This is a genomic window from Streptomyces sp. NPDC002577, assembly GCF_053594815.1.
In genome coordinates this window covers 1-223,492 of record NZ_JBSFWK010000001.1, presented here as the reverse complement: position 1 = coordinate 223,492, position 223,492 = coordinate 1, and the positions used below count along the sequence as shown (strand labels likewise).

The window sequence follows — 223,492 nt, the reverse complement described above, 5'->3', positions numbered from 1 at the left end:
ATCAGACGGAATCCGAACCCTTGGGCCGCCAGTCCCTGAGTCGCGCCAACGCCGCATCAGGCCGTACCACTTCACACACAAGCGTTGCCGTCAGGCCGGAGGCTGAGCCATTGAAATGCGACATCGAGACTCTCGACTTCTACCGCCTGCACCTGCCGACCGTCGGCGAACACAGCTTGCAGCACGTCCGGCGCATCGTCCGAGCGCATCTGGACCACTGGGGGCTGCCCGAACTGTCGGACGCGGCAGAACTGGGTGTGACGGAGCTGCTGTCCAACGTGCTGAGACATGTGCCGGACCGGGCCTGCACGGTCACCCTCCGGTGCCTCGGCGGCGACGCCGCGCGAATCGAAGTCCAGGACAGCAGCCGGGAGTTGCCGTACATCAGGGTCACCGGCGACCTGCTGGTCGAGGACGGACACGGGCTCGTGCTGCTGTCGGCCATCGCCGACCTGTGGGACGCGGAGCCGACGGCCACGGGCAAGACGGTGTGGTTCGAGCTGAAGCGGCCGTAGGCATCCCGGGCCGCCTTCCACGAGCACCGACGAGTTCTGTCAGCATGCGCGGTCTGTACTCGGCAGCCACCCTCTAGGAGGAGGCCGGATCATGCCGCAGAAGAAACCGCCCGACAAGCCCGGCCGGGAACCCCGCGCCGCACGCCCCGACGAACCCCACGGGGAACCCCGCGCCGAGCTCGACGCACGCTACAGCGATGCTGGAGCCACGGCCGCAGAATGGTCCGATGCCGCGGCGATTCTGGAGGCGGCAGAGCTGTTCTGGATTTCGACCGTACGTCCCGACGGGCGCCCCCACGTCACGCCGCTGCTCGCGGTGTGGCTCGACGGCGCGCTGCATTTCTGCACCGGTCCGCAGGAGCGCAAGGCCAGAAACCTGGAGCAGAACCCGCAGGTGGCCCTGACCACGGGCGCCAATACCTGGAACGCGGGCTTCGACCTGGTGGTCGAGGGCGAGGCCGTCCGCGTGAGCGACGACGCCCGGCTGCGGCAGCTCGCCGCGGCCTGGGAGAGCAAGTACGGCAGCATCTGGCACTTCGACGTGCGGGACGGCAGCTTCCACCACGATCCGGGACGCGCCCTGGTCTTCCGGGTCGCTCCGCGTGCGGTGTTCGGATTCGGCAAGGGCGAAGCGTTCAGCCAGACGAGCTGGCGGTTCCACTGACGCCCGACGCGGGGCTATTCGGGGCGCAATGCCCGACGCATGGTCAAGCCGTGACAGCTGTGCAGCCGGTAGATCTCCCAGCACGACAGGGCCGTCACGGATACGGGGGCGCCCAGGATGAATGCCGCCCTTGCGAGCGGGGGGACCTGCGCGTAGGCGTCGTTGATCACGTCCAGAATCGCCATCTCGCACACCAGGGTGGTGGCGAGGACCGGAGGCACCAGTTCGTGGATGTCGGCGGTCCGGAAGACGTGGACAAGGGCGAGGCCGATTCCGTAGACGGCGAACCCCAGCGACCAGAGGCACGCGATCCCGAGAGCGATCTTGCCGGGGAGGCCGATGAAGTCCCGGACACCTTGTGACTCCGGGGCCATGGCGAGGGGGAAGGTGGACATCGAAGCCGTCAGGGCCACTATCGCCCCGAGGGGCCGCAGGGCGCGCCGCAGATAGAGGCGCCGCAGCTGCCCCCGGGCGGAGGCCACGAAAACGCCGACCACCACGGGGAACGTGCAGATCAGGACGAGCACACTGATCCAGCTCTGGTTGAACCGGTCCGAGGCGGCGGCCCCGGCGTCACTGATCGTGTTGTACGTGTACGTCAGCAAGCCCCAGGCGACGATGCCGAGAGCCGTCCGCCACAGCTGGAGTTTGCGCACCGTGGTGTCTTCGACGATGTCCGGGCGAGAGGGCCGGAAGACTCTCTGGGCGGCGTGGAGCGGGTTGTAGACGTACCGCAGGATGCGCCGCATTCGCGTCGGCGGAGGTGGGGGCGGAGGAGCTGGAGGCAGTGGGCCGCCGTAGGGGTTCGGCGGGTGGCCCCACCCCTGCTGCCATGGCCCGGACGGACCGGGATGCGGCTGCGGTGGAACGTGCGACGGGGCAAAGGGGCCGACAGGTCCCGGGTACGGCTGCTGAGCGGGGCCTGGGCCCGGCGGCTGCCCCCCGGTGCCGTTCGGCGGATTCCAGTACCCGCCTCCTCCGTACGCGCTCATGACAATGCTCCCCCGTCGTCGTCCTGCCTCGAGCCCGGGAGATGGTACCCGCAGGACTCGTCGGACATGCGGCGCCGGGCGCCCCGGAGACGGCCCAGGGGGAGTGAGATGCCGCAGGGCCGACGGACAGCCGTCGGAGGCGTACGGAACCGGCAGCTCACCGTCCAGGAGTCGCGGCACAAGCTCGCCCGCGACATCTGCCACGGCAAGCGCGGACAGATCATGCAGGCATACAGGACGGGGCAGGAGGACCAACTCGGGGCGCTCGGCCTGGTCCTCAATGCCGCCGTGCTCTGGACAACGCGCCACCTCGACGCCGCCGTCGACCACCTGCGGGCCCTGCCGCCCGAGGAGCGGGAGCATGACGTCCTCAACGAGGACGTGGCCCGGGTCTCCCCGCTGAAGCACGCCAACCTCAACTGCCCGGGGCCGATACAGCTTCGCCGCCCGCCCGCCACGTGAGGGCCTGCGCCCACTGCGTGACCCGGCGACCGTCCACCTCGACGAGGACGACGAGGGCACCGGCGAATGACGCGGCGTCAGGGCGCGTATCGGGTCGTGATCAATGAGCATCGCAGCTTCCGGGGCGGATGCCCGTCTGGGGTACGGGGCCCGGCGATCTGCGGCTGCGCCGTGTGGACCTCCGGCTGCGTGCCCGCCGGCCTCATGATGCTCGGCGGCAAGTTCCGCAAGCCGCAGAAGCAGGGCTGATCCTTTCGGTCTTCCCTTTGAGGGCATCCGCCGTGACCGAGGTCGCGGTGGGTGCCTGGACGCGTTCTTCAGGGCGTGGGTGCGGTGAGATACCGCTGGACCGTGGGTCCGAGCCAGTCCACGATCTCCTCGCGGCCGAGCGCCACGCTCGCCGGGAACCGCAGCACGTAGCGCGTCAGCGCGAGCCCCAGCACGGTCGAGACGCACAGTGCAGCCCGCGCCTGCGCCTGCTCCGGCTCGTGGCCCAGTCGGCGGGCCAGCGGGATCATCTGCTCACGCAGCACGCTCTGCATGCGATCGGCGGCGGCCGGGTCGGTGGCGCCGACCCGCATCAGCGCGGTGAGCTCCCCGTTCTCCTCCCACAGGGTGAGGAAGTGGCGCACCAGCGTACGGCCGATCTCCTCGCGCGGTTCGAGGGACAGGCCCGGCAACCCGGGATCGATCGCGACGGCCGCCGCGAACAGGCCCGCCTTGTTGCCGTAGTAGCGCATCACCATTGACGGGTCGATCTTCGCGTCGCGCGCGATGGCCCGGATGGTCGCCTTCTCGTAGCCGTCCGCCACGAACCGCTCGCGGGCCGCGTCGAGGATCGTGGCGCGGGTGGCGTCGGAACGCCGTGCGGCCTGCTGGTTCTCCGTGGCGCCGGTCATGCCAACAACGTAGACCAACAGGTGTTGACAGTCCAGAGCTGCGGCTCTACGTTTGCCAACAACGTTGGCCAACGGCGTTGACCAACAAGCGTTGGCAAGGTCGCAGTCGCTGGAGGCCTTGGTGTCACCAGCGGTGCCCTTGAGTGACCGTCAGATCCCCTCGTGCCACAGATAGCGAGCGTCGTGAGCGTCGCCGGACCCAGTACGGCGGTGGCCGGCCTCAGTGCCGCGGGGCAACCGACAGCGAGAGGAAGTACCGAAAATGGCCAAGCTGCAGAGTCTCGACCCGAATACGCCGATGTTCGCGCAGTTCAAGGAGAAGACCGGACCCATCGTCCTGGCCAACACCTTCGTCGTCCCGAAGGAGAGGACTGAAGCGTTCCTGGCCCTCTTTCGGAGGCAGGCGGAGTTCATGAAGGCTCAGCCGGGATTCGTCTCCCTGCAGATGCACAAGGGAACGGCGGACAGCCAGCTTCTGATGAACGTCGCGGTCTGGGAGTCGACCGAGGCGCTCGCCACGGCGTTCGGCAGCCCGGAGTTCCAGCGCATGGCGGCCGAGTTCAGCGACGACATCGTGTCGTACCCGCACATATTCGAGCAGATCAACGTATGACACGCCAGCTGCAGCCAGAGAGGGCAGCCGGAGAAGCCCTGCCCTCCCCCCGGCAGTCACGCATCCATGCACCATGCCGGGTCGCCAAGGCCGAGCCCGAAGCCGGCCGCGCCTTGCGCCCCACCACGCGTAGCCCCGTCCCTGAAGAGGAGTCACCATGCCCGTGGAACTGAATCACACCATCGTCCCCGCCCGTGACCCGCAAGCCTCGGCGCAGTTCCTGGCCGACATCCTCGGCCTGAGTGTCGATCCGCCGGTGGCACACTTCACGCCGGTCACGCTGGCCAACCAGGTCAGTCTGGACTACGACCAGCTGGACGACTTCGAGCCACACCACTACGCGTTCATAGTCAGCGAGCAGGAGTTTGACGCCGCCCTCGCCCGCATCCAGCACGGCGGGATCACCCACTACGGCGATCCTGCATGCCAAGAGGTCGGGCAGATCTATCGCAGTAAGCACACCATGGGCCGCAGGGGCGCCTACTTCCGCGACCCCGACGGACATCTCATGGAAATCCTCACCCCGGGCGGCGCCGGGTCGTGAGGCCGATGGCGGCCCAGCGGATCACGGCTTCACTGGTGGTCGCGGGATCGCGGCAAAACCGGCATCGGCGAAGACGAACCGGCAGGCCGGCGCGGTCAGAGACCGAGTAAGGCGATCTTGCCCCCCACCCGCGCCGGTCCGCGTCATCTGGCACGTCATCGACCGCCCCCGCTATGCCCGCCGCATCCGCCGCTGAACCCCTGCCCCACCCCAGGCTGAACGTCAAAGGAGAAGAACCATGTCGCTGAAGAACGTCAACACCGTCCTGGCCACCGTCTGCGCCCTGTTCGTCCTCTACCTCGGGTTGTCCTTCATCCTGGCCCCGGAGGCGTCCACTCAAGGCGTTGGCCTGCCGACCTGGCCCGCCGGCACCGGCAACGGCTTCCTCATCATGAAGGGCACCCGCGAATTCTCGATGGGCCTGGTCATCGGCATCCTCCTGCTGACGGGCCACCGCCGCGCCCTGGGCTGGGTCCTGCTGATGGAGGCCGTCGCCCCGTTCGGCGACATGATCAACGTCTTGGCCCACCACGGCCCCCTCGCCGCCGCGTTCGGCATCCACGGCCTGACCTCGGCGCTGATCGCGATCACCGGCCTGCTGACCCTCCGGGAGACCAGTAAGGCTCACAAGGCCACCGCCCCGGCGCCCGCCGCACAGCCCGCCTGACAGCTGCATGCCCCCAAGGGGTGGCCCGGCCACATGGCCGGGCCACCCCTTATCCGTCAGCGACCGCCGAGAAGGGTCAGGCAAACGATCTTCTTCCAGCCGGCGGCGGCATGACAGTTGAGGCGGCCTGCTGCGCCGCAGCGGCCACGGCCACCTGAACTGGCTGGTATTGGGCACGGTTGGATGGCCGGCTGGTGGGCGGCTATGCGGTTGCGCGTAGTCGGTGCTGGTCACGCGGAGATGCCGCTGAGGGGAATTTCGATGACGGCGTAGGCGAGAAGTGAGAGAGCGGCAGCGGTGGCAAGCGTCAGCGCACGCTCCTTGTGGCTGCGTGGCATCAGCAGCGACACGAGGAGTGCCACCGCCAGGCAGGCCCACGCCGGTGGGATGTAGTGCAGGACCCGCGCATACTGGATGCCCTCCATGCCGAAGACGCCCGCGAGTGCGGCCGGGCCGCTCACACGGCGCCACGTGGTACGGCCTCGCCGCCACCATGCGGCCGCGACACCGAACAACGGCCCTGCGATACAGGCCATGGCCAGCCAGATCAGGGGGAACGTGAGATCCCCCATGCCTTCCCGGTCAACGCCGAACTCCGCATAACCGTAGTAGCCGACGACCAGGCCGACCTCGGCGCACAGCCCGGCCACGCCCACCGTCCACAGGGACGCCCGCGCGGCGATCAGGGCCCCGGCGACGAACGCGACGGTCGACCAGACGGCGCCGGAATTGGCGAGCGACTGCCACGCGTCGGGGAGCCGGCCCTGGGCGAGGTTGGTGAGGGTGCCAAGGACGAGCCCTGCGCCCAGTGCCCCCGCCGTCGCGTACACCCACCCTTTGCTCGAAGCCATGGCGGGAGTGGGAGCGGGATCGGCACCGGGCGTCGGCGGGAGGAAAGCCATCTCGCGCATATTCATGTTCTCCGCTGCCGACGGCGGCAGCGAATACTCCTGTATCTCTCGCGTCGGGCGGGTGAGGAGCCTGGGGACGGGACGGGCACGCGGCTGCGCAGCCGCCGAGCTACGGCCGTGCGGTTGCGCAGCACCACGTTTGATGACGGCCCCGAAGCCCGCGCGGTTCGGCGGACGTCTCGATTTGTTGGTGAGACGCCGCAGGGCCGACGGTCCGCGACCGTCGGCCCTGCATGCCGTTCCATGCCGTTCCAGCGGGATACCCGCCCTGACCTGCTCCTACAGCACCGGCAGGTTCTTCCGCAGCTCGAAGGCCGTGACCTCCGAGCGGTACTCCTCCCACTCCTGCTTCTTGTTGCGGAGGAAGAATTCGAAGACGTGCTCGCCGAGCGTCTCGGCGACCAGGTCGCTGCGCTCCATCAGCGTGAGGGCCTCGCCGAGGTTCTGCGGCAGGGGCTCGATGCCCAGTGCGCGGCGCTCGGAGTTGGACAGGGCCCACACGTCGTCCTCAGCGCCCGCGGGGAGCTCGTAGCCCTCCTCGATGCCCTTGAGGCCGGCCGCGAGGAGCACCGCGTAGGCCAGGTACGGGTTGGTGCCGGAGTCCAGGGAGCGGACCTCGATACGGGCAGAGCCGGTCTTGCCGGGCTTGTACATCGGGACGCGGACCAGCGCGGAGCGGTTGTTGTGGCCCCAGCAGATGTACGAGGGGGCCTCGCCGCCGGCGCCCGCGGTGCGCTCCGAGCCGCCCCAGATGCGCTTGTAGGAGTTGACCCACTGGTTGGTGACCGCGGAGGTCTCGCCCGCGTGCCGCAGCAGGCCCGCGATGAACGAGCGGCCGACCTTGGACAGCTGGTACTCGGAACCCGACTCGTAGAACGCGTTCCGGTCGCCCTCGAAGAGCGACAGGTGCGTGTGCATGCCGGAGCCGGGGTGCTCGCTGAAGGGCTTGGGCATGAAGGTCGCCTGCACGCCCTGCTCCAGCGCGACCTGCTTCATGACCAGGCGGAACGTCATGATGTTGTCGGCCGTGGACAGCGCGTCCGCGTAGCGCAGGTCGATCTCCTGCTGGCCCGGCGCGCCCTCGTGGTGGGAGAACTCCACCGAGATGCCCATCGACTCGAGCATCGTGATCGCCTGGCGGCGGAAGTCCATGCCCACGTTCTGCGGGGTGTGGTCGAAGTACCCCGAGTTGTCGGCCGGCGTCGGGCGCGAGCCGTCCAGCGGCCTGTCCTTCAGCAGGAAGAACTCGATCTCGGGGTGCGTGTAGAAGGTGAAGCCCAGGTCGGAGGCCTTGGCCAGGGCCCGCTTCAGTACGTAGCGCGGGTCTGCGAAGGACGGGGAGCCGTCCGGCATGAGAATGTCGCAGAACATACGGGCTGTGCCCGGGGCCTCCGCGCGCCAGGGCAGGACCTGGAAGGTCGACGGGTCCGGCTTGGCGATCATGTCCGACTCGTAGACACGCGCGAAGCCCTCGATCGCGGAGCCGTCGAAACCGATGCCCTCGTCGAAGGCGCCCTCCAGCTCGGCCGGGGCCACAGCCACGGACTTCAGGAAGCCCAGCACATCCGTGAACCACAGGCGTACGAACCGGATGTCGCGCTCCTCCAGGGTCCGGAGCACGAATTCCTGCTGCTTGTCCATCTTCCGCTTCCACCCATCCTTGCTGGTCAGGCCGCCTGCTCCCGCGCTCGGGCACACCGGGGGCACATGAGCATCCCACCACACGGTTTCGGGCGCGTTGCAGACCTCGTCTGAACGCTCCGCGACCGGCGGATGTACCGCCGTACCGCTCTGTGTCCATAGTGCCTGTTGATTGCCCGTTGCCGACCCCCCGGTTTCCCGGTCCTGGGCCGGTCACGACGGCTCGGCGCTGAGCCGGTCACGGCGCACTGCACGGACGGGTCCCATTGTGGAGCACAACCAGGATCTTGTTCGAGTCGGGCCGCCTGTCCCGGGCCCTTCTTTCCCATTACGATCAGGGCTCGCGCCACTCCTCTTCGAACACAGCAGACACAGGCAGACACTCCAGCACGTCGAGTACGCCCAGTACGTCGAGTACGTCCAGCACCTCACGCACGCCGTACGGCCCGACTTTCCCTTTTCCAGAAGGACACACCATGGGTTCCGCCCCGAACAGCACCTCCGCCTCCCGTCAGGCCCGCGTGGCGGAGATGCGCCGGGCCGAGCGTGCCCGCGAACGCCGGAACCGCGCGATCGCGATCGTGGCGGGCGCGGCGGTCGTCGTGGCGCTCGCCGGGGTCGGCGCCTGGGCGATATCCAACGAGTCCGGCTCCAAGGGGTCCGGCGATTCGGCAGCGGAAAGCAAGTCGAAGGGCGCGGGGCACTTCACCACGGACAAGAACGGCGTGAAGACCTGGAGCGGGAAGCTGTCCCGCAACCACGTCGCCACGGCCGTGGACTACCCGATGACGCCGCCGGTGGGCGGCAACCACAACCAGGTGTGGATGAACTGCAACGGCGACGTCTACACCAAGGCGATCAAGAACGAGAACGCCGTGCACTCGCTCGAGCACGGCGCGGTCTGGGTGACGTACAACAGCAAGGCATCCGAGGCCGATGTGAAGGCGCTCGCGGAGAAGGTCAAGCAGACCCCGTACACGCTGATGAGCCCGGACGAGGACCAGAAGGACCCGATCATGCTCAGCGCCTGGGGCAAGCAGCGCACGGTGACGGGTGCGAGCGACCCGAACGTGGACACGTTCTTCCAGGCGTACGTCCAGGGCGAGCAGACGCCCGAGCCGGGAGCCGCCTGCACCGGCGGACTCTCCCAGTGAGCGCGGTACCTGAGGCGGCGACCGACCGCCCGGCACAGACGGCGACGCCTGCCAGGCCGGGCAGGCGCTCGGCCTGGATCGCCGGTATCGCTGCGGCGGTGCTCCTGGCGGGCGGGGCCCTCACTTACGCGGTCGCCGACGGGGACCCGGCCGGTCCCGTGACGCCGACGGCGGACTCCGCGGACGCGGGCTTCGCCCGGGACATGGCCGTCCACCACCAGCAGGCCGTCGAGATGTCGTACATCGTCCGCGACCGCACCGACGACGAGGAGGTGCGGCGGCTCGCGTACGACATCGCGCAGACCCAGGCCAACCAGCGCGGCATGCTGCTCGGCTGGCTGGACCTGTGGGAGCTGCCGAAGGTCTCGGCCGACCCGCCGATGACCTGGATGGGCATGGGCGCCATGGCGTCGGGTGAGGACGGTGCCCTGATGCCGGGCATGGCGACCGACTCCGAGCTGAAGAAGCTGGGAACGCTCAACGGCAGACGGGCCGAGGTGTTCTACCTCCAGCTGATGATCGACCATCACAAGGGCGGCATCCACATGGCCGAGAGCTGTGTGGACAAGTGCACGGAGGGCGTGGAGCAGCGGCTCGCGCGGGGCATGGTCGCTGCGCAGGAGTCGGAGATCGGCCTGATGACCGACATGTTGAAGGAGCGGGGCGCGAAACCGCGGTCCTGAACGCCGCGGAACCGCGAGCCTGAACGCCGCGAAGCCGTTCCGTAGCACTCCCTACTCGTCGCAATCTTCGCCAAAGCCCCTTTCCGCAACGGTTCTTGGGGGCTTCTTGGTTCTTTCATGCCTTTCCATGCCCGTTCCATTCCCCTGGCATGAACGGTTCATCGCAAGAGTGATCCCGCACGTGTGCCTCTCATCCGGCACACGAGTCACCAACGCGACACGCGACGAACCGCATCGCAGGGGGTTTCATGAGATCCAACCGAGCCGCAGTGCGCGCCGGGCTGAGCATGGCAGCGACACTGCCCCTGCTCGCCGGCGCCCTGGCACTCGGCATACCCAGCGCCCAGGCCGAGACCAACCCGGGCGCCAGGGACACCATCCAGGGCACCAAGCCGCTGTGGGCCACGGCCAAGGCCGACCAGGGAGCCACGAAGGACAGCAGCAAGGTCAGCCTCCGCGTCTATCTCGCCGGGCGCGACGCGGCGGGCCTGGCCGCGTACGCCAAGGCCGTGTCCGACCCGCAGTCGGCCTCGTACGGCACGTATCTGAGCGCCCGTCAGGCGCAGCAGCGCTTCGGCGCGACGAAGGAGCAGGTCGCCGAGGTCACGTCCTGGCTGAAGTCGGCAGGTCTGACCGTCACGGGCACCAGCCTCCACTACGTCTCGGTCACCGGTGACGTCGCCGCCGCCGAGAAGGCGTTCGGCACTCAGCTGCACAACTTCTCCAAGGGCAGCAGGACCTACCGGGCGCCCGAGGCCACCGCCTCCGTCCCGGCCTCGTTGAACGGCGCGGTGCTGACCGTCACCGGCCTCGACAGCGCCCCGCACAAGGCGAAGCACGACGACGAACTGCCTCCGCCGGACGCGGTGTTCCACAACTCCGGCCCGTTCTCCAGCTACTACGGGTCGAAGATCGCGAGCAGCCTGCCCGAGGCCTACGGGACGAAGATCCCGTACGCCGTGAAGGGCTACACCGGCAAGCAGCTGCGTGCCGCCTACGGGGCGGGCAAGCTGAGCGGCAAGGGCGTGAAGGTCGCCATCACCGACGCGTACGCCTCGCCGACGATCGCCTCCGACGCCGCCACGTACGCCGCCCGCAACGGCGACGCGGCCTACCGCAGCGGCCAGCTGACGCAGGTGCTGCCCGGCCAGTACACGCGCACGGAGGAGTGCGGGGCGGCCGGCTGGTACGGCGAGGAGACCCTGGACGTCGAGGCCGTGCACGCGGTCGCGCCCTCGGCCGACATCACCTATGTCGGCGCGTCGTCCTGCTACGACGACGACCTCCTGGACTCGCTCGGCAAGATCGTCGACGGGCACCTGGCGGACATCGTCTCCAACTCGTGGGGCGACATCGAGGCCAACCAGACGCCGGACCTCGCCGCCGCCTACGACCAGATCTTCAAGTTCGGCGCGGTCGAGGGCATCGGCTTCTACTTCTCGTCCGGCGACAACGGCGACGAGGTCGCGAACACCGGCACCAAGCAGGTCGACGTGCCCGCCAACTCGGCGTGGGTGACGGCGGTCGGCGGCACCTCGCTGGCCGTCGGCAAGGGCGACACGTACCAGTGGGAGACCGGCTGGGGCACCGAGAAGGCCCTGCTGTCCGCGGACGGCAACAGCTGGACCAACTTCCCCGGCGCATTCACCTCGGGCGCGGGCGGCGGCACCAGCCGGACCGTGCACCAGCCGTTCTACCAGCGCGGAGTCGTCCCGGACTCGCTCGCGAAGGCGAACGGCGCGGCCCGGATGCGCACGGTCCCGGACATCGCGGCGGTCGCCGACCCGAACACGGGCTTCCTGGTCGGCCAGACGCAGACGTTCCCGGACGGCTCGCAGAAGTACGACGAGTACCGCATCGGCGGCACCTCGCTGGCCGCCCCGGTGATCGCGGGCGTACAGGCGCTGGCGCAGGAGGCGCGGCAGGCTCACGGCGGCGGCCCGATCGGGTTCGCGAATCCGTCGATCTACGCCCGCTACGGCTCGCCGGTCTACCACGACGTGACCGACCACCCCACGGGACGCGACCTCGCCGTGGCCCGCGTCGACTTCGCCAACACCTACGACGCGACCGACGGGCTGCTCACCTCGGTGCGCAGCCTCGGCAAGGACAGTTCGCTGACGGCCGTACAGGGCTATGACGACGTCACGGGGGTGGGCACTCCGGCGCCCGGCTACGTGTACTCGTACGGCTACTGACAGGCCGGTGCTCCTGCTACCGACTGACCGGTAGTCCTCCACCGGCAGGCCGGTAGTCCCTCGGCTCCTGGCCGGTCCGACTCGGCGCCCGCCCCCGTTCGGGGCGGGCGCCGTGCTGTCCGGGTGCACCAATACCAAGATCAGCCCAAAATCGGCCCGGTCGGCGTAGGCCGACGGGCCGTAGCCATGGGGCGGGGTTAGTGTGCGGATCATGACCACATGGAGCAGTGCGCCACGCGCGCGTACGGCAGCAGCAGCTGAGCGGCTGCTGCCGTACGACGCGTTGTCCGGCGCCCTCTCCGGCCGCCTCGGCCGCTCGACGACGCACACGCCGGACCGTGTGCAGGCGCCCGCGAGGGTGAGCCGGCCGGGCGGTGCGCGAGGCCACGCGCGCGTGCCCGCCTTCATGGTCCCGGGCCGAGCCCCCCTCTCCATATGCACGGCCGCACTGGGAGCTTCACGCTCCTGCTGCTGACGGCCGGGGCGCCGCGACACCTCTCCGGGCCCGCTCTAGCGGGCGGCACCGGGCACGCGGCTGCCACGCACGCCGCGGCGTGAACCGCCCCCCACGCCGGGCCCTCGTCTCCCGTCTGTCGGTGCTGCGCATCCAGGCCGGCGTACCGGCTGCTTCGCCGTACCCCGCCCGTACACGAAGTCCGCGTACGAAGCGGCCGCCTCCGTGCCGCGTCCGGGTGATGCGGAAGAAGCAGCAGACCACCCGTCCTCCACTGCTCATAGGCACCCCCACGAATAGGTGTTATTCAGTCATGCGTACACACACGCGGCGCACCGTGCTCGGTGCCTCGATCGCGGTCGCCGGCTCGGGCCTCCTGGCCGGATGCTCCGACTCGGGCTCCCGCTCCCGTTCCGGCTCTCGCTCCGGTTCCGGCTCGAGCACCGGCCTCGGCCCCGCCGGACAGGCCATCGAGCCCTACGTCCCCAGAGGACCCAAGGGATACGTGGAACCGAGCGGTCCCGAGGTCCTGGCCGCCGAGAGGAGACGCGGAAACGGCCCCGTCCGCGCATTCGACCTCACGGCCGCCCCTACCCCCATCGACCTGGGCGGCCGGACCGTCAGATCGTGGGCGTACGGCGACGCGCTGCCAGGCAAGGAGGTCCGGGTCACCGCCGGCGACATCCTCCAGATCTACCTGGCCAACCACCTGCCTGTTTCGACAACGCTGCACTCGCACGGCATTCGCCTGCGCTGCGACATGGACGGCGTCCCGGACCTCACCCAGCGCCCGATCCAGCCCGGCGAGGACTTCACCTATCACTTCGCGGTCGCGCACCCTGGCACGTACTGGCTGCACTCGCACTCGGGCATGCAGCTGGACCGGGGCCTGTACGCGCCACTGATCGTGGAGGACCCCAGGGAACCCCTGTCGTACGACAAGGAGTGGGTCGTCGTCCTGGACGACTGGCTGGACGGCGTGGACGGCTCCACTCCGGACGGTGTGCTCGCCGAGTTGGGCGGCGGCATGGACGACATGGACATGGGCGACGAGGGTGGCGACGACCACTCCGGCCATGGATCCTCGGACCGCCACTCGAACAGGAAGAAGCCCACCGGGCCCTCCCGCATCCTCAGAGGGAGCCACAGCAGACTTCTGCACGGCATGGGTGGCGCCGTGAACTACCCCTACTACCTGATCAACGGACGTCTGCCGACGGCGCCTACGGAGTTCCGGGCGCGTCCCGGCGACCGTATCCGGCTGCGGATCATCAACGCCGGCGGAGAGACCGCCTTCCGGGTGTCCCTCGGCGGCCACGAGATGACCGTGACCCACACGGACGGCTACCCGGTCCAGCACACGAAGACGGACGCTCTGCTGATCGGGATGGCCGAGCGGTACGACGTGGTCATCACCGCCAAGGACGGGGTGTTCCCGCTGGTCGCACTCGCCGAGGGGAAGAAGGACGCAGCGCTCGCCATCCTGCGCACCGGCGGCGGGGCCGCTCCGAAGTACGGCGTGTACCCCTCGGAGCTGGACAGGAAGCTGATCCCGGCCAGACGCCTGTTGCCGGACGAGTCCGTGGCCCTCTCCCGGCGCAAGCCGGACCGCGAGATGCGCCTTCGGCTGACCGGCAACATGCGGGAGTTCAACTGGGCCTTCGACCACACCCCCTACCGCACGAGCCAGCGCCACCCGATCCACGAAGGCGAGCGGGTCCGGCTCACGGTCATCAACGCCACCGACATGTGGCATCCCATCCATCTGCACGGTCACACATACGCCCTGACCGGCATCGACTCGGTCGGCGCGCGCAAGGACACGGCCCCGGTGATGCCGCACCACAAGCTGGTGATCGATTTCGACGCGGACAATCCGGGCCTGTGGATGCTCCACTGCCACAACCAGTACCACTCCGAGTCCGGCATGATGACCATCCTCGGCTACCAGGAGAAGTGACGGTCATGTCACCTCGCTGACGCGTGTCCGGGGCGCTCGGCCAGCAGCGCCCCGACCGTGCCCCGCGGCCGTGCTCCCCGAGCGTGCTCCGCGGCGGCGCGCCCACGGTCGTGGGGCGTCCCACACCGGCCCACCCCCCATCGTGTCGCTCTGACGATTACACTGGCCGCGTGCCTCAACTTCGTCTCGCCCTGAATCAGATCGACTCGACCGTCGGCGATCTCGCCGGGAACGCCGAGTCGGTCGTCCGCTGGACCCGGCACTCCGCCGAACAGGGGGCGCATCTCGTCGTGTTCCCCGAGATGGCGCTGACCGGCTACCCCGTCGAGGACCTGGCCCTGCGCCCGTCGTTCGTCGAGGCCTCCCGGAGCGCGCTGCGCGCTCTCGCCGCCCGCCTCGCCGACGAGGGGTTCGGGGAGCTGCCGGTGATCGTCGGCTATCTCGACCGGAGCGAGGTCGCCCAGCCCAGGTTCGGGCAGCCGGCCGGCGCCCCGCAGAACGCCGGCGCCGTGCTGCACGGCGGCCGGGTCGCGCTCACCTTCGCCAAGCACCACCTCCCGAACTACGGCGTCTTCGACGAGTTCCGCTACTTCGTGCCCGGTGACACCATGCCGGTCGTACGGGTCCACGGCGTCGACGTCGCCCTCGCCATCTGCGAGGACCTCTGGCAGGAGGGCGGCCGCGTCCCGGCGACGCGCACCGCCGGGGCCGGGCTGCTGGTCTCCATCAACGCCTCGCCGTACGAGCAGAACAAGGACGACACGCGCCTTGAGCTGGTGCGCAAGCGCGCCCAGGAGGCCGGGTGCACCACGGCCTATCTGGCGATGATCGGCGGTCAGGACGAGCTGGTCTTCGACGGCGACTCGATCGTGGTCGACGCGGACGGCGAGGTCGTGGCCCGTGCGCCCCAGTTCGCCGAGGAGTGCGTCGTCCTGGACCTCGAGCTGCCGGCCGCGAGCCCCGAGCCGCCGTCGGGCGTCGTCGACGACGGGCTGCGCATCGACCACCTGACGATCTCCTCCGAGCCCGTTCCCACGTACGAGGCGGAGTTCGCCGGCGGGTACGCGGACCGGCTCGACGACGCCGAGGAGGTCTACTCGGCGCTGGTCGTGGGTCTGCGCGCGTATGTCGCGAAGAACGGCTTCAAGACCGTGCTGATCGGTCTCTCCGGCGGTATCGACTCGGCTCTCACCGCCGCCATCGCCTGCGACGCGCTGGGCGCGGACAAGGTGTACGGCGTCTCGATGCCGTCGAAGTACTCGTCCGACCACTCCAAGGGCGACGCGGCCGAGCTGGCGCGACGCACCGGGCTGCACTACCGGACCGTGCCGATCGAGCCGATGTTCGATGCGTACATGGGGTCGCTCGGGCTGACCGGTCTCGCCGAGGAGAACCTCCAGTCGCGGCTGCGCGGCACGACGCTGATGGCGATCTCCAACCAGGAGGGCCACATCGTGCTCGCGCCGGGCAACAAGTCCGAGCTGGCGGTGGGCTATTCGACGCTCTACGGGGACTCGGTGGGCGCGTACGGGCCCATCAAGGACGTCTACAAGACGTTCATCTTCCGGCTGGCCGAGTGGCGCAACCGGGCCGCCGCCGAGCGCGGCGAGACGCCGCCGATCCCGGAGAACTCGATCACCAAGCCGCCGAGCGCGGAGCTGCGGCCGGGGCAGGTCGACACGGACTCCCTGCCGGACTATCCCGTGCTGGACGCGATCCTCGATCTGTACGTGGACCGCGACCAGGGGGCGGACGTCATCGTGGCGGCCGGGTTCGACCCCGAGCTGGTCACGAGGACGCTGCGGCTCGTGGACACGGCGGAGTACAAGCGGCGGCAGTACCCGCCGGGCACGAAGATCTCGGCGAAGGGGTTCGGGAAGGATCGGCGGCTGCCGATCACCAACCGCTGGCGCGAGTCCGGCTGACGCCTCGGGTACGGGGTGTGGTTGTGCCCTTGTCCGCTGCCGCAGCGGACAAGGGCACAACCGTTTCCGGCAGTTGGTGCCCCACCTTGTCCGTCTTGGGGCGATCCCTCGTGTCGGGGTTCGCGCCCCCTTGTCCTGGGGGCCCGGTCGCCCGTTGTGGGCAATCGTTCCGCAGGGCTGGGGGCACCTCCCAGCGGTAGCTGGGGGAAGGTGGGCACAACCCCACGACGGCGGGTGCCCCCGCGTCGTACCTCTGCCAGGCACAACGCGGGGGCCCCGTTCAGCTGCGCGCAGCCTCCTGCGGCTGCGGGACATGGGCCGCCACCAGGCGGCCCATGGAGGCCGGTGCGGCGGCGGCACGCCGCCGGTCCACCGCGTACGCGACCGCGGCCACGCCAAGGCCGAGCACAGAGAGCCCGGCCCCGGCCACCGCCGGCGAGGTGACCCCGAAGCCCGCGGCAAGGGCGACACCCCCGATCCACGCCCCACCCGCATTCGCAAGATTGAACGCGGCCTGGTTGGCCGCCGAGGCGAGCGACGGTGCCGCCGCGGCCTTCTCCATCACCGTCATCGTCAGTGGAGACCCGGCGACGAAGGCCGCGACACCGAGCAGCATCACGGCCAGCGCCGCGCTCCACTCGGTGCGCATGAGGACGGGGAAGAACGCGAGCACTGCCGTGAGCGCCGTGAGTCCGGCGAAGAGTGTGCGGCGCAGCGAGTGGTCGGCGAGCCGGCCGCCGAGCAGGTTGCCGATGGTGGAGCCCACGCCGAAGAGGGCGAGGAGCAGCGTCACGCTGGACTCGGAGTACCCGGCGACACGGGTGAGCATCGGCGTGATGTAGCTGTACGCGGCGAAGAGCGCACCGAAGCCCGCGACGGTCGTGCCGAGCGCGAGCCAGACGGGGAGCGAGCCGAGTGCGCCGAGTTCGTGGCGCAGCCCGGTCCTCGCGGCGTGGCCGCGGTCCGCGGGGACGAGCAGGGCGAGGGCCGCGACGGCCGCGATCCCGATCGCGCTGACAGCGAGGAACGTGGCGCGCCAGCCGAAGTGCTGGCCCATGAGCGTGGCAGCGGGCACGCCCGCGATGTTGGCGACGGTCAGGCCGAGGAACATCAGTGAGACCGAGCGGGCCTTGCGCTCGGGTGCGGCCAGACTCGCGGCGACGACGGCGCCGACGCCGAAGAACGCGCCGTGCGGCAGTCCGCTGGCGAAGCGCGCGGCGACCAGCCAGTGGTAGTCGGGGGCGGCGGCGGACAGCGCGTTGCCCGCGACGAAGAGCACCATCAGGCCGATGAGGACCTGCCGGCGGGGCAGCCGGGTGGTGACCGCGGCGAGCAGCGGGGCGCCGATGACGACGCCGAGCGCGTACGCGGAGACCAGGTGGCCGGCGGTGGGGATGGATATGTGCAGGTCGTCCGCGACGTTGGGCAGCAGGCCCATGATCACGAACTCGGTGGTGCCGATGCCGAAGGCGCCCACGGCGAGGGCGAGCAGGGCCAGGGGCATGAGGTATGCGGGACCTTTCACGGAGCGGGAGGGACTTTCGTATGTTCAAGTACGGAACAAAGTCTCTCAGGCTCAGTATTCCGCGGGGTGCTGTGCCCTCCCGGGGGGACCCCCGGACCCCCGAGGGGTTGCGTCAGACCTTGACCCGGGCGGCGATCGGCAGATGGTCGCTGCCCGTCGCCGGCAGGGACCACGACGACACCGGCTGCACGCCCTTCACCATGATCTGGTCGATCCGGGCCATCGGGAACGACGCCGGCCAGCTGAAGCCCATGCCGTTGCCTGCGGCGCCCTGCGTGGAGCGCATCTGGGAGGTGACCGCCCGCAGCGCGCGGTCGTTCATGGTGCCGTTGAGGTCGCCGAGCAGGACGATCCGCTTCAGCTTGTCGTCGGCGATGGCCTCGCCCAGCGCGTCCGCGCTCCGGTCACGCTGGCTGGCGGTGAACCCGGCGTCGGCCTTGACCCGTACGGAGGGCAGATGCGCGACGTAGACGCCGACCTTCCCCTCCGGCGTGGTGACCGTCGTCCGCAGAGCCCGCGTCCAGCCGAGCTTGATGTCGACGGGCTCGGTGTCGTTCAGCGGGTACTTGCTCCACAGCCCGACGGTGCCGCCGACGGCGTGGTACCTGTACGTCCCGGCCAGCGCCCTCTCGTAGACCGGCACCGCCGACGTGGTGAGCTCCTCGAGGGCCACGACGTCCGCACCGGAGGCGGCGACGTCGCGGGCGGTGCCGGACGGGTCGGCGTTCTCCGCGTTGACGTTGTGGGTGGCGACGGTCAGGTCGCCGCCGGTGCTCGCCTTGTCGGTGAGCAGACCGCCGAACAGGTTGAGCCAGACGATCCCCGGCACCAGCACGGCGATCAGCGCGGTGGCCGAGCGGCGGACCAGCGCCAGGACCACCAGCACCGGCACGAGCAGGCCGAGCCAGGGCAGGAACGTCTCCGTGAGGCTGCCGAGGTTGCCGAACGTGTTCGGGATCCGCGCGTGGAAGGGCATCACCAGCGCGAGGACGACCGCCACCGCGGCGAGGACGAGGCCGCGCCGCCAGATACCGCGGTCGCCCCGCCAGCGGTCCATCAGGCGCCGAAGCCGGGACCCCTGGCGCTCGGGTCCCGAGCCGCCGTTGCCCGTCTCCGTCATGTACGCCTGCGCCATACCTTCGCCTCACTGCCTGCCGTGCACACCGTTCCCCTGCCTCAAGACCCTAGGCGATGAACGGAGTCGTTCCCTGCCGCCACTGACGGCCGTACGGGCGCGATGACGAACAAGTCTGCTGTCCAGGTTCCGGATACTCGGCCCGTAACCGCTCTCTGTGACGAAACGCTCACATCAGCTCACGTTCCATCACATGGGTGCCCGGCTCACCTCAGGGGCGTAGTCCCTGCAGCACGCTGTCGACGATCTGCTCCGGCAGTTCCGGCTCCAGCTCGGCGTCGGGCCGCATCACGGACCGTACGAGCATCGGGCCCATGAACAGGTCGTTGACGAGCTCGAGGTCGGCGTCGGCGCGGAGCTCGCCGTTCTGCACGCCCCGGCGCAGCACCTCGAGGGTGAGCCGGCGCCGTGGCTCTATCACCGTGGCGTGGTACGCCGCCCAGACCTTCGGCTGGCTCTTCATCTGGGCGAACACGTTGTGCAGCAGTGCCGATGAGCGGTTCGCGAGGCCGCGGAGGCGCACCGACTCCAGGACGGCGATCAGGTCGTCGCGCATGGATGCGCCGGTCAGCTGGGGGTCTTCGGGCTCCACCGCGCGCAGGACGTCGCAGAAGAGTTCCTCCCGGCCGCTCCAGCGGCGGTAGATGGTGGCCTTGCCCACACCCGCGGTGCGTGCCACCCGTTCGATGGAAACCTCGGCGAGCGGCACGCCTTGCTCCACGAGTGCGACGACGCCCTCGATGATGGCGCGCTCCACCGCTTCGCTGCGGGGGCGGCCCCGTCGCTGCTCGTGCCGTTCCGCGAGGTCCACGTGTGCTCCGCCCTTTCGTCTTGCCTTCGTTCCCCCGATTCTCCCTGTACCCCGGCGCCGGATCCGGAAAGTCGGGTGCGCGGGCACTGGGTGTGCCTCCCATGCCCGTAAGGCAATGGGGGCACACCCGACCCGGCGTCAGTTCTCCGCGGCCACCAGCTCGTTCTCCTCGTCCTTCTGTGCGGCCGGGGCGCGCCCCGGCAGGAACAGGGCCGTGACCAGCGCGCCGATCAGTGCGATGCCCGCCCCGCACAGGGCCGTGACGTGCATGGCGTGCAGGAAGGCGTCGTTGGCCGGGCCGACCAGGGCCTTGCCCTGGGGGCCGAGCTTCGCGGCGACGCCGAGGGTGGCCTCGATGGACTCGCCCGCGGTGTGGCGGAGGCCGGCGGGGAGCAGGCTCAGCTTGTCCTCGATGCCGGTGCGGTACGCCGTCGACAGCACGGAGCCGAGGACGGCGATGCCGAGGGCGCCGCCGACCTGGCGGAAGGTGTTGCTGAGCGCGGAGGCGGAGCCGGCCTTCTCGCGCGGCAGGGCCTGCATGATGACGACGCTGGTCGGCGTCATGATGTGCGCCATGCCGGTGCCCATGAGGAAGAACATGACCTCGAGGAACCAGATCGGCGTGTCCGTCTCCAGCAGGGTGAACGCGGCGAGCATCGCGGCGAGGATCAGCAGGCCGGCCGTGGTCGTGGCCTTGTTGCCGAACCGGTCGACGACCAGCCGGGCGCGCGGCGCGAAGATCATCTGTGCGGCGGCCAGCGGGAGCATCAGCAGGCCGGTCTGCAGCGGCGAGTAGCCGCGCACGCTCTGGGTGTAGAAGACCGAGAAGAAGGTCACGCCCATCAGTGCGAAGAAGACCAGCGCGATGGCGGCGATCGCGGCCGAGAAGACCTTGTTCTTGAAGTACGTGACGTCGATGGACGGGTGGTCGCTGCGCTTCTCGAAGACGACGAAGGCGACGAGCACGGCGAGGCCGGCGCCGATGGTCGACAGCACCTTGGCGTCGGTGAAGTCGGCGAGCTGGCCGCCCTTGATGATGCCGTACACCAGCAGGACGAGCCCGATGACGGAGAGCACGACGCCGACGGGGTCGATGCGGCCGGGGTTCGGGTCGCGCGAGTCGGGCACCAGCCACAGCATCAGCCCGAGCGCGATGATCACGATCGGCACGTTGATCAGGAAGACCGAACCCCACCAGAAGTGGTCCAGGAGCACACCGCCGGTGATGGGGCCGATGGCGATGGCGAGACCGACGCCGCCCGCCCAGATGCCGATGGCCTTCGGCTGCTCGTCGCGCTCGAAGACGTTCATGAGGACGGCCAGGGTGGCGGGCATCACGAAGGCGGCGCCGAGGCCCATCACGGCACGGAAGGCGATGAGCTGCCCCGGCGACCCGGACTGGGCGGCGAGCGCCGAGGCGATACCGAAGACCGCCAGGCCTGAGAGCAGGACCTTCTTGCGGCCGAGCCGGTCGCCCAGCAGGCCGGCGGTGAACAGCAGGCCGGCGAAGACCAGCGTGTAGGCGTTGATGGCCCACTCGAGCTCGCCCTGCGTGGCGCCGAGGCCGGTGGGCGCCGGTGTGGAGATGGTCTTGATGGCGACGTTCAGGATCGAGTTGTCGAGCACCACGATCAACAGGCTCAGCATGAGTACGCCGAGGATCGCCCAGCGGCGCCGGTGGACGGCTTCCGGTATGCGGGGGCCCGGGACGGCAGGAGTGGTCATGGCGGAGAGCGTAGACGCAATTCGATACGAGACCGTCTCGTATTGGAAAGACTTTACGTAGATCTTACGGAACGCCGGGGGCCGCGCGGCTCCCGGCAGCGAGGGGACGGGACCGGCGGCGGGCGAGGGGCCCGGGTGCGGGGCTCCTGCGCCCGGAAGAGGGGGCCGTCTAGCCGTCGGCGGCACGTAGTGCCACCATGGACGTGGTCCGGGGACGCCGTAAGGGCGCCTCGAGATGACAGAAGGAGCCGTTGCAATGACGCAGCTTTCGGCTGCCCAGAAGCCCGGCCAGGACACTGGCCGCACATCCGACAGCAGCAAGGCGCTGTACGGGGGCAAGGGCACACGCCGTATCACCGTCCGCGACATCACCACCGCCAAGGAGCGCGGCGAGAAGTGGCCGATGCTCACCGCGTACGACGCGATGACCGCGTCCGTCTTCGACGAGGCCGGCATCCCGGTCCTGCTCGTCGGCGACTCGGCGGGCAACTGCCATCTGGGGTACGAGACCACCGTGCCCGTCACCCTCGACGAGATGACGATGCTCTCCGCCGCCGTCGTACGGGGCACGAGCCGCGCCCTGATCGTCGCCGACCTGCCCTTCGGGTCGTACCAGGAGGGCCCTGTGCAGGCCCTGCGCAGCGCGACCCGGCTGATCAAGGAGGCCGGCGTCGGCGCCGTGAAGCTGGAGGGCGGTGAGCGCTCGCACCGCCAGATCGAGCTGCTGGTCGAGTCCGGCATCCCTGTCATGGCGCACATCGGGCTCACCCCGCAGTCCGTCAACGCCATGGGGTACCGCGTCCAGGGCCGCGGCGAGGAGGCCGCCCAGCAGCTGCTGCGCGACGCCAAGGCCGTGCAGGACGCGGGCGCGTTCGCGGTCGTCCTCGAGCTGGTCCCGGCCGAGCTGGCCGCCGAGGTCACCCGGAGCCTGCACATTCCGACCGTCGGCATCGGTGCCGGGGCCGAGTGCGACGCGCAGGTGCTGGTGTGGACCGACATGCTCGGGCTGACCGGTGGGAAGGTGCCGCGGTTCGTGAAGCAGTACGCGGATCTGCGGGCCGTCATCGGTGATGCGGCGAGGGCGTATGCCGAGGATGTCGTCGGCGGGACGTTCCCCGCTGCGGAGCACTCCGTCCACTGAGCCTCCCCCGACTACCGCTGGGGGTGCCCCCAGCGGTACCAGGCAGCCCGTCGATCTTCCCCCGTCGGCGGGCTGCTCGCATTGTGCGCCTGAACCGGCGCCGCTCTCGCGGACCTGGTTGCTCGCCGTGGGGGTTCCTCAATTGATGGCTGCGGTGGTCGTCGGGGAAATCTCGGTGCTGTAGGCGGCCTGTCGGTGGTTTGTCGGTGGCGGCTGGCACCTTGGTCGGCATGACGCGAATCGACAAGCAACTCCAGCGAGCAGGGGCCGCCACGAGCGCGGTCACCGTACGGGGGCTGGTCAAGCACTACGGCGAGACCAAGGCGCTGGACGGCGTCGACCTGGACGTCCGCGAGGGCACCGTGATGGGTGTGCTCGGGCCGAACGGGGCCGGCAAGACCACCCTCGTGCGGATCCTGTCCACCCTCCTGACCCCCGACGCCGGGCAGGCGACCGTCGCCGGCTACGACGTCGTACAGCAGCCCCGGCAGCTGCGCCGGGTGATCGGACTCACCGGGCAGTACGCCTCCGTGGACGAGAAGCTCCCCGGCTGGGAGAACCTCTACATGATCGGGCGGCTGCTCGACCTGCCCCGCAAGGAGGCCCGGGCCCGCGCCGACGAGCTGCTGGAGCGGTTCTCGCTGACGGAGGCCGCGAAGCGGCCGGCGAGCACCTACTCCGGCGGTATGCGGCGCCGGCTCGATCTGGCCGCCTCGATGATCGGCCGGCCGGCCGTGCTCTTCCTGGACGAGCCGACGACGGGACTGGACCCCCGTACCCGCAACGAGGTGTGGGACGAGGTCAAGGCGATGGTCGGGGACGGCGTGACCGTCCTGCTCACCACCCAGTACATGGAGGAGGCGGAGCAGCTCGCCTCCGAACTGACCGTCGTCGACCGGGGCAAGGTCATCGCGAACGGCGGCATCGACGAGCTGAAGGCCAAGGTCGGCGGGCGGACGCTGCGAGTGCGGCCGGCCGATCCACTGGAGCTGCGGCCGCTCGCCCGCGACCTCGACGAACTGGGCATCACCGGCATGGCCGCCCCGACCGTGGACGCCGAGAGCGGCACCGTGCTCGTCCCGATCCTCAGCGACGAGCAGCTCACCGCCGTGACCGGAGCGGTCATCGCGCGCGGCATCACCATCGCCTCGATCATCACCGAACTGCCCAGCCTGGACGAGGTGTTCCTGTCACTCACCGGCCACCGCGCCAGTGCCCCGCAGGACACCGTGCCCGCCGACACCCGCGAGGAGGTCGCCGCATGAGCGCCGCCACCGCCACCGCCCCCGCCACCGTCAGTGCCGCCGACGCGCGCATCCCGCTGCGCGGCCATCTGCGCCACACCGGCGCCCTGATCCGCCGCAACCTGCTGTGGATCAAGCAGGACCCCGAGTCGATGTTCGACGCGCTGCTGATGCCGGTCGTCTTCACCCTGCTGTTCGTGTACGTCTTCGGCGGCTCGATCGGGCAGGCCCTGGGCGGCGGGCAGGACGGGTACGTCCAGTATGTGATCCCCGGCATGATCGCGATGATGAGCATGACCCTGTCCCAGGGCGTCGGCACCGGCTTCAGCCAGGACTTCAACTCCGGTGTCATGGACCGCTTCCGGTCGCTGCCGATCGGACGCGGCTCGGTATTGTTCGCGAAGATCTCGGTGGAGCTGACGCGGATGCTGTTCGCGACAGCCGTGCTGATGATCGTCGCCGTCCTGGTCGGGTTCGACATCCACCACTGGGGCGGTCTGTTCGCGGCCGTCGGCCTGTCCGCGGCGTTCGCCTCGTCGATCATGTGGGTGTTCCTCACCCTGGGCGTGATCCTGAAGAACGCGCAGTCCGTGCAGGCCATGGGCTTCCTGGTGCTGTTCCCGCTGCAGTTCGGCTCGTCGATCTTCGCGCCGACGAACTCGATGCCGGGCTGGCTGCAGGCCTTCACCGACTACAACCCGCTGTCCACGCTCGCGGACGCGGCGCGCGGTCTCATGGTGGGCGGCCCGGTCGCGCACGATCTGTGGGTGACCCTCGGCTGGTCGGCGGCGATCACAGCGATCATGGCGCCGGTCGCGATCCACAAGTTCCGTACCAAGAGCTGACGCGTCGGGCGCCGTGCGAACGTCACGCACCGGGCGAACGTCACAGCAGGGCGGCGGCCTCCGCGAGGGAGAGGCCGCCGCCCTCGGCGTACGCCTCGTCGTACGCTTCGTCGCCGAGCACCGCGCGAGCGGCCGACGCGGCCCGCTCGTACGTCTCGCGCTCCGCCGGGGCGGCGAAATGCCCCGGGGGCAGCAGGGCCTGGGAAGCGCCGAGGAGCCGTGCGGCGTCACGGGCGCGGGCGCCACCGTCCACTCCGGCGAGTGCGATCGCGGCGGTGGTCAGGTGTGTCGACGGCATGTGCGGAGTGATCACCATCGACAGCGGATCGCGTGCCCGCTCCATCGCCTGCCGGATCTTCGCCAGGCTGTCGTCGTAGTGACCGTCGACGGCGTCCAGCCAGGCCTCGACGCCGGTGATGAAGCCGTCGAAGACGACGAACGCCATGGCACCGCTGGCCTCGCGCAGCAGTCGCACCTGTTCGCGCGCCTCCTCGGTGCGACCGGTGCGGCCGAGCCACAGGGCGAGGAAGATCCGCGCCGCGGGCATGGCGTCGCTCACGGGGTTGCGGCTCGTGTCCACGACCTCGCGCAGCAACTGCTCGCCCCTCTCGGACCGGCCCGAGTCGACGAGGACCGAGCCGAGGCGGGCACGGAGCACCGCGGTCTGGTCCCGGGCACCGAGGCGCCGCGCGTGCGTGATCGCCGCCTCGTAGTCCTCGGCGGCGCCCTCGTAGTCGCCCCTGCGTTCGCGCGCCTCGCCGCGGGCGGAGAGCGCCTCCGCGACGCCCCAGGCGTCGCCGATGCGCGTGAAGATCTCCAACGCCTCGTCGGCGTCACGGCTCGCGTCGCCCGCCCAGTCAGCGCGGTTGGCGAGGATGTTGGCCCGCATCTGCAGGGTCATGCCCAGCTCCCATTCGGAGCCGAGCTCACGGCAGGTGCGGACCGTCTCGTCGACGAGGACGCGCACCCGCTCCATGTCTCCGGTCATCAGGACGGCGAAGAACCAGAGGTACCCGGGGATGCGGCAGGTCTGCGGCTGGCCGGGCCGGTACGTCTCGGCGATGGCCTGCAGCTTCGCCTGGGCCTCCGGCGTCTTCCATGACTCCAGTTCGGTGTCCATGAAGGCGAGATGGGCGAGATGGATGCCCCGCCGGGCTTCCTCGAGCACCTCGGGGCTCATGGGCGGCGGCGTGTCCGTGAACCGTTCGTACACGGAGGGGGCGGGCTGCGCCGGCAGGGTGAAGGGGTCCGGGCCGAGGGTCATGACCTCCCGGGTCCAGTTGCGGGCCTCGATACGCAGATCGCGCATCTGCCAGTACCAGAACAGGGAGTGGGCAAGGCACAGGGCCTCGTGCTCGTCGCGGGCGGCGACGGCGTGCCGCAGCGCGGTGCGCAGGTTCTCGTACTCGGTCTCCAGCCGCTCGATCGCGGCGCGCTGGCCGGGACCGCGCAGGAGCGGGTCGGTGGTCCGCGCGAACTCCCGGAAGTACGTGAGGTGGTGGCGGGCGACGGTCTCACGCTCACCCGCCTCGTCGAGCCGCTCGGTGGCGTACTCGCCGACCGTCTCGAGCAGCCGGTACCGCATCTCACCGCCCGCCGAAGGAGCGGCGACCACCAGGGACTTGTCGACGAGGGAGCCGATCGACTCCAGGGCGGCGGGCCCGCACACGGCCTCGGCGGCGGCGAGGTCGCAGCCGCCCGCGAAGACCGACAGGCGGCGCAGGACGGCGCGTTCCTCCTCGTCCAGCAGATCCCAGGACCAGTCGACGACCGCGCGCAGGGTCTGCTGGCGGGGCAGGACGGTGCGGCTTCCGGAGGTGAGCAGCCGGAACCGGTCGTCGAGACGGTCGGCGATCTGGCGCAGCGTCAGCATCCGGAGCCGGGCGGCGGCCAGCTCGATGGCGAGTGGAAGCCCGTCGAGGCGGCGGCAGATCTCGGCGGCGGCCGCCGCGGCGTCCTCGTCGCCGTCGATCCGGAAGCCGGGGCGGGCGGCGGCCCCCCGGTCGGCGAGCAGCCGCAGGGCGAACGGCAGTGGCAGCGGCTCGACGGGGCGCAGCAACTCCCCCGGTACGCCGAGGGGTTCGCGGCTGGTCGCCAGGACCTTCAGATCGGGGCAGCGTTCGAGCAGGTACTCCACGAGGTGGGCGGCGGCGTCGACGACGTGCTCGCAGTTGTCGAGGATGAGCAGCATGCGGCGCTTGGCGCAGTGTTCGGCGAGTCGCACGAGGGGGTCGTCGTGCCGTTCGGCCAGCACCCGCATCTCCTCGGCTCCCGCACCGCGCAGCACGGTCTCCCGCGCCCCGACGGCGGTGAGCACGGCCTCGGGTACGGCTCCCGGGTCGTCCACCGGCGCGAGTTCGGCCAGCCACACGCCGTCGAGCGCGCTGTCCCCGACGGTCTCCGCCGCCTCCTGCGACAAGCGGGTCTTGCCGGCGCCGCCGGGCCCGAGCAGGGTCACCAGCCTGGCCGATGCGAGGTCGGCCCGGATGGTGTCGATGTCGGTCTCCCGGCCGACGAAGGAGGTCAGGCGGGCACGGAGGTTGCCGGGGGGCGGAGGCGTGGTACGCCCCGGCAGGGCGAGCACCGTCCGGGCGGAGGGCGCAGGCGCAGCACGGTCCGACGACGCAGGCGCCGCACCATGTGACGGCTCAGGCGCCGTACCGTCGCCGGGCGCCGCCGGTCCGGTGTCCTCGGCGCCCAGCAGCAGCTCCGTGTGCAACGCCCGCAGTTCCGGTCCGGGGTCCGAGCCGAGTCGGTCCGCGAGCTGGTGGCGAACGGACTCGTACGCGGCGAGGGCCTCGGCGGTACGGCCCGCGGCACGCAGGGCGCGGAGGTGGAGGGCGTGGAGTGGCTCGTCCAGCGGGTGGCTGCCGCACAGGGCGGCGATCTCGGGGAGCACCTGCTCCGCCTGGCCGAGGGCGAGAGCCGCGGCGAGGCGGGCGCGGCGGGCGTCGAGACCGCGGGCCTCCCATCGGGCCGACTCGGCGGCCCGGTCCGGGAGGTCGGCGAGGACGGGACCGCGCCACAGGGCGAGCGCGTCGTCGAGCACGGCGGCGGCCTTCGCCGGATCGCCGTCGGCCAGCGCCCGCGCGCCCTCGCCGGCCAGTCGCTCGAACCGGTACAGATCGACGTCGTCGGCGGTCGCGCACAGCCGGTAGCCGCCGTCCACGGAGGCGACGGCGTCCGCGCCGAGCGCCCTGCGCAGCCGCCCGACCAGGGCCTGCAGGGCCCCCGTGGCATCGGCCGGCGGCTCGCCGCCCCACACCTCGTCGACCAGCACGGACGCGGGCACGGAACGCCCGGCCCGCAGTGCGAGGACTGCCAGCAGGGCACGCAGCCGCGCCCCGCCGACCGGAACGGGCGTGCCGTCGGTGCGGAGTGCCTGGGTGGTGCCGAGGACGCGGTAGCGCACGGGGTCCATTGTCTCCGGGGACGCCCCGGAGCCGCGTCCGGGTTTCGACACCCGCGGAAACCGGGCGGAGTACGCAGGAACCGGGGCCTGTCCACGGGACGTTCCCCCCACACCACCGGTACGGTCGAACCGACCGCCGCCCGCGCCTACCGCCCACCCTCGCCCCAGCTTCAGGAGACCCGCCCATGGCCACCGTCACGATGCGCCGCAGCGACCGGAGGATCAGCCCCGTCTTTCTGGGAATCGTGGCCGTCACGGCGGTCGCGGGCTGGGCCGCCTGGACCGGCTTCGCCGAGCAGCCCGGGTTCGCCGTCTTCCTCTTCGTGACGGCCGCCTGGATCGTCTCGCTCTGCCTGCACGAATACGCACACGCGCGTACGGCGCTGCACAGCGGCGACATCTCCATCGGAGCAAAGGGCTATCTCACCCTCAACCCACTCAAGTACACCCATGCGTTGCTGTCGATCGTGCTGCCCGTCCTGTTCGTGATGATGGGCGGCATCGGTCTGCCGGGCGGCGCGGTGTTCATCGAGCGCGGCCGTATCCGGGGCCGCTGGAGGCACAGCCTGATCTCGGCGGCCGGGCCGCTCACCAATGTGCTGTTCGCGGTCGTGTGCACGGCGCCGTTCTGGCTGCACGCGCTGGACGGCGTGCCGGCCACGTTCCGGTATGCGCTGGCGTTCCTGGCGCTGCTCCAGGTGACCGCGGCGATCCTGAACTTCCTGCCGGTTCCGGGCCTCGACGGGTACGGCGTCATCGAGCCCTGGCTGTCGCAGGGGATCCGCCGCCAGGTGGAGCCGTTCGCGCCGTTCGGGCTGCTGGCGGTGTTCGCGGTCCTGTGGATCCCGGAGGTGAACGCCGTGTTCTTCGACGCGGTGCACGCGCTGCTGAGCGGGCTCGGCATCGGCGAGTTCCAGAGCTACTGCGGCCAGTCGCTGTACCGCTTCTGGACGGGCGCGAGCTCCCTCTGCTCCGTCAGTTCGTGACGGACGTGTCCCGCCGCCGGCCCGCGATCTTCCCCCGGCGCGCGTAGTACCACGTCATGTTCGACGAGAGCCCGGCCAGCAGCACCCACACGATGCCCAGCCAGCTGCCCTGCACGAAGGAGACCACGGCCGCGGCGACGGACAGGAGGCAGACGACGAGGGCGTACAGAGCGAGGCGGGGCATGGGGGTCGGCTCCTGTCCGGGACTCAGAGGTGGTACGCCCTCCAGTGTCCCCCATACCCCGCACCGCGCCGAAAAGGGGCGGCCGGAACGGGAGAGGCTTCGGCCTAGACGTCCGTGACCCGCAGACCCGCGTGCGCCTTGTACCGGCGGTTCACCGAGATGAGGTTCGCCACCAGTGCCTCGACCTGGTGGGCGTTCCGCAGCCGCCCGGCGAAGACGCCGCGCATGCCGGGGATGCGCCCGGCGAGCGCCTGCACGACGTCCGTGTCGGCCCGGGACTCGCCCAGCACCATCACGTCGGTGTCGATCTCCTCGACCTCGGGGTCCTGGAGGAGGACGGCGGAGAGGTGGTGGAAGGCGGCCGTGACCCGCGAGTCCGGCAGCAGCGCGGCGGCCTGCTCGGCGGCGCTGCCCTCCTCCGGCTTCAGCGCGTACGCGCCCTTCTTGTCGAAGCCGAGCGGGTTGACGCAGTCGACGACGAGCTTGCCGGCGAGCTCCTCGCGCAGCGCCTCGAGGGTCGCGCCGTGCCCCTCCCACGGCACGGCGACGATGACGACGTCGCTGCGGCGCGCACACTCGGCGTTGTCCGCGCCCTCGACGCCGTGCCCGAGCTCGTCGGCCGCCGTCCGGGCCCGCTCCGCGGCCCGCGAGCCGATGATCACCTTCTGGCCGGCCTTGGCGAACCGGTAGGCGAGGCCCTTGCCCTGCGGTCCTGTGCCGCCGAGGACGCCGACGACGAGACCGGATACGTCGGGCAGGTCCCAGGGATCCTTGGCCGGGGCCTTGGCGGAAGCCGTCTTCGCGTCATCACTGGTAGTCATAGGGCGACGATACGTGCGGGTCCCGCCGCGGATCACCTTGCCGGGGGAGTGTGCTGGATCACGCAGTACGGCCGCCCCCGGCAGGCCCGGCCCGCGGCTACAGGTCCGCCACGGGCACGCGCCGGAACGTGATCGTCTCGTATGCGCTGAAGTCACCCGTCTCGTACAGGAGTCCGACCGTCGACGCGTCGACCCGTACGAGATCGGAGTACGCGGCAGGCAGCCCGTCGACCGTGTACGCGGTCCGCCAGGTGGTGCCGCCGTCCGTGCTGCTGCGGATCGTCATCAGGGCCCGGAAGCCGGGGTCGGCGGGACCGGAGAAGAGCAGCAGGTCCGGGTCGCGGAGCTGGAGCGCGCTCCCTTCGACGACGGGCCCGGTGAGGCCCGCCTGCGGACGGAACGGCCTGACGAGGGTCTCGCCGCCGTCGCCCGAGTGGGCGTCGGCGCGGGTGCCGGGCGAGGGAGAGTCGTTGCGGGTGTTGAAGTAGACGCGCCCGTCGGACAGTTCGGTGACGGTCGTCTCGTTGGCGTTGATGTAGCCGTCGGGTTTGCTGTCGACGTAGCCGATCCGCCAGGTTTCGCCCCGGTCGTCGCTGAGGATGCAGTGACCGCCGTTGTACTTGCCCTCACTGCCGTCGTCGCTGCCGGTGGGCGCGAGGGAGTGGTTGGCGGGGACGACGACGCGTCCTTTCGCCGTGCCGCCCGCCAGCTGGACCGCGTGCCCCGGCCCGGTGGCGTACCACCGCCAGGCCGCCTTCTTCGCCTGGCCGGTGATCTCCCGCGGGTCCGACCAGGTGAGCCCGTCGTCGTCGCTGTACTGGAGCCATACGCGGCGCCCGTCCGCGGCGCTCACCTTGCCGCGCCGGACGGCGTCCTCGGTCGCCGATGCGGCGTTCCGCACGTGCACCAGGAGGATCCGGCCTGTGTCGAGGACGACGGGCGCCGGGTTGCCGGCGAGGTCGTCGCCGTTCTGCGCGGCCACCTGGAGCGGGCCCCAGGTGCGGCCGCCGTCCGTGGACCGCTTCAGGACGATGTCGATGTTCCCGTGGTCCTCGCGGGACCCGACGCGCCCTTCGCAGAACGCGAGGACCGTGCCCTTCTTGGTGAGGACCACTGCCGGGATCCGAAAGCTCACATACCGCTCACGCCCGCCCCGGAACGGTACAGACACCTCGCCTGCCATGACGCCTCCCCCGTATCGGCGACCGCCCGGTCACCCGCACTGCACCCTCGTAGCCGACTGATCAGCCGCCCAGTCTCGCCGCCGGCTGCCCACCTTGAGCGAATTCGAGGTGAACTCGGCCTGACGACTGGCCGGTTGCGGCAGGATGCGGACGCATGGACGCCGTACGGGTCGCGCTGCTGCGCGAAGTGCTCGCCGGAACCGAGTGGCTCGGCACCACACGCCACTTCGCGGCCGCGCTGCGGTCCTCCGTCGTGCCGCACGGCGGCGGTCTGCTGCTGGTGGGCACGGACGGCTACGAGCCCTGGCACCTCGCCGCGCACCTCGTCGACGAGGCCGCGTGGTCGGGCACGCCCGCACTGTCCCCGACGCTCGTACGCCACCGGGTGCGCCCCGGCGACCCGGCACACCTCTCGGTCGGGCTCGGCAGGATCGAGGCGGCGAAGCGCGGCGAGACACTCCTCGTGGTGGCGCCGGACGCGCCGGGGGCGCCGCTGCTCGAGCGGGTGCACGACGCGCGCCGGGCCGGGGCCACGGTGTTCGCCCTGGACTCCGGCGACCGCGACCTCGAGGCCATGGCGCACGAATCCCTGTCCGTACCAGAGAACCCCGAGCTCGACCTGGACACCGTCCAGCACCTGGTCAGCGCGGCGGCGGGCGAGAACACACTGCCGCAGGCGCGGGGCCGCAGCCGCTTCCGCGACCGGCTGTCCCGGCTGGCGGACCAGCTGACGGCACCGCCGCCGTCACGGTGGTGAGGATTCAGCCCGTCCGGGGACACCTCCCGGGGCGGCTCAGTCGTCGTCCTCGCTCCGCGCGGTGGCGTCGTGCCACCGCGGGTCGTTCTCCCACTGGAGGTTGCGCTCGGCCGCGATCTCCAGGGCCCGCTGCGCCTCGGCCGGGGTGGCGTACGGCCCGAAGCGGTCCTTCCCCGGACACTCCGGCCCCTCCTCGACCTTCTTGTGCTCCAGGCAGTAGTACCACTCGCCCGGCTTCCCGACCGTCCGCTTCTTGAACAGGGCCATCGCACCGGCTCCTCGTCGCGTGAGTCCTCGTGAATCCTCGAGTACGTCGCCATGGTGCCCCACGGCCGCTGGATACACTCCTTGATATGTCTGGCCAGTCACTGCTCGTACCAGGGGAGCTTTCTCCCACCCGCTCCGTCCCGGGAAACATCAGGCGCCCGGAGTACGTGGGCAAGCCCGGCCCCACGCCGTACACCGGCCCCGAGGTGCAGAGCGCCGAGACGGTCGAGCTGATGCGGATCGCGGGCCGCATCGCCGCGCAGGCGATGGCGGAGGCCGCGAAGATCATCGAGCCCGGCGTGACCACGGACGAGCTGGACCGGGTCGCGCACGAGTACCTGTGCGACCACGGCGCCTACCCGTCCACGCTCGGCTACCGCGGCTTCCCGAAGTCGCTGTGCACCTCGGTCAACGAGGTCATCTGCCACGGCATCCCCGACTCCACGGTCCTGCGCGACGGCGACATCATCAACCTGGACGTGACGGCGTACATCGGCGGCGTGCACGGCGACAACAACGCGACGTACCTGGTCGGGGACGTGGACGAGGAGTCGCGGCTGCTCGTCGAGCGGACCCGCGAGTCGCTGAACCGCGCCATCAAGGCGGTCCGGCCAGGCCGCCAGATCAACATCATCGGCCGCGTCATCGAGTCGTACGCCAAGCGCTTCGGCTACGGCGTGGTGCGGGACTTCACCGGCCACGGGATCAACTCGTCGTTCCACTCCGGCCTGATCATCCCGCACTACGACAGCCCGCGTGCGACCACCGTGATGCAGCCCGGCATGACGTTCACGATCGAGCCGATGCTGACGCTCGGCACGCACGAGTACGACATGTGGGACGACGGCTGGACCGTCGTGACGAAGGACCGGCGGCGGACGGCGCAGTTCGAGCACACGCTGGTCGTCACGGACACGGGCGCGGACATCCTCACGTTGCCGTAGCCCGCTCCTGTGCACCTCGGTGCACCCCTGCGCAGAAGAAGACCCCGGCCGCACCGGCCGGGGTCTTCCGTTTGTGTCAGGGTTTTACCGACAGGATGTCGGGAACCCATTGATCGTCGCGTCCCGTCCCGTCTGCTCGGCCGTTCGGAGGTCCCACGATGGACACGCCGTTCTCGACGCTCATCCGCACCGCGTCCCACGATGCGCACACCGAGGCGGAGACCTCGACGTTCATGAGCGATCTGCTCGGCGGCCGGCTGGGGATAGCGGCGTTCACGCGCTACACCGAGCAGCTCTGGTTCCTCTACCGGGCACTGGAGGACGGCGCGCACGCCCTGCGGGACGACCCGGTCGCCGGGCCGTTCATCCGGCCCGAGCTGATGCGCGTCGCCGAGCTGGAGAGGGACCTGGCGCATCTGCGAGGACGCGGCTGGCGGCCCGGCCTGACGGCCCTGCCCGCGACCGCCGCGTACGCCGCGCGCATCGAGCAGTGCGCCCGCACATGGCCCGGCGGGTACGTCGCCCACCACTACACGCGCTACCTCGGCGACCTCTCCGGCGGCCAGATCATCCGCGACAGGGCGGAGAGGACCTGGGGCTTCGCGCGCAAGGGCGACGGTGTGCGGTTCTACGTCTTCGAGGGGATCGGCAATCCGGCGGCGTTCAAGCGGGGGTATCGGGAGCTGCTGGACGGGGTGCGGGTGGACGAGCTGGAGAAGCAGCGGATGGTGACGGAGTGCCGGCGGGCGTTCGCCCTGAACACGTCCGTGTTCAGGGCGCTGGGTGAGGAGTTCCCGCTGAGCGCGTAGGTCCGCTTTCAGCCCGTCCGGCGTTTGAGGACGAGGCCGTCAAGGCCGATACGGGGTCTGGGGCGGAGCCCCAGTTACGGGAAGGAGCGGGGTGGGGAAAGAAAACCCCGGCCTAGCCCCGCAGGAGCCGCACCCGGCCCCCCACCTCGATCAACCCCTCCGGCCCCGGCGCCGTAAGAATCTGGGACCCCTCCCCCTGGACGATGTTCAGCGCACGGCCCAGCTCATGCGTGAGCAGCAACGCCGCCGCCCCCGTCGCCTCGTCCTCGTCGATCCCGTCGCCCCGGCCGGGGAAGGCACGCGCCCGCACCCGCCCCGCGGCCTCGTCCTCCCACGCCCACGCGTAGATCCACTCCCCCGGCGGCGGCACCGCCAGCGCGTCCACCTCGGCCGCCGAGCCGTACCGCCGCAGCGTCCGCGGCGGCGCCCACTCGGCGCGGGCCTCGATCCAGGTGAACTCTCCGTCGAGCCGCGCACCCACCACCCCGGCGGGCGTGACCAGCTCCGGCACGTCGAGCAGCCAGGCCGTGCCGACACAGGGGTGCCCCGCGAAGGGCAGCCGCAGTGTCGGGGTGTAGATGTCGATGACCCCGCGCTCCGGGTCGTCGACGAACACCGTCTCGCTGTACCCGAGCTTCGCGGCGAAGGCCTGCCGGTCCTCCTGGGCGGGCATGGCGGACCCGTCGCGCACGACACCGAGTTCGTTGCCGTACCGGCCGCCCGGGCCGCAGAAGACGCGGAGCACGTCGTAGTCAGTCACCCCGGCATTGAAGCATCAGCCACCGACAGGCAGGCGCGGCCCGAGCCGGACAGCGAAGCAGCATTTGACTATTCCTTGACCTTTTCATTGATCCACCATGACGCCGCCGCAACTCGTCCGTTATCCACCGGTACGCGGACATGCCATTTGAGACGTGAATCACTGGACGACCCGGCTTGACTGAGGTAAGCCTCAGATAAGTTAGGGCTGCCTCACCTGAACCTGCGAGCCGTCAGTCCGTCGTTTTGGAGCCCGTATGCGAGCCGTCCGACTCTCTGTTGTCACCGCCGCCGCCACCGCGGCCGCTCTGACCGCTGTCACGGGCTGCACCGAGAAAAGCAGCGCGACGAGCGACGACCACGTCATCGCGGTGACCGCCACGGACAGCAAGTGCGAGGTCTCCAAGAAGGAGTTCCCGGCGGGCCACGTCGAGCTGGCCATCGAGAACAAGGGCTCGAAGGTCACCGAGGTCTACCTCCTCTTCCCGGACGACCGCATCGTCACCGAGCGCGAGAACATCGGCCCGGGCACCAAGCAGAAGGTCACCGCCGAGGTGAAGGCGGGCGACTACCGGATCGCCTGCAAGCCCGGCATGAAGGGCGACGGCATCCGCCAGAACGTGAAGGCCACCGGCAGCGGCACGACCACCAAGCGCGACCCGCGCCTCGACGCGGCCGTCGCCGCGTACCGCAAGTACGTGCAGGAGCAGGCCGACGAGACGCTCCCGAAGGTCAAGGTGTTCACCGCCGCGATCAAGGACGGCGACATCGAGGCCGCGAAGAAGGCGTACGCCGCGTCCCGGATCGGCTGGGAGCGCACCGAGCCGGTCGCCGAGTCCTTCGGCGACATCGACCCGAAGGTCGACGTCCGCGAGGACGGCCTGGAGGACGGCCAGGACCCGGCGAAGGACTGGACCGGCTGGCACCGCCTGGAGAAGGCCCTCTGGCAGGACAAGAAGATCGGCGACCGGGAGAAGGAGCTCGCCGACCAGCTCGTCAAGGACCTGACCGACTGGCAGGGGCGCGTCGGCAAGGCCGAGATCACCCCGACGTCGATGGCCAACGGCGCCAAGGAGCTCCTCGACGAGGTCGCCACCGGCAAGGTCACCGGCGAGGAGGAGCGCTACTCGCACACCGACCTGGTCGACTTCAAGGCGAACGTCGAGGGCGCCGAGAAGTCGTACGAGCTGCTCAAGCCGGTCGCGTCCGAGAACGAGGCGGCGCTGACGAAGGAACTCGACAAGCAGTTCGCGGCGATCGACGCGCTGCTCGACAAGTACCGCGCGGACAAGAACTCATACGACTTCACCTCGTACGACAAGGTCGGCGAGAGCGACCGCAAGGAGCTGTCGGACGCGGTGAACGCGCTTGCGGAGCCGCTGTCCAAGCTCGCGGCCGCGGTCGTCGTCAAGTAGCCGGCAGCAGGTCAGGTCCAGGGACGTCAGGCAGGGAACACCATGGCGGAAGAGCCCGTAGTGCAGGGTCAGCAGGAAGAGTCCGATCAGCCCGGACAGCCGGCGGCGGCCGACACCACCGTCCCCTCGCGGCGTTCGCTGCTCGGCTGGGGCGGTGCCGGGCTCGCGCTCGGTGCCGCCGTGGCGGGCGGCGCCGTCGCGGTGGCGCGGTCAGGGGACTCCACCGTGCCCGCGGCCGAGTCCGGTGCCGCCGTGGCGTTCCACGGTGCCCACCAGGCGGGCATCGCGACGCCGGTGCAGGACCGGCTGCACTTCGCGGCGTTCGACGTGAAGACGGACGACCGTGCCGAGTTCGTGCAGCTGCTCAAGGACTGGACGAAGGCCGCGGCCCGGATGACCGCCGGGCGGACGGTGGGCGAGGGTGCGTACGGCGGTCTTGCCGAGGCACCGCCGGACGACACCGGTGAGGCGCTGGGCCTCAAGCCCTCGCGCCTGACGCTCACGATCGGCTTCGGGCCGTCCCTGTTCGACAAGTTCGGGCTGCGGGACCAGCGGCCCGAGGCCCTGCTCGACCTGCCGAAGTTCCCCGGGGACAACCTCGACAAGGCGCGCAGCGACGGCGATCTGTGCATCCAGGCCTGTGCGGACGACCCGCAGGTCGCGGTGCACGCGATCCGCAACCTCGCCCGCATCGGCTTCGGTAAGGTCGCGATCCGCTGGTCGCAGCTGGGCTTCGGCAAGACGTCCTCGACGACTCCCGACGAGCAGACCCCGCGCAACCTGATGGGGTTCAAGGACGGCACCCGGAACATCGCGGGCACGGACACGGCCGGACTGGCCAAGCACGTATGGGTGTCCGAGTCCGACGGCCCGGCGTGGCTGACCGGCGGCTCGTATCTCGTCGCTCGCCGCATCCGCATGAACATCGAGACGTGGGACCGGACGTCGCTGCAGGAGCAGGAGGACGTCTTCGGCCGCGACAAGGGCGAGGGCGCCCCGGTCGGCAAGGCGAAGGAACACGACGAGCCGTTCCTGAAGGCGATGAAGCCGAGCGCGCACGTGCGGCTCGCACACCCCGACTCCAACAACGGGGCGAGGATCCTGCGCCGCGGCTACTCCTTCACGGACGGCACGGACGGCCTCGGCCGCCTGGAGGCCGGGCTGTTCTTCCTCGCGTACCAGCGCGACGTCCGCAAGGGCTTCATCCCGGTGCAGCAGAAGCTGGCGCGCGCCGACGCCCTCAACGAGTACATCCAGCACGTGGGTTCCGCGATCTTCGCGGTCCCGCCGGGCGTCCGCGACAAGGACGACTGGTGGGGCCGGGCCCTGTTCTCCGGGAAGGCGTGAGCATGTTCGCCAACTATCTGATCGGTCTGCGCGAGGGGCTCGAGGCGAGCCTCGTCGTCTGCATCCTCATCGCGTATCTCGTGAAGACGGAGCGGCGCGACGCGCTCCGTCCCGTCTGGATCGGCATCGGGATCGCGGTCGCCCTGGCGCTCGGCTTCGGCTGCGCGCTGGAGTTCGGCTCCCAGGAGCTGACGTTCACGGCGCAGGAGGGTCTCGGCGGTTCGCTGTCGATCATCGCCGTGGGCCTGGTGACGTGGATGGTCTTCTGGATGCGCCGCACCGCGCGCCATCTGAAGGCCGAGCTGCACGGCAAGCTGGACGCGGCGCTGCAGATGGGCACGGGCGCGCTGGTCGCGACGGCCTTCCTGGCGGTCGGCCGCGAGGGTCTGGAGACCTCGTTGTTCGTGTGGACGTCGGTCCGCGCCTCGAACGACGGCACGTACGGCCCGCTGACCGGCGTCCTGCTGGGGCTCGCCACGGCGGTCCTGCTCGGCTGGCTCTTCTACCGCGGTGCGGTCCGCATCAACCTGGCGAAGTTCTTCACCTGGACGGGCGGCATGCTGGTCGTCGTGGCCGCGGGCGTGCTCGCGTACGGCTTCCACGACCTGCAGGAGGCCGACATCCTGCCCGGCCTGACGAACAAGGCCTTCGACATCAGCGGCACCATCCCGCCGGACAGCTGGTACGGGACGCTGCTGAAGGGTGTGCTCAACTTCCAGCCGGACCCGACGGTGCTTCAGGTCACGGTGTGGGCGCTGTACTTGATCCCGACGCTCGCGCTCTTCCTCTCCCCGGTAGGGTTCGGCCCCGGGAAGGGCAAGGCGAAGGTGAAGGGACCCGATGAACAGGCTTCGCAGGCTGAGCCGCATCGCCACGGCAGCGGCGGCGACGGCGGCGCTGTCCGTGACGGCGAGCGGGTGCGTGACGGTGCACGGGGAACGGGAGATCATCCCGTCGGCGACGAAGGCTGAAGCCGCCCGCGCGCTGGAGGAGTTCACCTCCGCGTACAACAAGGCCGACAAGGCGTACGACCCGGCCCTCGACGAGGACCGGGTCACCGGCGCGCTCGGGGCCATCAACCAGGCCGGGCTGAAGGCGAAGCGCGCGAGTGAGCCGGACGGAAACCCGAACCACTCGCCGCTGAAGCTGACGGACGCGAAGTTCACCATTCCCGAGCAGGCGGGGTGGCCGAAGTTCTTCCTGGCCGACGCGGACAGCAACCGCGACCAGGACGACGACCCGCAGCGGGACAACCGCTGGCTGCTGGTCTTCCTGCGGAGCGGGGTGAACGACGTGTGGAAGGCCGGGTTCCTGTCGGTCGTCTCCCCCGACGAGATTCCCGAGTTCACCACGGGCAAGGACGGCTGGGCCCAGCCGGTCCGGGCGAATTCCACGTCGCTCGCCGTCGCACCGAAGAATCTGAGCAAGGAATACGCCACGTACCTCCAGGACGGCGGCGACCTCTTCGCCCCCGGCACCCACACGTCCGCGTGGCGCACGTCGCGCAAGAAGAGCGCCAGCCGGCCCGGGCTGTCCATCCAGTACATCGACGAGCCGCTGACGTCCGGCCCGTACGCCCCGGTCGGCCTGCGTACGAAGGACGGCGGCGCGCTCGTCTTCTTCGCGACGCACCACTACGAGAAGCAGACCGCGGCGACGGGCCTCAACCTCCAGGTCAGCGCGGAGGTCAAGGCCCTGATGACGGGAGAGGCCAAGCAGTCGATCACCCTGGAGCGCGTCTCCAACCAGGCGGTCCTGGACCCGGCGAAGGGCTCCGCCGAGCCTCGGGTGGAGTTCCTGAACCGGATCCAGGGGCTCACCGGGGCGAAGGGCGAGTAGCTCGGGGGCTGTTCGCCCGGCGGGTGGGTGGGGGTGTCCCCCGGTTGGTCGCCGTAGCGATGACGACGTCGTGGTCGCCGTAGCTCGTCGCGAACCCCGGCGAGCGCTCAGCGGCGCAGCGGCCAGGCGGAAGCCTCGTGTTCCGCCTCGGTGCCCGCGAAGCGGGCGCACGCGTCGGTGAGGGCCTCGAGCAGCGTCAGCGGGTCCGGGAGCGCGTGCTCAGGCCCGCGCAGCCAGCTCACGCTCGCCCCGGCGGGCAGCTGGGCCGGCGGGACCAGGACGTACGAGCCGCGGCAGTGCCACCGCAGGCCCGGGTGCTCGTCCATCGTCTCGGGGTGGCAGTCCAGCTCGCAGGGCCACCACTCGTCCTCTTCCTCGGGCGTACCGCGCGTCGCCGTGAAGAAGAGCACGCGGTCACCGCCGGACTCGGCGACGGGCCCGACGTCGATCCCGTCGGCGAGGAGCCGCTCCAGCGCCTCGAGACCCGCCTCGCGGGGCACGTCGAGCACGTCGTGGACCATGCCCGTCGCGGTGATGAAGTTGGCCTGCGGCTGATGCCGCGCCCACCGCTCGATCTGTGCGCGGTCGGTCGTGGACTGGGTCTGCCAGGCGAAGGAGACGGGGTGCCGGCCGGGCGTCGGACAGCCGATCCGGTCGCAGGAACACCCGTACCCCGAGGGGTGCGCGGCAGGGGCGAGCGGCAGTCCCGCCGCGGCAACGGCCAGCAACAGGGCCTCGCGACCGCCGTCGTCGCTCGCGTCCTTGGGACGGCGACCGCGCAGCCACTGGGAAATCCTGCCCTGCCCGCCGGACCGGCGGCCGAACCCTGCGCCCATGTATCCCCTCATCTCACCGTCGTACCGTCCATGGTGCCACCATCCTGCGGCCCCGGTGACCGCAGTCCACATCAGGGGTACGTGGGGCGATGCCAACCCCCGGGTGTCATTACCGACATTCAGCGCATATATCCACCTACGGTGGTCGCCATGGTCACAAGGACGGTGCTGGTCGGCCTGGCGACGCTGACCGTCGCGGGAACGGTCGCGGGCCTCGCCCCGCTGGAACGGGGCAGCAGTCCCCTGACGATCGACGCGCTCCCCCGCGTCGTCTACACCGCACATCGCGGCGGCGCCCTGGAGGTGCCGGAGAACAGCATGTCGGGGCTGATGACGACGTTCCGCCGGGGGACGGCCCAGGTTCTCGACTTCGATACGCGGATGCTGCGCGACGGCACCGTCGTGACGATGCACGACGCGACCCTGGACCGCACGACACACGAGAAGGGCCCGGTGCGCGGGCTCACCCTCGCGCAGTGGCAGAACGTCCGGCTGCGTCCGGACCCGGACCTGCCGGGACACTGGCGCGCCGAGCGGCCGCCGACCGTCGCCGAGGTGCTCGACCGTCTCGGCGGCCGCACCGTACTGACGCTCGAGGCAAAGGACCCCGACAGCCTCGACACGCTCGCCGGGATGATCCGGGCGCGCGGTCTGACCCGCTCGGTGCTGGTCAACTCCAACCACCCGGAAGTCGCCCTGCGCGCCCACCGCTTGGGGCTGATCTCCCAGCTGTGGCGCTCGAAGAAGCAGATGCGCACGGACCGGCCGGAGCGCTGGGCGTCCTTCGTGGACGTGCTGGACGTCGACTACAAGGCGCGTGACTCCGATCTCGTACGGGCCGTGCGCTCGGGCATTCCCCGGGTGTGGGCACACACGGTGAACACCCGCAAGCAGCGCGACCGCGTACTGCGACTCGGCTGCAACGGCGTGATCACCGACGCACCGACCCTGCTGACGCGGGCCGGCACGACGGCCCGCTAGGCCCTGTCGGCTGCCGTCTCAGTCCGCAGCCGGCGGAGGCCACGCGTCGCCCCAGTCGGCATCGCGCGCCGCCCGGTACAGCCCTCCGTGCCGCTTCGTCACCGTCTCCCGGCGCAGCGTCTCGTCCGCTTCGCAAAGCTCGAGCAGGACCTGCCCCTTGCGGATCTGCGGGCGCCGGACGACCCGGGCCGGGGCCGTCTCAACCGGGAACCGCACCGCCGCCACGTAGCTGAACTTCTCGTCCTCGTACGCCAGTGAGCCGCCCTTCACCTGGCGGTGCAGGGACGACCGGCTCACGCGGGCCGAGAAGTGGCACCAGTCCGTGCCGGGGGCGATGGGACACGCGGCGCTGTGCGGGCACGGCGCCGCGATCCGGAACCCGGCGTCGATCAGCCGGTCACGGGCCTCGATCACGCGCGCGTAGCCGTCCGGCGTGCCGGGCTCGACGATCACGACGGCCGACCGCGCCGCGCTCGCCGCCGCATCGACCACCGCGCGCCGGTCGCCCTCGGTCAGCTCGCCCAGCACATACGACACCGTGACGAGATCAGTGCTCTCGATCGCGAGCGCCGATCCGATACGAGAGCGCTGCCACACCACGGACTTCAACGGCTCGTAGGACGCGGCCAGTTCCCGGCCCAGTGCCAGCGCCGGCTCCGCCCAGTCCAGCACCGTCACCGGCCGCTCGCCGTCCCAGGTCGCGGCCACGGCCCAGGTCGCCGCGCCCGTCCCGCCGCCGACGTCCACATGGCTGTCCGGCGCCCAGTCGGCGGGCGCGGCCGCCGCGAGCGCGTCCAGCGCGGAGCGGACCGCCTCGAAGGTCGCGGGCATCCGGTACGCGGCGTACGCGGCGACGTCCGAGCGGTCGCGGAGCACCGGGGCGTCGGTGGGAGTGCGCCCCCGGTAGTTGGCGATCAGCCGGTCCACGGCCTGCGCGGCCTGCGTCGGCGGCAGGCCGTCCAGCAGCCCTGCGAGGGCCGCCCGCAGGGTCTCGGCCGGGGAAAACGGGGTAACGGGGACGTTCACCCAGCGATTCTACGGGCGCCCCGGGCGGCACGGGCGAGCCGTGTGCCCGCCGCGGCCCGGGGCCGTCCCCCAGACTCCGTCCGGGGGGACCCCCATCTCGCTTCGCCCGCCGCATCCCGCCTCCGGGGATGCACCGTATTGGCCAGCAGCACCAGGAACGTGTCCGTCGCCGGGTCCAGGACCAGCGAGGTGCCCGTGAACCCGGTGTGCCCCGCCGCGCCCCGCCCCGCCAGCTCCCCCATGAACCACGGCTGGTCGATGGCGAAGCCGAGCCCGGGAGCCGTCAGCATCAGCTCCACGAAGTCGGGGCCGAGGATGCGCGCCGTACCGTACGACCCGCCGGCCAGCAGGGTCCGGCAGAGCACCGCCAGATCGCGCGCGGTCGAGAAGAGCCCGGCGTGGCCCGCGACACCGCCGAGCGCCCAGGCGTTCTCGTCGTGCACGACGCCCCGCAGCATCCCGCGGTCCGCCTTCGCCCAGGGCCTGCGCTGGTACTCGGTGGCCGCGGCGCCGGGCCGCGGGCCGAAGCCGGTCGCCGTCATGCCGAGCGGACGCGTGATCCCGTCCCTTACGAGAACATCCAGCGGCCTGCGCGTGATGCGCTCCAGGACGTGCTGGAGCAGCAACATGTTGAGGTCCGAATAGCAGTATGTGCCGGGCTCGGTGACCGGGGACTCGGTCTGCAGCGCGGCGAGGCGTGCCGCCTGGTCCGGGCAGTCGTACAGCGGGAGTTCGGGCCGCAGCCCCGAGGTGTGGGTGAGCAGCTGCCGCACGGTGATGCCGTGCTCGGCGGCCGCGCGGAACTCGGGGAGGTACGCCGCCACACGCGCGTCGATGCCGAGCGTCCCGCGCTCCAGCTGCTGCACCGCGGCGACGGCGGTGAACAGTTTGGTGAGCGACGCGAGGTCGAACGGGGTGTCGGTGCGCATCGGCACCCACCTGTCGCGCGGCAGCTCGACGCCCGTGTCGGCCTCGGCGTCGTATGCCGCGTACCGCAGCGCCCAGCCGTACGCCTCCTCGACGGCGATCACCGGGCCGCGCCCGGCGAGCACGACCACGCCCGCACACCAGGGCGGCTCCCCCAGCGGCAGCGCCCGCACCTCGGCCAGGAGCCGCCGCATCTCGGCGGGATCGAGCCCGGCGCGCTCCGGATTGCCGGTGCGCAGTCGTGGTGTGCTCAGTGCTCGGCCTCCTCCCGGGCGCCCATCGGCTGCGGGGTCCCGCTTTGCTGAGTCCCGCTCCCGGCGCGCAGGCTCGTCTCCTGTGCGCGCGGCTGCCAGGGACGGCACAGTGCCACGAAGCAGGCCACGGCCACCAGTGCGCAGGCCAGTTGGACGACGGCCATCGGGACGGCCGTGGTCTCGCCCGCGATGCCGACGAGCGGCGAGGCGATCGCGCCGACGAGGAAGGCGGACGTGCCGATCAGCGCGGAGGCGGAACCCGCGGCGTGCGGGGTCCGCATGAGGGCGAGCGCGTTGGTGTTCGGCAGGGCGAGCCCCATCGCGGACATCAGCACGAACAGCGCGGCGGCGACCGGTACGAGTCCCGGGTCGCCGAAGACGCCGGTCGTCAGGAGCAGCAGTGCCACGGCGGCGGCGGTGATGACGGCGAGGCCGACGGCGAGGGTCTTGTCGAGGCTGACCCGCTCCACGAGCACCTTGCCGTTGATCTGGCCGGTGGCGATCAGACCGACCGAGTTGATGCCGAACAGAAGGCTGAAGGTCTGCGGGGACGCCCCGTAGATCTCCTGGATCACGAACGGCGAGGCGCTCACGTAAGCGAAGAGCGCGGCGAAGGCGAAGCCGCCGGCGAGCATGTAGCCGGTGAAGACGCGGTCGGCGAGCAGGCCGCGCATGGTGCGCAGCGCCTCGGCCGTGCCGCCCGCGTGCCTGTTTGCGGGCGCCAGCGTCTCGGGGAGCGCGCGCCAGACGAGCGCGGTGAGGGCGGCGCCGATCACGGTGAGGACGACGAAGACGCCGCGCCAGTCGGTGATCCGCAGCACCTGGCCGCCGATGAGCGGGGCGACGATGGGGGCCACTCCGGAGATCAGCATGAGGGTGGAGAAGAACCGTGCCATCGCCACGCCGTCGTACAGGTCGCGGACGATCGCGCGGGCGATCACGATGCCCGCTGCGCCCGCAAGGCCCTGGGCCAGCCGGAACGCGATGAGCAGTTCCACGGTGGACGCGAAGGCGCACACGGCGGTGGCGACGATGTAGACGAGCATCCCGGCGATGAGCGGGCGCCTGCGGCCCCATTTGTCGCTCATGGGCCCGACGACGAGCTGACCGAGCGCCATGCCCGCGAGGCAGGCGGTCAGCGTCAGCTGCACGGTCGCCGCGGGGGCGTGGAGCACGTCGGTGACCTCCGGCAGCGCCGGGAGGTACATGTCCATGGACAGCGGCGGCAGGGCGGTGAGCCCGGCGAGCACCAGGGTGACGAGGAGTCCGGCGCGGCGGGCGGCGACGTGCCCGGCGGCCTCACCCTCTCCGCCGGCCCCTCCGGAACCCCGTTGCGTGCCCGCCGTGGGGCCCTCGTCCTCTCCATGGACGTCTATGTGGTTGTCTACGTGGTCGTCGTTGTGGCTGTCTATGTGGCCCTCCTCTGTGGGGCCCTCCGCCCTTGCCTCTGCTGACTTCCCTCGGCCGCGCTCGCGCATGGCCCCCCTCCCGGTCCTCGAATCCGCCACATATGCTCTCAGCTCGACGCGGCGGCCGAGACCGCCGGACGGCGAACAGGGAGGGAAAACACGTGACGACTCAACCGGTGCGGTGGGGCATCCTGGCCACCGGCGGGATCGCGGCCGCGTTCACCGCGGACCTGCTGGACCTGCCGGACGCGGAGGTCGTCGCGGTGGCCTCGCGGACGGACGCCTCGGCGAAGGCGTTCGCGGAGCGCTTCGGCATCCCGCGGTCGTACGGCAGTTGGGGCGCCCTGGCCGAGGACACGGATGTGGACATCGTCTATGTGGCGACACCGCACTCGGCGCACCGCGAGGCGGCGGGCCTGTGCCTGGAGGCGGGCCGGAACGTGCTGTGCGAGAAGGCGTTCACGCTCAACGTGCACGAGGCCGAGGAGCTGGTGGGCCTGGCCAGGGAGCGCGGCCTCTTCCTGATGGAGGCCATGTGGATGTACTGCAACCCGCTCATACGGCGGCTCAAGGAGCTGGTGGACGACGGCGCGATCGGCGAAGTGCGTACCGTGCAGGCGGACTTCGGGCTCTCGGGCCCGTTCCCCGCGTCGCACCGGCTGCGGGATCCGGCGCAGGGCGGCGGCGCGCTGCTCGATCTGGGTGTCTATCCGGTGTCGTTCGCGCAGCTGCTGCTGGGTGAGCCGTCGGACATCACGGCGAGAGCGGTGCTCTCGGACGAGGGCGTTGATCTCCAGACGGGAATGCTGCTCTCGTGGGAGAGCGGTGCTCACGCTCTGGTGCACTGCTCCATCGTCGGGGGCACCCCCATCATGGCGTCGGTCACCGGCTCCAAGGGCCGCATCGACATCCCGTACGGCTTCTTCCACCCCGACCGTTTCGTGCTGCACCGCGACGGCCGCGACCCGGAGGAGTTCGCGGCGGACCCGGCCGCCGGCACGGTCGCAAGCCTCAAGCACGAGGCGGTGGAGGTCATGCGCTGCCTGCGCGCAGGCGAGACCGAGTCCCCGCTGGTGCCGCTCGACGGCTCCCTCGCGGTGATGCGGACGCTCGACGCGGTACGGGACCGCATCGGCGTCCGCTACCCCGGCGAGGAGGCGGAGCGGGCTCAGGTCACCCCGGCCTGAGCCCCGGCCTCCGGGCCACCGTCACGCGAGCCACCGTCACGCGGGCTGCAGCCCCGGGTTCCCCGCCTCCGTCACGAACGACCCCGCCGTGACGACCGGCGCCCCCGGCGTCGTCACCGCGCTCACCGACTTGAAGTCGGCGCGCGCGGCGGCGGCGCCCAACTCGACCGTCACGTAGCCGCGCAGCCCGTTGTAGAACTTCATGTGCGGGTTGGCCGCCATGTAGGTGGCCCAGTTGGAGGGCTTCCCCGACCCGTTGCCGCCGCTGCTGATCGACGACGCCACGATCTCCGTGCCGAGGGTCTTCGACGACGGGTCGCCGAAGTCCCGCTTGATGTCGAAGCCGTAGTGGACGTGCACATCACCGGTGAGGATCATGAGGTTCTCGATACCGGCCGCCTCGGCACCCGCGAGGACGCGCTCGCGCGAGGCCGGGTAACCGTCCCAGGAGTCCATCGACACCTTGGACGGCAGCGTCGTGGAGTTGTACCGCTGGGAGAAGGTGACCTGCTGCGGTACGACGTTCCACAGCGCCCGCGACCTCTGCCAGCCGTCCAGCAGCCACCGCTCCTGGGTCTCGCCGGTCAGCGTGCGCGAGGGGTCCTCGGACTCCGGCCCCGAGTACTGCCAACCGTCCCCGTATGCCTGGTCGGAGCGGTACTGGCGGGTGTCGAGGATGTCGAACTGCGCGAGCCTGCCCCAGTGGAGCCTGCGGTAGAGCTGCATGTCCGAGCCCTCGGGCTGCTCCGGGCGGCGCAGCGGCTGGTTCTCCCAGTACGCGCGGTAGGCGGCGGCCCGGCGCAGCAGGAACTCCTCCGGCGGTACGGAGTTCTCGGGGGTGTCGCCCGCGTAGTTGTTCTCGGTCTCGTGGTCGTCCCAGGTGACGACGAAGGGGTGGGCGGCGTGCGCGGCCAGCAGGTCGGGGTCGGACTTGTAGAGGGCGTACCGCAGGCGGTAGTCCTCCAGCGTCACCGTCTCGTGGTTGAACAGGTCGGGCAGGGTGCCGGCGGCGTAGGCGCGCGCTCCGCCGGCCGAGTTGACGGCGTACTCGTACAGGTAGTCGCCGAGATGGAAGACCATGTCGACGTCTTCCTGCGCCAGGTGCTGGTAGGCCGTGTAGTAGCCCTGGTCGTAGCGCTGGCAGGAGACCAGGCCGAACTTCAGCGCGGACGTGCGGCTGCCGGGCTCGGGCGCGGTGCGGGTGCGGCCCGTCTCGCTGATCCAGCTGCCCACCTTGAACCGGTAGTAGAGGACGCGGTCGGCATCGAGGTGGTTCACCTCGACATGGACCGTGTGGTGGAACTCCGGGTGCGCGGTGGCGGTGCCACGTCTGACGATGCGCCGGAACTTCTCGTCATGGGCCAGTTCCCAGTGGATCGTTATGCGCTCCTGCGGCAGACCGCTGTCGGCCTGGAACGGCGCGGGGGCCAGACGCGTCCACAACAGCACGGAGTCCGGCCGCGGGTCGCCGGAGGCGACGCCGAGCGTGAAGGGGTTCTCGGTGATCCGGGCGGCGTCGAGCTCGGCGGCGCTCGCGGCGCCCGAGGCGGGCAGGTTGGTGGCGAAGGCGAGCGCGGCGGCGGCGCCGGTGACGGTGAGGAAGCGTCGGCGGCCGATGTGGCGGGCGGCGGCGCGGACTTCGGGGGCGTGCTGCGAAGGTGGCGTCGGACGTGCGGGTGTCATCTGACCCTCCCCTGACGGTTGTTGTCAGGGGCATTGAATGTGCGGGGGACGACGGTTGCCTGTCACGTACACAACAAAAAAGTGGCGGACGGATGAGTTCCGAACGACCGCCACTCACGCCCGAGTTCGCACGTCCATAAAGAATCTGCACAAACGGACTACGGACTACCGCCCCTTTGGGCCAGGTAACTCTCCTATGCTCAACTCCTCTCCACCAGACCTTCACACTTGAACCACATGTTGACCGCGCGCCACAGGTGAGGCGCACAGGACCACATCGAGGGGGGTGGACAACCGCTCCGCGGCTGACAGGCGCCCAAGGGGGGTCCCGCGATTGGGACCGCGGGAACGACCTGGGCCGCGGAGCGGTTGCCCTGCTTCACCCCTTCGTGGGCCGCTGAGCCCCGAGCACGCTTTCGATCTCCGCCAAATCCTCATCGGCCAGCGGCCCGTAGGCGAGCGCCCCCGCGTTCTCCTCGGCCTGCGCAACCGTCCGGAAGCCGGGGATCGGCACCGTCTGCGGGCTGCGCGCCCACAGCCAGGCCAGCGCGCCTTGAGCGAGTGTGCGCCCGCGGCTCGTGAGGACGGACCGTACGGCCTCGACACGCGCCAGCCACTCGGGGTCGGCGCCGCCACCCGCCGCGAACCCGGGCAGCCAGGCGGGCGGCGCACTGCGGATGTCGCCGGTGGCGAGCGTGCTCTCCGGCACGTACTTCCCGGTCAGCAACCCCATCGCGAGCGGGCTGCGGTTGATGCTCGCGAGGCCCGACTCCTCGCACAGGGCGAGCAGTTCGGGCGCGTCCTGAAGGACGTTGCAGCGGTGCTGGACTGCCGCGCAGTGCGGCCCCTCGGCGAAGACGGCCGCGCGCGCCGGGTCGTCGGTGCTCCATGCGTACGCGCGGATGAGCCCCTCGCGTACGAAATCCTCGCAGGCGTCCCGCAGGAGAGCGGCCCGCTCGGGGTCCGCGTCGGACAGATGCAGCTGGTAGAGGTCCACGTAGTCGGTGCCGAGGCGGGCGAGCGAGGCGGTCAGCGCACGCCGTACGTACGCAGGCGAATCGTCACTGCCCGTGAGGACCTTGCCGTCCTCGTCGAAGACGTTGCCCCACTTGGTGGCCACCACGACATCGGCCCTGTGCTTGCCGAGGGCCCGTCCCAGGACCCGCTCGCTGTGCCCGGCCCCGTAGACGTCGGCGGTGTCGAAGAAGGTCACGCCGAGGTCCAGCGCGCGGTGGACGGCGCGCACCGACTCCTCGTCGTCGACCTTGCCCCAGCCGAGCGGGCTCCCGTCGGCGTCCTGCCACTCGCCGCCGATGGCCCAGCAGCCGAACCCGAGGGCGCTCACCTCGATTCCGCTGCGGCCGAGGGGCCTTGTGTACGGGGTGGTGCGCGTACCGGCGCCCGTCGTCGCGCTGTCAGTCGCCGTGTTGTCGGCCGTCGGCGTGGTTGTCGCGTTGCTCGTCTCCATGCCTGTGAAGGCTAGGAGCTGGAGCGCACACGAAGGCAATCCTCCCGAGGGGACCAATCGTCCTTGAGGTCCTCATCCCCTCATCCCCTCGGTCCCTCGTGGACACTCGGGCGCTCAGGCCCCCTGGGCCTCCCCGCCGAACGGCCCCTCCTTCACCTCCTGCTCGGAGGGCGTCGCCTGGGCCAACCGCAGGTTCCTGTTGCGTGCCTTGATCACGCCCATCGTGCCGATGGCGGTGGCCGCGAACGCCACGGGGACCATCCAGTTGCGGTTGACGATGTGGCCGAGAAGGTGGTCGAGGGAGAGCCGGCCCGGACCGGTGATGGCAAGGCAGGCCGGGACGAGCCCGAGGAACGCCGCGTACTCATATCCGCCGCTCTGGGCGAAGAAACCGCTGGGCGCGGTCACGGCGGCCGCCCCCGCCATCCCGCCGGCCGCGGCCGCCCCCGCCGCGGGCGTCGCGAGACCGAGGGCGAGCAGCGCGCCGCCGCCCGTCTCGACGAGCCCGGCGGCCATGGCGCTCGCCTTGCCCGGCTTGTAGCCGACGGACTCCATGAAGGCACCGGTGCCCTCGATCCCACCGCCGCCGAACCAGCCGAAGAGCTTCTGGGCGCCGTGGGCGGCGAGCACCCCTCCGGTTCCGAGGCGCAGCAGCAGAAGGCCCAGGTCACGTCGGTCGATACAGGTCACGGCATCTCCTCGGAGCGTGTGGTCGTATGGGGGCGTACCGCATGCGACGTGCCGCCTGGGGCGTACGGGCCCCGGGCTCGCCAATGCCCACTCCACCGTCGCATCGCACCGGGCGGGGCACCCGGCGCATACGGCCGTTCGAGTGGGAGCAGTCGAGGCCGGGGGCATGACAGGGTGCCCCCATGGACCATCGCGAAGCACCCGTGGCGCCCGGCGCAGCCCTGGCACCCCTGTGGGAATCCGTTGACGCACTGCACGCCTGGCTCGACGGCCACAACCGGCAGACCCCGCGGGAGACCCTCCTGCTGCGGATGCTCAAACTCTCGGAGGAGGTCGGCGAGACGGCCCAGGCCGTCATCGGCGCCATCGGCCAGAACCCGCGCAAGGGCGTGACGCACACCTGGGACGACGTCCAGTCCGAACTCTGCGACGTCGTCATCACGGCCCTGGTGACCTTGCGGACGATGACCCCGGACGCACAGAAGGTCTTCGCGGCCCACCTCGACCGCGTCACGGCCCGCTCACGCACGCAGTGACACCGCGAGGGTGTTCAGCACCAGCCCGAGAGAGGACACATGCCATGGGCCTCACCGCCAGCGAGGCGCGCAAGGAACTCTTTCCCCTGATCAAGAAGGTCAACGACGACCACGCCCCCGTGCGCATCCACTCCAAGAACGGCGACGCCGTCCTCATGTCCGCAGAGGATGACGACGCCTGGCAGAAGACCATCTACCTCCTGCGCTCACCCGCCAACGCGCGCCGCCTCATGGAAGCTGTCGCCCGCGACCGTGCGGGCCGGTCAGGAGTCGCCAAGACCCTGGAAGAGCTCCAGGAGCTGGCGGGCGAGGAGTGAGGGACGGCAACTTCGCCCCAGGCGCCTGGGACGACTTTCAGCACTGGCCGGCGACCGACCGCAAGATGGTGCGCCGTATCGTCCGCCTCATCGGCGAGATCCAGCGCAGGACGGTGCCCAGGCGAGGGCGAACGGGACGGGGATGCCGATCAGCCAGCCGGTGACAAGGAGTTGCCTGCGGCGGAAGCGGGCGGTCAGCGCTCCGGCGGCGAGGTTGGTCAGGGCCTTGGTGAGGCCGAAGGCGATGATGAACGAGAAGACCGCGAGGTCGCTGGTCAGGCCGAAGACATCAGTGCCGATGAGCGGCACGGTCGTGCGCTCCAGGCCGACGAGAGCGCCGACGCAGACGTTGACGACGACGAGCAGCGTGAACTGCAGCCAGTTCTCCCGCAGTCCGAGACGGACGGCGGGCAGCGAACCGGTGGTGGTCGTGGTCATTTGTGTCTTCCTTGCGGAGTCTCCAGGCGGGTGGCGTCCGCCCGCCCGGTTGCGTCTGCGTCAGCCGCGGTCATGGGTCAGCTGTTGCGCAGGCGGGCCAGCGTGGCGTCCAGGTCGGCCTGGCGGGGCCGGTTGTAAGGAAGCTTGGCGAGCATGGCCGCCATACCGCAGGTGTTGGTCACGGCGGAGAAGACCAGGCCGGCAGCGATACCGGCGGACAGCAGCTGGAAGGCGGGGTGGACGACCAGGCCCAGGAGCAGGCCGAGCAGGACGACACTCCCGGCGGTGAGGCGGACCTGGCGTTCCATGCCCCACGTGGCCTTGGTGCTGCAGGCGCTGCCCTGGGGGCGGTCGAGGTCGTTGCCCTGGGCGGCCCAGGCGCCGGTGCCGCCGGCGAGGGTGGCGGCGTGGATGCCGTTCTCGGCGAGCTGCCGGCAGGCGTTCTCGGAGCGGGCGCCGGAAGCGCACACGACGAGGATCTCACCGCGCTGGGCGGCGTTGCGGATGTCGGACATCGCCCGGTCGAGCTGGTCGAGGGGGATGTTGAGGGCGCCGGGGATGTGGCCGCCGGCGTACTCGCCGGGGGTGCGGACGTCGATGACGGTCAGCTCGTTCAGGCGGGTGCGGGCCTGACGGGGGTCGAGGGAGGTGGGAGTGGTCATGGTGGGTGTCATCCTTGTGTGTCGGTACGGCCCCGATAGGGGGAGTCCATGGCTCCCACGGGGGGATTCCCCGTGGGGTGTTGGTGAGGAGTGGTCGCGGAGCTTGGTCCCGCGGGTGCGGAACCGCAGTAGGCGGCGATGATCGCGGCCCCGGCGCGGTCCGGCGCCCGGGGCGTCAGACGAGGGCGTCGACGAGCATGAGGGCGGCGACCGCGAGCAGCACGTAGGCGAAGATGCGCTGCAGGGTGTTGCCCTTGAGCTTCTTCGACTGTCGTTTGCCGTCCCAGGCGCCCAGGATCGCCGCCGCGGTGAACGGTGCGATGACCGCCCAGTCCAGGTGGGTCCCGGTGCCGGCCCGGGCGGCGAGCGCGGCCAGCGAGTTGATCGTGATGACCAGCAGGCTGGTGCCGACGGCGCGGCGCATGGGCAGGCTCAGCACACTCACGAGGGCCGGCACGGCGAGGAAGCCGCCGCCCACGCCCAGGAACCCGGTCACCGCGCCGAGCCCGGCGCCGGCCGCGCCGGCCTTGCCGGGGTGCACCTCGCCGGTGGTCTCGGCGCGCGCGGGCCGCAGCATGCGCAGGGCCGCGAGCGCCGCGATGACGGCGAAGGCGACGGTCAGCACCGCCTGGGGCAGGTGGCCGGCGGCGGCCCCGGCGAGCATCGCGGGAATGATGCCCGCCGCTGCGAACAGCAGCCCCGTCCCCCAGGCCACATTGCTGTCCCGGGTGTGTCCGGCGAGCGCCGTGATCGACGTCAGGGTGACGATGATCAGGCTGGCCGTGGTCGCCTGTGCCGGGGTGAAGCCGAGCAGGTAGATCAGAGCGGGCACCGCCAGGACGCTGCCGCCACCACCGAGGCCGCCGAGGGCCAGGCCGACGACGGCACCGGCGACGAGCGCGAGGATCAGAGCGGTCATGCTATGGAGCCGTTGTTCCCGCGTTCGTCGACGACCGGGTGACCGGCGGCGGCCCACTCCTTCATGCCGCCCTTGACGTCCACCGCCTCGGCGCCGCATTCGGCCAGCAGCTTGGCGGCGCGCTGGGAGCGGTTGCCGCTGCGGCAGATCACCACCAGGGGCCGGCCCTGGGCCGCCTCGGGCAGGGCCGCTCCCAGCGAAAGGCCGGACAGCGGTGCGAATACGGCGCCGGGCGCGTGCCCGGCATCCCACTCGCCCTGCTCCCGTACGTCCAGCAGGACGGCCGGGGCGTCGCCGCCCTGGGTGCGCCGGTGGGCCTCGTCGACGGTGACGCGGTCTTCACCGCCATGGAAGAGGAACATCACACAACCTCTCGTACTGCTTGTGGTGGGGGGAAGGTCGGAGAGCCTGCTCAGCCGGTGACCACGGTCAGTCCGGCGTCGGCGGCGGAGCCGAACCCGTCGTCCACGGCCACGACGTCACGGCCCGCGGCGTCGAGGAGCGAGGCGGCGATTCCGGCACGCATGCCACCGGCGCAGTGCACCCACACGGTGCCCGCCGGGACCTCGCCGAGCCGCTTGTGCAGCTGGTGGACCGGGATGTGCACGGAGCCCTCGATGTATCCGGCGGCCCGCTCGGAGTCACGGCGTACGTCCAGGACGACGACGCCGTCCTTGCCGTGCTCGGCCAGGCCGGCGAACGTGGAGCGGGGGAAGGAGGCCAGGGAGCCGCCCTCGGAGACCCACTCCTGCGGCGCGCCGGTCGCGGCGGCCGCGGGGCGGTCGATGCCGACCCGGACCAGCTCCCGCTGGGCGGCGGCAAGCTGCTCGGGGGACTCGGCGAGCAGGGTCACCGGCTTGCCCCACGGGATCATCCAGGCCAGGTAGGTGGCGATCTTGCCGTCCACCTCGAAGTTGAACGATCCGGCGACATGGCCCTCGGCGAACGCGACCCGGTTGCGCAGGTCCACGACCCACTCACCGGCCGCCAGCCGGGCGGCGATCTCGCCGGCGTCCGCGACGGCGGGGGGCGTCAGGTCCACCGGGGCGGGACCGCCCGCGTTGGCCGGGCCCATGTGCGCGTAGTAGGCGGGCACGTCGTCGAGCTCGGCCAGCAGCCGGGCGACGAAGGAGTCCACGTCCGTGGTCAGCGCCGCATTGACGCTCTTCTCCTTGCCGATGGTGGTGGCGTCCCCCTCGGCCTGCGCGGAGGAGCAGAAGCTGCCGAAGCCGTGCGTGGGCAGGACGGACGTCTCGTCCGGCAGCTGAGCCGCCAGGCGGTGGGCGGAAGCGTGCTGGGCGCGGGCCAGCTCCTCGGTCAGGCGGGGCTCCACCAGGTCCGGGCGGCCCACCGTGCCGATCAGCAGCGAACCGCCGGTGAACGCGGCCACCGGCTTGCCCTGCTCCTGCAGCACGTAGGAGGTGTGGTGCGGGGTGTGCCCCGGAGTGGCAACGGCCCGCAGCTCCAGCCCGTCATCGATCGTCACGGTGTCACCGTCGGCCACCGGCACCCGCGCGAACGACACATGCGCTCCGGCCGGCACCAGGTAGGCGGCACCCGCCACCCGGGCCAGCTCCAGACCACCGGTGACGTAGTCGTTGTGGATGTGCGTCTCGACCACATGCGTGATCCGCACACCGCGCCGGGCCGCCGCCGCCAGGACCTGGTCGAAGTCGCGCGGCGGGTCCACGGCCACGGCCGTCTCCTTGCCGCCTGCCAGGTAGTGACGGTTGCCGAGGCCCTCGAGCTCGATGGTGTCGATGAAGAACACGGAGGATGCTCCCTTCCTCGAAATTACCCCCCCGGGTATACATGCGACTGTAACACGAATACCCCAGGGGGTATTTCTGTGATTGCTGTCGCCCCTCGCGCGCTCATGACCATGGCCGTCGGATCCCGAGAACCGTGATCCCGGCCGTGAGCCTGTGGCGCCCGGCATTGCGCGGACGGAGGCGGACGGGAGAGACGTGCGGCCGGGGCCGCCTTACGGGCGCGGCCTCAAGCCGGCGGGCGTCCGGGGCACGTCATGGGCGAGGCCGGCGGGCGGCGAGGCCGCCGCGGGCATGCAGGACCGAATCGGGTGCCTCCACCGCCAGGCGACAGGGTCGCACCGCTTCTCACGCCAGCGACAGGAAAAGCCTTTCCAGGCGAGCACGGATCTGCTCGGCGTCCTCACCGTTCTTCCGGCCGGCATCGATGTCCATCACGCACTGCTGCAGACCCGTCGAGATGATGGCGAAACCGGCGCGGTCCAGGGCGCGGGACGCGGCGGCGAGCTGCGTGACGACGTCCTCGCAGTCGCGGCCTTCCTCGATCATCCTGATGACACCGGAGATCTGGCCCTGCGCACGACGCAGCCGGTTCAGCACGGCCTTCAGGTCCGCACCCTCAAGCTCCAGTTCCACGATTACTCCTTGACGAAATACCCCCGAATAATACCCCTAGGGGTACTAGGAAACGTCCCGGTACGGAACGGGATCGCCGAAGGTCGCCGACCCGCGCTCATTCGCCGCCGGCGGTGTCCGCGGCGGCGACCTCGCGCCGTAGCGCGTCCATGTCGACGGACCGGATCTTGCCGATCAGCTCCTCCACCTGAGGGCGGCCCTCGGCGCCGAGCCTGCTACCGGCTGGTGACGTCGAGTTCGGCGAACATCCCGGCGAGGTAGTGGCCGGGGAAGTTGCACACCAGCTCGTAGCGCCCGGGAGGCAGGGTCAGCGTGGTCCAGGACATCGCGCCGGAGGTGATGCCGTCACCGGCGCCCGCCGCACAGCTGCGGGACGCCTCACCCAGGCTGCCCGCCTCGTTGACCTTCCCGTCAGGACCGGTGACGCGCTCCCCGGCACCTCGGCCCGGCGGCAGTGGGAGTACCACCACTTCGTGAGTGAGTGCGCCGGCGTTGAATACCCGAAGCGAGATCACACCGGTGGGGACGGCGGCCGGATGGAGCACCAGGCGCATCATGTGCATGCCGTACCCGCCAGGACCGCCGCTCATCATGCCCGGACCCATGTCGCCTGCCGTCACGTCCACCGCGTGGCCCGGCAACGCAGGCGCGCCGCAGGACGCACCTGGCGCCCGCCAGGCCGCAGGGGCCGCACTGCGGAAGGCGCCGGTGGCAGCCAGCAACGCAGTGGTCGAGATGCCCAGCACAAGGGCGGTGACCGCCGCGGCAATGGCCAGCCACACCCCGCGCCGACGGTCCACGTTCACCGGTACTCCCGCAACAGCGCCAGCCGTCGTTTGTATTCGTCTTCGTCGATCTCCCCGCGGGCGAACCGCTCGGCGAGCACGTCCTCGGCTCGTCTACTCCCCGACCACGGCTCACCGGGGGAGGAAGGCTGAACGGACTGATGGCTGCGGCGGGCGCTGGTGACGTAGTGGACGAGCGCGACGATCCCGGCGATCACCAGCGCCCAGAAGAACACCATGATCACGGCCATCACGATCCAGCCGCCCCAGCCGCCGCCGTACCACATCATGACGATCACTCTCCGGGCGCATATATCCCTCTTCCAGCGTGCGCCCGCAACGGCCGTCGCGCAGGCCACGCAGCGGCCGGGCCGGTCCGCAGAAGCTGACAGCGCCGTCAGCCGCCCGGCGCGGGCCCAGCACCAGCGCCCGACGGGGGAGGTCGAGGCGCTTGTCCATGCTCAACCGGAACGTGCCGTGGGGGTTGATGTTCGAGGTGCAGACCCTGCGCGATCAGCTGCATCAGGCACGCGCACAGCAAACCGGTGACGGGGCGAACGCGGCGTGACACGCTCCCCCGCCACCCCGGGCGGCACGCTGGTGCTCGACAGTGAAGGGCTGGCCAAGGCCGTACTGCGCGACCGAACGGTCACTGTCTGGCTCGCCCTCGCCCGCGCCGACGACCTGCGCGTGATCACCTCCGCGGCCACCATTTCAAAATCACGTGATATACGCGGGATCGCAGCCCTGACGCGTCATCAGAGAACGCGTCGGCCTGGGGAAACGACTGGGAAGCCGACGGCCTCCGGCGCCCTGTGCAGGTTCGAATCCTGCCGAAGGCGCCCACCTACGCGCCGTTCGGGTCCGACGGCACCCCGGCGCCCAGCGGACGGCGCGTGCACAACGGGTGCACATCCACACAAAAACTCCCGGGAAACCGCAGGTCCAGGAGGGCGGACCGCCAAAACACCCAACGGCCCTGACCAGGGAATTTACCCTGGTCAAGGCCGTATTGACAGACGAGCCGAGCTATACGCCGGGTTCTGTTCCCCCGGGTCCTCGCGGACCTGGAGGCGACGGCCATCCATCTAGGACCGACGTTGCCGCCGGCCTCGTGCGGTCTACCCGCGGACTCGGGCGAGCCGCCCTCGAACATCCGCGCAGGGCCACCTGTTACAGCGGCCCCTCTTGACCTTGCTCCGGGTGGGGTTTACCGAGCCGCCTGGGTCACCCCAGGCGCTGGTGGTCTCTTACACCACCGTTTCACCCTTACCGAGGACCGCCCTCTTTAAAAGAGCACAGCCCCGGCGGTCTGTTTTCTGTGGCACTGTCCCGCGGGTCACCCCGGGTGGCCGTTAGCCACCACCCTGCCCTGTGGAGCCCGGACGTTCCTCGGGAAGATCCCCGAAGGGTTCTTCACGCGGCCGCCCGCCCGGCTCGTCTGCCGTGGTGACCATGGTACGCGAGCCGAGCTCAGAGGAACTCCGCCGTCTCCAGGTCGAAGCCGAACGGCTCAGGGAGGGGCAGCGTCTTGCCGAAGCTGATCGTGCAGTGCTGCCGGTAGTCGCCGTCTTCGGGCGCGCTGAACAGGGTGACGGAGGACTCGTCGCGATCGACCAGGAGATAGAGGGGGATCCCTCCCCGTGCGTAGCACCGGCGCTTGGGCTCGCGGTCGACGCTCGGCCTGGAGGACGTCACCTCGGCAACCATTGCCACGCCGGCGCAGGGCATCCAGGGTTCCGCACCCCGGAAGAGGCGAAGATCGCTGGGGGCGAAGGTGGCATCCGGGATGAGGTGATCTCTGGGGCAGTCCCCCGCACTCGCCAGCTTGATTCCCTTGTTGCCGGAGACGTCCATATCCGTTCGGGATCGCCTGATCACCTGCTTGACGATCTGGTTGATGTAGTCCTCGTGATCCCCGTCCGGCGGCGGCGTCACAACGATCTCCCCCTCGATCAGTTCGGCCCGGAAGCCTTCCGGCGTGTCCAGCGCCAGGAAGCCCTCCAGCAGCAGGTCCGCCTGCATGAGCGGCGCGTGTGGCATGGCTGTCATGTCACGCCCCTTCCTTGGTCGCTTGCCAGACTGGGACACCGTCGATCAGCCATCCGTGAGATCGGGGGTACTTACTTCGATCGTGGCACACGATCACGGAAAGTTGTCGGGGTTGACTTCGCGGGAACCGCGACCACGGGCTGCGGCAGCGCGTGGCGTCACGCCGGAGTGAACAGCGCCTTCGCCTTTCCCGGATCCGCCTGCACAAGACGGACGCGTAGCGGCTCCCCGAGCGGGAGCGGCTCCGTACCGCCCTCGATGCGGGCTACGACCGCCGGGTCGGTCAACTGTACGGTTCCGACGGTCGGTTCGTGCTCCTTCACGTCGACCACACAGGCGTCGAAGACGTCGCCGATCCGGTCCATGAGCAGCGCGGCCTCGACGATGTCGAGGCACTCGCGCTCGACCGTGCCCGCGCGCCGTGTGCCTTCCGCCATCTCCGCGGGCAGCGTCTCGAGGCCGGCGAGCACCCACTCGGGCGGCTCCCGGTCCGCGGCGGCCGCGAGGGAGATCTCGGACGTGTAGCGGTCGATGAGGCGGCGCAGGGGTGCGGTGCAGTGGGTGTAGGGCGCGGCGACGGCGGCGTGGAGGGTGTGCTCGGGGAGCTTGCCGCCGGTGAAGACCGTGTATCCGGCGCCGCGCAGGAGGGTCGTGCACTCCTGCAGGAACGCCGCGTGCCTGGGCTGCCGCGGGTCGAGCGAGCGGATCAGCTCCGCGTACGGGACGTGGTGCGGCCAGTCGATGCCGAGGGCCTTCGCGGTACGGCGGAGGCGGCCGACGGCGCCGTCGGGGGCGGCCGGGAGGGTGCGCAGGACGCCGGTGCCGTGGGCGAGCATCAGTTCGGCGGCGGCCATGCCGGTGAGCAGGGAGATCTGGGCGTTCCAGCGGTCGGTGGGGAGCGGGGCGCGGTAGCCGAGTGCGTACGTTCCGGTGGCGCGCCGCCCGGGGGCCGGGGCCTCGATGATCTGCTGTTCGGGGACGTTGAGGGAGATGCCGCCGCGTTCGGCCTCTCGTTGTTCGCGCAGTGTGCCGACGGTCTCGAGGAGGGCGAGCGGCTCCTCCGCGGTGCCCGCGTCGATGTGCCGCTGGGCGCTCGCGTAGTCGAACCTGGTGCGGTTGCGGACGAGAGCGCGGCGTACGTCGGTGGAGACCGTGCGGCCGTCGGCGTCGAGGTCGAGGGTCCACAGCACGGCCGGGCGGGCCCGGCCGGGGAGCAGGCTGGCGGCGCCCTCGCCGAGCAGCGCGGGGTGCAGCGGAACCCTTCTGTCCGGGAAGTAGAGGGTGGTGATCCGGCGGTGAGCCTCGGCGTCGAGCGCCAGTCCCGGGATGACGAACGCGGCGGCGTCGGCGATCGCGTAACGCACCCGGAAGCCGCCACCGGGACGCCGGGACAGGTGCATGGCCTGGTCGAGGTCCTGGGACGCGGCCGGGTCGATGCTGAAGAGCGGCAGATCCGTCGCGTCGCGATCCGGCAGCCGTGGCGCCTGCGCAACCTGTTCCGCCTCGTCGAGGACGGCGTCCGGGAACGTCTCGGGCACGGCGAGCTCCGCACGCAGCCCGCGCAGCGCCGCCCGCAGCGGGGTGTCGACCGCGGCGGTCACCTGCAGATGGCGGCGGGGCATGGACCGAGCGTAGGCCGGGGCCGCACCGACGGCATGCTGTGGCCGGCGGCACCTGCCCGCCGCGAGTGGGCGCCGCCGGCCGGCCGACGGCACCCCGTACCCTGACGCGGGGGCCGCACCCCGCCTGCCCCTTACCGTCCCTCACGCCCTCGAGGAGATCCGCTGTGCTCGTGCTGCTGCCGCCGTCCGAAGGCAAGGCCCCGTCCGGGCGCGGCGCACCGCTGAAGCTGGACTCGCTGTCGCTGCCGGGGCTCACCGAGGCACGGCAGGCAGTGCTGGACGAGCTCGTCGAACTGTGCGCGGGAGACCCCGGCGAGAACGAGAAGGCCCGTGAGGTGCTCGGGCTGAGCGAGGGCCTGCGCGGCGAGATCGCCAAGAACGCGGAGCTGCGGACGGGGGGCGCGCGGCCCGCCGGGGAGATCTACACCGGCGTCCTCTACGACGCGCTGGACCTCGCGTCGCTCGACCCGGCCGCGAAGCGGCGGGCGAAGCGCGCACTGCTGGTGTTCTCGGGGCTGTGGGGCGCGGTCCGGGTGGGCGACCGCATCCCGTCCTACCGCTGCTCGATGGGCGTCAAGCTGCCGGCGCTCGGCGCGCTGGGGGCGTACTGGCGAACGCCGCTGGCCTCGGTCATGCCCGAGGCCGCCGGGGACGGACTCGTACTGGACCTGCGGTCGTCGGCATACGCGGCCGCCTGGAAGCCGAAGGGCGACGTCGCGGAGCGCACGGCGACCGTGCGGGTGCTGCACTCCCAGGTGGTCGACGGGGTGGAGAAGCGGTCCGTCGTGAGCCACTTCAACAAGGCGACGAAGGGCCGGATCGTACGGGCACTGCTGTCGGCCGGCACCGCGCCCGAGAAGCCGGCAGCGCTGGTCGAGGCGCTGCGGGACCTCGGTTACGTGGTGGAGGCGGAACCGCCTGCGAAGGCCGGGCGGGCGTGGGCGCTGGACGTGGTGGTGACGGAGATCCACTGAGGGCTCCGAGCTCATTGCAGCATGTGCAACACTCTTTGCGAATGCTGCACGACGCGCGGCAGGATAAGCGCATGACTACGCCGCTGCCCTCTTCTCCGCTGCCCTTGTCCGTACTGGACCTCGCCCCCGTCCTCCCCGTCGTCGTCGTGGAAGACGTCGCCGATGCCGTGCCGCTGGCGCGGGCGCTGGTCGCGGGCGGGCTGCCCGCGATCGAGGTCACGCTGCGCACGCCCGTGGCGCTCGGCGCGATCCGGGCGATCGCGGACGCGGTGCCGGGCGCGGTGGTCGGCGCGGGCACCGTGATCTCCCCCGCGAACGTCGCCGACTCGCTGGCCGCCGGGGCCCGCTTCCTGGTCAGCCCGGGCTGGACGGACGGGTTGCTGGAGGCGATGAAGGCGTCCGGGGTGCCGTTCCTGCCGGGCGTCTCGACGACGTCGGAGGTCGTGGCGCTGCTGGAGCGCGGCGTGCACGAGATGAAGTTCTTCCCCGCGGAGGCGGCCGGCGGCACCGCGTATCTGAAGTCCCTCGCCGGACCGCTTCCCCAGGCCCGGTTCTGCCCGACGGGCGGTGTCGGCCTCGGGAACGCGGCGGCGTATCTGGCCCTGAAGAACGTCGCGTGCGTGGGCGGCAGCTGGATCGTGCCGCGGGACGCGGTCGCGGCGCGGGACTGGGACCGGGTGGAGGCGCTGGCGCGCGAGGCGGCGGCGTTGCGGTAGCCCTCGGGGGGCTCCGAATCGGGGCTCTGAATCGGGGCTCTGAATCGGGGCTCTGAATCGGCCTACCGGAGGTGCCCCGTGTCGTTCAGCAGCCGCAGGCTGGCGTTCCCGTCCGCGTAGTAGGCGATCGCGGAGAGCGAGGCCGCCGACAGTTCCATGCGGAACAGCGACTCGGGCGGGGCACCGAGAGCGAGGCGTACCAGCGTCTTGACCGGGGTGACATGCGTGACCAGGAGGACCGTGCGGCCCCGGTAGGCGGTGATGAGTTTGTCGCGGGTCGCGGCGACACGGCGGGTGACCGTCGTGAAGCTCTCGCCGCGGGTGGGTGCCGCCTTCGCCGAGGCGAGCCAGGCGTTCAGGTCGTCGGGGTAGCGGTCCCGTACCTCCGCGAACGTCAGGCCCTCCCAGGCACCGAAGTCCGTCTCGCGCAGGCCGTCCTCGATGCTCACGTCGAGTCCGAGCCGGGTGGCGACGATGTCCGCGGTCTCGCGGCACCGCCTGAGCGGCGAGGAGACGACGGCCTGGATCGTGCCGCGGGCGGCGAGCGCCGCGGCGACGCGCTCGGCCTGGGCGCGGCCCACGTCGGACAGCGCCGGGTCGCTGCCGCCGCTGCCCGAGAACCGCTTCTCGGGGGTGAGCGGGGTCTCGCCGTGCCGCAGCAGTACGAAGGTGGCGGGCGCGCCGAGATCGGGCGGCGCGGCCCAGCCGACGGGCGGCGTACCGGCGGCGACGCTCCGCGCCGCGCGCACATCGGCGTCGGCCTTCGCCTCGGCATCGCCCCTGGCGCCCGCCTCGGCTTCTGTGCCGCCCTCGGCAGCGGCCGTCCGGCCACGGTCGGCGACGTCCTCCGCCCCGCCACCGCGGGACCGTGAAACCCCCATCGCCGCCCGCGCCCTCGCCGCCCCGGCGGCCGCGTCCCCGGGCGGTCCGGACGGGGCGTGCCCAGCAGGGCCCGCGGCGGAACCAGCGAGCGGAGCAGCGGGAGCCGCCCACTGCTCCCCCCGCCTCCCCGCGTCCATCGCCTCGTTGGCCAGCCGGTCCGCGTGCTTGTTCTGCTCGCGCGGGATCCACTCGAAGGTGATCTGCGAGGGCGGGAACACCGTCTTCGCCTCGGCCGCGAGCGGCCTCATGCCCGGGTGCTTGATCTGCCAGCGGCCGGACATCTGCTCGACGACCAGCTTGGAGTCCATCCGCACACGGACCCGCGCCGCCGGGTCCAGCTCGTGCGCGGCCCTGAGGCCGGCGAGCAGGCCCCGGTACTCGGCCACGTTGTTCGTGGCGGTCCCGATGTACTCGGCGACCTCCGCCAGGGTCCGGCCCGTGGCCGCGTCCTTCACGACGGCGCCGTAGCCCGCGGGCCCCGGGTTGCCCCGGGAGCCGCCGTCGGCCTCGACGATGAACTCACGCATGTGCGGCGGCCCCTGCCGAAATCCGGAATCCAGGGCTCTACAGGCCGGACTCGGACGTACGGACCAGGATGCGCCGGCAGTTCTCGCAGCGCACCACGGCGTCCGGGGCCGCGGCCCGCACCTCGTTCAGCTCGGTGATGTTGAGCTCCAGTCGGCAGCCCTCGCAGCGCCGCTGGTAGAGCCGGGCCGCGCCGATGCCGCCCTGCTGCTCGCGCAGCTTGTCGTAGAGCTTCAGCAGGTCCGCGGGCACGGAGGCGGCAACGACCTCGCGCTCCTTGGTGACCGACGCGGTCTCGCCGTCGATCTCCTCGTACGCGGCGTCGCGCCGGCCCGTCGCGTCGTCGATCTTCGACTGGACGGAGGCGACCCGCTCCGTCAGCTCGTCGACCCGCTCCTGCGCGGACTCACGGCGCTCCATGACCTCGAGCACGATGTCCTCGAGGTCGCCCTGGCGCCGGGCGAGCGAGGCGATCTCGTGCTGGAGGTTCTCCAGGTCCTTCGGCGAGGTGATGGCGCCCGAGTCCAGGCGCTGCTGGTCGCGGGCGGCGCGCTGCCGGACCTGGTCGACGTCCTTCTCGGCCTTGTCCTGCTCGCGAGCGCAGTCGCTCTCCTCCGTCTGCGCGGCGACGTGCAGGTCGCGCAGCTGCGTCAGGTCCTTGTTCAGCGACTCGATCTCGGCGTGCTCGGCCAGCGACTTCCGCTTGTGCGCGAGCTGCTGCAGGCGTACGTCGAGGGCCTGGACGTCGAGGAGTCGGATCTGGTCGGCGGGCGCGGCGTTCAGTTGGGGGCTCCAGAAGGGGTGGGCGCGGCTGAGGCCGCGTGGGCGGTCCAGGGGTCGGTGACCGTCGTCGAGACGTGGACGCGAAGTCCCCATCCGTGCCGGTCGGAGATCTCGTCGAGCTGGGCTGCGGCCAGCTCGCACCAGGGCCACTCGGTGGCCCAGTGCGCCGCGTCGAGCAGCGCGAGAGGACTGTGCTCGCGGGCCTCGGACACCGGGTGGTGGCGCAGGTCCGCGGTGAGGAAGGCGTCGACGCCGGCGGCGCGCACGTCGTCGAAGAGGCTGTCGCCGGAGCCGCCGCTGACCGCCACCCTGCGTACCGGCGCGTCGGGGTCGCCCGCGACGCGGATGCCCTGCGCCGTGGCGGGCAGCCGCTTCGCGGCGAGCTCGGCGAGCTCGGCCACGGTCAGCGGGTGGTCCAGTTCGCAGACGCGGCCGAGGCCGCGGCGGCCCGCGGGATCCGTCGGGTCGGGCACGAGCGGGCCTACGACCCGCAGGTCCAGGGCGCCCGCAAGGGCGTCGGAGACGCCGGGATCCGCGCGGTCGGCGTTGGTGTGCGCGACGTGCAGCGCGACGTCGTTCTTGATCAGGGTGTGCACGACGCGGCCCTTGAAGTGGGAGGCCGCGACGGTCGTCGTACCGCGCAGATACAGCGGGTGGTGGGTGACCAGCAGGTCGGCGCCGAGCTGCACGGCCTCGTCGGCGATCTCCTGGACGGGGTCGACGGCGAACAGCACCCGGGTGACCTGCGCGTCCGGTTCGCCGCACACGGTGCCGACCGCGTCCCATCCCTCGGCCCGCTCGGGGGGCCAGAGTGCGTCGAGCGCGGCGGTTACTTCAGACAGACGGGGCACGAGGGACAGGCTAGCTCGTCTTCGCGGCCGAGCCGCCGCCGCTCCCGGGCTCCCGGCTGACCAGCGGCTGATCAGTGGCTGATCAACCGCTGATCAGTCCCGATCACCGGCTCATCGGCCGGTGATCGGCGGCAAGGGCTCCCGACCCGGCGCAGCACAACCAACCCCACTTCCTCAGGCGAATCGGGACATCGCCACCCTTTGGTGTGAAGCGGGTGTCAGCTGGTGCCACGCGAACGCGTACGAAAACTAGCTTCGGCGCCGGAGGTGACCCACGATGACGGCCCTTGCCATCGAGTCAGCTGCGGAGAACCAGCAGAAAGCGTTCGGCATGCGACGGACGGCGTGCACGATCGCCGCGGACGGCTCCTACGCCGCGCGGCTGGCGTACGACGGTCGGTCCTGGTTCCCCGAGCGGTGGACGCTGGACGGGCCCGAGCCCTATGCGGTGCCTCTTCCCGCGCACCAGCCCGAGGAGCCCGGCACCGAGGTGCTGCCGCTGGCCGACGGGCGCGTGCTGATCCACCGCGTCACGGCCGGACGGCACGCCTTCTCGCTCCTCTATCCGACGGGTCCGGAGACCGGCGAGCTGCATCTCGGGGCCGTGCAGTGCGGCGAGTTGAGCCTCCTGCCGCCCGCGCCCGGGGGCCTGCGCGCGTATGCGCTCGCGGCGGGCGAGCGGTCGACGGCGGTCTGGCTGGTCGCGGGCGGCGCGTTCGGGCCCGAGCATGTCGCCGAGATCCCCGGGCGCTGCTCGGGCGGCGTCTGGCTCGACCGTACGGGGCGGATGCTGGCCCTGGACCGGCGGCTGGACGGACGCACCAAGACCGTCGCCGTCGACCTGGAGCGCGGCGGCGAGGTGTCGCCGTTCCTGCAGATCACGGAGGAGAGCAACGACCGGCTGCTGCTCGCGGACGCCGACAGCGGGCTGCTGCTGATCCGCTCCGACGCCCCGTCGCCGGGCCATGACCGGCTGGGCTGGGGCGTGCTGGGCAGCACGCTGCCGGTCCGCTTCCCGGAGTGCCTGCGGCTCACCGTCCCGCCGTCTCAACTTCGTTCGACCGGGGGCGCCCCCAGCGCGGTGACGCCGTTCGCGATCCAGCCGGGACAGGCGCTGATGCCCGAGAACAGCGCGGTAGCACTGCGGATCGACGGCGCGGCGGGCAGCTGGGTCGGGGTGTGGCGGCCCGCCGAGAAGCAGGTGCACCAACTCCCCGCCCCCGAGGGCTGGCTGGCCGGGGCGGGGCTGTGGACGCGGGACGGGGTGCTCCGGCTGCCGTACGCCACGGGGGCCGTGCCGTGCGGGGTGGCGAGGGTGCCCGCGCCGACGGGGTCCGCCCGGCCCGCCGGCTCGGCCCCCGGCCGGGGAACCGCCCCGGCACCGGGGGTCGGCGCACCCCCCGGATCCGGAGCGAGGGTGCGCAAGCCGAGGTGGGAGAGGGTGGAGACGAACCCTGCCGCGGCGTCGGGACCACGCCCGGTCCCCTTGCAACAGGCGCCTCTCAACCGCCGTGAGGCCACCGGTTAGACTCGCCCGCCTGCACCGAAAGATCTTGTTACGGGGTGACCTATCCGATGTCGGAAACCAGCACTAGTACGGACACGACGACCAACGACCCGTGGGCAGGCGCCCAGCAGCCCGACGGCAACGGCAGGCACCGGGGAACGGTGTCCGCCCAGGAGGACGGCGCGGCGGAGACGCCGGCGGCCCCGCACGGCCGGCACCGCAAGCCGTCCGACGAAGGCTGAGGCCCGCGCGGACACGCGTGGCGAGGGGCCCGGCACCTGTGCGGCAGGTGCCGGGCCCCTCGCACGCCCCCGTGCTTGCGGACGGGGGCGTTCGGCCACCGTGCCTGGACCCCTCGGCCACCCCGCGCCTGGACCCTTCGGCCGGTGGCCCGGCCTACCCGCGCTTGAGGCCCAGCACCTCCGCCGCCGCGAAGGTCTCGTTCGCCGGACGTCCCTCGTAGTACGGAGACAGCAGCCCGTCCAGCTCCTCGTACGAGAAGAGTTCCTTCGCGGTGTCGAACTTGGCGGCCACCTTGGGGCGTTCGACGATCGCGACCATGCCGCCGTGGACGACGAGCAGCTGGCCGTTGATCCTCGCCGCCGCGGGCGAGGCCAGATAGCCCACGAGCGGGGCGACGTGCTCGGGCGCCAGCGGGTCGAGCCCGCCGTCACCGGGCCCGGGCTGCCCGCCGACTGAATCAGGTGCAATGGCCGCGAAGACGTCCTGCGTCATACGGGTCCGGGCCCGCGGGCAGATGACGTTGGCCGTCACGCCGTACTTGCCGAGCGCCAGCGCCGTCGACGTCGTCAGTCCGACGATGCCGCCCTTGGCCGCCGCATAGTTGGGCTGTCCCGCGGACCCGGCGACGAACGCCTCCGATGAGGTGTTGATGATCCGCCCGTGGACCGGGCCTCCCACCGCCTTGGACCGCTCGCGCCAGTGGCCGGACGCGAAGTGGGTGGTGTTGAAGTGGCCCTTCAGATGGACCCTGATCACCGAGTCCCACTCGCTCTCGGTCATCGAGAAGATCATCCGGTCGCGCAGGATGCCCGCGTTGTTGACCAGGATGTCCAGCTTGCCGAACGTGCCGACCGCAAGGTCGACAAGCGCACCTGCCTGGTCGAAGTCGCCGACGTCGCCGGTGTGGGCGACCGCCGCGCCGCCCGCCGCGCGGATCTCGGCGGCGACGTCCTCGGCGGGCCCGGCCGACGCCTCCCCTGATCCTCCCCCAAGCTCTCCGCTTCGCTCGAGCAGGGGGGACCCCCATCGCCCCGGCTCCCCGTAGTCGTTGACGACGACGCTCGCGCCGAGCCTGGCGAGTTCCAGCGCCTCGGCCCGCCCCAGGCCGCGGCCCGCTCCCGTGACGATCGCGGACAGGCCCTCGAGTGGCAGTGACATCACGGTCCCTTCGATCACGGACGTCGGGGTGGAGGTCGGGGTCGGGAACGGTCACATCTCGATGCACGTACGCAGCGCCGCCCCCGTGCGCATCTGGTCCAGCGCCTCGTTGATCTCGGCGAGCTGCACGCGGTGTGTGATGAGCCCGGACAGGTCGATCCGGCCCGCGCGCCAGAGCGCGATGACCCGTTCGTACGAACGCAGCACGTCGCCGCCGCCGTACATGGAGGGCAGGATGCGCTTCTCGTCGAAGAACAGCTCGAACATGTTGAGCTGCAGGAAGTCGTCCAAGGCGCCCGCGCCGACGATGACCAGGGTGCCGCCGCGCCGGGTCGTCTCGTACGCGGTCCGGGCGGTCGCGGACTTCCCGACGACCTCGAAGACGTAGTCGAAGCCCTCGCCGCCGGTGATGTCCTGCTTGACGGCGGCGAGTTCGTCGGGGGCCGCGGCCCGCGTGGCGCCGAACCTCAGTGCGGCCTCGCGCCGCGACGCGACGGGGTCGACGGCCACGATCTCGGCCGCACCCTTGAGCCGTGCGCCCTGGATGGCCGAGATGCCGACTCCGCCGCAGCCGATCACGGCCACCGACGAACCGGCCTCCAGGTCCGCCGTGTTGAGCGCGGCGCCGAGCCCGGTGGTCACACCGCAGCCGATGAGCGCCGCGATGTCGAAGGGCACGTCGTCCGGCAGGGGCACGGCGCAGGCCGCGTCGACGACGACCTCCTCGGCGAACGTGCCGGTGCCCGCGAAGCCGAAGACGTCTCCCCCGGGTCGTTTGAAGTTGGGGGTGCCCGCGTTCATGAACCCGGCGAGGCACAGCTCGGTCTGCCCGCGCTTGCAGGAGGGACACCGGCCGCACGCGGGCAGCCAGCACACCACCACGCGGTCACCGGGCTTGAGGTGCGTGACGCCCTCGCCGACCTCCACGATCTCGCCCGCGCCCTCGTGCCCGGGGATGAACGGGGCGGGCTGCGGCAGCACCCCGTTCATCGCCGAGATGTCCGAGTGGCACAGACCGCAGGCCCGTATCCGGATCCTGACCCTGCCGGGGCCGAAGCCCACCGCCTCGACGTCGTCGAGCACCTCGAGCTTGTCCTGGCCGATCTCGTGCAGTACGGCTGCGCGCATGGTGCGGCTCCCCTCAGGAGGTCCGGCGTCCGGCGATCACAAAGGGTCGACGGTTGTTTCGGCGGTCACGACTGTGTCTTTCGGTCACGAGCGTTTCGGTGGTTACGAATGGTCGACGACGGTGTCGGCGAGCACGGGAGCGTCGTCCCGCTCGACCGCGGTGACCGACACCTGCACCCGGCCGTCGTGCTCCCACATCCGGATGCGCAGCGTCTCGCCCGGGAAGACGACTCCGGCGAAGCGCGTGCTGTACGAGCGGACGCGCGCCACGTCCCCGCCCAGGACCGTGTCGACGACCGCCTTGAGCGTGATGCCGTAGGTGCACAGGCCGTGCAGGATCGGCCGGTCGAAGCCGGCGAGTTTGGCGAACTCGGGATCGGCGTGCAGCGGGTTCCAGTCGCCGGAGAGCCGGTAGAGCAGGGCCTGGTCCGCACGGACGGCCCGCTCGACAGTTCGGTCGGGCTCCCGCGAGGGCGGTTCGAGGCGCACGGACGGGCCGCGGTCGCCGCCCCAGCCGCCCTCTCCGCGTACGAAGAGCTGGGCGTCGCTGGTCCACAGCGGCCCTTCGTCGTCGGCCGCTTCGGTACGAAGGACGAGGACGGCGGCCTTTCCCTTGTCGTAGACGGCCGCGACCCGTGAGGTGGACACCGCCGTGCCCTTGACCGGGATGGGGCGGTGCAGCTCGATGGTCTGGCCGCCGTGCAGGACGTTCGCGAGGTTCACGTCGATGCCGGGTGTGGACAGGCCGCCCACCACGCCCATGCCGGCGCCCGCGACGGTCGCGAAGCTGGGCAGGACGTGCAGCCTGGACTCGAGGGTGTAGCGCAGCTCGTCGGGGTGGGTGGCGGGGTTGTCCCGGTCGGGGTTCGCGCCCGCGCCGACACCGAGGTGGTAGAGCTGGACGTCCTTGTGGTCCCAGGCGATCCGGGTGGACCGGGGCTCGGCCGCGACGGCCTTGGCGGCATCAATGGGCATGGAACTCCTGCTCCTCGCGGGGAAAGACCTCGGTGCGGCCGTCCGCACCGTCGGTCGCACCGAGGTCGTCACTGGGCCGACCGGGAAACCCGCCCCGTTCCGTTCTAGAACGCGTTCCAGTCCGGCTGGCCCATGTATAGCCCAGCCGCCGGTACTTGTGAAGGCTCCTGACGCCACGTCAGATGCGTCGAGCCTCCGGCATACGTACGGAGGCCTGCCGACTGTGCGCCTGGGCGGCGTTCCGCCGGACCGTGACATTTGTCCTACCGGGGTCCGTACAAGCGCATCTGTCGCCGCGTCACCCCGGATTTGTAGCGTCATAGCCATGACGAAGACACCTGACACGGACCGGGCCGTGTCCTTCACCGGGGCGGTCAAGGCCTTCGGCGACGTACGCGCCGTCGACGGCATCGACCTGGAGATACGGCGTGGCGAGACGGTCGCGCTGCTGGGGCGCAACGGCGCCGGCAAGTCCACCACACTGTCGCTGCTGCTCGGCCTGAACGAACCCGACGCGGGCGAGGTGCGCCTCTTCGGCACCACCCCGTCGCGGGCCGTGGGCGCCGGAATGGTCGGCGCAATGCTCCAGGAGGGCCGTGCCGTGCCGCGCGTCACCGTCCGCGAGCTCGTCGGCTTCGTGGCCGGCACCTATCCGGCGCCCATATCCGTCGCCGAGGCGCTGGACCTCGCGGGCATCGCCGAACTCGCCGACCGGCGTGTGGACAAGCTGTCGGGAGGTCAGGCCCAGCGGGTGCGGTTCGCGGTGGCGCTGGCCGGGAACCCCGCACTGATCGTCCTCGACGAGCCGACCGCCGCGCTGGACGTGGAGGCCCGGCACGCCTTCTGGGCCTCGATGCGCGGGTACGCACGACGCGGCCACACGGTCCTCTTCTCCACGCACTACCTGGAGGAGGCCGACGACAACGCCGACCGGATCGTCGTCATCGACCGCGGCCGGATCGTCGCCGACGGCACCGGCGAGCAGCTCAGGCGGGCCGCGGGCGGCAGCCTCGTCTCCGTCGACCTGGCGGGCCGGGGCGCGGAGGGTCTGTCGCTGCTGCCCGGCGTGGTGTCCGTCGAGGTGCGCGGGGACCGGGCCCGGCTGCGTACGGACGACTCCGACGCGACCGTGATCGCCCTCGCCGAACTCGGCGCGATCCGGGGCCTGGAGGTCGTTCCGGCCTCACTCGACGACGCGTTCCTCGCCCTGACCGGCCCCGACAGCGTGACCGGTCCCGACAACTCGACCCTGGAGACAGCGTGATGCTCGCCTATCTGAAGCTCGAAGTGCGCCGGACGCTCCGCGACACCGGCTTCGTGATCTTCGGGGTCGGCATGCCGGTGATGATGTACCTCCTCTTCACCAACCTCGGTGAGAACGACGGCGACTGGAAGACGGCCTCGATGGTCGGCATGGCCGCGTACGGCGCGGTGGGCTCCGCCCTGAACACCGGCGGCGGGGTCGCGGAGGACAAGACGATCGGCTGGCTGCGGCAGCTGCGGATCACCCCGATGGCACCGCGTGACGTGGTGCTCGGCCGGGCCCTGACCGGTTCCGTGACGGTGCTGCCCGCGATCGTCGCCGTGCTCGTCGCGGGCGGCCTGGTCAACGGCGTGCGGCTGGACGCCTGGCAGTGGGCGGCGATCGCGCTGCTGCTGTGGCTCGGCTCGATACCCTTCACGCTGCTGGGCCTCGGTAACGGCTACCGGCTGACGGCGCAGACCACGGGCGTGGTGAACATGGTGTGCAACCTGGGTCTGGCGGTCGTGGGCGGCCTGTGGTTCCCCATCTCGCTCTTCCCAAAGTGGCTGCGCTCCCTCTCCGCGTACACACCCACGAACCGCTTCGCCCAGCTCGGCACCGCAGTCGCAGACGGCCACGCCCCGTCGCTCACCGCCCTTGCGGTGATCACGCTCTGGCTGCTGGTGTTCGGTTCGTACGCTGTCGTCTCGTACCGCACAGCCGCACGGACCCTCTGAACGGGGAGCAGGGACATGTCCTGGATGCGATGGATGCGCTGGATACGAAAGGCCTCGTGCCGGCTCGACGCGTGGCGGTTGGCTCGGTTGCAGTGGAAGGAGGACAAGGAGCGGTTCAAGTGCGACAAGGCCGCCGCCCGGAAGGCTGGGAAGGTTCCCGACAACCCGGGTCCGCCGCCCACCGGCTTCGCCTTGCTGCCGTGGCTGCTCATGGGCCTGGGCGCCTTCTCCAACCTCTTCCAGGGCAAGACGCCGAACCCGTTGATCGGCGGAATGGGCCTGCTCGCCTTCAACTCCCTGTACATCTACGTGACATTCCGCGCCTTCGTGAAGGAGACGCGCGAGGCGGCCTCCACGCGGGTCGCGCTCGCGCTGATGATCGTGCTGACCTGCACGCTCGCCATCGGCTACGGCGGCAACTGGCTGCTGTTCTTCCCGCTGCTCGGGCTGGCGACGGGGGCGACCGTGCGCGGCCCGTGGCTCGGCAGGACCGGACTGGCTCTGACCGCGCTCGCGGGTGTCGTCTCCGCCGTCCGCGACGGCTGGGACGCCATCAACATCGCCTACGGCACGTTCCTGTCGACGATGGTGACCGCGGCGATCCTGTCCCTGGCCGAGGCGGTACGCGAACTGCGTGCCGCTCGCGAGGAGCTGGCCCGTCAGGCGGTCGAGAAGGAGCGTCTCCGCTTCTCGCGCGACCTCCACGACCTGCTCGGCCACACGCTCTCGGTGATCGTGGTGAAGTCGGAGGCGGCCCGCCGCCTCGCGCACCGAGATCTCGAAGCGGCGCTCACCCAGGTCTCCGACATCGAGTCCGTCGGCCGCCAGGCGCTCACCGAGATCCGCGAGGCGGTCACCGGCTATCGCGAGGGCAGCCTCGCCACGGAACTCGACCGCGCCCGCTCGGCCCTTCAGGCCGCGGGCATCGAACCCGTCGTACGCCGGTCGGGCCCGCCCCTGGCCGCAGGGACCGCGGCGCTCCTCGGCTGGGTCGTCCGGGAAGCGGTCACCAACGCCGTACGCCACAGCGGCGCCCGCAGGTGTGAGATCACCGTGACGGGGACCGGCGAACGCGTGCGGCTCACGGTCTCCGACGACGGGCGCGGGGTGCCCGCCGAGGCGCCACCGCCCCCCGACTCCGTGGGCGGGACCGGCCTGAAGGGCCTTGGTGAACGTCTTGCAGCCGCGGGCGGCTCGCTGGGTTCGGGCCCTGGCCCGCGCGGGGGCTTCCTGGTTACCGCAGAACTTCCCTTGGAAACCGGCGAGTTGATACCCACCTCGACTCCGCCTCAGCCGGAAACGGCAGCGTAGGCGGCGGCAGTCGAGAGACCTCGGGGTGACTACGACATGGGGCGCGACCGGCTATGACGTTGGGGCGCGACGGAACAGGGCCGTCCAGAGGAACGGTTCGCCGAAGGACGTGGAATCGGGCGGTTCATCGCGCATACGGCGCAGTTCGACCTCCGTGAGGTCGGAGAAGATCAGGCGCAGGGACTCCGGCGTGTAGGCGAGGCCGCCGTGGAGACGGGAGTCGCGGTAGAAGTCGGCGTCGGGGAGCTCGGAGCCCATCGCGCCCGCCGCGAAGCAGGTGAGGCCGAACAGACCGCCGGGTGCGAGGAGCCGGTCCAGGAGTGCGAGATAGCTGATGCGGCGGTGCGGCGGCAGATGGTGGAAGCAGCCGGAGTCGTAGATCAGGTCGTAGGGACCGGTGAGTTCGGTGCCGGCCAGGGCGAAGGCGTCCCCGCAGTGGAAGCGGACCGCGGCACCCGACTCGCGGGCGCGGTCCTCGGCCCACGCGACGGCCGCGGGCGAGAGGTCGACGGCGTCCACTTCGAAGCCCAGGGAGGCGAGGTGGACGGCGTTGCGTCCAGGGCCGCACCCCAGATCGAGGGCGCGGCCTGCGCTGATCAGGCCCCGTTCGAGGTACGAGACGAGGTTTTCGTCCGGCTTCGCCACGAAGAACGGAACCGGCTTGGAGCGGTCCGCGTAGAAGCTGTCCCACCAGGACGCCCCGTCGGCGGTCCAGCGGTCGGCTTCCTTCGCGAACAGGTCGTCCAGGAGCCTGAGTACGTCGTCGACCGTGCGTATGTTCCTGTCCACGAGATCCCCTTTCCCGATGCGGTGATCGTAAGCCTGACCGGCACAGAAGCCCAGATCAGAGGGGTTTGCCGAATGTCGTGAGCGTCCGTGTCAGGGGCTCGGCCGACGCCGCCGGAGCCTCCCGGCCAGGTGTGGGGGCGCATGCTGTCCGCACCCCCACGAACGACCGTCACAGGGCCGATCCGAACCACGCCGGGACGGGTTTCTCGAGGGATCCGCCGGAGTCGCCTCAAGGTTCGCCGGACGGCGCCTCATGCGGCTGCCAGAGCGCTCAAGTTGCCGCGAAGACCTCGCACTTGGCGCCCGCGCCATACTCTTGGCCCCGTGGAAGAGACGCCGAGTGACCACCGGCCGGCGAAGTCCGTGAGAGTCCTGCTCGCCGAGGACCAGGGGATGATGCGCGGCGCCCTCGCGCTCCTGCTCGGGATGGAGGAGGACATCGAGGTCGTCGCACAGGTGTCGGCGGGCGACGCGATTCTGCCCGCGGCGCTGGAGTCGCGCCCGGATGTGGCGCTGCTCGACATCGAACTGCCCGGCCGCAGCGGACTGGACGCGGCGGCCGAGCTGCGCGAGGAGTGCCCCGGCTGCCGGGTGCTGATCCTCACCACCTTCGGCCGCCCCGGTTATCTGCGCCGTGCCATGGAGGCGGGGGCCGCGGGCTTCCTGGTCAAGGACGGGCCGGTGGAGGAACTGGCGGCGGCCGTCCGCCGGGTGCTGGCCGGTGAGACGGTCATCGACGCGGCCCTGGCGGCGGCCGCCCTGAGCGCGGGCCCGAATCCGCTGACAGCCCGCGAGTGCGACGTACTGAAGGCATCGGTGGACGGCGCGACCGTCGCCGACATCGCCGCGAAGCTGCACCTGTCGGAGTCGACCGTGCGGAACTACCTGTCGTCGGCCATCGGCAAGACCGGGACGCGCAACCGTATGGAGGCGGTTCGGGAGGCGCGGCAGCAGGGGTGGCTCTAGAGCGGTGCCGCAGCTCGGTGGAAGCTCGTTGTGACCGAGCTGCCACGCCGAGCGGTCAGCGGGTCGTCGGCACGCGGTCACCGGCCGAGGTCGGATCCGTGCGGCGCGCCCCGCCGGAGGCGCTCGGCAGCCACAGCAGCATCAGCACCGCGCCCCCGAGCAGGACCAGCGCACCCGTACGGAACGCCAGCGCATAGCCCGCGGTCAGCGCCTCCGCGGACGTGCCGCCGGCGGTACGCGTCGCCGCGACCGTCGACATCACGGCAAGACCGAGCGAGCCGCCCATGACACGCGAGGTGTTGACCAGGCCCGAGACCAGCCCGGCGTCACCTGAGGGTGCCCCCGACGTGGCGAGGGAGGCGAGCGGGGTCGCCGAGAGGCCCGCGCCGGCCATCATCAGGATGCCCGGCAGCATGATCGCCGTGAGATACGCGCCGTGGGCGCCCATCGTCGACTGCCAGCCGAATCCGGCGGCGGCCACCAGGGTGCCGGCGACCGCGACGTATCGGGCGCCGACAAGCCGCATGAGGCGCGGCGCGAGCTTCGAGCCGAGGACGACGGCGAGCGAGCTCGGAACCAGCGCGAGCCCCGCACCGAACGGCGTGTAGCCCAGCACGTTCTGCGCGTACAAGGTCATGAAGAACCACATGCAGAACATGGCCGAGCCGCACAGGAAGATCGCCACGTTCGCCGAGGACACCGACCGCAGGCGGAACAGCTTCAGCGGCATGAGAGGCGTCCGGCTGCGCGCCTCGGTCAGCAGGAAGAGGCCCAGCAGTACGAGCCCCGCACACAGCGGCACCAGCGTCGCGGCCGACGCCCAGCCCTCGGCCTCCGTCTGCACGATGCCGTACGAGAAGGTGGCGAGCCCGGCCGTCACCAGCAGCGCGCCCGGCAGGTCGAGCCGCCGTCCGTCCCCGCCCCGGCTCTCGGTGAGCGAGAGCGCGGCCCCGGCCAGCACGAGGGCGCCGGCGGGCACATTGATCAGCAGCACCCACCGCCAGGACAACGTGTCCACCAGGACCCCGCCGACCAGGCCACCGGCCGCCCCGCCGCCCGCGCCGACCGCGGTCCAGGTCGCGATGGCACGCGCGCGTGCCGCTCCTTCCGGTACGGCAGAGGTGAGGATCGTCAGGGTCGACGGCGCGAGCACGGCGGCGCCGAGCCCTTGCGCGGCGCGCGCGGCGAGCAGCTGCCAGCCCTCCTGCGCCAGTCCGCCCGCGAGCGAGGCGAGCGTGAACAGTCCGAGCCCTATCAGGAACATGCGTTTGCGCCCGTACAGGTCCCCGGCCCGGCCGCCCAGCAGCATGAAGCCGGCGAAGGCGATCGAGTACGCGTTGACGACCCACTGCAGCCCGGAGGCGCTCAACCCGAGATCGGCCCGCATCGACGGCAGTGCCACATTGACGACGGACACGTCGAGGACGACGAGGAACTGCCCCGCGCAGGTGGCGGCGACCACCAGCCAGGTCGGCGGGGCGCTGCGGCGGACGGCCGAGGAGGTGCCGGTGGCGACTCGGGACATGGCTGTCATGCTCTCAGCCGCCCGGCCCTTCGGGCATCGGGATTTCGCTGCACGGCGAATCGGCCGGAGGGCCTAGGACTCGCCGCACCGCCGAGTGCCCGTCCCGCGGCAGGAGTCAGTCCCGCGGCAGCCCCAGAATGCGTTCGGCGACCACGTTCAGCTGGACCTGTGTCGTGCCGCCCGCGATGGTCAGGCAGCGGGACAGCAGGAAGCCGTGCACGGCCCGCTCGCCCGGGCCCTCGCGTACCGCGCCCGCCGGGCCCAGCAGTTCCAGGGCCAGTTCCGCCACCTTCTGCTGGTGGGTCGTCTGGACGAGTTTGCGCACGGACGCGCCCGGCCCCGGCTCCACTCCCGACACCTGCTGCAGGGTCGTGCGCAGCCCGATGCAGGCCAGTGCGTGCGCCTCGGCCATGAGCGCGCCGACACGGGCCCTGCCCGCTCCGTCGAGGTCGGCGGCGCGTGCGATGAGCGCTTCGAGGCCCGTGTCGAAGGTCAACTGGTCGGCCATGTGGACGCGTTCGTTGCCGAGCGTGTTGCGGGCGACCTTCCACCCGTCGTCGACCGCGCCGACGACGGCGTCCGCGGGCAGCAGCACGTCGTCGAACCAGACCTCGTTGAACATCGATTCGCCGGTGATCTCCTTCAGCGGGCGGACGGCGATGCCTTGGCTCTGCTTCATGTCGACGACGAAGTAGGTGAGCCCTTTGTGCTTGGGCGCCTCGGGGTTCGTACGCGCGAGGAGGATGCCGTGGTCGGCGCGGTGCGCCGCGGACGTCCACACCTTCTGCCCGTTGATCCGCCACCGTCCGTCCGGTGTCCGCTCGGCGGTGGTCCGCAGCGAGGCGAGATCGGAACCCGCGCCGGGCTCGGAGAACAGCTGGCACCAGCGCAGGTCGCCGCGCAGGGTCGGCAGCAGATAGCGCTCCTTCTGCTCCCGCGTCCCGTAGGCGATCAGTGACGGCACGACCCAGGTGGCGATGGCCAGGTCGCTCAGGCGCACCCCGGCCGCCTTGAGTTCGGCCTGTACGGCGAGCTGCTCGACGGGTCCGGCGCCGAGTCCGTACGGCTCGGGCAGATGCGGCGCGGCGTAGCCGGTGGGCGCGAGGGCGCGACGGGCGGCGGCCGGGTCGAGACCGCGGGCGCCCTCGATGACCTCCCGGGCCCGCGCCCGGTGCGGCTCCGCCTCCTCCGGAAGCTCCAGGCGCAGTTCGCGGCGCGCCCCGCTCCCGGCCAGCCGGGCGGCCCGCAGCCGGTGCGCGTCGCCGTTCCCCGCGAGCTGCCGCGCGACCAGCGCCCTGCGCAGATACAGATGCGCGTCGTGCTCCCAGGTGAACCCGATGCCGCCGAGGATCTGGATGCAGTCCTTGGCGCAGGAGCACGCGGCGTCCAGCGCGGTACCGGCGGCGAGGGCGGCGACGAGGCCGGTGGCCGCGCTGGGGGCGCCGGTCCCGCCCGAGGCGACGCCGGAGGCGCCGGTCCGGGCCGTGACAACAGTGGAGGCGCCGGTCCGGCCCGTGGCGCCCCACGGCTCCTCGTCCATGGCCCGTGCCGCGTCCCACACCAGCGCCCGCGCCTGTTCGACCCGCACCAGCATGTCCGCGCACAGGTGCTTGACGCCCTGGAACCGCCCGATGGGCCGTCCGAACTGTTCACGCACCGTGGCGTACTGCGCGGCCGTGTCCAGCGCCCATGCCGCGGTGCCGCAGGCGTCGGCGGCGAGAACGAGGTCCGCGAGGTCGCGTACGAGCGCGGAGTCCACGGCGAGAGCCCGATCCGCCGGCACCCGCGCTCCTTCCGCCGTGACCTCGGCGGTGGGTCGCGTGGGGTCGGCGCTGTCGTGGGGCCGCACCGCGAGGTCCGCGGTGTCGACGGCGAGCCAGACCGTGCCGCCCACCGACCGCGCGGCCAGCACCAGGAGATCGGCATCGGCGCCGGACAGCACGGGCGGCGCGGTGCCGTCGAGCACATAACCGCCCTCGTCACCGACTGCCGTCATCGTGCCGGCACCGAGCGCGACGGCCCCGATGCGCTCCCCGCACCCCAGCGCGCACACCAGCTCTCCCACAGAGGCCCCGGCCCGATGCAGAACAGCCGACGCCAGCACACCGGACAGATACGGCCCCGGAAGCGCGGCGCGCGCGGCCTCCTCCAGGACGACGGCGAGATCGACGAGACCACCGCCTCCGCCGCCGCACTCCTCGGGCAGGTGCACGCCGAGCAGCCCTTGCCCGGCCAGCTCGTCCCAGTACGCCGGGCGGCCCCCGGCGCCCGGCGGCGCGTCGAGGAGCTTTCGCACCTCCGCCGGCGGCACGGTGCGCGCGATCCAGCCGCGCACGGCATCGGTCAGTTCCCGCTGCTCCCGCGTGATTCCGATCCCCATGCCGCGGCAGAGTAGAACACGTTTCAATATGACGGAAGGTCAGATTCGGTCGTCTTCCCCTACCGCATACCCCGTCGCCGCAGGTGACGAAGGTGTACGGCAGCATGGGGACACCCACACGCACGTACGAGACGCATCACCCGGCACCCGAACCCGGAGGAACCCGCATGGCCGAGCCCGCCCAGCCCACCCCACAGGCCGAGGCCCCGACGCCGAAGCCGGACGTCCTCGTCGCGTTCGAGGCCGCCAAGGGCTTCATGCCGGTGTCCGAAGGGCTCGCGCTGTACGCGGCGGCGGTCGAGGCGGGGCGGCTCGGGCTTCCGCTGCTCGAGGTCGGCACGTACTGCGGCCGGTCCACCATCCTGCTGGCCGACGCCGCCCGCGCGGCCGGCGTCACCGCGGTCACGGTCGACCACCACCGCGGCAGCGAGGAGCAGCAGCCGGGCTGGGAGTACCACGACCCGGAGACCGTCGACCCCGAGATCGGCCGGATGGACACGCTGCCCCTCTTCCGCCGGACCCTCCACAAGGCAGGCCTGGAGGACCACGTCATCGCGCTGGTGGGCCGTTCGCCGCAGGTCGCGCGGCTCTGGAACAGCCCGCTCGGCCTGGTGTTCATCGACGGCGGCCATACGGACGAGCACGCGACCGCCGACTACGAGGGCTGGGCGCCGCACGTCGCCGAGGGCGGCCTGCTGGTGATCCACGACGTGTTCCCCGACCCGGCCGACGAGTTCACCGGCCAGGCCCCGTACCGCATCTACCTCAGGGCTCTGGAGTCGGGTGCGTTCCGTGAGGTCTCGGTGAGCGACTCGCTGCGCGTCCTGCGCCGAACCGGCCCCGGCAGCTGACCTCGCGGTTAGAGTCGCCCCGTGTCGTACACATTCCCGGACAGCGATCCCCGTCCGCCGCGCCGGCCCCGTCGCGGGCCGCTGACCGTGGCGGTCGTCGCCCCCGTGGCGGCGGCGCTTGCGGGGTGGCTCGTCTGGCAGGCGGTGGCCGACTCCGGCGACGGCGGGACTCCGGGTGCCGCGCAGTCGTCGCAGCAGCGGTCGTCCGCAGGGGCGGGCGGGTCCGCCTCACCCACCCCCTCAGGCCAGGGCAAGCCCGACGACGGCGCGGACGGGAACAAGAACGACGAGGACAAGGCCGACGGGACCTCGGCCGCCGCCCCGGCCGCCACCGGCCCCCTCAAGGGCAAGGTCGTCGTGATCGACCCTGGCCACAACCCGGGGAACTTCCAGCACACAGCGGAGATCAACCGCCTGGTGGACATCGGCACGAACCGGAAGGAGTGCGATACGACCGGCACGTCCACCAACGCCGGCTACGCGGAGGCCCGGTTCACGCTCGACGTCTCCCGCAGGCTGCGGGTGCTGCTCGAGAAGCAGGGGGCGACCGTCAAGTTCACGCAGAACGGCGACCGCGCCTGGGGCCCGTGCGTGGACGAGCGCGCCCGGATCGGCAACAAGGCGCACGCCGACGCCGTCGTCTCCGTGCACGCCGACGGCTCCGCGCCCGGCAACCGCGGTTTCCACGTGATCCTCCCCGGATCGGTGAAGGCGGGCATCGCCGACACCCGCAAGATCGTCGGCCCCTCACGCGAGCTCGGCGAACGCATCGCAGGCAACTTCGTCCGCGCCACCGGGAGCGCGCCCTCCAACTACGTCGGCAACGGCACGGGCCTCGTCGTCCGCCGGGACCTGGGCGGCCTCAACCTCTCCACCGTTCCCAAGGTCTTCATCGAATGCGGCAACATGCGCGACAGCAAGGACGCGGCGCTACTGACAAGCGGCGCATGGCGGCAGAAAGCGGCGCAAGGGATCTCTGAGGGAATCGTGAGTTTCCTGCGCGGGTAGTCCCTGGTAGCCGCTGTCCCCGCAGACACCCCGATCGCCCGGACGATAATGTCGTCCGTACGATCTGGGGGGCCATCCCCGCGCTTCGCACCGCGAGCATCGTGGCCAACGGCGGCCGACACCGCGCCGGTACGGCGACAGCGGCGCCCACCGACGACCGATGAGACGACGACGAAGGATCTGAAGTGAATATCCGCTCCCTCACTAGAGGCGACGGCGTGGTGATCGGAGCAGCGGTGTTGCTGTTCGTCGCCTCGTTCCTCGACGTAATCGGCTGCAGCGCCAGTGGCAGCATCTGTGACTCGGTCCCGCGCTCCAACTCCTGGGACCTCCTCGGGCTCGCCCTCGGTACGTACATGACCGGTGTGATCGGTGCCGCGCTGATCGTGGTCTCACGCGCGCTGCCGCAGCCGCGCAAGGTCGCAGGTCTGGAGCTCGGGCCGCTCGGAGTCGCGCTGACCATCGCCGCCGCGTGGAGCACGCTCTGGTGGATCATCGACTCGGAGAACGCCGGCGCCGGCCTCATCCTCGGCTTCATCGCGTCGCTGATCCTCGCCGGCGGCGCGATCGCGACCCCGCTCGTGCCCGCCCTGAAGGGCGCCCTGCTCCCCGCCCCGCGCCCGCAGACCCCGAGCCCCTACGGCGCCCAGCAGCCGATGGGCTACGGCTACCCGGGCGCCCAGCAGCAGCCCTACGGCGCCCAGCCCGGCCAGCCTCAGCCCGGCCAGCCCCAGCCGGGCCAGCCGTACGGTGCGCAGCCGGGTCAGCCGCAGCAGACCCAGGCCCCGCAGGCACAGGCCCCGCAGGCACAGCCGGTGGCGGACTTCTCGCCGTTCTGGTTCGCCGTGCCGGTGCCGCGCCCGCTGTTCGCGGAGGACGGCTCGGGGACGCCGATCGCCGAGCTCGCCCCCGGCACCTGGTATCTGGCCGTCGACCAGCGCGGCCCGGCCCTGGTGGCCCAGACGCAGGACGGCCGCCGCGGCGTGCTGCAGGACACCACGGGTATCCAGCGCGGCTGACGACGCCGCGCCGCGACCCGCTCTGCGGCCCCTCGCCCTTCCGGGCGGGGGGCCGTTGCCGTACAGTCGCGAACGCGATCTGACGTTCCGTCAGTTACCGTGGAACCGCGACCGGAAGGGGCCCGGCATGCGCCTCGGACTCGCACTCGGCTACTGGGGCCGCGGCCCGGACCCCCGCCACCTCGAACTCGCCCGCGAGGCGGAACGGCTCGGCTACGACTCGGTGTGGACGGCCGAGTCCTGGGGCTCCGACGTCTTCACCCCGCTGACCTGGATCGCAGCCCACACATCACGTATCCGGCTCGGCACCGCCGTCGCGCAGATGGCCGCCCGCTCCCCCACCACCACGGCGATGCACGCGCTCACGCTCGACCATCTCTCGGGCGGCCGGATGCTGCTGGGGCTCGGCCTGTCAGGGCCGCAGGTCGTCGAGGGGTGGTACGGGCGCCCGTTCCCGAAATCGCCGCTGACCGCGACCCGCGAGTACGTGGACGTGATCCGCCAGGTGCTCCGCCGCGAGGCGCCCGTCGAAGTCGACGGACGGTTCCACGCCCACCCGTACCGCGGCGCCGACGGCACCGGGATCGGCAAACCGCTCAAGCCGATCACGCACCCCCTGCGCGCCGATCTGCCGATCCTGCTGGGCGCCGAGGGTCCGAAGAACATCGCGCAGACGACCCGGATCGCGGACGGCTGGCTGCCGCTGTACTGGTCGCCGACCCGGACGGACGTGTACGAGGCGTCGCTGACCGGCCTGCGTGAGGGTTTCCTCGTCGCGCCGATGGCCCGCGCGAAGGTCTGCGACGACGTCGCCGAAGGCCTGCTGCCCGTCAAGGCGATGCTCGGCTTCTACATCGGCGGCATGGGCCACGCCTCGCGCAACTTCCACGCCGACCTGATGGCCCGTATGGGATACGCGGAAGAGGCACGGCGTATCCAGGAACTTTTCCTCGCGGGGCGGCGCGAGGAGGCTGTGCTCGCCGTGCCCGAGGCGTTCGCGGACGAGATCTCCCTGGTCGGGCCGCGCGAACGCATCGCGGAACGGCTGGAGTTGTGGCGCAAGGGCCCGGTCACGGACCTCCTGGTCCTCGCGCCGGACTCGCGCACGCTGCGGGTGCTGGCCGAGCTCAACTCCTAGCCTGCCGACGCCCGGTCGGGTTTGGCCCGGCATCGACGGGCTACCCGTCGGGCATGTCCCATCGATATCGCAACAGCGCCAATCAGGCGGGGACGGTCATCGCCATCGTCGCGGACATCGTGGCCGTCATCCTCGGCCTGTGGATCCTGATGTACCTGCTGGACGCGAACCGTGCCAACGACCTGGTGCAGTTCATCCACAACGCGGCCCGGTGGCTCGCGGGCTGGTCGCACGATCTGTTCACGTTCGACGCGGCTTGGGCGCGCGTGGTGGCCGGTTACGGCCTGGCCGCCGTCGTGTACCTCTTCACCGGGCACGCGATCGCCAACCGGATACACCGCCACTGACGGCACGAGCGCACCCGAAGCCGGCACGCTGCACACGGCACTCGCTGTGCGCAGCGTGCCGCTATGCGCAGCAGTCCGGGTCCAGGCCGGTCGGCAGGCGCTCCCCGCCGAACACCGCGCAGGTCGCCTCGTCGCCACCCAGGGCCGCGACGGCGAGCAGCACGGAACCGGCCGTCCAGGTCGTCAGCTCCTCGGGCCAGATCACCCCGTCGTCGAAGACGTAGCCCGTCCAGTACAGGCCCGACTCCGGGTCGCGCAGGTGCTGGATGGACTGCAGGATCTCCAGGGCCCGGTCGGACTCGCCCGTCGCCCAGAGCGCCAGGGCGAGTTCGGCCGACTCGCCGCCGGTCACCCACGGGTTGGGGACGACGCAGCGTACCCCGAGGCCGGGGACGACGAAGCGCTCCCAGCCCTCCTCGATACGGGACTTGGCTTCGGGCCCCGTCAGCGCGCCGCCGAGGACCGGGTAGTACCAGTCCATCGAGTAGCGGTCCTTGTCGAGGAACCGCTCCGGGTGGCGGCGTATCGCATGGCGGAGCGCGCCGACGGCCAGCTCCCAGTCCGGCTGCGGCTCTTCGCGCTGCTCGGCGATGGCGAGCGCGCAGCGCAGCGCGTGGTGGACGGAGGAGCAGCCGGTGAGCAGCGCGTCCGTGACGGGCGTGCCGTCGGCCTCCCGCTTCCAGCCGATCTGGCCGCCGGGCTGCTGCAGCCCCAGGACGAACTCGACGGCCGCGCGGACCGTGGGCCACATGCGGTCGAGGAAGGTGTCGTCGCCGGAGGCGAGGTAGTGGTGCCAGACGCCCACGGCGACGTACGCGCAGAAGTTCGACTCGCTGCCGCGGTCCGTGACGGCGTCCGGGTCGCCGTCGGCGTAGGCGGCGTACCAGGAGCCGTCCGGGTTCTGGTGGCGCGCCAGCCACTCGTACGCACGCTCGGCCGCCTCGTGTTCGCCGGCCGCGTCCAGCGCCATCGCCGCCTCGGTGTGGTCCCACGGGTCGAGGTGGTGACCGCGGAACCACGGGATGGCCCCGTCCTCGCGCTGGACCGCGAGGACGGCCCGGACGGTCGCGGCGGCCTGCTGGGCGGTCAGGACGCCGGGCAGGACGAGGTGTTCGGTCCTCTCGGGGCTCGTCACGCCTGGGCCGCCCCGGCCACCACGCTGGTGTCCTCCGCCGCCGCGGCCTTCGGCAGATGCGGCTTGGTGGCGTACGCGACGAAGCTCTTGCCGACGACCGGGTTCAGCAGCTGCTCGGCGACCCGGGTCACCATCGGCTTCTTCATGATGTCCCAGACCAGCAGCTTGTGGTACGCGCGCACGGGCAGCGCCTTGTCGTTGTCGACACCGAACGCGCACTTCAGCCACCAGTACGGCGAGTGGAGTGCGTGGGCGTGGTGGGTGCCGTAGGGCTTGAGGCCGGCCTCGCGCATCTTGCCGAGCAGCTCGTCCGCCTTGTAGATGCGGATGTGCCCGCCCTCGACCTCGTGGTAGGCGTCGCTGAGGGCCCAGCACACCTTCTCGGGGCCGTAGCGCGGGACGGTGACGGCGATCCGCCCGCCGGGCTTGAGTACGCGCACCATCTCGGCGAGCACCCCCTTGTCGTCGGGGATGTGCTCCATGACCTCGGAGATGATCACGACGTCGAAGGACTCGTCGGGGAAGGGCAGCGCGAGGGCGTCGCCCTCCATCGCGGTGGCCGTCGCGCCCGCCGGGGCCTCCCCCGCCTCCTTCATCGCCGCGAACCACTTGGCGACCTCGCGGATCTCCTCGCCGTTCTGGTCGAGCGCCACGACCTGTGCGCCGCGCCGGTAGCACTCGAAGGCGTGCCGCCCGGCACCGCATCCGAGGTCCAGCACACGGTCGCCCGCGGCAAGCGGGAACCGGGAGAAGTCGACGGTCAGCACGTGGCCCTGCTTTCGCGGTCGGAGGTGGGGGTGAGGGTGGGGGGGAAGGTGGGGTCAGTGTCTGTGAGGTCGCTGTCCACGAGGGCCGCGGAGCGGCCGGGATCCGTGGCCGCGGAGCGGCCGGGATCCGTGGCCGCGGAGCGGCTGAGGCCGGTGGGCGCGGAGCGGCCCATGGCCGGGGCGGCCGCGGAGCGGCCGGTGGCGGCGATCGCCTCGCGGTACCGCTCCGCCGTACCGCGAGCAGCCTGCGCCCACGTGAACTTCCGCAGCACCCGCTCCCGCCCGGCGGCACCGAGCCGTACCCGAAGCTCAGGGTCACCGAGAAGCCGGCTGAGCCCAGCGGCCAGCGCCCCCGAGTCGCCTGGCGGCACCGCGAGGCATGTCTCGCCGTCGGTCCCGGCGACCTCCGGGATAGCTCCGCCCGTCGTCGCGACGAGGGGCGTACCCGTCGCCATGGCCTCCGCGGCGGGCAGCGAGAACCCCTCGTACAGGGAGGGAACGCAGGCGACCTGGGCGGACCGCACCAGGTCGACGAGTTCGGCGTCGGAGATGCCCTTGACGAACTCGACGGCGCCTTCGAGCCCGTACCGCTCGATGGCCTGGGCCACCGGCCCGTCCTCGGCGCGCTTGCCGACGACGACGAGGTGCGCCGCGGGGTTCTCGGTCCGCAGCTTCGCCAGTGCCTCGATCAGGTAGACGAGCCCCTTGAGCGGTACGTCCGCGCTGGACGTCGTCACGATCCGGCCCGGCACCTCGGCCACCGAGGGGTCGGGCGAGAACAGGTCGGTGTCGGCCCCGATGTGCACGACGTGGATGCGGTCCTCACGCACGCCGAGATGGTCGACGATCTCCTGTCGCGACGTCCCGGAGACGGTGAGCACCGACGGCAGCCGCCGGGCGACGCGCTTCTGCATGCGCGTAAAGGCGTACCAGCGGCGGACGGACGCACGGCGCTTCCAGTCCTGGGCGGCGTCCAGCTCCAGCTGCCGGTCGACGGTGATGGGGTGGTGGATGGTGGTGACGAGCGGGGCGCCGAGCGCCGATACGCCGCCCAACAGCCCGTATCCGAGGGTCTGGTTGTCGTGGACGACGTCGAATTCGCCACTTCGCCCGCGCAGATGGCGCCGGGCACGCAGCGAGAAGGTGAGCGGCTCGGGGAATCCCCCGGTCCACATCGTGCCGACCTCGAGGGCGTCGATCCAGTCGCGGTACTCGCCGCGCTTCGGCGTGCGGAAGGGGTCCGGCTGCCGGTAGAGGTCGAGGCTGGGCAGCTCGGTGAGCGTGAGGCCCTCGAGTCCCTCTCCCTCGTCGAGCACCGGGTAGGGCTGGGCGCCGATCACCTCGACCTGGTGGCCGAGCCGGACGAGCTCGCGCGAGAGGTGGCGTACGTAGACGCCCTGGCCTCCGCAGAACGGGTTCCCCTTGTAGGTGAGAAGTGCGATGCGCAGCGGCCGGTCACCGGCGAGGTCGGCGGAGCCTGCACGAGAGCCTGCCCCCATGGCCTCAGCGGTCACTGCGGGCCCCCTTCTCACGAGACTTTCACGCGAGACTACGCGTGGGCGGTAATCTAGAACAAGTTTCAGACTTGATCCCTCAAGGACCACTGAATCTACCGGCAGGTAGCCGCGCTGTGAGCGGCGGATCAGGTGATTCGCACCACGGCCGGCACCCACTGTGGCCACGCCCTGCCATGCTGTGTCATCGCTTTTCCGTGTTCTTCCTCGCTCTTGCAGCTGAACGTCATGGAACGGGACCTATGCCTGCGGAAGTCAAGATCGCGCAATCGGCGACCCCTCCGCTCACCGAACGTCAGGAGGCGCGCCGCCGCCGGATCCTGCACGCCAGTGCGCAACTGGCGAGCCGGGGCGGCTTCGACGCCGTGCAGATGCGCGAGGTGGCCGAGTCCTCGCAGGTGGCGCTCGGCACGCTCTACCGGTACTTCCCGTCGAAGATCCATCTGCTGGTAGCCACCATGCAGGACCAGCTGCAGCACATGCACACGACGCTGCGCAAGCGGCCGCCGTCCGGTGAGTCGCCCGCGGAGCGGGTCGCCGAGACCCTGATGCGGGCCTTCCGCGCCCTCCAGCGCGAGCCGCACCTCGCCGACGCCATGGTGCGCGCCCTGACGTTCGCCGACCGCAGCGTCAGCCCCGAGGTGGACCAGGTCTCCCGCCAGACGACGGCGATCATCCTGGACGCCATGGGCATCGACGACCCGACCTCCGACCAGCTCTCCGCGGTCCGTGTCATAGGCCACACCTGGCACTCGGCGCTCATCACCTGGCTCTCCGGCCGCGCCTCGATCGCCCAGGTCAAGATCGACATCGAGATGGTGTGCCGTCTGATCGACGTCACGTCGCCACCGCGGTAAGCGGGACTACTCCTCGGGCGGGAAGACCGGCTCCCCCGACCCGAGGAGCGTGATCGCGATCGCCTCCACCGGGCAGCCCTCCGCCGCCGCGAGCACGGCCTCGTTGGCGTCGGTGTCCGGGGCGACGGGGTGGGACTGACGGGCGGAGTCGAGGCGGAAGCCGTCCGGGGCGTGGTTCACACACATCGCGGCGCCGATACAGAGGGAACGGTCCACCTCCACATGCCAGCGGTCCCCCATCAGCCCTCCGCCCCCTCGTCCGCAGCGGCAGCGGCAGCGGCAGCGGCAGCGGCAGGCGACTCGTACCCGGCGGGCAGATGGATCATCTTGTGCTCCAGGTACTCGCCGTACCCCTCGGGCCCGAACTCCCGTCCGAGCCCGGAGTTCTTGTAGCCGCCGAAGGGGCCGAGCATGTCGAGGCTGAAGGTGTTGACGGAGTAGGTGCCCGTGCGGACCCGGCGGGCGGTGTCGATGCCGTGGGCCACGTCCGCCGTCCAGACGCTGCCGCTCAGACCGTAGTCGGAGTCGTTGGCGATCTTCACGGCCTCCGTCTCGTCGCCGTACGGGAGAAGACAGACGACCGGCCCGAAGATCTCCTCGCGGGCGATCCGCATGGAGTTGTCGACGTCGCCGAAGAGCGTCGGCTCGACGTACCAGCCGCACTCCAGGCCTGCCGGACGCCCGCCTCCCGTGAGGACCTTGGCGCCCTCTTCCTGGCCGATACGGATGTAGTCGAGGTTGCGCTGCTGCTGGCGCCGGGCGACGAGCGGGCCGACCTGGGTGGCCGGGTCGAGCGGGTCGCCGACCACGAGAGCGCTCGCCGCGGCGGTGAAGGCGTCGGCGAACTCGTCGTAGCGGGAGCGCGGCAGAAGGATGCGGGTCTGGGCGACGCAGGCCTGGCCGTTGTTCATCCAGGCGGCCGAGACGATGCCCTGCACGGTCGTGTCGAGGTCGGCGTCCGACAGGATCACGGCGGCCGACTTGCCGCCGAGCTCCAGCGTCACGCGCGTGAGGTTGCGGGATGCCACCTCCATGACGCGTTTGCCCCCGGCGACGGACCCGGTGAAGGACACCTTGTCCACGCCGGGGTGCCCGACCAGGTACTCGCTCACCTCGCGGTCCGCCGGCAGGATCGACAGGACGCCCTCGGGCAGCCCGGCCTCCTTGACGATCTCACCGAGGACATACGCGTCGAGGGGCGCCTCAGGCGACGGCTTCAGGACTGCGGTGCAGCCCGCGAGCAGCGCGGGCGCCAGCTTGGCGGCGGCCGTGAACTGCGGGACGTTCCACGGCACCACGGCGGCCACGACGCCGACGGGCTCCCGCCGGACGAGGATCCTCCCGAGGACGCCGGCCCGCTCCTCCTCATAGGTGAAGGAGCGCGCGACCGTGATGGCGCAGTCCCACACCATCATCGCGCCGAGCGCCTGCCCGAGGACGCTCCAGGAGTACGGGGAGCCGTTCTCGGAGGAGATGACGCGGGCGATCTCCTCGTGGCGTACCGCGATCGCGTCCTTGATCCGGCTGACGACCTCGATCCGCTCGTCGAGCGTCATACGAGGCCAGGGCCCCTCGTCGAACGCCCTGCGCGCGGCGGCGACCGCGCGGTCGACATCGGCGGGTGCGGCGTGCGGCACGCGGCCGATGATCTCTTCGGTGTGCGGCGACACCACCTCGATGACGTCCCTGCCGAGGGGGTCGGTCAACTCCCCGCCGATGAACAGCTGTCCGTGTTCCACGAGCTCGGTCATGGCCGACTGCCTCCTGGGGGGCTGGGCGACGCTGGGCGACGATCCTGCGGCGATCACATTTCCTGACGCTGTTTCAGAACTGATACCAGTTCTAGTAGGAGGAGTCCATGGAATCCACAGGCGACAAGGGGGTGGCACCGGAGCCGTACACGAGGGGAACCCTGGCGACCGATGGAACGGGTTCTACTACAGTGAGAAGCGCGAGCGAGCCGGCAGGGCAACTCGGCGCACTGGACGCAGACCTGACGATACGTAAGGGGATCCGATGACAAGGGTGACCGACCACGGCGCCGGCGTGCGTTCCATCCAGGTCCCCATCCCGGACAACCCTCTCGGCAACACGCTGGTGTACGTACTCGACACCGACCGGGGCCCGGTGCTCATCGACACCGGCTGGGACGACCCGACCTCCTGGGACACGCTGGCGGACGGCCTGGCGGCCTGCGGCACGTCGCCCTCCGAGATCCACGGCGTGGTCATCACCCATCACCATCCCGACCACCATGGCCTGTCGGCGAGGGTCCGCGAGGCGTCCGGCGCCTGGATCGCCATGCACGCGGCGGACGCCTCCCTCGTACGCCGCACCCGCGAGAACTCGCCCGACCGCTGGTTCGCCTACATGACCGGCAAACTCATCGCCGTCGGCGCTCCCGAGGAGCACGTGGCGCCGCTGCTCGCCGTCCGCGCCTCCGGCCGGATGCCCAGGCTGCCGGGTTTCGAGGCGGCCCTCCCCGACCGCGAGATCATCCCCGGCGAACTCCTCGACCTGCCCGGCCGCCGCCTCCGCGCGATCTGGACCCCGGGCCACACCCCCGGCCACGTCTGCCTGCACCTGGAGGAGGACCACCCGGCGGGCCTGCCCGGCCGCGGCCGGCTCTTCTCCGGCGACCATCTGCTGCCCGAGATCACCCCGCACATCGGCCTGTACGAGGACCCGGACGACACCACGGTGGCCGATCCCCTGGGCGACTACCTCGACTCCCTCGAGCGGGTCGGCCGCCTGGGCGCGGCGGAGATCCTCCCCGCCCACCAGCACGCCTTCACGGACGCCGCGTCCCGCGTACGCGAACTGCTGACCCACCACGAGGCCCGCCTCACCGACCTCCTGAGCCATCTCGTCCACCCCCTCACCCCCTGGCAACTGGCCGAGCGCATGGAGTGGAACCGCCCCTGGGACGAGATCCCCCACAGCTCCCGGAGCATCGCGGTCTCGGAGGCGGAGGCCCACCTGCGCCGCCTGGTGAAGCTGGGGCGGGCGGAGGCGGTGACCGGGAGCGATCCGGTGACGTACGTGGCGGTGTGACAGCGCTGTACGCGGCCTCGGCACCCTTTGGCCGTTTCCCAGGCCCGCTGGCGGTTCAGCGACCGAGCCGAGCAAGAACTTCGCGTATCAAGGTCTGTGCCTCGTCGAGGAGTTCCACCTCGCGACGCCGCATGGTGGGATTGGCCGCCCGCCGCTCCACGGCCTGGGGCAGGCCCCCAGAGTTCGCATCCGTCAGGGCAGCCGGGTCCTCGCAGTCGGCGAGCAGTGCGACCAGCACCTCGTGGGCCATCTGCGCGCGAGGCTCCGCGCTCACGGCAACCTGCGCCAGGATGATCGCCGACATCCCCCAGTCCAGGGCCGGCTGCCCCTCCTCGGCGTTGGCCCAGTCGATCACCACCGGGCCCCGTCGGGTGAGCAGTACGTTCTCCGGGTGCAGGTCCAGGTGGAGGACACGTTCACCGGGGTCGTCCGATACACGGGCCGGAAGGGCGTGCAGCTCGCGCAGCAGCCGCGCGAGCGTCGCCCCCGCCACTTCCGCGGTCAGCACGCCACCGGCCAGCGCCTCCAGCATGGTCGGCCCGGACAGCCGCTCCATCACAAGCTCGGCGTCAGCGACGGTGCCCGCCCTGACCTTCGGCACCGGGTAGCCGTGGCTCAGCACATAGGTCATGACGACTGCTTCGGCGGCTGCACCCCCGTAGCCGTCCCGGTACCGCCGGAGCACCCGTTCGTCGTCGATGGCGTACACATCCGCCGTACGACCTGAGCCGACCAGTGGACCCGTCTGCATGCACCGAGCCTACGAAGTACACCGAGCGGCGGCCGTTGGCTTCCTCCACGACCGGACCGGGGTCACCACCCGTCATCCTCGCGAGGGTGTCCGCGAGATCCCGGCCGTTGTCCCCGTAGACGCGCACGGCGTCGAACTGCACCCCGGCCTTGCGGAGTTGGAAGCCGGTGGCGGGCAGCCAACTGAGGTTGACCTCGTGACTTTGCGTATTCATGAGGTCAGTGTCCGTGGCTGCCATTAGCGTTTTCCATGACCGAGCGTGGATCGTCGACCACGGTCCGAAGTGTTCGGCTTCCGGTTGACCGGGGTTGAGACTGGTTGAGGGGCGTTGGTTCGCAATGTCTCGAGCAGAGAACAAGCAGACGGCCGGGACGACCACGCGGTACGTCGCCGAGATCGCGCGCACGATGCGCGAGCAGCAGAAGCTGTCCCAGGAGCAGTTGGGCAAGAGGATCGGTTATACGGGGTCGGCGGTGAGCGCGATGGAGACGTGCGCGCAGCCCGCGAGCGACGACATGCTCGTCAAGCTTGAGGGTGCGATCGGGGCAGGGCTCGGGCTCTTCGAGAAGGCCCGGCCGTATGTTCGACTGGACAAGTATCCGGCGCCGTTCAGGACTTCGCACTTCTGGAGCAGAAGGCGGTGACGTTGTCGTCGTACGTCACGACGGTGGTCCACGGCCTGTTTCAGACCGAGGATTACGCGCGTGCACTGATCCGTGGCGGCTTCCCGCCCCTGCTCGAACAGCGGGTGACCGAACTGGTCGAGACTCGGATGTCCCGCAAGGGGATCTTCGACCGTGAGCCGGTCGCCCTGATCGAGCTGATCACCGACGAGTCCGTGCTGCACCGCACCATTGGCAGCCGAGAGATCATGCGAGAGCAGCTGATGCGCCTCGCCGAGTGCGGCCGGCGTCGTAATGTCACTGGCCAGGTACTGCCTCTGGACTGCGGCCAGCACGGCGAGCATGCGGGAGATCGTGGCCCGATGACACTCATCGAGACCCTCATCCTCGACCACCTGGTCTACCTGGAGGTGCAGGACGAGAGCCTCGTGCTCAGCGACCCGGAAAAGGTGAGTACATACACGCAGCGCTATGCGAAGATCCGGGCACAAGCCCTCGGCCCGCGTGAATCGCTGGGCCTCATCGAGCGGTTGGCAGGAGAAGAGCAGTGACCAGCACCCTGCGGTGGTTCAAGTCCAGCTACAGCAGCAGTGCAGGCGGCGAATGCGTTGAAGTCGCCCTCGAAGGCCCCGGCTCGGGGCCGACGGTCGTCCACATCCGCGACTCCAAGGACCCGGAACGTCCCTCCCTCCCCTTGAATTCCGTGGCTTGGTCGGCATTCCTCACCTGGCTCCCCTGACCACCACGTCGCCACAATGTGACACTCTCACCCCCAAGTGTCACATTCCTGCGAGATGGTGTCTCACCCCGCCGGTTCACGGCAGGGTGCCCTCATGCCCGACCACGCGCCACCAGGAATGACCCAGGTCCACCGGGCAGTCCTCGACACCATGGCCAGGTACGGCCCGCGTCGCGTACCGCTGGCCCACGTCGCGCGGCTGGCCGGAACGAACCGCCCGTTCCTCGCCGCACGCCTGGTACGGGAACACCCGGTGACGGAGGCAACCGCCCGGACGGCTCCCGACCTGCTCCTCAAGGTGCTGACCGACCCGGCCACGCCCCTGCACAGGCAGGCACTGCACTGGTTGTACGAGCGACTCGGTGTGCTGCGCTTTCACACAGATCTGGAGTCCACGGGACGGCTCATCCTCACCGTCGCCGCTCCGTTCGCGCTCCTCCCGCCTTCTCACAAGAGCCGCGACGAGCGCACCCGGCTCGACAGCCGGCTACGGTCGACCCTGCACGCCTGCCTTTCGCCCGCCCCGCCATGCACCGCATGTGCTCCACCCCGCCAACTCCCGCCAGGGGACGCTGAACCCGGGTCGTGGCGCATCGAGGGCGGTATGAATGGACCATGACCGACAAGGCGTTCGTGATCGTCTCCGGGCTGCCCGCCAGCGGCAAGACGACCCTGGCACTCGGCATCAGCACACGCCTCGGGCTGCCTGTCATCGACAAGGACACGATCCTCGAAGCCCTCTACGACTCGCTCGGCGTCGGCGACAGCGCGTGGCGGCAGCGGCTGAGCCGGGCCGCCGATGAGGTGCTCTTCGCGCTCGCGGCGGAGGCCGGGCGGGCCGTGCTGGTCAACTGGTGGCACCACGACACGGCCCCCGCGCGCCTGCGCAGTCTCGGGGCACCGCTCGTCGAGGTGCACTGCGACTGCGATCCGGAGCTCGCGGCCCAGCGGTTCCGGGCGCGGCGACGGCATCCCGGGCATCTCGACCCCGAGCTGAACGAGGAGCAGGTCGCCGCGCAGGTCGCGGATTTGCGGGAGTCGTATCCGGGGCCGCTGCGGCTAGGTGGGCCACTTGCGACGGTCGACACCAGTGGTCCGGTGGACACCGTCGCCGTCGCCGCGCGGGTCGGGGCGCTGCTGCGCGGGGTGACCATGCCTGAAGACCGGCATAGCCGCCCCCTCCCCGTCTTCAACAGCGGTCGGGAACTGACGTCCGAGGGCATGGAGGATGCGATCTACGAGCAGCTCAAGGAACGAACGGGCCGGAAGCCTCGCCCTACGGGCCAGTAGGGCTTCCCGTACGGGCCGGTAGAGTAAGCCCGTCGTCATCATGCTCGTACGGGGGGAAGCCGGTGCAAATCCGGCGCTGACCCGCAGCCGTGAGCCGTCGTCGTCGCCCTAGGGTGACGCTCGTCGGCGAGTCGGAATGCCCCGTGGAGCGTGACCGGCTCGCGTCACCGGCACCCGCCGGTGACCGGCACCGTCGAGGTATACGGAGCCGGAGCCGCCGGTGCCTGCCTGGGCCCGTGCTGCCCGGCTCCCCGTCAGGGAGAGGCACCCGCCGATCATGAATGTTCGCCGCAGCGCCGCGGTACTGGCAGCCGTCGCCGCGATCGGCACGGCCGCGGCCCCGGCCGCCCTCGCGGACGACGCTTCCCCGTCCCCGTCCGTCGCGCTTCCCTCCGGGCTCTACGGCACGTCCGACCCGACGTACGACGGTGTGTGGCGGCAGTCGCTCGCGCTGCTCGCGCAGGACACCGTGGGTGTGAAGCCCGCCACGAAGGCCGTCGACTGGCTCGTCGGGCAGCAGTGCGCGAACGGCGCGTTCGCCGCGTACCGCGCTGACACCACCAAGGCGTGCGACGCCAAGCTCATGGTCGACACCAACAGCACGGCCGCCGCTGTGCAGGCGCTCGCCGCGCTCGGCGGGCACGACACCGAGACCGGGAAGGCCGTCGCCTGGCTGAAGTCCGTGCAGAACGCGGACGGCGGCTGGGGGTACTCGGCGGGCGGGGCCAGCGACGCGAACTCGACGTCCGTCGTCATCGGGGCGCTGGTGACTGCGGGTGAGAAGCCCGCCGAGGTCGTGAAGGGCGGCAAGTCGCCGTACGACGCACTGCTGAAGCTGTCGCTCCCGTGCGACGGCGACGGCGCGGGCGCCTTCGCCTACCAGCCGGACAAGAAGGGCAAACTGGCGGCCAACGCGGACGCGACGGCCGCGGGTGTGATCGGAACTCTGGGCAAGGGCCTGGTGACGAAGGCGGGCGACAAGGCGGCGGAGGCCGCCGTCTGCACCGACTCCGGCACGCTCACCCCGCAGCAGGCCGCGGCCAACGGCGCCTCCTACCTGGCGGGGGCCGTCAAGAAGGACGGCTACCTGAAGTCCGCGCTCGCCGGTGCCGAGGACCAGCCCGACTACGGCAACACCGCGGACGCCGTCGTCGCCCTCGCCGCACAGGGCGGGGCCGAGCAGGCGCAGAAGCCCCTGAAGTGGCTGGAGGAGAACTCCGCTGACTGGGCCGAGCAGAGCGGTCCCGCCGCGTACGCCCAGCTGATCTTCGCCGCTCACGCGTCCGGCGCGGACCCGCGCGAGTTCGGCGGCCAGGATCTCGTACGGCAGCTGAACGCCACCGGACCGGCCCCGCAGGCCGCCGAAAGCACCGGCAAGGCGAACAAGGCCACCAAGGACGAGAAGCAGAACGACAGCGGTCTCGGTGTCTGGTGGATCATCGGCGTCGGCCTCGTCGCCGGCATCGGCATCGGCTTCCTGCTCAGCGGCCGCAACAAGAAGCAGCAGCTGTGACACCGCGGTACCTGATACGGCGGCGCCTGCCCCTGCGGGGCCTCGGCGTCCTCGGCGTGCTGGTCGCCGTGCTCGGCGGTGTGCTCGGCACGGCCGGGCAGGCGCAGGCCGCCGGCTACCGCTACTGGTCGTTCTGGGAGCGGGACGGCGGCGCATGGACGTATGCCACCCAGGGGCCGTCGTACGTGCGGCCCGAGGACGGCGCTGTGCAGGGCTTCCGGTTCGCGGTGAGCGAGGACTCGCAGGACGCCTCGAAGCCGCGCGGTGACGCCGGCTTCGCCGCGATCTGCGCCAACACCCCGGCGAAGGACGGCACCAAGCGGGTCGCGCTCGTCCTCGACTTCGGCACGGCCGATGACGCGCCCGACGGCGAGACGCCGCCGGAGCCGCGTACCGCCTGCGCGCGGGTCGCCGACGACGCGACCACCGCCGACGCGCTCGCCGCCGTCGCGGGGCCGCTGCGGTACGACAGCAGCGCGCTGCTGTGCGCCATCGCGGGCTATCCGAAGACAGGGTGCGGTGAGCAGGTGTCGTCGTCCGGTTCCGGTGAACGTTCCGCCTCCCGTTCCGCCTCCTCTCCGGCAGCGGATTCCACGTCCACGTCCGCTTCGGACGGTGCGGAGGGTGACGGTGGTCCCTCGCTGGGCCTCGTCGGCGGCCTCGCCGCCGTCGTCCTGCTCGGCGCCGCCGCGGTGTGGCAGGCGCGCCGTCGCCGCGGCTGAACCGGGGCGGCGACGACGATGACCACCGGCGAGCACACACAACGCGGCGGCGGAGCACCCGACCCGCTGCGGCTCACGGCACAGCAGGCGGCCGCACCCCGCCGCGGGCTCGCCCCCCGGGCGAACCGCAGCAACGCCCTGCATCCCGGCGCCTGGTGGCTGTGGGCGCTCGGCCTCGGCACCGCGGCGTCGCGCACCTCGAACCCGTTGCTGCTCGCGCTGCTCATCGGGGTTTCCGGGTACGTGGTTGCGGTGCGGCGGACGGAGGCGCCCTGGGCGCGCTCCTACGGGGCGTTCGTCCGGCTCGGTCTTGTGGTGATCGGGATCCGGCTGGGGTTCGCGGTGTTCCTCGGATCGCCGATTCCCGGCACGCACACCGTCGTCGCCCTGCCCGAAGTCCCGCTGCCCGACTGGGCGCAGGGCGTGCGCCTCGGCGGCCGGGTGACCGCCGAGTCCCTGGTCTTCGCGCTGTACGACGGACTGAAGCTGGCCACGCTGCTGATCTGCGTGGGCGCCGCCAACGCTCTCGCCAATCCGGCGCGGCTGCTCAAGTCGCTGCCCGGTGCGCTGTACGAGGCGGGCGTCGCCGTCGTCGTCGCGCTGACCTTCGCGCCGCATCTCATCGCGGACGTGCAGCGGTTGCGGGCCGCACGGCGGCTGCGCGGGCGTCCGGACCGTGGCCTGCGGGGTCTGCTGCAGGTCGGACTTCCGGTTCTGGAGGGCGCGTTGGAGCGTTCGGTGGCGCTGGCCGCGGCGATGGACGCGCGCGGGTACGGGCGGACCGCCCGGGTCCCGAACGCCGTCCGGCGCACCACGGCCGTGCTCACCCTGGGCGGGCTCATCGGTGTGTGCGCCGGAACGTACGGGCTGCTCACCGCGGAGGGCACGGTCTACGGCCTGCCCGTGCTGCTCGCCGGGCTCGTGGCCGCGCTGGCCGGACTGTGGCTGGGCGGCCGCCGCTCCGTGCGCACCCGGTACCGGCCGGACGCGTGGGGCGTCCGGTCGTGGCTGGTTGCCGGCTCGGGGCTGGCGGTCGCGGCCGTACTGATCGTCTCCGCCTCGTACGATCCGGCGGCCCTCCGCCCCGGCGTCGTACCGCTGACCGCGCCCACCCTGCCGCTGCTGCCCGCGGCGGCCGTGCTGCTGGGGCTGCTTCCGGCGCTCGTGGCACCCGCACCCGCACCGGCGCCGCACGCCTTTGCCGCAGCCCCTTCGGAAGCCTCCCCCGCACCCCGGCCCGACCTCTCCAAGGAACCCTCATGATCCGTTTCGAGGATGTCTCCGTGACGTACGAAGGCGCCTCCGGGCCCACCGTGCGCGGGGTCGACCTCACCGTTCCCGAGGGCGAGCTGGTGCTGGTCGTCGGGGAGTCCGGGGTCGGCAAGTCGACGTTGCTGGGGACCGTCAGCGGGCTTGTGCCGCATTTCACGGGCGGCACGCTGCGCGGCCGCGTCACCGTCGCGGGGCGGGACACCCGTACTCACAAGCCGCGCGAACTCGCCGACGTCGTCGGGACCGTCGGCCAGGACCCGCTCTCCCACTTCGTGACGGACACGGTCGAGGACGAACTCGCGTACGGCATGGAGTCGCTGGGTCTTGCGCCGGACGTGATGCGCCGGCGCGTCGAGGAGACGCTCGATCTGCTCGGCCTCGCGGATCTGCGCGACCGGCCCATCGCCACGCTGTCCGGCGGGCAGCAGCAGCGCGTGGCCATCGGCTCCGTCCTCACCCCGCATCCTCGGGTGCTGGTCCTCGACGAGCCGACGTCCGCCCTCGACCCCGCGGCGGCCGAGGAGGTCCTCTCCGTGCTCCAGCGGCTCGTCCACGATCTCGGTACGACCGTGCTCATGGCCGAGCACCGGCTGGAGCGGGTCGTGCAGTACGCGGACCAGGTCCTGCTGCTGCCTGAACCGGGCGCGGCGCCGGTGCTCGGTACGCCCGCCGAGATGATGGCCGTCTCGCCCGTGTACCCGCCGGTGGTGGGTCTCGGGCGGCAGGCCGGCTGGTCGCCTCTGCCGCTCACGGTGCGGGACGCCCGGCGGCGGGCGGGGGCGCTGCGGGAACGGCTGGCGGGGCTCGAGCCGGGGCCGTCCCGCGGCCACGCGAGCGGGGCGGGATCCGGTACGGACACGTCCCCTGCCCGTACGGACCAGGTCCACCCCCACCCCGCGCTGCCGTCCCAGCCCGGCCCGGACCCGCGCCGGGTTCGCCCGCGGCCGGCCCTGTGGCGGCGCCGGAACGGCAGGCGCGGCGTACCGGAGGTACCCGCGACACCGGGCGCCGAGCCCGTAGCCCTCGTCGAGGGGCTCGGCGTCCGGCGCGGCAGGGTCGAGGCGTTGCGTCACGTGGAGTTCTCCACCGTTCCCGGTGAGACGGTCGCGCTGATGGGGCGCAACGGCGCCGGGAAGTCCACCCTCCTGTCCACGCTCGTCGGCCTGGTCGCCCCCACGTCGGGCTCGGTGCGGGTCGGCGGCCTGGTGCCGCACCGTGCGGGGCCGCGTGAGCTGGTGCGGCGCGTCGGTCTCGTACCGCAGGAGCCGCGCGATCTGCTGTACGCCGACACGGTGGCCGCCGAGTGCGCGGCCGCCGACGGCGACGCGGGCGCGGCGCCGGGCACGTGCCGCGCACTGGTGTCCGAGCTGCTGCCCGGCATCGCGGACGACACGCATCCGCGGGACCTCTCGGAGGGGCAGCGGCTCGCGCTCGCCCTGGCCGTGGTGCTCACGGCTCGGCCGCCGCTGCTGCTCCTCGACGAGCCGACCCGCGGTCTCGACTACGCGGCGAAGGCCCGGCTGGTGTCCGTCCTGCGCGGCCTCGCGGCCGAGGGCCACGCCATCGTGCTGGCCACGCACGACGTGGAGCTCGCCGCCGAACTGGCCGACCGGGTCGCCATCCTCGCCGACGGGGAGATCGTGGCGGACGGCCCGACCGCCGAAGTCGTCGTGTCGTCGCCTTCCTTCGCGCCCCAGGTCACCAAGGTGCTGGCACCGCAGCAGTGGCTGACGGTGTCCCAGGTGCGGGAGGCGCTGGCATGACCGGCCGAACCGCGCCCCAGGTCCGGGCCGTCCGCCTGGGACCCCGTTCCGTGGGCGCTCTCGCGCTCGTCAGCGCCATCGGGATCGCCGCCTTCGGGTGGCCCCTCTTCGCCGAGGCCGGCTCGGGGCTCAGCGCGCACGCCCAGGACGCACCCTGGCTGTTCGCGGCGCTGCTCGTACTGCTCGTGGGGGTCGTCGCGGCGACCGTCTCGGAGTCCGGGCTCGGCCCGAAGGCGGTGGCCATGCTGGGCGTACTGGCCGCCACCGGCGCGGCGCTGCGGCCTATCGGCGCGGGCACCGCGGGGATCGAGCCCATGTTCTTCCTCATGGTGCTCAGCGGCCGTGTGCTCGGGCCCGGCTTCGGGTTCGTGCTGGGCGCCGTGACGATGTTCGCCTCGGCTCTGCTGACCGGTGGCGTCGGCCCGTGGATGCCGTTCCAGATGCTGTCGATGGGCTGGTTCACGATGGGGGCCGGTCTGCTGCCGGGCCCGGACCGGCTGCGGGGGCGCGGCGAGCTGCTCCTGCTCACCGCGTACGGGTTCGTGGCGTCCTTCGGCTACGGCACGATCATGAATCTGGCGGGCTGGCCGTTCATGGACTCGCTCACATCGAGCGTCGCGTACGACCCGGGCGGCACGCTCGCCGGGAATCTGGCGCGTTTCCTCGCGTACTGCCTGGCCACGTCCCTCGGCTGGGACCTGGGCCGGGCCGCGGTGACCGTGGTCCTCACGCTGCTGCTCGGCCCCGCCCTGCTCAAGGCGCTGCGCCGCGCCACGCGGCGGGCCGCGTTCGAGGCGACGGTCACGTTCGAGGCGCCTGACCGCTCATAGCCCGTCGGCCGCTCATAGCCTGTCGGCCGCTCATGGCCCGTCGCGGTCGAGGCGGCTGTCTCGTGTCGAGCGCCCGCGTGCGACGAGGCGCCGGTCACGTTTTCAGCCCGGGTGTAGTGGTCCACCCGCCCTCGGGCGTGCGTACTCCGTCACATCCGACGTGGGCCGTCTGTCACATTTCGCCAGATTCGTCGCACGCGGAGCGTACGGCCTCGCGCGCAAGCCGTCACGTATCAGCCCCTGAGGGCGTGAGGCGCCACACGTGCCCTAGGTCACTTACTAGGCGGTTTCGTAGGACAACGCCGTGACATGAACGCGGCATTCCGGTGCCTGACCTGCACATTGAGAGCCGGGTCACGCAAGGGACCTTCTCCTCGAATGCGACTCCCACTAGTAAAAGGGGTGGTTGCAATGCCCGAATCGCCCTGTTTCTCTGGATGTGTCGCCAGGCGCCGACGTGCCCACCACGGGCCGCGGCGCCGACGCATTTCCCCCGCCTTCCGCACGGCTCCCGTGCTCGGCGGGGCCCGCATGCGACTGCCCTGCACCCGACGAAGAGGTTCCCCCCTGTGATCGTCTCCATGTTCCGCACCATCGTTTCCCCGAAGAAGGCCCTCACCGGTGCCGCCGTGGCCGCCGCCACCACCGGCATGCTGTTCGCCGCCGCTCCCGCTCAGGCCGCCCCCGCGGCTGCGTCCGCCTCCAACGCCCAGGCGCTCGCGCACAAGATGATCCCGAACGCGGCGCAGTACCAGGCTTTCAGCAAGATCGTGGAGCACGAGAGCGGCTGGAACGTCAAGGCGACGAACGCGTCCTCGGGCGCCTACGGCCTCGTCCAGGCGCTGCCGGGCTCCAAGATGGCCTCCGCGGGTGCGGACTGGAAGACCAACCCCAAGACCCAGATCAAGTGGGGTCTGGACTACATGAACTCGCGTTACGGCAGCCCGGTCGGCGCGTGGAACTTCTGGCAGTCGCACGGCTGGTACTGAGCCGGCAGTCGCACAGCCGGCACTGAGCGGCGGACCGCTCCCGCCACTCGACATTGAAGGCGGCACCCCCTCTCCGGGGGTGCCGCCTTCGCCGTTGCCAAGCCGTCCGGGCAGCACACCTAGAGCCGCTGAATGATCGTCCCCGTGGCCAGCGCCCCGCCCGCGCACATCGCGATCAGCGCGAACTCCTTGTCCCGCCGTTCCAGTTCGTGGAGCGCGGTGGCGATCAGCCGCGCCCCGGTCGCCCCGACCGGGTGCCCCAGGGCGATCGCCCCACCGTTGACGTTGACCTTCTCCAGGTCCTGCTCGAAGACCTGCGCCCAGCTCAGCACCACCGAAGCGAAGGCCTCGTTGATCTCGACGATGTCGATGTCCTTCAACGACATGCCCGCCTTGCCGAGCACCGCCCGGGTGGCGTCGATCGGCCCGTCGAGATGGAAGTGCGGGTCCGCGCCCACCAGCGCCTGGGCGACGATACGGGCACGCGGCTTGAGCTTGAGCGCCCGCGCCATCCGCTTGGACGCCCACATGATCGCGGCGGCGCCGTCCGAGATCTGCGAGGAGTTGCCCGCGGTGTGCACGGCCGTCGGCATGATCGGCTTGAGGCGCGCCAGCGCCTCCATCGAGGTGTCACGCAGGCCCTCGTCGCGGTCGACGAGGCGCCACATGCCCTGGCCCCCGGCCTGCTCCTCCTCGGTCGTCGGCACCTGGACGGAGAACGTCTCGCGCTTGAAGCGCTCCTCGGACCAGGCGATCGCGGCCCGCTCCTGCGAGATGAGACCGAGCGCGTCGACGTTCTCGCGGGTCAGCCCGCGGTGCCGGGCGATGCGCTCCGCCGCCTCGAACTGGTTGGGCAGGTCGACGTTCCACTCCTCGGGGAAGGGCTTGCCCGGCCCGTGCTTGGAGCCGGACCCGAGCGGCACCCTGGACATCGCCTCGACACCGCAGCTGATGCCGACGTCGATGACGCCCGCCGCGATCATGTTGGCGGTCATGTGCGAGGCCTGCTGCGAGGAGCCGCACTGGCAGTCGACCGTGGTGGCCGCCGTCTCATACGGAAGGCCCACGGTGAGCCATGCGGTGCGCGCCGGATTCATGGACTGCTCGCCGGCGTGTGTGACGGTACCGCCGACGATCTGCTCGACACAGTCGGCCTGGATGCCCGTACGGCCGAGGAGTTCGCGATAGGTCTCGCCCAGCAGATAGGCGGGGTGAAGATTGGCGAGCGCTCCACCGCGCTTGCCGATGGGGGTGCGTACGGCTTCGACGATGACGGGTTCCGAGGCCATGGGGGGTCGTCCTCTCCTCGCACATCCGCGCATCCACACAGAGGAGTCCCGGCCCACCGGCGGACGCCGAACTAGAACGCGTACTAGTTCCTCTTGCAGTCTGCTGAGCCGGACCCCCGCGCCGCAAGGGTCATGCACGCACCTTGCACCCGCCCTGCACGCAATTCACCCCGTCACGGCCCTTGCTACTTATAGAACCCGTTACTACCTTGCCGACACCTTCATATTCTGATGGACCGTCAGACCCGGGGACGGTCAGGCCGTCAGAGCCTTCAGACCAGGAAACCTGGAGTTGCCGATGCCCTGTCCAGCGCTGCCCGAAGGGTTCGACTTCACCGATCCCGATCTGCTCCACCACCGCGTACCCCTCCCGGAGTTCGCCGAGCTGCGTCAGACCGAACCGGTCCGTTGGATCGCCCAGCAGCCCGGCATCGCCGGCTTCCAGGACGAGGGCTACTGGGCCGTCACCCGGCACGCGGACGTCAAGTACGTCTCGACGCACCCCGACCTCTTCTCCTCGAACCTCAACACCGCGATCATCCGCTTCAACGAGCACATCAACCGCGACCAGATCGAGGTCCAGCGGCTGATCATGCTCAACATGGACCCGCCCGAGCACACCCGGGTCCGCCAGATCGTGCAGCGCGGCTTCACGCCACGCGCCATCCGCTCGCTGGAGAAGGCCCTGCACGCCCGTGCCGGCTCGATCGTCGAGACGGCCCTGGCGAACGCGGGCCCGGACGGCTCCTTCGACTTCGTCACGAACGTCGCCTGCGAGCTTCCCCTGCAGGCCATAGCCGAGCTGATCGGCATCCCCCAGGAGGAACGGACCAAGATCTTCGACTGGTCCAACCAGATGGTGGCCTACGACGACCCCGAGTTCGCCATCACCGAGGACGTGGCCGCCGAAGCCGCCACCGAGCTCATCGGGTACGCCATGAACATGGCCGCCGCCCGCAAGGAGTGCCCGGCCAAGGACATCGTCACCCAGCTCGTGGCCGCCGAGGACCAGGGCAATCTCGGCTCCGACGAGTTCGGCTTCTTCGTGCTGATGCTCGCCGTCGCGGGCAACGAGACGACCCGCAACGCCATCAGCCACGGCATGCACGCCTTCCTGACGCACCCCGACCAGTGGGAGCTGTACAAGCGCGAGCGCCCCGCGACGACCGCCGAGGAGATCGTCCGCTGGGCCACACCCGTGGTCTCCTTCCAGCGCACCGCCACGCAGGACACCGAGCTCGGCGGCCGGCAGATCAAGAAGGGCGACCGGGTCGGGATCTTCTACTCGTCCGCGAACCACGACCCCGAGGCCTTCACCGACCCGGGCGTCTTCGACATCACCCGCGACCCGAACCCGCACCTCGGCTTCGGTGGCGGCGGCCCGCACTACTGCCTCGGCAAGTCCCTCGCCACGCTCGAGATCGACCTCATCTTCAACGCGATCGCGGACGCCATGCCGGACCTGCGCTTGACCGGCGACCCGCGCCGCCTGCGCTCGGCGTGGCTCAACGGGGTGAAGGAGCTCCAGGTCAGCGCCTCCGCTTGACCTGCCTCCCACGAGATCTCCGGGGAGGCAGGGACATCCCCCCTGCGCCGACCTCTGCCTCCCCGGGACCTCTCAGGACCGGGCCGGGTCGATGGCCTGTCTCGCCGGGGGTGCAGCAGGCCGTGGTGCCGCAGCACGCCTCCGGGGCCGGGCCGGCGCTCTTGCCGAGGGTGTCGGCGTCGGCCTGACGGGCAACGTGATGATGCCCGCGTACTGCATGATGGCCGCGGCGGTCATCGGCGGCGCTGCGGTGTGGTTCATGGCGGAGTCTGCGGGTCGGCCGCTGCCGGGGTCCGCTCCCGCGGTGGAGACGGAGGCGGAGGCCCGGGCGGTTCGAGGGGCGGCCGTGAGCCGGGCGGCCGCGTACGGGGCGGCCACGCAAGGCACGCAGGCCGGAGCCCGAGGCTCCGCCCGGACGTCAGCCCTCGTGGTAGAAGCCCACGTTCACACTGCGCGGCAGGCTCCGGTCGGCTATGACCAGCTCGCCGGAGCCGCCGCGCGGCAGCGGCACCGTCGCGCCGTACCCGACGGGGTGCACAGCTCCACCCATCACCAGCCGGACCTCGGACGAGGGATCCGGATGCGAGCCGCGCAACCAGGTGACCGTCCAGGACCCGTCCGGTCCGCAGACGAACTCCAGATGCACCCGCGAGACGAACAGCCAGTCGTCGGGCGTCACGAGCCGGCACACGCTCTTGTCCCGCCCCACGCGCAGGACCGCGCCCGGGGTGCTCGGCGCTTCGGCCATGGTCATGCCCGCTGTCGCACCCGCTTCCGCCTCCGACACCGAGGCCATGGTGAGCTCGAGCACGTGCGCTCCTTCGATTCGCGGAAGGTCCGGACGCGGTTGCCGCGCCGCGGCCGCATGATAGGGCGCGGACAAGCGCCCGCGCCCCTGGGGGCGCTTCCTCGGCCCGTCCCCTGGGCCTACGCCGCGCCCGCTGGGACAATCGGCACATGACCGAGCGTAAGCCACCCGGTGTCAGCTTCGAGTCCTGGATCGACAAGCAGATCCGCGAGGCGGAGGAACGCGGCGACTTCGCCCGCCTGGAGGGCGCCGGCAAGCCGCTGCCGCGCGACCTGGAGAGCACGCACGACGAGTTGTGGTGGATCAAGCGGAAGATGGCCCGCGAGGGTCTCTCGCACCTTCCTCCCACGCTCGCGCTGCGCAAGGAGGCGGAGGACGCCCGCGCCGCGGCGGCCGAGGCCCCGTCGGAACGCGTGGTGCGGCAGATCGTCTCCGACATCAACGACAAGATCAGCGAAGCCCTGCGCAGGCCGCCGCCCGGTCCTCCGCTGGGGCTGGCGCCGTTCGACGTCGAGGCCGTGGTGCGGGAGTGGAACGAGCGGCGTCACGTCAGCGGTGAGTGACATCCCTGCGGTGAGTACGGCAAGGCGGCCCCTGCCGGCACGCAGGGGCCGCTCGGGAGCGGTCCGCCGGCCGCCGCCACCGACCGGCGGACCTGTCCGGATCGCTGCCGGACCGCCGTCGCAGGCCGCTCGGCGCGGACCGCCCGCCCGTCACAGGCTCACAGACGGAGGACCCGCTCCGCGGTCTCCCGGTAGTCCCGCAGCGCCAGGCGCAACTGCTCGGTGTCCGCCGTGCGCTCCTCGCCCTCGCCCATGGACTGCCAGGCGATGCGGATCGTACGGCGCCGGTGGGCGAGGGTCTTCGTCAGGCGGTTGACCGCCTCGTGCAGGACCTCGTCGGCCTCCTCGACCGCGTCCCTCGGGCTGTCGACGAACGCGGTGACGGCATGCTGCAGACGCAACGTCAGCTTCTCGCATTCATCGGGCGGCAGCAGCCCGCCCATACCCTCGTACTCGGCCATGCCGCTCAACTCCTCTTGGGGTGGTGCCGGTTGAAGGCCCACAGGGCATGGAGGCGCCCGGTCCCGTGGTCCTCGTGGGAGCGGCTCGCGCCGTCCGCGGCACCGCTGCGGCCGGTGCGGTGCCGGTGGCCGTCGGGCCGGTCCGCGCGGGTGCCGTTCTCGGCCACCAGGTCGTCGAAGAGGGCGCGTGCGTCGAGCAGGGCGGCGCGCATCTCCTCCGTACCGGCCCCGGTGCCCTGCAGTGCGCCGGTCCCCGCCTGTGCCACCCGGTGCACCCGGCGGTAGCCGTTGACGTGCGGGCCGTGGTGCACGGACAGGGCGGCCACCTGCTCCTCGTAGTGCATGCCGTCCGGGAATCCGCGTGCCGCCGCCACCTCCGCGAGCAACCGGTCCGCCTCGGCCACCGCATCGCCCGGCGAGTCGACGAAACGCTCCTGCGTAGAGGTCCAGCGAGCGACATAGCGGTCCCGGGCGGCGGGCTCCAAGGGACGCGTACGGAGTGAGCCGTGCCGCTTCACGCGGTCCGCGAGGTCGCGTTCCGCTGCTTTGGTGTCGCCGTCGTGGCGCGCGACCGTCCGTTCGTACTCCGGTCCGAAACGCCGCTTCAGCCCGCGCGAGCTGCCGAGCGCGGCGCTCGCGGCGACGGCCCCGCCGGCGGCGAGCACGATCACGACCGCGATCACTATCAGCACGATGGTCATGCCTGACATGGCCGGCTGCCCTCCTGGGTCCGTCGCTGGGGCCTCTGTCGCTCGGGGACTCTGTCGCTTGGTATGTGGCAGGTCCTGTCGCTCGGTCCGTGGCAGGTCCTGTCGCTCGGTCCGTGGCAGGTCCCGTCCCTGCGGCGGGTTGCCCGGATCCCCGCGCTCAAACGGCGCCCGCCCTGCTCCGGGCCGCCCCGCCCGTAATCCGCTTGTGCCGGGCACCCGTGCCGCCCCGACAATGAGCGCCATGACCGACGCGACGGGCACAACGACGGGAACGGCGACAAGCACCACGGGGGCGGCCGGCACCACGCAGGGGGCGTGGAGCGTCGCCCCGGAGGCCTTCGACTCCCCCGTGGCGGCCGCGCTCTGGCGTGCGTACTACACGGAGGTCAGCGACCGCTGGTACGAGCTGTACGAGGGCCGGTCGACGCCGCCCGACGAGCTGGAGCAGGGCATCGCGGCGGAGACCGGGGCCGATTTCGCCCCGCCCGGCGGGGTGCTGCTGGTCGCCCGGTACGACGGGGAGCCGGCGGGCACGGCCGGGATGCGGCTGCTCGACGCCTCGACGGGTGAGCTGAAGCGGTTCTTCGTACGCAGGGAGATGCGCGGCAAGGGCGGCGCGGCGCTCCTGCTGGCGGCGGCCGAGGACGCGGCTCGCGCACTCGGCGCCGATCGCGTCGTCCTGGACACCCGGCACGACCTGGTGGAGGCCCGCGCGGTGTACGCCCGCCACGGCTACGAGGAGACCGAGGCGTACAACAGCCACGAATACGCCGAGCACTGGTTCGGCAAGTCGCTCACGTCCGGGAGCTGATGCGCGTGACGTTCTCGGCCGGGAGCTGATGGGCGTGAGGTTCACGGCCTCAGGGGCGGGAGGCGGCCGGTCCCGGTCCGGTCGGCCGTTCTTCAGACGCCTGCCTCGACGCCGGGGTGCGGGCCCTTGTGGACCGGTCCGTCGTGCGGCCGTTCCCCGTCGCTGCCGCACAGCTCCGCGTTGAGCTCCCGGACGAGCTGCGCGAGATCGGTGGGGCGGTCGCGGGTCCACCAGTCGCCGAGCAGCTCGGCGAGGGACTCCTCACGGGCCTTCGCCAGCTTCTCCGCGACCTGGCGCCCCTGATCCGTCGGTACGAGCGTCAGGCCCTCGCGTACAGCGAGGTGGCGCTCCTCCAGCTGGCGGGCCGCGGCCGTGATGATGTTCAGCGGTACGGTGCTGCGCTCGGCGAGTACGCCGGGCTCGGCCGAGCCGTAACGGTTGATGCGCAGGAGCAGCCAACTCCCCGCGGGCAGCAGGTCGTAGCCGGCCTTCGCGGTGATCTTCTCGTAGATCTCGCGGCGCCCCTCGCGGGTGCCGAGCGTCGAAAGGGCGCGCGCCACCTCGTCGTACGACGACCGTTGGACCGGGTTGGTGGCGATCGTCTCGGTGCCGTCGGGCGCGGTCACCGAGCCGCGCAGCTTGTCCTCGTGCAGGAACCAGGCCAGTACGAAGGCGACCAGGGCGACCGGCGCCGCGTAGAGGAAGACGTCCGTGATCGACGACGCGAAGGCGTGCAGGGCCGCGGGTTGCAGCGCGGCCGGAAGCTGCGCGATGCCGCGGGGGTCGGACTCGAGCGCCTGCGGGGTGATCCCGGGCGGCAGTTGGGTGCCGGCGAACGCGGTCGTCAGTTTGTCGCCGAGCCGGTTCGCGAAGATCGTGCCGAAGATGGCGACACCGAACGCGGCGCCGATGGAGCGGAAGAAGGTGGCCCCGGACGTGGCGACGCCCAGGTCCTCGTACGACACCGCGTTCTGCACGATGAGCACCAGCACCTGCATGACCAGGCCGAGTCCGCAGCCGAACACGAAGAAGTAGACGCTGATCAGACCCGTGCTGCTGTGCTCGTCGAGCTGGTGCAGCAGAAGCAGTCCGAGCGTCGTGATGCCCGTGCCGGCGACCGGGAAGACCTTCCAGCGGCCGGTGCGGCTGACGATCTGGCCGGACGCCGTGGAGGCCAGCAGCAGGCCGAACACCATGGGCAGCATGTGCACACCGGACAAGGTCGGCGAGATGCCGTGCACGATCTGCAGGAACGTCGGCAGATACGTCATCGCGCCGAACATCGCGAAGCCGACGACGAAACTGATCACCGCGGAGAGCGTGAACGTCCTGATCCGGAACAGCTTGAGCGGCAGCACCGGCTCGGCGGCCCTGCGTTCCGCTGCGACGAACGCGACGGCCAGCAGCACGCCCAGTACGGCGAGACCGATGATCTGCGCCGAGCCCCAGGCCCACGTGGTGCCGCCGAGCGAGGCGACCAGGACGAGGCAGGTGGCGACGGAGGCGATGAGGAACGTGCCCAGGTAGTCGATGGTGTGCGGCATGGCGCGCCGCGGGATGTGCAGCGCGGTCGCGATCACGATCAGCGCCACGATGCCGACCGGCAGGTTCACGTAGAACACCCAGCGCCAGCTCAGATGCTGCGTGAACAGCCCGCCGAGCAGCGGTCCGAGGACGCTCGTCGCGCCGAAGACCGCGCCGAACAGCCCCTGGTAGCGGCCGCGGTCGCGCGGCGGCACGATGTCGCCGACGATCGCCATCGACAGCACCATCAGTCCGCCGCCGCCCAGCCCCTGGAGCGCGCGGAACCCGATGAGCTGCGGCATGTTCTGCGCCATGCCGCACAGCGCCGAGCCGATCAGGAAGATCACGATGGCCGCCTGGAACAGCTTCTTGCGGCCGTACTGGTCGCCGAGCTTGCCCCAGAGCGGGGTCGCGGCCGTCGAGGCGAGCAGGTAGGCGGTGACGACCCACGACAGGTGCTCAAGACCGCCGAGTTCACTGACGATGGTCGGCAGCGCTGTCGAGACGATGGTCTGGTCGAGCGCGGCGAGCAGCATGCCGAGCAGCAGTGCGCCGATCGAGACGAGCACTCCGCCCTTGACGTGGTCGTCCCGGCTGGTGCCGGGGCGGGCGGGGCGTGTGTCGCTCACGTCCTCGGACATGGACACCTCCTGGTGGCCTGGGGCCTGTTCCGCAGTGGCGGCCTGGGGCCTGTTCCTCTCCATCCTGGTAGGTGTCACCCGTTATGGCCTGTTGAGTCCTCGAAGCGCGTGCGGCCGCCGAGACCGGGTCTGCATAATCGCTGGAGCTCATAGGGAGGGGTCCGGAACAGTGAGCGTGAGTGGACAGCAGTGTCCTGAATGCGGCATGGCACGAGACGCGGATGGGGCGGCCGCCTGCACATGTGCCGAGAGGTCGGCGGAAGCCGTGCGGGATGCCAGGTCCGCCGACATGGCCGCGGCGGAGGACTTCCACCCGCTGCGTATCCGGCCGTATGTCGCGTTTTCCGGGGGCGGTGCCCCGCAGGGCGCCGAGGCCGGCGTCCCTTCGGACACCGGGGCGGAGGCGGACGCCACGGTTCCGGCGGGGGCATCCGCCCCGCCGAGAGCCGCGCTCCCGCCGGGAGTCACGGTCCCGCCGGGAGCTGCGGCTGCCGCGCCGAGTCCGGCGGACGTTCACCTGTTCCCGGCAGCCGGGGCCTCGGCCGACCCTCTGGCTGAAGGCCCGGCTGCAGAACCGCCGGGCGCCGCCCCCGGAGCGTACGAGCCGTCCGGCGAACGGGGCGGGTCCCCGATGCGTCGGCGTCTCGCGTTGGCCGGCGCGGTGGGGTCGGTGGTCGCCGTACTGGCCGTCGGTGCCATCGCCAGCGGCTTGTTCTCCTACGAGACGCCGGACCGGGGCAGCGCAGTCCCTGACGACACCCGCACCGGCGTGCCCGACCTGGTCGATCCGGCGCCGACGTCGCTGGGCGCGTCCGGGGCCGCCTCCGCGCCGGCGGGCCCGTCGCCGGGCCGGTCGGCGTCGCCGGGCTCCTCGCCCTCGTCCTCTCCGTCGAAGAGCGGGGGTACGTCGACCACGACGCCGTCGTCCGGGGCGGCGGCGGGCACGGGGGCGGCCGCGTCGCCCTCTGCGACCCCGGCGACCGGCGCGGTCAGCGCGACGCCTGAGGAGCAGGGCGGCGGTTCGCAGGTGTTGCGGCCCGGTGACCAGGGGCCGGAGGTCGTCGAGCTGCAGGAGCGGCTGCAGCAGTTGGGGCTGTACACGGGGGAGGCGGACGGGGTGTACGACCGGTCGGTCAAGGATGCGGTGAGCCGCTACCAGCGGGCTCGGGGGATCCACGAGAAAAACGGGACGTATGGGCCGCAGACGCGGCGGAGCCTGGAAAGCGAGACGACGGAGCCGTAGCCGGGCCCGACGGCGTCGGGCCCGGCTACGGCTGAGGTTCCCCCTGGCCTCCGGCTCGGGGCGCCATGCCGTCTCGGGCTCGCCTTTTCGCGCGACGATCCACCGGCTCGGGGCGCGCCCGCCCGTCTTGGGGGCGGGGCCGCGCCGGCATGTCCGTCCTCGGTCCGGCGCCTGAACGTTCGTCGTCAGGGAGCCGAAAGAAGCACCGGCCGCTGCGGGCGGACACACCGGCACGTCCCCTCAGACCGTAGGGCGACTGCGGGCCGGTGGGGGTACGCCGCCCCCACCGTTGTGGGCAATCGTTCCGCAGGGCGGAACGGGTGGGCACCACCCACGTCGTACGGCAACGTGCGGTGATACTTGCGCCCCCCCAAGAGGGGCACCTCGGGGAACCGGGGCAACGCCCGGCGTGGGCCCGCGCCGTCACCCCACGTGCACCCGGATCTCCCCGTCCGCCCCGGACTCGACCCGCACCCGGGACAGGTCCGGAACCTGAACCGTCGGCCCGTACTGGGCGGCTCGAGAGCCGACCCCCACAACCCGCATCCCCGCGGAGCGCCCCGCCAGGATCCCCGCCTCGGAGTCCTCGAAGACCAGGCAGTCGGCCGGGTCGATGCCCAGTTCGGCGGCGCCCTTCAGAAACCCTTCGGGATCCGGCTTGCTCGCGCCGACGGACTCGGCAGTGATCCGGACCGGGGGCAGGGGCAGCCCGGCGGCGGCCATACGCGCGGTGGACAGGGCCACATCCGCCGAGGTCACCAGCGCATGCGGCAGCCCGGCGAGGGCGGCGAGGAACGCGGCGGCGCCGGAAATCTCGACGATGCCTTCGACGTCCGCGGTCTCCTCGGCGAGGACGCGGGCGTTGTCCGCGTAGTTCTCCTCCATGGGGCGGTCCGGCAGCAGCAGCGCCATCGACGCGTACCCCTGGCGCCCGTGGACGACCTTGATGACCTCGTCGAAGTCCAGCCCGTGCTCGTCCGCCCAGCGTCGCCAGCAGCGCTCGACCACCGCGTCCGAGTTGACGAGGGTGCCGTCCATGTCGAGGAGGAGGGCACGGGCGGTCAGAACGGTGGCGGGGTCGTGTGCCGTCATCGGCATGCTCCAAAGCGCGGGACAGGGGTTCCGGACGAGGTGCTCCGGGAGGTCAAGCGGCCCCGCCCGCCGGTCAGGGAAAACGGGCGGGAGCCACTTTGTTCCTCCACGATACAAAACGAATCCGTCACCCCGCCACCGCCTCGTACAGACTCCACACACCGAGCGCCAGCATCAGCAGCGCCGCGATCTTGGTGATGAGCGCCAGCGGCACCCGCTTCATGAGCGCCTTGCCGCCGAGAATGCCGAGGCCGGCCACCGCCCAGAGCGCCAGGACGGCGCCCAGTCCGACGGAGAGCGGGTCGTCGTAGCGAGCGGCGAGGTTGGCCGTCATGATCTGCGTCAGATCGCCGAACTCCGCGACCAGGATGAGCATGAAGCCCGCGCCCGAGACCTTCCAGAAGCTCTGGTTCTCCGGCTTGCGGATCTCCTCGTCCTCATCGCCGCCCTTCTGCATCAGCAGCATGGCGGCGCCGCCCAGGAACAGCACGCCGGTGAGGGCGTGGAGGATCTGGTCCGGCAGCAGGGTCAGGACGCTGCCCGCCGCGACGGCGAGCACCACGTGGAGGGTGAAGGCGGCGGCGACGCCGGCGAAGACGTACGACGCCCGGTAGCGCGTACCGAGGACCAGCCCGGCCAGGGCTGTCTTGTCGGGCAGTTCCGCAAGGAAGACGACGCCGAAGACAAGCGCCATCACGCTGATGCTGATCAAGATTTCTCAATCGGTCGGGGCCACCCGCCGAGAGTTTGCGTAACTGCGACACCTCGGCATGGCAGCGCACATGAATGCACACGGACGTGTGCACGGGCACTGCTTGCCGAAGGTCTCGCCGGCCGGCCACAAGGCCTGCCTCCGGGCGCCGGCTCAGACGAGCTGAGCAGTATGTCGACGGTCCGGCATCGGGCTACTCCCCTTCTGCACCGTCCATGGTACGGGACCCCGGGGCATCGGGTGTACAGGCCATTGGTCCCGAGACGGCGAGAGCCGGGGCCGTCACACCCCTTGTTGTGTCATGTCCGCGTCATTAACTTCTAACCTGGCGCGCACCCGTTCGAAACCCGGTGCCGCCACCCTGAACGCGCCTGCACGGTCAACTACCCCCCACCACAAGGGAGTTCGCATGCCCAAGATCTACGCGCGTCGACGGCTCAGCATACTCGCCGGCCTCACCGGACTGATAGCCATGACCGGACTTTTCAACGGTCCGGCCGCCCAGGCCGCACTGCCCACCCCTGTGAGCGCCGCCACAGCCCGCACCTACCTCGCCTCGCTGACCGTCGCGACCGAGGACCGCACCGGCTACGACCGGGACCTGTTCCCGCACTGGATCACCATCAGCGGCAGCTGCAACACCCGTGAGACGGTCCTCAAGCGCGACGGCACGAACGTCGTCACCGACTCCTCCTGCGCCGCCACCAGCGGAAGCTGGTACTCCCCCTACGACGGCGCGACCTGGACCGCCGCGTCCGACCTCGACATCGACCACCTCGTCCCGCTCGCCGAGGCCTGGGACTCCGGCGCCTCCGAGTGGACCACTTCCGAGCGTCAGGCGTTCGCCAACGACCTGACCCGTCCTCAGCTCATCGCCGTCACGGACAACGTGAACCAGGAGAAGAGCGACCAGGACCCGGCCACCTGGCTGCCGTCCCGCACCGCGTACCGCTGCACCTACGTCCGCGCCTGGGTCCAGGTGAAGTACTACTACGACCTCTCGGTTGACTCCGCGGAGAAGAGCGCGCTGTCCAGCGTTCTGAGCGGCTGCTGAATCGATCGTTCTCGGCATCTGCTGAATCGATCATCCTGAGCGGCCGCCGATTGTGGGCAGCCGTTCACCGGAAGCTCCCCACCGGCCTCCGTCGTTCCGTACCGTACGGGGCGACGGAGGAGGGTGATCGCCATGGCACGGCTGCGCCTTGGACCGCTGCTCAGATATGTGGACGGCTCGTCGGCGACCGTCTGGGTCGAGGCGAGCCGTCCGTGCACGGCCGAGGTGCGCTGCGCCGACGGGTCCTCGGGCCGGGCGCGCACGTTCCAGATCGCCGGGCACCACTACGCGCTCATCCCGGTGACCGGCCTGACGCCAGGCACCGGCACGGCATACGAGGTGACACTGGACGGCGCGCGTGTATGGCCGCTGCCGGACTCGCCGTTCCCGCCGAGCACGATCCGTACGCCCGGCGTCCAGGGTTCGCCGGTCCGCGTCACCTTCGGCTCCTGCCGGTGGGCCGCCGCGCCTCCCGACGAGAAGGACCCGGTGGGTCCGGACGCGCTGGACACCCTGGCCGCCCGCCTCGCCGCGGACCCCGGCGCCGAACGGCCCGACGTGCTGCTGCTCCTGGGCGACCAGGTGTACGCGGACGAGACGTCGGGGGCCACCCGCCGCTGGCTCGCCGCCCGCCGCGACCTGCGAGAGCCACCGGGCGCCCAGGTCGCGGACTACGAGGAGTACACGCACCTCTATTACGAGTCGTGGCTCGACCCCGAGATGCGCTGGCTGCTCTCCACCGTCCCCAGCTGCATGATCTTCGACGACCACGATGTGATCGATGACTGGAACACCAGCGCGTCCTGGCTCGCCGCGATGCGGGCCACGCCCTGGTGGCGCGAGCGTCTGCTGAGCGGCCTCATGTCGTACTGGGTCCATCAGCACCTCGGCAATCTCCCGCCGGACGAGCTGGAGAGGGACGAGTTGTATACGGCGGTCCGGTCGACGCCCGACGGCACGGACACCCTGCGGTCCTTCGCCGCCCGCGCCGACTGCGAGCCCTCGTCGGTCCGCTGGAGCTACCGCCGCGACTTCGGCCGCGTACGCCTGCTGATGGTCGACACACGCGCGGCGCGCGTCCTGGACGAGGACAAGCGGGCGATGCTCGACGCCGACGAGGCGCACTGGCTGCGCGAACAGGCCCTGGATGCCCGGGAGTCCTTCGACCACCTGCTGATCGGCACGTCGCTGCCGTGGCTGCTGCCTCCGCTCGTCCATGACGCCGAGGCGTGGAACGCCGCGCTCTGCCGCGGCGAGCGGGGTGCGCGCTGGGCACGGATAGCAGAAGACGTGCGCAGACGCGCCGACTTGGAGCACTGGGCGGCCTTTCCCGCGTCGTTCGACGCGCTGACCGCGCTGGTCGCCGAGACGGGCACGGGCCCGGGAGCGCCGGCCACGGTCTGCGTACTGTCCGGGGACGTCCACCATGCGTACGTCGCGGAGCCGTCCTGGCCGGAGGGGCGCGCCCCCGACGCCCGGGTGCTCCAGCTGACCTGCTCGCCGGTGCACAACTCCATCCCGGCGTCGATCAGGATCGGTTTCCGGTTCGGCTGGAGCAGGCTGGGCCAGGCGCTGGGGCGACGCTTCGCCCGTCACGGACGCAACGGGAAGCCGACGATCAACTGGCGGAAAACGGGCGGGCCTTGGTTCGGCAACCAGCTGATGACGTTGACCATGCGCGGCCGTTCGGCGGCGCTGCGGCTGGAGCAGGCCCGTGCTGGACGGCAGGGCGGCGGCGGGCCGCGGCTGGAAGAGGTGGAGGAGTCCATACTCGCCCCTTGATGCCCGGTGAGCCGTAATGCCTGTGGTGCTTGTGATGCCTGCCTGCCTGCTGGTGCTTGTGATGCCTGTGGTGCGTATGTGATGTTGTGTGCAGCAGCCACCGCACCACAGCAGCCGCGACACAAGCCGCCGCACATGCTCCGGGAGCCACACTTTTGACTGCCGCGACCCCCCACCCCTCAGGACCGTCCGACGGCCCCGGTCCCCGAGGGACCCGCGCAGCCGTCGCCCTCGTAGGGGCGGGACCGCGCGGCACCAGCGTGCTGGAGCGGCTCTGCGCCTCCGCGCCCGAACTTCTCCCGCCGGGCGGACAGTTGACCGTCCACGTCATCGACCCGTCACCGCCCGGCGCCGGCCGCGTCTGGCGGACCGCACAGCCGCCCGAACTGCTGATGAACACGGTCGCCTCGCAGGTGACGCTCTTCACCGACGACAGCGTCCACTGCTCGGGGCCGACACGACCGGGCCCCAGCCTGTACGAGTGGGCCGCCGAACGCGACGCTCGCAGCACTGACGGCGACACGGACGGCAGTGGCCCCGCGTACGGCCTCGGACCCGACGACTACCCGACGCGCGCCTGCTACGGGGGCTATCTGGAGTGGGTCTTCGGCGAAGTGGTGCGCGGCGCGCCGCCCGCGGTGCGGGTCGAGGTGCACGCGGCGCGCGCGGTCGGGCTCGACGACGAACCGGACGACCGCCAGCACCCGGACGGCCGCCAGTACCTCGTACTCGACAACGGCGTGGAGCTGCACGGTCTCTCGGCCGTGGTGCTCGCGCAGGGGCACCTGCCTGTCGTCGGCTGGCCCGCACAGGAGCGGCTCTCCGAGCACGCGCGGCGCCACGCCCTGCACCACTTCCCGCCCGCCAACCCCGCCGACCTGGACCTGTCGGCCCTCGCCCCGGGCGAGCCGGTGCTGCTGCGCGGCCTGGGCCTCAACTTCTTCGACCACATGGCCCTGTTGACCGAGGGGCGCGGCGGCCGCTACGCACCCGGCGACGGCGGGCTGCAGTATCTGCCGTCCGGCCGTGAGCCCCGGCTGTACGCGGGATCGCGGCGCGGAGTCCCGTACCAGGCCCGCGGCGACAACGCCAAAGGCCCCTACGGGCGACACCAGCCGACCGTCCTGACACCCGAGGCGATAGCGGGCTTCCGCAAGCGCGCGGACTCCGGCGATCCGCCGGACTTCCTGACGGAGATATGGCCGCTGGTCGCCAAGGAGGTGGAGACGGTCTATTACGAGGCGCTGCTCGCCCCCAGGGGCTGCGGGGACCTCGGGGACTTCCGGGATCGTTTTCTGGGCACGGCGTACCGCAGCTCCCCAGAGGCGCTCCTCCTCGACGAGTTCGGGATCGCTTCCGCGGACCGCTGGTCGTGGGACCGGCTTTCCCGGCCGTACGGCGACCGCTCCTTCTCCGGCCCGGAGGACTTCCGCGACTGGCTGCTGGCGTATCTGCGCGAGGACGCGGTGCAGGCGGCGCTCGGCAATGTCGTCGGCCCGCGGAAGGCGGCCCTGGACGTGCTGCGCGATCTGCGCAACGAGCTGCGCCAGATCGTCGACCACGGGGGCCTGAGCGGTGCCTCACGCCGCGACCACCTCGACCGCTGGTACACGCCGCTCAACGCCTTCCTGTCGATCGGCCCGCCACGACGGCGTATCGAGCAGATGGCCGCGCTGATCGAGGCAGGCGTGCTGGAGGTACTGGGACCGCGCCTGGAGGTGCGCGCGGTGGAGGGCGCCTTCGCCGCCCACTCCCCCGATGTGCCCGGGTCCGCCGTCCGCGTCACGGCGCTCGTCGAGGCGCGGCTGCCGGAACCGGATCTGCGGCGGACGGCCGACGAACTGCTCACGCGCCTGCTGAAAACCGGCCAGTGCCGGCCGCATTCCGTCGGCGGTTACGAGACCGGGGGCCTGGACGTGACACCGCGCCCATACCGCCTGGTCGACCGCCGGGGCCGTGCGCATCCCCGGCGGTTCGCCTACGGGGTGCCCACGGAGGGGGTGCACTGGGTGACCGCCGCCGGGGCCAGACCGGGAGTGGACTCGGTCACCCTGTCGGACGCCGACGCCGTGGCACGTGAAGTGCTGCGTGCGGCCGTCGGCGGGCGCGACGGAGCGGCGGCGGGAGGACACGCCGGAACGGAAGGGGACGGAGAGGCGGGAGTGGCGCCTGAGGCGGAACGATGGCCGAATGTTGAACTAGCAACCATTGATTAGGGTCCCCTAATCTTTGGGGCTCGCTCGGTTCGTCCCCAACCGAAGGAACCCCCACCATGACTGGACATTTACGTCTCGACAGCGCCCAGCCCTACATCCTCGGCCTCTTCCGGTTCGTCGTCGGTCTGCTCTTCGCCTGCCACGGCGCCGCGTCGCTCTTCGGCGTCCTCGGCGGAGCGATGGGCGGCGGCACCGTCCCGACGGGCACCTGGCCCGGCTGGTACGCGGCCGTGATCGAACTCGTCGGCGGCGGCCTGGTGGCGATCGGCCTCGGCACCCGCGTGGCGGCGTTCATCTCGTCGGGTGCGATGGCCTACGCCTACTTCAAGGTCCACCAGCCCGAGGCGCTGTGGCCTCTGCAGAACAGCGGCGAGCTCGCCGCGCTGTACTGCTGGACGATGCTCCTGCTCGTCTTCACCGGCTCCGGTGCGCTCGGCCTGGACCGGCTCTTCTCGCCCCGCGGCGCAGGAACTCGGGAGACGGCAAAGGCCCCGGAGGAGCGCTCGCCGGTCACGGCGTGACGGAGCGGCCCCAGGTGGCAGTCGTCTCATGACGGCGCTCGTTCCCGCGCACGCCTTGGCGCGGGGCGGGCGCCGTCGCCGTGTTCGGCCGGGGCGCGGGACGCGGGAGGCGGCGCGCAGGAGGCGGCGCGCGGGACGCGGGACGGCCACCAGGCCCTGCCCCACCAGGCCCCACCAGGCCCCACCAGGCCCCGATGATTCCGGGACCGGCGGCCAGGCGTACGCTGTACAGCTGTTGTCAGGCCGCCCTTGCCGCTCCCCGCGACGCCGCGGCGCTGTTCCGTCGACCGGGGAGTTTCAGTGCTCGAGAGTGTGGGGTCGCTGGCCGGCAGCCCATGGATATACGCCGTGGTGGCCCTGTCCATCCTCTTCGACGTGTTCCTCCCCGTTCTGCCGAGCGGTGTCCTGGTGATCGCCGCCGCCACCGCGACGGCGGCCGGCTCCGGCGCCATGACAAAGCAGGTCCCCGACGTCCTGGCCCTCATCGTGTCCGCGGCGACCGCGTCCGTGCTCGGCGACCTGGTCGCGTACCGGCTGGCCTGGCGCGCCGGTGACCGCCTGGACCGTGCCATCGCCCGCTCCCGCCGCCTGAGCATCGCGCAGGAACGACTCGGCTCGGCACTCTCCCGGGGTGGCGGCGCCCTGGTCGTCCTCGCCCGCTTCGCCCCTGCGGGCCGCTCGGTCGTCTCCCTGGGCGCGGGCGCGGCCCACCGCAAGGTCCGCGAGTTCCTCCCCTGGTCGGCCCTGGCCGGCTTCGCCTGGGCCGCCTACAGCGTCGGCCTCGGCTACCTCGGCGCCCAGTGGCTGGGCACCACGTGGCTCGCCGCGGCCCTTTCGTTCGCCGCGCTGGTCGGAGCGGGAGTGGTGGCGGCCTATGTGATGCGGCGGCCGGCGGCAGAGGCGCGCTGAGGCTGCGGGGGGCGAGGCTGCGGCGACGCTTTCGCCGTTGGGGTGCGCCCGTCTCGCGACCGCCTCGCCGTCCCTGGTGTGCCCCGGCACGTCCCCTTCGGCGCCTACGCGACGACCGGCCGGTGGCCGATTCCGTCGGCGGGCGGGCGTCTCAGGCCGTCTCCGCCACGGACGCCGCTCGCTCGGCCGTCCCGTCGACCCGCCGCCCCTGTCCCCGTACCTCCAGACCGGCCAGCAGCTCTGCCGTCGCCTCCGCGATCACGTCGACGGCGCGCTCGAAAACCTCCCGGTTGTGGGCGGCGGGGGCGCGGAACCCGGAGATCTTCCGCACGTACTGAAGCGCGGCGGCCCGTATCTCCTCCTCGGTGGCCTCTTCGGGGAGTACGGGCGGACGGAGCGTCTTGATGCTGCGGCACATGCGTCCAGTGTCGCCCCCGCCACTGACAATCGGCCCGGCGCCCGGCGGGCGGACCGCCGACGGGCTCAGCCGGCGAGGACCTTGTCGAGGAAGGCGCCGAGGTTGGTGAGGGTCCGCTCGATCTTGTCCTCGAGCGGCAGCGTCTCCTCGTACGGCACCCTCAGCCCTGTCTGCTTCTTGCCCCGCAGGTAGAGCGAGCAGGCCAGGTCGGCGCACACGTACGTCCCGACGGTGTTCCCCTGCCGTCCTGCGGCCCCCGACCGCGGCGCGACCAGCAGGCACACTCCGGTGCCGGGATGCCCGGTCAGACACAGTGAGCAGACGGTCGTCTTGGTGAAGCCGCGCCGGATGCCCTGCGGCGCCCGGAGTGTCACCCCCACGAGCCGGCCGTCACGTGCCGCGACGAGGTATCCGCGGTCCGGCGCGCCCGGATCGCGCCAGCCGAGGAAATCAAGGTCCGTCCAGGGCAGTTCCGGCAGATCCCGAGGAAGGCTGATGCGTTTCGCCTCACCCTTCGAGCAATTGGCGAAGGATGCCCGTATGGCCTTCTCGTCGATCGGCTCCATGATCAAGTGACGCTAGCAGCGCATGACGGCACAAGTCTCCCGATTTTCCGCCAGGCAGGTCCGACGGCGGCGCCGTGGATGGGCACGACCGTCGGCGTTGGCCGTCGCCCGTACGCCGGCCCCCGTACGCCGACCGGTCCCCATACGTGCGTCTTACGCCCGGATGGACACGTTCGTATGAAGTCCCACTGGGAACTCGCATCCAAAAATCGAACAGGCGTAGCATTGCCGCGTGGCTGCGATCCATGACTTCCCGAGCGACCTCTTGGCCGGTCAGGAGGAGCTGCATCAGATCCGGGCAGAGCTCCTGACCCTGCTGAAGCGGCTGCCCTGGTCGGTCGAGCCCCTGGACGGCTTCAGTGATCACACCGGCTGGCGCAAGGTGGAGCGCCCGGCCTCCCCCGGCTGGACTGCGGACGAACAGGCCGAGGTGGAGAAGCTCCGCCAACGCGAGCGGGAACTCGCCGTGTTCGTGACGTGCCACCGCTTCTGGTCGGAAGTGCCGGCCCCGGAGACGGTGGAGGCCCGCATGAGGCTGAAGCACGCACACGAGGAGCCGCCGCCCGCCGAGGGTTGACGATCTTTCAGATTCCGGGCGGCGATGGACGCGAGCAGCTACGGAAGCGCCAACCAGCCCCAGCGGCACGGGTGCCGCCGGCACCTGGTCGCCCGCCGGACGACCGCCGTCGAGGCACTGCGGAATCCGCCCGGAATTTCGCCTGTTCGGCCGACACCGGTTGCCGCGCCACGGGGGCGGAGGTGTGCTGGTCAAGGCGCCTCGGAGCCGCAGGCGCACGGACGGGGTGGCCCGCCGTGACGAGCCGGGCCAGCCTTCACCGACCTACATCACACTGGGAGGCAACCATGCCGCACCGCCAGGGAGACCGGGTGGAATACCGGGACGATATGAACCAGAAGCAGACGGGCGTGATCCAGGACGTCCAGGGCAGCGGGCAGCAGGCGCGCTACACCGTGCAGAACCTCGAGACCCAGCGCCAGGAGCAGGTCCGAGAGCAGCAGATCGAGCGGGACCTGGACTAACACCCCTGCCCACACTGCACCGACCGGAGCGTTGCGGCCTGCCGCGTGATCAACGGCGCCGCCGCCACCGGCACTTGGTCCCTGGCCCCAGGTGACCCTGGCAACCGGAACCGCCGAAGGGCTACACCACCGATGCGGGCTCACGCTTACTGCGTGAGCCCGCATTGACGTGTGAGGCCGTACGCGGCGACTGCCGACGCCGACAACGCACCCGGCTGCGATCGACCTCAAGGCGCGCTGTACTTGCGCGGTCCGCAGCACCCGGCCGCAGCTCCGCCCGTTTTCACCAACGCCCGCGCTTCGTCAAGTCCCGAATTGTCGGCACGTGACACCTGTACGTCCTCGCAGGTCGACTGGACGTTGTCGCCGACCGTCCAGGCACGGCGATGCCGGTCGGAACCGAACCCGAACCGATCGACCGGCCCGCCCCCATCCCCGAGAGGCGGAGACGGGGCGGAAGAACCCAGCGCAGAACAATCAAGGACAAACCATGACCAGAAACATCCACACCGACACCAAGCCCAGGCGGCGGACCTCCCGCATCGCGATGATCGTCGCCGCGGCCGCCGCGGTCTCCGGGGGCGTCATCCTCCCGGCATCGGCAGCGACGCCGGCCCTGAGCCACTCCATGGCCGCGCCGACAGCCGTCACCGACGACGGTGGCGGCGGCGAGGGCGGCATGGGCGAATTCGGCTCCGACGGCGACGCCAACAGTTGCAGCTCCGGCTGCGGCCAGGACGGCGGCGGCGGCGGCGGCTACACCGATGACCTCGTCAACCAGAGCCCCGGCGACAGCCTTTACGGCGACGGTCACGTCGACCCCGGGGACGTCACCGGTGACACCGCCACAGACAACGGCGGCGACATCTTCGCCCCCGAGGAAAGCACGACCGGCGACTACGGCCCCTGAGACCCCCGGGTCCCCGAACACCCACACCGACGGCCCGGACGGCTCACCGCCATCCGGGCCGTAGGCCGCTGCGCACGCCCCCGCCGGGCGTCACATTCCCAGGGAAATGGCCAGCCGCGTGAGTTCGGCGGTGCTGTTGATATTGAGCTTGGCCCGGATACGGCGGAGATAGGCGTCGACCGTGTGCTTGGAGAGCCCCATGTGGCGGGCCGTCTGCAGGTACGTGCGCCCTGCGGCGATGTGCCGCAGCGTCTCCCGCTCACGCGGCGCCAGCTCAGGTGCGGTGGCTTCGGCGTACGGCGTGGTGAGGGCGAGGCTCATGGGTTTTCCTCCGACGGATCGGATCGGCTCTGCCATCACTGCTCACACCCTCGGAAACAGGAGGTATATGCCCGATTACTACGATTTGTCCCGTTTCAAAAAAGCCTGCCCGGGCGATTTCACGACAGCGTCCGCCGACTGTCACAGGCGTGTCACAGGACACGTCGACAGGCCCCGACACGGCATGCGTGACAAGACCCCCCAGCCCGATCGGCTGGGGGGTCTTCGCATCGCTGGGCTGCACGATGTGGCACGGCCATGGCACGCCCCTGACGGCAGTCAGTGTCCGCAAGCACATCCGGCGGCGGCCTTCGCTTCGGCCGGCGCCTGGGTCGGTTCGGTGGCCCGTTCCTCTGAGGTGCAGCAGGCGGCGGTGCCGCAGCAGGCGTCCGCGCCCTGGTCGGCGTCGTCCTGGTCGCCGCTCTGTTCGGCCGCCCCCTGCCTGCGGCGGACCACGTCGCCGTCCCCCATGGCGAGCCTGAGCTCGCCGCCTCCGGCCGCTGAGCCGTCCTCGACCAAGGAAGATCGCACGTGAGCACTCCCACGATCGGCGCGCTCCACGAGCCCCTGGATGCCGTCGAGTACGCAGGTGAGGCCGAAGGCGAGGGGGTCGTCATCGGTGGGGATGAAGGCTCCCTCGGCGACGGCCCGGGTGAGGGCTGGGAACCGGTCGGCGTGCACGGTGAGTTGGTGAGTGGTAAGGCGGTCCCACTCCTCGTCGCCCTCCTCGGTGCTGTCGAGCGCCTCCTGGGTGAGGTTGCGCACCAGGCTCAGGACAAGGATGGCGGCGTCGTGGCGGTGGCGGGCGGTGAGCCCGGTTGGTTCAAGGGCGGCCAGGGCCGTGTCGAGCCAGGCCACCTGGTGCGGGCCCATGGCGTGTCGTCGTAGGCCCGTCGCGGTCAGGATCCAGGGGTGGGCGCGATAGACGTCCCAGCAGGCGTGGGCCCAGGCTTCGAGGTGGGCGCGCCAGCCGCCCGGGACATGGCCGAGGTCGGGCGGATCGCTGAGCACCGTGTCGACCATCAGGTCGATGAGGTCGGGTTTGCCGGGGACGTAGCGGTAGAGGGCCATCGTGGTGACTCCGAGCATCTCGGCCACCCGCTGCATGGAGAGGGCCTCAAGACCTTCGGCGTCGGCGATCTCGACGCCACGGCGGGCCACTTGAGCGGGCGTGAACTTCGGTTTCGGTCCTCGCCGCGGACGACTGTCGGCGTCACCCCACAGCAGTGCGAGGCTGGCGCCCGGATCCCGGTTGCTCTCCTTGTTCGCCGGCACGGTACCGGCCTCCTTTCCGCGGACGGGTCGCCCAGGGATGCCAACGGATGCCAGGGGTGTTGCCATCCGCCCAATAACTGCGTATAACATACACAGCAATTAACCGTGTAGCACGTACACAGTTTCCGGATCCGCAGCTTCTGGAGGTTTCCATGCTCGGCACCGTCATCACCGCCGCCGCCGGCGCCACCGTCGCCGCCCCTGTGGCAGGTCTCCTCGCGCGCCGCGCGATCGTCCGCTCCGGCAACGCCCGCCGTCTCCGCATCACCGGCAGCCACGGCATCGACGAGCGGTACTTCGTTCGGATCGGCGGGCTCGACCAGTGGCTCTCCATCCGAGGTGAGGACCGCGCCAACCCGGTCGTGGTGGAACTGCACGGCGGTCCCGGCTCGTCCAACTCGATCCTGGCCAACGTCTCCCGCGACTGGGAGCGGCACGTCACCCTGGTGCGCTGGGACATGCGCGGCACCGGAAAGACCCTGCGCCGCTCTGGCGCAGACGGTCAGGGTGAGTTGACGTTCGAGCGGCTGGTGCAGGACGCCGTCGAAGTGGTGGAGCGCGTACGGGTGCACCTCGGCGTGCAGCGGGTCGTCCTGCTGGGATGCTCCTTCGGCAGCGCCATAGCGATGCGCGTCGCGCGCAGCCACCCCGAACTGGTCAGCGCGTATATCGGAACCGATCAGAAGATCTTCGACGGCGGCCGGGACACCTCCGACTACTACGCCGCGCTGGACCGACTGGAGCAGGCGGGCAAGAAGAAGGAACTGGCCACCGTACGGGATATGGGTCCCGACCAGCGGGCCTGGAGCGCCGAGCAGTTCAGCCACTTCAGCCGCTTCGCTTCCGCCACCGACCCCCATACCTTCGCCGCGATGAAGTCCGTGGTGATGAAGTCACTGTGGTACTCGCCGCTGCACTCCCTGCGCGAGATCATCACCTTCTTCAAAAGCTTCATGGTCTCCGCTGCCGTGCTGCCGAGCACCGCCTCTCTCGATGACTGGGTGGATGGCAACCGGTTCGACGTCCCGTTCTTCGTCGTCCAGGGCGCCTGCGACCTGGTGAACACACCTGCTCGCGCCCGCGCCTTCTTCGACGACGTCCAGGCTCCGGTCAAGGAGTTCACCCTGATCGAGGACGCCGGTCACTTCGCCGCCTACAAGCGGCCCGAGCTCTTCCTCGACTTCCTCCTGACCCGCATCCTGCCCACCCTCCCCAGCGCCCGATAAGGTGCGTGACACAGAGCTGCACCGTGGAGATCTTCGACGCCTTCGGCACCTCGAAGACGATCCAAGCCAGGCCCCTACTGCCGGGCTTGAGCTTCATGGCGGAGGACATGGACGGGCCAGCGGTGATGTCGGCGAAGGCGGACTGGAACTGCTGGCCGTCCTTTTCGGCGACCTGGGCGCCGTTGGCGGGGCTGTCATCTGGATCGATCGGCTGCGGTCGGACCGGTCGCCGGATGACCCCTCGGCACCGTTGTCGGTCGTCGTCAGTTGCTGCGGTCGCTGTACCGCACTGCCGTAAGTGACTGAACAGGGCAGCGTCCATATAGGCGGAGACTCGGCTGCCGTGATCGGTCGGCGCTCCTACGCTTCATGGCCGGGCTGTACTGCTCATGGCGCCCCAAACAGGTTTGGCCGGTTGCGGGGCACCTGGGGCACATACCTACCTGTGCCGTACCTCCGGGGCAGACAGCAGGGCGTCCAAGGCCGCCCGGACCTCGGCAATTCGGTGTCTCCACTCCTCGCTTCGCAAGGTGGCGATGTCCCACTCGGCCACCGGCTCGGCGCCGGTCACGCAGTAGCCATAGATTTCGTGGGCCACCTGGTCGGTGAGGAGTTCGTCGTAGTGGAACGACGCCTCGAACGCCGCCCAGGCGACAGCCCGGGTGTCTTCGCAGACCCGCCGGAGTGCTGCCTGCGTGTACTCCTGCAGGTCGAGCGAGGTGTCATCGAAGTCGAGGTCGTACGACACCAGACCGAGCCGCTCGATGGCCTCGGGTTGATCCATCAACGGAAACGGCAGCACAGCGTCGGGAACGAGCCCGGCGAGGTGGAAAGCCTCCTCCGGCAAAGGTGTGTTGCCTGCGCCGACAACGAACACGTTCACCGAGGCCGGACCGCGCCAGCAGAGGAACTCCTGTACCTCACCCGCCATCATCCTTCTCTCTCCGTACGCTCGTGACCGCCTCGGACGTGCACGCCGCGCGTCCTGCCACGCCCACCGCTGGCGGTATTGATCGTGTATTTGGCCGCGGCGGCATCATGCCAGCGCACCGAGGTCGGTGGAGCGACTTTGGCCGGGAGCTGCTTTGGGGCGAGTGATCACGGCCCCGTAAGGTCATGGCGAGTCGGGCGGTCGTCGCCACCGCAGGTCTCCTGCGGTGGCGGCGCCCCGCACCGTGGGCTGGTACAGGCTGGCCTTCGGGGTCACCTTCGCCACGCTACGGGTCCTCGTCTGGTCCAGGCCGGTGCGGGTCGGACGTATCCGCAGGATGCGCGGAGGGCGCGACTCGGGCGCGGGGCGGTTGGCCATCCGGGCCAGCGACAGCCGCCACCGAGAGGGCGGGACCGTCAGCCCGCAGGCGTCCATGGCCGAGGCGTAGTCTTACGGCTCGAGTTCCGCCCCGGTCAGGACGCCTTTGATGTCGCCGCCTCGTGCGACCGGCTGCGGCACTCGTTCGCAGTGTTCGGCGTCACCTCCCGCGAACTGCGCTCCGGCGTCATCGAGTTGCGCATGACCGGCTACGACGTACTCAAGCGGGTGCAGATGCCCGCCAAGACCGACAGCCGCCCGATGCGGGTCCCGGTCGCCCTGCGCGAGGACTGCTCGGTCCACTACCGCGATCACCGGGCGATACCGCACGGGCTGACGCTCGGTGCCACCCAGGCTCTGCCTCTGCCGGCCATTTGCATCGCCCCTCTCCGTTGGCAGCGAATACGCCAGGCCGCCATGCGGGGAGCGTGCCGGGGAGCACTGGACGGAGACGGACTACGTCTTCACGACCCGCACCGGTCGGCCGATCGAGCCGCGCAACGTGTACCGCTCGTTCACTCGCGTCGCCAGCAATGCCGGGCTTCGGGTCATCCGACTGCATGACGCCCTGCACGGCTGCGCCACGCTGCTGACCGCCGCCGGGGTCGCTCCCCGTGTCGTGATGGAGATCCTTGGCCACAGCCAGATCGCCGTGACCATGAACATCTATGCGCACGTGGTTCAGGACACACAGCGCGAGGCCATCAGCCACATGGACCGACCGCTCAGGAGGTGTCCCAGCCGTGAGTGATTGCGGCCGTTGATGTCAAACGTGTCAAAGACCCCCAGCCTTGATCGGCTGGGGGTCTTTGCGCTGGTGGGCGCGGACGGTTTCGAACCGCCGACATCTGCCTTGTAAGGGCAGCGCTCTACCGCTGAGCTACGCGCCCGGGACGAGTCGACAGCCTACCTTGCCTGCGCCCCTGCCCCGCAAACCCGTATCGAGGCACGAATCGTCTCCGCACACCACGAGGACGGCAAAGTCACCCTGCGCAGCGCGAACTAACCGACCCGTGTGTTCGTCCTTAACGGGTGGGAGAATGACACCGGGCAGGGCGGATGACAGCACGGGAGAGGGACGTGACGGCGACACCTTCGCAGCCGTACACACCAGAGCCTTATTCACCTTCATCATTTGTGCCGCGTGTGCAGGACATGCGTCCCCGCCGCCCCGCGCTCCGCCTCCGCCCCGGCCTCCGTCTCCGCCCAGGCTTCCCGCTCCGCCCCGGGGTCGCCACCCGGGACGTGGCCACCCTGCTCCTCCTCCCCCTTCCCCTGCTCGCCGCCGTGCTCCCCGCCGCGTTCGCCGGCGGTGGTACGCGGCGGTGGTTCGGCGGGCGCGGGGAGAGTCAGCGGGCCGAGGCGCAGGCCGCGAAGGATGCCGCCGCTGCCGCGTTCTACGAGCTGGACACGGCACAGCGCGATCTGCGGATCTCGATAGAGACGATCACCGCGGTCGACGACTCGCCCGCGGCCCGGCGGGCAGTGTCCGACTTCGAGGCGCTGGGCCGCCGTATCGACGAGGCCAGCCTGCAGTACATCACCGCGGTCGACGCCCATGACCTGGACCGCGACGATCTCGAGGCATCGGTGGCGGCGCGTGCCCGGACCGAGCTGACCAGGGCCATAGACGAGCTCGGCAAGGTCAAGAAGGACCTCGACCGCTTCGCCGAGGGGCTCGGGCCGCTGCTCGACAAGGCGGAGACGCAGCTGGCGCGGCTCGCCCCGGCCATCGAGCGGGCCCGGCAGTCGCTGCTCGCCGCCAGCAACGCCCTCGACGCGGTACGCGGCTCGGGGCTGAAGGCCGACGATCTCGCCGCCCGGCTGGCCGCCCTCGGACCGGAGCTGACCAAACTGAACCAGGGCGCCGGGCGGCACGGCGTACCGGAGACCCTGCAGCGGGCCGAGCGAGTGGCGCGCGACGCGGAGGCCGTGCGGAGCGAGGCCGAGCGGCTGCCGGAACGGGCCGCCGAGATCGACCGCCGTCTCGTCTCGCTGCGGACGCGCGCGCAGGCCCTGACGACCCGGGCCGGCCAGGTGGAACCGGTGCTGAGCGAGCTGCGGCGCCGATTCACGGCCGCCTGCTGGCAGGACCTGCAGCGGGTGCCGGAGCAGGCCGCGGAGAACGTCCGGCAGGCGGAGCTGAAGCTGAGGGATGCGCAGCAGGCGCGCGACGCGCAGCGCTGGCCGGACGCGACCTCACTTCTGTCCACGGTACGGGCGCTGCTGAACGCGACCGACGAGGCGGTGTCGGCCGCCGGGGACCGGCTGCAGCGGCTCAACGCGGTGGCCAAGGATCCGCAAGCGGAGATCGAGCGCACCCGGTTCGCCATCCGCGACGCCCAGCGGCTGGCGATGGCGGGCCGCCACACGCCCGATCCCCGGCATGCGCGACCGCTGGACGACTCCGTGATCCGTCTCGAACGCGCCATCGCCACATTGGAGGGGCGCCACCCCGACTACTGGCACTTCCTGACCGAGACGGAGGGTGTCCGGCGCGCGGTCGCGCGGGTGGTCGGCCAGATCCGGGAGGAGCGGGGCACGGCGGGGGCCTGAGGCCCATACGTTCCACCGCCACGGCCCATACGTCCACCACCACGACCCATACGTTCCGCCGCCACGGCCGTCCGCACGAGCATTGGCGATGTCCGGGACGCAGGCGGATCCTGGTGATACGTACGCGGCGCGGCGCCCCGCGATACACCCCCGGTACGCGGCCTCCGCGAGCGTCAAGGAGGGCGGACATGGCAACGCACATACTTCACCCGGAGACCAGGCGGCACTTCAGCCTCGACGAGCATCTGCCCGCCGACCACCGCCTCAGCAAGTTCTACCGCGTCGGCGCAGGTCTGATGGGGCTCGTACTGGTCGCCTTCGGGATCTTCGGGCTCATCGGCAGGGTCGGCTTCTTCGACACCCGCGGCGACACGGTCGCCGCCCTGAACACCAACGGCGCGCTGAGCGTGCTGTCGATCTGCATCGGGCTGCTGCTGTTCGTCGGGATGGTGATCGGCGGGAACTTCGCCTCGACGGTCAACATGATCGTCGGCGTCGCGTTCATCCTCAGCGGCTTCGTCAACCTCGCCCTGCTGGACACCAGCTTCAACTTCCTCGCCTTCCGCATCCAGAACGTGCTGTTCAGCTTCGTGGTCGGCGTGATGCTGATGTTCTTCGGCATGTACGGCCGGGTCGGATCGGCCCTGCCGCACGACAACCCGTACTGGCGGCAGCGCCATCCGGAACAGGCGGCCGAGGAGGAGCGGCAGCGGTCGCTGCCCCGGAGCGGCCACCTGAGGCTGGATCCCAACGCCGACAGCGCGAGCAGGAACACCGGCATCGGCGTCGCACCCGGGAGGCCACCGCAGCGGTGACACGGCGCAAAGACAGCGCGGTGACCGAGCGCGCTCCCTCACCCTCCGCGGTACTCCGTGCCGTCTGCGCACCCGCCCGTTAATCTGTGGGCATGCCTCGCTACGAGTACCGCTGCCGGACCTGCGGCGACACCTTTGAACTGAGCCGTCCGATGGCCGAGTCGTCCGACCCCACGGCCTGCCCCGCCGGGCACGACGACACCGTCAAGCTGCTCTCGACGGTGTCGGTCGGCGGTACCGCGCCGGCCGCCGCCTCCGGCCGCACCAGCCCCGGCGGCGCCGGTGGCGGTGGCGGTTGCTGCGGCGGAGGCTGCTGCGGCTGACCGCCGCGCCGTGGACATGTGAGCGACGCCGCCGGAAGCGGCGTCGCTCATTTCGGCGTTCACACCTTCCGGGCCAGCGTCAGCCCGTCCGCCACCGCGAGCATCACGCTCTCCACGCGCTCGTCGGCCTTCACCCGCTCGTTGAACTCCTTGATCGCCGCAGCCGGACCGGTGGCCTCGGGATCGGTCACGCTGCCGTGCAGGAAGACGTTGTCCACGACGAGCAGCCCGCCCTGGCGCATCCTCGGCACCAGGGCCTCCCAGTAACCGACGTAGTTCTCCTTGTCCGCGTCGATGAACGCCATGTCGACGGCGGGCTCCGCGGGCAGCGCGGCCAGGGTCTCCAGCGCGGGTGCGATCTTCAGGTCGATCTTGTCCTCGACACCGGCCTTCGCCCAGGCCTCGCGCGCATGCTCGGTCCACTCCTCGGAGATGTCGCAGGTCAAAAGGGTGCCGTCGGACGGCAGCGCCTGCGCCATGGACAGGGCGGACAGGCCCGTGAAGGTGCCGACCTCCACGACCCGCCGAGCCCCGGTCAGACGTACGAGGAACGCCAGCAGCGGCCCCTGCTCCTGTGCGACCTGCTTGACCGCCACCAGCGGGAGCTGGGTGTGGGTGACGTCTACGAGCATGCGCTGCACCGGGTCGAGCGGGGGGTTGTGCCCGAGCATGTACGCGTACAGTTCCTCGGTCATCGGAGTGCTCTTGCTCGTGGCCACGTGGATCTCCTCGCGCCGTCCTCGGAAGGGTTCCGATGGGTGGAGTACCGCCGGTTCACTGCGAGAGTAGCCCTCCCCGCAACGGTCGGAGAGCGCCTTCCTCAGACCTCGTCCCCGGCACTCCCGGCCGTACCCGCGGCCTCCGCGAACCGCCGCAGTATCTCCTCGCCCGCGGCCACGCCCCGCTCCGCGAGAGCGGTGATCCCGGGTGCCGTCCAGCCCGTGTCCGCCAGTTCGCCGTGGCCCGGCCGCCAGGCCCGGTCGGCGGCGAGCAGGAGGTCGGCGTCGAGCAGGGAGTCGCCGGCCGCGAGGGTGAGTTCCGCGCCGGTGCGGCGGGCGATCTCGCGCATGGCCGCGCTCTTGGTGAGCGGTTTCGGCACGGCGTAGATCTTGCGGCCCTGCAGGGATACGGTCCAGCCCTTGCCCTCGGCCCAGTCGGAGAGCTCCTTGACCCAGCCCTCGGGAAGCAGGTCGCGCTCCACGACGAGATAGGCGAAGAGGTCCTCGGCGACGCGCTCCTTGCGCACCCAGGACGGGTCGGCGGTGGCCAGCATGTGGTCGCGTACCTCGTCGAGCGAGGCGCACTCGTGGTCGAGCCGGACTGCGACCTGCCGCCGCCAGTCGCGGTCGGAGACGCCGTCGACGAGCAGATGGCCGCCGTTGGCGCAGATCGCGAACCGCGGCTGCGGGCCGGGGAGGCTGATGCGGTGGTACTGCTTGCGGGTGCGGGTGGTGGTCGGGACGAAGACGGCGCTGCGGCCCAGCTCGGCGAGGAGTCCGGCGGCCGTCTCCGTCATGTACGACAGGGGCTTGCTCTCGTGGACCTCGACGCAGAGCAGCCGCGGCGCCTCGGCGTCGGGCATGCCGAGGGCGAGCGCCGCCGTGGAGTAGATGAGCGTGCGGTCGAGGTCGCTGGCGACGAGCACCGTCATCAGTTGCTCACCGCCTTGCCGTCGGCGCCCGTGGCGCCCCGTGTGTACTTGGGGTGGATCAACCCCACGCAGCTGTAGGGGAGTTCGGCCACTTCCTCGACGGGTACGCCGCGCTGCTGCGCCAGCAGCCTCACGTGGTCCAGGTCGGAGCCTGCGCCGCGGTGGGCGAGGATCTTCCACGGGACGCGGCGCAGCAGCACGCGGGTCGTCTCGCCGACGCCCGGCTTGACGAGGTTCACGTCGTGGATGCCGTACTCCTCGCTGATCCGCTCGACGGCGGCCCAGCCCTCCCAGGTGGCGGTCCGGTCGGCGGAGAGGAGCTCCTTTACCTGGGTGTCCACGGCGTCGGCGACCTCGTCGAAGCGGGCCGCGACGGCGTCCAGGAAGGCGACCGAGACATCGGCGTCCGCGAGCTCGCGGTAGAACTTCGCGCCGTGGAAGTCGTCCGGGCCGACCAGGTCGGCGCGGAGCACGGTGCGCGATATCAGGCCGGAGACGGTGGAGTTGAGGCAGGCGGAGGGGATGAGGAAGTCCTCGCGGGTGCCGTAGGTGCGCACGCACGAGCCGGGGTCGGCGAGCACGGCGATCTCCGGGTCGAACCCGCTGACACCCTCCGCCTTCTCGAACTCGACCAGTGCCTGGGCGAGTTCGCGCGTGATGGCTCCCTTGCCGGTCCAGCCGTCCACGAAGACCACGTCGGCCGGGTCGTGATGGGCGGCCAGCCAGCGCAGGGCGTTGGCGTCGATGCCGCGGCCGCGCACGATCGACACGGCGTAGTGGTGCAGGTCGAGGCCGTGGCGGTGCTGGGCCCAGCGGCGCATCAGTACGCCGACGGGCGTGCCCGCGCGGGCGAGCGAGACCAGCACGGGCCGGGGCGACCGCTCGGCGAGCACGGTCTCCGTCACGACGCCGACCGCCTGTGCGATACGGGCGGCCGACGTCTCGAGCGCGGCGTGGAAGAGCTCCTGGTACTCGGGGCTCGGCTGGTACTCGACGGGGAGCGACTCGGCGTAGTGCGCGCCGCCGCTCTGGATCGCCTCCTCGCGCTCCTCCGTCGGCGCCTCCAGGCGTACGTCCGAAAGGTCCTGGAGCAGCCAGCCGACCTCCTCCGGCGCGTACGAGGAGAAGGCGGGGCCGCGGAGGGGCTCTGGCAGCATGTAGGGCCTTTCGGGGGCGCTCGACGGGTCGTACGCGGTCGCGTACGGCGGGACGTGGGACGGGACGACGGCCAGGACGACGTGCGGGGTGTGCGCGGCGAGCTGCGCCAGCAGGCCGTCGGGGGCGTGCAGTTCGGGGCTGTCCGCCACCGAGTCGACGACGGCGACGACGGCGTCGAAGCCCGCGCCGGCGACGTTGTAGGCATAGCGCTCGCCGGGGCCGTCGTCGGGGTCGTCGTGGGCGGGGAAGACGATGCGGCTGCGTATCGCATAGCCGGGGTCGTCGACCGCCAGGACCGGTGAACGCGTCGTGGTGGAGTACCGGACGTCGGCCTCCAGGGTGCGTTCCAGTTCCCCGGCCAGCCTGAGAGGCGCGTACATCAGTTCTTCGAAGCCGAGCACGAGGACGCGCCGGGCGGTGCCGGGCAGGGAGGTGGCAATACGTTCCGCCATGCCGGGCAGGGCACGCTCCAGGCGCTCCCGGTGCGCGGGCGTGAAGCCGTGGCGGCCACCGTCGGGAACGCCCTGCGGCCAGTGCAGACCAACGCGCGTGGCCGCCGCCCGCGCGGCCCGGCCGCCCGGCTGGTGTGCCGACTCGTGGGCGGCGACGAGCTCCTGCCCCTTCTGCAGGACGCCTTCCGGCAGTCGCACCGTCCCGCTCGCCGCCGTCACGAGGTCCACGCGCGCGTCGATCTCGCGGGCGAACTCCTCGAGGCGTCCCTGGTCGGCGGCCGAGCGCATGTCGACGAGGGCCACGATCACGTACCGCTCGCGCGGGTAGCGGCCGTGGAGGGCGCGGATGGTGTTGAGGACGGTGTTGCCGGTGGAGAACTCGTCGTCCACCAGCACCAGCGGACCGTCGCCCGCGAGCAGCCCCGGGTCCTCGGGCAGCAGCAGATGCGAGGTGGCGTGCGAGTGCGACTCCTCGAAGCCGCCGGCCTGCGCGACGCCCGGCACGGAGCGCCGCGTCGAGTGCAGATACGGGGCGAGACCCACGCCGTCGGCGACCGAGTGGCCGAGCCCGGTGGCCGTCTCGGCATACCCGAGGACGACAGCGCGGCGCGCCTCGTCATCGCCCAGCAGCGCACGCACCCGCTCGCCGAGCTCGACCCCGTGGCCGTACACCACGGCCGGAGACTGCGGCACATGCTTGCCCAGGACGTTCGACACGAGCAGATGCGCCCGCTTGGGGTTGCGCCGCAGCGCGAGACCCAGCAGGTCGTGCAGCTTCTCGTCGCCCTCGAGCTCGACACCGAGCCGCTGGGCGACCCACGTTCCGGACCACACCACGTCGTTCACAGTTCCTTGCATTCCTCAGTCGCCCAGACCTGCGGTGAGCAGATCGACGAAGCCGACGTCCTCCCTGGCGACGCCGAAGACCTCGGCACGCTGCAAGGTGCGCTCGGCCCAGGCACGGTGCGGCTTCACCTCGTTCATCTTGTTCGTGTACGCGGACCGCAAGACGCCTCCGCCGCACCGCTCGGGCCGGAGGATGTCCTGGGCGTCGCTGTACTCCTCGTGGCTCACGACCGACAGCGCGTGCACCGGCACCACGTGCGACGGGTGGATGCAGGTCTTGCCGAGCAGGCCGTTGGCGTGGTCGAGGGCGATCTCGCGGAGCAGCCCGTCCATGTCGTGCTCGATGAGCGACTCGCGCAGGTCCTCGGCGCGGCCCTCGAGGAAGGGGCTGCGGCGCAGCTGGGGCTTGAACATGCGTTCCTGGAGCGGGAAGTACTCCCACACCGGTCCGGTCACGGTGAATCCCGTGCCGTCGGCCCGGCCCAGCAGATTGACCACGTCGGCGATCACGGAGGCGACGATCCGCACGTCGTACGCGGTCATGTCAGGAGACCTGCGCAGTCCGTACGCCGAGCAGAAGTCGGTGACGCCGAGCCGCAGCGCGAGCACGCGGTCCCGGTACTTGTCGACGGTGCGGAAGATCCCCGTGAGGGTCTCTACGCGCGTTTCCAGGTGGAGAAGCTCGGGCGACTCCAGCACCGGCATCACGAAGAGCCGGAGACCGCTCGCGGACTCGGTCGAGGTGAGCGCCTCGAGGAAGGGCACACCGCGTTCTTCGGTGAACTTGGGCAGGACGAAGCCGGACAGCAGCCGGGCGGCGGCACCGAGCCGCCGGACGAGGTCCGGGATCTGCTCGGGGGCACGGACCCGGATGAACAGGAGCGGCAGCTCCAGCCCCGCGTCCGGGCCGGACGCCCGCTCCGCAAGCTCCGTGATCTGACGTACGAGGTTCTCCTCGGCGTCCCGGACATCCGCGTCGCCGATCGAGTCTTCGAGACACACCACCATGGAGACCACACCCCGGCCTGCCTGTTTGACGATGTCGTCCGCCAGCCGCGGCCTGGTCGCCGGGCTGTACAGAGTCGCGCCGAGGGCCACGGAGAGGATCCGTGCCGGAGAGCCGGCGGTGAACGCGCACGGCTCCTGGTGAAAGAGGCGCTGACGCACCTCAGGGGCGATGTGCCCGAAATGACGCATGTGACTCCCCGTATCGCCAAGGTGGCTCTGAATGGTGGCCGGTAATAGTACGTAGAGACCCGTGTCGGTCGTTCCCGCAGGCCATGAAATTCAGGTAACCCGCCTATGTCGGAAGTGCGCAAGACGGCCGACGTACCCGGAACCCCCACGTTGTCCCCACCCGCCCCGGGAGGGCAGGATGACCGCATGACGCACGCGATGTTGAAGGGGTCCAACGTCCCGATCAAGGCCACGGCGGTGCGCGCCGTGCTGCGCTGGGCTCCGGGCCAGGGTGTCCCGGACGTGGATGCCTCGGCACTGCTGCTGGGCCCCGACGGGCGCGTGCGGTCCGACGAGGACTTCGTCTTCTACAACCAGCCCCGCCACCCCTCGGGCAAGGTCTGGCGCCTCGGCAAGAAGCGCGTGACGGACGGTCTGACCGACACGGTCCAGGCGGACCTGGCGGGGATGGGCGCCGAAGTGAGCCGGGTACTGCTCGTGGCATCGGCGGACGACGTGCCCTTCGACCGCGTGCAGGCGCTGCGCATACTGCTGCACGACGCCACCGACGCGGACGGTCAGCCGCTCGCGTACTTCGACGTCAAGCCGGAGACGGGCGCGGAGACCGCACTGATCTGCGGGGAGCTCTACCGGCGCGGGGACGGCTGGAAGTTCCGTGCGCTGGGCGAGGGCTATTCGAACGGGCTGGTGGGGCTGGCCACGGACTTCGGCATCTCCGTGGACGAGTCGGAGAGCGGCGGGGAGGCGGGGACCTCGTTGCCGCTGCCGCCGGAGCAGCCGGCGGGCCGGCAGACGACCGTCCCGCCCGCGCCGGCGCCGCAGCCCGCGTACGGCTATCCGCAGCAGCCGGTCGCTCCTGCGCCGCAGCCCGCGTACGGCTACCCCGGCCCTGTGGCCGCGCAGCCGGTCGCGGCGCAGACGGGGCCCGCGTACGGCTATCCGCATCCGGTCGCCCCGGCTCCGGACCCGAACTTCCGGCTGCCGCCGCAGGGGCCGCAGTTCCTCGGCCGCTGAGCGGCCTGCGGCCGTCGCTTCGGCCGTCTGTCAGGGCACCCGCCGTCGTGGTGTTGTGCCCACCCTCCCTCATTGCCTTAAGGGCATGGGAGGTACCCCCATCGCCTGGGGGCACCTCCCAGCGGTAGCTGGGGGAGGAACGATTGCCGGGTACCTCCCAGGCCCTTAAGGCACTGGGGGAGGCTGGCGCACAGTGTGGGTTTATCCGACGACGTAGGGCTCGGCGCCAGACCGAGGACGTACATCCCGGCGCGGCCCCGACCCACCCACCGCCAGATGGCGAATCACACACCGGCCGAAAGCCGCAAGCGCCCAACCCCCACCGGCGGCAAGCGCCCAACCCCCACCGGCCGTGGGCGACCCGCCCACGGCCGTCAGCGCCCGCCGGCCTTCGACTTGTACCCCCGCCCCCACTGCAGCCCCCACCCATAGAGCCGGTCCAGCTCCGCCTGGAAGCCGTACACGAACTTCACCTCGCGGCGGACGACGAGTTCGTCCTTGACGTTCTCGATGGAGACCACGGCGCAGGAGCGCGCCTGGGGCGCTCGCTCGTCCAGGTTGATCTCGATCCGGGGCCCGTTGCTCGGGTAGAGCGTCACCTTGGCGTGCGTACGGTCGAAGGCCGGGGTCTGGTCGTAGATGTAGACGAACACGAGCAGACGCTTGATGGACTCGCGGTGGTCGAGATTGACGTAGATCGTCTCGCCCGACGGCGAGCCGAACCGGTCGTCGCCGCTGAGCTTCACGAACGGCGGCGAGTTGAGGGAGCCGAAGAGGCTGCCCAACGGCTGCACGACACCCTTCTCCCCGTCCACCAGCTCGTACAGACAGCCGATGTCGAGATCCACGTTGACCACACCCTGGGTGTGTGCCTGCACCACATCGGGCTGGAACAGCTTGAACGGATGCCGCAGCAGGCTCCCGCTCCCCCGCTGTTTGCCGACGATGTCGGACGTACGCATCTGCCAGGACAGATTGATGCGCAGATTGCCGGTGGCCGCGCCCTGTTTGGTGAGCGAGACAGTCGGATGCCGTTTGGTGAGTTCGATCGAGTTGGTCGCCGCACTGCCCGACTCGAACTCCGTCGAGCGCCCGCGCCAAAAATCGTCCCAGAAGGACATACCGCCCCCCACGTCCTGTGCGCCCCATGCACCCATGCGCTTCCCACGCATGTGCACGGTGCGCTGTGTGCCTCATACACATGACCGCGGGGCGGCCCCGAGGACTCGTCCTCGAATGGCCGCCCCGCAACTGAGCGTTCCTCGCTCCGGCCCGGGTCACACCCCGGAACCGGACACGTACCGGCCGGATCAGACCCCGGACGAGACCTCAGTCTTCTCGTCCGAGCCCTCGGCTTTTCCCTCGGCCGCCGCCAGCGCACGGTTGCGCCGCACCGATGACCAGAAGGACCAGGCGATCAGCACGACGCCGACGAGGCCGGTGATGACCTCGTTGATCTCGTACTGGATGGTCACGAGGAGGATCACGGAGAGGGCGCCGATCGCGTAGTGCGCGCCGTGCTCCAGGTAGACGTAGTCGTCGAGGGTGCCCTGGCGGACCAGGTAGACGGTGAGCGACCGGACGTACATGGCGCCGATGCCGAGGCCGAGCGCCATCAGCACGATGTCGTTGGTGATCGCGAAGGCGCCGATGACGCCGTCGAAGGAGAAGGACGCGTCGAGGACCTCGAGGTAGAGGAACATGAAGAACGCGGCCTGGCCGGCGAGCTTGACGGCCGAGACCTGCTTGCCGCTGCGCTTGGCCTCTTCCTCCTCCTCGTGCTCGCGCTCCTCCTCTTCCTCGAGCTTGTCCTCGAAGTACCCGGAGAGACCGCCGACGACGAGGTAGGTGATCAGACCCGCGATACCGGAGATCAGCACGGTCTGCGCCTTGTCGACGTGCGCGCCGCCGTGCTGGTGGGCGTGCGTCGCGAAGGTCATGGAGGAGATCAGCAGGACGATCAGGGCGATGCAGACCGACAGCATGTCGACCTTGCCGAGCTTGGCCAGAGGCCGCTCGATCCAGCGCAGCCACTGGATGTCCCGGTCCTCGAAGATGAAGTCCAGGAAGATCATCAGCAGGAACATGCCGCCGAAGGCCGCGATCGCCGGATGGGCGTCGGTGACGAGCTGCTGGTACTGGTCCTTGTCGGTCAGTGCGAGATTGACGGCGTCAATCGGACCGATCTTGGCGCTGATGGCAACGATCACGACGGGGAAGACCAGCCGCATACCGAAGACGGCGATCAGCACGCCGACCGTGAGGAAGATCTTCTGCCAGAAGGCATTCATCTTCTTCAGGATTCCGGCGTTGACCACTGCGTTGTCGAACGACAGCGAGATCTCGAGGACGGACAGGATCGCCACGATCCCGAGCGCGGTCCATCCCCCGTAGAACACCGCTGCGACCAAGCCGAGCGCGGTGACCGCAAACGACCAGCCGAAGGTTTTCAGAACCACTGGCTACCCAATCGTGTGTTGGAGGGCTAGCGCCGGATGAAATCCGGAGAGCGATTCCCCCCCGCCGTACCCGGCTTTACGAAACGTTGACCCCAAAGTCTAGAGCGATGCCGCGAAGTCCCGATGCGTACCCCTGCCCCACCGCCCGGAACTTCCATTCGCCGCCGTACCTGTAGACCTCGCCGAAGATCATTGCGGTTTCACTCGAGGCGTCTTCACTGAGGTCGTATCGCGCGAGCTCCTGACCGTCCGCCTGGTTCACGACGCGGATGAAGGCGTTGCTGACCTGGCCGAACGTCTGCCCGCGGTTGTCGGCCTCATGGATCGAGACCGGGAAGATGATCTTGTCGCAGGTGGGCGGCACCTTGGAGAGGTCCACCAGGATCGACTCGTCGTCGCCGTCGCCCTCGCCGGTCAGGTTGTCGCCGGTGTGCTGGACGGAGCCGTCGGGGCTCGTGAGCTGGTTGTAGAAGATGAACCACTCGTCGCCCAGCACGCGGCCGCTGCTGCACAGCAGGGCGCTGGCGTCGAGGTCGAAGGGGGCTCCGGTGGTGGAGCGTGCGTCCCAGCCCAGACCGATCATCACCTGTGTGAGGTTCGGTGCGGCCTTGGAGAGGGAGACATTGCCCCCCTTGGCTAGCGTGACGCCCATGTTCTGGTCCTCCCCGAGCTGCTGCGTCTATCGGGGGCGTGGCATCGGCGGCCGTCCGCCGCAGGCCCCCGGACCCCCTTCCGGGGGCGTTTGCTGATCGCTTGAGTTGCCGAAGCCGTCCGGCGCCGCACTCGGTGTGCGGCGCCGGACGGCAGAGCAGACATGCCCCGGCTCAGACGTTCACGCCGAAGTCCTGCGCGATACCGCGCAGGCCCGACGCATAGCCCTGGCCGATGGCCCGGAACTTCCACTCCGCGCCGTGGCGGTAGAGCTCGCCGAAGACCATCGCAGTCTCCGTCGACGCGTCCTCGGAGAGGTCGTACCGCGCGATCTCCGTGCCGCCCGCCTGGTTGACCACGCGGATGAACGCGTTGCGCACCTGGCCGAACGACTGCTGGCGGCTCTCGGCGTCATAGATCGACACCGGGAAAACGATCTTGGTGACGTCGGCCGGCACGCCGGCGAGGTTCACCTTGATCTGCTCGTCGTCGCCCTCGCCCTCACCCGTGAGGTTGTCGCCGGTGTGCTCCACGGAGCCGTCGGCGCTCTTGAGGTTGTTGAAGAAGACGAAGTCCTGATCGTTGCGGACCTTGCCGTCCTCCTTCGTCAGGATGGCGCTGGCGTCAAGGTCGAAGTCCGTACCGGTGGTGGTGCGGACGTCCCAGCCCAGGCCGACGGTGACCGCCGTCAGGCCCGGCGCCTCCTTGGTCAGCGATACGTTGCCGCCCTTGCTGAGGCTGACTCCCACGAGTCCTCCCAATGGTTTTCAGGGGCGGGGAGCCCCCGTCGTGCGTTGGCATCGGATCAACGACTGGATCCTAGTGACGGGTTCCCGGCCCCCGCATGCCCTGGACCCGAACAGTGACAGGGTGTCGGGCGGGAAACCAGGGGCCGGGACCGTTCCGGGCCCGGGAGGCGTCAGAGGGTCTCGAGGGCCTTGGCGTACTCGTTCAGGTCGCGGGCGTCCGGCAGTCCGTTGACGACGGTCCAGCGGACCACGCCCTCCTTGTCGATGATGAAGGTGCCGCGCACCGCGCAGCCCTTCTCCTCGTCGAATACGCCGTACGCGCGAGAGACCTCGCCGTGCGGCCAGAAGTCGGACAGCAGCGGGTACTCCAGGCCCTCCTTCTCGCCGAAGACGCGCAGCGTGAACGGCGAGTCGTTGGAGACGGCGAGCAGCTGGACGTCGTCGTTGACGAACTTCGGCAGCTCGTCGCGCAGGGCGCACAGCTCGCCGGTGCACACGCCCGTGAAAGCGAACGGGTAGAAGAGCAGCACCACGTTCTTCTCGCCACGGAAGTCGGAGAGCTTCACGGTCTGGCCGTGGTTGTCCTTGAGCTCGAAGTCCGGGGCCTTGGTGCCGACCTCGATCGCCATAGTCACGCATCCCTTCCATGGGGCTGTTCAGATGACGCCCACCCTACGCAGTGGCCCATGGCCCGCGATGCGCGAGGCCCCCACGGACGTGCGTCCGTGGGGGCCTCGCGGCGGCCGTGCCCGGCCCTGCAGGGCCGACTGCCCCCGGGCCGGGACCGGGTCAGCGCTTCTTGGCCGCCGCCTTGGGCGTGACCAGACGGCTGCCGATCCAGTCCTTGCCGACGCTGATGCTCTTGGTCTGGGACAGACCGGCCGTCTGGGCGGCTTCGTTGATGTCGCTCGCCTCGACATAGCCCTCACGGCCGGTCTTGGGCGTCATCAGCCAGACCGGAGAACCCTCGTCGATCAGCGTGGTGGCGTCGACCAGCGCGTCCGTCAGGTCGCCGTCGTCCTCGCGGAACCACAGCAGCACGGCATCCGCGACGTCGTCGTAGTCCTCGTCCACGATCTCGCCGCCGATGACTTCCTCAATGGCCTCGCGGAGCTCCTGGTCGACGTCGTCGTCGTAGCCGATCTCCTGGACCACCTGCTCGGGCTGGAACCCCAGCCTCGCGGCAGGGTTCGTCCGCTCCTCCGCGTGGTCCGCGGTCGCGCTCACGGGTTGCCTCCTGATCATGTTTCGTATGGGGGGTTTCCCCCGGCTCGTGGTGAGCCTGAGGGAAGTCTTCCAGCCACGCGCGTACGCGAAGCATTGGCCGTAGTCCACACGGGCCGGACGGATCGCGCAAGTACCCGGCCGTGGAGACCGCCGAAACGGTGACGTTCCGGGCCGTCTCGCCGCAACTCAAGGCAGGAAATCGCGCCATCCAGCGGCCCATGGCTCACTGTTCTGTCCGAGTTTGCCAACTTCGCCCCCACGAGTGCCAGCGAGGGTCGGACTCCCTTGCGGAACGGCGGCGCGGACGGGCGTATCGTTGCGATTTGGATGACCCTGCCCAGGGCTGCCGGACGAGCGGCTCGTTACCTCTCGGTAGAGATGACGTTTCCGTCCCCCAGGTACACGATGGGGGTCGGCGCAACCAGCAGGACCATGCCCCGGCAGTGACTCCAGACAGTGGCCCCCGGACAGTGAAGGAACAGCGTGGCTTCCGGATCCGATCGCAACCCGATCATCATTGGCGGCCTTCCCAGCCAGGTCCCGGATTTTGACCCCGAAGAGACCCAGGAATGGCTCGACTCCCTTGACGCCGCCGTCGACGAGCGGGGCCGTGAGCGCGCCCGCTACCTGATGCTGCGGCTGATCGAGCGGGCACGCGAGCGGCGCGTGGCCGTGCCCGAGATGCGCAGCACGGACTACGTCAACACGATCGCCACCAAGGACGAGCCGTTCTTCCCCGGCAACGAGGAGATCGAGCGCAGGATCCTGAACGCGACCCGCTGGAACGCGGCCGTGATGGTCTCGCGCGCCCAGCGCCCCGGCATCGGCGTCGGCGGCCACATCGCCACGTTCGCCTCCTCGGCGTCGCTGTACGACGTGGGCTTCAACCACTTCTTCCGCGGCAAGGACGAGGGCGACGGCGGCGACCAGGTGTTCTTCCAGGGACACGCGTCGCCGGGCATCTACGCGCGCGCGTACCTGCTCGACCGCCTCTCCGAGCAGCGGCTCGACGCCTTCCGCCAGGAGAAGTCGAAGGCCCCGTACGGCCTGTCGTCCTACCCCCATCCGCGGCTGATGCCGGACTTCTGGGAGTTCCCGACGGTCTCCATGGGCCTCGGCCCGATCAGCGCGATCTACCAGGCGCGGATGAACCGCTACATGGAGGCACGCGGCATCGCCGACACCTCCAAGTCGCATGTGTGGGCGTTCCTCGGTGACGGCGAGATGGACGAGCCCGAGTCGCTCGGTCAGCTGTCCATCGCCGCGCGGGAGGGCCTGGACAACCTGACGTTCGTCGTCAACTGCAACCTGCAGCGCCTCGACGGCCCGGTGCGCGGCAACGGCAAGATCATCCAGGAGCTGGAGTCGATCTTCCGGGGTGCCGGCTGGAACGTCATCAAGCTGATCTGGGACCGCTCCTGGGACCCGCTGCTCGCGCAGGACCGCGACGGCGTGCTGGTCAACAAGATGAACACCACGCCGGACGGCCAGTTCCAGACGTACGCGACCGAGACCGGCGCGTACATCCGGCAGCACTTCTTCGGTGACGACCACCGGCTGCGCGCGATGGTCCAGAACATGACCGACGACCAGATCCTGCACCTGGGCCGCGGCGGTCACGACCACCGGAAGATCTTCGCGGCGTACTCGGCGGCCCGCGCCCACAAGGGCCAGCCGACGGTGATCCTGGCCAAGACCATCAAGGGCTGGACGCTCGGCCCGAACTTCGAGGGCCGCAACGCGACCCACCAGATGAAGAAGCTGACGGTCGACGACCTGAAGCGCTTCCGCGACCGGCTGCACCTGCCGATCTCCGACCAGCAGCTCGAAAGCGGCCTGCCGCCGTACTACCACCCGGGCCGCGACTCGGAGGAGATCCAGTACATGCACGACCGCCGCCAGGGTCTCGGCGGGTACGTGCCGACGCGTGTGGTGCGGTCGAAGCCGCTGAACCTGCCCGACGACAAGGCGTACGCGGGCGTGAAGAAGGGCACCGGTCAGCAGTCGATCGCCACCACCATGGCGTTCGTCCGGCTGCTGAAGGACCTCATGCGGGACAAGGAGATCGGCAAGCGTTTCGTGCTGATCGCGCCCGACGAGTACCGCACCTTCGGCATGGACTCGTTCTTCCCGAGCGCGAAGATCTACAACCCGCTCGGCCAGCAGTACGAGGCCGTGGACCGTGATCTGCTCCTCGCGTACAAGGAGTCGCCGACCGGCCAGATGCTGCACGACGGCATCTCGGAGGCGGGCTGCACGGCGTCGCTGATCGCCGCGGGCTCGGCCTACGCGACGCACAGCGAGCCGCTCATCCCGGTCTACGTCTTCTACTCGATGTTCGGTTTCCAGCGGACCGGCGACCAGTTCTGGCAGATGGCGGACCAGCTGGCGCGCGGTTTCGTCCTGGGTGCGACCGCCGGACGTACGACGCTGACCGGTGAGGGCCTGCAGCACGCCGACGGCCACTCGCAGCTGCTCGCGTCGACGAACCCGGGCTGTGTCGCGTACGACCCGGCCTTCGGCTTCGAGATCGCGCACATCGTCAAGGACGGCCTGCGCCGGATGTACGGGTCGTCCGAGGAGTACCCGCACGGCGAGGACGTCTTCTATTACCTCACCGTCTACAACGAGCCGATCCAGCACCCGGCCGAGCCCGCCGGTGTGGACGCCGAGGGCATCGTGAAGGGCATCTACCGCTACAAGGCGGGCGAGCAGGGCGAGCTGCCCGCGCAGATCCTCGCCTCGGGCGTGGCGGTGCCGTGGGCCCTCGAGGCGCAGCGGATCCTGGCCTCGGAGTGGAACGTCAGGGCGGACGTCTGGTCTGCGACCTCCTGGAACGAGCTGCGCCGCGAGGCCGTCGACGCGGAGCGGCACAACCTGCTGCACCCGGAGGAGGAGCAGCGCGTCCCGTACGTGACGCAGAAGCTCTCCGGCTCCGAGGGGCCGTTCGTGGCCGTCTCCGACTGGATGCGGTCGGTTCCGGACCAGATCTCGCGCTGGATCCCGGGCACGTACCAGTCGCTGGGCGCCGACGGCTTCGGTTTCGCCGACACGCGCGGCGCGGCCCGCCGGTTCTTCCACATCGACGCGGAGTCGATCGTGGTCGCGGTGCTGACCGAGCTCGCCAACGCGGGCAAGATCGACCGCTCGGCGCTCAAGCAGGCGATCGACCGCTACCAGCTGCTCGATGTGGCGGCGGCCGACCCGGGTGCGGCGGGCGGCGACGCGTAGGGCTCCGCCCCGACCCCCGTTATCGGCGGCTTCGCCGCCTCGTCCTCAATCGCCGGACGGGCTGAAAAATCAGCCCGTCCAGGGCGATCGAGGGCCCGGGCGCTGCTCCCCTCCAGCAGCGCGCGGCGCTCGACCCTGCATGCCCGAGGGGCCTCAACCCCCGTGTCGTGCAGATCACTTGACCGCACTCTGACCTGCGATGCGCGGCCCGCGGAAGGGCCCCTCGACGCGCATCACCCGGATGAGCGAAGGCCCCGCCGGCGGTGCACCGGCGGGGCCTTCGGCCACAGCGCTGGACGGGCTCCTGGCTGTGGACTCCTAGATGTGGACTCCGCCGGCGCCCGCCTCCGCGTTGGCGCCGCGCTTCGTGCCCAGGGCGACCACGGCCGCGATGACCGAGACGATGCCGGCGACCGTGAAGGCCAGGCCCATGCCGGACATGAACGTGTCGTGGATGACTCCCGTGATCCTGCCGAGGACCTCGGGCGTCATGCCCTGCGCCTTGGCGATCTGCTCCGGCACGTAGCCGATGGTCGCGGCACTCTCGAGGCCGGCGGGCGGCGTGTCCGGCAGGCCGGCGCTCTTCCAGTTGTCCGCCAGGTCGGATGCGACCTTGTTCGACATGACGGCGCCCAGCACCGCCGTACCGAGGCTGCCGCCCACCTGCATCGCCGCCTGCTGCAGACCACCGGCGACACCGGAGAGCTCCAGCGGGGCGTTGCCGACGATGACCTCGGTGGCGCCCACCATGACCGGGGCGAGGCCGAGGCCCAGGAGCGCGAACCAGATGGACATCGGCAGCGTGCCGGTCTCGATGGTCATCGTGGTCATGCCGAACATCGCGACGGTCGTCAGGACCATGCCGCCGACCAGCGGCACGCGCGGGCCGAACTTGGTGATCAGGGCGCCCGCGACCGGCGACGAGACGATCATCATGGCCGTCAGCGGCAGCAGGTGCAGACCGCTGTCGACCGGGGTCATCCCGTGCACGTTCTGCAGATAGAAGGTGACGAAGAACAGCCCGCCCATGAAGGCGAAGGCCATCAGCACCATCAGCACCGTGCCGGCGGAGAGCGCGAGGGAACGGAACATGCCCAGCGGAATGAGCGGTTCCTTGACCTTGGTCTCCCAGAAGGCGAAGACCACGAAGCAGACGACCGAGGCGGCGAGGAACCCCAGGGTCTTGCCGCTGCCCCAGCCCCAGGAGTCACCGGCCTTGATGAGCGCCCAGATGAGGGCGAACATGGCGGCCGACAGCAGGAGGATGCCGGGGATGTCGAAGGAGCGCGGCGCGTTCTCCGCGCGGTGGTCCTTGAGGATCCACAGGCCGAGGGCGAGCGCGATGACGCCCACCGGCACGTTGATGAAGAACACCGACTGCCAGCTGACGTGCTCGACGAGCACACCGCCGAGGATCGGGCCGCCTGCCGTGGAGGCGCCGATGACCATGCCCCAGATGCCGATCGCCATGTTGAGCTTCTCGGCCGGGAAGGTGGCGCGCAGCAGGCCGAGCGCGGCCGGCATGAGCAGCGCGCCGAACAGGCCCTGGAGCACACGGAACGCGATGACGAGCGCGACGCTGCTGGAGAGGCCGATGGCTCCGGAGGCGAGGGCGAAGCCCGCGACACCGATGAGGAACGTCTGCCGGTGACCGAAGCGGTCGCCGAGCTTGCCCGCCGTGATGAGCGCGACGGCGAGCGCGAGGAGGTAGCCGTTGGTGATCCACTGCACGTCGGCGAGCGAGGCGCCGAGGTCCTTCTGGATGGCCGGGTTGGCGATGGCCACGATGGTGCCGTCCAGGGCGACCATCATCACGCCGATCGCGACGGAGATGAGCGTCAGCCATGGGTGGCCGCGCAGCCCATTGGCCGGAGCCGGTACGGGCGGGGCCGCGGGGGCCTCGTCCGCCGGACCGGTCTTGTCGACGGTGGTCTGACTAGTCATACCGCGACATTATGACAGTCACTGACAATTGACAAACCATTTCACAAGTCGGTAACTGTCACGTTGCCCACAGGTATTCTGCGCTGCATAAACAGGCGAAAAGAGGCCTTTGGAGTGAAGACGCGGCAACAGGCGGCGGACCTCGCGGAACGAGTGCACCGAGTGGCACCAGCTGACGCGGCGGCGCGGCCCGGACTACGTGAACGCAAGAAGCAGCGCACACGCGACGCCCTGCTCCGTGCGGCGCTCGAACTCTTCACGGCCAACGGGTACGAGCAGACGACCGTGGACGAGATCGCGGACGCCGTCGACGTCTCGCAGCGCACGTTCTTCCGGTACTTCGCCAACAAGGAGGAGGCCGCGTTCGCCGTCCAGGACATGGTCGAGTCCCGCTTCGTCGCCGCCGTACACGAAAGGCCGCCGCACGAGGCCCCCTTGGACGCGCTGCGCCGCGCCGTCCTCGACAGCTGGGACACGCTCGGCGAGGTCATCGAGGCGGTCGTACCGCTCGAACTGCACATGCACACCTTCCGGTTGATCGAGTCGACACCCACCCTGCTCGCCGCCCATCTGCGCCGCTCCGCGGAGTTGGAGGAGGAGGTCACGCGCGTGATCGCCGAGCGCGAGGGCCTGGACGCGGACACCGACCCGCGGCCCCGTGTCGTGGTGGCCGCCTTCAGCGGTGTGATGCGGCTGACCGGGCGGTTGTGGGGCGCGGGCGACGAGGTCAGCGTCGACTCGATCCGGGTGCTCACCGAGTCGTATCTCGGGCAGATAGGACCGGCGTTGGCGGAGGACTGGGGCCGCGCCGGCCGGGGACCGGCAGCCGCGGGTGGCGGAGCGGCCGCGCAGTGACGCCGGCAGGCGATCGCGCGGCTTCGATGTCCGGGCTGCTGGGTAAGCCAAGAGACTGTTGTTACCTATGAGGCGGAAGTTACATACACGCTGCGTGATGACCCCGTGCAAGGTGCGCCCGTTTTAACCCAATTACCCCTCGTGAAACGTGATCTGCCTCACCCGTTGCATGGGTTGGCGCGCGGTTCTCCTAGGGTGTCCCGCAGTGACTTCTTTGGACTCGCCCCAGCAACTCAACGTTTGGCGCGCACTGCTTGCGCTCGCCGTCGTTTTCGTCATGCTGGCCACGACCGGCTGGACGGCCGTTCGCCACCACCGGGACACCTCCTCGCCGCTCGAGACCGCCCGGTCGGCCTGGGCCCACGGCCATCTGGACGGGCACCGGCTGCCCGGCCTCGACTCCTCGCCCCAGCGGATCGCCCGCTTCTTCGCCTCGCTCAGCGCGCACCAGCGCACCGCTCTCGCCCACCGCTACCCGCTCGCGGTGGGCAACATGAACGGCGCCCCGGTGAAGCTGCGCTATCGCGCGAACCGTATCGCCCTCGACCAGGCACGCAAGGTCGAGCGCAAGCGCACGCACGACAGGAGGCTCTCCGCCGCCGGTCATCACGACGCGGGCCTGCGGATGCACCGGCTGGAGCTGCTGATGCGGCCGGGGCGCAAGATCCTCGCCTTCGACCCCCTGGGTGGCGGACGCGTCGCCGAGGTCATCGGGAATCTCGACAAGGCCGAGCGCGTGTCGGTGGTCGTGCCCGGTGTGGACACCAATCTGCTGACCTTCCAGCGGAGCGGCGACCGCACGTACTCGGCCCCTGTGGGCATGGCACGGGCCCTCTACCGCGCGGAGCGCTCGGCGCGCCACGGAAGCCCTACGGCCGTGATCGCCTGGGCCGACTACACCGCGCCCGCCGGGCTCGGCATGGAGGCGGCCACGGCCATGCGGGCGGAGAACGGGGCGGTGCGCCTGAACGCGCTGGTGCGGGCCCTGCCCGGCCGCTCCACCGTCGCCCTGTACTGCCACAGCTACGGCTCCGTGGTGTGCGGCGTCGCGGCCCGCGACCTGCCGGACCGGGTCACCGACATAGCCGTCGCGGGCAGTCCTGGCATGCGTGCGGACAATGCCTCCAAGCTCGGCACGCATGCCCGGGTGTGGGCCATGCGGGACGGCGACGACTGGATCCAGGACGTGCCGTACATGGAGGTCGGCGGGCTCGGCCATGGCGCCGATCCGGTCTCCGCGGCCTTCGGCGCACGAGTCCTGTCGGCGCGGGGCGCGACGGGCCACGCGGGGTACTTCGAGCCGGGCACGCAGAGCCTCGCCAACTTCGCCGACATCGGCATCGGTGCGTACGGAGCGGTGCGGTGCGCAAGCAAGGATGACGCGTGCCGGAGCGGTCTGTCCGCGAGGACGACGACCTGACGCGCGTAGAAATCGAAGAAACAACGGCACGTCGCGGGAGGGACGGAGGCGGGCGTGCCGCATACGATGAGCCGCATGGGTGACGTACTGGCCGGATTTCATGCCGCCTGGGAGTTCGACTCGGACTCCGTGCTCATCCGCTTCGAACGGGGGATCAGGGCGCCCAAGCTCTTCCAGGCGCTCGGTGAGCGCCGCATCCCCCACGAGGCGATCGCGGCGGTGACACTGACTCCCGGGAAGCGCGGGACCGTCGTACTGCACGCCGTGCCCAGACCCGGCGCCGACCCGCTCATGGACGCGGCCGCGGGCCAGCTCAAGGAGAGCAGCGACCCGTACCGGCTGGTGCTGCCGGCCGAGCGCGAGACGCTCGCCGAGTACTACGCGGACGAGCTGCGGGCCGTGCTCGCACCCGACGACTCCCGCGACGACGCGGCACCCCCGGGGCGCCCTCTCGTGGCCCCGCCCGAGCCGCCGCTGCACTTCAAGGCGTACGACGGGAAGGCGTCCTTCGACGGCGATTCGGTGGCCTTCCGGTGGTTCTGGACGGGCGCTTCGTCGGCGAAGTGGAAGGCCGGCGACCAGAGTTTCCGGGTGACGGATCTCAGCGGGGTCGAGTGGCGCTCCCCCGAGGTCTTCGAGGGGCATCTTCGGCTGCTGCACCGCGAGGTGTCCGTCACACGGCCGGCGCAGGCGGACCAGGATCCGGCGTCGGTCGTCTTCGGGCTCGGCTACGGCCCTGTGCACGAGTCGCTGCCCTTCGCCGCGTCGGTACTGGCGGCGGTGCGGGCCTCCGGGCCGGCGGCGGTCACGGGGGCAGGGGCCGCGGCCGCCGCTGCGGCCGGGTCCCTGCCGGGTGCCGGGGCACGAGCTGCGCGCCCCGACCCGGCCGACATCGCGGACCGCATCCGCCACCTCGGCGAACTGCACAAGGCGGGCCTGGTGACGGACACGGAGTTCACCGCGAAGAAGGCCGAGCTGCTCGCGGAGTTGTGACCCGGCCCCGCCGCTCGGGGCGCGCGTTCGCCGCTCTGCAGCCCGGCGCTACTCCCGTCCCGCCGAGGTGAACGACATGTCGGGGTAGCGGTCGCCCGCGACCTTGCCCGCGATGGGCTCCAGAAGGGCGAGGTCGTCGTCCGTGAGGGTGATGCGCGTGGCGGCGACGTTCTCCTCGATGCGGGTGCGCTTGCGGGTGCCGGGGATCGGGACGACGGACAGCCCGTGGATCCCGGCCCGCTGCTGCACCCACGCCAGCGCGACCTGGCCGAGAGAGGCACCGTGCGCGTCGGCGACGGCCCGCACCGGCTCCAGCAGAGCCGCGTTCGCCGCCGCGTTGTCACCGGTGAACCGCGGCTGCTGGCGGCGGAAGTCGTCGGCGCTGAGGTCCTTCTCGGCGCTGACGAACGAGCCGGTGAGGAAGCCGCGGCCGAGCGGCGAGTACGGCACGAGGGCCACGCCGAGGTCGGCGACGGCCGGAACGACGCCGTCCTCGATGTCCCGGCTGAACAGCGACCACTCCGACTGGACGGCAGCGATCGGGTGCACGGCCTGGGCCGCGCGCAGCTCAGAGGCGGTGACCTCGCTGAGGCCGAGGTGCTTCACCTTGCCGGCGGCGACGAGTTCGGCCATCACGCCGACCGTCTCCTCGATCGGCACCTCCGGGTCGCGGCGGTGCATGTAGTAGAGGTCGATGACGTCGATGTCCAGGCGCCGGAGGCTGGCGTCGACGGCCTCGCGAATGTAGGCCGGGTCGTTGCGGATGATCCGCCTCGTCGGGTCGTCCGGCGGGATGGACAGGGCGAACTTCGTCGCGATGACGATCTCGTCGCGGTGCGCTTTGACGAAGGGAGAGAGGAACTTCTCGTTCTCGCCGTTGCCGTAGGCGTCGGCGGTGTCGTACAGCGTGACCCCGAGCTCGAGCGCGCGCTCGAGGGTGGCCCGGGCCTCGCCCGCGTCCGTCGGGCCGTAGGCGAAGCTCATCCCCATGCAACCGAGGCCCTGCACACCCACCTCGGGTCCACCGGTTCCGAGCTGCGTCGTCGGCATACCACTCATCAGGCTCAAGCCCTCTCCGGCGCCGGCCGGGCGCCCCCGTAGAACTGGATCTTGTGGTCGAGCACGGCCAGGGTGTCCTGAAGCTCGGCGATGCGCGCCAGAACGTCCCGGCGCGTCGACTCAAGGAGCTCCTGCCGCTCGTGGAAGGTGTGGTCGCCCTCGCGCACCAGCTCGGCGTAGCGCACCATGTCCGCGACCGGCATCCCGGTCAGCCGGAGCTTGCCGACGAAGGCGAGCCAGTCCAGGTCGCGGTTGCTGTAGCGGCGCTGTCCGGTGTGCGAGCGGTCGATATGGGGCATCAGCCCGATCCGCTCGTACCAGCGCAGGGTGTGCGCGGTCAGGCCGGTGAAGGCGACGACCTCGCTGATCGTGTAGCGGTCCTGGCCGTCCGGGCGCGGATGCGCTCGGGGTGCCGAGACGCAGACGTCGGTCTTGGTCCCGGCCCCGGCTGGTGCTGGGGTTGCCGTCCTGGTTCTGGTCGTGGTCCGTACGGGTGTGGCTGTGGTTTCCATCACCGTCATGCCCTCAACGCTATGGCCTTGGAGTGGACTCCAAGCAAGCGGGAACCGGTCAAGCCGCGGGAAAAATCGGAGACGGCCCGGTGACTCGATGGCTACGGTGCCGATCATGACTCTTGTACGCCGTGCGAGGCCCGACGACGCAGAGGAAATCCTGAGGCTGCGCCAGATCATGATCGACTCGGCCTTCGCCCAGGGCGAGCCGACCGACTGGCACGCGGCATCGATCACCACGGTACGCGGTCGGCTGGCAGACGCGGACGGGGACTTCGCGGCCTTCGTCGTCGACCATCCGGACCGGCCGGGGGCGCTGGCGGCGATGGTGGCCGGGACGATGGAGTACCGGATCGGCCGCGCGGGCAACCCGCACGGCGCGGTGGGCTACGTCTTCAGCGTCGCGACGGACCCGGACCAGCGGCGCCGCGGCCACTCCCGCGCCTGCATGGAGGCGCTGCTCGACTGGTTCCGCGAGCGCGGCGCGGCCAGCGTGGACCTCAACGCCTCCGCGGAGGCCGAGCCGCTGTACGCCTCGCTCGGTTTCGTACGCAAGCCCGACCCCTCCATGCGGCTGACCTTGTAAGGCGCTTACGCTCGTACGCATGCAGAGCCTGGCGTCGATCGAGAACTGGCCGGTCCCGACCGCGGCCGCAGCCGTCGTCCGCGCGGACGGAGCGCTCCTGGGGGCGCACGGCCCCACGGCCCACCGCTTCCCGCTCGCCTCGGTCACCAAGCCGCTCGCGGCGTACGCGGCGCTGGTCGCGTACGAGGAGGGGGCGATCGAGCTCGACGAGCCGGCGGGGCCCGAGGGCTCGACGGTCCGGCATCTGCTGGCCCACACGTCCGGTCTCGCCTTCGACGAGCACCGGGTGACGGCCGCGCCGGGGACGCGCCGTCTGTACTCGAACGCGGGTTTCGAGGCGCTCGGCGACCACGTCGCGAAGGCGACGGACATTCCCTTCGCGGACTACGCCCGGCAGGCGGTCCTGGAGCCCCTCGGCATGACCTCCACGACGCTCGACGGCTCCCCAGCCAAGGACGGCGTCTCGACGGTCGACGACCTGGTCCGCTTCGCGGCGGAGGTGCAGGCGCCGCGGCTGCTGGACCCGCGGACGGTCGCGGAAGCGATGACGGTGCAGTACCCCGGGACGAAGGGCGTACTGCCCGGCTACGGGCACCAGAACCCGAACGACTGGGGGCTCGGGTTCGAGATCCGGGACTCCAAGTCGCCGCACTGGACGGGAAGTTCGTCCTCGCCGCGGACGTTCGGGCACTTCGGGCAGTCGGGGACGTTTCTGTGGGTGGACCCGGTTGCGGGGGTCGCTTGCGTGGCGCTTACGGACCGGGCGTTCGGGCCGTGGGCCGTTGAGGTTTGGCCCGCTTTCACGGATGCGGTGCTGGCCGAGCTCTGAGCCTCGGCGATCAGACTCTTCCGCCCCTGTAGGCATGGTCACCCCCGCTCCCGGCGAAGGACCCGTGCGGCCGGTATCCGTCTCGCTCCACGAAGGCACCATCGCAGCCCTGAAGGCGCGCACCGGCAAGCGAGGTATGTCCGCCTACGTCGAAACCCTCATCCAACGCCAACTGGAGCGGGAGCGGCTGCGTGAGCTGATCGAAGACGCGGAAGCCGAGCACGGCCCGGTCGACGAGGCCGCTGTCGAGGCCAAGAGAGCGATCCTGCGCGGCGAGAGGGCGAATCCGGCGGACGCCTCGTGAGCGGCACGCTCGTCCTGGACTGCGAGGGGTTGTCCAAGCTCGTACGCCGCTCGCCCGAGCTCACCGAGTGGCTGGCCGCAGCCGAGGCCGAAGACATTCGGGTGGTCACCAGCTCCGTCACGCTCGTCGAAGCACGCGACCCCAGAATCAACCAGGCCCGTTTCGACTACGCCGTGTCGCGCGTGAACATCATCCCGCCCACCGAGGCCATCGCCCGCCACGCGAGCAAGCTCCTTGCCTCGGCCGGGCTGCACGGCCACACATACGCGCTTGACGCCATCGTGACCGCCACCGCATGTGCGTCACCCGCTCCGGTGACCGTCCTGACCTCGGACCCTGAAGACCTCCTGATCCTTTGCGGCTCCGGTGTCCGCGTGATCAAGATCTGACCGGTGCCGGCCGAACTGCGCCGCTGACCGCTGCCCCGCAACGGCCTCGCAGCGCCCCCTTCACCGCACCCGGCAGGCCGGAGCAGCCCCCGGCCCATCATCGCCGAGGACGAGGACAATTCCGCGCTGAGAGTTCCTGGAGACCTACTTCCCCTTCCCCAGTCGCTACGAGCGTTCCGTCACAAGGGACGGGGCTGCCGCCTGATCCCGCACCGCGCACGGCTCCGGGTCAGGGCGGCCATCAGACTCCGTCGAGCAGGGACGCGAGGCCCTGGTCGAGGGCCGAGCCCAGGTTCTCGGCGCCGGGCTCGACGACGGCGTACGAGCGCAGCAGGAAGCGGTGGAGGGCGCGTGTGCTGAACCGCATCACGGCCAGGCCCTGCGGCACGCGGAACTCCACGACCGTGCGAAACCGTCCGCACGGCCAGATGTGCACGTCACCAACACCCGCGGGGGCGCCCAGCCCCTCCTCCAGGAGCGCACGAGCGAAGGTCCAGGTCACCCTCCGGCCGTCGAGCGAGACATCTGTCGGGAACTCGATCTGCACGGCGAGGGGGTCGGCGGAGTTGTAGCGCAGGGTCACAGATACCGGGACCACCTGGTCGTCAGGGGTGATCAGACCGGCGCGGGCTGGCTGCTCCAGGGTGTTGTGCATGATCGGTCTCCGAATCGAGTGCGGGGTCGGCCAGTTGTGCCGATGTGCTTCCTCGACTTCGCGGAGAGCCTGCGCATTACGCCACCACCACAGCCATTAACTGTGATCTGTATCACCTTCGGTGATTGTCCAGAAATTTGCCATCTAGGCTTCCAAATCCTCGCCCATCAGCAGGGAACTGGAGCGTTCCTGGCATGCCCGACGGTCCCGCCACCGTGCCCACGCCGGCGTCCGCGTCCGCGTCCGCCACCGCCGCGTACACCCGCGTCTACGAGGAGGAGCAGCCACGCCTCGTCGCGTACGCGCGCTCCCTCACCGGTAGCCCCTGGGCCGCCGAAGACCTCGTCGCCGAGGCGCACTTCCGCGTATGGCGGCGGCTGTCCGGCGGCCACGAGATCGACAACGTGCCGGCGTATCTGATGACGACGGTGCGGCATCTCGCGACCACCGCGGGCAGTGCCGCACGCGAGACTCCGCAGGATCCGTGGGCCGCCGAGCGGGTCGAGGCGGTCGTCCACGGGGACGACCCCGCCGAACAGGTGTCCTCCGTCGATCTGCTGGTGCGCGTACTGGGACAGCTGCCGGAGCGCTGGGTGAAGGCGCTGTGGCTGGCCGAGGCGGAGGACCAGCCGCTGGAGGCGATCGGGCCGCGCATCGGCACCAAGCAGGGCGCGACGGCGGTCCTGCTGCACCGGGCCCGTGAGGGCATGCGCCAGGCCTTTCTGCGTTCGCATCCCGGCGCTCCGAACGACCCGTCCTGCGAGGCCTATTGGGTGCGCATGCCCGCGTATGTGCGCGGTGCCGCGACGCCACGGCAGTCCGGGCAACTGCTCGGTCACACGGACGGGTGCGACGACTGCCGTCATCGGCTCGCCGAGCTGATGCGCGCCAATGACCGGCTGCCTGCGCTCGTCGGTCCGGCGCTGCTCGTCTTCGTCCTGGGTGGCGCCGGCAAGTTCCTGCTGCCGCTCGCCACGGGGTCCGTGGGCGCAGTGGTCCCGTCGGGCGGGCACGGTGGTGGGCTGCTGAGCTCGGGACGTCATGCCGTCGGCAGCGGTGCGAAGGTGAAGGCAGCGGTCGCGGTCGGCGTGGCCGTGGCGGGCGCAGCCGTCGTGGCCGGTATCGCGCTCGGCTCCGTCGACTCCTCCCCGGTTCCGCTGGAGAGGGTGCCGCTGGCAGAGGCGCCGGTGGTGCAGCCGTCGCAGGACGCCTCCGCGGAGCAGCACGAGGAACGTGGCGCGCCCGTCGGGGCGGCTGAGACCCCGGAGAGCGAGCAGGTATGGACGGACGATGGGACCGTGCCTGCGGCGGGCGTCGTCCGCGGGACCGACACCACCGTGGTCCAGGCGAAGGACGCGGATGAGCCCACGTCGGCCCCGGGCGAGTCGGCGACGAAGGGTCCGGGGGACGATTCGCCGTCGCCGGGCGAGGCCGCGCCGGGGAGCACAGGCTCGGCCTCTGCCCCGGCCGAACCGGTAGAAGAGGAGCCGGAGCCGGGAGCACCCTCGCACGAGCCCGAGCCCCCTGCATCCGAGGCTCCGGGAACGGATGCCCCGGGGACGGCGGCCCCGGAAGACGACGCCCCCGAAACCGAGACCCCGGACACTGAGGCCCCGGAGACCGAAGCCCCAAAAACGGGCTCCCCTGAAGCCGAGACCCCAGACACCGAAGCGCCCAAAACCGAGACCCCGGGAGCAGAGGCCCCAGGGACGCAGGCCCCGGAAGACAGACCCCCCGCCACTCAGACACCACACACAGAGGCCCCCGAGACCCCGAACCCCGGCGAGGGCTGCGGCGGCTGACCCGCGCTTCGTGCGAGGTGAGGGCCACAAACGCGCCGTGCCGGTCGCGCCCGCCGACCGTCGGCGAGTAGACCGGCCGTCTCGGCGGAACGTCATGCCGCCCGTCCGGCATGCGAGCGGCGAGCTCCCCGCGCCGTCTCCCTACCCCCGGCTCACCGCGCCATCTCCCACACCAGCACCTCCGCCGGACCCCCCGCCCCCGCTTCCAGCTCCAGCCCCTTCGCCTCCGCGACCCGCACCGAGTCCCCCGCCCCCAACTCCACCCCGTCCAGCCGCACTTCCCCCCGCACCACATGCGCGTAGGCGAAGGGCGCGTCCGGCACCGCCGTCCGCTCCCCTGCCGCCAGCCGCCGCACGTGCAGCATCGCCCCCGCCTCCGGCACCGCGTACGGCGTCGCGTCAGCGATTCCGTGGACGACCTCGTATGCGGGGTCGCCGCCCGGTTCCGCGGGGGACAGCCACATCTGGATGAAGACCAGCGGGGCGGCGCCGTCGTTGCGCTCGACGTGGCGTACGCCACCGCCCGCGCTGAGGCGCTGGACGTCGCCCGGCCGTACGACGGACTCGTGGCCCTGCGAGTCGCGGTGGGTGAGCTCGCCCTCGACGACCCAGGTCACGATCTCGGTGTGGCTGTGCGGGTGCTCGGTGAAGCCCGCGCCGGGCGCGAGGCGCTCCTCGTTGCAGGCTATGACGGCGCCGAAGCGCAGATTGCCGGGGTCGTAGTGGGGCCCGAAGGAGAAGGCGTGCAGGGACTCGATCCCGGTGGCCGGGTCCCCTCCTCGGTAGCGCTCGCCCGCGCGCCGTACGTCCATCACGGATCCCACGGTAGACCCGCCTGGCCGCCCGTCCGTCCGGATGAGGCAGTCTTGTCCATGTGCCCGAACCAGAAACCGCGCTGCCAGCGCACTCCGCATCCGTCCCGCATCCGCATGCCGCGACCCTGAAGCGACTGGAGAAGTCCTCCGGCAGCCTCGCGGCGCAGGCCATCGCGAGGATGGACGAGACGCTGCCGTGGTACCGGGCGATGCCCCCGGAGAACCGGTCCTGGATCGGACTGGTGGCGCAGGCCGGTATCGCCGCGTTCACCGAGTGGTTCCGGCATCCGGACACTCCGCAGGCCATCTCCACGGATGTGTTCGGGACCGCGCCGCGCGAGCTGACCCGGGCGATCACCCTGCGGCAGACCGTCGAGATGGTGCGTACGACCATCGAGGTGATGGAGACCGCGATCGAGGAGGTCGCGGCGCCCGGCGACGAGTCCGTCCTCAGGGAGGCGCTGCTCGTCTACGCGCGGGAGATCGCCTTCGCCACCGCGCAGGTGTACGCGCAGGCGGCCGAGGCCCGCGGCGCCTGGGACGCCCGCCTGGAGTCGCTGGTGGTGAACGCGGTCCTCTCCGGCGAGGCCGACGAGGGTGCCGTCTCGCGGGCCGCCGCCCTCGGCTGGAACTCCCCCGAGCATGTGTGCGTCGTGCTGGGCACGGCGCCGGACGGTGACAGCGAGCTGACGGTCGAGGCGATCCGCCGGGCCGCCCGGCACGCGAAGCTGCAGGTCCTGACCGGGGTACTGGGCGACCGGCTGGTCGTCATCGCGGGCGGCGACGACAATCCGCTGCGCGTCGCGAAGGCGCTGATCGGGCCGTATGCCCCCGGGCCCGTGGTGGCCGGGCCCGTCGTGCCCGACCTGCTGGCGGCCACGAGGTCGGCGCAGGCCGCGGCGGCCGGGCTCAAGGCGTGCTCCGCCTGGCAGGACGCTCCGCGGCCGGTTCTCGCGGACGATCTGCTTCCGGAGCGTGCGATCGCGATGGACCCTTCCGCCCGCGAGCAGCTGGTGGAGGAGATCTACAGACCGTTGGAGGAAGCCGGTTCGGCGCTGCTGGAGACCCTGAGCGTCTACCTGGAGCAGGCGAGCTCCCTCGAAGGGGCGGCCCGGATGCTTTTCGTTCACCCGAACACCGTCCGCTACCGGCTCCGACGTGTGACTGACGTCACCGGCTGGTCACCCTCGGATGTACGCTCCGCGTTCACACTGCGCATCGCCCTGATTCTCGGGCGGCTGACCAACGGCGATCCTCAGCTGTAGCCATTTGTCGGGGGCCTACAATTCCCTCTGCGGTTCTTCGTCCCTGTCCCCACGGGCGGCTGCGGCCGTCCACAAGAGAGAGTGTGAGAGTGCTCGTACTCGTCGCTCCCGGCCAAGGCGCCCAGACGCCCGGCTTCCTGACCCCCTGGCTCGAACTTCCCGGCGCCGCCGACCGCATCGCCGCATGGTCGGACGCCATCGGGCTCGACCTCACCCACTACGGCACGCAGGCCGACGCGGACGCGATCCGCGACACGGCTGTGGCGCAGCCGCTGCTGGTCGCCGCCGGTCTGCTGTCGGCCGCCGCCCTGGGGGTCACGCCGGGCGCGGTCGCGGGTCACAGCGTCGGTGAGATCACGGCCGCCGCCTTCGCGGGCGTCCTGGACGACACCGCGGCTCTCCAGCTCGTACGCAAGCGGGGCCTGGCCATGGCCGAGGCCGCCGCCATCACGCAGACCGGTATGTCCGCCATGCTGGGCGGCGACCCCGAGACGGTGGTCCCGCACCTGGAGAAGCTGGGCCTCACCCCGGCGAACGTGAACGGCGCGGGCCAGATCGTGGCCGCCGGCACCCTCGAGCAACTCGCCGCGCTGGCCGAGGACAAGCCCGAGGGCGTGCGCCGCGTGGTGCCGCTGCAGGTCGCCGGTGCCTTCCACACGCGGCACATGGCGCCCGCGGTCGAGAAGCTCGCCGAGGCGGCGGAGGCCCTGCCGCCCGCCGACCCGGCTGTCACGTATGTCTCGAACAAGGACGGCCAGACGGTCGAGACCGGTGCCGAGGTCGTCTCACGCCTGGTCGGCCAGGTCGCCAATCCGGTCCGCTGGGACCTGTGCATGGAGACGTTCCAGAAGCTGGGTGTCACCGCGCTCCTCGAGGTGTGCCCGGGCGGGACGCTGACCGGCCTCGCCAAGCGCGCGCTGCCCGGCGTTCAGACGCTGGCGCTGAAGACCCCCGACGACCTGGACGCTGCCCGCGAGCTCATCGCCGAGCACGGCGCGCAGACGGCCTGAGAAGGAGCCCCGGAGCATGTCGAAGATCAAGCCCAGCAAGGGTGCCCCGTATGCGCGCATCCTCGGTGTCGGCGGTTACCGTCCGACCCGGGTGGTGCCCAACGAGGTGATCCTCGAGACGATCGACTCGTCCGACGAGTGGATCCGCTCGCGCTCGGGCATCACGACCCGCCACTGGGCCTCCCCCGAGGAGACCGTCGCGGCCATGTCGATCGAGGCCTCCGGCAAGGCGATCGCCGACGCCGGGATCACGGCCGAGCAGATCGGCGCCGTGGTCGTCTCCACCGTCTCGCACTTCGCCCAGACCCCGGCCGTCGCCACCGAGATCGCCGACAGGATCGGCACGAACAAGGCGGCCGCGTTCGACATCTCGGCCGGCTGCGCGGGCTTCGGTTACGGCCTGACGCTCGCCAAGGGTCTGGTCGTCGAGGGCTCGGCAGAGTACGTACTTGTCATCGGCGTCGAGCGGCTCAGCGACCTGACCGACCTGGAGGACCGCGCGACGGCCTTCCTGTTCGGCGACGGCGCGGGCGCGGTCGTCGTGGGACCCTCCCAGGAGCCCAACATCGGCCCCACGGTGTGGGGTTCGGAGGGCGACAAGTCCGAGACGATCAAGCAGACCATCCCGTGGGACCGTTTCCGCGTCGGCGATGTGGCGAACCTGCCGCTCGACGACAAGGGCGAGATCAAGTTCCCGGCGATCACACAGCAGGGCCAGGCGGTGTTCCGCTGGGCCGTGTTCGAGATGGCGAAGGTCGCCCAGCAGGCGCTGGACGCGGCCGGAATCACCCCGGACGACCTGGACGTCTTCATTCCGCACCAGGCCAACATGCGGATCATCGACTCGATGGTGAAGACTCTCAAGCTGCCGGAGCACGTCGCGGTCGCCCGTGACGTGGCGACCACCGGCAACACCTCGGCCGCCTCGATTCCGCTCGCGATGGAGCGGATGCTGGCGACCGGCGAGGCGAAGAGCGGCGACACCGCGCTCGTCATCGGCTTCGGGGCGGGTCTCGCATACGCCGCCACGGTCGTTACCCTCCCCTAGGCACCGTCCGCATTTTCCGGGCGGAAACCGCCACACCCTCTGAATACAGCGAAGGAGCGCCACCATGGCCGCCACTCAGGAAGAGATCGTCGCCGGTCTCGCCGAGATCGTGAACGAGATCGCCGGGATCCCCACCGAGGACGTCCAGCTGGACAAGTCCTTCACCGATGACCTGGACGTCGACTCGCTGTCGATGGTCGAGGTCGTCGTCGCCGCCGAAGAGCGCTTCGACGTCAAGATCCCGGACGACGACGTCAAGAACCTCAAGACCGTCGGCGACGCCGTCGACTACATCCTCAAGCACCAGGCCTGATCGTCCGATCAAGGGCCTGAGCCCACCAAGGGCATCGTGCCCGCCGCTCCGCCACCCGGCGGTGGCGCCGCTTAACCTTCGTATCCGTTGGAGAAAGAATTCCTGTGAGCTCGACCAATCGCACCGTGGTCGTCACCGGTATCGGCGCAACCACACCGCTGGGTGGCGACGCAGCGTCCACCTGGGAGGCACTGGTCGCCGGCCGTTCCGGCGTCAGCCTCCTCGAGCAGGAGTGGGCCGCCGACCTGCCGGTCCGTATCGCCGCGCAGATCGCCGTCGACCCGGGTGAGATCATCCCGCGGCCGCAGGCCCGCAAGCTGGACCGCTCGGCGCAGTTCGCGCTGATCGCGGCTCAGGAGGCATGGAAGGACGCGGGCTTCACCGGCAAGGCCGGCGAGGACTCGTCCGTCAACCCCGACCGTCTGGGTGCGGTCATCGCCTCCGGCATCGGTGGCGTGACGACCCTCCTCGACCAGTACGACGTGCTGCGGGAGAAGGGTGTGCGCCGTGTCTCGCCGCACACCGTCCCCATGCTGATGCCCAACTCCCCGGCCGCCAACGTCGGCCTGGAGGTGGGTGCCCGCGCCGGTGTCCACACACCGGTGAGCGCCTGTGCGTCCGGCGCGGAGGCCATCGGCTACGCGATCGAGATGATCCGCACCGGCCGTGCGGACGTCGTCGTCGCGGGCGGCACGGAGGCGGCGATCCACCCGCTGCCGATCGTCGCGTTCGGCAACATGATGGCGATGTCCAAGAACAACGACGACCCGCAGGGTGCCTCGCGCCCCTACGACGCGGGCCGTGACGGCTTCGTCCTCGGCGAGGGCGCCGGCGTGGTCATCCTCGAGTCGGAGGAGCACGCCAAGGCCCGTGGCGCGAAGATCTACGCCGAGGCGATCGGCCAGGGCATCTCGGCCGACGGCCACCACATCACGCAGCCCGAGCCCTCCGGCAACGGCATCGCGCACGCGCTGCAGAACCTGCTCGACGGATCCGACCTCAAGCCCGCCGAGATCGTGCACATCAACGCGCACGCCACGTCGACGCCGCAGGGCGATGTCGCCGAGATCAAGGCGCTGCGCAAGGTGTTCGGCGACGACGTCGACCACATGGCGATCTCCGGTACGAAGTCGATGACCGGTCACCTGCTGGGCGGCGCCGGCGGCGTGGAGACCGTGGCCACGGTCCTCGCGCTCCAGCACCGCATCGCCCCGCCGACCATCAACGTCGACAACCTCGACCCCGAGGTCAACGCCGACGTGGTCCGCGGCGAGGCCCGCGCCCTGCCCGAGGGCCGGATCGCGGCCCTGAACGACTCGTTCGGCTTCGGCGGCCACAACGTGGTGCTGGCCTTCCGCACGGTCTGAGTACCGCAGACGTACAGGAGACGGCTCCTCCCCCAGGGGCCTCTCCATTGCCTCCGCCCCCGTGGGATCCGGTGATCCAACGGGGGCGGAGGGCTGTGGGGGGATGCCGCATGACGGCATCCCGTACCGTCCGTGGCGTCAGCAGTGCTGAGAAGGCAGCACCGCTTCCGCGTCCCGGGACGGTCTGCTGTACGGGACCAGAAGCGCAGCCAGGGCCGTGACCGCCCTGTCGATCTCGTGCCCGCACCTCTCCAGCACCTCGTACGGGGTCCCCCAGGGGTCGGCGATCTCGTCCGTGGCCCGCGGCACCGGGCGCAGGCTGCCCCGGGAGGCGGCGGCCAGGGCGATCAGCTCCGTGGCCGTCGTGGCGTCCTTCCTGGCTTCTTGGGCCAGCCGCACGAACTCCCTGAGCGTGAAGGAGCGCCGCAGGGCCAGCGGGTCCAGCCGGACCGCCATGTCCCGGTGCTGCCGCTCGAGCCCCAGCACCAGATCGGCCTCCGCGACGAGTTGTGCGGTCAGCGGCACGGACGAGAATCCCGCGCAGTCGCCGTTCAGCCTCTCCAGTACGGAGCGGGTTGCCGGATCCATGCCCTCGAAGTGCTGGGCCCGGGTCCCGGCGCTGCGCACCCGGGCTCCCGGCAGCCTCGACTTCAGCAGCCGCTCGGCCATCGGCGAGCGGTGCATGTTGCCGGTGCAGACGAACAGAACGCTCAGGGCGGCAGGCCCGCCTCCGTGGTCGGTGTGCGTCGTCACAGGCCGCCTCCTGCCGGCGCGTGTCCGGTGATGCGGTCCCACGACGCGGGCGCCTCCTCCGGCCGGGGCACCGCGAGACGTGGGCGCGGGGGCTTGTGGGCAGGTCGGGTGGCCGACGAGAGGTCGCCGTAGCCGTATCCGTAGCCGTATCCGGTGCGCTTCGAGACCGGCGTCATGCTGAGGACGGCGCCCAGGGGACGCGCACCGACCGAGTGCAGTGCCTGCACCGCCGCGGCGACGCGGTCGCGGGAGGTCTTTCCGGCCTGTACGACGAGGACCGCGCCGTGGGTGAGCGGTGCGAGGCCCACGCTGTCCGCGACCGGAAGCAGTGGTGCACTGTCGACGATCACGGCCTCGTACCGGTCGGCGAGTTCGCGCAGGACTTCCGCCATCTGGTCGGAGGCGAGGAGTTCGGTCGGGTTGGGCGGGATGGGACCGCTGGCGAGGACGGAAAGACCCGCGGCCTGCTGCATCACGTTGTCGATCCCGGCCCGGTTGATGAGCACACTGGTCAGGCCCGCCTCCTGGATCAGGCCGAACGAGCGGGCGACGCGGGGGCGGCGCAGATCGGCGTCGACCAGGCAGGTGGCGATGCCCGAGTCGGCCAGCGAGAGGGCGAGGTTGACGGCGGTACTGGTCTTGCCTTCGCCCGGGAGGGAGCTGGTGACGACGACCACCCGGGACCGCTCGCCGATCTGGGCGAACTGCAGGTTCGTGCGCAGATGCCGGAAGGCTTCGGCTCGCGCGGAATGCCCGAGGGCGTCGGCGCCGGCCGGCCGGCCGATCGCCTCCTTGTCGAACGGGATGGCACCGAGCACCGGGAGCGCGGAGTGCTCGGCGAGGGCCTCGGGCGTCTTCAGGGTGGTGTCGAGATTGTCGCGCAGTACGGCGATGCCGATACCCACCAGCAGTCCGGCCAGCAGCCCGGCGGCGATGTTGAGCACGGGACGCGGGCTGATCGGATCCGCCGGCACGGCGGCTGTCTGTGTGACGCCGAGCTTCACCGGGGACCTGGGCTTCGGCCCGGAGCCCACGCGGTCGGGAGTCTCCAGCCGCTTCACGATCCCGCTGAAGCGGCCGGCCACGGCATCTGCGGTCTTCGCCGCGCGCAGCGGATCGGTGTCGCTCACCGCGATGTTGACCAGCACTGTGCCCAAGGGCGCCTCGGCGGTGATGCGGCTGGCCAGCTCTTCGGGTGTGGTGTGCAGGCCGAGTGAGTCGACGACGTGCTGAGTGACCTGACGGCTTTTCACAATGGAGGCGTACGACTGGACTCTGGCCTGGGAGAAGGCACTGTCCTGCTGGAGTTCGGGGGTGTCACCACCCGCGCGGGCGGAGACGAAGAGCTGGGTCTGGGCCTCGTAGACGGGTGTGGCCAGGGTGGTGGCGACCCAGCCGACGCTGACGCCGAGCAGAGCGCAGAGGGCGACAGCGGGCCAGCTCCGGGCCAGCGCTCCCAGGAGACTGCGTAGTTCCACTAGCGGTACTCCTCATCCATTCATCCGGATCAACGCATAGTCTGACTAATAAGACATATGGAGTTTTACCGGCACTGAACAGGCGACAGAGGCTGGAAGGGCCGCACCGCACAAGAGTCCGCCCCGTTGGATCACTCGGATCCCACGGGGCGGACTCGGAATTCGCCAGAAGGCCGCAATCGGGGCGCCCTTCGAGGCCCTCTCACACGACCTGGTGCAGCCAGCGCACCGGCGCACCCTCGCCCGCGTACCGGAAGGGCTCCAGTTCGTCGTCCCAGGGCTTGCCGAGGAGCTTGGCGATCTCGGCTTCGAGGTCGGTCTCGTCGCGCTGCGCGCGGGCGAGCGCGGCGCGCAGCCGGTCCTCGGGGATCAGGATGTCGCCGTGGATGCCGGTGACAGCGTGGAAGATGCCCAGCTCGGGCGTGGCACTGTAGCGCTCGCCCTCGGCCGTGGCGCAGGGCTCGGCCGTGACCTCGAAGCGCAGCAGGTGCCAGCCGCGCAGCGCGGAGGCGAGCTTGGAGGCGGTGCCCACCTGGCCCTGCCAGGAGAACTCGGACCTCCAGGTGCCCGGCGACGCGGGCTGCCTGATCCAGTCGAGGTTGACGCGCGTGCCGAGCACGCCCGCGACTGCCCATTCGATGTGCGGGCACAGCGCGCGCGGCGCGGAGTGCACGTACAGAACTCCACGTGTCGTCACCGGGACCTCCAGGGTGGGACGAGGTGCGCCGTCTGCCGGCGGTCTCGCGCCCGTGCCAAGCGATATTCCTCAAAAAGGGACAGAGCAGACTTGTTGTAATTTAGCGGAACCGGTACAGCGGGTGCCCACGGGGTGGACCGGCCGCCCTGTCGCTGCCGAGCCGGCAGCGGCCGGGCGCCTCGGGGCCGAGGCTACCGTGCAGCGGGCCAAGGAGTGTGACGTACCGTCGGTCCCGCTGCCGGGAAACTCCCGGCATTCACTCGGCTGACCCCCGAGTGCCGCCGCCCGGGTGCCGGTGCGATCGCGTCCGGTCCGGGATCCGGTCGCGTACGGTCCGGGAACGGCTGTCCCAGGTGCGACGTTGCCAGGGGGTGGCCCGAACGACAGAGGGGAGCAGGGATGCGGAAGCGCAGCCACCGCGTGCGTGCCGCCTTCGCCGGAGTGACGGCGGTCGTCCTGGGCACCGCGGGACTGGCCGCCTGCGACGCCACCGGTGGCAACTCTTCCGGTACGCACGCCCGCTCGAAGCGTTCGGCGGCGTCCGCCGAGGCCGGGCCGGCGTGGGACCGCAGCCCTTCCTCGGTGGCCGCCGTGGGGGACTCCATCACTCGCGGGTTCGACGCGTGTTCGGTGCTCTCCGACTGTCCCGAGGTGTCCTGGGCGACGGGCAGTGACAAGACGGTGCGCAGCCTGGCGGTGCGGCTGCTCGGGAAGCAGCGCGCCGCCACCCACAGTTGGAACTACGCCGTGACCGGCGCCCGGATGGCGGACGTGGCCGCGCAGATCGAGGAGGCGGCGACGCGCCGTCCCGCACTGGTGGCGGTGATGGCCGGTGCCAACGACGCCTGCCGCTCGTCGACGTCCGCGATGACCTCGGTGGGCGACTTCCGCGATCAGTTCGAGGACGCGATGCGGACGCTGCGCCGCGAGCTGCCCAAGGCCCAGGTGTACGTGTCGAGCGTGCCGGATCTGAAGCGGCTCTGGTCGCAGGGGCGCACCAGTCCGATGGGCAAGCAGGTCTGGAAGCTGGGCATCTGCCCGTCCATGCTGGCGGACGCCGACGTGGTCGACGCGGCCGCGATGGAGCGGCGGGACACCGTGCAGAAGCGCGTGATCGCCTACAACAAGGTGCTCAGGGACGTCTGCGCCGAGGACGACCGCTGCCGGTTCGACGGCGGGGCCGTCTTCGACTACCGCTTCGGCACCCAGCAGTTGAGTCACTGGGACTGGTTCCATCCCAGCAAGGACGGGCAGGCGCAGCTGGCCGCCATCGCCTACCGCACGGTGACGGCGAAGAACCCGCCCGAGGAGTAAGGGCCGTGGCCGTATCCGGGTGCCCTGATCACGCGCCGCCACCGGCCCGGGCGTAGGGTCCTGATCATGCACAGCGAACTCTTCGGCACGCTTCCCGACGGCACTGCCGTCCACCGCTGGACCCTGGAAAGGGGCGGCGTGCGCGTGCGCGTCCTGACGTACGGCGGGATCGTGCAGTCGGCCGAGGTCCCGGACCGGGACGGGCGCAGTGCCCAGGTGGCGCTGGCGCTGCCCGACCTCCAGGGGTATCTGGAGCGCCCCGGGCCGTACTTCGGCGCCCTGGTCGGACGCTATGCGAACCGGATCGCGCACGGCCGTTTCCCGCTGAACGGCGGCACCTACCACCTGGCTCAGAACAACGCGCCGAACAGCCTGCACGGCGGCGAGCAGGGCTTCGACAAGCACGTGTGGGACGCGGAACCGGTGGAGCACGGCGTGCGGCTGTCGCGGGTGAGCCCGCACGGCGAGGAGGGCTTCCCGGGCCGCCTGAAGGTCTCGGCGACGTACTCGCTGGACGAGTCGGGCGCGCTGCGGATCGCGTACGAGGCGGTCACCGACGCACCGACCGTCGTGAATCTGACGAACCACAGCTACTGGAACCTGACCGGCGCCGACGCCGGTTCCGCGGCCGGCCACGAACTGCGGATCGCCGCGTCCCGGTACACGCCGGTGGACGCGGACCTGATCCCGACCGGGGAGCTGGCGGACGTCGAGGGGACCCGGTTCGACTTCCGGCAGCCGCGCGCGGCGGGCAGCGGATACGACCACAACTTCGTGCTCGACAAGGGCGTCACGAGCGCCTCCGAGCCGGTCGCCGAGCTGTACGACCCGGCGTCCGGACGGGTGCTGACCATCGCCACGACCGAGCCGGGCCTCCAGCTGTACACCGCCGACCACCTCGACGGCGATCCGTACGCCCCGGGCGCCGGTGTCGCGCTGGAGACCCAGCACTTCCCCGACTCCCCCAACCGGCCGGAGTTCCCGAGCACGGCGCTGCGGCCGGGCGAGGTGTACCGGTCGGAGACGGTGTTCGGGTTCGGGGTGCGGGACTGACGTTTGCGAGGTCCGGGCCTCCGGGAGTGACGTGTGCGGGGTCCGGGACCGCCGTACCCCGCACGTCGTGCTCAGACCTCGATCGTCACGCCCAGGCGGCGGTCGGCGACCGACCGGCCCGCCTGGATCTCGTAGGCACCCTTCACCAGCGTCCAGGCGCCGGACTGCTCGTCCCAGATCTCGAAGGCGCGACGCGGAAGTTCGACGGTGACCTCGGCGGTCTCGCCCGGTGCCGCCTCGACGCCCGCGAATCCGGCCAGCCCGCGCACCTGCCTGTCCGCGCCGACCTCGACCGGCGCGACGTAGACCTGGACGACCTCGCGGCCCGCCCGCTCGCCGGAGTTCCGGACGCGGACCGTCACGGCCGTGCCGTCCGTCTCGATCGATTCGTACGTCCAGTCGGTGTAGCCGAGGCCGTGGCCGAACGGGTACGCGGGGGTCGTGCCCGTCTTGTCCCAGGCGCGGTAGCCGATGAACACGTCCTCGGCGTAGCGGAGTTCACCGTCGGCCGGGGTGACCCGGGTGACCGGGGCGTCCTCGAGCGTCGCGGGCCAGGTGGTGGGCAGCCTGCCGCCCGGTTCGTACGCGCCGAGCAGGACGTCGGCCAGCGCGGCGCCGCCCTCCTGGCCGGGGAACCAGCTGAGCAGGACGGCCGCGACGTCCTCGCGCCACGGCAGCTCCACCGGTGAGCCGGAGTTGACGACCACGACCGTGTTCGGGTTGACGGCGGCCACGGCTCGTACGAGATCGTCCTGGCGGCCCGGAAGCCTCAGGTCCGTGCGGTCGAAGCCCTCGGACTCCACGCGGTCGGTGGTGGCGACGACCACGATGGCCGCGTCGGCGCCGCGCGCGGCCTCGACGGCCTCGGCGATCAGGTCGTCGGCGTCGCGCTGCGGCTCGCGGTGGACGAGGGCGAAGCCGACCGCCTGGATGGGGGCGTCCTCGATCTTGGCGACGATGTGATGGAGGGAGATCTCGACCGGCTCTCCGGCCGTCAGCTCGGACCGGCCGCGCTCGATGGGCGCGCCGAAGAACGCCTCGAACGGATCCGACTCGGGACCGAGCCCCTGCTCGCCCTCGAAGAGCACCTCGCCCGCGACGGTGAGCCGGAAGCCGCCGAGACCGCGGGTGCCGAAGGAGTGGGCGCCGCTCTCGCGCGGAGTGAAGGTGCCGGTGAGTTCGACGCTGTGCAGGGCGTCGTAGGTGACGCCTTCGGGCAGGTCGCTGCCCAGCCACTGGATGAGGCCGCCCGGCACGGACGTCGTTCCGATGATCTGGCCCGCGGCGTCGCGGCAGACGGCCCGCAGCTCGAACCCGTTGCCCGCGGCGGCGAGTTCCCCGGTCGGGTCGGCGCCGAGCGCGTACGTGACGGCGCCCTCGGGCAGCGCCGCCGTGAGGCCGTCGAGCGGGGAGACGATGCGCCGGGGGAAGACGCTCGCCGATCCGCCGCCGAGGACGCGCGCGTGGCGGGCGGCAGCACCGAGGAGCGCGACCTTGCGTACGCGGGACGGGTCGACGGGCAGGACGGGGCCGCCGCCCTGGACGGCTTCGTTGCGTACGAGGACGAACGCGCGGCGGGCGATCTCGCGGGCCAGGGCCTCCCCGTCGATCTCGGCGGGCGGCTCAGCCACCACCGGGTCGGCGCCCTGGAGGGCACCGACGCGGGCGGCGAGCCGCAGGACGTTGCGTACGGCCTCGTCGACCTTCGCCTCCTCGACCTCGCCCGCACGGACGGCGGCCGCCAGCGCCTCGCCGTACACGGTCACCGGACCGGGCATGGCGACGTCGAGGCCGCCGGCGATGGCACCGGCCGTCGAGCGGGCGGCCATCCAGTCGGAGACGTTGCAGCCGTCGAAGCCCCATTCGCCGCGGAGGACCTCGTTCACGAGGTGGTGGTGCTCGGTCATCGTCGTGCCGTTGACCGCGTTGTAGGCGGTCATGATGCCCCAGGGGCGGGCGTCTTCGACGATGGCCTCGAAGGGCGCGAGGTACAGCTCGCGCAGGGCGCGCGCGGAGACGACGTTGTTCACGGTGAAGCGGTCGGTCTCGGCGTCGTTCGCCACGAAGTGCTTGACGGTGGTGCCGACGCCGCCGGACTGCACGCCCCGCACATAGCCCGTGCCGATGCGCCCCGTCAGATACGGGTCCTCGCTGTACGCCTCGAAGTGGCGGCCGCCGAGCGGGGAACGCTGCAGATTGACGGTCGGCGCGAGGAGGACGTGGACGCCCTTGCGCCGGGCCTCCTGCGCGAGCAGGGTGCCGGCACGACGGGCGAGATCCGGGTCCCAGGTGGCGGCGAGCGCGGTCGGGGACGGCAGCGCGATGGACGGGTCGTCGGCGGCCCAGCGGACACCCCGGACGCCGATGGGGCCGTCGGACATCACGAGCGACGCGAGCCCGATCTCCGGCAGCGCGGGCAACGACCACATGTCCTGTCCGGCGAGCAGCCGCGCCTTCGCGTCGAGGCCGAGCTTGCCGAGCGCGGCCTGCACCGCCGCCTCGCGGGCCTGGTCTGCGTGGGTCTCCGCCACTGTGGCACCTCCTCGTTGAAGCCCCATGAGCGTCCTTCATCCTGCACCTGGCGGCCTGTAGAGCGGTAAGATTCGTTATCTTCTCGTTACTTACAGGACTTCCGGGTCGAGGACCGGCCCGACAGGGCTCCCGTTGACATGCAGCCATTCGGCTGCCTATGTTTCATGCAGCCGAACGGCTGCATGAATGGGGTGGCGAGAGACGATGGACGAGGTGTTCAGGGCACTGGCCGATCCCAGCCGCCGCCGGCTGCTGGACAGCCTGAACGCCCGCAACGGGCAGAGTCTGCGCGAACTGTGCGCCGGGCTCGCCATGGCGCGCCAGTCCGTCAGCAAGCACCTCGCGGTACTGGAGGCGGCGAACCTGGTGACCGCGGTGCGGCGCGGCCGCGAGAAGCTGCACTACCTCAACGCGGAACCGATCAACGCCATCGCGGAGCGCTGGATCGACCAGTACGACCGCCAGCGGGTGCGCGCGCTCGCCGACCTCAAGCGAGCATTGGAGCAGGAGCCCATGACCGGCAACGAGTTCGTCTACACGACCTACATCGACACCACACCGGAACGGCTCTGGCAGGCCCTGACCGACCCGGCGTTCACCCGGCGCTACTGGGGCGTCGAGTTCGAGACGGACTGGACCGCCGGTTCGGCGATGGTCTGGGAGCAGGGCGGCGAGAAGACCGCAGACCCGGCCCAGGTCGTCCTCGAGTCGGAACCCGGCCGCCGGCTGTCCTACACCTGGCACACTTTCACACCGGAGTGGGCGAAGGCCGTCGGGGTGAGCGACGAGGTGCTCGCCAGGATCTCCGCCGAGCGCCGCTCGAAGGTGACCTTCGAGATCGAACCGCTCGGGCAGACGGTCAGACTGACGGTCGTGCACGACGGCTTCGACCCCGGCAGCACCGTCCTGGACATGATCCGCGGCGGCTGGCCGGCCCTGCTGTCCAGCCTCAAGACACTGCTGGAGACGGGCGAGGCGCTGCCGCAGCCCGCATCCGAGTAGCCGCAGTCGCCGTACCGGCCCGGCTGGGCCGCCGCCGACAGACGAGACGGCCGCAGAGGAACGGAAGGAAACCCACGCCATGGCCGCCAGGGCACGGAGTGCGGAGCGCCGCGCGGAGATTCTGCGCGCCGCCCTGGAGGTGATCGCCGAACGCGGTTACCGGGGCGCCAGCCTGGCCGCGGTCGCCGAGCGGGTCGGGCTCACACAGCAGGGCCTGCTGCACTACTTCCCCACCAAGGAGGCGCTGCTCGTCGCCGTGCTTCAGGAGCGCGACCAGTGGGACTCTGTGCCGGACTCCCAGTGGCGGCTCGACCTGCTGGGTTCGCTCGTCGAGTACAACGCGATGCGGCCGGGCATCGTGCAGACCTTCTCGGCCCTGCTGGGCGAGAGCGTCTCGGAGGGGCATCCGGCGCGGGAGTTCTTCACCCAGCGGTACGCCGAGGTGCGCGGCAGCATGGCGCAGGTGCTGCGCGCCGAGTACGGCGACCGGCTGCCCGGCGGGCTGACCCCCGAGCAGGCGGCTCCGCTGATGGTGGCGGTGATGGACGGGCTGCAGTTCCAGTGGCTCCTCGACCCGGACGCGGTGGACATGCCGGAGGTGTTCCGGGACTTCCTCCGGCTGCTGGGCGGCGCCTGACCCGTGAACCAGCGTGCGCGTATCAGTGGGAGGGTGCGAAAGCCAGGCTGACGCCGAGGCCCGCAAGGACCGAGCCGATCGCCTTGTTGAGCACCTTCTGCCCCCTGAGCATCGCCGTACGCAGCCGGTCCTGCGAGAAGAGGACCGCGACGAGCGAGAACCATGCCAGGTGCGCGAAGGACATGAACAACCCGTACGCGGCCTGCTGGACGGCCGGGGTGTCGGGCCGCACCACCTGGGTGAAGGTGGAGACCACGAAGAGCGTGGTTTTTGGATTCAGAACATTCGTAAAGAAACCGGTCCGCAGCGCGGCGAGGGGCGTGAGCGCGGACTTGTTCTCCAGGTCCACCTCCACGTCGCCGCGCGCCCGGAAGGTGCGGATGCCGATGTACACGAGATACGCGGCACCGACCAGCTTGATCACGGTGAACAGGGCCGTGGAGTGCGCGATCAGCAGCCCGACGCCGAGCATGGTGTACGTGACATGGATGAGGACGCCGGCGGCGACCCCGACGGCGGCCAGCACGCCTGTCGCGCGCCCGTAGAGGTAGCTGTTGCGGACGACCATGGCGAAGTCCGCGCCGGGGCTGATCACGGCGAGGACCGTGATGACGGCGACGGCGATCAGTTCGGCCATGAGACGGCTGACTCCCCTGTCGCTGTCTCGGCGTCTGCGTGTTCGTCCTGTTCCTCGTCGGTGCCGCCGTCCCGGGTGGTCTCGCCGAGCAGATCACGCGCCATCAGCGTCGCGCCCGCGACGGCGCCCGGCATCAGGAACACCGCGACGAACGGGACCAGGAAGGCCACGGCCAGAGGCGTGCCGAAGCCCCAGGCCAGGGGCTTGCGGGCGCGCAACAGGGCGAGTTGGCCGCGAAGTTCGACGTCGCGGCGCTGCATCGCGACCGAGGTGAGCTCCTGGCTGAGGAAGTAGCCGGTCACGAAGAAGCCGAGCACCGGGATCACCGTCTGGCCGATGACCGGGATGAACCCGAGAGCGAAGAGCAGTACGCCCCAGAGTCCGGCCCGCACCAGGATGCGGAGGCTGTCCCGCGCGGAGATCCACAGCTCTCGCCAGAGCGGCAGCCCCGACTCGGGCGCGGTGCCGTCGGGCGACACGGAGCGGTCGACCCTCTCGGACAGCGCCTCGTAGAAGGGCTGTCCGACGAGCAGGGTCACCGCCGTGAAGGTGAGGACGGCGAGCAGCAGCCCCAGCGCGAACAGGACGGCGGTCAGGAAGCCGCGGAAGAGGCCGAGCCAGGGTGAGGACCAGTCGTCGGCGAACGGTGTCGCCCAGGCGACGAAGTCCTCGCCCCAGAGGGCGAGTGCGGTCAGTGCGGCGGCGTACAGCAGGAGGGTGATCAGGCCGGGCAGCAGCCCGAATCCGTACTGGCGCCCGTTCCGGGCGACCCAGCGCTGCCCCTTGAACAAGTATGCGAATCCCGCCCCAAGATCATGCATGGCCCGAACCTTACCGGGCGGGGGCCATGGGCGGTTCCCGGTCGCCCAGGCACCCCTGCGGAACCAGGGGTCCGACGGGCCCCGTCAGACGGCGGCGTCCGCGACGGCGCCGTCGCCACCGCCCGCGTCCACCATCCTGCGCAGCATGTCCCGCAGGGACACCCGCTCGTCCCGGGAGAGGCCCGCCAGGGGCTCGCGGGCGAAGTCCAGCGAGTCCCTGAGGCTCCGTGCCGTGCGCAGGCCGTCCTCCGTGGGTGCGGCCAGCTTCACGCGGCGGTCGGCAGGGTCGGGGCGGCGCTCCACGAGGCCGCGGACCTCCAGGCGGTCGATGATCCCGGTGACGTTCGACGGCTCGCACTTCAGCTTCTGTGCGAGCCGGCGCATGGGCAGCGGCTCCAGGGACAGCAGGCCCAGTACGCGGGCCTGCGCGCCCGTCAGCTCGTGCCGGCCCGCCGCCCGCTCGTACTCCTCGTGATAGCGGGCCACGACGGCGCCGATGAGTTCGACGACCTCGAGGGTCAGGGAGTCTGTACGGGTGTTCCGGGCGGCCATGCCCACCAGGCTACCGCGTTGCTTGACATCATGAAATATTCGGGAGCATGGTTGTTTCAGAACATGAAACATCCAGGAAAGGTGCCCCCCATGTCCGTGAGCCCCGAGCAGCTGCCCGCGACCAGCCGCGAATGGCACCTGCTCAGCTACCCGCACGGCTGGCCCAAGCCCGAGGACTTCGCCCTGCGCGAGGTGGAGCTGCCGCAGCCCGGCCCGGGCCAGGTGCTCGTGCGCAACCTCTTCCTGTCCGTGGACCCGTACATGCGGGGCCGGATGAGCACGGCCAAGTCGTATGTCGCGCCGTTCGAGCTGAACGAGCCGATGCAGGGCGGCGCCGTCGGCCGTATCGTCGCGTCGGACGTCGAGGGCCTGGCGGTCGGCGACCACGTCCTGCACTTCCAGGGCTGGCGCGAGTACGCGACGGTCGACGCCAAGCAGGCTGTGAAGGTCGACGCCGAGGCGGCGCCGCTGAGCACCTACCTCGGCGTGCTGGGCATGACGGGCCTGACAGCGTACGCGGGACTGCTGCGCGTCGCCGAGTTCAAGGAGGGCGAGACCGTCTTCGTGTCCGGCGCGGCCGGTGCTGTCGGCAGCCAGGTCGGCCAGATCGCGGGGCTCAAGGGCGCCGCGCGCGTCATCGGCTCGGCAGGCTCGGACGACAAGGTCAAGCTGCTCGTCGAGGAGTACGGCTTCGACGCGGCCTTCAACTACAAGAACGGCCCGGTCTCCCAGCAGCTGCGTGAGGCCGCACCGGACGGCATCGACGTCTACTTCGACAACGTCGGCGGCGACCACCTCGAGGCCGCGATCGGCTCCCTCAACCGGGGCGGCCGGATCGCCGTCTGCGGCATGATCTCCGTCTACAACGCGACCGAGCCCGCGGCAGGGCCGCGCAACCTCGCCCGCCTGATCCAGACCCGCGGCCGCATCCAGGGTTTCCTCGTCGGCGACCACTACGACCTGCAGCCGCAGTTCGTCCAGGAGGTCGGCGCCTGGGTCCGCTCCGGCGAGCTGAAGTACCGCGAGACCGTCGTCGAGGGCATCGAGAACAACCTGGAGGCGTTCCTCGGGGTGCTGCGCGGTGACAACACCGGAAAGATGATCGTCTCCCTCGAGGGCTGACCGTCCAGCCGTGGGGCCGCCGACCGATCCGGCCGGCGGCCCCACGCGCTCACCTCAGGCGCCCACGCGCTCGACTCGGGCGCCCGAGCACTCGCCTCAGGTGCACCACCACAGGAAGCGGGTGCACGTCTGCGACGGCTCCGGGTCCGGTGCCGGCGCGGACGCGGTCGGCCGGGGTGCCGACGTTGTGGGGGTGATCACAGTCGAGCCCGTGGCCGAGGGTGTCGGTGCCGCACCCGACGAGCCGGCCCCCGGGCTTGACTGCCCATCACCCGACTTATCCTCTTCGCCCTTTTTCTTCTTTTTGCCCTTCTCGGACTCCGACGCCGACGGCGATGCACCGGCGGACCCCCGGTCCGCCGCGGAAGGGCTCACCTCACCGCCGATCGGCCGCGCACTGCTCGCGCCGGTCGGCGAGCCGTCCACGGAGTCGTCCGCCACGGCGTCGGGTGCGCTGGCCGCCTGATCGTCACCGGGCGCTTCGAGTCCCAGTTCGGTCAGACTCAGGCCGCCGACCGCCAGCACAAGCCCCGCACCGATCAGCAGAGTTCGGCGGCGCCTGCGCCGGCGCGCCCGCAGGGAGGCGCGGCCCCGGTGGCCCCGGCGCCCGCGGCGTCCCCCGCCGTCGAACTCCGCCTCTTCCTCGTACGCGTCATCCGCCCCGTCCGCCACCTCCTGCGCGGCGAGGGCCTCCGCGTACTCGCGGCAGGCTTCGGCGGGCGTTCCACACCCCGGGCAGGCAAGGGCGCCGTTGAGGTGCCTTCGGCACGGGTGGCAGTAGTCCATGACGCACGCAGGCTAGGCGCAGCGCCGGTGACAGAAAAAGCGACTGGTGTGAAAGTTGTGTGGGGAATAGCCCGTTCCGGCGCGTCATGCCAGGTCTCTGCGGCATGTGGTCACAACACATATGTGCCCGAACCATTGACACTCGACCTGCGCCGTCCTTACTGTCTCGCCAGCATTTCGAACGTGAGCCGAAATTTCGAACAAGCACTGGGGGCAACTGCCGTGCGCATCACCGGAATCAGCACATACGTCGTCGGGACTCCGTGGCGGAACCTGACGTACGTCCAGGTGCACACCGACGAGGGCATCACGGGTGTCGGCGAGACCCGGATGCTCGGCCACACCGATGCGCTGCTCGGCTACCTGCGCGAGGCCGAGGCCAACCACATCATCGGTTCCGATCCGTTCGCTGTCGAGGACCTGGTCCGCCGCATGAAGTACGGCGACTACGGCCGGGCGGGCGAGATCGTGATGTCGGGCATCGCCGTGATCGAGATGGCCTGCTGGGACATCAAGGGCAAGGCGCTCGGGGTGCCGGTGTGGCAGCTCCTGGGCGGCAAGGTCACCGACAAGGTCAAGGCGTACGCCAACGGCTGGTACACCACCGAGCGCACCCCTGAGGCGTACCACAAGGCCGCGCAGGAGGTCATGGCGCGCGGGTACAAGGCGCTGAAGATCGACCCGTTCGGGACGGGGCACTTCGAACTCGACCACGAGCAGAGCCTGTATGCGGTCTCGCTGATCGAGGCCGTGCGCGACGCGATCGGCCCGGACTCCGAGCTGATGCTGGAGATGCACGGCCGCTTCTCGCCCGCGACGGCCGTCCGGCTCGCGCGCGAGCTCGCGCCCTTCAAGCCCGCGTGGCTGGAGGAGCCGGTGCCGCCGGAGAACCTCAAGGCGCTGGAGAAGGTCGCAGCGAAGGTCGACATGCCGGTCGCGACCGGTGAGCGCATCCACGACCGGATCGAGTTCCGCGAGCTCTTCGAGAGCCAGGCCGTGGACATCATCCAGCCCGACGTCGGCCACATCGGCGGCATCTGGGAGACCCGCAAGCTCGCCGCGACCGCGGAGACGCACTACATGCTGGTCGCCCCGCACAACGTCGGCGGCTCGGTGCTGACGGCGGCGAGCCTCCAGGTGGGCTTCACCGCGCCCAACTTCAAGATCCTGGAGCACTTCAACGACTTCGCCGACGCGGAGATCAAGAAGGTCGTCAAGGGCGCCCCGCAGGTCGTCGACGGCTACTTCCACGTCTCCGACGCGCCCGGTCTCGGCGTCGAGCTGGACACCGACGCAGCGGCAGAATTCCCCCAGCAGCAGGCTCGGTTCGATCTGTGGGCCGAGGGCTGGGAGAAAAGGGACCCGAAGAACAAGGGGAAGCAGTGAGCACTGCCGTCGTAATCGACGCGCCCGGCGCCTTCCGGATGGTCGCGCACACGCCACGCGAGCCCGCGCCCGGCGAGGCACTCGTCCGTGTGCACGCGAGCGGGATCTGCGGCAGCGACCGCGAGATCTACCAGGGCAACCGGCCTGAAGGGTACGTGTGCTTCCCTCTCACGCCCGGCCATGAGTGGTCCGGGACCGTCGAGGCGGTCGGCGACGGCGTGCCCGAGGGGCTCGTCGGCCGGAAGGTCGTCGGCGAGGGCTTCCGCAACTGCCAGGTGTGCGACCGGTGCCACGCGGGCGAGACGACGCTGTGCACCGCGGGCTACGAGGAGACCGGGTTCACGCAGCCCGGCGCCATGGCCGCCACGCTGACGCTGCCGGCCCGGCTGCTCCATGTCCTGCCCGACGACGCCGACCTGACGGCCGCCGCTCTCCTCGAGCCCGCCGCCTGCATCGCCGCGGCCGCGCTCAAGGCGAACGCCCGGCCGGGCGAGCGGGTCGCCGTGGTGGGCACCGGAACGCTCGGGATGTTCGCCGTGCAGTTCCTCGCCGCGGGCTCGCCCGCCGAGCTGCTGGTGGTCGGCACCCGGCCGGACCGGCGCGAGATGTCGCTGTCCTTCGGGGCGACCGACTTCCGCACCCGCGACCAGGAGCTTCCCGACGACTTCGACGTGGTGATCGAGACCGCCGGATCGGCTTCGGCAGCACGGACGTCCGCCGCTCTCCTGCGCCGTGGCGGGCGGCTCGTTCTCACGGGCATCCCCGCCCCGGGCGCCGAGGGGCTCGACCCGACGGATCTCGTGGTGCGCCAGCTCGAGGTGCAGACCGTCTTCGGTGCCCCGCCCGCCGCCTGGGCGCACACCGTGCGGGCCTTCGGCGCCGGGCTGCTGAACCCGCTGCCGCTGATCACCCACGAGCTGCCGCTCACGGGCTTCGCCGAGGCGCTCGAGCTGGTGGGCTCCGGCGACCCCAAGGTCGGCAAGGTACTGCTCAAGCCGGCCGCCTAGACCGTACGCCGGTACGGGGGCTCCTGACACCCCCGTACCGGCGTACACCCACACCTGCGAACCGCGTACGAAATATCAAACGCGTAACAGCAGCCCCGAAACCGCTGCTGATCGACTATCAACGCTGCTGAACAACCACCGAGGAGAACCGTGCCCGAGCCCACCGCCCCCCGCCGTCCCGGCGAAAGCGCCCTCGGCCCGCTCGGCTTCGGCGCACCCGCACCGGAACCGGCCGACGCCTCACCGCATTCCTTCCCGGACGGCGGTACCTGGCGCACCGAAGTCCCGTCCGTGGAAGGACCCGAGGCGCTCGCCGTGGTCCTCAAGGAGTCCTCCCGGCTCGATGTGCCGGTCCACCGCATCAGCCAGGGCAGCGGCATCTGGATGCTCACCGACGCCGAGATCACCGAGATGGTCGAGGCCTGCGCCGAACGGGACATCGAGCTGTGCCTGTTCACCGGGCCGCGCGGCACCTGGGACATCGGCGCCGCGACGCGTACCGACTCCGGTGGTGCCGGTCTGCGGGCGCGCGGCCACGACTCGTTGGCGGGCTGCGTCGAAGACGCGCTGCGCGCCACCGAGTTGGGCGTCAAGTGCCTGCTCGTCGCGGACGAGGGCGTGCTGTGGCTGCTGCACCAGCTGCGTGAGCAGGGTGTGCTGCCCGCCGACACCACCTTCAAGGTGTCGGCGCTGGTCGGGCCCGTGAACCCGGCGTCGTTCTCCGTGTGGGAGCAGTTGGGCGGCGACTCGATCAACATCCCTTCGGATCTCACCTTCCAGCACTTCACCGAGATCCGGCGGGTGAGCCGGGCACCGATGGACCTCTATGTCGAGGCTCCGGACGACCTGGGCGGCTATGTACGGATGTACGACGCAGCGGAGTTGATCCGGCGCGGCGCCCCGCTGTACCTGAAGTTCGGGCTCTCCAAGGCGCCCGGCATCTACCCGTATGGCGCCCATATGCGGGACACCGTGCTCGCGACCGCGCGTGAGCGGGTGCGACGCGGCCGCCTCGTTCTGGATCTTCTTGCCCGACACGGCGCCGACGGTGGCATGTCCCCGCTAGGCTCCCGACTGCCTGGGCAGCTCAAGCGATTCGCGATTCCCACATAACGTTCCGGCCAAACCCTCTTCACAGAAGAAGACATGGCCGCGCAGAATCCGACACGACCTGCACAGGACCTTCGCATCTCGCTCGTCGCAGGCACTCTCGCCAGACCGGGAACCACCCCACATCAAGGATGTTGATCATGCGCAATCGCAGAGCCGTCACCCTCGCCACCGCGGTCACCGCAGCCATGGCGCTCACCCTCACCGCCTGCGGTCAGAACAGCGCGGGCGGCAGCAAGGATGACAAGGGCAGCACCAAGGGCGCCACGATCGGCATCGCGATGCCGACCAAGTCCTCGGAGCGCTGGATCGCCGACGGCAACAACGTCGTCAAGAACCTCGAGGCCAAGGGGTACAAGACCAAGCTGGTCTACGGCGAGGACGACCCGGACACCCAGGTGTCGCAGATCGAGAACATGATCACCCAGGGCGTCAAGGGCCTGATCGTCGCGGCGATCGACAACAAGTCCCTGAACAACGTGCTGCAGGAGGCCGCCGACGCGAAGATCCCGGTCATCGCGTACGACCGCCTGATCCTCGGCACCAAGAACGTCGACTACTACGCCTCCTTCGACAACACGAAGGTCGGCGAGCTGCAGGCCGGCTACATCGTCGACAAGCTCGGCCTGAAGGACGGCAAGGGCCCGTTCAACATAGAGCTGTTCGCCGGTTCCAACGACGACAACAACACCAAGTACTTCTTCAACGGCGCGATGAGCGTGCTGAAGCCGTACATCGACAAGAAGAAGCTCGTCGTCCGCTCCGGCCAGACCGCGCTCACCCAGGTCACCACCCTGCGCTGGGACGGTGCCACCGCGCAGAAGCGTATGGAGGACGTCCTCACCTCCACGTACAAGAGCCAGCAGGTCGACGCGGTCCTGTCGCCGTACGACGGCATCTCCATCGGCATCCTCGCCGCGCTGAAGTCGGACGGCTACGGCTCCAAGAGCAAGCCGCTGCCGGTCATCACCGGTCAGGACGCCGAGCTCGCCTCCGTGAAGTCCATCATCGCGGGTGAGCAGACGCAGACCGTCTACAAGGACACCCGCAAGCTCGCCGATGTCGCCGCGACGATGGTCGACGACGTGCTCAAGGGCAAGAAGCCCGAGGTCAACGACACCAAGACGTACGACAACGGCTCCAAGGTCATCCCCGCCTACCTGCTGCAGCCGGTGAGCGTCGACAAGAGCAACTACAAGTCGGTGCTGGTCGACGGCGGCTACTACACGGAGAAGGAACTCCAGTAATCCGCCGGACTCCCTGACCCCACACTGATTGGAAGGCACGACCATGGCGGGACCCGTCCTGGAAATGCGCTCGATCGTCAAGACCTTTCCCGGCGTCAAGGCGCTGTCGGACGTCACGCTGACCGTCCGCCAGGGCGAGGTCCACGCCATTTGCGGTGAGAACGGCGCCGGCAAGTCGACTTTGATGAAGGTGCTCTCCGGCGTCCATTCGCACGGCACGTACGAGGGCGACATCCTCTTCGAGGGTGAGGTCTGCGAATTCAAGGACATCCGCGCGAGCGAGGAGCGCGGCATCGTCATCATCCACCAGGAACTGGCGCTGTCGCCGTACCTCTCGCTGGCGGAGAACATCTTCCTCGGCAACGAGCACGCCAAGGGCGGGTTCATCGACTGGAGGGAGACCCTGCGGCACGCCACTCAGCTGCTGCGCCGGGTCGGTCTCGACGACCACCCGGAGACCCGAGTCGCCGACATCGGCGTGGGCAAGCAGCAGCTGGTGGAGATCGCCAAGGCTCTGTCGAAGAAGGTGAAGCTCCTCATCCTCGACGAGCCGACGGCGGCGCTGAACGACGAGGACAGCGCCAAACTCCTCGATCTGATCCTGGAGTTGAAGAAGCAGGGCATCACCTCGATCATCATCTCCCACAAACTGAACGAGATCCGCAAGGTCGCCGACTCGGTGACGATCATTCGCGACGGGAAGTCCATCGAGACCCTCGACGTGAAGGCGCCGGAGACCACCGAGGACCGGATCATCTCCGGCATGGTCGGCCGCGACCTCGACCACCGCTTCCCCGAGCGCACCCCGCACGAGGCGGAGGAAGGCGCGGCCCCGGCCCTCGAGATCCGCAACTGGACCGTGCACCACCCGATCGACCAGCAGCGCAAGGTCGTCGACGACGTGTCGATCAACGTGCGCCGCGGGGAGATCGTCGGCATCGCGGGGCTCATGGGCGCCGGCCGCACGGAACTCGCGATGAGCGTCTTCGGCCGTACCTACGGGCGCTACGCGGGCGGCACGGTCCTCAAGGACGGCAAGGAGATCCGTACGAAGACCGTCACGGAGGCGGTCGAGCACGGCATCGCGTACGTCACCGAGGACCGCAAGCACTACGGCCTCAACCTCATCGACACCATCAACCGGAACATCTCGCTGACCGCCCTGAACAAGGTCGCGAAGCGGGGTGTGGTCGACGAACACGAGGAGCGGCAGGTCTCCGAGCGCTTCCGCAAGTCCATGAACATCAAGGCTCCGACCGTGTTCGAGCCGGTGGGCAAGCTCTCGGGCGGCAACCAGCAGAAGGTCGTACTCAGCAAGTGGATCTTCGCCGGTCCGGACGTGCTGATCCTGGACGAGCCCACGCGCGGCATCGACGTGGGCGCCAAGTACGAGATCTACACGGTCATCGACCAGCTGGCCGCCGAGGGCAAGGCGGTCGTCTTCATCTCCTCCGAGCTGCCGGAGCTGCTCGGCATGTGCGACCGCATCTACACGATGTCCGCCGGACAGCTGACCGGTGAGGTCCCGCGGGCCGAGGCCACGCAGGAAGTGCTGATGCGTCAGATGACGAAGGACAAAGAGGTAACGCGATGAGCACGGATGTAACCGCCAAGACCCCGGCCCCGGCGCCGCCGGGCGGCAGCGGCTCGGCCGCGGCCGTGAGTCCGTTCCAGCGGCTGCTGGACGGCCTGCGGAGCAACATGCGGCAGTACGGCGTGCTGATCGCGCTCGGCCTGATCGTCGTCCTCTTCGCGATCTGGACCAACGGCGACCTGCTGCTGCCGCGGAACGTCTCCAACCTGGTACTGCAGAACAGCTACATCCTGATCCTCGCGATCGGCATGATGCTGGTGATCATCGCCGGCCACATCGACCTGTCGGTCGGCTCGCTGACGGCGTTCGTGGGCGCGTTCGCGGCGGTGCTGACGGTGCAGCACGGTGTGGCGTGGCCCGTCGCCCTGGTGCTGTGCCTGGTGGTCGGCGCGGTGGCGGGATCCATACAAGGGTTCTTGATCGCATATCTCGGCATACCGTCGTTCATCGTCACCCTCGCCGGAATGCTGCTCTTCCGCGGACTGACGGAGATCCTGCTCAAGGGGCAGACCCTCGGCCCGTTCCCGAACGGACTGCAGGACATCGGCAACGGCTTCCTGCCCGAGGTCGGCCCGAACACCAACTACCACAACCTCACGCTGCTCCTCGGCTTCGTCCTGATCGCCTCCGTGGTGTGGCAGGAGGTGCGCGACCGGCGCCGGCAGCAGGAGTTCGCCCTCGACGTGCTGCCCGGGCGGCTGTTCGTGCTGAAGCTGGTCGCCCTGGTCGCCGCGATCCTCGTCGTGACGATGCTGCTCGCCAGCTACAAGGGCGCGCCGATCGTGCTCATCATCCTCGGTGTGCTGGTGGTCGGTTACGGCTACGTCATGCGCAACGCCGTCTTCGGCCGTCACATCTACGCGATCGGCGGCAACCTGCCCGCGGCGAAGCTGTCGGGCGTCAAGGACAAGAAGGTCACCTTCTACGTCTTCCTGAACATGGGTGTGCTCGCGGCCCTGGCGGGTCTGGTGGTCGCCGCCCGTCTGAACGCGGCGTCGCCGAAGGCCGGCCTGAACTTCGAACTCGAGGCGATCGCCTCGTCGTTCATCGGTGGCGCGTCCATGAGCGGCGGTGTCGGCACCGTCCTCGGTGCGATCGTCGGTGGTCTCGTGCTCGGCGTGCTGAACAACGGCATGAACCTCCTCAGCGTCGGAACCGACTGGCAGCAGGTCATCAAGGGCCTGGCCCTGCTCGCGGCGGTCGGCTTCGACGTGTGGAACAAGCGCAAGGGCGGTTCCTGAGTCCCAGGGCCGGTTCACACATCACTGATCGTCGCGGCGGCGGCAGCGTGATTCGCTGCCGCCGCCGCGGCGCGTACGGAACACGCAACGATGACAGGAGGCAACCGGTGAGCCCGGTGATCCCGGTGAAGGAACTCTTCGGCACACTCGCGGACGGCACCGAGGTCCACCGCTGGTCGCTCGGAAACGGCGGCACACGGATGAAGGTCCTGTCGTACGGCGGGGTCGTCCAGTCGCTGGAACTCCCCGACCGGCACGGCCGGTACGCGAACGTGTCGCTGGGCTTCGGGGGGCTCGAGGAGTACGTGGCGTCCAGCCCGTACTTCGGGGCGCTCATCGGACGCTTCGGCAACCGCATCGCCAAGGGCCGGTTCACACTGGACGGCGAGACCCACGAACTGCCCGTCAACGACGGCGAGAACTCCCTGCATGGCGGCGGGGACTTCGACAAGCAGGTGTGGCACGTCGAGCCGTTCACCTCGGGCTCCGATGCCGGGCTCGTCCTGACCCACACGAGCGCCGACGGCGAGATGGGCTTTCCCGGCACCCTCGCCTCGAAGATCACGTACACGCTCACCGCGGACGGCGACTGGCGCATCGACTACGAGGCGACCACGGACCGGACGACGGTCGTCAACCTCACCAGCCACGTCTACTGGAACCTGGCGGGCGAGGGCAGCGGCTCCGTCCACGACCACGAGCTGCAGATCGCCGCGTCCCGCTACACCCCGGTCGGCTCCGGCCTCATCCCGACCGGTGAGCTCGCGGAGGTGGCGGGCTCCCCGTTCGACTTCCGCAGCGCCAAGACGGTAGGTGTGGACCTCCGGGCGGCGCACCAGCAGCTGCTGTACGCGCAGGGCTTCGACCACAACCTCGTGCTGGACAAGGGCGTCACGGCCGAGCCCGAGCACTTCGCGACCCTGACGGACCCGTCCTCCGGCCGCACCCTGAAGATCGCCACGACCGAGCCGGGGGTGCAGTTCTACTCCGGCAACTTCCTGGACGGCACGCTCGTCGGCACGGGCGGCTCCGTCTACCGGCAGGGCGACGCCCTGTGCCTGGAGACCCAGCACTTCCCGGACTCCCCCAACCAGCCGTCGTTCCCGTCGACGGTGCTGCGGCCGGGCGAGACGTACCGGTCGACGACGGTGCACTCGTTCAGCGCGTAACCGTTGTGACGCCGTGAACGCAACTCGGCCGGGCGGCGCCCTCAGGACGCCGCCCGCCCGCTCAGCTCAGCTCACGCCAGCCGGATCACGTTCCACGACAGCGGCTCGAGGGTCGCCGTCAGGGTGCCGTCCTGAAGGGCCGTGCCCTCGACCGCGTGCGGGGTGACCCGCTCCGGGTCGTCGAGCGTGTTCTTCGCCTCCGGGTCGGCGTCGGCCACCGCGGTGTGCTCCACCACGGACGTCAGCTCGAGCCCGTTCAGGGCCACTTCGAGCGGCAGCGCGTCGGTCTGGCTGCGGTTGACGGCGAAGACCGTCACCGCGCCCGTCTCCGGGTCCCGGACGGCCGTCGCGTGCAGCAGCGACACCTCGCCGAACCTCTTCGTCTCGTACGTCGGCGAGTCCACGCGTACGTCGAGGACCTGCCCGCGCCCGTACCGGGACGCCTGCGAGAAGGGGAAGAACGTCGTCTGCTTCCAGGCCGGGCCGCCCGGCTCGGTCAGGATCGGCGCGATGACGTTGACGAGCTGGGCGAGGCAGGCGACCGTCACCCGGTCCGCGTGCCGCAGCAGCGCGATGAGCAGGGAGCCGAAGACGACGGCGTCCGTGACGGTGTAGTTGTCCTCCAGCAGGCGGGGGGCCTCCTGCCAGTCCTCCACCTGGTGCGGGTTCGGCCGGCTCTGGTACCAGACGTTCCACTCGTCGAAGGAGAGGTTGATCTTCTTCTTCGACTTCAGGCGGGCGCCGATGTGGTCGCAGGTGGCGACCACGTTCTCGATGAAGGACTCCATGTCGACGGCGGAGGCGAGGAACGAGTCCCGGTCGCCGCCGGTCTCCTCGTAGTAGGCGTGCAGCGAGATGTAGTCGACGAGGTCGTACGTCTCGGCGAGGACCGTCGCCTCCCACTCGGCGAAGGTCGGCATACCCTGGGCGGACGAACCGCACGCGACGAGCTCAAGCCCGGAGTCGATCTGGCGCATGGCGCGGGCGGTCTCGGCGGCGAGGCGGCCGTACTCCTCGGCCGTCTTGTGGCCCGTCTGCCAGGGGCCGTCCATCTCGTTGCCGAGGCACCACAGGCGGATGCCGAACGGGTCCTTGTCGCCGTGGGCGACGCGGAGGTCCGAAAGGGCCGTTCCGGCCGGATGGTTGGCGTACTCCTGCAGCTCCAGGGCCTCCGCCACGCCGCGCGTACCGAGGTTGATGGCCATCATCGGCTCGGCCTGCGGGCCGATCTTCTTCAGGAAGGCGATGTACTCGGAGAGGCCGAAGCGGTTCGTCTCCGTCGACTTCCACGCCAGGTCGAGGCGGCGCGGCCGCTCGTCGGCCGGGCCGACGGAGTCCTCCCACTTGTAGCCGGAGACGAAGTTGCCACCGGGGTAGCGGACGGCGGTGACGCCGAGTTCGCGGATCAGCTCCAGCACGTCCGTCCTGAGGCCCGCCTCGTCCGCCGAGGGGTGGCCCGGCTCGTAGATGCCGGTGTAGACGCAGCGGCCCAGGTGCTCGACGAACGAGCCGAAGAGCCGCGGGTTGACGTCGCCGATGGCGAAGGCGGGGTCCAGTGTGAAGCGGGCGGGTGTGGTCATTTCTCCCTCAATTAAGTTCGATATCACGTACATTGGCCGAGACATCGGACAGACGCTAAGGCGGGCGCGACCGCAGGTCAATGGGTCGCGCCCGCCTGGTGCGTCGGAATCGGCCCGGGGCTCAGTCCCAGGCCGCGACGGCCGGCCAGCCGTCCTTGCCCCAGCTCAGCGGGTTCAGGCCGAGCTTGGGTGTGCCGTTGTCATCCGCGTCGTAGTAGTGGTACGCGAGGATGTCGCGGCCCTTGTCGCGGAAGACGGACTCGCCTCCGGTGCCGATGAACCGGCCGTGCCCGGCGAGCAGCAGGTCGCCCCCGCCCTGAAGGAGCGGCGTGCCGTCGCTGTCCACGTACGGCCCGGTGACGGACTCCGACCGGCCCACCCGGATCTTGTAGGTGGAGTTCACGCCCGAGCAGCACGCGTCGTACGAGGCGAAGAGGTAGTAGTAGCGGCCGTGCTTGACGATGTACGGGCCCTCCACGGCGTACGGCGCGTCGGGGCGGGTCGCCAGGTGCTGGACGGTCGCGCCCGACACCGCCTTACCCGTCTCGGGGTCGAGCTCGACCATGCGGATGCCGGTCCAGTACGAGCCGAAGGTCATCCACAGCCTGTCGTCGGCCCTGATCACCGCCGGGTCGATGGCGTTCCAGCTGTCGGTCCGCTCGGAGCTGAAGGCCTTGCCGTGGTCGGTCCAGGTCCCGGGGAGGCCGCTCGGCGAGGTGGCGACGCCGATCGCGGAGTGGTTGGAGCCCCAGGACGAGACGGCGTAGTACAGCCAGTACTGCCCGTCGCGGTACGAGATGTCGGGCGCCCACGGGTCACCGGTGTCGTTGTACTCGTACCACCAGCTCGGGGGCTCGGCGAAGGCGTTGCCCGCGTCGTCCCAGTGCTTCATGTCCTTCGACAGGCGGGCGCCGATGATCCCGCCCGTCGAGTAGGCGGCGTACTGGCCGTTCTTGAGGTGGATGACGGTCGGGTCGTGGATGATCTCCTGGCCGGTGATCGGCAGGGGGTCGGGGTAGTCGGCCGCCTGAGCGGTGGAGGGCAGGAAGGCGAGGAAGGCCGCGGCGAGCACCGCCGCGAGTCTGAGACGCTTCAAGTGCGTAGCTCCTTACCGGGGTTACCGGTAGTTACTGGCCTGCGAGGCCGGTGTGTGCCACACCCGCCACGATCTGGCGCTGGAAGAAGACGAAGACGATGATCAGCGGAAGTCCGGCCATCAGGCCGCCGGCCATGAGCTGGGCCCACTGGATGCCGTAGGAGTTCATGACGGTCGCGATGCCGTTCGGCATGGTCATCAGGTCGGGGTTGTTGGTCACCATGTACGGCCACAGGAAGTTGTTCCAGGACGCGATGAAGGTGAAGATGCCGACCGCGGCGAGCGAGGGCCGGGCGAGCGGGACCACGATGGTGAAGAAGACCCGCCAGCGGCCGGCGCCGTCGATGAAGGCGGCCTCCTCCAGTTCGCGGGGGACGCCCTGGAAGAACTTGTAGAGGATGTAGACCATCGCGGCGGGCGCGCACTGCGGCAGGATCATGCCCCAGTAGGTGTCGACCATCCCCATCTGCTGGACCGTGGTGAACAGGGGGACGCCGAGGACGGCCGGGGAGATCATCAGGCCGCTCATCACGACGCCCATCAGGACGGCCTTGCCGCGGAACTCGGTACGGGCGAAGCCGTATCCGGCGAGCGCGCTCACGAACAGGACGATGGACGTCACACACACGGAGACGACCAGGGAGTTGACGAACCAGTTGGTGATGTTGCCGGTCTCGAAGAGGGCCTTCCACGCCTGGCCCGTCCAGACCTTCGGCAGCCAATGCGGCGGGATCTCGGCCGCCTCGGCCTCGGACTTGAGCGAGGTGAACAGGGCCGCGGCGATCGGCGCCACGAAGACGGCGGAGACGGCGACACCGATGAGCGTGAGGACGATCTGGCTGGGCGTCCAGGGCTTGCGGGACTTGGTGCGTACGGTCGTCACGGCGGTGGTCATCGGCCGCCCTCCTCACGGTTGCGCAGCAGCCACATCCGCGCCAGGGCGACGACTGCGATGATCACGAAGAAGATGATGGACATCGCGGAGGCGTAGCCCACGCGGTAGCTGGTGAAGCCCTGTTCGAGGGTGTACTGCACGAACGACCTGGTGCTGAGCTCCGGCCCCGGCCCGAAGTCCATCATCACGACGGCCTGGTCGAAGAGCTGCAGCGAGGCGAGGATCTGGAGCGCGATCACCAGCCCGGTGATGTTGCGCAGCATCGGCAGCGTGATGTGGACCATGCGGTGCCAGGCGTTCGCACCGTCCAGCTTGGCGGCCTCGTACAGATGGTCGGGAATGCCCTGGAGCGCGGCGAGGTAGAGCAGGAAGGAGAAGCCGACCGTCCACCACAGGGTCTCGATGACGATGGCGAGCATCGCGTACGACTTGTCGGTCAGCCAGGGCGTGTCGATCCCGAGGACATGGTTGAACAGGCCGATGCCCTGGGTGAACAGCCACTGGAACAGGTTGCCCGCGACGGTCGACGGCAGCAGGAACGGTACGAAGAAGCACAGCCGCCACAGCCACTTACCGCGCTCGATGTTGTGCGCGAGCATCGCGAGCAGGAAGGCCAGCACGGTGATGCACGGCACGACGAGCAGCGTGAAGTACGCGCTGTGGCCGAGCGCGTCCCACATCATCGAGTCGTGCAGGGCCTCGCGGTAGTTGTCGAGGCCGACGAAGCTCGCGCCGGCGCCGGAGATGTTGGCATCGGTGAAGCTGAGGTAGATGCCGCGCACCAGCGGCCAGATCACGAACAGCACGAAGAGCACCAGGAACGGGGCGACGAACCAGCCCCCGTGCTGGAAGCCCTGGTTGCGGCGGACGGTCGTAGTCGCGGTCGCGGTCTTGGCGCGCGCCGGTGCGACGACGGTCTGAGCACTGGTCGTCATGCGACCGCACCTCCCTGCGCGGCGGTCCTGCCGTCCATCGGGTTCTTCGAGGCGAGGAGCTTGGTGAGATGGTTCTTCATCGTCTGCGCGACCGCGGCCGGCTTGGCGGAGCCCATCGTCGAGGAGACGACGACCGGGCCGAGGTCCTGGGCGAGGACGCCGGTGGAGCCCGCGAACCACACCTTCGGCTCGTTGGCCTGGTGGTCCATGGCGCTCACGTACTCGTTCTGCGGTTCGAGCTTCTGGTACGCGGGGGTGGACAGGGTCGGCGTGTACGCGGGGATGTGACCGCCGGCCGCCCACTGCAGGGCGTGCTTGACGACGTAGGCGGCGAGCTTGTGCGCGCCCTCGTTGGTGGCGCCGCCGCGGCCCGCCTGGTGCGGCAGGACGAAGGCGTGCGACTCGGCGTGGGTGGCCTGCTTGCCGAAGACGGGCGGCAGCGGGGTCGCGCCGTAGTCGAGCTTGGCGCCGGAGAAGACCGGCACGGACCAGTTGCCCTCCCAGGTGAAGGGGGCGCCGTTGATGAACTGCTCGCCGGTGGGAGCACCGGGGATGACGTAGCCGTCGGTGACGTGCTGCCGGAAGAACTCCAGGACCTGGGTGGCCTTGTCGACGTCGAAGAGGACCTCGGTGCGGGCGTCGTTGAACCACTCGCCGCCGAGCTGGGTGTAGAAGGCGACGAAGAACCACCACTGGAAGTTCTGGTCGTTGGTCCACAGGCCGATGGTCTGCAGACCCTTCTTCGTGACCTTCTTGGCCTTCTTCAGGACGTCGAACCACTCCCCGGTGGACGTGACCGGCAGGATCCTGCCGTCGTCGCCGAGCAGATCCGCCTTCTTCAGCACATCCTTGCGGTAGAAGCAGAGCTGGACGTGGATGTCGAGCGGCAGGGCATAGAGCTTGCCGTCGATGACGCCACGGTTCCACAGCGCGGGGTTGAAGTCCTCCTGCCGCACGCCGTACTTGGCGAGCAGCCCGACGTCCCAGGGGTCCAGCAGGCGGCCGGGCGAGAACCCGGTGACCCGGCCCATGTGCATGACGCCGAGCTCGGGGGCGCGGTTGCCCGCGGCCGCCATGGCGAGCTTGGTGTAGAAGGGGTTGCCCCACTGAAGGGTGGAGTCCTTCACGTCGATGGCGGGGTTCGCCTTACGGAAGGCGTCCAGCATCGCAATCATGTTGTAGCCGTCGCCGCCGCTGAAGAGGTTCCAGTAGCGGACCCGGGTGCTCGCACTCGATGCGAGCGCGTCCGCGCCGGTGCCGCCCGCAGCGAAGGCGAAACTCCCAGCCACGCCCAACCCGCCGAGGCTGGCCAGGAGTTGCCTACGGCTCAGGGAAGGTCGTCCCATACCCCACCCTTACTGTTCGATATTCCGAATAACGCCCGTAACTTCGAACCCGGACCGTAGAGTCGAACAGATTTCGCGTCAATGGGTTGTGCACGAATTCCCGGCAACTTCGAACGCCGCCGGGATCAGAGTGGTTTGAGACATCGTCAGGTGACTGAAAAGAGAGGCCCTCACCGGCATGTCGCCGGCGAGGGCCTTGCTGTGGAGGAACCGATCGTCAGCCCGCGAAGGCAGGCTGGGCCAGCCCCTGCCCCGCCCCCGGCACCACCAGCAGCGACCCGGACAGCGGATGCGGCGCCTCAAGCCCCACACGGGCGGTGCTGATGTACAGGTCGGCCAGGTCGGCGCCGCCGAACGCACACGCCGTGGGGCGGCGCACGGGCAGTTCGACGACGCGGTCCAGCTCGCCGCCGGGGGTGTAGCGGCGGATCGCCCCGCCGTCCCACAGCGCGACCCAGACGCATCCCTCCGCGTCGACGGTCAGCCCGTCCGGGAACCCGGCGCCGTCCTCGATGACGGCCAACGGGCGCCGGTTCACTACGCGTTCGGCGTCCTCGACGTCGAAGACGTCGATCCGCCGCGTCGGCGAGTCGACGTAGTACATCAGCCGCCCGTCGGGGCTCCATCCCGTGCCGTTGCTGACGGCGACGTCGTCGAGGACGACCTGCGTGGAGCCGTCGCCGGTGAGTCGCGTCAGCGTGCCGCCGCCCGGCGCCTCGTCGTAGCGCATGGTCCCGGCCCAGAGGGAGCCGTCGGATGCGACGGCCGCGTCGTTGGCGCGGCGGCCGGGGACGGGGTCGTGGTGCAGCCAGCGGAAGTCGCCGCCGTCCGGGCCGTAGAGCCCGACACCGTCCCGCAGGTTCACGACGAGGCCGCCGCCCGCGCGGGGCTTCGCGGCACCCACGTGCTGCTCGGTGACCATGACCGTCCGGCGGCCGTCGGCCGGGTCGTACGTGTGCACACGCGACTGCAGGATGTCTATCCAGATCAGCCGCCCGGCGTCGGCGTCCCACGTGGGACCCTCGCCCAGCTCGGCATACTCGCGCACCGCGAGTTCGACGCTCATCACACCCCCCGGTAACCGAGACGCTCGGACAGGTCTGCCGCACCCTTGGCGGCGAGCTGCTCCAGCTCGCCCTGGCGGTCGTCGCTCCAGCGGATCATCGGTACGGAGATCGAGAGCGCGGCCACGACACGCCCCGTCCGGTCGCGCACCGGTGCCGCGACACAGCTCACGTCCGGGTTCGACTCGCGGCTCTCGACGGCCACCCCGCGCCCGCGGATCACGGCCAGGGCCTCGCGCAGCGCGGCCGGGTCGGTGATGCTGTTGGGGGTCATCGCGACGAGATCCGCGTCTTCCGGCACCCGGGAGTCGAGCTCGCCGTCCGGGAGGGAGGCCAGCAGCATCTTGCCGACGGACGTGCAGTGCGCGGGCAGCCGACGGCCCGCGGCGGACACCATGCGCACGGCGTGCGTGGAGTCCACCTTGGCGATGTAGATGACGTCGGTGCCCTCGAGGATCGCGACGTGCACCGTCTCGTCGCAGGTCTCGGCGACGGTACGGGCGACCTGCTGGCCCTCGGCCGCGAGGTCGAGCTGCTCGGCGTACCGGCTGCCGAGCTGGTACGGGCGCACACCGAGCCGGTAGCGGCCGGGCTGGCCCTGCACCGGGACGATGTACGAACGGGCGGCGAGCGTGGTGACCAGCTCGTGCACCGTCGTGCGGGGCAGCTGTAGCTTACGGACGATGTCCGGCGCGGACAGGGTGCCGTCACCGTCCAGGAAGAGCTCGAGTATGTCGAGCGCCCGGGTCACGGCGGGTACAAGTCGGCCCACGGACCCCTCCCTCTATGTTCGAAATTTCAACGGTTGACCGGAATAACGAACACAGGTTATGCGGAGCGCTCTTGGCAGGGCAATGGGCGCGCGGCAGGGTGTCGCTCCCCCGCGCCGGGCCCAAGGAGCCTTCCCGTGCGCAACGATAGGCGGCATGCCGCCGTTCACGCCCCGGGACTTCCAGCTGGTGCTGCTGCGCCGCATGGCGGACCACAATCCGGATCTCGTGGAGGACGCCCGGCGTGAGCTGGGCGTCTCGCTCGCCGACATGCGCGAGGCCAACCGCCGCTGGCAGGCGATGGCCCGCTCCCCACGCGCGCGTGGCGCGGCATCCCGGTACCGCTCGGTCCTCGGCACCCCCGAGTCGACCGCCGTCCGGAAGATCGGCGACCTCGAATGCGAGGCCCTGCTGTGGCCGGTCCCCCTCTGGCCCGGCCTCCGCTTCGAGGTGCTGCTCGCCCCGAACGGCGCGGTGTGGAACGAGTGGCTGATCCGGGCACCCGGCGCCCCCGGCCCCGCCCTGCGTACGATCGCGGACCTCCGCCCGTGGTCCTGCACGGTCGACGAGGCGGCCCGGGCCTTCGCACCCGCCCGGCCGCTGGAGGGCACGGCCCCCACCCGCTGGCGCCTCGCGTTCACGGCGCCGGACAGCGACGGCGCGCGGCGCCAGGTCGTCGCGGAGTTCACCTGGGGGCTGCTGCAGCGGCTGACGTCGGTGGAGTGAGGCGGATGGGCGGGGAGCCGCCCGGTGAGCGTTCCCGACTACCTCATCGACGCCTCAGCCCTCGCTCGGGTCATACTGCGTCAGGCGACCGAGGGTGGGGAAGGGCGCATCGGCGCGGGGCTGGTCGCTCTGTGCGACATCACGGAACTCGAGGTGCTGTACTCCGCCCGCTCCATCGAAGACCGCTCACTGCCAAGGGCGAGCACCGCAGCGCGGGAGCCGTTGACCTCCTGGTCGCGGCGGTCGCCGAAGAGGCCGACCTCACCCTTCTCCACGACGACCACGACTTCGAGACGATCGCCCGCACCACGGGCCAGCGGGTCCGCATGATCGACCTCAAGGGATAGGACGCGGGAGAGGCCCCAGGACCAGTTCCGCAGCACCAGGCGTGCACGGGTACGCCACCGTCAGTCGACCGGCTCGCGTTCGTCGTCGGGGTTCCAGTCCAGCAGCCGCACCTTCGCGACCGTGCGCACATGGCGGCGCATCGCCGCGGCCGCCCGCTTGGGCTCCTGGGCCTCGATCGCGCTGAGGATCGCACGGTGCTGGGTCAGGGACCGGGTGGGGCGGCCCGGCTGGCGGAGCGACTCATTGCGGCTCTCCGTGATCTGGTCGGCGATGGAGCGCATGAACTCCGCGAGCAGGCTGCTGTGCGCCGCGGCCGTCACGGCCGCGTGGAACAGGCGGTCGCCCTCCACTCCGGGTGCGCCCTCGGCGATCTCGTCGGCCATATGGGAGAGCGCGAGGCGCAGGGCGGCGAGATCCTCGTCCGTACGGCGCTCCGCGGCGAGTTCGGCGAGCTTGGTCTCGAGCGCCTCACGTGCTTCGAGTACGTCGGGGAGGCGCCGGCGCCGTTCGACCAGGTGCTCCACGGGCTCCGCGTCGAGGCTGTCCCGCACCAGGTACGTACCACCGCCGTGGCGGACCTCCACCAGTCCCTGGACCTCGAGGACCACGATCGCCTGCTTCACGGAGGCACGGCTGACCCCCAGGCGCTGGGCAAGATCGCGTTCGGGCGGCAGGCGGTCGCCGGCCTGCAGGCCGGCTTCGGCCGCGTAACGGCGCAGCCGCTCGAGAACCTGCTCGTACAGGCGCGGTTTGGCCATCGGGCGCAGTGCGTCGGTCATGTGTTCCCCCTCGCGTGGTCCCGCCCGTCGGGAGCGTAACACCGGGTTACGGGCGAGCGGCCCGGTGGCCGAGTGGTTCGGTGGCCAAGTGGCTCAGCCAATTCTGTCCTAACCCTTGACGCTGCCTCCGGCCACCACCCAATGTGGTCCGGCCGCTTCGCTGAATGGCCCAGTGGCTCAGCCACTTGGCCGCCAACAAGGGACCCAGGGACGGGAGCCCGCATGTCCGCCGAACTGATATCGATCCTCGTGCTCGTCGTGGTGTTCGTCATCGCCACCACCCGCTCCATCAATATGGGGGCGCTCGCCTTCGCCGCCGCGTTCGCGGTCGGTGAGCTGGTCGCCGGCCTCGACGCCGACGGCATCTTCGCCGGCTTCCCCGGAGACCTCTTCGTCGTCCTCGTCGGCGTCACGTATCTCTTCGCGATCGCCCGCGCCAACGGCACCACCGACTGGCTGGTGCACGCAGCGATCCGGCTGGTGCGCGGCCGCGTGGCGCTGATCCCCTGGGTGATGTTCACCCTCACCGGTGCGCTGACGGCGATCGGCGCGGTCAGTCCGGCCGCCGTCGCCATCGTCGCGCCGATCGCCCTGAGCTTCGCCGCCCGCTACTCGATCAGCCCGCTGCTGATGGGTGCGATGGTGGTGCACGGCGCACAGGCCGGCGGTTTCTCCCCGATCAGCATCTACGGTTCGATCGTCAACGGCATCGTCGAGCGCGAGAAGCTTCCGGGCAGCGAGATCACGCTCTTTCTGGCCTCCCTCGTGGTCAATCTCGTCATCGCGGCCGTCGTGTTCGTCCTCTTCGGCGGGCTCAAGCTCTGGGCGAAGGGTGATGTGACGGCCGCCGGAGCCGCCACGGCCACCGGGACCGGCACCAGCACCAGCACCAGCACCAGCAGCGGTGCGGACGAGGACGAGGGGACCGACACGCGGCTGACCCCCGCCCGCGGTGCGACCCTGGCCGCCCTGGTCGCGCTCGTCGTCGCGGTCCTCGCCTTCGACCTCGACGCCGGTCTGACGGCGATCACCCTCGCCGTACTGCTCAGCGCCTGCTGGCCGGCGGACAGCAGGACCGCCGTGGGGCAGATCGCCTGGCCGACGGTGCTGCTGATCTGCGGTGTCCTCACCTATGTGGGCGTCCTGGACAAGATGGGCACCATCACCTGGGCCGGCGAGGGCGTCAGCGACATCGGCGTCCCGCTGCTGGCGGCGGTCCTGCTCTGCTACATCGGCGCGATCGTCTCGGCGTTCGCCTCGTCCGTCGGGATCATGGGCGCGCTGATCCCGCTCGCTGTGCCGTTCCTCGCGCAGGGCGAGATCGGCGCGGTCGGCATGGTGGCGGCGCTCGCGGTGTCGGCGACAGTGGTGGACGTGAGCCCGTTCTCGACGAACGGTGCGCTGGTCCTGGCAGCCGCGCCGGACGTCGACCGCGAGCGTTTCTTCCGGCAGTTGATGATCTATGGGGGAATCGTGGTGACCGTGGTACCCGCCGTGGTGTGGCTGACGATGGTCGTGCCAGGGCTCGGGTGACCTACGGCACGGCGCAAGCCCGCCGCGACGCGGAACATGACGGGTACCGACAGCAACATCAACAACGACACCGACCAACGAGGAGTACGACGCGTGTCCTCTCTCTTTCCGGCCATGACCGCAGGTCCGGGCGGCCGCGCGGACCGGCCCGCCCTGCGCTTCGGCGACCGCGCCCTGACGTACGGCGAACTCGCCGCCGTGACCGGATCGCTCGCCGAGCGCGTCCGCGGAGCGGGCCGGGTCGCGGTCTGGGCCACGCCCGCCCTCGAGACGGCGGTCGGTGTGGTGGCCGCGCTGGAGGCCGGAGTGGCGGCCGTGCCGCTCAACCCGAAGTCGGGTGAGAAGGAGCTCGCGCACATCGTGGCGGACAGTGCGCCGTCGCTGGTGCTCGCGGCGCCCGGCGAAGAGCTCCCTCCGGCGCTCGCAGCGCTGACCCGTATCGATGTGGACGTCGACGTACCAGCGGCGGGGGCAGCGACGCCTCGCTCCTCGGACGACACCGACGACGCGGCCCCCGCCTTCGTCGTCTACACCTCCGGCACGACCGGCCCGCCCAAGGGCGCCGTGCTCCCCCGCCGCGCGGTCGCCGCGACGCTGGACGCGCTGGAGGACGCCTGGCAGTGGACCGGCGAGGACGTGCTGGTGCACGGGCTGCCGCTGTTCCATGTGCACGGGCTGATCCTCGGCATCCTCGGCCCGCTGCGGCGGGGCGGCTCGGTGCGGCATCTCGGCCGGTTCAGCACGGAGGGCGTGGCGCGGGAGCTGAACTCCGGCGCCACGATGCTCTTCGGCGTACCGACCATGTACCACCGCATCGCCGAGGCGCTGCCCGACGAGCCCGAACTGGCCAAGGGGCTCGCCCAGGCCCGGCTGCTCGTGTCGGGCTCGGCCGCGCTCCCGGTGCACGACCACGAGCGGATCGCGGCCGCGACGGGCCGCCGCGTCATCGAGCGGTACGGCATGACGGAGACCCTGATGAACACGAGCGTCCGCGCGGACGGCGAGCCGCGCGCGGGCGCGGTCGGCGTGCCCCTGCCGGGCGTCGAGCTGCGGCTCGTCGACGAGGCCGGGGCGGCCGTCGAGGAGTACGACGGGGAGACGGTCGGCGAGATCCAGGTGCGCGGGCCGAACCTGTTCACGGAGTATCTGAACCGGCCGGACGCGACGGCGGCCGCCTTCGCGGAGGGCGGCTGGTTCCGCACCGGGGACATGGCGGTGCGGGACCCCGACGGATACGTACGCATCGTCGGCCGCAAGGCCACCGACCTCATCAAGAGCGGCGGCTACAAGATCGGTGCGGGCGAGATCGAGAACGCACTGCTCGAGCACCCCGGAGTGCGGGAGGCCGCGGTGACCGGAGAACCGGACGACGACCTGGGCGAGCGGATCGTGGCGTGGATCGTCCCCGCCACGCCCGAAGCGCCGCCGTCCGCCGACGAGTTGGCCGACCATGTCGCCCGCCGCCTCGCCCCGCACAAGCGGCCGCGCACCGTGCGCTACCTGGACGCACTCCCGCGCAACGACATGGGCAAGATCATGAAACGGGCACTCCATGACTGACGACGACAGCACCAGGCCCGAGGGCGGAAGGTCCGAAACCGGCCCCACCCGCCTCACCGCCCGCGAGGCCATAGCGCTCCTCACGGACGACTTCAGCGAACTGCCCTCCCCCTCGGCCGAGTACGCCCCCGACGGCCCCCTCGCCTGGCCGGGCTACGACGACTCGCGCGCCCGTGCCGCGGCCCGTACCGGCGAGCAGGAGTCGGTGGTCTGCGGCACGGCCACCGTGGGCGGCACGGGCGGCACCCGCGCCGTCCTGGTCTCGTTCGAGTTCGGCTACCTCGGCGGTTCGCTCGGCGAGCGGACCGGCGACCGCCTCGAAGCGGCGTACACGTGCGCGCGTGAACAGCGCCTCCCCGTCGTCTCCCTCGTCGCGACGGGCGGCAGCCGTATGCAGGAGGGCATGCGCGCCCTGGCCCAGCTCCAGCGGGTCGCCCGGCAGTCGGTCCTCACCCGCGATGCGGGCCTGCCGCAGATCGCCGTCGTCCGCGACCCGACGACGGGCGGCGGCTGGGCCACGCTCGGGGCGGGCGCCGACGTGACCCTGGCGCTCCCGGGCGCCCAGGTGGGCTTCGCCGGCTCACGCGTTCGCCCGCCGGACGCGGCCCCGTACGCGTACACGGCCGAGGCGCAACGGGAGGCGGGCGCGATCGACGCGGTCGTGGCCCCGGACCGGCTCCGTGCCGAGGTCTCCCTCTGGCTGGAGCTGCTGACGAGGGTGGCCCCGGCGACCAGACGGATGGCCCCTCCCCCACCGCACGCCCTCGCCGCGACGCCGCTCCCCCGCACGGGCTGGGACGCCGTCCTGCAGGCCCGGGCCCTTGAGCGTCCACGCGCCGAGGCGTACCTCGACGCGTACTTCACCCGCCGGGCCGCCATCAGCGGCGACCGCTGCGGCGGCGTCGACCCCGGCATGCTCTGCGGCTTCGGGGAGCACCGCGGGCGGACCGTCGCGTACGCCGCTCAGTGCGGCACGGCGACCCGGCCCGCCGGGTACCGGACGGCGGCCCGGCTGGTCCGGCTGGCCGGGCGGCTGGGGATCCCGGTGCTGACACTGGTGGACACGCCGGGCGCCGCCAACGACGCGGCGGCCGAGCGGGCCGCGGCCGGAGCCGCCATAGCGGACGTGTTCGCGGCCGTCGCCGCGTCCCCCGTGCCGATCACCAGCCTCGTCATCGGCGAGGGAGGCTCGGGCGGCGCGCTGGCCCTGGCGGCGCCGGGCAACACCTGGGCCACTCCGGACAGTTACTTCTCTGTCATCGCCCCCGAGCTCGCGGCCGCCATACTCAAGCGCCCGCAGGACGAGGTCCGCTCCACGGCCGACGGGCTCCGCCTGCGCCCCCAGGACCTGGTGGAACTAGGCGTCGTACGCGGCATCGTGCAGCCGGACCCGGAAGAGGAAACCTAGGCGCGGTGCCGCCCTCCTCCGCGTCCCGCAAAGGGAGGCGGAGGGAAGACGGCACCGCACTCACGCACCGGGTGTACCGGGGACTACCTCACCCCCACCGCCCGGATGATCTCCTGCGCGACGGACCCGCCCCGGTCGTCGCTCGCCGAAGCGCGCAGCGACACGGACTCCGCGCCGGCCGGCACCTTCAGTACGCCGCGCCACGCGGCCTTACCGCCGTCGCGGTCCAGTTCGACGGCGGTCCAGGTCGCGCCCTCGTCGTACGACACCTCGAGCGAGCCGCCCCCGATGGTGCCGGTGCCCTCGGCGGCCTCCACGTACTCGGAGTAGATGCCGACGGGGAGGCGCTGGCCGCCCCGCACGTTCCCGGCGAGGTCGGTGTCGATGTCGAAGCCGAGATTGAGCAGCGGCAGGTACGTCCACCGGTCGTCCGGGGTCTCGGCGGACCGGAAGGTCCACTCGGAGTGGCCCTTCGTGGCCAGCTTCCAGCGCTCGGCGTCCAGGCCGGTGTCGGTGACGACCTTGTACGTGCGTTCGTCCGGCGAGGCGCCCCAGACGTATGCGCCCGAACCGGTGCGCCGGTCGACCCGCACCCCATCGGCGTACACCTCGGTGACCTGCTTCATGCTGTCCTCGCTCCACACGTCGCCGAAGCCGGTGTGGTCGGGCCCGGAGTCGCCCCAGCCGGGGGTGTTGAACATCAGGGTGTTGCCGGCGCGCTGCTGTCCCCAGCCGAGGCCGGTGCCCAGCCAGGGGTGCCAGACCGGCTTGAACCAGTCGAGTTCCGGGTGCGTGCCACCGCGGTACGACACGAGACCGCCGCGCTCCTCCAGGGCGCCGGGGCCGGTGGACACGGACTCGTGCCACAGCTGACCGGGGCCCGTCGAGACGTAGTCGGTGCGCTCGGCGGGGTAGTCGATCTTCTCCTGGAAGCCGAGGCCGATGGAGAAGGTGCCGGTGAGGGAGTACCGGTACTCGCTGCCTGCCGCCGCCGTGACCGCGTGGAACTTCGTGTCGACGGCGGCCAGGTCGCGCGCGCCCGGCCGGTACGCCAGGTCGCGGGGGATCGCGCCCTGGTGGCCCTCGGACAGGTCGTAGACGTACGGAGTGTTGAGCGTGCCGGTCGTCTCGATGCGTGTGCCCTTTGCGGCGGCCGCGACGAGCCGGGCGGCGTCGGCCGCGTCGACGGTGGCGATCTGCAGCGGCCGGTCCGCGTTGTCGTCGGTGCCGAACCAGGCCATGAGGCGGCCCGGCGCGTCGTCGGTGACGAACAGCGCCTTCGCGCCCGCGTCCTGAGCGGCCTGGGCGAGCCCGGCGGGATCGGCGCCGTCCTCCAGACGTACGATCACGGCCTTGCCCTGCACGTCCTTGCCCGCGTAATCGGCGGGTGCCCCCGTTCCGGCGTCGACCACTGCTAGCTCGGTGCGCCCTTCGAGCAGGGTGCCGCCGGGCTGCGCGACGGCCTCGCCGAGCCGTTCCCCGTCCTCGGTGCGCACCTCGATGAGCGGCTTGCCGAGCCGCCAGACCGTGCGGTACTCGAAGCCGCCCTCGGTGACGTCGGAGGTGGGCGTGGCGAAGATGCTGTCGTAGGTGAGCGGGACCTGGACGGCGCCGAACAGGTCGGCTCCGTTCGCCTGCCGGTCGTACTCCATCACCAGCTGGCGGGTCTCGGTGCGCCGGCCGACGTCGGCGGTGATCTCCCGCAGCTCCCGTCCGTCGAGGGTGACTTCGCGGTCCCGGGTCAGATCGATCTCGGGCGCCGCGAGGAAGCCGAGGCCGAGCGAGTCCTCGCCCTTGCTGCCGCGCACGTCGAGGAACGACGTCAGGCTGTACGTGCCGGGCTTGAGCCGCAGCTTCAGGGTGCCGGATTCGCCGATCTCTGCCCGGTACGGATCGACACCCTCGGCCAGCTGCTGCACGACGACTCCGGCGGCGGTCGGGGCACCGTCGCGGTCCTTGACGTGGACGGTGAGGGTGTACCGCTCCTCCTCCTTGACCAGGCCGAACGCGGTGTGCGCCACGGGCGTGCCGGCCACCGAGGCGACGATCTGCCCCGACGTGTTGCCCACCGGCGCCTTCGCCCCGTCACCGGTCACGGTGGTCGACGCGGTGCCGTGCGCCGGCACGGTGAGCGTCGAGTCGCCGAGCGTGGCGACGCCGTCGTCCGCGCCCTGCACGGCGAGGCTCAATTCCACCGCTTCATCCGAGGAGTTGGCGTAGGTGACCGTCCTCGCGACCGGCTTGTTGTCCTCGTACGGCCAGCTGTAGAAGCCCAGGTCGGCGCTGCCCGTGGCGGTGATGTGCGCCGTGGTGGCGTCAGGCACGCTCACGCGCCCGGCGCCCAGCGCGTAGACCGAGGCGTCGAGCTGCTTCGACGTGGACATCAGCGCGTCCTTGAGCTGCGCGCCGGTCCAGTCCGGGTGCTCCTCGGCGAGCAGTGCGGCGACGCCCGCGACATGCGGAGTGGCCATCGACGTACCGCTCATCGACGTGTAGGAGCCGCTGCCGTCGGTGAACTGGGAGCGCGCGGCGAGGATGTTCACGCCGGGTGCGGACAGATCGGGCTTGAGGGCGTTGTCGCCGTAGCGCGGGCCCTCGCTGGTGAAGTAGGCGGCGTTGTCGGCGGAGTCGACGGCGCCGACGGTGAGCGCGCTGTCGGCGGCGCCGGGCGAGCCGATGGTGCCGGGGGCGCCGTAGTTGCCCGCCGCGACCACGAAGAGGGCGCCGGTCTCCGCGGACAAGGTGTTGACGGCCTGCGCCATCGGGTCGGTGCCGTCGCTGGCCTCGGACGACCCGAGGCTCATGGAGACGATCTTGGCGTGGACGTCGCGCGCGGCCCACTCCATCCCGGCGATGATCTGGGACTCGCTGCCGGACCCCTCGTCGCTGAGGACCTTGCCGACGGCGAGCGTCGCGCCGGGCGCGACCCCCTTCTCCTGACCGTCGGACGCGGCACCGCTGCCGCCGACTGTCGAGGTGACATGGGTGCCGTGCCCGTTGCGGTCGGCCACCTCCTGCCCCTCGATGAAGCTCTTCGAGGCGGATATGCGCCCCGCGAGGTCCGGGTGGTCCGCGTCCACGCCGGTGTCCAGCACGGCGACGGTCACGCCCTTGCCGGTGAACCCGGCCTCCCAGGCCTTCGGGGTGCCGATCTGCTCGTTGCTCTCGGCCATGTCGGCCGTCACGCGCCCGTCGAGCCAGATGCGCTCGATTCCCTGGGCGAACGCCGCGCTCCCGGTGCTGCGGGCCGACTCGGCAGCGGCCGGCGCGACGGCCCGCCAGAACGTCCGCCCCTTGTCCGCCTCGACGGCCGCCCCGCCGATGCTCGCCAGGGACCGCACCTTCTCGGCCCCGCGCGGCGTCCCGGCGGCACTTCGGGCGCTCTTCTTGTACGTCACGATCAGCGGCAGCTCGTCGGCCTTCCGGTCGGCGAGCCCCTGCCGTATCAGCTCGGTCACGTCGAACAGCCGCTCATCGAGCGTGCCGGCCTGCAGATACGGCAGCGCCTCGTCGGGTACGACGGTGATGTTCCCGCCGGACATCTGCGTTCGGACGGCCCCGGTCGCGCCGGCCGGCCGGTCGACGGTGACCGTCTTCTTGCCGTCGCCGAGTTCGGTGACGGTCACCTTGTCGCCGGTCACCAGGGTCACGGTGTGGGCGGACCGGTCGGCCTTGGCGCGCGCGGCGGCCGGAGTCGCGGTGCCGTCCGATCCGGCTGCGACGGCGGGTCCCACCGTGCTCGCCGGGAGCAGAACGAGCGCGAGCGAGACCGGCAACAGCCTCGCTCTCTGTCTCGCGGAAGCTGCTCTGGTCATGAAACCTCTCTTCGTCAGCCTCGGGACGGGGTGGTTCCGGAGTGCTGCGAAGAGTGTCAGGGGCCTTGTGTTGCAGGGGAGTTGACGCGACCTGGCGGAAAGGCGCCCCGGCGGCTTCCCGCCATGCGGTACCTGCCCGCCGTCCGGAACCGGGGGCTCCGGCCCCGGCCCCGCATTGCCCCTCCGGGCCCACGAGCGGGGCGCCAAAAGATCGCCCGTTCGGCGGTCCACCCACCCGGCCCAGCCCGGCGCGCGCTCTCCGGATCGCCGCCTGACGATGCAGAAGAGGACCGCCGTCCGGCGGCCCGCACGCGGTCTGCGCTCTCGGGAGGACCTGCCATGACCGTCAATCTGGATCAGCTGCGCCGCTGCCATGTCGCCGTCGACCTGGGGGCTGCGAGGACCCGGGTGTTCGTGAAGGGGGCGGGCCTGGTCGTGGACGAGCCGAGCGCCGCCGCCGTCAACACCCGGACCGGCGCACTGATCGCGGTCGGCGCGTTCGCCGAGAAGATGACGGGCCGCACGCCCTCGTACATCCGTGTGGTACGCCCCGTCTCCGGGGGTACCGTCGTCGACATCGACATGGCTCAGCGCATGTTGCGCGGCCTCATCGGCGAGAAGCTCCGCCGCAACCTGCGCCGCAAGCCCCGGCTGCGGGCCGCCGCCTGCACCCCGCACGACGCCGACCCGCTGGCGCAGCGCGCCGCCGTCGAGACGCTGGTGGGCCTCGGTGCGCGGCGTGTGGAACTGGTGGACACCCTCATTGCCGCCGCGGTCGGCTGCGGCCTGCCCGTCGAGCTCCCCGAAGCCACCATGATCATGGTGTGCGGGGCGGCCACCACGCAGGTCGCGGTGCTCTCGCTGGGTTCGATCGTGACCGCCGAGCGGATCCCGGTGGGCGGTGAGGCCATCGACCACGCGATCGTGCAGCACCTGCGCCACCACCACGAGTTGATGCTGCCGTCCCAGTCGGTGCGCCCGCTGCAGATCGCGCTCTCCGGCAACGGCCTCACGCCGTACGGCCCGGCGACCACGGAGATCCACGGCCGAGACGTGGCCACGGGCCTCGCCCGTTCCGTGTACGTCGACACCGCGGCCGTGCGCGATGCCATCCACACCCCGCTGACCGCAGTGCTCGACGGCATCGGGAAGGTGCTGCGGGACTGCCCACCGGACCTGGTGGCCGATCTGGCGGACCGCGGGATCATGATGGTCGGCGGCAGCGCCCTGCTGCCGGGACTCGACCAGATGTTGCGGGATGCCACGGGTATGCCGGTGACCATCGCGGAGCGTCCCGACGTGTGCGCGATCCTCGGGCTCGGCGCGATGCTGGAGGGCAGGGTCCAGCCGCTGGTCCTGAACCCGCTCTCGCTCGCCGGCTGATGGCCACCGCGGACGGACCGTCCGGCTCGGCTCCGCATCCGGACCGCGGCCGGGCGGGCCGCGCGGTCCTCAGCCGCCGTCGGCCGCGCCGTGCGCGACGGTGTGCCGCGGCTCGTACAGGCCGAGTTGCGCCCCGCTGGGCAGCGTCACCGCGGTGAGCAGCCCCCACCCCTGATCACTCACCGGCCCCACCGTCACGCCCTTGTCGCGCAGCTGCGCCAGCGTGTCCTCGATGTCGTCGCACATGAGATACAGCTCATGGCTCGGCCGTTCCGTGGAGGGATGGACCGCGACCTCCGCGGGCGGCAGCGCGAAGATCAGCCAGCCGCCGCCGGCGTCGACTCCCGGAAACCCGAGCACGTCCTGGATGAAGGCACGATCGGCGACCGCGTCCCGGCTGTAGAGAATGACGTGAACGCCATTGATCATGACTTCATCGTCACACGGGTCCGGGGGCCGGGCCACACGACCCACGCGGGGTACGGCCTGAGCGTCCCGGCTCACGGCGCAAGGTATGTGTGAAAGACCCCTTCCGGGTCGTACCGCGCCCGCAGCGCCTGCAGACGCCTCCAGTCCTCGGGCGCATAGCAGCGCTCGGCACGGGAGGGGCCGGCGGTGAGGTCGGCCTCGCCGACGTAGTGGCCGGTGCCGAGGCGTTCGACGGCGCCCATCACGTCGCGCAGCCAGCGGATGTTGAGGGCGTCGTCCTCGGAGTCGCCCCAGATGGCGAACGGTGCGACATAACTGTCGCCGAGCACCGAGAAGGACATGTCGCGCGACAGGTCCCTGTCCCGGGACGCAGGCCGGATGGGCGCGAGAACGACCGACTGCTCGGAGGGGGCTTCCGCGACGAGAGGCGCGAGCCTGCGCAGCAGCGTCTCGTAGCCGTCGTCGGACCAGAGGGTGTCGACCGCGCAACGGCGCCCCTCGGGCCACAGGGTCTCCGAGACGGCGTAAAGGGACTCGTACGACGACGGCTCGTCGACCTGCCGGGAGAGGACGCGGTCGTCGAGGGGGCAGGTCCGGAGTGGCTCCAAGGCCCGGAACGCTTCTTCCTGCGAGGCGGCGAAGGCGGTGGCGGTGATCTTGATCACCTTGGGCCGGTACGGCGCGGCGGAGTCGGCCGGGTCGGCCGTCCCGAGCTGGTAGGACGCCTCGACGTTCGGCGGTAGCCGGTCCGCGGCTTCCGTCACCCACGCCGCGACGGGCCCGAGATCCGCGAGCGGGAAGGTGTAGGCGGTCTGCAGGATGACCGCGGGGAGATCCCGAAGCCGCAGGTGGAAGCGCGTGCCGACGGCGAAGAAGCCGGGGCCCGCGCCGCGGGCCGCCCAGAACAGGTCGGGGTTCTCGTACTCGCTGCACCGGACGCCGTGCCCGTCCGCGGTGACGGCTTCGATCGCCCGGACGTTCGCACAGGCCGGCCCCCATGCGCCGGAGTTCCAGCCGAGGCCGCCGCTCAGCAGAAAACCGCTCACGGCGACGCTCCCGCAGTGCCCGGCCGGGAACGCGAGGCCGTACGGCGCGAGTTGGGCGGCGAGCGAGCTGCCGGTGACACCGGGCTGCACGACCGCCGTGCGCTCCTCCGGATCCACCACGCACTGGCGGAGCGCGGACAGGTCGATGAGCATGCCGCCGTCGCGGACCGAGGAGCCGATCCAACTGTGGCCGCCCGCGCGTACGGCGATCCGCAGACCACTGGAGCGGGCCAGCCGAACAGCCTCCTGCACGTCCTGCTCCGACTCGGCCCGGACGATCATCTCGGGAAACCGCTGCGGTTTCAGCTCGTTCCGGACCATCTCAGAGCGGATCGCTTCATACGCACTGTCGCCTCGCCGGACGATCTTCGCCTCGGGCATGATCAGTTCCTTCAGCCCATGATCGGTTCCTTGAGCCGGTGGTCAGTTCCTTGAGCCGGTGGTCAGGCCAGAATGCGGCGCGCGGGCGGCATGGGCAACCGTGCTCCAGAAGTCCGGAACACGGCGGCAGACGGGTGAAACACGCGTGTCGCTCCGCGTCCGGACAGCGAAGGCCGCCCAGACTGGCGACGGCGAGGCACCCGCGGCGCGAGTCGGTCACACCGCTGCAGGCCCGGCGCGCCTCGACCGCGCCAAGATCAACACAAAAAGAAAAACCCCAGGTCAGAAGGTTTCTGCACTGGGGTCGCCGAGTGGGGCGGGTGGGACTCGAACCCACGGCCGACGGATTATGAGTCCGCTGCTCTAACCGGCTGAGCTACCGCCCCGTCACGGCGCGCCGCGCACATTTGTACGCGCCGTCTGCCGCAGCATAGCCGTTCATACGATCTCCTGCGTCCCATGGTCGGCGTAGCCGTGACCATGAGGACACCGGGCATGCCCGTGCGCTTCCCACCGACGGGACGGCCATGCCTCGAAGATCCGGTCCGGACATGAAAAAGGACCCCTGAGGGGTCCTTCCCAGCTGCTCCCCCGACTGGACTCGAACCAGTAACCTGCCGGTTAACAGCCGGCTGCTCTGCCAATTGAGCTACGGAGGATCGAGCTCCCCCGACTGGACTCGAACCAGTAACCTGCCGGTTAACAGCCGGCTGCTCTGCCAATTGAGCTACGGAGGATCGCCTCGTTGCATCGAACGTACCTGCCTGGGTATTCGCCAGGCGGCGCGCGCTCGCTGCAGCACATACATTAGCGCAAGCAGGGGGGTGCTCCGCCAATCGGTACTTCCGCGACCGACTCCGACGCAAGGGAAGGGTGGCAGCCATGCGCTACCGGCTCACATTCATCGCCGGTCTGGTCCTGGGTTACGTGCTGGGCACACGCGCCGGACGGGAGCGCTACGAGGAGCTGAAGAAGTCCGCCCGTTCCTTCGCCCAGAACCCGGCGGTCCGCAACGCCGCCGAGTCCGCGGCCCAGCAGAGCCGCGTCTATGCGGGCAGGGCCCTGCATGTGGTGGGCGAGAAGGTCGGCGATCACGTGCCCGACTCGGTGGCCGAGCGCGTACGGGCGCTGCGGGAGCGGACCGGCACCGACGATGACTGGGGCACCAGCAATACCTGAGCCGGTGCCCCCGTCCGGGGGCACCGGCCCCAGGCGCCCGTTTCGCCCTCCGGGCTCGTCCTCAATCGCCGGACGGGCTCGATGTGTGGTGCGGAACACGTCGCGTGGTGCGGCAGAATTTCTGTCATGGGGATAGTCGCCGGGCTGGACAGTTCGCCCGATTTCACTCGCATCATCGTGTGTGACACGGACACGGGGGCCGTGCTCAGACAGGGGTACGCCCCTCATCCGGTCCCCGGCGGCGACGACGGCGGCGGGCGGCTCTCCGACATCGATCCGCAGGCGTGGCTGCTGTCTCTGGGCGAGGCCGCCGGCGGCGGGCTGCTCGAAGGCGTGCAGGCCATCGGCGTGTCGGCGCAGCAGAACGCGGTCGTGCCGCTGGACGCTCAGGGCGGCATCGTGCGTCCGGCGATCGTGGGCACCGACAAGCGGGCCCAGGTCGCGGCCGCCGACCTGATCGACCGGCTCGGCAGCCGGGAAGCGTGGGCGGCTGCGGTCGGCTGCGTGCCGCAGGCGGGGCACCCGGTCACCAAGCTGCGCTGGCTCGCGAAGACCGAGCCCGAGGCCGCGCAACGCACGACCCTGGTCATGCAGGCGCACGACTGGCTGGTGTGGCAGCTCCTCGGGCGGCCCGCACGGCGTACGACCGACCGGGGCGGGGCATCCGGCACCGGTTACTGGTCGGCGGCGACGGGCGCGTACCGGCCGGATCTCGTCGAGATGGCGCTCGGGCAGCGGGCCGTGGTGCCGGAGGTGATCGGGCCCGCCGAGGCCGCGGGCACCACACCCGAGGGGCTGCTGATCTCCGCCGGCACGGGCGACACGATGGCGGCGGCCTTCGGGCTCGGGGTCGGGCTCGGTGACGCGGTGGTGTCGCTCGGCGCGTCCGGTTCGGTGATGGCCGTTCATCATGAGGCGCTGACCGACTCGACCGGCATGATCACATCGCTGGCGGACGCGACGGGCGGGCATCTGCCGGTGGTCCACACGCTCAACGCGGTACGGGTCCTGCGCGGGACCGCGGAACTGCTGGGCGTGGACCTCGAGGGGCTGTCGCAGCTGGCGCTGAAGTCGACGCCGGGCTCGCACGGGCTCGTGCTGCTGCCGTATCTCGAGGGAGAGCGCACCCCGAATCTGCCGCACACCGCGGGCACGCTCGCCGGGCTGCGCCGGGAGTCGATGAAGCCCGAACACCTCGCGCGTGCCGCGTTCGAGGGGATGCTGTGCGGGCTCGCGGACGCGCTGGACGTGCTGCGCGGGCGCGGTGTGGAGGTGCGCCGGGTCTTTCTGCTGGGCGCGGCCGCGGAACTGACCGCGGTTCAGGCCGTGGCGCCGCAGCTGTTCGGCGTGCAGGTCGTCGTGCCGCAGCCCGCGGACTACGCGGCGCTCGGCGCGGCGCGGCAGGCCGCCTGGGCGCTGGGCGTCTCTCAGGGCACGCTCGACCCGCGGACCCCGCCGGCCTGGCAGGGCGCCACTGCCCAGGTGTTCGAACCGGGCGAGGAACTGGCGGTGGGTCAGGCGGTGCGGCAGCAGTTCACGGCGGTACGGGAACAGACCCATCCGGCTGCGTTCGGGTGACCGGCGCGCCGCTGCGAGCGGCCGAATGCCCGTATCAGCCACTCCATTTGCCCGACTTGTACCAATCTTGGGGCAAATATGAGGCAATCATGGGTGCATCTCCCGGCGTAATTGCTTGAGGTAACGCCGGTGGAGTGTCGGACGATAGTGGGGTGGTGCATCCGACCCGTGGTCGGTGCACCGACCCTCCCGCCGACACCGAGAGACGAAGCGTGCTCATACCACTTCTGCGGACCTACCTCAGTCCGTACAAGAAACCGATCGCCCTACTGGTAGTGCTGCAGCTGCTGCAGACCTCCGCCACCCTGTATCTGCCCACCCTCAACGCGGACATCATCGACAAAGGTGTCGTGGAGGGCGACACCGGCTTCATCCTGAGCCACGGCGCCTTCATGCTCGCGGTGACCGTGGTCCAGATGACGTGCAACATCGGCGCGGTGTACTTCGGTGCGCGCACGGCGTCGGCGCTCGGACGCGACATCCGCGCCTCGGTGTTCGACCGTGTGCAGTCCTTCTCCGCGCGCGAGGTGGGGCACTTCGGGGCGCCGTCCCTGATCACCCGGACCACGAACGACGTGCAGCAGGTGCAGATGCTCGTCCTGATGTCGTTCACGCTGATGGCGTCGGCGCCCATCATGTGCGTCGGCGGCATCATCATGGCGCTCGGTCAGGACGTGCCGCTGTCCGGTGTCCTGCTGGCGGTCGTCCCGCTCCTGGGCATCGGTGTGAGCCTCATCGTGCGGCGGCTGCGGCCGCTGTTCCGGACGATGCAGGTACGCCTGGACACCGTGAACCGCGTGCTGCGCGAGCAGATCACGGGCAACCGCGTCATCCGCGCCTTCGTCCGGGACGCCTACGAGACGGACCGTTTCCGCGGCGCCAACGAGGAGCTGACCCAGGTGTCGCTGGGCACGGGCCGGCTGCTCGCGCTCATGTTCCCCGTCGTCATGACCGTGGTGAACGTCTCGTCGATCGCGGTGGTCTGGTTCGGTGCACACCGGATCGACAGCGGCGGCATGGAGATCGGCGCGCTGACGGCGTTCCTCGCCTACCTCATGCAGATCGTGATGTCCGTGATGATGGCCACCTTCATGTTCATGATGGTGCCGCGGGCCGACGTCTGCGCCGAGCGCATCCAGGAGGTGCTGGACACCGAGAGCAGCGTGGTGCCTCCGGCCGCTCCGGTACGGGAGCTCAGGCGCCACGGTCATCTCGAGATCCGCACGGCCGGGTTCCGTTATCCGGGTGCCGAGGAGCCCGTCCTGAAGGCCGTCGAACTGGTGGCGAAGCCGGGTGAGACGACCGCCGTCATCGGGTCGACGGGCAGCGGCAAGTCGACGCTCCTCGGGCTCGTACCTCGGCTCTTCGACGCCACGGACGGCGAGGTGCTCGTCAACGGCGTCGACGTGCAGACCGTCGACCCGCAACTGCTGGCGAAGACGGTGGGCCTCGTACCGCAGAAGCCGTATCTGTTCGCCGGGACCATCGCGACGAACCTGCGCTACGGCAACCCGGACGCGACCGATGATGAGCTGTGGCACGCGCTGGAGGTGGCGCAGGCCAAGGAGTTCGTCGAGCGGCTCGAGGGCGGCCTCGACGCACCCGTCGCACAGGGCGGCACCAACGTCTCCGGCGGCCAGCGGCAGCGGCTCGCCATCGCGCGGACGCTGGTGCAGAGGCCCGAGATCTATCTCTTCGACGACTCCTTCTCGGCCCTCGACTACGCGACGGACGCCGCCCTGCGCGCGGCTCTCTCGCAGGAGACGGCCGAGGCGACCGTCGTGATCGTCGCGCAGCGGGTCGCCACGATCCGCGACGCCGACCGGATCATCGTCCTCGACGAGGGACGCGTCGTCGGCACGGGCCGCCACCACGAGCTGATGGCGGACAACGAGACGTACCGGGAGATCGTGCTCTCCCAGCTGACGGAAGCGGAGGCAGCCTGATGGCCGGGCCCGGAGGACGCATGATGGCCGGGGGCGGCCCGGACCAGCGCTCGATGGACTTCAAGGGGTCGGGCAAACGCCTGATCGCCCAGTTCAAGCCCGAGCGCACCACGATGTACGCGATGCTGGCGGCCGGTGTGCTGAGCGTCGCGCTGTCCGTGCTGGGCCCGTGGATACTGGGCCGGGCGACCGACCTGGTCTTCGCGGGCATCATCGGGCGGCAGATGCCCGACGGCGTCACCAAGGAGCAGGCGCTGCAGGGCCTGCGCGAGCGGGGCGACTCGGGTATCGCCGACATGCTCGCCGGGGTCGACTTCACTCCGGGGCAGGGCATCGACTTCGGCGCCGTGGGCTCCGTCCTGCTGATCGCGCTCGGCACGTTCCTGGTGTCCGGTCTGCTGATGCTGGTGGCCACCCGGCTGTCGACGCTCGCCATCAACAAGACCGTGTACCGGCTGCGCCAGGACGTCCAGGTGAAGCTGTCGCGGCTGCCGCTGTCGTACTTCGACAAGCGGCAGCGCGGTGAGGTGCTCAGCCGCGCCACGAACGACATCGACAACATCGGCCAGACGCTCCAGCAGTCGATGGGGCAGCTCGTCAACTCGCTGCTGAGCATCATCGGCGTACTGGTGATGATGTTCTGGATCTCACCGCTGCTGGCGCTGGTCGCGCTGGTGACGGTGCCGCTGTCCTTCCTGATCGCGACGAAGATCGGCAAGCGGTCTCAGCCGCACTTCGTGCAGCAGTGGCGTACGACCGGCAAGCTGAACGCGCACATCGAAGAGATGTACACCGGCCACACGCTGGTGAAGGTGTTCGGGCGCCAGGAGGAGTCGGCGAAGCAGTTCGCCGAGCAGAACGACGCGCTGTACGAGGCCGGGTTCAAGGCGCAGTTCAACAGCGGCATCATGCAGCCCCTGATGTTCTTCGTGTCGAACCTCAACTATGTGCTGGTGGCCGTGGTCGGCGGACTGCGCGTCGCGTCCGGTGCGCTGTCGATCGGCGACGTCCAGGCGTTCATACAGTACTCACGGCAGTTCTCCATGCCGCTCACGCAGGTCGCGTCGATGGCCAACCTCGTGCAGTCGGGCATCGCGTCCGCCGAGCGGATCTTCGAGCTCCTCGACGCCGAAGAGCAGGAGACCGACCCCGTACCGGGCGAGCGGCCCGAACAGCTGCGCGGCCGTGTCGCGTTGGAGAAGGTGTCCTTCCGGTACGAGCCCGACAAGCCGCTCATCGACGGCCTGTCGCTCACCGTGGAGCCCGGCCACACGGTCGCGATCGTCGGCCCGACCGGCGCGGGCAAGACCACGCTGGTCAATCTGCTGATGCGGTTCTACGAGGTGACGGGCGGCCGGATCACGCTGGACGGCGTCGACATAGCGAAGATGTCGCGCGACGAACTGCGCTCCGGGATCGGCATGGTCCTCCAGGACACGTGGCTGTTCGGCGGCACCATCGCGGAGAACATCGCGTACGGGGCGGCCAAGGACGTCACCCGCGAGCAGATCGAGGAGGCGGCGCGGGCTGCCCACGCCGACCGCTTCATCCGCACCCTGCCGGACGGTTACGACACCGTGATCGACGACGAGGGCACGGGGGTCAGCGCGGGCGAGAAGCAGCTGATCACCATCGCGCGGGCGTTCCTGTCCGACCCGGTGATCCTGGTGCTCGACGAGGCGACGAGCTCCGTCGACACCCGTACGGAGGTGCTCATCCAGAAGGCGATGGCCAGGCTCGCGGACGGGCGTACGTCGTTCGTCATCGCGCATCGGCTGTCGACGATCCGGGATGCCGACACCATTTTGGTGATGGAGAACGGGGCGATTGTGGAGCAGGGGTCGCACGAGACGCTGCTTGCCTCCGGCGGGGCCTATGCGCGGCTGTATCAGGCTCAGTTCGCGCAGGCTGTGGCTGAGGTGGACTGACCGCCGTCCGCCTGTGGGCATGCGTTCCGCCAGGGGCGGAACGGGTGGGCACAGGCGGAACCCCGACGGCGGGCAACCCTCAGTCCAGGTAGCCCCGCAACTGGTCCGCGAATGTGTGGTCGCGGAGTTTGTTGAGGGTTTTGGACTCGATCTGGCGGATGCGCTCACGCGTGACGCCGAAGATGCGGCCTATCTCCTCGAGGGTGCGCGGGCGGCCGTCGGCCAGGCCGTAGCGGAGCTGGACGACCTTCCGCTCGCGCTCCCCGAGGGTGGACAGGACCGCTTCGAGGTGCTCGCGCAGGAGCAGGAACGCGGCGGACTCGACGGGGGACGCCGCGTCGCCGTCCTCGATGAGGTCGCCGAGCGCGACGTCGTCCTCCTCGCCGACGGGGGCGTGCAGCGAGACCGGTTCCTGGGCGAGCCGCAGGACCTCGCTGACCCTCTCAGGCGGCAGTTCGAGGTGGGCGGCGACCTCTTCGGGCGTCGGTTCATACCCGCGCTCCTGGAGCATGCGCCGCTGGACCCGTACGACACGGTTGATGAGCTCGACGACATGGACCGGGACGCGGATGGTGCGGGCCTGGTCGGCGAGGGCCCGCGACATCGCCTGGCGGATCCACCAGGTGGCGTACGTCGAGAACTTGTAGCCGCGCGCGTAGTCGAACTTCTCGACGGCCCTGATCAGGCCGAGGTTTCCTTCCTGCACCAGGTCGAGCATGGTCAGGCCGCGTCCCACGTACCGCTTGGCGACCGAGACCACGAGCCGCAGATTGGCCTCGATGAGGCGGCGCTTGGCCATGCGCCCCATGACGACCAGCCTGTCGAGGTCGACGGCGAGCTGGGAGTCGAGGTCGGGCGTGGAGCCGAGCTTCTCCTCGGCGAAGAGCCCCGCCTCGACGCGGCGGGCGAGCTCGACCTCCTCGGCGGCCGTGAGCAGGGGGATACGGCCGATCTCGCGCAGATACTGGCGGAACAGATCGGCGGAGGGGCTCGCACTCTCGGTGCGGCCGGACGGTACGGGGACCGCCACGGGTTCGGCGACGTCCACGAGGTCGGGCTCGGGCGGCCCGTCCGCGGCCTCAGGCGCGTGAGGCTGGTCGGCGAGGTGCTCGGGCGGACCCTGCGGATCATCGGGGCTCATCACCGCCGCGCCGATCGCGGGATGCCGGCGAACGGCGCTCTGCGGCTCCACCGCCGTCAGCACATCGGGGTCCGCCTCCGGGTCCAGGGCGGTGTCGGTCTGGGTGAGGGTCTGGGTCTGCACGGGGGCGACCTCCAGGGTGATCGCTGCTGAGGCGTGCGACAGCGGTACGACGGGACCGGCGTCGGCGGCCTTGCCGCTGTCCGTCCCGTACGCGATGAGCGGAACCGCGGGGGTGTCGGGCCCGCCGTCTGCGGGCCGGCCGCGCTCCGAGGACTCAGGCACCGCAACCCAGTGTGGGGTACGACACATCACTGCCACGAGGGGCGTGCGGTGACTTTTTGAATCCGGTCCGTGACGGGGCGGTGACCCGCGCCAAAACCCGAATGCTTGTGCCCGAACTCATCTGGCACGATCCCCGGGTGTCAGGTTCCCTCTACGAAACGCATGTCACCGTTCGCTGCGACACCACCGCCGACGCGGACCGGCTGGACCGCTGGGCGACAGCGGCCGGCCTCAAGCTGACGCACATCGTGCTGGCTCGCGGCCGGATGGCGGCGCAGCCGATGCTCACCCTGACCGGTTCCGCGTCGTACGCCGACGAATCGGCACGCGCGCGTGAAGTCGCCGGGCGCCTGCGGGCGGACGGTTTCGCACCGGTCCGCATCAAGATCGAGTCGTCGCCGTGGGCTCCCGAGGTGCCGCGCGAACCGTGCGAGGACGGACGGTACTTCGAGCACCACGTGAAGCTGCTGCTCGACGCGGACGCGGACTTGACCGCCCTGGCCGCGCGGGTCGTGCCGCATGGCGCCCATCTGTCGTGGAACGCACGGCGGGTGGTGGGCGGCGGGCGGCACGAGCGGTTCGTGACGCAGCGGTGCCGCGGGGCGGACGCGCAGGGAGCGGGGCAGGCGCTGGAGCGGTTGCTGACGGAGCTCGACGGCCTTGCAGGACTCCACGGCCTCGAAGTAGTCGATGTGGAGCGGGAGTTCGTGCTCTACGACAGCGATGTGTCGGTGGACGACGGATGGATCGAGGAAACGGTCGTGCAGGAGGTGCGGGGATGAGCGGGACATGGGAGAGCTTCGGCTGGGCGAGCAGCGAGATCCCCAAGGAGCCGCTGGACGACGCGACCCGGACACGGGAGCGGCTGCCGCGCACGCTGCGTCCGGTGCCGGGGGACGACGTGGTGCAGCGCCCGGTCTTCGACCCGGCCCTGAAGCAGTACGAGAACGCCTACCGGGCGACCGACCCCGCGTTCGCCGACCCGGCGAGGGGCGAGGCCTGGCGAGCCGCCCGGCGCCGCGCCCTGGACCTCGTGCCGGCCGCGATCGCCGGCTCGGAGTGGGTCGACTCCCTGGTGCTGCGGGGCAGCATGCTGATGTCGGCGTGGTTCAGCGAGGCCGCCCGCGAGCCCGGCGACCTGGACTTCGTCGTCGTACCGCACACATGGGCGATCGACGACGCGCGTACGGACCGGATGCTCGACGGGATCGCGGCGGCGGCGCAGGCCCTGGCCGACGACCGCGGGCGGGAGATCGGGGTCTCCGCGCGGGGCGCGGTGGTCGAGGACATCTGGACGTACGAGCGGGTGCCGGGCCGCCGCATGGTCCTGCCCTGGAGCGCGCCGGGGCTGCCCGGCGGCCACGTCCAGCTCGACTTCGTCTTCAACGAGCGGCTTCCCGAGGCACCCGAGCCGGTGAAGCTGCCGGGCGGCGCGACCGTACAGGCGGCGACGCCTCGGCTGTCCCTCGCCTGGAAGCTGATGTGGCTGATCAACGACATGCACGCGCAGGGCAAGGACCTGTACGACGCCGTGCTCCTGGCCGAGCGCCATCCGCTCCCGTACGAGCTGCTGCACGACGTGTTCCGGCTCTCGGGCGAGTGGCCCTACCCGTACCGCGAAAAGATCCTCCTCGAAGACGTGGTGGAGGCGGTGGGGTTCGTCGAGTGGGACCACTTCGTCACGGAGTACCCGCAGTTCGCCGAGGACGAGCGGCAGTTCGCGGACCGGCTGGTGCGGGCGGTGACACCGACCTTCGAGGGGCGGGCGGGCTGACGCCGCACCTGCTCGTCAGAGCGCGTCCGCGCCGCGCTCCCGCAACGTCTGCCCGTACTGCTGCAGCACCCACAACTCGTTCTGCACGGCGGCCAGATGGGCCGGGTCGGCGTGCGGGCCCAGGCGGGTCAGGGTGCCCTGGATCTCGCGGATGCGGCGGTCCACGGCACGCAGGCGGACCTGGACGAGCTGGATGCCGCCATAGACCTCGTCGACGGTCTTGCGCAGAATCGGCTCGACGGCCAGCTCGGTGACCATCGCGCGCACCACGTCGTCCGGCGCGGCCTCCCGCACGCGGGCGAGATACGCGGAGGCGTCCCGGACACCCGGCTCGGCGCCGCCCGCCTCCTCGATGGTCTGGCGCACGGCCGCGTACGGCGGGGCGGTGAACTCGTCGACTCCGTACGCGTCGAAGGCCGGGGAGACCAGCTGCGGGTACTGCAGGGCGAGTTTGAGCAGTTCGCGTTCGGTGCGGTGGGCCGGGCTGCGGAGGTTCAGGGCGGGGCCGGACGGTCCGCGCACCGGGGCGTGCGACTGCGGGGTCCGCTGCTGTGCCTCCGCTGATGCCGGTGCCGGGCCGCGGCCGCCGCGGTCCCGGGCCCAGCGCGCCAGCTGCGCGACCCGCCGCACCACGAACTGGATGTCCAGGATGCCGAGCATGCCCGCGAGCTGCACCGCGACCTCGTGCTGTGTGGCGCTGTTCTTGATACGGGCGACGATGGGCGCCGCCTCGTCCAGCGCTGCCGCACGTCCGGCCGGGGTCTCCAGGTCGTAGCGGTTCACGATCTGGCGGAGGGCGAACTCGAAGAGGGGGGTGCGCGGTTCGACCAGGTCGGCGACCGCTTCGTCGCCCTTGGCGAGCCGCAGGTCGCAGGGGTCCATGCTGTCGGGGGCGATGGCGATGTACGTCTCGGCGGCGAACTTCTGGTCGTCCTCGAAGGCGCGCAGGGCCGCCTTCTGGCCCGCCGCGTCGCCGTCGAACGTGAAGATCACGCGTGCGCTGCCGTTGTCCATCAGCAGCCTGCGCAGGATCTTGATGTGCTCGCCGCCGAACGCGGTGCCGCAGGTCGCGATGGCTGTCGTGACACCGGCGAGGTGACAGGCCATCACGTCCGTGTAGCCCTCGACCACAACCGCGCGGCTGGTCTTGGCGATCTCCTTCTTCGCGAGGTCGATGCCGTAGAGGACCTGGGACTTCCTGTAGATCGCCGTCTCGGGCGTGTTCAGGTACTTGGGGCCGGTGTCCGCCTCGTACAGCTTGCGGGCGCCGAAGCCCACCACCTCGCCGCCGATGTCGCGGATCGGCCACATCAGGCGGCCGCGGAAGCGGTCGATGGGGCCGCGGCGGCCCTCCTGGGAGAGGCCGGAGAGGAGCAGCTCCTTGTCGGTGAAGCCCTTGCCGCGGAGATAGCGGGTGAGGTGGTCCCAGCCCTGAGGGCTGTAGCCGACGCCGAAGTGGACCGCGGCGGCCTGGTCGAAGCCGCGCTCGGCCAGGAACGTGCGGCCGGCCTCGGCCTCGGGGCTGGTGTCGAGCTGTTCGGCGTACCACTGGGCGGCGATCTTGTGGGCCTCGACCAGGCGGATGCGCTCGCCGCGCTGGTGGGCGGGGTTGTACCCGCCCTCCTCGTACCGCAGCGTGATGCCCGCCTGTGCGGCGAGCCGCTCGACCGACTCCGAGAAGGAGAGGTGGTCGATCTTCATCACGAACGTGATGGTGTCGCCGCCCTCCTGGCAGCCGAAGCAGTGGAACAGCCCCTTGCTGGGGCTGACCTGGAAGGAGGGCGACTTCTCGTCGTGGAAGGGGCAGAGGCCCTTGAGGTTGCCTCCGCCCGCGTTGCGCAGCTGGAGGTATTCGGACACGACGGCGTCGATCGGGACCGCGTCCCGGACCGCCTTCACGTCCTCGTCATTGATCCTGCCTGCCACGCAGGAATTCTACGGGGCGGACGGACAGCCATGAGGCGGCGGCCGCCTCCCGGTGGTGAGCGCGGGAAGGGCCCGGCAGCTCAGCCGGCGAGGCTCTCCAGCGGCACGGACGGGTCGGCCAGGGCCTCGGGGCCGACCTGCGCACGGGACCGGATCAGCCGCTGGATCGGCTCCGTGACATCCCACACATTGACGTTCATCCCGGCCAGCACCCTCCCCTCCGCGAGCCAGAACGCGATGAACTGCCGCTTGCCGACATCGCCCCTGATCACGACCTCGTCGTACGTCCCCGGCGGCGCCCAGCCCGAGTACTCCATGCCCACGTCGTACTGGTCGGAGAAGAAGTACGGCACCCGGTCGTACGCCACCTCCCGGCCGAGCATGGCGCGGGCCGCGGCCGGGCCGCCGTTCAGCGCGTTGGCCCAGTGTTCGACTCGGATCGGGAAGCCGAGCAGCGGATGGAGGGTGGAGGCGACGTCCCCGACGGCGTAGATGTCCGGATCGGAGGTGCGCAGCGACGCGTCGACGGCGATGCCGGCGCCGTGTGCGCGGTCGGCGATGGTGAGGCCCGCGGCCTCGGCGAGGGCGGTGCGCGGAGCGGCGCCGATCGCGGCGAGCACAGCGTGCGCCGGGTGCTCCTCGCCGTCGTCGGTACGGGCGGCGAGCACCACGCCGTCCTCGCCCATGATCTCGGTGAGCCGGCGGCCGAAGTGGAAGCGCACGCCGTGCTCCCGGTGCAGGTCGGCGAAGAGCTGGCCGAGTTCGGGGCCGAGAACGGAGTGCAGCGGTGTGGGCAGCGGTTCGACGATGGTCACCTCAGCGCCGTACTCGCGCGCGGCCGCCGCGACCTCCAGGCCGATCCAGCCCGCGCCCGCGATCACGAGGTGGCCGTTGTCACGGCCGAGCGAGGTGAGGACGCCGCGCAGCCGATCGGCGTGCGCGAGCCGCCGCAGATGGTGCACGCCCGCGAGATCGGTGCCGGGGACGTCCAGACGGCGGGGCTCGGCGCCGGTCGCGAGCAGCAGCTTGTCGTACTCGATGAGGGCGCCGTCACCGAGGCGCACGGCCTTGGCGTAGCGGTCGATGGACACCACGACCTGCCCGAGGTGCAGCTCGATCTCCGCCTGCGTGTACCAGGCCGGTTCGTGCACGAAGACGCTGTCGCGCTCCTCCTTGCCGAGCAGATAGCCCTTCGACAGGGGCGGGCGTTCGTACGGGTGGTCGCGTTCGTCGCAGATGAGGATCACCCGTCCGGTGAATCCCTCCGCACGGAGCGTCTCGGCCGCCTTCGCCCCGGCCAGCCCTCCCCCGACGATGACGAACGTCTGATCAGCGTCGACCACTTGATGCCTCCTCGTCGGGGATCCGGATCCGGCGACATCGGCGGAGACCGCGGACGTCGGAGCCCGGAACAAACACGGTGCCGCCACTCGAGCGTCCCGCACGGAGCGTGAGGGGGGAAGAGGGAGTGACCCGATCAGGCCACGCTGGGTCACGTCCGTGTGGATGTGCCGGCCCGCACGCTGGTCCTGGACGCGCTGGAGCGGCCCCGGACCACGACCCGGCTCGCCGAGCCGCTGTGACGCTCAGGGGCGGCGGGCTGTGAGCCTGTCGTGCAGGGACCGGGCGGAGGCGTCCGTCAGGGATGCGATCTGGTCGACGATGACGCGTTCGCGCGCACGGTCGTCGGCCGCCGTGTCGAAGAGCGCGCGGAACTGCGGGTCGAGGCCTTCCGGCGCCCGTGCCGTGAGGGCCTCGGCCAGCTCGGCGACCACGATCCGCTGGTCGGCCCGGAGCCGCTCCTGCTCCGCGCGCTGCATGACGTAGCGGTCGGCGACGGCCTTGAGGACCGCGCACTCGTGGCGCGTCTCGCGGGGTACGACCAGCTCGGCCGCGTACCGCGTGAGCCGTCCCGAGCCCCACCTCGCGCGCGTGGCACCCTCGGCGGCGAGGCAGAACCGCCCGATGAGCTGGCTCGTCGCGTCCTTGAGCCGGGCCTGGGCGACGGCCGAACCGTCGTAGCCGTGGGGCCACCACTCCTGGTCGAGGAGGCGGTCGAGGGCTTCGGCGAGCTCTTCGGGGGCGGTGTCCGCGGGCACGTACCGCCCGATGGCCACCGCGAAGATCTCCCTGCGCTCGGGCTCGGCGTGCAGGCAGTTGGGGTCGATGTGCCCCGCGTGCAGGCCGTCCTCGACGTCGTGCACCGAGTACGCCACATCGTCCGCCCAGTCCATGACCTGGGCCTCGAAACACGTACGGCTCGCCGGGGCGCCCTTGCGGATCCAGTCGAAGACGGGGCGGTCGTCCTCGTAGACCCCGAACTTGGGCGACGCGGGGTCGACGGGATGGGCGCCTCGCGGCCAGGGGTACTTGGTCGCGGCGTCGAGGGCCGCGCGCGTGAGGTTGAGCCCGACGCTGACGAGCTCGCCGCTCTCCTCGTCCCGCACGAAGCGCTTGGGCTCGATACGGGTGAGCAGCCGCAGCGACTGGGCGTTGCCCTCGAAACCGCCGCATCCCTGGGCGACCTCGTTGAGCGCCTGCTCACCGTTGTGCCCGAAGGGCGGGTGGCCGAGGTCGTGGGAGAGGCACGCGGTCTCGACGAGGTCCGGGTCGCAGCCGAGCGCGGCCCCCAGCTCGCGTCCCACCTGCGCGCACTCGAGCGAGTGCGTCAGCCGGGTACGCGGGCTGGGATCCCACGCCTGACTGCGTGTGCCGGGGGTGACGACCTGCGTCTTTCCGGCGAGGCGGCGCAGCGCGGCGGAGTGCAGCACCCGCGCGCGGTCGCGCTGAAAGGCCGTACGCCCGGGCCTCTTGTCGGCCTCGCCGGCCCACCGCTCGACGGCCGCCTCGTCGTAGTACGCGTTCAGTTCGGTGCCTTCCATGCACCGACAGTAGACGCAGCTGGTGGCAGAGGCGGTAACGGACGGAGCACGGACAGTGAGCCGCCCGGGATACGGGAGTTTCAGGCCGTGGCGAGGTGCAGGGACGCGGCCGCGGCGGACGTCACGCGGGCCTCGTCATAGCGGTGCAGGACGAGACGGGCCATCGCCGCGTGGGCGCCCATCGGTTCGGCGGCGATCCAGGGCGTGGCCTCGGCGCACTCCGAGGCGAAACGTCCCGGCGCGGTGAAGTACGAGGCGACGGCCACGCGGTGGCGGCCGCGGGCCGCCAGAGCGCGCACCGCGTCCGGCACGGTCGGGGCGGCCGCGGAGGCGTACGCGGGGACGACCGGCACGCCCAGGCGCTCGGCGAGCAGCTCGGCGGTGTGCCTGGTGTCGGTGGCGGCGTCGGGGTCGCGGGATCCGGCCGCCGCCAGCACGACTGCATGGCTGCGCCGGTCGGCCGCGCTGAGCCGCGTACTCCATCCGGCCTCGACGAGCCGCGCGTACAGGGCCTCGACGAGCAGGGGGTGCGGACCGAGCGGTGCCGCGATGTCCACGTCCAGATGGGACGCGCCGGCGGCGGCCTCGGGAATGTCCTGCTTGATGTGGTAGCCACGGCTGAGCAGCAGCGGTACGAGGACGGCCCGGCCGGGGCGGAGGGCGGCGAGCGTGTCGGGGAGCAACGGCTCGTTCAGCTCGATGTGGCCGAGCCGGACGGAGAGACCTGGACGCAGCTCGCGCACGCGCTCGGCGAGGGTCTCGACCGTGCTCAGCGCTCTCGGGTCGCGGCTGCCGTGCGCCACGAGGACGAGGGCGGGCGACTCGGGGCGGCGGCGCCTGCCGTCGAGCGCGACGAGGCTGAGCTGGCTGCCGAGCTGGCTGGTGATCCGGTTCATGAGTTGCGCCGTACTGTCGAGGTGGCCGTCGGTGTGCGCCGGGCCGGGCGGCAGGCTGCTGCCCGAGGGCTGGGTGGACTCGTCGCGAGGAGGGTTCGACGCCGTCATGAACCGATCCTGGCCGTGGCAGGTTGCCGCGGCGTTGCGCGACGATGACGGCTCTTTTCATCTGGGCTCACGCGGCGGGGAACGGCACTGTCAGCCGGACCGCAACCCCGGGCCGTCCGACGGCGTGACTGTCGGTGGGATCGCCTACGGTTGATCGCAGCTGGCCCGGTGCCGGGCGAGCAGGGGGACACGGGGGGTTCGATGCTACGGCAAGGCTGGATGCGGAAGCTGGGCCAGACGGTCCGTCTGCGTCTCGGGCGGCCGCGCAGACCGACATGGCTGCCGCCTTCGTTCCGGCTGCCGCGGACGCGCTCCGCGCAGCGCAGGACGGTGCAGGCGCTGATGCTGGCCTGTGTGCTGGCGCTGCTGCCCGCCGCCTGGCTGTTCGTGTCGGCGGACGGCCGCCTTCGTACGACGGCGGATGTGCCCCGCACCCCGGTGGCGGTGGTCTTCGGCGCCGGGCTGTGGAACGGCGAGCCGTCGCCGTACCTCGCCCACCGGCTGGACGCGGCGGCCGAGCTGTATCGCGCGGGCCGGATTCAGGTGGTGCTGGTCACGGGCGACAACAGCCGCGCGGAGTACGACGAGCCGGACGCCATGCGCGCCTATCTGAGGGCGCACGGCGTCCCGGACGGGCGGATCGTGAGCGACTACGCGGGCTTCGACACGTGGGACTCCTGTGTGCGGGCCAAGAAGATCTTCGGCGTGGACCGCGCGGTGCTGATCAGCCAGGGCTTCCACATACGCAGGGCGGTCGCGCTGTGCGACGCGGCGGGGGTCACGTCGTACGGCGTCGGGGTCGACGACCGGCACGACGTCACGTGGTACTACGGGGCGACGCGGGAGATGTTCGCGGCCGGGAAGGCGGCGCTGGACGCCGCCCTGCGGCCCGATCCGCGGTTCCTGGGGCCTCGGGAAGCGGGGGTGTCGGAGGCGCTGGGGTCCGGGGGAGGCCGCTGAGGGGTGCGGGTCCCTGCGGGGTGTGCCACCGGCCGGCAGCCGCCAACGGTGCACCACGGTTACGCACCATGCGCGACCCCGGCCCGTGGGAGGGGGCACCTCACGTCGCCGCCCACCCCACCGGGAGGTCCCCGTACCGGCTGCGTAACGGGCAACACCGCAGCACGTAACACGCCCGACGCACGCTGGCAGCATGCACTCCGCCCCCGCGACGCCGCCCCCAGCACCGACGGCGGCCCCCACGCCGACCCTGACGCCGACGCACTGCCCGTACTGCTCCCTGCAGTGCGGCATGAACCTGTCGGCGCGCGAAGGCGGCGGCGTGGACGTGGTGGAGCGCACCGAGTTCCCCGTCAACCGGGGAGCGCTGTGCGGCAAGGGCCGCACAGCGCCCGCACTGCTCTCCTCCCGAGTGCGCCTGACCGAGCCGCTGGTCCGTCGCCCTGCCACCGGCGAACTCGAGCCGGCCACCTGGGAGGAGGCCCTCGACCGCATCGCCGAGGGGCTGTCCCGCACGCGCACGGAGCATGGCCCGGACGCGTGCGGGGTCTTCGGCGGCGGCGGGCTGACGAACGAGAAGGCGTACGCGCTGGGGAAGTTCGCCCGGGTGGTCCTCGGCACATCACAGATCGACTACAACGGCCGGTTCTGCATGTCGTCGGCGGCGGCCGCGCACAACAAGGCCTTCGGCCTGGACCGCGGCCTGCCGTTCCCGCTGGAGGACATCCCGCGGGCGGGCTGCGTGATCCTGGTCGGTTCGAACCTCGCGGAGACGATGCCGCCGGCGCTGCGCTTCCTGACGGAGCTCAAGGAGAACGGCGGCAAGCTGATCGTCATCGATCCGCGCCGTACGCGCACCGCCGAACAGGCGGATCTGTATCTGGCGCCGCGGCCGGGCACAGACCTGGCGCTGGCGCTGGGGATGCTGCACCTGGTGGTGGCGCAGGGCCGGACGGACGAGGAGTTCATCCGGGACCGCACGACCGGCTGGGAGGACGCTCGGGCGGCGGCGATGGCGCACTGGCCGGAGTTCGTGGAGCGGATCACGGGGGTGTCCGTTCCCGAACTCCGCGAGGCGGTCCGGATGTTCTGCGACGCCGAGTCGTCGATGGTGCTCACCGCGCGCGGACCCGAGCAGCAGTCGAAGGGCACGGACACGGTGGGCGCGTGGATCAACCTGTGCCTGGCCACGGGCCGCGCGGGCCGCCCGCTGTCCGGTTACGGCTGTCTGACCGGGCAGGGCAACGGCCAGGGCGGCCGCGAACACGGCCAGAAGGCCGACCAGTTGCCGGGTTACCGCAAGCTGGACGACCCCGAGGCGCGCCGCCATGTCGCGGAGGTGTGGGGCGTCGACCCGGACAGCCTGCCGGGCCCGGGCCGCAGCGCGTACGAGCTGCTGGACGCGCTGGGACAGGACGTACGGACGCTGCTGCTCATGGGCTCCAACCCCGTCGTGTCGGCCCCCCGCGCCGCGCACATCGAGGAGCGGCTGCGCTCACTGGACTTCCTCGCCGTCGCGGACGTGGTTCTGTCGGAGACGGCCGCGCTGGCGGACGTCGTCCTGCCGGTGACGCAGTGGGCCGAGGAGACGGGCACGATGACGAACCTGGAGGGGCGGGTCCTGCTGCGCCGACAGGCGCTGACCCCGCCGCCCGGTGTCCGCTCCGACCTCGTCGTACTGAACGAACTGGCGTCACGTCTCGGCGTGGAGAAGGGCTTCCCGACAGACCCGGAGGAGGTCTTCGACGAGCTGCGCCGGGCGTCGGCGGGCGGTCCCGCCGACTACTCCGGCATCGACTACGGCCGGCTGGCGCGGGAGCAGGGCGTGTTCTGGCCCTGCCCGGCGGCCGAGGCGCCGCGGCAGGACGGTCCGCTGGAGGACAGCGAGGACGCCGCGTTCGACGTGCTGCCAGACGATCCGGCCGGGGACGCCGGCAGTGCGCGGGGCATCGCCCGGCACCCCGGCACCCCGCGTCTCTTCCTGGAGCGTTTCGCGACGCCGGACGGGCGGGCCCGGTTCGTGCCGGTCACGCACCGGCCGCTCGCGGAGGAGCCGGACGCCGAGTACCCGGTGCTGCTGACGACCGGGCGGGTCGTCTCGCAGTACCAGTCGGGCGCCCAGACGCGGCGCGTCGACGAGCTCAACTCGGCCGCGCCCGGGCCCTTCGTGGAGATGCATCCGCGGCTGGCCGAACGGCTGGGGGCCGCGGAGGGGGACGCCGTGGCCGTGGTGTCCCGGCGCGGGAAGGCCGTCGCGCCCGCGCGCATCACCACGGGCATCCGGCCCGACACCGTCTTCATGCCCTTCCACTGGGCGGGCGAGGGCCGGGCCAACACCCTCACGAATCCGGCGCTCGATCCGACGTCGCGGATGCCGGAGTTCAAGGCGTGCGCGGTACGCCTCGAACTGGCGGCAGCCCCGACACGGGCCTAGGTGTATTGCCCCGGAGGGTTGTTGACTCGGGTGATGGGTGGCTGGCCTCCGAGTGCGGTGTGGCAGCGATGGTAGTTGTAGTCGTGGAGGAAGCTGTCGAGGGCTGCGCTGCGTTCGTCGTTGCTGGTGTAGGGCCGTAGGTAGGCCCACTCGTCGAGCAGGGTGCGGTTGAAGCGTTCGACTTTGCCGTTGGTCTGGGGCCGGTAGGCGCGGGTCAGCTTGCCGGTGGCGCCAATCTCGGCGAGAGCTTGCTTCCAGGCCTGTCCCTTGCGGTAG

Annotated in this window: 206 protein-coding genes, 4 tRNA genes, 1 other RNA gene, 6 pseudogenes and 1 riboswitch; of the genes and pseudogenes, 112 read left to right on the top strand and 105 right to left on the bottom strand. The window is 70.8% G+C overall.

Annotation, left to right across the window (positions count from 1 at the left end; all coding sequences use genetic code 11):
• Positions 1–110 precede the first annotated feature (110 nt).
• A complete protein-coding gene (locus tag ACWD4J_RS01085; RefSeq protein ID WP_451393138.1) occupies positions 111–515 on the top strand; it encodes an ATP-binding protein in 405 nt (134 codons plus the stop codon).
• Between the two features lie 91 nt (positions 516–606).
• Positions 607–1,179, top strand: coding sequence for a pyridoxamine 5'-phosphate oxidase family protein (locus tag ACWD4J_RS01080; RefSeq protein WP_451393137.1), 573 nt, complete (start codon positions 607–609; stop codon positions 1,177–1,179).
• A 14-nt stretch (positions 1,180–1,193) separates the two neighbouring features.
• Here the strand turns inward: ACWD4J_RS01080 and ACWD4J_RS01075 are convergent, their stop codons facing one another.
• Positions 1,194–1,928 carry a hypothetical protein gene (locus tag ACWD4J_RS01075; protein ID WP_451393136.1) on the bottom strand — a complete coding sequence of 245 codons (735 nt, stop codon included), beginning with the start codon at positions 1,926–1,928 and terminating at the stop codon, positions 1,194–1,196.
• A gap of 362 nt (positions 1,929–2,290) precedes the next feature.
• Here ACWD4J_RS01075 and ACWD4J_RS01070 point away from each other — a divergent pair.
• Both ACWD4J_RS01070 and ACWD4J_RS01065 read left to right on the top strand, forming a co-directional pair.
• Positions 2,291–2,703 (top strand): annotated as a pseudogene (locus ACWD4J_RS01070) (Tn3 family transposase); the annotation flags it as partial.
• The gene (locus ACWD4J_RS01065; protein WP_451393135.1) at positions 2,700–2,882 is read left to right on the top strand and encodes a hypothetical protein; all 183 of its coding nucleotides are present in this window, start codon (positions 2,700–2,702) and stop codon (positions 2,880–2,882) included. The pseudogene ACWD4J_RS01070 and the gene ACWD4J_RS01065, both read left to right, overlap by 4 nt.
• A 68-nt stretch (positions 2,883–2,950) precedes the next feature.
• Here ACWD4J_RS01065 and ACWD4J_RS01060 read toward each other — a convergent pair whose 3' ends face one another.
• Positions 2,951–3,532 (bottom strand): TetR/AcrR family transcriptional regulator, encoded by a 582-nt coding sequence (locus ACWD4J_RS01060; RefSeq protein ID WP_033178145.1) that lies wholly within the window; start codon positions 3,530–3,532, stop codon positions 2,951–2,953.
• Positions 3,533–3,794: 262 nt separating this feature from the next.
• Here ACWD4J_RS01060 and ACWD4J_RS01055 point away from each other — a divergent pair, with 262 nt between their 5' ends.
• The 3 genes from ACWD4J_RS01055 (at position 3,795) to ACWD4J_RS01045 (ending at position 5,356) form a co-directional block, all read left to right on the top strand.
• Positions 3,795–4,145, top strand: a complete 351-nt coding sequence (locus ACWD4J_RS01055) for an antibiotic biosynthesis monooxygenase family protein (RefSeq protein ID WP_014173895.1) — start codon at positions 3,795–3,797, stop codon at positions 4,143–4,145.
• Between the two features lie 157 nt (positions 4,146–4,302).
• The gene (locus ACWD4J_RS01050; protein WP_033178143.1) at positions 4,303–4,689 is read left to right on the top strand and encodes a VOC family protein; all 387 of its coding nucleotides are present in this window, start codon (positions 4,303–4,305) and stop codon (positions 4,687–4,689) included.
• A gap of 238 nt (positions 4,690–4,927) precedes the next feature.
• Positions 4,928–5,356 carry a DUF4267 domain-containing protein gene (locus ACWD4J_RS01045; RefSeq protein ID WP_451393134.1) on the top strand — a complete coding sequence of 143 codons (429 nt, stop codon included), beginning with the start codon at positions 4,928–4,930 and terminating at the stop codon, positions 5,354–5,356.
• A 230-nt stretch (positions 5,357–5,586) separates the two neighbouring features.
• Here the strand turns inward: ACWD4J_RS01045 and ACWD4J_RS01040 are convergent, their stop codons facing one another.
• Positions 5,587–6,207: a DUF6518 family protein gene (locus ACWD4J_RS01040; RefSeq protein ID WP_451393133.1), complete on the bottom strand. Its 621-nt coding sequence runs from the start codon at positions 6,205–6,207 to the stop codon at positions 5,587–5,589.
• 339 nt (positions 6,208–6,546) lie between these two features.
• Positions 6,547–7,908: a type I glutamate--ammonia ligase gene (gene glnA, locus ACWD4J_RS01035; protein ID WP_451393132.1), complete on the bottom strand. Its 1,362-nt coding sequence runs from the start codon at positions 7,906–7,908 to the stop codon at positions 6,547–6,549.
• Between the two features lie 476 nt (positions 7,909–8,384).
• On the opposite strand from glnA, the gene ACWD4J_RS01030 reads away from it, so the two are divergent.
• From ACWD4J_RS01030 to ACWD4J_RS01010, 5 genes are all read left to right on the top strand, one after another.
• Positions 8,385–9,062: a DUF3105 domain-containing protein gene (locus tag ACWD4J_RS01030; RefSeq protein ID WP_451393131.1), complete on the top strand. Its 678-nt coding sequence runs from the start codon at positions 8,385–8,387 to the stop codon at positions 9,060–9,062.
• A 77-nt stretch (positions 9,063–9,139) separates the two neighbouring features.
• On the top strand, positions 9,140–9,745 hold the full coding sequence (locus ACWD4J_RS01025; protein WP_451393591.1) for a DUF305 domain-containing protein: 606 nt from the start codon (positions 9,140–9,142) through the stop codon (positions 9,743–9,745).
• Between the two features lie 248 nt (positions 9,746–9,993).
• Positions 9,994–11,943, top strand: coding sequence for a S53 family peptidase (locus ACWD4J_RS01020; protein ID WP_451393130.1), 1,950 nt, complete (start codon positions 9,994–9,996; stop codon positions 11,941–11,943).
• A gap of 767 nt (positions 11,944–12,710) precedes the next feature.
• Positions 12,711–14,357: a multicopper oxidase family protein gene (locus ACWD4J_RS01015; RefSeq protein ID WP_451393129.1), complete on the top strand. Its 1,647-nt coding sequence runs from the start codon at positions 12,711–12,713 to the stop codon at positions 14,355–14,357.
• A 170-nt stretch (positions 14,358–14,527) separates the two neighbouring features.
• The gene (locus ACWD4J_RS01010; protein ID WP_451393128.1) at positions 14,528–16,282 is read left to right on the top strand and encodes an NAD+ synthase; all 1,755 of its coding nucleotides are present in this window, start codon (positions 14,528–14,530) and stop codon (positions 16,280–16,282) included.
• A gap of 280 nt (positions 16,283–16,562) precedes the next feature.
• Here ACWD4J_RS01010 and ACWD4J_RS01005 read toward each other — a convergent pair whose 3' ends face one another.
• The 4 genes from ACWD4J_RS01005 to ACWD4J_RS00990 form a co-directional block, all read right to left on the bottom strand.
• The gene (locus ACWD4J_RS01005) at positions 16,563–17,786 is read right to left on the bottom strand and encodes an MFS transporter (protein ID WP_451393127.1); all 1,224 of its coding nucleotides are present in this window, start codon (positions 17,784–17,786) and stop codon (positions 16,563–16,565) included.
• A 133-nt stretch (positions 17,787–17,919) separates the two neighbouring features.
• Positions 17,920–18,864 (bottom strand): endonuclease/exonuclease/phosphatase family protein, encoded by a 945-nt coding sequence (locus tag ACWD4J_RS01000; protein WP_451393590.1) that lies wholly within the window; start codon positions 18,862–18,864, stop codon positions 17,920–17,922.
• Between the two features lie 289 nt (positions 18,865–19,153).
• Positions 19,154–19,753, bottom strand: coding sequence for a TetR/AcrR family transcriptional regulator (locus tag ACWD4J_RS00995; protein WP_451393126.1), 600 nt, complete (start codon positions 19,751–19,753; stop codon positions 19,154–19,156).
• 138 nt (positions 19,754–19,891) lie between these two features.
• Entirely contained in the window at positions 19,892–21,478 is a 1,587-nt protein-coding gene (locus ACWD4J_RS00990) for a DHA2 family efflux MFS transporter permease subunit (protein WP_451393125.1), read from the bottom strand.
• Between the two features lie 256 nt (positions 21,479–21,734).
• Here ACWD4J_RS00990 and panB point away from each other — a divergent pair, with 256 nt between their 5' ends.
• The 3 genes from panB to ACWD4J_RS00975 all read left to right on the top strand — a co-directional run bounded on the left by panB (position 21,735) and on the right by ACWD4J_RS00975 (position 24,708).
• Complete coding sequence (panB, locus tag ACWD4J_RS00985) at positions 21,735–22,619, top strand: 3-methyl-2-oxobutanoate hydroxymethyltransferase (RefSeq protein WP_451393124.1); 885 nt, start codon at positions 21,735–21,737, stop codon at positions 22,617–22,619.
• Between the two features lie 230 nt (positions 22,620–22,849).
• Positions 22,850–23,884: an ATP-binding cassette domain-containing protein gene (locus ACWD4J_RS00980; protein WP_451393123.1), complete on the top strand. Its 1,035-nt coding sequence runs from the start codon at positions 22,850–22,852 to the stop codon at positions 23,882–23,884.
• Positions 23,881–24,708, top strand: coding sequence for an ABC transporter permease (locus ACWD4J_RS00975; RefSeq protein ID WP_451393122.1), 828 nt, complete (start codon positions 23,881–23,883; stop codon positions 24,706–24,708). Before ACWD4J_RS00980 ends, ACWD4J_RS00975 begins: the two co-directional genes overlap by 4 nt.
• A gap of 40 nt (positions 24,709–24,748) precedes the next feature.
• Here ACWD4J_RS00975 and ACWD4J_RS00970 read toward each other — a convergent pair whose 3' ends face one another.
• On the bottom strand, positions 24,749–28,129 hold the full coding sequence (locus ACWD4J_RS00970) for an AfsR/SARP family transcriptional regulator (RefSeq protein WP_451393121.1): 3,381 nt from the start codon (positions 28,127–28,129) through the stop codon (positions 24,749–24,751).
• A gap of 176 nt (positions 28,130–28,305) precedes the next feature.
• Between ACWD4J_RS00970 and ACWD4J_RS00965 the strand changes: the two genes are divergently transcribed.
• Positions 28,306–29,106, top strand: coding sequence for a site-2 protease family protein (locus tag ACWD4J_RS00965; protein ID WP_451393120.1), 801 nt, complete (start codon positions 28,306–28,308; stop codon positions 29,104–29,106).
• Here the strand turns inward: ACWD4J_RS00965 and ACWD4J_RS00960 are convergent.
• The 3 genes from ACWD4J_RS00960 to ACWD4J_RS00950 form a co-directional block, all read right to left on the bottom strand.
• Complete coding sequence (locus ACWD4J_RS00960) at positions 29,096–29,290, bottom strand: hypothetical protein (RefSeq protein ID WP_451393119.1); 195 nt, start codon at positions 29,288–29,290, stop codon at positions 29,096–29,098. The two genes, ACWD4J_RS00965 and ACWD4J_RS00960, sit on opposite strands and share 11 nt — an antisense overlap.
• A gap of 104 nt (positions 29,291–29,394) precedes the next feature.
• A complete protein-coding gene (gene npdG, locus ACWD4J_RS00955) occupies positions 29,395–30,111 on the bottom strand; it encodes an NADPH-dependent F420 reductase (RefSeq protein WP_451393118.1) in 717 nt (238 codons plus the stop codon).
• 97 nt (positions 30,112–30,208) lie between these two features.
• Positions 30,209–31,294 carry a sialidase family protein gene (locus ACWD4J_RS00950; RefSeq protein ID WP_451393117.1) on the bottom strand — a complete coding sequence of 362 codons (1,086 nt, stop codon included), beginning with the start codon at positions 31,292–31,294 and terminating at the stop codon, positions 30,209–30,211.
• Positions 31,295–31,449: 155 nt separating this feature from the next.
• On the opposite strand from ACWD4J_RS00950, the gene ACWD4J_RS00945 reads away from it, so the two are divergent.
• Positions 31,450–32,052, top strand: a complete 603-nt coding sequence (locus tag ACWD4J_RS00945; protein ID WP_451393116.1) for a hypothetical protein — start codon at positions 31,450–31,452, stop codon at positions 32,050–32,052.
• A gap of 36 nt (positions 32,053–32,088) precedes the next feature.
• Here the strand turns inward: ACWD4J_RS00945 and ACWD4J_RS00940 are convergent, their stop codons facing one another.
• Complete coding sequence (locus tag ACWD4J_RS00940) at positions 32,089–32,319, bottom strand: hypothetical protein (RefSeq protein WP_451393115.1); 231 nt, start codon at positions 32,317–32,319, stop codon at positions 32,089–32,091.
• An 86-nt stretch (positions 32,320–32,405) separates the two neighbouring features.
• Between ACWD4J_RS00940 and map the strand changes: the two genes are divergently transcribed.
• Both map and ACWD4J_RS00930 read left to right on the top strand, forming a co-directional pair.
• Positions 32,406–33,263, top strand: a complete 858-nt coding sequence (gene map / locus ACWD4J_RS00935; protein ID WP_451393114.1) for a type I methionyl aminopeptidase — start codon at positions 32,406–32,408, stop codon at positions 33,261–33,263.
• Between the two features lie 158 nt (positions 33,264–33,421).
• Positions 33,422–34,072 carry a biliverdin-producing heme oxygenase gene (locus tag ACWD4J_RS00930; protein WP_451393113.1) on the top strand — a complete coding sequence of 217 codons (651 nt, stop codon included), beginning with the start codon at positions 33,422–33,424 and terminating at the stop codon, positions 34,070–34,072.
• Between the two features lie 112 nt (positions 34,073–34,184).
• Here ACWD4J_RS00930 and ACWD4J_RS00925 read toward each other — a convergent pair whose 3' ends face one another.
• On the bottom strand, positions 34,185–34,832 hold the full coding sequence (locus ACWD4J_RS00925) for a PhzF family phenazine biosynthesis protein (protein WP_451393112.1): 648 nt from the start codon (positions 34,830–34,832) through the stop codon (positions 34,185–34,187).
• 256 nt (positions 34,833–35,088) lie between these two features.
• Between ACWD4J_RS00925 and efeO the strand changes: the two genes are divergently transcribed.
• From efeO to ACWD4J_RS00905, 4 genes are read left to right on the top strand one after another with little or no spacing between them, the layout of a single operon-like run.
• Positions 35,089–36,246: an iron uptake system protein EfeO gene (efeO, locus tag ACWD4J_RS00920; RefSeq protein ID WP_451393111.1), complete on the top strand. Its 1,158-nt coding sequence runs from the start codon at positions 35,089–35,091 to the stop codon at positions 36,244–36,246.
• 42 nt (positions 36,247–36,288) lie between these two features.
• On the top strand, positions 36,289–37,593 hold the full coding sequence (efeB, locus tag ACWD4J_RS00915) for an iron uptake transporter deferrochelatase/peroxidase subunit (protein ID WP_451393110.1): 1,305 nt from the start codon (positions 36,289–36,291) through the stop codon (positions 37,591–37,593).
• Positions 37,594–37,595: 2 nt separating this feature from the next.
• Positions 37,596–38,564: an iron uptake transporter permease EfeU gene (gene efeU, locus ACWD4J_RS00910; protein ID WP_451393109.1), complete on the top strand. Its 969-nt coding sequence runs from the start codon at positions 37,596–37,598 to the stop codon at positions 38,562–38,564.
• Positions 38,515–39,432, top strand: coding sequence for a hypothetical protein (locus tag ACWD4J_RS00905; RefSeq protein WP_451393108.1), 918 nt, complete (start codon positions 38,515–38,517; stop codon positions 39,430–39,432). Before efeU ends, ACWD4J_RS00905 begins: the two co-directional genes overlap by 50 nt.
• A 107-nt stretch (positions 39,433–39,539) precedes the next feature.
• On the opposite strand, the gene ACWD4J_RS00900 is transcribed toward ACWD4J_RS00905, so the two are convergent.
• Positions 39,540–40,268, bottom strand: a complete 729-nt coding sequence (locus ACWD4J_RS00900; RefSeq protein ID WP_451393107.1) for a bifunctional DNA primase/polymerase — start codon at positions 40,266–40,268, stop codon at positions 39,540–39,542.
• A gap of 150 nt (positions 40,269–40,418) precedes the next feature.
• On the opposite strand from ACWD4J_RS00900, the gene ACWD4J_RS00895 reads away from it, so the two are divergent.
• Positions 40,419–41,249: a glycerophosphodiester phosphodiesterase gene (locus ACWD4J_RS00895; RefSeq protein WP_451393106.1), complete on the top strand. Its 831-nt coding sequence runs from the start codon at positions 40,419–40,421 to the stop codon at positions 41,247–41,249.
• Positions 41,250–41,267: 18 nt separating this feature from the next.
• On the opposite strand, the gene ACWD4J_RS00890 is transcribed toward ACWD4J_RS00895, so the two are convergent.
• From ACWD4J_RS00890 to ACWD4J_RS00880, 3 genes are read right to left on the bottom strand one after another with little or no spacing between them, the layout of a single operon-like run.
• Positions 41,268–42,275 carry a small ribosomal subunit Rsm22 family protein gene (locus ACWD4J_RS00890; protein WP_451393105.1) on the bottom strand — a complete coding sequence of 336 codons (1,008 nt, stop codon included), beginning with the start codon at positions 42,273–42,275 and terminating at the stop codon, positions 41,268–41,270.
• A complete protein-coding gene (locus tag ACWD4J_RS00885) occupies positions 42,272–43,396 on the bottom strand; it encodes a serine hydrolase domain-containing protein (RefSeq protein ID WP_451393104.1) in 1,125 nt (374 codons plus the stop codon). Before ACWD4J_RS00885 ends, ACWD4J_RS00890 begins: the two co-directional genes overlap by 4 nt.
• A 56-nt stretch (positions 43,397–43,452) precedes the next feature.
• On the bottom strand, positions 43,453–44,934 hold the full coding sequence (locus ACWD4J_RS00880; RefSeq protein ID WP_451393103.1) for a multidrug effflux MFS transporter: 1,482 nt from the start codon (positions 44,932–44,934) through the stop codon (positions 43,453–43,455).
• 92 nt (positions 44,935–45,026) lie between these two features.
• On the opposite strand from ACWD4J_RS00880, the gene ACWD4J_RS00875 reads away from it, so the two are divergent.
• Complete coding sequence (locus tag ACWD4J_RS00875; RefSeq protein ID WP_451393102.1) at positions 45,027–46,052, top strand: Gfo/Idh/MocA family protein; 1,026 nt, start codon at positions 45,027–45,029, stop codon at positions 46,050–46,052.
• Between the two features lie 36 nt (positions 46,053–46,088).
• Here ACWD4J_RS00875 and ACWD4J_RS00870 read toward each other — a convergent pair whose 3' ends face one another.
• From ACWD4J_RS00870 to ACWD4J_RS00860, 3 genes are all read right to left on the bottom strand, one after another.
• The gene (locus tag ACWD4J_RS00870) at positions 46,089–47,735 is read right to left on the bottom strand and encodes an alkaline phosphatase D family protein (RefSeq protein WP_451393101.1); all 1,647 of its coding nucleotides are present in this window, start codon (positions 47,733–47,735) and stop codon (positions 46,089–46,091) included.
• 379 nt (positions 47,736–48,114) lie between these two features.
• The gene (locus tag ACWD4J_RS00865; protein ID WP_451393100.1) at positions 48,115–49,203 is read right to left on the bottom strand and encodes an aldo/keto reductase; all 1,089 of its coding nucleotides are present in this window, start codon (positions 49,201–49,203) and stop codon (positions 48,115–48,117) included.
• 114 nt (positions 49,204–49,317) lie between these two features.
• A complete protein-coding gene (locus ACWD4J_RS00860; protein ID WP_451393099.1) occupies positions 49,318–49,893 on the bottom strand; it encodes a DoxX family membrane protein in 576 nt (191 codons plus the stop codon).
• A gap of 182 nt (positions 49,894–50,075) precedes the next feature.
• On the opposite strand from ACWD4J_RS00860, the gene ACWD4J_RS00855 reads away from it, so the two are divergent.
• Genes ACWD4J_RS00855 through ACWD4J_RS00845 form a run of 3 tightly spaced genes read left to right on the top strand, consistent with a single transcriptional unit; the run spans position 50,076 to position 50,910 of the window.
• Positions 50,076–50,429 carry a MazG-like family protein gene (locus ACWD4J_RS00855; protein ID WP_451393098.1) on the top strand — a complete coding sequence of 118 codons (354 nt, stop codon included), beginning with the start codon at positions 50,076–50,078 and terminating at the stop codon, positions 50,427–50,429.
• A 44-nt stretch (positions 50,430–50,473) separates the two neighbouring features.
• Positions 50,474–50,746: a type II toxin-antitoxin system Phd/YefM family antitoxin gene (locus ACWD4J_RS00850; RefSeq protein ID WP_451393097.1), complete on the top strand. Its 273-nt coding sequence runs from the start codon at positions 50,474–50,476 to the stop codon at positions 50,744–50,746.
• Positions 50,743–50,910, top strand: a complete 168-nt coding sequence (locus ACWD4J_RS00845) for a type II toxin-antitoxin system YoeB family toxin (RefSeq protein ID WP_451393096.1) — start codon at positions 50,743–50,745, stop codon at positions 50,908–50,910. Before ACWD4J_RS00850 ends, ACWD4J_RS00845 begins: the two co-directional genes overlap by 4 nt.
• On the opposite strand, the gene ACWD4J_RS00840 is transcribed toward ACWD4J_RS00845, so the two are convergent.
• The 8 genes from ACWD4J_RS00840 to ACWD4J_RS00805 all read right to left on the bottom strand — a co-directional run bounded on the left by ACWD4J_RS00840 (position 50,834) and on the right by ACWD4J_RS00805 (position 56,245).
• Positions 50,834–51,184, bottom strand: coding sequence for a hypothetical protein (locus ACWD4J_RS00840; RefSeq protein ID WP_451393095.1), 351 nt, complete (start codon positions 51,182–51,184; stop codon positions 50,834–50,836). The genes ACWD4J_RS00845 and ACWD4J_RS00840 overlap by 77 nt on opposite strands.
• Positions 51,185–51,261: 77 nt before the next feature.
• The gene (locus ACWD4J_RS00835) at positions 51,262–51,846 is read right to left on the bottom strand and encodes a rhodanese-like domain-containing protein (RefSeq protein ID WP_451393094.1); all 585 of its coding nucleotides are present in this window, start codon (positions 51,844–51,846) and stop codon (positions 51,262–51,264) included.
• 175 nt (positions 51,847–52,021) lie between these two features.
• Positions 52,022–52,765: a sulfite exporter TauE/SafE family protein gene (locus ACWD4J_RS00830; protein WP_451393093.1), complete on the bottom strand. Its 744-nt coding sequence runs from the start codon at positions 52,763–52,765 to the stop codon at positions 52,022–52,024.
• Positions 52,762–53,127 (bottom strand): rhodanese-like domain-containing protein, encoded by a 366-nt coding sequence (locus tag ACWD4J_RS00825; RefSeq protein WP_451393092.1) that lies wholly within the window; start codon positions 53,125–53,127, stop codon positions 52,762–52,764. Before ACWD4J_RS00825 ends, ACWD4J_RS00830 begins: the two co-directional genes overlap by 4 nt.
• A 50-nt stretch (positions 53,128–53,177) precedes the next feature.
• Complete coding sequence (locus ACWD4J_RS00820; RefSeq protein ID WP_451393091.1) at positions 53,178–54,536, bottom strand: MBL fold metallo-hydrolase; 1,359 nt, start codon at positions 54,534–54,536, stop codon at positions 53,178–53,180.
• Positions 54,537–54,882: 346 nt separating this feature from the next.
• Positions 54,883–55,170, bottom strand: coding sequence for a metal-sensitive transcriptional regulator (locus ACWD4J_RS00815; RefSeq protein WP_451393090.1), 288 nt, complete (start codon positions 55,168–55,170; stop codon positions 54,883–54,885).
• A gap of 215 nt (positions 55,171–55,385) precedes the next feature.
• Entirely contained in the window at positions 55,386–55,976 is a 591-nt protein-coding gene (locus ACWD4J_RS00810; RefSeq protein WP_451393089.1) for a sulfocyanin-like copper-binding protein, read from the bottom strand.
• Entirely contained in the window at positions 55,973–56,245 is a 273-nt protein-coding gene (locus ACWD4J_RS00805; protein WP_451393088.1) for an SHOCT domain-containing protein, read from the bottom strand. Before ACWD4J_RS00805 ends, ACWD4J_RS00810 begins: the two co-directional genes overlap by 4 nt.
• A 274-nt stretch (positions 56,246–56,519) precedes the next feature.
• Between ACWD4J_RS00805 and ACWD4J_RS00800 the strand changes: the two are divergent.
• Positions 56,520–56,669: pseudogene (locus ACWD4J_RS00800) on the top strand (DNA-binding protein); the annotation flags it as partial.
• 302 nt (positions 56,670–56,971) lie between these two features.
• Here the strand turns inward: ACWD4J_RS00800 and rnpB are convergent.
• From rnpB to ACWD4J_RS00785, 3 genes are all read right to left on the bottom strand, one after another.
• An RNA gene (rnpB, locus tag ACWD4J_RS00795) (RNase P RNA component class A) lies at positions 56,972–57,395 on the bottom strand.
• A gap of 33 nt (positions 57,396–57,428) precedes the next feature.
• Positions 57,429–57,998 carry a Uma2 family endonuclease gene (locus ACWD4J_RS00790; protein WP_451393589.1) on the bottom strand — a complete coding sequence of 190 codons (570 nt, stop codon included), beginning with the start codon at positions 57,996–57,998 and terminating at the stop codon, positions 57,429–57,431.
• 167 nt (positions 57,999–58,165) lie between these two features.
• Complete coding sequence (locus ACWD4J_RS00785; protein ID WP_451393087.1) at positions 58,166–59,629, bottom strand: RNB domain-containing ribonuclease; 1,464 nt, start codon at positions 59,627–59,629, stop codon at positions 58,166–58,168.
• Between the two features lie 164 nt (positions 59,630–59,793).
• Here ACWD4J_RS00785 and yaaA point away from each other — a divergent pair, with 164 nt between their 5' ends.
• Together yaaA and eda are read left to right on the top strand one after the other, a co-directional pair.
• Positions 59,794–60,603 (top strand): peroxide stress protein YaaA, encoded by an 810-nt coding sequence (gene yaaA / locus ACWD4J_RS00780; RefSeq protein WP_451393086.1) that lies wholly within the window; start codon positions 59,794–59,796, stop codon positions 60,601–60,603.
• A gap of 71 nt (positions 60,604–60,674) precedes the next feature.
• A complete protein-coding gene (gene eda / locus ACWD4J_RS00775; RefSeq protein ID WP_451393085.1) occupies positions 60,675–61,319 on the top strand; it encodes a bifunctional 4-hydroxy-2-oxoglutarate aldolase/2-dehydro-3-deoxy-phosphogluconate aldolase in 645 nt (214 codons plus the stop codon).
• A 62-nt stretch (positions 61,320–61,381) separates the two neighbouring features.
• Here the strand turns inward: eda and ACWD4J_RS00770 are convergent, their stop codons facing one another.
• From ACWD4J_RS00770 to ACWD4J_RS00760, 3 genes are read right to left on the bottom strand one after another with little or no spacing between them, the layout of a single operon-like run.
• Positions 61,382–62,728, bottom strand: coding sequence for a bifunctional RNase H/acid phosphatase (locus ACWD4J_RS00770; protein WP_451393084.1), 1,347 nt, complete (start codon positions 62,726–62,728; stop codon positions 61,382–61,384).
• Between the two features lie 37 nt (positions 62,729–62,765).
• Complete coding sequence (locus ACWD4J_RS00765; RefSeq protein ID WP_451393588.1) at positions 62,766–63,509, bottom strand: zinc ribbon domain-containing protein; 744 nt, start codon at positions 63,507–63,509, stop codon at positions 62,766–62,768.
• Positions 63,506–64,360, bottom strand: coding sequence for a Nif3-like dinuclear metal center hexameric protein (locus ACWD4J_RS00760; RefSeq protein ID WP_451393083.1), 855 nt, complete (start codon positions 64,358–64,360; stop codon positions 63,506–63,508). The genes ACWD4J_RS00765 and ACWD4J_RS00760 overlap by 4 nt, the downstream gene beginning before the upstream one ends.
• A gap of 277 nt (positions 64,361–64,637) precedes the next feature.
• Here ACWD4J_RS00760 and ACWD4J_RS00755 point away from each other — a divergent pair, with 277 nt between their 5' ends.
• Complete coding sequence (locus ACWD4J_RS00755; protein ID WP_451393082.1) at positions 64,638–65,888, top strand: hypothetical protein; 1,251 nt, start codon at positions 64,638–64,640, stop codon at positions 65,886–65,888.
• Positions 65,889–65,935: 47 nt separating this feature from the next.
• Complete coding sequence (locus ACWD4J_RS00750) at positions 65,936–66,109, top strand: hypothetical protein (RefSeq protein WP_451393081.1); 174 nt, start codon at positions 65,936–65,938, stop codon at positions 66,107–66,109.
• A gap of 154 nt (positions 66,110–66,263) precedes the next feature.
• Here ACWD4J_RS00750 and ACWD4J_RS00745 read toward each other — a convergent pair whose 3' ends face one another.
• The 3 genes from ACWD4J_RS00745 to ACWD4J_RS00735 form a co-directional block, all read right to left on the bottom strand.
• Positions 66,264–67,268 carry a 3-oxoacyl-ACP reductase gene (locus tag ACWD4J_RS00745; RefSeq protein WP_451393080.1) on the bottom strand — a complete coding sequence of 335 codons (1,005 nt, stop codon included), beginning with the start codon at positions 67,266–67,268 and terminating at the stop codon, positions 66,264–66,266.
• A 51-nt stretch (positions 67,269–67,319) separates the two neighbouring features.
• Positions 67,320–68,396 carry a Zn-dependent alcohol dehydrogenase gene (locus ACWD4J_RS00740; RefSeq protein WP_451393079.1) on the bottom strand — a complete coding sequence of 359 codons (1,077 nt, stop codon included), beginning with the start codon at positions 68,394–68,396 and terminating at the stop codon, positions 67,320–67,322.
• A gap of 102 nt (positions 68,397–68,498) precedes the next feature.
• On the bottom strand, positions 68,499–69,371 hold the full coding sequence (locus ACWD4J_RS00735; protein ID WP_451393078.1) for a MaoC/PaaZ C-terminal domain-containing protein: 873 nt from the start codon (positions 69,369–69,371) through the stop codon (positions 68,499–68,501).
• Positions 69,372–69,696: 325 nt separating this feature from the next.
• On the opposite strand from ACWD4J_RS00735, the gene ACWD4J_RS00730 reads away from it, so the two are divergent.
• Genes ACWD4J_RS00730 through ACWD4J_RS00720 form a run of 3 tightly spaced genes read left to right on the top strand, consistent with a single transcriptional unit; the run spans position 69,697 to position 72,662 of the window.
• Positions 69,697–70,635 carry an ABC transporter ATP-binding protein gene (locus tag ACWD4J_RS00730; protein WP_451393077.1) on the top strand — a complete coding sequence of 313 codons (939 nt, stop codon included), beginning with the start codon at positions 69,697–69,699 and terminating at the stop codon, positions 70,633–70,635.
• Positions 70,635–71,351: an ABC transporter permease gene (locus ACWD4J_RS00725; protein WP_451393076.1), complete on the top strand. Its 717-nt coding sequence runs from the start codon at positions 70,635–70,637 to the stop codon at positions 71,349–71,351. The genes ACWD4J_RS00730 and ACWD4J_RS00725 overlap by 1 nt, the downstream gene beginning before the upstream one ends.
• Before the next feature lie 33 nt (positions 71,352–71,384).
• A complete protein-coding gene (locus tag ACWD4J_RS00720; protein ID WP_451393587.1) occupies positions 71,385–72,662 on the top strand; it encodes a sensor histidine kinase in 1,278 nt (425 codons plus the stop codon).
• A 51-nt stretch (positions 72,663–72,713) separates the two neighbouring features.
• On the opposite strand, the gene ACWD4J_RS00715 is transcribed toward ACWD4J_RS00720, so the two are convergent.
• Positions 72,714–73,451 carry a class I SAM-dependent methyltransferase gene (locus tag ACWD4J_RS00715; RefSeq protein WP_451393075.1) on the bottom strand — a complete coding sequence of 246 codons (738 nt, stop codon included), beginning with the start codon at positions 73,449–73,451 and terminating at the stop codon, positions 72,714–72,716.
• 324 nt (positions 73,452–73,775) lie between these two features.
• Here ACWD4J_RS00715 and ACWD4J_RS00710 point away from each other — a divergent pair, with 324 nt between their 5' ends.
• Complete coding sequence (locus ACWD4J_RS00710) at positions 73,776–74,417, top strand: response regulator (RefSeq protein ID WP_451393074.1); 642 nt, start codon at positions 73,776–73,778, stop codon at positions 74,415–74,417.
• A gap of 55 nt (positions 74,418–74,472) precedes the next feature.
• Here ACWD4J_RS00710 and ACWD4J_RS00705 read toward each other — a convergent pair whose 3' ends face one another.
• Together ACWD4J_RS00705 and ACWD4J_RS00700 are read right to left on the bottom strand one after the other, a co-directional pair.
• Complete coding sequence (locus ACWD4J_RS00705; protein ID WP_451393073.1) at positions 74,473–75,951, bottom strand: MFS transporter; 1,479 nt, start codon at positions 75,949–75,951, stop codon at positions 74,473–74,475.
• 106 nt (positions 75,952–76,057) lie between these two features.
• A complete protein-coding gene (locus tag ACWD4J_RS00700; protein ID WP_451393072.1) occupies positions 76,058–78,322 on the bottom strand; it encodes an acyl-CoA dehydrogenase in 2,265 nt (754 codons plus the stop codon).
• Between the two features lie 167 nt (positions 78,323–78,489).
• Between ACWD4J_RS00700 and ACWD4J_RS00695 the strand changes: the two genes are divergently transcribed.
• The 5 genes from ACWD4J_RS00695 to ACWD4J_RS00675 all read left to right on the top strand — a co-directional run bounded on the left by ACWD4J_RS00695 (position 78,490) and on the right by ACWD4J_RS00675 (position 82,685).
• The gene (locus tag ACWD4J_RS00695; RefSeq protein WP_451393586.1) at positions 78,490–79,173 is read left to right on the top strand and encodes a class I SAM-dependent methyltransferase; all 684 of its coding nucleotides are present in this window, start codon (positions 78,490–78,492) and stop codon (positions 79,171–79,173) included.
• A 21-nt stretch (positions 79,174–79,194) separates the two neighbouring features.
• Positions 79,195–80,181 carry an N-acetylmuramoyl-L-alanine amidase gene (locus ACWD4J_RS00690; RefSeq protein WP_451393071.1) on the top strand — a complete coding sequence of 329 codons (987 nt, stop codon included), beginning with the start codon at positions 79,195–79,197 and terminating at the stop codon, positions 80,179–80,181.
• 185 nt (positions 80,182–80,366) lie between these two features.
• The gene (locus tag ACWD4J_RS00685; protein WP_451393070.1) at positions 80,367–81,200 is read left to right on the top strand and encodes a hypothetical protein; all 834 of its coding nucleotides are present in this window, start codon (positions 80,367–80,369) and stop codon (positions 81,198–81,200) included.
• Between the two features lie 127 nt (positions 81,201–81,327).
• A complete protein-coding gene (locus tag ACWD4J_RS00680) occupies positions 81,328–82,338 on the top strand; it encodes an LLM class F420-dependent oxidoreductase (protein ID WP_451393069.1) in 1,011 nt (336 codons plus the stop codon).
• A gap of 53 nt (positions 82,339–82,391) precedes the next feature.
• Entirely contained in the window at positions 82,392–82,685 is a 294-nt protein-coding gene (locus ACWD4J_RS00675; protein WP_451393068.1) for a hypothetical protein, read from the top strand.
• A 61-nt stretch (positions 82,686–82,746) separates the two neighbouring features.
• On the opposite strand, the gene ACWD4J_RS00670 is transcribed toward ACWD4J_RS00675, so the two are convergent.
• From ACWD4J_RS00670 to ACWD4J_RS00660, 3 genes are read right to left on the bottom strand one after another with little or no spacing between them, the layout of a single operon-like run.
• Complete coding sequence (locus tag ACWD4J_RS00670; protein WP_451393067.1) at positions 82,747–83,820, bottom strand: prenyltransferase; 1,074 nt, start codon at positions 83,818–83,820, stop codon at positions 82,747–82,749.
• Entirely contained in the window at positions 83,817–84,587 is a 771-nt protein-coding gene (locus ACWD4J_RS00665) for a class I SAM-dependent methyltransferase (protein WP_451393066.1), read from the bottom strand. Before ACWD4J_RS00665 ends, ACWD4J_RS00670 begins: the two co-directional genes overlap by 4 nt.
• Entirely contained in the window at positions 84,581–86,101 is a 1,521-nt protein-coding gene (locus ACWD4J_RS00660) for a glycosyltransferase family 4 protein (RefSeq protein ID WP_451393065.1), read from the bottom strand. The genes ACWD4J_RS00665 and ACWD4J_RS00660 overlap by 7 nt, the downstream gene beginning before the upstream one ends.
• 242 nt (positions 86,102–86,343) lie before the next feature.
• Here ACWD4J_RS00660 and ACWD4J_RS00655 point away from each other — a divergent pair, with 242 nt between their 5' ends.
• Positions 86,344–86,958 (top strand): TetR family transcriptional regulator, encoded by a 615-nt coding sequence (locus tag ACWD4J_RS00655; RefSeq protein WP_451393064.1) that lies wholly within the window; start codon positions 86,344–86,346, stop codon positions 86,956–86,958.
• A 6-nt stretch (positions 86,959–86,964) separates the two neighbouring features.
• Here ACWD4J_RS00655 and ACWD4J_RS00650 read toward each other — a convergent pair whose 3' ends face one another.
• Positions 86,965–87,198, bottom strand: coding sequence for a ferredoxin (locus ACWD4J_RS00650; protein ID WP_451393063.1), 234 nt, complete (start codon positions 87,196–87,198; stop codon positions 86,965–86,967).
• Positions 87,198–88,709 carry an aldehyde dehydrogenase gene (locus tag ACWD4J_RS00645; protein WP_451393062.1) on the bottom strand — a complete coding sequence of 504 codons (1,512 nt, stop codon included), beginning with the start codon at positions 88,707–88,709 and terminating at the stop codon, positions 87,198–87,200. Before ACWD4J_RS00645 ends, ACWD4J_RS00650 begins: the two co-directional genes overlap by 1 nt.
• Before the next feature lie 265 nt (positions 88,710–88,974).
• Between ACWD4J_RS00645 and ACWD4J_RS00640 the strand changes: the two genes are divergently transcribed.
• On the top strand, positions 88,975–90,012 hold the full coding sequence (locus ACWD4J_RS00640) for an MBL fold metallo-hydrolase (protein WP_451393061.1): 1,038 nt from the start codon (positions 88,975–88,977) through the stop codon (positions 90,010–90,012).
• A gap of 55 nt (positions 90,013–90,067) precedes the next feature.
• Here ACWD4J_RS00640 and ACWD4J_RS00635 read toward each other — a convergent pair whose 3' ends face one another.
• Entirely contained in the window at positions 90,068–90,763 is a 696-nt protein-coding gene (locus ACWD4J_RS00635) for a phosphotransferase (protein ID WP_451393060.1), read from the bottom strand.
• 338 nt (positions 90,764–91,101) lie between these two features.
• Between ACWD4J_RS00635 and ACWD4J_RS00630 the strand changes: the two are divergent.
• The 10 genes and pseudogenes from ACWD4J_RS00630 to ACWD4J_RS00585 all read left to right on the top strand — a co-directional run bounded on the left by ACWD4J_RS00630 (position 91,102) and on the right by ACWD4J_RS00585 (position 100,504).
• A pseudogene (locus ACWD4J_RS00630) lies at positions 91,102–91,937 on the top strand (helix-turn-helix domain-containing protein).
• Positions 91,934–92,125 (top strand): DUF397 domain-containing protein, encoded by a 192-nt coding sequence (locus ACWD4J_RS00625; protein ID WP_451393059.1) that lies wholly within the window; start codon positions 91,934–91,936, stop codon positions 92,123–92,125. The pseudogene ACWD4J_RS00630 and the gene ACWD4J_RS00625 overlap by 4 nt, the downstream one beginning before the upstream one ends.
• Positions 92,126–92,219: 94 nt before the next feature.
• Positions 92,220–92,744 (top strand): hypothetical protein, encoded by a 525-nt coding sequence (locus ACWD4J_RS00620; protein ID WP_451393058.1) that lies wholly within the window; start codon positions 92,220–92,222, stop codon positions 92,742–92,744.
• Positions 92,741–93,415, top strand: a complete 675-nt coding sequence (locus ACWD4J_RS00615) for an AAA family ATPase (RefSeq protein ID WP_451393057.1) — start codon at positions 92,741–92,743, stop codon at positions 93,413–93,415. Before ACWD4J_RS00620 ends, ACWD4J_RS00615 begins: the two co-directional genes overlap by 4 nt.
• Positions 93,416–93,467: 52 nt before the next feature.
• Positions 93,468–93,557, top strand: a riboswitch (cobalamin riboswitch).
• Positions 93,558–93,692: 135 nt separating this feature from the next.
• Positions 93,693–94,928: a prenyltransferase/squalene oxidase repeat-containing protein gene (locus ACWD4J_RS00610; RefSeq protein WP_451393056.1), complete on the top strand. Its 1,236-nt coding sequence runs from the start codon at positions 93,693–93,695 to the stop codon at positions 94,926–94,928.
• Positions 94,929–94,954: 26 nt separating this feature from the next.
• Positions 94,955–95,650, top strand: a complete 696-nt coding sequence (locus ACWD4J_RS00605) for an SCO2322 family protein (protein WP_451393585.1) — start codon at positions 94,955–94,957, stop codon at positions 95,648–95,650.
• An 18-nt stretch (positions 95,651–95,668) separates the two neighbouring features.
• Positions 95,669–96,913: an energy-coupling factor transporter transmembrane component T gene (locus tag ACWD4J_RS00600; RefSeq protein WP_451393055.1), complete on the top strand. Its 1,245-nt coding sequence runs from the start codon at positions 95,669–95,671 to the stop codon at positions 96,911–96,913.
• Positions 96,910–98,685 carry an ABC transporter ATP-binding protein gene (locus tag ACWD4J_RS00595; protein ID WP_451393054.1) on the top strand — a complete coding sequence of 592 codons (1,776 nt, stop codon included), beginning with the start codon at positions 96,910–96,912 and terminating at the stop codon, positions 98,683–98,685. The genes ACWD4J_RS00600 and ACWD4J_RS00595 overlap by 4 nt, the downstream gene beginning before the upstream one ends.
• A complete protein-coding gene (locus tag ACWD4J_RS00590; protein ID WP_451393053.1) occupies positions 98,682–99,515 on the top strand; it encodes an ECF transporter S component in 834 nt (277 codons plus the stop codon). The genes ACWD4J_RS00595 and ACWD4J_RS00590 overlap by 4 nt, the downstream gene beginning before the upstream one ends.
• A 581-nt stretch (positions 99,516–100,096) precedes the next feature.
• The gene (locus tag ACWD4J_RS00585) at positions 100,097–100,504 is read left to right on the top strand and encodes an aggregation-promoting factor C-terminal-like domain-containing protein (protein WP_451393052.1); all 408 of its coding nucleotides are present in this window, start codon (positions 100,097–100,099) and stop codon (positions 100,502–100,504) included.
• 119 nt (positions 100,505–100,623) lie between these two features.
• Here ACWD4J_RS00585 and ACWD4J_RS00580 read toward each other — a convergent pair whose 3' ends face one another.
• Complete coding sequence (locus ACWD4J_RS00580; protein ID WP_451393051.1) at positions 100,624–101,793, bottom strand: steroid 3-ketoacyl-CoA thiolase; 1,170 nt, start codon at positions 101,791–101,793, stop codon at positions 100,624–100,626.
• A 298-nt stretch (positions 101,794–102,091) separates the two neighbouring features.
• On the opposite strand from ACWD4J_RS00580, the gene ACWD4J_RS00575 reads away from it, so the two are divergent.
• Positions 102,092–103,339: a cytochrome P450 gene (locus tag ACWD4J_RS00575; protein WP_451393050.1), complete on the top strand. Its 1,248-nt coding sequence runs from the start codon at positions 102,092–102,094 to the stop codon at positions 103,337–103,339.
• A gap of 418 nt (positions 103,340–103,757) precedes the next feature.
• Here ACWD4J_RS00575 and ACWD4J_RS00570 read toward each other — a convergent pair whose 3' ends face one another.
• Positions 103,758–104,150 carry a hypothetical protein gene (locus ACWD4J_RS00570; protein WP_451393049.1) on the bottom strand — a complete coding sequence of 131 codons (393 nt, stop codon included), beginning with the start codon at positions 104,148–104,150 and terminating at the stop codon, positions 103,758–103,760.
• 146 nt (positions 104,151–104,296) lie between these two features.
• Here ACWD4J_RS00570 and ACWD4J_RS00565 point away from each other — a divergent pair, with 146 nt between their 5' ends.
• On the top strand, positions 104,297–104,710 hold the full coding sequence (locus tag ACWD4J_RS00565; RefSeq protein ID WP_451393048.1) for a DnaJ family domain-containing protein: 414 nt from the start codon (positions 104,297–104,299) through the stop codon (positions 104,708–104,710).
• Positions 104,711–104,868: 158 nt separating this feature from the next.
• On the opposite strand, the gene ACWD4J_RS00560 is transcribed toward ACWD4J_RS00565, so the two are convergent.
• Both ACWD4J_RS00560 and ACWD4J_RS00555 read right to left on the bottom strand, forming a co-directional pair.
• Complete coding sequence (locus tag ACWD4J_RS00560) at positions 104,869–105,171, bottom strand: hypothetical protein (protein WP_451393047.1); 303 nt, start codon at positions 105,169–105,171, stop codon at positions 104,869–104,871.
• A gap of 5 nt (positions 105,172–105,176) precedes the next feature.
• Positions 105,177–105,881, bottom strand: a complete 705-nt coding sequence (locus ACWD4J_RS00555) for a hypothetical protein (protein ID WP_451393046.1) — start codon at positions 105,879–105,881, stop codon at positions 105,177–105,179.
• Between the two features lie 241 nt (positions 105,882–106,122).
• On the opposite strand from ACWD4J_RS00555, the gene ACWD4J_RS00550 reads away from it, so the two are divergent.
• Positions 106,123–106,692: a GNAT family N-acetyltransferase gene (locus tag ACWD4J_RS00550; protein WP_451393045.1), complete on the top strand. Its 570-nt coding sequence runs from the start codon at positions 106,123–106,125 to the stop codon at positions 106,690–106,692.
• A gap of 92 nt (positions 106,693–106,784) precedes the next feature.
• Here ACWD4J_RS00550 and ACWD4J_RS00545 read toward each other — a convergent pair whose 3' ends face one another.
• Positions 106,785–108,857 carry a DHA2 family efflux MFS transporter permease subunit gene (locus ACWD4J_RS00545; RefSeq protein ID WP_451393044.1) on the bottom strand — a complete coding sequence of 691 codons (2,073 nt, stop codon included), beginning with the start codon at positions 108,855–108,857 and terminating at the stop codon, positions 106,785–106,787.
• 631 nt (positions 108,858–109,488) lie between these two features.
• On the opposite strand from ACWD4J_RS00545, the gene ACWD4J_RS00540 reads away from it, so the two are divergent.
• Entirely contained in the window at positions 109,489–110,100 is a 612-nt protein-coding gene (locus tag ACWD4J_RS00540; RefSeq protein WP_451393043.1) for a peptidoglycan-binding domain-containing protein, read from the top strand.
• Positions 110,101–110,523: 423 nt separating this feature from the next.
• Here the strand turns inward: ACWD4J_RS00540 and ACWD4J_RS00535 are convergent, their stop codons facing one another.
• On the bottom strand, positions 110,524–111,192 hold the full coding sequence (locus ACWD4J_RS00535) for an HAD-IA family hydrolase (protein WP_451393042.1): 669 nt from the start codon (positions 111,190–111,192) through the stop codon (positions 110,524–110,526).
• A 127-nt stretch (positions 111,193–111,319) separates the two neighbouring features.
• Positions 111,320–111,904 carry a TMEM165/GDT1 family protein gene (locus tag ACWD4J_RS00530; RefSeq protein ID WP_451393041.1) on the bottom strand — a complete coding sequence of 195 codons (585 nt, stop codon included), beginning with the start codon at positions 111,902–111,904 and terminating at the stop codon, positions 111,320–111,322.
• 409 nt (positions 111,905–112,313) lie between these two features.
• On the opposite strand from ACWD4J_RS00530, the gene ACWD4J_RS00525 reads away from it, so the two are divergent.
• The 5 genes from ACWD4J_RS00525 to ACWD4J_RS00505 all read left to right on the top strand — a co-directional run bounded on the left by ACWD4J_RS00525 (position 112,314) and on the right by ACWD4J_RS00505 (position 118,386).
• Complete coding sequence (locus ACWD4J_RS00525; RefSeq protein WP_451393040.1) at positions 112,314–112,958, top strand: HNH endonuclease family protein; 645 nt, start codon at positions 112,314–112,316, stop codon at positions 112,956–112,958.
• Positions 112,959–113,090: 132 nt separating this feature from the next.
• On the top strand, positions 113,091–114,740 hold the full coding sequence (locus ACWD4J_RS00520; RefSeq protein ID WP_451393039.1) for an alkaline phosphatase D family protein: 1,650 nt from the start codon (positions 113,091–113,093) through the stop codon (positions 114,738–114,740).
• A gap of 155 nt (positions 114,741–114,895) precedes the next feature.
• The gene (locus ACWD4J_RS00515; RefSeq protein ID WP_451393038.1) at positions 114,896–116,956 is read left to right on the top strand and encodes an FAD/NAD(P)-binding protein; all 2,061 of its coding nucleotides are present in this window, start codon (positions 114,896–114,898) and stop codon (positions 116,954–116,956) included.
• Between the two features lie 56 nt (positions 116,957–117,012).
• On the top strand, positions 117,013–117,477 hold the full coding sequence (locus ACWD4J_RS00510) for a DoxX family protein (RefSeq protein ID WP_451393037.1): 465 nt from the start codon (positions 117,013–117,015) through the stop codon (positions 117,475–117,477).
• A gap of 300 nt (positions 117,478–117,777) precedes the next feature.
• Positions 117,778–118,386: a DedA family protein gene (locus tag ACWD4J_RS00505; RefSeq protein WP_451393036.1), complete on the top strand. Its 609-nt coding sequence runs from the start codon at positions 117,778–117,780 to the stop codon at positions 118,384–118,386.
• A 151-nt stretch (positions 118,387–118,537) separates the two neighbouring features.
• Here ACWD4J_RS00505 and ACWD4J_RS00500 read toward each other — a convergent pair whose 3' ends face one another.
• Positions 118,538–118,804 carry a DUF2277 domain-containing protein gene (locus tag ACWD4J_RS00500; RefSeq protein WP_451393035.1) on the bottom strand — a complete coding sequence of 89 codons (267 nt, stop codon included), beginning with the start codon at positions 118,802–118,804 and terminating at the stop codon, positions 118,538–118,540.
• Between the two features lie 65 nt (positions 118,805–118,869).
• Positions 118,870–119,370 (bottom strand): FBP domain-containing protein, encoded by a 501-nt coding sequence (locus ACWD4J_RS00495; RefSeq protein ID WP_451393034.1) that lies wholly within the window; start codon positions 119,368–119,370, stop codon positions 118,870–118,872.
• 232 nt (positions 119,371–119,602) lie between these two features.
• On the opposite strand from ACWD4J_RS00495, the gene ACWD4J_RS00490 reads away from it, so the two are divergent.
• The 3 genes from ACWD4J_RS00490 to ACWD4J_RS00480 all read left to right on the top strand — a co-directional run bounded on the left by ACWD4J_RS00490 (position 119,603) and on the right by ACWD4J_RS00480 (position 121,321).
• Positions 119,603–119,947, top strand: coding sequence for a hypothetical protein (locus ACWD4J_RS00490; protein WP_451393033.1), 345 nt, complete (start codon positions 119,603–119,605; stop codon positions 119,945–119,947).
• Between the two features lie 329 nt (positions 119,948–120,276).
• Complete coding sequence (locus tag ACWD4J_RS00485; protein ID WP_451393032.1) at positions 120,277–120,411, top strand: hypothetical protein; 135 nt, start codon at positions 120,277–120,279, stop codon at positions 120,409–120,411.
• 490 nt (positions 120,412–120,901) lie between these two features.
• Positions 120,902–121,321 carry a hypothetical protein gene (locus ACWD4J_RS00480; RefSeq protein ID WP_451393031.1) on the top strand — a complete coding sequence of 140 codons (420 nt, stop codon included), beginning with the start codon at positions 120,902–120,904 and terminating at the stop codon, positions 121,319–121,321.
• A 90-nt stretch (positions 121,322–121,411) separates the two neighbouring features.
• On the opposite strand, the gene ACWD4J_RS00475 is transcribed toward ACWD4J_RS00480, so the two are convergent.
• Complete coding sequence (locus tag ACWD4J_RS00475) at positions 121,412–121,642, bottom strand: response regulator transcription factor (protein WP_451393030.1); 231 nt, start codon at positions 121,640–121,642, stop codon at positions 121,412–121,414.
• Positions 121,643–121,921: 279 nt separating this feature from the next.
• Positions 121,922–122,917, bottom strand: a complete 996-nt coding sequence (locus ACWD4J_RS00470; RefSeq protein ID WP_451393029.1) for a TetR/AcrR family transcriptional regulator — start codon at positions 122,915–122,917, stop codon at positions 121,922–121,924.
• Positions 122,918–123,069: 152 nt separating this feature from the next.
• Here ACWD4J_RS00470 and ACWD4J_RS00465 point away from each other — a divergent pair, with 152 nt between their 5' ends.
• Positions 123,070–124,143 carry an alpha/beta fold hydrolase gene (locus ACWD4J_RS00465; protein ID WP_451393028.1) on the top strand — a complete coding sequence of 358 codons (1,074 nt, stop codon included), beginning with the start codon at positions 123,070–123,072 and terminating at the stop codon, positions 124,141–124,143.
• Positions 124,144–124,582: 439 nt separating this feature from the next.
• Here ACWD4J_RS00465 and ACWD4J_RS00460 read toward each other — a convergent pair whose 3' ends face one another.
• The 3 genes and pseudogenes from ACWD4J_RS00460 to ACWD4J_RS00450 all read right to left on the bottom strand — a co-directional run bounded on the left by ACWD4J_RS00460 (position 124,583) and on the right by ACWD4J_RS00450 (position 125,782).
• The gene (locus ACWD4J_RS00460; protein WP_451393027.1) at positions 124,583–125,077 is read right to left on the bottom strand and encodes a hypothetical protein; all 495 of its coding nucleotides are present in this window, start codon (positions 125,075–125,077) and stop codon (positions 124,583–124,585) included.
• Positions 125,078–125,380: 303 nt separating this feature from the next.
• A pseudogene (locus ACWD4J_RS00455) lies at positions 125,381–125,521 on the bottom strand (plasmid transfer protein); the annotation flags it as partial.
• Positions 125,522–125,524: 3 nt separating this feature from the next.
• The gene (locus tag ACWD4J_RS00450; RefSeq protein WP_451393635.1) at positions 125,525–125,782 is read right to left on the bottom strand and encodes a hypothetical protein; all 258 of its coding nucleotides are present in this window, start codon (positions 125,780–125,782) and stop codon (positions 125,525–125,527) included.
• A 21-nt stretch (positions 125,783–125,803) separates the two neighbouring features.
• Here ACWD4J_RS00450 and ACWD4J_RS00445 point away from each other — a divergent pair.
• A pseudogene (locus tag ACWD4J_RS00445) lies at positions 125,804–126,203 on the top strand (tyrosine-type recombinase/integrase); the annotation flags it as partial.
• A gap of 64 nt (positions 126,204–126,267) precedes the next feature.
• On the opposite strand, the gene ACWD4J_RS00440 reads toward ACWD4J_RS00445, so the two are convergent.
• Positions 126,268–126,342 (bottom strand) — tRNA-Val (locus ACWD4J_RS00440).
• A gap of 190 nt (positions 126,343–126,532) precedes the next feature.
• Here ACWD4J_RS00440 and ACWD4J_RS00435 point away from each other — a divergent pair.
• The 3 genes from ACWD4J_RS00435 to ACWD4J_RS00425 all read left to right on the top strand — a co-directional run bounded on the left by ACWD4J_RS00435 (position 126,533) and on the right by ACWD4J_RS00425 (position 129,146).
• The gene (locus ACWD4J_RS00435) at positions 126,533–128,008 is read left to right on the top strand and encodes a hypothetical protein (protein ID WP_451393026.1); all 1,476 of its coding nucleotides are present in this window, start codon (positions 126,533–126,535) and stop codon (positions 128,006–128,008) included.
• Between the two features lie 188 nt (positions 128,009–128,196).
• A complete protein-coding gene (locus tag ACWD4J_RS00430) occupies positions 128,197–128,823 on the top strand; it encodes a DUF4383 domain-containing protein (RefSeq protein ID WP_451393025.1) in 627 nt (208 codons plus the stop codon).
• Positions 128,824–128,915: 92 nt separating this feature from the next.
• A complete protein-coding gene (locus tag ACWD4J_RS00425) occupies positions 128,916–129,146 on the top strand; it encodes an FmdB family zinc ribbon protein (RefSeq protein WP_451393024.1) in 231 nt (76 codons plus the stop codon).
• Positions 129,147–129,205: 59 nt separating this feature from the next.
• On the opposite strand, the gene ACWD4J_RS00420 is transcribed toward ACWD4J_RS00425, so the two are convergent.
• The 4 genes from ACWD4J_RS00420 to ACWD4J_RS00405 all read right to left on the bottom strand — a co-directional run bounded on the left by ACWD4J_RS00420 (position 129,206) and on the right by ACWD4J_RS00405 (position 134,450).
• Positions 129,206–129,841, bottom strand: coding sequence for an O-methyltransferase (locus tag ACWD4J_RS00420; RefSeq protein ID WP_451393584.1), 636 nt, complete (start codon positions 129,839–129,841; stop codon positions 129,206–129,208).
• Positions 129,842–129,966: 125 nt separating this feature from the next.
• Positions 129,967–130,797, bottom strand: coding sequence for an HAD family hydrolase (locus tag ACWD4J_RS00415; protein WP_451393023.1), 831 nt, complete (start codon positions 130,795–130,797; stop codon positions 129,967–129,969).
• On the bottom strand, positions 130,797–133,265 hold the full coding sequence (locus ACWD4J_RS00410; RefSeq protein WP_451393022.1) for a phosphoribosyltransferase: 2,469 nt from the start codon (positions 133,263–133,265) through the stop codon (positions 130,797–130,799). The genes ACWD4J_RS00415 and ACWD4J_RS00410 overlap by 1 nt, the downstream gene beginning before the upstream one ends.
• Positions 133,266–133,268: 3 nt before the next feature.
• Entirely contained in the window at positions 133,269–134,450 is a 1,182-nt protein-coding gene (locus ACWD4J_RS00405) for an HpcH/HpaI aldolase/citrate lyase family protein (RefSeq protein WP_451393021.1), read from the bottom strand.
• Between the two features lie 186 nt (positions 134,451–134,636).
• On the opposite strand from ACWD4J_RS00405, the gene ACWD4J_RS00400 reads away from it, so the two are divergent.
• Entirely contained in the window at positions 134,637–135,464 is an 828-nt protein-coding gene (locus ACWD4J_RS00400; RefSeq protein WP_451393020.1) for a TerD family protein, read from the top strand.
• 374 nt (positions 135,465–135,838) lie between these two features.
• Here ACWD4J_RS00400 and ACWD4J_RS00395 read toward each other — a convergent pair whose 3' ends face one another.
• The 6 genes from ACWD4J_RS00395 to ACWD4J_RS00370 form a co-directional block, all read right to left on the bottom strand.
• Complete coding sequence (locus ACWD4J_RS00395; RefSeq protein WP_451393019.1) at positions 135,839–136,585, bottom strand: TerD family protein; 747 nt, start codon at positions 136,583–136,585, stop codon at positions 135,839–135,841.
• A gap of 189 nt (positions 136,586–136,774) precedes the next feature.
• Positions 136,775–137,923 (bottom strand): DUF475 domain-containing protein, encoded by a 1,149-nt coding sequence (locus tag ACWD4J_RS00390; RefSeq protein ID WP_451393018.1) that lies wholly within the window; start codon positions 137,921–137,923, stop codon positions 136,775–136,777.
• Positions 137,924–137,999: 76 nt separating this feature from the next.
• On the bottom strand, positions 138,000–138,575 hold the full coding sequence (locus tag ACWD4J_RS00385; protein ID WP_451393017.1) for a TerD family protein: 576 nt from the start codon (positions 138,573–138,575) through the stop codon (positions 138,000–138,002).
• Between the two features lie 172 nt (positions 138,576–138,747).
• Entirely contained in the window at positions 138,748–139,323 is a 576-nt protein-coding gene (locus ACWD4J_RS00380) for a TerD family protein (protein ID WP_451393016.1), read from the bottom strand.
• 170 nt (positions 139,324–139,493) lie between these two features.
• A complete protein-coding gene (locus ACWD4J_RS00375; RefSeq protein ID WP_451393583.1) occupies positions 139,494–139,952 on the bottom strand; it encodes a peroxiredoxin in 459 nt (152 codons plus the stop codon).
• Positions 139,953–140,112: 160 nt separating this feature from the next.
• Positions 140,113–140,550, bottom strand: coding sequence for a DUF3052 domain-containing protein (locus ACWD4J_RS00370; RefSeq protein ID WP_451393015.1), 438 nt, complete (start codon positions 140,548–140,550; stop codon positions 140,113–140,115).
• A gap of 483 nt (positions 140,551–141,033) precedes the next feature.
• On the opposite strand from ACWD4J_RS00370, the gene aceE reads away from it, so the two are divergent.
• A complete protein-coding gene (aceE, locus tag ACWD4J_RS00365; protein ID WP_451393014.1) occupies positions 141,034–143,781 on the top strand; it encodes a pyruvate dehydrogenase (acetyl-transferring), homodimeric type in 2,748 nt (915 codons plus the stop codon).
• Positions 143,782–144,099: 318 nt separating this feature from the next.
• Here aceE and ACWD4J_RS00360 read toward each other — a convergent pair whose 3' ends face one another.
• Positions 144,100–145,725 carry an MFS transporter gene (locus tag ACWD4J_RS00360; protein WP_451393013.1) on the bottom strand — a complete coding sequence of 542 codons (1,626 nt, stop codon included), beginning with the start codon at positions 145,723–145,725 and terminating at the stop codon, positions 144,100–144,102.
• A gap of 162 nt (positions 145,726–145,887) precedes the next feature.
• Between ACWD4J_RS00360 and ACWD4J_RS00355 the strand changes: the two genes are divergently transcribed.
• The 3 genes from ACWD4J_RS00355 (at position 145,888) to ACWD4J_RS00345 (ending at position 148,993) form a co-directional block, all read left to right on the top strand.
• Positions 145,888–146,580, top strand: coding sequence for a TetR family transcriptional regulator (locus ACWD4J_RS00355; RefSeq protein ID WP_451393012.1), 693 nt, complete (start codon positions 145,888–145,890; stop codon positions 146,578–146,580).
• A gap of 205 nt (positions 146,581–146,785) precedes the next feature.
• Positions 146,786–148,000: an alpha/beta hydrolase gene (locus ACWD4J_RS00350; RefSeq protein WP_451393011.1), complete on the top strand. Its 1,215-nt coding sequence runs from the start codon at positions 146,786–146,788 to the stop codon at positions 147,998–148,000.
• Positions 148,001–148,075: 75 nt separating this feature from the next.
• Positions 148,076–148,993 carry a DUF4429 domain-containing protein gene (locus ACWD4J_RS00345; RefSeq protein ID WP_451393010.1) on the top strand — a complete coding sequence of 306 codons (918 nt, stop codon included), beginning with the start codon at positions 148,076–148,078 and terminating at the stop codon, positions 148,991–148,993.
• A 48-nt stretch (positions 148,994–149,041) separates the two neighbouring features.
• Here the strand turns inward: ACWD4J_RS00345 and ACWD4J_RS00340 are convergent, their stop codons facing one another.
• Both ACWD4J_RS00340 and ACWD4J_RS00335 read right to left on the bottom strand, forming a co-directional pair.
• Positions 149,042–150,052 (bottom strand): aldo/keto reductase, encoded by a 1,011-nt coding sequence (locus ACWD4J_RS00340; protein ID WP_451393582.1) that lies wholly within the window; start codon positions 150,050–150,052, stop codon positions 149,042–149,044.
• Between the two features lie 5 nt (positions 150,053–150,057).
• Positions 150,058–150,573: a MerR family transcriptional regulator gene (locus ACWD4J_RS00335; RefSeq protein WP_451393009.1), complete on the bottom strand. Its 516-nt coding sequence runs from the start codon at positions 150,571–150,573 to the stop codon at positions 150,058–150,060.
• A 106-nt stretch (positions 150,574–150,679) separates the two neighbouring features.
• Between ACWD4J_RS00335 and ACWD4J_RS00330 the strand changes: the two genes are divergently transcribed.
• From ACWD4J_RS00330 to ACWD4J_RS00315, 4 genes are read left to right on the top strand one after another with little or no spacing between them, the layout of a single operon-like run.
• On the top strand, positions 150,680–151,150 hold the full coding sequence (locus tag ACWD4J_RS00330) for a GNAT family N-acetyltransferase (RefSeq protein WP_451393008.1): 471 nt from the start codon (positions 150,680–150,682) through the stop codon (positions 151,148–151,150).
• 19 nt (positions 151,151–151,169) lie between these two features.
• On the top strand, positions 151,170–151,979 hold the full coding sequence (locus tag ACWD4J_RS00325) for a serine hydrolase domain-containing protein (RefSeq protein ID WP_451393007.1): 810 nt from the start codon (positions 151,170–151,172) through the stop codon (positions 151,977–151,979).
• A gap of 34 nt (positions 151,980–152,013) precedes the next feature.
• On the top strand, positions 152,014–152,283 hold the full coding sequence (locus tag ACWD4J_RS00320) for a hypothetical protein (protein ID WP_451393006.1): 270 nt from the start codon (positions 152,014–152,016) through the stop codon (positions 152,281–152,283).
• A complete protein-coding gene (locus ACWD4J_RS00315; protein ID WP_451393005.1) occupies positions 152,280–152,672 on the top strand; it encodes a type II toxin-antitoxin system VapC family toxin in 393 nt (130 codons plus the stop codon). The genes ACWD4J_RS00320 and ACWD4J_RS00315 overlap by 4 nt, the downstream gene beginning before the upstream one ends.
• A 241-nt stretch (positions 152,673–152,913) precedes the next feature.
• Here ACWD4J_RS00315 and ACWD4J_RS00310 read toward each other — a convergent pair whose 3' ends face one another.
• Positions 152,914–153,327 (bottom strand): SsgA family sporulation/cell division regulator, encoded by a 414-nt coding sequence (locus tag ACWD4J_RS00310; protein ID WP_451393004.1) that lies wholly within the window; start codon positions 153,325–153,327, stop codon positions 152,914–152,916.
• Between the two features lie 194 nt (positions 153,328–153,521).
• Between ACWD4J_RS00310 and ACWD4J_RS00305 the strand changes: the two genes are divergently transcribed.
• The gene (locus tag ACWD4J_RS00305) at positions 153,522–155,129 is read left to right on the top strand and encodes a sigma-70 family RNA polymerase sigma factor (RefSeq protein WP_451393003.1); all 1,608 of its coding nucleotides are present in this window, start codon (positions 153,522–153,524) and stop codon (positions 155,127–155,129) included.
• A 152-nt stretch (positions 155,130–155,281) separates the two neighbouring features.
• Here ACWD4J_RS00305 and ACWD4J_RS00300 read toward each other — a convergent pair whose 3' ends face one another.
• Positions 155,282–155,944 carry a pirin family protein gene (locus ACWD4J_RS00300; RefSeq protein ID WP_451393002.1) on the bottom strand — a complete coding sequence of 221 codons (663 nt, stop codon included), beginning with the start codon at positions 155,942–155,944 and terminating at the stop codon, positions 155,282–155,284.
• A gap of 59 nt (positions 155,945–156,003) precedes the next feature.
• Between ACWD4J_RS00300 and ACWD4J_RS00295 the strand changes: the two genes are divergently transcribed.
• From ACWD4J_RS00295 to fabF, 5 genes are all read left to right on the top strand, one after another.
• The gene (locus ACWD4J_RS00295; protein WP_451393001.1) at positions 156,004–157,209 is read left to right on the top strand and encodes a PucR family transcriptional regulator; all 1,206 of its coding nucleotides are present in this window, start codon (positions 156,004–156,006) and stop codon (positions 157,207–157,209) included.
• Positions 157,210–157,298: 89 nt separating this feature from the next.
• A complete protein-coding gene (locus tag ACWD4J_RS00290) occupies positions 157,299–158,219 on the top strand; it encodes an ACP S-malonyltransferase (protein ID WP_451393000.1) in 921 nt (306 codons plus the stop codon).
• 16 nt (positions 158,220–158,235) lie between these two features.
• The gene (locus ACWD4J_RS00285; RefSeq protein ID WP_451392999.1) at positions 158,236–159,267 is read left to right on the top strand and encodes a beta-ketoacyl-ACP synthase 3; all 1,032 of its coding nucleotides are present in this window, start codon (positions 158,236–158,238) and stop codon (positions 159,265–159,267) included.
• Positions 159,268–159,331: 64 nt separating this feature from the next.
• The gene (locus tag ACWD4J_RS00280) at positions 159,332–159,580 is read left to right on the top strand and encodes an acyl carrier protein (protein WP_351298160.1); all 249 of its coding nucleotides are present in this window, start codon (positions 159,332–159,334) and stop codon (positions 159,578–159,580) included.
• Positions 159,581–159,684: 104 nt separating this feature from the next.
• The gene (gene fabF, locus ACWD4J_RS00275; RefSeq protein ID WP_451392998.1) at positions 159,685–160,947 is read left to right on the top strand and encodes a beta-ketoacyl-ACP synthase II; all 1,263 of its coding nucleotides are present in this window, start codon (positions 159,685–159,687) and stop codon (positions 160,945–160,947) included.
• A 138-nt stretch (positions 160,948–161,085) separates the two neighbouring features.
• Here the strand turns inward: fabF and ACWD4J_RS00270 are convergent, their stop codons facing one another.
• The 3 genes from ACWD4J_RS00270 to ACWD4J_RS00260 form a co-directional block, all read right to left on the bottom strand.
• Positions 161,086–161,700, bottom strand: a complete 615-nt coding sequence (locus ACWD4J_RS00270) for an arsenate reductase/protein-tyrosine-phosphatase family protein (RefSeq protein WP_451392997.1) — start codon at positions 161,698–161,700, stop codon at positions 161,086–161,088.
• Positions 161,697–163,178, bottom strand: coding sequence for a polysaccharide biosynthesis tyrosine autokinase (locus tag ACWD4J_RS00265; protein WP_451392996.1), 1,482 nt, complete (start codon positions 163,176–163,178; stop codon positions 161,697–161,699). The genes ACWD4J_RS00270 and ACWD4J_RS00265 overlap by 4 nt, the downstream gene beginning before the upstream one ends.
• Positions 163,179–163,380: 202 nt before the next feature.
• Entirely contained in the window at positions 163,381–163,875 is a 495-nt protein-coding gene (locus ACWD4J_RS00260) for a DUF3145 domain-containing protein (protein ID WP_451392995.1), read from the bottom strand.
• 399 nt (positions 163,876–164,274) lie between these two features.
• On the opposite strand from ACWD4J_RS00260, the gene ACWD4J_RS00255 reads away from it, so the two are divergent.
• Together ACWD4J_RS00255 and ACWD4J_RS00250 are read left to right on the top strand one after the other, a co-directional pair.
• Positions 164,275–165,189 carry an SGNH/GDSL hydrolase family protein gene (locus ACWD4J_RS00255; RefSeq protein WP_451392994.1) on the top strand — a complete coding sequence of 305 codons (915 nt, stop codon included), beginning with the start codon at positions 164,275–164,277 and terminating at the stop codon, positions 165,187–165,189.
• 66 nt (positions 165,190–165,255) lie between these two features.
• Entirely contained in the window at positions 165,256–166,242 is a 987-nt protein-coding gene (locus tag ACWD4J_RS00250) for an aldose epimerase family protein (RefSeq protein WP_451392993.1), read from the top strand.
• 71 nt (positions 166,243–166,313) lie between these two features.
• Here the strand turns inward: ACWD4J_RS00250 and ACWD4J_RS00245 are convergent, their stop codons facing one another.
• The gene (locus ACWD4J_RS00245) at positions 166,314–168,800 is read right to left on the bottom strand and encodes a glycoside hydrolase family 3 protein (RefSeq protein ID WP_451392992.1); all 2,487 of its coding nucleotides are present in this window, start codon (positions 168,798–168,800) and stop codon (positions 166,314–166,316) included.
• A gap of 178 nt (positions 168,801–168,978) precedes the next feature.
• Between ACWD4J_RS00245 and ACWD4J_RS00240 the strand changes: the two genes are divergently transcribed.
• A complete protein-coding gene (locus tag ACWD4J_RS00240; RefSeq protein WP_451392991.1) occupies positions 168,979–169,776 on the top strand; it encodes an ArsR/SmtB family transcription factor in 798 nt (265 codons plus the stop codon).
• A gap of 79 nt (positions 169,777–169,855) precedes the next feature.
• Positions 169,856–170,413 carry a TetR/AcrR family transcriptional regulator gene (locus tag ACWD4J_RS00235; protein WP_451392990.1) on the top strand — a complete coding sequence of 186 codons (558 nt, stop codon included), beginning with the start codon at positions 169,856–169,858 and terminating at the stop codon, positions 170,411–170,413.
• Positions 170,414–170,435: 22 nt separating this feature from the next.
• Here ACWD4J_RS00235 and ACWD4J_RS00230 read toward each other — a convergent pair whose 3' ends face one another.
• The 3 genes from ACWD4J_RS00230 to ACWD4J_RS00220 all read right to left on the bottom strand — a co-directional run bounded on the left by ACWD4J_RS00230 (position 170,436) and on the right by ACWD4J_RS00220 (position 172,423).
• Positions 170,436–171,050 (bottom strand): LysE family translocator, encoded by a 615-nt coding sequence (locus ACWD4J_RS00230; protein WP_451392989.1) that lies wholly within the window; start codon positions 171,048–171,050, stop codon positions 170,436–170,438.
• Positions 171,038–171,871: an EI24 domain-containing protein gene (locus tag ACWD4J_RS00225; protein WP_451392988.1), complete on the bottom strand. Its 834-nt coding sequence runs from the start codon at positions 171,869–171,871 to the stop codon at positions 171,038–171,040. The genes ACWD4J_RS00230 and ACWD4J_RS00225 overlap by 13 nt, the downstream gene beginning before the upstream one ends.
• 84 nt (positions 171,872–171,955) lie before the next feature.
• Positions 171,956–172,423 carry a MarR family winged helix-turn-helix transcriptional regulator gene (locus tag ACWD4J_RS00220; RefSeq protein WP_451392987.1) on the bottom strand — a complete coding sequence of 156 codons (468 nt, stop codon included), beginning with the start codon at positions 172,421–172,423 and terminating at the stop codon, positions 171,956–171,958.
• Positions 172,424–172,513: 90 nt separating this feature from the next.
• On the opposite strand from ACWD4J_RS00220, the gene ACWD4J_RS00215 reads away from it, so the two are divergent.
• Positions 172,514–173,545: an NADP-dependent oxidoreductase gene (locus ACWD4J_RS00215; protein WP_451392986.1), complete on the top strand. Its 1,032-nt coding sequence runs from the start codon at positions 172,514–172,516 to the stop codon at positions 173,543–173,545.
• Positions 173,546–173,641: 96 nt separating this feature from the next.
• Here ACWD4J_RS00215 and ACWD4J_RS00210 read toward each other — a convergent pair whose 3' ends face one another.
• Positions 173,642–174,331: an SCO2400 family protein gene (locus tag ACWD4J_RS00210; protein ID WP_451392985.1), complete on the bottom strand. Its 690-nt coding sequence runs from the start codon at positions 174,329–174,331 to the stop codon at positions 173,642–173,644.
• A gap of 222 nt (positions 174,332–174,553) precedes the next feature.
• Between ACWD4J_RS00210 and ACWD4J_RS00205 the strand changes: the two genes are divergently transcribed.
• The 7 genes from ACWD4J_RS00205 (at position 174,554) to ACWD4J_RS00175 (ending at position 183,085) form a co-directional block, all read left to right on the top strand.
• On the top strand, positions 174,554–175,717 hold the full coding sequence (locus ACWD4J_RS00205) for a mandelate racemase/muconate lactonizing enzyme family protein (RefSeq protein ID WP_451393581.1): 1,164 nt from the start codon (positions 174,554–174,556) through the stop codon (positions 175,715–175,717).
• On the top strand, positions 175,714–176,724 hold the full coding sequence (locus ACWD4J_RS00200; protein ID WP_451392984.1) for a zinc-dependent alcohol dehydrogenase: 1,011 nt from the start codon (positions 175,714–175,716) through the stop codon (positions 176,722–176,724). Before ACWD4J_RS00205 ends, ACWD4J_RS00200 begins: the two co-directional genes overlap by 4 nt.
• 150 nt (positions 176,725–176,874) lie before the next feature.
• Positions 176,875–177,837: a hypothetical protein gene (locus tag ACWD4J_RS00195; protein ID WP_451392983.1), complete on the top strand. Its 963-nt coding sequence runs from the start codon at positions 176,875–176,877 to the stop codon at positions 177,835–177,837.
• A 137-nt stretch (positions 177,838–177,974) separates the two neighbouring features.
• Complete coding sequence (gene chvE, locus ACWD4J_RS00190; protein ID WP_451392982.1) at positions 177,975–179,081, top strand: multiple monosaccharide ABC transporter substrate-binding protein; 1,107 nt, start codon at positions 177,975–177,977, stop codon at positions 179,079–179,081.
• A 43-nt stretch (positions 179,082–179,124) separates the two neighbouring features.
• On the top strand, positions 179,125–180,675 hold the full coding sequence (gene mmsA, locus ACWD4J_RS00185; protein WP_451392981.1) for a multiple monosaccharide ABC transporter ATP-binding protein: 1,551 nt from the start codon (positions 179,125–179,127) through the stop codon (positions 180,673–180,675).
• Complete coding sequence (gene mmsB, locus ACWD4J_RS00180; RefSeq protein WP_451392980.1) at positions 180,672–181,916, top strand: multiple monosaccharide ABC transporter permease; 1,245 nt, start codon at positions 180,672–180,674, stop codon at positions 181,914–181,916. The genes mmsA and mmsB overlap by 4 nt, the downstream gene beginning before the upstream one ends.
• Before the next feature lie 107 nt (positions 181,917–182,023).
• Positions 182,024–183,085, top strand: coding sequence for an aldose epimerase family protein (locus ACWD4J_RS00175; protein WP_451392979.1), 1,062 nt, complete (start codon positions 182,024–182,026; stop codon positions 183,083–183,085).
• 71 nt (positions 183,086–183,156) lie between these two features.
• On the opposite strand, the gene arfA is transcribed toward ACWD4J_RS00175, so the two are convergent.
• The 7 genes from arfA to ACWD4J_RS00140 all read right to left on the bottom strand — a co-directional run bounded on the left by arfA (position 183,157) and on the right by ACWD4J_RS00140 (position 190,773).
• A complete protein-coding gene (gene arfA, locus ACWD4J_RS00170; protein WP_451392978.1) occupies positions 183,157–184,665 on the bottom strand; it encodes an arabinosylfuranosidase ArfA in 1,509 nt (502 codons plus the stop codon).
• A gap of 121 nt (positions 184,666–184,786) precedes the next feature.
• Complete coding sequence (locus tag ACWD4J_RS00165; RefSeq protein WP_451392977.1) at positions 184,787–185,761, bottom strand: arabinan endo-1,5-alpha-L-arabinosidase; 975 nt, start codon at positions 185,759–185,761, stop codon at positions 184,787–184,789.
• A 31-nt stretch (positions 185,762–185,792) separates the two neighbouring features.
• Positions 185,793–186,656, bottom strand: coding sequence for a carbohydrate ABC transporter permease (locus ACWD4J_RS00160; protein WP_451392976.1), 864 nt, complete (start codon positions 186,654–186,656; stop codon positions 185,793–185,795).
• Positions 186,653–187,591 (bottom strand): carbohydrate ABC transporter permease, encoded by a 939-nt coding sequence (locus ACWD4J_RS00155; RefSeq protein ID WP_451392975.1) that lies wholly within the window; start codon positions 187,589–187,591, stop codon positions 186,653–186,655. Before ACWD4J_RS00155 ends, ACWD4J_RS00160 begins: the two co-directional genes overlap by 4 nt.
• Positions 187,588–188,937: an extracellular solute-binding protein gene (locus ACWD4J_RS00150; protein ID WP_451392974.1), complete on the bottom strand. Its 1,350-nt coding sequence runs from the start codon at positions 188,935–188,937 to the stop codon at positions 187,588–187,590. The genes ACWD4J_RS00155 and ACWD4J_RS00150 overlap by 4 nt, the downstream gene beginning before the upstream one ends.
• 217 nt (positions 188,938–189,154) lie before the next feature.
• Positions 189,155–190,003 carry an SMP-30/gluconolactonase/LRE family protein gene (locus ACWD4J_RS00145; protein ID WP_451392973.1) on the bottom strand — a complete coding sequence of 283 codons (849 nt, stop codon included), beginning with the start codon at positions 190,001–190,003 and terminating at the stop codon, positions 189,155–189,157.
• Positions 190,003–190,773, bottom strand: coding sequence for an IclR family transcriptional regulator (locus tag ACWD4J_RS00140; protein WP_451392972.1), 771 nt, complete (start codon positions 190,771–190,773; stop codon positions 190,003–190,005). Before ACWD4J_RS00140 ends, ACWD4J_RS00145 begins: the two co-directional genes overlap by 1 nt.
• A gap of 154 nt (positions 190,774–190,927) precedes the next feature.
• Between ACWD4J_RS00140 and ACWD4J_RS00135 the strand changes: the two genes are divergently transcribed.
• Both ACWD4J_RS00135 and ACWD4J_RS00130 read left to right on the top strand, forming a co-directional pair.
• Positions 190,928–191,497, top strand: coding sequence for a hypothetical protein (locus tag ACWD4J_RS00135; RefSeq protein ID WP_451392971.1), 570 nt, complete (start codon positions 190,928–190,930; stop codon positions 191,495–191,497).
• A 24-nt stretch (positions 191,498–191,521) separates the two neighbouring features.
• Positions 191,522–191,844: pseudogene (locus ACWD4J_RS00130) on the top strand (PIN domain nuclease).
• Positions 191,845–191,904: 60 nt separating this feature from the next.
• On the opposite strand, the gene ACWD4J_RS00125 reads toward ACWD4J_RS00130, so the two are convergent.
• Entirely contained in the window at positions 191,905–192,624 is a 720-nt protein-coding gene (locus ACWD4J_RS00125; protein WP_451392970.1) for a FadR/GntR family transcriptional regulator, read from the bottom strand.
• A 222-nt stretch (positions 192,625–192,846) separates the two neighbouring features.
• On the opposite strand from ACWD4J_RS00125, the gene ACWD4J_RS00120 reads away from it, so the two are divergent.
• The 3 genes from ACWD4J_RS00120 (at position 192,847) to ACWD4J_RS00110 (ending at position 197,125) form a co-directional block, all read left to right on the top strand.
• Entirely contained in the window at positions 192,847–194,157 is a 1,311-nt protein-coding gene (locus ACWD4J_RS00120) for an SLC13 family permease (protein WP_451392969.1), read from the top strand.
• A 93-nt stretch (positions 194,158–194,250) separates the two neighbouring features.
• The gene (locus tag ACWD4J_RS00115) at positions 194,251–195,717 is read left to right on the top strand and encodes an acyl-CoA synthetase (protein WP_451392968.1); all 1,467 of its coding nucleotides are present in this window, start codon (positions 194,251–194,253) and stop codon (positions 195,715–195,717) included.
• The gene (locus tag ACWD4J_RS00110) at positions 195,710–197,125 is read left to right on the top strand and encodes a carboxyl transferase domain-containing protein (RefSeq protein WP_451392967.1); all 1,416 of its coding nucleotides are present in this window, start codon (positions 195,710–195,712) and stop codon (positions 197,123–197,125) included. The genes ACWD4J_RS00115 and ACWD4J_RS00110 overlap by 8 nt, the downstream gene beginning before the upstream one ends.
• 83 nt (positions 197,126–197,208) lie before the next feature.
• Here ACWD4J_RS00110 and ACWD4J_RS00105 read toward each other — a convergent pair whose 3' ends face one another.
• Positions 197,209–200,940 (bottom strand): S8 family serine peptidase, encoded by a 3,732-nt coding sequence (locus ACWD4J_RS00105; RefSeq protein WP_451392966.1) that lies wholly within the window; start codon positions 200,938–200,940, stop codon positions 197,209–197,211.
• A 339-nt stretch (positions 200,941–201,279) separates the two neighbouring features.
• On the opposite strand from ACWD4J_RS00105, the gene ACWD4J_RS00100 reads away from it, so the two are divergent.
• Positions 201,280–202,323, top strand: a complete 1,044-nt coding sequence (locus tag ACWD4J_RS00100; protein ID WP_451392965.1) for a rod shape-determining protein — start codon at positions 201,280–201,282, stop codon at positions 202,321–202,323.
• A 69-nt stretch (positions 202,324–202,392) separates the two neighbouring features.
• Here ACWD4J_RS00100 and ACWD4J_RS00095 read toward each other — a convergent pair whose 3' ends face one another.
• From ACWD4J_RS00095 to ACWD4J_RS00075, 5 genes are all read right to left on the bottom strand, one after another.
• Positions 202,393–202,752 carry a VOC family protein gene (locus tag ACWD4J_RS00095; RefSeq protein WP_451392964.1) on the bottom strand — a complete coding sequence of 120 codons (360 nt, stop codon included), beginning with the start codon at positions 202,750–202,752 and terminating at the stop codon, positions 202,393–202,395.
• A 71-nt stretch (positions 202,753–202,823) separates the two neighbouring features.
• Complete coding sequence (locus ACWD4J_RS00090; RefSeq protein ID WP_451392963.1) at positions 202,824–204,179, bottom strand: FAD-binding oxidoreductase; 1,356 nt, start codon at positions 204,177–204,179, stop codon at positions 202,824–202,826.
• Between the two features lie 312 nt (positions 204,180–204,491).
• A tRNA-Ile gene (locus ACWD4J_RS00085) sits at positions 204,492–204,565 on the bottom strand.
• 200 nt (positions 204,566–204,765) lie between these two features.
• A tRNA-Asn gene (locus ACWD4J_RS00080) sits at positions 204,766–204,838 on the bottom strand.
• 5 nt (positions 204,839–204,843) lie between these two features.
• Positions 204,844–204,916, bottom strand: a tRNA-Asn gene (locus tag ACWD4J_RS00075).
• A 145-nt stretch (positions 204,917–205,061) separates the two neighbouring features.
• Here ACWD4J_RS00075 and ACWD4J_RS00070 point away from each other — a divergent pair.
• The 4 genes from ACWD4J_RS00070 to ACWD4J_RS00055 all read left to right on the top strand — a co-directional run bounded on the left by ACWD4J_RS00070 (position 205,062) and on the right by ACWD4J_RS00055 (position 210,810).
• Positions 205,062–205,358 (top strand): YtxH domain-containing protein, encoded by a 297-nt coding sequence (locus tag ACWD4J_RS00070; RefSeq protein WP_451392962.1) that lies wholly within the window; start codon positions 205,062–205,064, stop codon positions 205,356–205,358.
• 126 nt (positions 205,359–205,484) lie between these two features.
• Positions 205,485–206,936: an FGGY family carbohydrate kinase gene (locus ACWD4J_RS00065; protein ID WP_451392961.1), complete on the top strand. Its 1,452-nt coding sequence runs from the start codon at positions 205,485–205,487 to the stop codon at positions 206,934–206,936.
• Between the two features lie 212 nt (positions 206,937–207,148).
• On the top strand, positions 207,149–208,882 hold the full coding sequence (locus tag ACWD4J_RS00060) for an ABC transporter ATP-binding protein (RefSeq protein ID WP_451392960.1): 1,734 nt from the start codon (positions 207,149–207,151) through the stop codon (positions 208,880–208,882).
• Positions 208,882–210,810: an ABC transporter ATP-binding protein gene (locus tag ACWD4J_RS00055; protein ID WP_451392959.1), complete on the top strand. Its 1,929-nt coding sequence runs from the start codon at positions 208,882–208,884 to the stop codon at positions 210,808–210,810. The genes ACWD4J_RS00060 and ACWD4J_RS00055 overlap by 1 nt, the downstream gene beginning before the upstream one ends.
• Before the next feature lie 79 nt (positions 210,811–210,889).
• Here the strand turns inward: ACWD4J_RS00055 and ACWD4J_RS00050 are convergent, their stop codons facing one another.
• Positions 210,890–212,236, bottom strand: a complete 1,347-nt coding sequence (locus tag ACWD4J_RS00050; RefSeq protein ID WP_451392958.1) for an RNA polymerase sigma factor — start codon at positions 212,234–212,236, stop codon at positions 210,890–210,892.
• Positions 212,237–212,337: 101 nt separating this feature from the next.
• Between ACWD4J_RS00050 and ACWD4J_RS00045 the strand changes: the two genes are divergently transcribed.
• Together ACWD4J_RS00045 and ACWD4J_RS00040 are read left to right on the top strand one after the other, a co-directional pair.
• Positions 212,338–213,018, top strand: coding sequence for a hypothetical protein (locus tag ACWD4J_RS00045; RefSeq protein WP_451392957.1), 681 nt, complete (start codon positions 212,338–212,340; stop codon positions 213,016–213,018).
• Positions 213,015–214,010: a nucleotidyl transferase AbiEii/AbiGii toxin family protein gene (locus tag ACWD4J_RS00040; protein ID WP_451392956.1), complete on the top strand. Its 996-nt coding sequence runs from the start codon at positions 213,015–213,017 to the stop codon at positions 214,008–214,010. The genes ACWD4J_RS00045 and ACWD4J_RS00040 overlap by 4 nt, the downstream gene beginning before the upstream one ends.
• Before the next feature lie 15 nt (positions 214,011–214,025).
• Here ACWD4J_RS00040 and dnaG read toward each other — a convergent pair whose 3' ends face one another.
• From dnaG to ACWD4J_RS00020, 4 genes are all read right to left on the bottom strand, one after another.
• Entirely contained in the window at positions 214,026–215,936 is a 1,911-nt protein-coding gene (gene dnaG, locus ACWD4J_RS00035; protein ID WP_451392955.1) for a DNA primase, read from the bottom strand.
• An 80-nt stretch (positions 215,937–216,016) separates the two neighbouring features.
• Positions 216,017–217,279 carry an NAD(P)/FAD-dependent oxidoreductase gene (locus ACWD4J_RS00030; RefSeq protein WP_451392954.1) on the bottom strand — a complete coding sequence of 421 codons (1,263 nt, stop codon included), beginning with the start codon at positions 217,277–217,279 and terminating at the stop codon, positions 216,017–216,019.
• 243 nt (positions 217,280–217,522) lie between these two features.
• The gene (locus tag ACWD4J_RS00025; protein WP_451392953.1) at positions 217,523–218,818 is read right to left on the bottom strand and encodes a deoxyguanosinetriphosphate triphosphohydrolase; all 1,296 of its coding nucleotides are present in this window, start codon (positions 218,816–218,818) and stop codon (positions 217,523–217,525) included.
• 80 nt (positions 218,819–218,898) lie between these two features.
• Positions 218,899–219,822, bottom strand: coding sequence for a sirohydrochlorin chelatase (locus tag ACWD4J_RS00020; protein WP_451392952.1), 924 nt, complete (start codon positions 219,820–219,822; stop codon positions 218,899–218,901).
• 219 nt (positions 219,823–220,041) lie between these two features.
• Between ACWD4J_RS00020 and ACWD4J_RS00015 the strand changes: the two genes are divergently transcribed.
• Both ACWD4J_RS00015 and ACWD4J_RS00010 read left to right on the top strand, forming a co-directional pair.
• Positions 220,042–220,782, top strand: a complete 741-nt coding sequence (locus tag ACWD4J_RS00015; RefSeq protein ID WP_451392951.1) for a SanA/YdcF family protein — start codon at positions 220,042–220,044, stop codon at positions 220,780–220,782.
• A 193-nt stretch (positions 220,783–220,975) separates the two neighbouring features.
• The gene (locus ACWD4J_RS00010) at positions 220,976–223,216 is read left to right on the top strand and encodes a molybdopterin oxidoreductase family protein (RefSeq protein WP_451392950.1); all 2,241 of its coding nucleotides are present in this window, start codon (positions 220,976–220,978) and stop codon (positions 223,214–223,216) included.
• Here the strand turns inward: ACWD4J_RS00010 and ACWD4J_RS00005 are convergent.
• Positions 223,213–223,492: integrase core domain-containing protein (locus tag ACWD4J_RS00005; protein WP_451392949.1), on the bottom strand; the 280-nt coding region annotated here is incomplete at its 5' end. The two genes, ACWD4J_RS00010 and ACWD4J_RS00005, sit on opposite strands and share 4 nt — an antisense overlap.

Excerpts from the sequence above, each read along its gene's own strand:
- ACWD4J_RS00735 (WP_451393078.1), bottom strand. The coding sequence starts at position 69,371 with ATGCCCATTGATGCCGCCAAGGCCGTCGCGGCCGAGCCCCGGTCCACC.
- ACWD4J_RS00040 (WP_451392956.1), top strand. The coding sequence starts at position 213,015 with ATGAGCGGGACATGGGAGAGCTTCGGCTGGGCGAGCAGCGAGATCCCC.
- ACWD4J_RS00635 (WP_451393060.1), bottom strand. The coding sequence starts at position 90,763 with ATGCAGACGGGTCCACTGGTCGGCTCAGGTCGTACGGCGGATGTGTAC.
- ACWD4J_RS00340 (WP_451393582.1), bottom strand. The coding sequence starts at position 150,052 with ATGAGTGGTATGCCGACGACGCAGCTCGGAACCGGTGGACCCGAGGTG.
- ACWD4J_RS00520 (WP_451393039.1), top strand. The coding sequence starts at position 113,091 with ATGGCACGGCTGCGCCTTGGACCGCTGCTCAGATATGTGGACGGCTCG.
- ACWD4J_RS00420 (WP_451393584.1), bottom strand. The coding sequence starts at position 129,841 with ATGACCGAGGAACTGTACGCGTACATGCTCGGGCACAACCCCCCGCTC.
- ACWD4J_RS00415 (WP_451393023.1), bottom strand. The coding sequence starts at position 130,797 with ATGACGGTGCTCGTCGCCAGCGACCTCGACCGCACGCTCATCTACTCC.
- mmsA (WP_451392981.1), top strand. The coding sequence starts at position 179,125 with ATGGCGGGACCCGTCCTGGAAATGCGCTCGATCGTCAAGACCTTTCCC.
- efeU (WP_451393109.1), top strand. The coding sequence starts at position 37,596 with ATGTTCGCCAACTATCTGATCGGTCTGCGCGAGGGGCTCGAGGCGAGC.
- ACWD4J_RS00210 (WP_451392985.1), bottom strand. The coding sequence starts at position 174,331 with ATGGACTACTGCCACCCGTGCCGAAGGCACCTCAACGGCGCCCTTGCC.
- ACWD4J_RS01020 (WP_451393130.1), top strand. The coding sequence starts at position 9,994 with ATGAGATCCAACCGAGCCGCAGTGCGCGCCGGGCTGAGCATGGCAGCG.
- eda (WP_451393085.1), top strand. The coding sequence starts at position 60,675 with ATGACTACGCCGCTGCCCTCTTCTCCGCTGCCCTTGTCCGTACTGGAC.
- ACWD4J_RS00465 (WP_451393028.1), top strand. The coding sequence starts at position 123,070 with ATGCTCGGCACCGTCATCACCGCCGCCGCCGGCGCCACCGTCGCCGCC.
- mmsB (WP_451392980.1), top strand. The coding sequence starts at position 180,672 with ATGAGCACGGATGTAACCGCCAAGACCCCGGCCCCGGCGCCGCCGGGC.
- ACWD4J_RS00785 (WP_451393087.1), bottom strand. The coding sequence starts at position 59,629 with ATGCCCCGCCGCCATCTGCAGGTGACCGCCGCGGTCGACACCCCGCTG.
- npdG (WP_451393118.1), bottom strand. The coding sequence starts at position 30,111 with ATGACTACCAGTGATGACGCGAAGACGGCTTCCGCCAAGGCCCCGGCC.
- ACWD4J_RS01080 (WP_451393137.1), top strand. The coding sequence starts at position 607 with ATGCCGCAGAAGAAACCGCCCGACAAGCCCGGCCGGGAACCCCGCGCC.
- ACWD4J_RS00655 (WP_451393064.1), top strand. The coding sequence starts at position 86,344 with ATGCCTGCGGAAGTCAAGATCGCGCAATCGGCGACCCCTCCGCTCACC.
- ACWD4J_RS00250 (WP_451392993.1), top strand. The coding sequence starts at position 165,256 with ATGCACAGCGAACTCTTCGGCACGCTTCCCGACGGCACTGCCGTCCAC.
- ACWD4J_RS00405 (WP_451393021.1), bottom strand. The coding sequence starts at position 134,450 with ATGCGTCATTTCGGGCACATCGCCCCTGAGGTGCGTCAGCGCCTCTTT.
- ACWD4J_RS00600 (WP_451393055.1), top strand. The coding sequence starts at position 95,669 with ATGACCACCGGCGAGCACACACAACGCGGCGGCGGAGCACCCGACCCG.
- ACWD4J_RS00280 (WP_351298160.1), top strand. The coding sequence starts at position 159,332 with ATGGCCGCCACTCAGGAAGAGATCGTCGCCGGTCTCGCCGAGATCGTG.
- ACWD4J_RS00495 (WP_451393034.1), bottom strand. The coding sequence starts at position 119,370 with ATGGAGCCGATCGACGAGAAGGCCATACGGGCATCCTTCGCCAATTGC.
- ACWD4J_RS00975 (WP_451393122.1), top strand. The coding sequence starts at position 23,881 with ATGAGCGCCGCCACCGCCACCGCCCCCGCCACCGTCAGTGCCGCCGAC.
- ACWD4J_RS00895 (WP_451393106.1), top strand. The coding sequence starts at position 40,419 with ATGGTCACAAGGACGGTGCTGGTCGGCCTGGCGACGCTGACCGTCGCG.
- ACWD4J_RS00090 (WP_451392963.1), bottom strand. The coding sequence starts at position 204,179 with ATGCCCGAGGCGAAGATCGTCCGGCGAGGCGACAGTGCGTATGAAGCG.
- efeB (WP_451393110.1), top strand. The coding sequence starts at position 36,289 with ATGGCGGAAGAGCCCGTAGTGCAGGGTCAGCAGGAAGAGTCCGATCAG.
- ACWD4J_RS00675 (WP_451393068.1), top strand. The coding sequence starts at position 82,392 with ATGTCCCATCGATATCGCAACAGCGCCAATCAGGCGGGGACGGTCATC.
- ACWD4J_RS01005 (WP_451393127.1), bottom strand. The coding sequence starts at position 17,786 with ATGCCCCTGGCCCTGCTCGCCCTCGCCGTGGGCGCCTTCGGCATCGGC.
- ACWD4J_RS00525 (WP_451393040.1), top strand. The coding sequence starts at position 112,314 with ATGCCCAAGATCTACGCGCGTCGACGGCTCAGCATACTCGCCGGCCTC.
- ACWD4J_RS00565 (WP_451393048.1), top strand. The coding sequence starts at position 104,297 with ATGACCGAGCGTAAGCCACCCGGTGTCAGCTTCGAGTCCTGGATCGAC.
- ACWD4J_RS00385 (WP_451393017.1), bottom strand. The coding sequence starts at position 138,575 with ATGGGCGTCACGCTAGCCAAGGGGGGCAATGTCTCCCTCTCCAAGGCC.
- ACWD4J_RS00125 (WP_451392970.1), bottom strand. The coding sequence starts at position 192,624 with ATGACCGACGCACTGCGCCCGATGGCCAAACCGCGCCTGTACGAGCAG.
- ACWD4J_RS00720 (WP_451393587.1), top strand. The coding sequence starts at position 71,385 with ATGCGCTGGATACGAAAGGCCTCGTGCCGGCTCGACGCGTGGCGGTTG.
- ACWD4J_RS00395 (WP_451393019.1), bottom strand. The coding sequence starts at position 136,585 with ATGTCCTTCTGGGACGATTTTTGGCGCGGGCGCTCGACGGAGTTCGAG.
- ACWD4J_RS00930 (WP_451393113.1), top strand. The coding sequence starts at position 33,422 with ATGGACACGCCGTTCTCGACGCTCATCCGCACCGCGTCCCACGATGCG.
- ACWD4J_RS00070 (WP_451392962.1), top strand. The coding sequence starts at position 205,062 with ATGCGCTACCGGCTCACATTCATCGCCGGTCTGGTCCTGGGTTACGTG.
- ACWD4J_RS00055 (WP_451392959.1), top strand. The coding sequence starts at position 208,882 with ATGGCCGGGCCCGGAGGACGCATGATGGCCGGGGGCGGCCCGGACCAG.
- ACWD4J_RS00740 (WP_451393079.1), bottom strand. The coding sequence starts at position 68,396 with ATGCGCGCAGCCGTACTGCACGAGATCGGCCAGGACAAGCTCGAGGTG.
- ACWD4J_RS00590 (WP_451393053.1), top strand. The coding sequence starts at position 98,682 with ATGACCGGCCGAACCGCGCCCCAGGTCCGGGCCGTCCGCCTGGGACCC.
- ACWD4J_RS00010 (WP_451392950.1), top strand. The coding sequence starts at position 220,976 with ATGCACTCCGCCCCCGCGACGCCGCCCCCAGCACCGACGGCGGCCCCC.
- ACWD4J_RS00335 (WP_451393009.1), bottom strand. The coding sequence starts at position 150,573 with ATGACGGTGATGGAAACCACAGCCACACCCGTACGGACCACGACCAGA.
- ACWD4J_RS00425 (WP_451393024.1), top strand. The coding sequence starts at position 128,916 with ATGCCTCGCTACGAGTACCGCTGCCGGACCTGCGGCGACACCTTTGAA.
- ACWD4J_RS00825 (WP_451393092.1), bottom strand. The coding sequence starts at position 53,127 with ATGTTCCTCTTCCATGGCGGTGAAGACCGCGTCACCGTCGACGAGGCC.
- ACWD4J_RS00145 (WP_451392973.1), bottom strand. The coding sequence starts at position 190,003 with ATGAGCGTCGAACTCGCGGTGCGCGAGTATGCCGAGCTGGGCGAGGGT.
- ACWD4J_RS00790 (WP_451393589.1), bottom strand. The coding sequence starts at position 57,998 with ATGCCACACGCGCCGCTCATGCAGGCGGACCTGCTGCTGGAGGGCTTC.
- ACWD4J_RS00885 (WP_451393104.1), bottom strand. The coding sequence starts at position 43,396 with ATGCGGCGGCTCCTGGCCGAGGTGCGGGCGCTGCCGCTGGGGGAGCCG.
- ACWD4J_RS01050 (WP_033178143.1), top strand. The coding sequence starts at position 4,303 with ATGCCCGTGGAACTGAATCACACCATCGTCCCCGCCCGTGACCCGCAA.
- ACWD4J_RS00850 (WP_451393097.1), top strand. The coding sequence starts at position 50,474 with ATGGGCCTCACCGCCAGCGAGGCGCGCAAGGAACTCTTTCCCCTGATC.
- ACWD4J_RS00025 (WP_451392953.1), bottom strand. The coding sequence starts at position 218,818 with ATGGAAGGCACCGAACTGAACGCGTACTACGACGAGGCGGCCGTCGAG.
- ACWD4J_RS00990 (WP_451393125.1), bottom strand. The coding sequence starts at position 21,478 with ATGACCACTCCTGCCGTCCCGGGCCCCCGCATACCGGAAGCCGTCCAC.
- ACWD4J_RS00965 (WP_451393120.1), top strand. The coding sequence starts at position 28,306 with ATGGCCACCGTCACGATGCGCCGCAGCGACCGGAGGATCAGCCCCGTC.
- ACWD4J_RS00550 (WP_451393045.1), top strand. The coding sequence starts at position 106,123 with ATGACCGACGCGACGGGCACAACGACGGGAACGGCGACAAGCACCACG.
- ACWD4J_RS00805 (WP_451393088.1), bottom strand. The coding sequence starts at position 56,245 with ATGATGTGGTACGGCGGCGGCTGGGGCGGCTGGATCGTGATGGCCGTG.
- ACWD4J_RS00235 (WP_451392990.1), top strand. The coding sequence starts at position 169,856 with ATGGCCGCCAGGGCACGGAGTGCGGAGCGCCGCGCGGAGATTCTGCGC.
- ACWD4J_RS00255 (WP_451392994.1), top strand. The coding sequence starts at position 164,275 with ATGCGGAAGCGCAGCCACCGCGTGCGTGCCGCCTTCGCCGGAGTGACG.
- ACWD4J_RS00095 (WP_451392964.1), bottom strand. The coding sequence starts at position 202,752 with ATGATCAATGGCGTTCACGTCATTCTCTACAGCCGGGACGCGGTCGCC.
- ACWD4J_RS00970 (WP_451393121.1), bottom strand. The coding sequence starts at position 28,129 with ATGGACCCCGTGCGCTACCGCGTCCTCGGCACCACCCAGGCACTCCGC.
- ACWD4J_RS00960 (WP_451393119.1), bottom strand. The coding sequence starts at position 29,290 with ATGCCCCGCCTCGCTCTGTACGCCCTCGTCGTCTGCCTCCTGTCCGTC.
- ACWD4J_RS00650 (WP_451393063.1), bottom strand. The coding sequence starts at position 87,198 with ATGGGGGACCGCTGGCATGTGGAGGTGGACCGTTCCCTCTGTATCGGC.
- ACWD4J_RS00535 (WP_451393042.1), bottom strand. The coding sequence starts at position 111,192 with ATGACGGCACACGACCCCGCCACCGTTCTGACCGCCCGTGCCCTCCTC.
- ACWD4J_RS00865 (WP_451393100.1), bottom strand. The coding sequence starts at position 49,203 with ATGGAGACGAGCAACGCGACAACCACGCCGACGGCCGACAACACGGCG.
- ACWD4J_RS00310 (WP_451393004.1), bottom strand. The coding sequence starts at position 153,327 with ATGCACAACACCCTGGAGCAGCCAGCCCGCGCCGGTCTGATCACCCCT.
- ACWD4J_RS00510 (WP_451393037.1), top strand. The coding sequence starts at position 117,013 with ATGACTGGACATTTACGTCTCGACAGCGCCCAGCCCTACATCCTCGGC.
- ACWD4J_RS00400 (WP_451393020.1), top strand. The coding sequence starts at position 134,637 with ATGACGCACGCGATGTTGAAGGGGTCCAACGTCCCGATCAAGGCCACG.
- ACWD4J_RS00705 (WP_451393073.1), bottom strand. The coding sequence starts at position 75,951 with ATGACAGCCATGTCCCGAGTCGCCACCGGCACCTCCTCGGCCGTCCGC.
- ACWD4J_RS00225 (WP_451392988.1), bottom strand. The coding sequence starts at position 171,871 with ATGCATGATCTTGGGGCGGGATTCGCATACTTGTTCAAGGGGCAGCGC.
- ACWD4J_RS00545 (WP_451393044.1), bottom strand. The coding sequence starts at position 108,857 with ATGTCCGAGGACGTGAGCGACACACGCCCCGCCCGCCCCGGCACCAGC.
- ACWD4J_RS00135 (WP_451392971.1), top strand. The coding sequence starts at position 190,928 with ATGCCGCCGTTCACGCCCCGGGACTTCCAGCTGGTGCTGCTGCGCCGC.
- ACWD4J_RS00230 (WP_451392989.1), bottom strand. The coding sequence starts at position 171,050 with ATGGCCGAACTGATCGCCGTCGCCGTCATCACGGTCCTCGCCGTGATC.
- ACWD4J_RS00830 (WP_451393093.1), bottom strand. The coding sequence starts at position 52,765 with ATGACCGCTCTGATCCTCGCGCTCGTCGCCGGTGCCGTCGTCGGCCTG.
- ACWD4J_RS01040 (WP_451393133.1), bottom strand. The coding sequence starts at position 6,207 with ATGGCTTCGAGCAAAGGGTGGGTGTACGCGACGGCGGGGGCACTGGGC.
- ACWD4J_RS00585 (WP_451393052.1), top strand. The coding sequence starts at position 100,097 with ATGTTCCGCACCATCGTTTCCCCGAAGAAGGCCCTCACCGGTGCCGCC.
- ACWD4J_RS00610 (WP_451393056.1), top strand. The coding sequence starts at position 93,693 with ATGAATGTTCGCCGCAGCGCCGCGGTACTGGCAGCCGTCGCCGCGATC.
- ACWD4J_RS01045 (WP_451393134.1), top strand. The coding sequence starts at position 4,928 with ATGTCGCTGAAGAACGTCAACACCGTCCTGGCCACCGTCTGCGCCCTG.
- ACWD4J_RS00015 (WP_451392951.1), top strand. The coding sequence starts at position 220,042 with ATGCGGAAGCTGGGCCAGACGGTCCGTCTGCGTCTCGGGCGGCCGCGC.
- ACWD4J_RS00120 (WP_451392969.1), top strand. The coding sequence starts at position 192,847 with ATGTCCGCCGAACTGATATCGATCCTCGTGCTCGTCGTGGTGTTCGTC.
- ACWD4J_RS00695 (WP_451393586.1), top strand. The coding sequence starts at position 78,490 with ATGGCCGAGCCCGCCCAGCCCACCCCACAGGCCGAGGCCCCGACGCCG.
- ACWD4J_RS00240 (WP_451392991.1), top strand. The coding sequence starts at position 168,979 with ATGGACGAGGTGTTCAGGGCACTGGCCGATCCCAGCCGCCGCCGGCTG.
- ACWD4J_RS00020 (WP_451392952.1), bottom strand. The coding sequence starts at position 219,822 with ATGACGGCGTCGAACCCTCCTCGCGACGAGTCCACCCAGCCCTCGGGC.
- ACWD4J_RS00575 (WP_451393050.1), top strand. The coding sequence starts at position 102,092 with ATGCCCTGTCCAGCGCTGCCCGAAGGGTTCGACTTCACCGATCCCGAT.
- ACWD4J_RS00220 (WP_451392987.1), bottom strand. The coding sequence starts at position 172,423 with ATGGCCGCCCGGAACACCCGTACAGACTCCCTGACCCTCGAGGTCGTC.
- ACWD4J_RS00460 (WP_451393027.1), bottom strand. The coding sequence starts at position 125,077 with ATGATGGCGGGTGAGGTACAGGAGTTCCTCTGCTGGCGCGGTCCGGCC.
- ACWD4J_RS00305 (WP_451393003.1), top strand. The coding sequence starts at position 153,522 with ATGCCCGACGGTCCCGCCACCGTGCCCACGCCGGCGTCCGCGTCCGCG.
- ACWD4J_RS00870 (WP_451393101.1), bottom strand. The coding sequence starts at position 47,735 with ATGACACCCGCACGTCCGACGCCACCTTCGCAGCACGCCCCCGAAGTC.
- ACWD4J_RS00835 (WP_451393094.1), bottom strand. The coding sequence starts at position 51,846 with ATGACCACTCCCACCTCCCTCGACCCCCGTCAGGCCCGCACCCGCCTG.
- ACWD4J_RS00950 (WP_451393117.1), bottom strand. The coding sequence starts at position 31,294 with ATGGCAGGCGAGGTGTCTGTACCGTTCCGGGGCGGGCGTGAGCGGTAT.
- ACWD4J_RS00410 (WP_451393022.1), bottom strand. The coding sequence starts at position 133,265 with ATGCAAGGAACTGTGAACGACGTGGTGTGGTCCGGAACGTGGGTCGCC.
- map (WP_451393114.1), top strand. The coding sequence starts at position 32,406 with ATGTCTGGCCAGTCACTGCTCGTACCAGGGGAGCTTTCTCCCACCCGC.
- ACWD4J_RS00105 (WP_451392966.1), bottom strand. The coding sequence starts at position 200,940 with ATGACCAGAGCAGCTTCCGCGAGACAGAGAGCGAGGCTGTTGCCGGTC.
- ACWD4J_RS00160 (WP_451392976.1), bottom strand. The coding sequence starts at position 186,656 with ATGACCACCGCCGTGACGACCGTACGCACCAAGTCCCGCAAGCCCTGG.
- ACWD4J_RS00580 (WP_451393051.1), bottom strand. The coding sequence starts at position 101,793 with ATGGCCTCGGAACCCGTCATCGTCGAAGCCGTACGCACCCCCATCGGC.
- ACWD4J_RS00745 (WP_451393080.1), bottom strand. The coding sequence starts at position 67,268 with ATGTCACTGCCACTCGAGGGCCTGTCCGCGATCGTCACGGGAGCGGGC.
- ACWD4J_RS00285 (WP_451392999.1), top strand. The coding sequence starts at position 158,236 with ATGTCGAAGATCAAGCCCAGCAAGGGTGCCCCGTATGCGCGCATCCTC.
- ACWD4J_RS00245 (WP_451392992.1), bottom strand. The coding sequence starts at position 168,800 with ATGGGGCTTCAACGAGGAGGTGCCACAGTGGCGGAGACCCACGCAGAC.
- ACWD4J_RS00045 (WP_451392957.1), top strand. The coding sequence starts at position 212,338 with ATGCTTGTGCCCGAACTCATCTGGCACGATCCCCGGGTGTCAGGTTCC.
- ACWD4J_RS00855 (WP_451393098.1), top strand. The coding sequence starts at position 50,076 with ATGGACCATCGCGAAGCACCCGTGGCGCCCGGCGCAGCCCTGGCACCC.
- ACWD4J_RS00645 (WP_451393062.1), bottom strand. The coding sequence starts at position 88,709 with ATGACCGAGCTCGTGGAACACGGACAGCTGTTCATCGGCGGGGAGTTG.
- ACWD4J_RS00620 (WP_451393058.1), top strand. The coding sequence starts at position 92,220 with ATGCCCGACCACGCGCCACCAGGAATGACCCAGGTCCACCGGGCAGTC.
- ACWD4J_RS00880 (WP_451393103.1), bottom strand. The coding sequence starts at position 44,934 with ATGCGCGAGCGCGGCCGAGGGAAGTCAGCAGAGGCAAGGGCGGAGGGC.
- ACWD4J_RS01055 (WP_014173895.1), top strand. The coding sequence starts at position 3,795 with ATGGCCAAGCTGCAGAGTCTCGACCCGAATACGCCGATGTTCGCGCAG.
- ACWD4J_RS00360 (WP_451393013.1), bottom strand. The coding sequence starts at position 145,725 with ATGACTAGTCAGACCACCGTCGACAAGACCGGTCCGGCGGACGAGGCC.
- ACWD4J_RS00755 (WP_451393082.1), top strand. The coding sequence starts at position 64,638 with ATGACGGCCCTTGCCATCGAGTCAGCTGCGGAGAACCAGCAGAAAGCG.
- ACWD4J_RS00595 (WP_451393054.1), top strand. The coding sequence starts at position 96,910 with ATGATCCGTTTCGAGGATGTCTCCGTGACGTACGAAGGCGCCTCCGGG.
- ACWD4J_RS00900 (WP_451393107.1), bottom strand. The coding sequence starts at position 40,268 with ATGGGCGCAGGGTTCGGCCGCCGGTCCGGCGGGCAGGGCAGGATTTCC.
- ACWD4J_RS00560 (WP_451393047.1), bottom strand. The coding sequence starts at position 105,171 with ATGGCCGAGTACGAGGGTATGGGCGGGCTGCTGCCGCCCGATGAATGC.
- efeO (WP_451393111.1), top strand. The coding sequence starts at position 35,089 with ATGCGAGCCGTCCGACTCTCTGTTGTCACCGCCGCCGCCACCGCGGCC.
- ACWD4J_RS00980 (WP_451393123.1), top strand. The coding sequence starts at position 22,850 with ATGACGCGAATCGACAAGCAACTCCAGCGAGCAGGGGCCGCCACGAGC.
- ACWD4J_RS00110 (WP_451392967.1), top strand. The coding sequence starts at position 195,710 with ATGACTGACGACGACAGCACCAGGCCCGAGGGCGGAAGGTCCGAAACC.
- ACWD4J_RS00770 (WP_451393084.1), bottom strand. The coding sequence starts at position 62,728 with ATGCGTGAGTTCATCGTCGAGGCCGACGGCGGCTCCCGGGGCAACCCG.
- ACWD4J_RS00485 (WP_451393032.1), top strand. The coding sequence starts at position 120,277 with ATGAACCAGAAGCAGACGGGCGTGATCCAGGACGTCCAGGGCAGCGGG.
- ACWD4J_RS00555 (WP_451393046.1), bottom strand. The coding sequence starts at position 105,881 with ATGTCAGGCATGACCATCGTGCTGATAGTGATCGCGGTCGTGATCGTG.
- ACWD4J_RS01000 (WP_451393590.1), bottom strand. The coding sequence starts at position 18,864 with ATGGACCGCTGGCGGGGCGACCGCGGTATCTGGCGGCGCGGCCTCGTC.
- ACWD4J_RS01030 (WP_451393131.1), top strand. The coding sequence starts at position 8,385 with ATGGGTTCCGCCCCGAACAGCACCTCCGCCTCCCGTCAGGCCCGCGTG.
- ACWD4J_RS00325 (WP_451393007.1), top strand. The coding sequence starts at position 151,170 with ATGCAGAGCCTGGCGTCGATCGAGAACTGGCCGGTCCCGACCGCGGCC.
- ACWD4J_RS01075 (WP_451393136.1), bottom strand. The coding sequence starts at position 1,928 with ATGCGGCGCATCCTGCGGTACGTCTACAACCCGCTCCACGCCGCCCAG.
- ACWD4J_RS00065 (WP_451392961.1), top strand. The coding sequence starts at position 205,485 with ATGGGGATAGTCGCCGGGCTGGACAGTTCGCCCGATTTCACTCGCATC.
- ACWD4J_RS01060 (WP_033178145.1), bottom strand. The coding sequence starts at position 3,532 with ATGACCGGCGCCACGGAGAACCAGCAGGCCGCACGGCGTTCCGACGCC.
- ACWD4J_RS00150 (WP_451392974.1), bottom strand. The coding sequence starts at position 188,937 with ATGGGACGACCTTCCCTGAGCCGTAGGCAACTCCTGGCCAGCCTCGGC.
- ACWD4J_RS00320 (WP_451393006.1), top strand. The coding sequence starts at position 152,014 with ATGGTCACCCCCGCTCCCGGCGAAGGACCCGTGCGGCCGGTATCCGTC.
- ACWD4J_RS00615 (WP_451393057.1), top strand. The coding sequence starts at position 92,741 with ATGACCGACAAGGCGTTCGTGATCGTCTCCGGGCTGCCCGCCAGCGGC.
- arfA (WP_451392978.1), bottom strand. The coding sequence starts at position 184,665 with ATGACCACACCCGCCCGCTTCACACTGGACCCCGCCTTCGCCATCGGC.
- ACWD4J_RS00945 (WP_451393116.1), top strand. The coding sequence starts at position 31,450 with ATGGACGCCGTACGGGTCGCGCTGCTGCGCGAAGTGCTCGCCGGAACC.
- ACWD4J_RS00430 (WP_451393025.1), top strand. The coding sequence starts at position 128,197 with ATGGCAACGCACATACTTCACCCGGAGACCAGGCGGCACTTCAGCCTC.
- ACWD4J_RS00700 (WP_451393072.1), bottom strand. The coding sequence starts at position 78,322 with ATGGGGATCGGAATCACGCGGGAGCAGCGGGAACTGACCGATGCCGTG.
- ACWD4J_RS00330 (WP_451393008.1), top strand. The coding sequence starts at position 150,680 with ATGACTCTTGTACGCCGTGCGAGGCCCGACGACGCAGAGGAAATCCTG.
- ACWD4J_RS00375 (WP_451393583.1), bottom strand. The coding sequence starts at position 139,952 with ATGGCGATCGAGGTCGGCACCAAGGCCCCGGACTTCGAGCTCAAGGAC.
- ACWD4J_RS00475 (WP_451393030.1), bottom strand. The coding sequence starts at position 121,642 with ATGAGCCTCGCCCTCACCACGCCGTACGCCGAAGCCACCGCACCTGAG.
- ACWD4J_RS00345 (WP_451393010.1), top strand. The coding sequence starts at position 148,076 with ATGGGTGACGTACTGGCCGGATTTCATGCCGCCTGGGAGTTCGACTCG.
- ACWD4J_RS00480 (WP_451393031.1), top strand. The coding sequence starts at position 120,902 with ATGACCAGAAACATCCACACCGACACCAAGCCCAGGCGGCGGACCTCC.
- ACWD4J_RS00215 (WP_451392986.1), top strand. The coding sequence starts at position 172,514 with ATGTCCGTGAGCCCCGAGCAGCTGCCCGCGACCAGCCGCGAATGGCAC.
- ACWD4J_RS00680 (WP_451393069.1), top strand. The coding sequence starts at position 81,328 with ATGCGCCTCGGACTCGCACTCGGCTACTGGGGCCGCGGCCCGGACCCC.
- chvE (WP_451392982.1), top strand. The coding sequence starts at position 177,975 with ATGCGCAATCGCAGAGCCGTCACCCTCGCCACCGCGGTCACCGCAGCC.
- ACWD4J_RS00940 (WP_451393115.1), bottom strand. The coding sequence starts at position 32,319 with ATGGCCCTGTTCAAGAAGCGGACGGTCGGGAAGCCGGGCGAGTGGTAC.
- ACWD4J_RS00840 (WP_451393095.1), bottom strand. The coding sequence starts at position 51,184 with ATGACCACGACCACCACCGGTTCGCTGCCCGCCGTCCGTCTCGGACTG.
- ACWD4J_RS00155 (WP_451392975.1), bottom strand. The coding sequence starts at position 187,591 with ATGACGACCAGTGCTCAGACCGTCGTCGCACCGGCGCGCGCCAAGACC.
- ACWD4J_RS00725 (WP_451393076.1), top strand. The coding sequence starts at position 70,635 with ATGCTCGCCTATCTGAAGCTCGAAGTGCGCCGGACGCTCCGCGACACC.
- glnA (WP_451393132.1), bottom strand. The coding sequence starts at position 7,908 with ATGGACAAGCAGCAGGAATTCGTGCTCCGGACCCTGGAGGAGCGCGAC.
- ACWD4J_RS01065 (WP_451393135.1), top strand. The coding sequence starts at position 2,700 with ATGACGCGGCGTCAGGGCGCGTATCGGGTCGTGATCAATGAGCATCGC.
- ACWD4J_RS00100 (WP_451392965.1), top strand. The coding sequence starts at position 201,280 with ATGACCGTCAATCTGGATCAGCTGCGCCGCTGCCATGTCGCCGTCGAC.
- ACWD4J_RS00500 (WP_451393035.1), bottom strand. The coding sequence starts at position 118,804 with ATGTGCCGCAGCATCAAGACGCTCCGTCCGCCCGTACTCCCCGAAGAG.
- ACWD4J_RS00540 (WP_451393043.1), top strand. The coding sequence starts at position 109,489 with ATGCGTCGGCGTCTCGCGTTGGCCGGCGCGGTGGGGTCGGTGGTCGCC.
- ACWD4J_RS01015 (WP_451393129.1), top strand. The coding sequence starts at position 12,711 with ATGCGTACACACACGCGGCGCACCGTGCTCGGTGCCTCGATCGCGGTC.
- panB (WP_451393124.1), top strand. The coding sequence starts at position 21,735 with ATGACGCAGCTTTCGGCTGCCCAGAAGCCCGGCCAGGACACTGGCCGC.
- ACWD4J_RS00640 (WP_451393061.1), top strand. The coding sequence starts at position 88,975 with ATGACAAGGGTGACCGACCACGGCGCCGGCGTGCGTTCCATCCAGGTC.
- ACWD4J_RS00750 (WP_451393081.1), top strand. The coding sequence starts at position 65,936 with ATGTCGGAAACCAGCACTAGTACGGACACGACGACCAACGACCCGTGG.
- ACWD4J_RS00730 (WP_451393077.1), top strand. The coding sequence starts at position 69,697 with ATGACGAAGACACCTGACACGGACCGGGCCGTGTCCTTCACCGGGGCG.